This is a genomic window from Halomonas sp. DP1Y21-3 (assembly GCF_019801245.1).
Taxonomy (GTDB): Bacteria; Pseudomonadota; Gammaproteobacteria; order Pseudomonadales; family Halomonadaceae; genus Halomonas; species Halomonas litopenaei.
The window spans coordinates 513,427-744,112 of the sequence record NZ_JAHVJM010000001.1; the positions used below are offsets into that span (position 1 = coordinate 513,427).

General features: G+C 65.1%; 199 protein-coding genes and 2 tRNA genes (2 of these 201 running past the window's edge). 64 read left to right on the forward strand and 137 right to left on the reverse strand.

Translation table 11 applies throughout. The annotated features are described in order from the left end of the window. Positions 1-527: the 3' portion of a glycerophosphodiester phosphodiesterase family protein gene (locus KUV74_RS02160; protein ID WP_261395023.1), read on the forward strand. Its footprint begins 805 nt before the window's first position; only the last 527 of its 1,332 coding nucleotides appear in the window; the start codon falls outside the window, past its left edge; the stop codon is at positions 525-527. A gap of 212 nt (positions 528-739) precedes the next feature. On the opposite strand, the gene arcC is transcribed toward KUV74_RS02160, so the two are convergent. The 9 genes from arcC to pgi form a co-directional block, all read right to left on the reverse strand. Next, positions 740-1,687: a carbamate kinase gene (arcC, locus tag KUV74_RS02165; protein WP_222515548.1), complete on the reverse strand. Its 948-nt coding sequence runs from the start codon at positions 1,685-1,687 to the stop codon at positions 740-742. A 77-nt stretch (positions 1,688-1,764) separates the two neighbouring features. Further along, positions 1,765-2,775 carry an ornithine carbamoyltransferase gene (locus KUV74_RS02170; protein WP_108449821.1) on the reverse strand — a complete coding sequence of 337 codons (1,011 nt, stop codon included), beginning with the start codon at positions 2,773-2,775 and terminating at the stop codon, positions 1,765-1,767. 75 nt (positions 2,776-2,850) lie between these two features. Then, positions 2,851-4,107: an arginine deiminase gene (gene arcA / locus KUV74_RS02175; protein WP_045994512.1), complete on the reverse strand. Its 1,257-nt coding sequence runs from the start codon at positions 4,105-4,107 to the stop codon at positions 2,851-2,853. An 87-nt stretch (positions 4,108-4,194) separates the two neighbouring features. Then, entirely contained in the window at positions 4,195-5,622 is a 1,428-nt protein-coding gene (gene arcD / locus KUV74_RS02180) for an arginine-ornithine antiporter (RefSeq protein WP_222515549.1), read from the reverse strand. Positions 5,623-6,030: 408 nt separating this feature from the next. Next, positions 6,031-7,254 (reverse strand): phosphoserine phosphatase SerB, encoded by a 1,224-nt coding sequence (serB, locus tag KUV74_RS02185; RefSeq protein ID WP_222515550.1) that lies wholly within the window; start codon positions 7,252-7,254, stop codon positions 6,031-6,033. 56 nt (positions 7,255-7,310) lie between these two features. Then, positions 7,311-9,566: a DNA topoisomerase IV subunit A gene (gene parC / locus KUV74_RS02190; RefSeq protein WP_222515551.1), complete on the reverse strand. Its 2,256-nt coding sequence runs from the start codon at positions 9,564-9,566 to the stop codon at positions 7,311-7,313. Between the two features lie 88 nt (positions 9,567-9,654). After that, on the reverse strand, positions 9,655-11,535 hold the full coding sequence (gene parE, locus KUV74_RS02195) for a DNA topoisomerase IV subunit B (RefSeq protein ID WP_045994516.1): 1,881 nt from the start codon (positions 11,533-11,535) through the stop codon (positions 9,655-9,657). Between the two features lie 55 nt (positions 11,536-11,590). Beyond that, the gene (locus tag KUV74_RS02200) at positions 11,591-12,229 is read right to left on the reverse strand and encodes a YqiA/YcfP family alpha/beta fold hydrolase (protein ID WP_108131440.1); all 639 of its coding nucleotides are present in this window, start codon (positions 12,227-12,229) and stop codon (positions 11,591-11,593) included. Positions 12,230-12,326: 97 nt separating this feature from the next. After that, positions 12,327-13,994: a glucose-6-phosphate isomerase gene (pgi, locus tag KUV74_RS02205; protein ID WP_045994518.1), complete on the reverse strand. Its 1,668-nt coding sequence runs from the start codon at positions 13,992-13,994 to the stop codon at positions 12,327-12,329. Between the two features lie 127 nt (positions 13,995-14,121). On the opposite strand from pgi, the gene cmoA reads away from it, so the two are divergent. Beyond that, a complete protein-coding gene (gene cmoA / locus KUV74_RS02210; protein WP_108131439.1) occupies positions 14,122-14,859 on the forward strand; it encodes a carboxy-S-adenosyl-L-methionine synthase CmoA in 738 nt (245 codons plus the stop codon). After that, positions 14,856-15,860: a tRNA 5-methoxyuridine(34)/uridine 5-oxyacetic acid(34) synthase CmoB gene (cmoB, locus tag KUV74_RS02215; RefSeq protein WP_222515552.1), complete on the forward strand. Its 1,005-nt coding sequence runs from the start codon at positions 14,856-14,858 to the stop codon at positions 15,858-15,860. Before cmoA ends, cmoB begins: the two co-directional genes overlap by 4 nt. Before the next feature lie 142 nt (positions 15,861-16,002). Here cmoB and KUV74_RS02220 read toward each other — a convergent pair whose 3' ends face one another. The 7 genes from KUV74_RS02220 to KUV74_RS02250 form a co-directional block, all read right to left on the reverse strand. After that, positions 16,003-16,248: a Rho-binding antiterminator gene (locus tag KUV74_RS02220; protein ID WP_108131637.1), complete on the reverse strand. Its 246-nt coding sequence runs from the start codon at positions 16,246-16,248 to the stop codon at positions 16,003-16,005. A gap of 280 nt (positions 16,249-16,528) precedes the next feature. Further along, positions 16,529-17,956 (reverse strand): sulfate adenylyltransferase subunit CysN, encoded by a 1,428-nt coding sequence (gene cysN / locus KUV74_RS02225; protein WP_045994522.1) that lies wholly within the window; start codon positions 17,954-17,956, stop codon positions 16,529-16,531. Between the two features lie 126 nt (positions 17,957-18,082). Beyond that, entirely contained in the window at positions 18,083-19,039 is a 957-nt protein-coding gene (gene cysD, locus KUV74_RS02230; protein WP_045994523.1) for a sulfate adenylyltransferase subunit CysD, read from the reverse strand. Positions 19,040-19,151: 112 nt separating this feature from the next. Beyond that, positions 19,152-19,889, reverse strand: a complete 738-nt coding sequence (locus KUV74_RS02235; RefSeq protein WP_222515553.1) for a metallophosphoesterase — start codon at positions 19,887-19,889, stop codon at positions 19,152-19,154. A 35-nt stretch (positions 19,890-19,924) separates the two neighbouring features. Continuing rightward, a complete protein-coding gene (locus tag KUV74_RS02240) occupies positions 19,925-20,374 on the reverse strand; it encodes a DUF1249 domain-containing protein (RefSeq protein WP_045994525.1) in 450 nt (149 codons plus the stop codon). A 1-nt stretch (position 20,375) separates the two neighbouring features. Next, positions 20,376-21,002 carry an NUDIX domain-containing protein gene (locus KUV74_RS02245; protein WP_108131435.1) on the reverse strand — a complete coding sequence of 209 codons (627 nt, stop codon included), beginning with the start codon at positions 21,000-21,002 and terminating at the stop codon, positions 20,376-20,378. A 157-nt stretch (positions 21,003-21,159) separates the two neighbouring features. Next, positions 21,160-21,858: a hypothetical protein gene (locus tag KUV74_RS02250; RefSeq protein ID WP_261395026.1), complete on the reverse strand. Its 699-nt coding sequence runs from the start codon at positions 21,856-21,858 to the stop codon at positions 21,160-21,162. Between the two features lie 318 nt (positions 21,859-22,176). On the opposite strand from KUV74_RS02250, the gene greB reads away from it, so the two are divergent. After that, positions 22,177-22,722 (forward strand): transcription elongation factor GreB, encoded by a 546-nt coding sequence (greB, locus tag KUV74_RS02255; protein ID WP_222515554.1) that lies wholly within the window; start codon positions 22,177-22,179, stop codon positions 22,720-22,722. Here greB and KUV74_RS02260 read toward each other — a convergent pair. Next, the gene (locus KUV74_RS02260; protein ID WP_222515555.1) at positions 22,719-23,711 is read right to left on the reverse strand and encodes a methyltransferase; all 993 of its coding nucleotides are present in this window, start codon (positions 23,709-23,711) and stop codon (positions 22,719-22,721) included. The genes greB and KUV74_RS02260 overlap by 4 nt on opposite strands. Further along, positions 23,708-24,658 carry a methyltransferase domain-containing protein gene (locus tag KUV74_RS02265; RefSeq protein ID WP_222515556.1) on the reverse strand — a complete coding sequence of 317 codons (951 nt, stop codon included), beginning with the start codon at positions 24,656-24,658 and terminating at the stop codon, positions 23,708-23,710. Before KUV74_RS02265 ends, KUV74_RS02260 begins: the two co-directional genes overlap by 4 nt. A gap of 169 nt (positions 24,659-24,827) precedes the next feature. On the opposite strand from KUV74_RS02265, the gene KUV74_RS02270 reads away from it, so the two are divergent. Continuing rightward, positions 24,828-24,904: transfer RNA gene (locus KUV74_RS02270), tRNA-Arg, on the forward strand. 232 nt (positions 24,905-25,136) lie between these two features. Here KUV74_RS02270 and KUV74_RS02275 read toward each other — a convergent pair. From KUV74_RS02275 to KUV74_RS02285, 3 genes are all read right to left on the reverse strand, one after another. Then, entirely contained in the window at positions 25,137-25,559 is a 423-nt protein-coding gene (locus tag KUV74_RS02275) for a DUF3617 domain-containing protein (protein ID WP_108131431.1), read from the reverse strand. Between the two features lie 411 nt (positions 25,560-25,970). After that, entirely contained in the window at positions 25,971-26,780 is an 810-nt protein-coding gene (locus KUV74_RS02280) for an enoyl-CoA hydratase/isomerase family protein (protein ID WP_108131430.1), read from the reverse strand. Between the two features lie 244 nt (positions 26,781-27,024). Continuing rightward, positions 27,025-27,954 carry a LysR family transcriptional regulator gene (locus KUV74_RS02285; protein WP_045994731.1) on the reverse strand — a complete coding sequence of 310 codons (930 nt, stop codon included), beginning with the start codon at positions 27,952-27,954 and terminating at the stop codon, positions 27,025-27,027. 199 nt (positions 27,955-28,153) lie between these two features. Between KUV74_RS02285 and KUV74_RS02290 the strand changes: the two genes are divergently transcribed. The 3 genes from KUV74_RS02290 (at position 28,154) to KUV74_RS02300 (ending at position 31,414) form a co-directional block, all read left to right on the forward strand. Further along, on the forward strand, positions 28,154-29,008 hold the full coding sequence (locus KUV74_RS02290; protein ID WP_222515557.1) for a DUF4437 domain-containing protein: 855 nt from the start codon (positions 28,154-28,156) through the stop codon (positions 29,006-29,008). A gap of 331 nt (positions 29,009-29,339) precedes the next feature. Next, positions 29,340-30,251, forward strand: a complete 912-nt coding sequence (locus tag KUV74_RS02295; protein WP_222515558.1) for a LysR family transcriptional regulator — start codon at positions 29,340-29,342, stop codon at positions 30,249-30,251. Between the two features lie 152 nt (positions 30,252-30,403). Then, complete coding sequence (locus tag KUV74_RS02300; protein ID WP_261395027.1) at positions 30,404-31,414, forward strand: zinc-dependent alcohol dehydrogenase family protein; 1,011 nt, start codon at positions 30,404-30,406, stop codon at positions 31,412-31,414. Here the strand turns inward: KUV74_RS02300 and KUV74_RS02305 are convergent, their stop codons facing one another. Further along, positions 31,415-31,792, reverse strand: a complete 378-nt coding sequence (locus KUV74_RS02305) for a YkvA family protein (protein WP_045994728.1) — start codon at positions 31,790-31,792, stop codon at positions 31,415-31,417. A 461-nt stretch (positions 31,793-32,253) separates the two neighbouring features. Between KUV74_RS02305 and KUV74_RS02310 the strand changes: the two genes are divergently transcribed. Beyond that, entirely contained in the window at positions 32,254-33,171 is a 918-nt protein-coding gene (locus tag KUV74_RS02310) for a TIGR03571 family LLM class oxidoreductase (protein WP_222515559.1), read from the forward strand. Positions 33,172-33,224: 53 nt separating this feature from the next. On the opposite strand, the gene KUV74_RS02315 is transcribed toward KUV74_RS02310, so the two are convergent. Then, the gene (locus KUV74_RS02315) at positions 33,225-34,193 is read right to left on the reverse strand and encodes a LysR family transcriptional regulator (protein ID WP_222515560.1); all 969 of its coding nucleotides are present in this window, start codon (positions 34,191-34,193) and stop codon (positions 33,225-33,227) included. 130 nt (positions 34,194-34,323) lie between these two features. On the opposite strand from KUV74_RS02315, the gene KUV74_RS02320 reads away from it, so the two are divergent. Both KUV74_RS02320 and KUV74_RS02325 read left to right on the forward strand, forming a co-directional pair. After that, positions 34,324-35,847: an efflux RND transporter periplasmic adaptor subunit gene (locus KUV74_RS02320; RefSeq protein WP_222515561.1), complete on the forward strand. Its 1,524-nt coding sequence runs from the start codon at positions 34,324-34,326 to the stop codon at positions 35,845-35,847. Continuing rightward, a complete protein-coding gene (locus KUV74_RS02325; protein WP_261395028.1) occupies positions 35,844-39,050 on the forward strand; it encodes an efflux RND transporter permease subunit in 3,207 nt (1,068 codons plus the stop codon). Before KUV74_RS02320 ends, KUV74_RS02325 begins: the two co-directional genes overlap by 4 nt. Positions 39,051-39,143: 93 nt before the next feature. Here KUV74_RS02325 and KUV74_RS02330 read toward each other — a convergent pair whose 3' ends face one another. Continuing rightward, the gene (locus KUV74_RS02330; RefSeq protein ID WP_213227637.1) at positions 39,144-39,740 is read right to left on the reverse strand and encodes a TetR/AcrR family transcriptional regulator; all 597 of its coding nucleotides are present in this window, start codon (positions 39,738-39,740) and stop codon (positions 39,144-39,146) included. Positions 39,741-39,976: 236 nt separating this feature from the next. Between KUV74_RS02330 and KUV74_RS02335 the strand changes: the two genes are divergently transcribed. The 12 genes from KUV74_RS02335 (at position 39,977) to KUV74_RS02390 (ending at position 54,150) form a co-directional block, all read left to right on the forward strand. Then, a complete protein-coding gene (locus KUV74_RS02335; RefSeq protein ID WP_108131421.1) occupies positions 39,977-40,531 on the forward strand; it encodes a carboxymuconolactone decarboxylase family protein in 555 nt (184 codons plus the stop codon). A 117-nt stretch (positions 40,532-40,648) separates the two neighbouring features. Next, the gene (locus tag KUV74_RS02340; RefSeq protein ID WP_045994170.1) at positions 40,649-41,335 is read left to right on the forward strand and encodes a haloacid dehalogenase type II; all 687 of its coding nucleotides are present in this window, start codon (positions 40,649-40,651) and stop codon (positions 41,333-41,335) included. A gap of 139 nt (positions 41,336-41,474) precedes the next feature. Beyond that, a tRNA-Arg gene (locus KUV74_RS02345) sits at positions 41,475-41,551 on the forward strand. 457 nt (positions 41,552-42,008) lie between these two features. Further along, positions 42,009-43,562, forward strand: coding sequence for an arylsulfatase (locus tag KUV74_RS02350; protein ID WP_108131420.1), 1,554 nt, complete (start codon positions 42,009-42,011; stop codon positions 43,560-43,562). A gap of 99 nt (positions 43,563-43,661) precedes the next feature. After that, positions 43,662-44,666, forward strand: a complete 1,005-nt coding sequence (locus tag KUV74_RS02355) for an HAD family hydrolase (protein ID WP_222515562.1) — start codon at positions 43,662-43,664, stop codon at positions 44,664-44,666. Next, complete coding sequence (locus tag KUV74_RS02360) at positions 44,663-45,661, forward strand: AAA family ATPase (RefSeq protein WP_222515563.1); 999 nt, start codon at positions 44,663-44,665, stop codon at positions 45,659-45,661. Before KUV74_RS02355 ends, KUV74_RS02360 begins: the two co-directional genes overlap by 4 nt. A gap of 108 nt (positions 45,662-45,769) precedes the next feature. Further along, complete coding sequence (locus tag KUV74_RS02365) at positions 45,770-46,807, forward strand: DUF58 domain-containing protein (RefSeq protein ID WP_222515564.1); 1,038 nt, start codon at positions 45,770-45,772, stop codon at positions 46,805-46,807. Further along, positions 46,800-47,327 (forward strand): DUF4381 domain-containing protein, encoded by a 528-nt coding sequence (locus KUV74_RS02370; RefSeq protein ID WP_222515565.1) that lies wholly within the window; start codon positions 46,800-46,802, stop codon positions 47,325-47,327. Before KUV74_RS02365 ends, KUV74_RS02370 begins: the two co-directional genes overlap by 8 nt. Then, positions 47,324-48,391 (forward strand): VWA domain-containing protein, encoded by a 1,068-nt coding sequence (locus tag KUV74_RS02375; protein WP_222515566.1) that lies wholly within the window; start codon positions 47,324-47,326, stop codon positions 48,389-48,391. Before KUV74_RS02370 ends, KUV74_RS02375 begins: the two co-directional genes overlap by 4 nt. Next, positions 48,388-50,025, forward strand: coding sequence for a VWA domain-containing protein (locus KUV74_RS02380; RefSeq protein ID WP_222515567.1), 1,638 nt, complete (start codon positions 48,388-48,390; stop codon positions 50,023-50,025). Before KUV74_RS02375 ends, KUV74_RS02380 begins: the two co-directional genes overlap by 4 nt. Beyond that, the gene (locus KUV74_RS02385; RefSeq protein ID WP_222515568.1) at positions 50,022-51,677 is read left to right on the forward strand and encodes a hypothetical protein; all 1,656 of its coding nucleotides are present in this window, start codon (positions 50,022-50,024) and stop codon (positions 51,675-51,677) included. Before KUV74_RS02380 ends, KUV74_RS02385 begins: the two co-directional genes overlap by 4 nt. Before the next feature lie 118 nt (positions 51,678-51,795). Further along, positions 51,796-54,150 carry a tetratricopeptide repeat protein gene (locus KUV74_RS02390; RefSeq protein ID WP_222515569.1) on the forward strand — a complete coding sequence of 785 codons (2,355 nt, stop codon included), beginning with the start codon at positions 51,796-51,798 and terminating at the stop codon, positions 54,148-54,150. Positions 54,151-54,296: 146 nt separating this feature from the next. On the opposite strand, the gene KUV74_RS02395 is transcribed toward KUV74_RS02390, so the two are convergent. After that, positions 54,297-56,276, reverse strand: a complete 1,980-nt coding sequence (locus KUV74_RS02395) for a diguanylate cyclase domain-containing protein (protein WP_315900713.1) — start codon at positions 56,274-56,276, stop codon at positions 54,297-54,299. Positions 56,277-56,462: 186 nt separating this feature from the next. Between KUV74_RS02395 and KUV74_RS02400 the strand changes: the two genes are divergently transcribed. Continuing rightward, positions 56,463-57,908 carry a catalase gene (locus KUV74_RS02400; protein WP_222515570.1) on the forward strand — a complete coding sequence of 482 codons (1,446 nt, stop codon included), beginning with the start codon at positions 56,463-56,465 and terminating at the stop codon, positions 57,906-57,908. Positions 57,909-58,133: 225 nt separating this feature from the next. Here the strand turns inward: KUV74_RS02400 and KUV74_RS02405 are convergent, their stop codons facing one another. From KUV74_RS02405 to KUV74_RS02440, 8 genes are all read right to left on the reverse strand, one after another. Continuing rightward, on the reverse strand, positions 58,134-59,303 hold the full coding sequence (locus KUV74_RS02405; RefSeq protein ID WP_222515571.1) for a hypothetical protein: 1,170 nt from the start codon (positions 59,301-59,303) through the stop codon (positions 58,134-58,136). Between the two features lie 102 nt (positions 59,304-59,405). Continuing rightward, on the reverse strand, positions 59,406-60,557 hold the full coding sequence (locus tag KUV74_RS02410) for a porin (protein ID WP_108131409.1): 1,152 nt from the start codon (positions 60,555-60,557) through the stop codon (positions 59,406-59,408). Between the two features lie 518 nt (positions 60,558-61,075). Continuing rightward, a complete protein-coding gene (locus KUV74_RS02415) occupies positions 61,076-62,587 on the reverse strand; it encodes a ProQ/FINO family protein (protein WP_231498464.1) in 1,512 nt (503 codons plus the stop codon). Positions 62,588-62,793: 206 nt separating this feature from the next. Beyond that, positions 62,794-63,357, reverse strand: coding sequence for a dihydrofolate reductase (locus KUV74_RS02420; protein WP_222515572.1), 564 nt, complete (start codon positions 63,355-63,357; stop codon positions 62,794-62,796). Further along, on the reverse strand, positions 63,354-64,193 hold the full coding sequence (locus KUV74_RS02425; RefSeq protein WP_108131407.1) for a thymidylate synthase: 840 nt from the start codon (positions 64,191-64,193) through the stop codon (positions 63,354-63,356). Before KUV74_RS02425 ends, KUV74_RS02420 begins: the two co-directional genes overlap by 4 nt. Before the next feature lie 222 nt (positions 64,194-64,415). Then, positions 64,416-65,219 carry a prolipoprotein diacylglyceryl transferase gene (gene lgt, locus KUV74_RS02430; RefSeq protein WP_108131406.1) on the reverse strand — a complete coding sequence of 268 codons (804 nt, stop codon included), beginning with the start codon at positions 65,217-65,219 and terminating at the stop codon, positions 64,416-64,418. 121 nt (positions 65,220-65,340) lie between these two features. Next, complete coding sequence (locus tag KUV74_RS02435; RefSeq protein WP_108131405.1) at positions 65,341-66,129, reverse strand: sulfite exporter TauE/SafE family protein; 789 nt, start codon at positions 66,127-66,129, stop codon at positions 65,341-65,343. Next, positions 66,129-67,346, reverse strand: coding sequence for a response regulator (locus tag KUV74_RS02440; RefSeq protein ID WP_108131404.1), 1,218 nt, complete (start codon positions 67,344-67,346; stop codon positions 66,129-66,131). The genes KUV74_RS02435 and KUV74_RS02440 overlap by 1 nt, the downstream gene beginning before the upstream one ends. 121 nt (positions 67,347-67,467) lie before the next feature. On the opposite strand from KUV74_RS02440, the gene KUV74_RS02445 reads away from it, so the two are divergent. After that, entirely contained in the window at positions 67,468-68,262 is a 795-nt protein-coding gene (locus KUV74_RS02445; protein ID WP_108131403.1) for an NRDE family protein, read from the forward strand. A gap of 64 nt (positions 68,263-68,326) precedes the next feature. Here KUV74_RS02445 and ptsP read toward each other — a convergent pair whose 3' ends face one another. Further along, positions 68,327-70,588 carry a phosphoenolpyruvate--protein phosphotransferase gene (gene ptsP, locus KUV74_RS02450; RefSeq protein WP_222515573.1) on the reverse strand — a complete coding sequence of 754 codons (2,262 nt, stop codon included), beginning with the start codon at positions 70,586-70,588 and terminating at the stop codon, positions 68,327-68,329. A gap of 122 nt (positions 70,589-70,710) precedes the next feature. Beyond that, positions 70,711-71,202: an RNA pyrophosphohydrolase gene (locus KUV74_RS02455; RefSeq protein ID WP_045994143.1), complete on the reverse strand. Its 492-nt coding sequence runs from the start codon at positions 71,200-71,202 to the stop codon at positions 70,711-70,713. Between the two features lie 221 nt (positions 71,203-71,423). Here KUV74_RS02455 and KUV74_RS02460 point away from each other — a divergent pair, with 221 nt between their 5' ends. Next, positions 71,424-72,080 (forward strand): HAD family hydrolase, encoded by a 657-nt coding sequence (locus KUV74_RS02460; protein WP_045994142.1) that lies wholly within the window; start codon positions 71,424-71,426, stop codon positions 72,078-72,080. Between the two features lie 156 nt (positions 72,081-72,236). On the opposite strand, the gene KUV74_RS02465 is transcribed toward KUV74_RS02460, so the two are convergent. The 10 genes from KUV74_RS02465 to yrfG form a co-directional block, all read right to left on the reverse strand. After that, positions 72,237-73,211, reverse strand: coding sequence for a malate dehydrogenase (locus KUV74_RS02465; protein ID WP_045994141.1), 975 nt, complete (start codon positions 73,209-73,211; stop codon positions 72,237-72,239). A gap of 436 nt (positions 73,212-73,647) precedes the next feature. Continuing rightward, positions 73,648-74,130 (reverse strand): sigma D regulator, encoded by a 483-nt coding sequence (gene rsd / locus KUV74_RS02470; RefSeq protein ID WP_045994140.1) that lies wholly within the window; start codon positions 74,128-74,130, stop codon positions 73,648-73,650. 152 nt (positions 74,131-74,282) lie between these two features. After that, on the reverse strand, positions 74,283-74,807 hold the full coding sequence (locus KUV74_RS02475) for a disulfide bond formation protein B (protein ID WP_108131401.1): 525 nt from the start codon (positions 74,805-74,807) through the stop codon (positions 74,283-74,285). Next, the gene (gene gshA / locus KUV74_RS02480) at positions 74,804-76,450 is read right to left on the reverse strand and encodes a glutamate--cysteine ligase (protein WP_375037771.1); all 1,647 of its coding nucleotides are present in this window, start codon (positions 76,448-76,450) and stop codon (positions 74,804-74,806) included. The genes KUV74_RS02475 and gshA overlap by 4 nt, the downstream gene beginning before the upstream one ends. Before the next feature lie 161 nt (positions 76,451-76,611). Beyond that, the gene (locus KUV74_RS02485) at positions 76,612-78,981 is read right to left on the reverse strand and encodes a Tex family protein (RefSeq protein ID WP_222515574.1); all 2,370 of its coding nucleotides are present in this window, start codon (positions 78,979-78,981) and stop codon (positions 76,612-76,614) included. Between the two features lie 107 nt (positions 78,982-79,088). Beyond that, positions 79,089-79,586, reverse strand: coding sequence for a peptide-methionine (R)-S-oxide reductase MsrB (gene msrB, locus KUV74_RS02490; protein WP_045994136.1), 498 nt, complete (start codon positions 79,584-79,586; stop codon positions 79,089-79,091). 348 nt (positions 79,587-79,934) lie between these two features. Continuing rightward, a complete protein-coding gene (locus tag KUV74_RS02495) occupies positions 79,935-81,491 on the reverse strand; it encodes a phosphoenolpyruvate carboxykinase (RefSeq protein ID WP_045994135.1) in 1,557 nt (518 codons plus the stop codon). Positions 81,492-81,820: 329 nt separating this feature from the next. Then, complete coding sequence (gene hslO, locus KUV74_RS02500) at positions 81,821-82,696, reverse strand: Hsp33 family molecular chaperone HslO (RefSeq protein WP_108131400.1); 876 nt, start codon at positions 82,694-82,696, stop codon at positions 81,821-81,823. Between the two features lie 96 nt (positions 82,697-82,792). Further along, on the reverse strand, positions 82,793-83,179 hold the full coding sequence (locus KUV74_RS02505) for an RNA-binding S4 domain-containing protein (protein ID WP_108131399.1): 387 nt from the start codon (positions 83,177-83,179) through the stop codon (positions 82,793-82,795). Continuing rightward, positions 83,172-83,852, reverse strand: a complete 681-nt coding sequence (gene yrfG / locus KUV74_RS02510) for a GMP/IMP nucleotidase (RefSeq protein WP_108131398.1) — start codon at positions 83,850-83,852, stop codon at positions 83,172-83,174. Before yrfG ends, KUV74_RS02505 begins: the two co-directional genes overlap by 8 nt. 269 nt (positions 83,853-84,121) lie before the next feature. Between yrfG and nudE the strand changes: the two genes are divergently transcribed. After that, entirely contained in the window at positions 84,122-84,706 is a 585-nt protein-coding gene (gene nudE / locus KUV74_RS02515) for an ADP compounds hydrolase NudE (protein ID WP_045993076.1), read from the forward strand. Positions 84,707-84,828: 122 nt separating this feature from the next. On the opposite strand, the gene KUV74_RS02520 is transcribed toward nudE, so the two are convergent. From KUV74_RS02520 to nrdR, 11 genes are all read right to left on the reverse strand, one after another. Further along, positions 84,829-85,920: an oxidoreductase gene (locus KUV74_RS02520; RefSeq protein WP_045993077.1), complete on the reverse strand. Its 1,092-nt coding sequence runs from the start codon at positions 85,918-85,920 to the stop codon at positions 84,829-84,831. A gap of 246 nt (positions 85,921-86,166) precedes the next feature. Continuing rightward, on the reverse strand, positions 86,167-88,014 hold the full coding sequence (gene ilvD / locus KUV74_RS02525) for a dihydroxy-acid dehydratase (protein ID WP_045993078.1): 1,848 nt from the start codon (positions 88,012-88,014) through the stop codon (positions 86,167-86,169). A gap of 213 nt (positions 88,015-88,227) precedes the next feature. After that, positions 88,228-90,675 (reverse strand): endopeptidase La, encoded by a 2,448-nt coding sequence (lon, locus tag KUV74_RS02530; protein ID WP_222515575.1) that lies wholly within the window; start codon positions 90,673-90,675, stop codon positions 88,228-88,230. Positions 90,676-90,869: 194 nt separating this feature from the next. Beyond that, positions 90,870-92,126 carry a DUF945 family protein gene (locus tag KUV74_RS02535; RefSeq protein WP_108448154.1) on the reverse strand — a complete coding sequence of 419 codons (1,257 nt, stop codon included), beginning with the start codon at positions 92,124-92,126 and terminating at the stop codon, positions 90,870-90,872. A 59-nt stretch (positions 92,127-92,185) separates the two neighbouring features. Then, entirely contained in the window at positions 92,186-92,659 is a 474-nt protein-coding gene (locus KUV74_RS02540) for a phosphatidylglycerophosphatase A (protein WP_045993081.1), read from the reverse strand. Then, positions 92,656-93,615 (reverse strand): thiamine-phosphate kinase, encoded by a 960-nt coding sequence (gene thiL / locus KUV74_RS02545; RefSeq protein WP_045993082.1) that lies wholly within the window; start codon positions 93,613-93,615, stop codon positions 92,656-92,658. Before thiL ends, KUV74_RS02540 begins: the two co-directional genes overlap by 4 nt. A gap of 12 nt (positions 93,616-93,627) precedes the next feature. Continuing rightward, positions 93,628-94,128 (reverse strand): transcription antitermination factor NusB, encoded by a 501-nt coding sequence (nusB, locus tag KUV74_RS02550; protein ID WP_045993083.1) that lies wholly within the window; start codon positions 94,126-94,128, stop codon positions 93,628-93,630. Next, positions 94,125-94,622 carry a 6,7-dimethyl-8-ribityllumazine synthase gene (ribE, locus tag KUV74_RS02555; protein WP_222515576.1) on the reverse strand — a complete coding sequence of 166 codons (498 nt, stop codon included), beginning with the start codon at positions 94,620-94,622 and terminating at the stop codon, positions 94,125-94,127. Before ribE ends, nusB begins: the two co-directional genes overlap by 4 nt. A gap of 121 nt (positions 94,623-94,743) precedes the next feature. Then, positions 94,744-95,889, reverse strand: coding sequence for a bifunctional 3,4-dihydroxy-2-butanone-4-phosphate synthase/GTP cyclohydrolase II (gene ribBA, locus KUV74_RS02560; RefSeq protein WP_108131394.1), 1,146 nt, complete (start codon positions 95,887-95,889; stop codon positions 94,744-94,746). A gap of 247 nt (positions 95,890-96,136) precedes the next feature. Then, a complete protein-coding gene (gene ribD / locus KUV74_RS02565; protein ID WP_108131393.1) occupies positions 96,137-97,297 on the reverse strand; it encodes a bifunctional diaminohydroxyphosphoribosylaminopyrimidine deaminase/5-amino-6-(5-phosphoribosylamino)uracil reductase RibD in 1,161 nt (386 codons plus the stop codon). Continuing rightward, a complete protein-coding gene (gene nrdR / locus KUV74_RS02570) occupies positions 97,294-97,779 on the reverse strand; it encodes a transcriptional regulator NrdR (protein ID WP_045993087.1) in 486 nt (161 codons plus the stop codon). Before nrdR ends, ribD begins: the two co-directional genes overlap by 4 nt. Before the next feature lie 193 nt (positions 97,780-97,972). Here nrdR and KUV74_RS02575 point away from each other — a divergent pair, with 193 nt between their 5' ends. Continuing rightward, positions 97,973-99,730 carry a sugar phosphorylase gene (locus KUV74_RS02575; protein WP_045993088.1) on the forward strand — a complete coding sequence of 586 codons (1,758 nt, stop codon included), beginning with the start codon at positions 97,973-97,975 and terminating at the stop codon, positions 99,728-99,730. Positions 99,731-99,888: 158 nt separating this feature from the next. Then, on the forward strand, positions 99,889-100,692 hold the full coding sequence (gene dsbG, locus KUV74_RS02580) for a thiol:disulfide interchange protein DsbG (protein ID WP_261391946.1): 804 nt from the start codon (positions 99,889-99,891) through the stop codon (positions 100,690-100,692). Between the two features lie 200 nt (positions 100,693-100,892). Here the strand turns inward: dsbG and KUV74_RS02585 are convergent, their stop codons facing one another. The 7 genes from KUV74_RS02585 to KUV74_RS02615 form a co-directional block, all read right to left on the reverse strand. Next, positions 100,893-102,113 (reverse strand): glycosyl transferase, encoded by a 1,221-nt coding sequence (locus KUV74_RS02585; RefSeq protein WP_045991048.1) that lies wholly within the window; start codon positions 102,111-102,113, stop codon positions 100,893-100,895. Next, the gene (locus KUV74_RS02590; protein WP_222515577.1) at positions 102,110-103,060 is read right to left on the reverse strand and encodes an HAD-IIB family hydrolase; all 951 of its coding nucleotides are present in this window, start codon (positions 103,058-103,060) and stop codon (positions 102,110-102,112) included. Before KUV74_RS02590 ends, KUV74_RS02585 begins: the two co-directional genes overlap by 4 nt. 307 nt (positions 103,061-103,367) lie before the next feature. Next, the gene (gene glyA / locus KUV74_RS02595) at positions 103,368-104,633 is read right to left on the reverse strand and encodes a serine hydroxymethyltransferase (protein ID WP_222515578.1); all 1,266 of its coding nucleotides are present in this window, start codon (positions 104,631-104,633) and stop codon (positions 103,368-103,370) included. Between the two features lie 218 nt (positions 104,634-104,851). Beyond that, the gene (locus KUV74_RS02600) at positions 104,852-106,237 is read right to left on the reverse strand and encodes a hypothetical protein (protein WP_045991046.1); all 1,386 of its coding nucleotides are present in this window, start codon (positions 106,235-106,237) and stop codon (positions 104,852-104,854) included. Between the two features lie 141 nt (positions 106,238-106,378). Further along, the gene (locus KUV74_RS02605; protein WP_213227605.1) at positions 106,379-107,887 is read right to left on the reverse strand and encodes a polyphosphate kinase; all 1,509 of its coding nucleotides are present in this window, start codon (positions 107,885-107,887) and stop codon (positions 106,379-106,381) included. 156 nt (positions 107,888-108,043) lie between these two features. Continuing rightward, positions 108,044-110,662 carry an ABC transporter permease gene (locus KUV74_RS02610; RefSeq protein ID WP_261395031.1) on the reverse strand — a complete coding sequence of 873 codons (2,619 nt, stop codon included), beginning with the start codon at positions 110,660-110,662 and terminating at the stop codon, positions 108,044-108,046. Then, positions 110,659-111,411, reverse strand: coding sequence for an ABC transporter ATP-binding protein (locus KUV74_RS02615; RefSeq protein WP_222515579.1), 753 nt, complete (start codon positions 111,409-111,411; stop codon positions 110,659-110,661). The genes KUV74_RS02610 and KUV74_RS02615 overlap by 4 nt, the downstream gene beginning before the upstream one ends. A gap of 136 nt (positions 111,412-111,547) precedes the next feature. Here KUV74_RS02615 and KUV74_RS02620 point away from each other — a divergent pair, with 136 nt between their 5' ends. Beyond that, entirely contained in the window at positions 111,548-112,255 is a 708-nt protein-coding gene (locus KUV74_RS02620; protein WP_222515580.1) for an arylesterase, read from the forward strand. A 16-nt stretch (positions 112,256-112,271) separates the two neighbouring features. Here KUV74_RS02620 and KUV74_RS02625 read toward each other — a convergent pair whose 3' ends face one another. Both KUV74_RS02625 and KUV74_RS02630 read right to left on the reverse strand, forming a co-directional pair. Continuing rightward, the gene (locus KUV74_RS02625) at positions 112,272-113,168 is read right to left on the reverse strand and encodes a DMT family transporter (RefSeq protein ID WP_222515581.1); all 897 of its coding nucleotides are present in this window, start codon (positions 113,166-113,168) and stop codon (positions 112,272-112,274) included. 144 nt (positions 113,169-113,312) lie between these two features. Then, positions 113,313-113,582 (reverse strand): SelT/SelW/SelH family protein, encoded by a 270-nt coding sequence (locus KUV74_RS02630; protein ID WP_045991043.1) that lies wholly within the window; start codon positions 113,580-113,582, stop codon positions 113,313-113,315. Between the two features lie 110 nt (positions 113,583-113,692). On the opposite strand from KUV74_RS02630, the gene KUV74_RS02635 reads away from it, so the two are divergent. The 5 genes from KUV74_RS02635 (at position 113,693) to KUV74_RS02655 (ending at position 119,684) form a co-directional block, all read left to right on the forward strand. Beyond that, on the forward strand, positions 113,693-115,003 hold the full coding sequence (locus KUV74_RS02635) for an MFS transporter (RefSeq protein WP_108448146.1): 1,311 nt from the start codon (positions 113,693-113,695) through the stop codon (positions 115,001-115,003). 397 nt (positions 115,004-115,400) lie between these two features. Beyond that, positions 115,401-115,835 (forward strand): PAS domain-containing protein, encoded by a 435-nt coding sequence (locus KUV74_RS02640; protein WP_108131386.1) that lies wholly within the window; start codon positions 115,401-115,403, stop codon positions 115,833-115,835. A gap of 143 nt (positions 115,836-115,978) precedes the next feature. Continuing rightward, complete coding sequence (locus KUV74_RS02645; RefSeq protein ID WP_108131385.1) at positions 115,979-116,194, forward strand: PA3496 family putative envelope integrity protein; 216 nt, start codon at positions 115,979-115,981, stop codon at positions 116,192-116,194. 270 nt (positions 116,195-116,464) lie between these two features. Further along, on the forward strand, positions 116,465-118,126 hold the full coding sequence (ettA, locus tag KUV74_RS02650; protein WP_045991039.1) for an energy-dependent translational throttle protein EttA: 1,662 nt from the start codon (positions 116,465-116,467) through the stop codon (positions 118,124-118,126). A 205-nt stretch (positions 118,127-118,331) separates the two neighbouring features. Further along, on the forward strand, positions 118,332-119,684 hold the full coding sequence (locus tag KUV74_RS02655; RefSeq protein WP_045991038.1) for a DUF2254 domain-containing protein: 1,353 nt from the start codon (positions 118,332-118,334) through the stop codon (positions 119,682-119,684). 57 nt (positions 119,685-119,741) lie between these two features. Here the strand turns inward: KUV74_RS02655 and lpxL are convergent, their stop codons facing one another. From lpxL to KUV74_RS02755, 20 genes are all read right to left on the reverse strand, one after another. Further along, positions 119,742-120,662, reverse strand: a complete 921-nt coding sequence (gene lpxL, locus KUV74_RS02660; protein WP_108131384.1) for an LpxL/LpxP family Kdo(2)-lipid IV(A) lauroyl/palmitoleoyl acyltransferase — start codon at positions 120,660-120,662, stop codon at positions 119,742-119,744. Positions 120,663-120,706: 44 nt separating this feature from the next. Next, the gene (alr, locus tag KUV74_RS02665) at positions 120,707-121,816 is read right to left on the reverse strand and encodes an alanine racemase (protein ID WP_222515582.1); all 1,110 of its coding nucleotides are present in this window, start codon (positions 121,814-121,816) and stop codon (positions 120,707-120,709) included. Positions 121,817-122,125: 309 nt separating this feature from the next. After that, positions 122,126-123,121, reverse strand: a complete 996-nt coding sequence (gene rpoS / locus KUV74_RS02670) for an RNA polymerase sigma factor RpoS (protein ID WP_108131627.1) — start codon at positions 123,119-123,121, stop codon at positions 122,126-122,128. A 110-nt stretch (positions 123,122-123,231) separates the two neighbouring features. After that, entirely contained in the window at positions 123,232-124,392 is a 1,161-nt protein-coding gene (locus KUV74_RS02675; protein WP_222515583.1) for a peptidoglycan DD-metalloendopeptidase family protein, read from the reverse strand. Further along, complete coding sequence (locus KUV74_RS02680; protein ID WP_108131381.1) at positions 124,385-125,338, reverse strand: DUF368 domain-containing protein; 954 nt, start codon at positions 125,336-125,338, stop codon at positions 124,385-124,387. Before KUV74_RS02680 ends, KUV74_RS02675 begins: the two co-directional genes overlap by 8 nt. Before the next feature lie 35 nt (positions 125,339-125,373). Continuing rightward, positions 125,374-126,039, reverse strand: coding sequence for a protein-L-isoaspartate(D-aspartate) O-methyltransferase (locus tag KUV74_RS02685; RefSeq protein WP_045991033.1), 666 nt, complete (start codon positions 126,037-126,039; stop codon positions 125,374-125,376). Beyond that, positions 126,026-126,772, reverse strand: coding sequence for a 5'/3'-nucleotidase SurE (gene surE, locus KUV74_RS02690; protein ID WP_045991032.1), 747 nt, complete (start codon positions 126,770-126,772; stop codon positions 126,026-126,028). The genes KUV74_RS02685 and surE overlap by 14 nt, the downstream gene beginning before the upstream one ends. Beyond that, on the reverse strand, positions 126,769-127,944 hold the full coding sequence (truD, locus tag KUV74_RS02695) for a tRNA pseudouridine(13) synthase TruD (protein ID WP_071211075.1): 1,176 nt from the start codon (positions 127,942-127,944) through the stop codon (positions 126,769-126,771). Before truD ends, surE begins: the two co-directional genes overlap by 4 nt. After that, positions 127,941-128,477, reverse strand: a complete 537-nt coding sequence (gene ispF / locus KUV74_RS02700; RefSeq protein WP_045991067.1) for a 2-C-methyl-D-erythritol 2,4-cyclodiphosphate synthase — start codon at positions 128,475-128,477, stop codon at positions 127,941-127,943. The genes truD and ispF overlap by 4 nt, the downstream gene beginning before the upstream one ends. 14 nt (positions 128,478-128,491) lie before the next feature. Continuing rightward, a complete protein-coding gene (ispD, locus tag KUV74_RS02705; RefSeq protein ID WP_045991031.1) occupies positions 128,492-129,220 on the reverse strand; it encodes a 2-C-methyl-D-erythritol 4-phosphate cytidylyltransferase in 729 nt (242 codons plus the stop codon). After that, complete coding sequence (ftsB, locus tag KUV74_RS02710) at positions 129,217-129,552, reverse strand: cell division protein FtsB (protein WP_045991030.1); 336 nt, start codon at positions 129,550-129,552, stop codon at positions 129,217-129,219. The genes ispD and ftsB overlap by 4 nt, the downstream gene beginning before the upstream one ends. 192 nt (positions 129,553-129,744) lie before the next feature. Beyond that, a complete protein-coding gene (locus KUV74_RS02715; protein WP_231498461.1) occupies positions 129,745-130,821 on the reverse strand; it encodes a transporter in 1,077 nt (358 codons plus the stop codon). 150 nt (positions 130,822-130,971) lie between these two features. Then, entirely contained in the window at positions 130,972-131,760 is a 789-nt protein-coding gene (locus KUV74_RS02720; RefSeq protein WP_124802684.1) for a hypothetical protein, read from the reverse strand. 69 nt (positions 131,761-131,829) lie between these two features. Further along, the gene (locus KUV74_RS02725) at positions 131,830-132,534 is read right to left on the reverse strand and encodes a C39 family peptidase (protein ID WP_108131380.1); all 705 of its coding nucleotides are present in this window, start codon (positions 132,532-132,534) and stop codon (positions 131,830-131,832) included. Positions 132,535-132,663: 129 nt separating this feature from the next. Beyond that, positions 132,664-133,815: a hypothetical protein gene (locus KUV74_RS02730; protein WP_108131379.1), complete on the reverse strand. Its 1,152-nt coding sequence runs from the start codon at positions 133,813-133,815 to the stop codon at positions 132,664-132,666. Positions 133,816-133,890: 75 nt separating this feature from the next. Next, complete coding sequence (locus tag KUV74_RS02735) at positions 133,891-134,532, reverse strand: hypothetical protein (protein ID WP_045991028.1); 642 nt, start codon at positions 134,530-134,532, stop codon at positions 133,891-133,893. Positions 134,533-134,534: 2 nt separating this feature from the next. Next, positions 134,535-135,047 (reverse strand): hypothetical protein, encoded by a 513-nt coding sequence (locus KUV74_RS02740; RefSeq protein WP_045991027.1) that lies wholly within the window; start codon positions 135,045-135,047, stop codon positions 134,535-134,537. A 53-nt stretch (positions 135,048-135,100) separates the two neighbouring features. Continuing rightward, a complete protein-coding gene (locus KUV74_RS02745) occupies positions 135,101-135,451 on the reverse strand; it encodes a hypothetical protein (RefSeq protein WP_045991026.1) in 351 nt (116 codons plus the stop codon). 1,061 nt (positions 135,452-136,512) lie between these two features. Beyond that, positions 136,513-137,895 carry a sigma-54 interaction domain-containing protein gene (locus tag KUV74_RS02750; protein ID WP_231498460.1) on the reverse strand — a complete coding sequence of 461 codons (1,383 nt, stop codon included), beginning with the start codon at positions 137,893-137,895 and terminating at the stop codon, positions 136,513-136,515. 152 nt (positions 137,896-138,047) lie between these two features. Beyond that, positions 138,048-139,232, reverse strand: coding sequence for a GNAT family N-acetyltransferase (locus KUV74_RS02755; protein WP_108131378.1), 1,185 nt, complete (start codon positions 139,230-139,232; stop codon positions 138,048-138,050). Between the two features lie 208 nt (positions 139,233-139,440). Between KUV74_RS02755 and edd the strand changes: the two genes are divergently transcribed. The 4 genes from edd to KUV74_RS02775 are packed head-to-tail and all read left to right on the forward strand — an operon-like array spanning position 139,441 to position 144,265. Beyond that, on the forward strand, positions 139,441-141,330 hold the full coding sequence (gene edd / locus KUV74_RS02760) for a phosphogluconate dehydratase (protein ID WP_045991024.1): 1,890 nt from the start codon (positions 139,441-139,443) through the stop codon (positions 141,328-141,330). A gap of 8 nt (positions 141,331-141,338) precedes the next feature. After that, positions 141,339-142,307, forward strand: a complete 969-nt coding sequence (gene glk, locus KUV74_RS02765) for a glucokinase (RefSeq protein ID WP_213227585.1) — start codon at positions 141,339-141,341, stop codon at positions 142,305-142,307. Next, positions 142,304-143,290, forward strand: coding sequence for a D-hexose-6-phosphate mutarotase (locus KUV74_RS02770; RefSeq protein WP_222515584.1), 987 nt, complete (start codon positions 142,304-142,306; stop codon positions 143,288-143,290). Before glk ends, KUV74_RS02770 begins: the two co-directional genes overlap by 4 nt. Positions 143,291-143,308: 18 nt before the next feature. After that, positions 143,309-144,265 carry a carbohydrate kinase family protein gene (locus KUV74_RS02775; protein WP_222515585.1) on the forward strand — a complete coding sequence of 319 codons (957 nt, stop codon included), beginning with the start codon at positions 143,309-143,311 and terminating at the stop codon, positions 144,263-144,265. 51 nt (positions 144,266-144,316) lie between these two features. Here the strand turns inward: KUV74_RS02775 and KUV74_RS02780 are convergent, their stop codons facing one another. The 5 genes from KUV74_RS02780 to zwf all read right to left on the reverse strand — a co-directional run bounded on the left by KUV74_RS02780 (position 144,317) and on the right by zwf (position 148,518). Beyond that, positions 144,317-144,739, reverse strand: a complete 423-nt coding sequence (locus KUV74_RS02780) for a hypothetical protein (RefSeq protein ID WP_045991020.1) — start codon at positions 144,737-144,739, stop codon at positions 144,317-144,319. Positions 144,740-144,775: 36 nt separating this feature from the next. Next, a complete protein-coding gene (locus KUV74_RS02785; RefSeq protein WP_124802692.1) occupies positions 144,776-145,456 on the reverse strand; it encodes an NAD(P)H-binding protein in 681 nt (226 codons plus the stop codon). 196 nt (positions 145,457-145,652) lie between these two features. Next, positions 145,653-146,315 carry a bifunctional 4-hydroxy-2-oxoglutarate aldolase/2-dehydro-3-deoxy-phosphogluconate aldolase gene (locus KUV74_RS02790; RefSeq protein ID WP_045991018.1) on the reverse strand — a complete coding sequence of 221 codons (663 nt, stop codon included), beginning with the start codon at positions 146,313-146,315 and terminating at the stop codon, positions 145,653-145,655. Positions 146,316-146,333: 18 nt separating this feature from the next. Continuing rightward, complete coding sequence (gene pgl, locus KUV74_RS02795) at positions 146,334-147,017, reverse strand: 6-phosphogluconolactonase (protein ID WP_045991017.1); 684 nt, start codon at positions 147,015-147,017, stop codon at positions 146,334-146,336. Between the two features lies 1 nt (position 147,018). After that, a complete protein-coding gene (zwf, locus tag KUV74_RS02800) occupies positions 147,019-148,518 on the reverse strand; it encodes a glucose-6-phosphate dehydrogenase (RefSeq protein WP_045991016.1) in 1,500 nt (499 codons plus the stop codon). A gap of 331 nt (positions 148,519-148,849) precedes the next feature. Between zwf and KUV74_RS02805 the strand changes: the two genes are divergently transcribed. The 4 genes from KUV74_RS02805 to KUV74_RS02820 all read left to right on the forward strand — a co-directional run bounded on the left by KUV74_RS02805 (position 148,850) and on the right by KUV74_RS02820 (position 153,039). Further along, a complete protein-coding gene (locus KUV74_RS02805) occupies positions 148,850-149,707 on the forward strand; it encodes a MurR/RpiR family transcriptional regulator (RefSeq protein WP_045991062.1) in 858 nt (285 codons plus the stop codon). Between the two features lie 115 nt (positions 149,708-149,822). Beyond that, positions 149,823-150,701 carry a putative selenate ABC transporter substrate-binding protein gene (locus KUV74_RS02810; RefSeq protein ID WP_185696366.1) on the forward strand — a complete coding sequence of 293 codons (879 nt, stop codon included), beginning with the start codon at positions 149,823-149,825 and terminating at the stop codon, positions 150,699-150,701. Further along, entirely contained in the window at positions 150,701-151,534 is an 834-nt protein-coding gene (locus KUV74_RS02815) for an ATP-binding cassette domain-containing protein (protein ID WP_222515586.1), read from the forward strand. Before KUV74_RS02810 ends, KUV74_RS02815 begins: the two co-directional genes overlap by 1 nt. Then, complete coding sequence (locus KUV74_RS02820) at positions 151,531-153,039, forward strand: ABC transporter permease (protein ID WP_315900714.1); 1,509 nt, start codon at positions 151,531-151,533, stop codon at positions 153,037-153,039. Before KUV74_RS02815 ends, KUV74_RS02820 begins: the two co-directional genes overlap by 4 nt. A 159-nt stretch (positions 153,040-153,198) precedes the next feature. On the opposite strand, the gene KUV74_RS02825 is transcribed toward KUV74_RS02820, so the two are convergent. Beyond that, positions 153,199-153,561, reverse strand: a complete 363-nt coding sequence (locus tag KUV74_RS02825; protein ID WP_045991015.1) for a RidA family protein — start codon at positions 153,559-153,561, stop codon at positions 153,199-153,201. A gap of 240 nt (positions 153,562-153,801) precedes the next feature. Here KUV74_RS02825 and KUV74_RS02830 point away from each other — a divergent pair, with 240 nt between their 5' ends. The 4 genes from KUV74_RS02830 (at position 153,802) to KUV74_RS02845 (ending at position 156,412) form a co-directional block, all read left to right on the forward strand. Further along, a complete protein-coding gene (locus tag KUV74_RS02830) occupies positions 153,802-154,080 on the forward strand; it encodes a DUF2282 domain-containing protein (RefSeq protein ID WP_045991014.1) in 279 nt (92 codons plus the stop codon). An 81-nt stretch (positions 154,081-154,161) separates the two neighbouring features. Further along, the gene (locus tag KUV74_RS02835) at positions 154,162-155,154 is read left to right on the forward strand and encodes a DUF692 domain-containing protein (protein ID WP_261395033.1); all 993 of its coding nucleotides are present in this window, start codon (positions 154,162-154,164) and stop codon (positions 155,152-155,154) included. Next, positions 155,151-155,915, forward strand: a complete 765-nt coding sequence (locus KUV74_RS02840) for a DNA-binding domain-containing protein (protein WP_052704196.1) — start codon at positions 155,151-155,153, stop codon at positions 155,913-155,915. Before KUV74_RS02835 ends, KUV74_RS02840 begins: the two co-directional genes overlap by 4 nt. Further along, positions 155,912-156,412 (forward strand): DoxX family protein, encoded by a 501-nt coding sequence (locus tag KUV74_RS02845; protein ID WP_124802700.1) that lies wholly within the window; start codon positions 155,912-155,914, stop codon positions 156,410-156,412. The genes KUV74_RS02840 and KUV74_RS02845 overlap by 4 nt, the downstream gene beginning before the upstream one ends. 86 nt (positions 156,413-156,498) lie before the next feature. On the opposite strand, the gene KUV74_RS02850 is transcribed toward KUV74_RS02845, so the two are convergent. Further along, positions 156,499-157,353: a universal stress protein gene (locus KUV74_RS02850; protein ID WP_222515587.1), complete on the reverse strand. Its 855-nt coding sequence runs from the start codon at positions 157,351-157,353 to the stop codon at positions 156,499-156,501. A 183-nt stretch (positions 157,354-157,536) separates the two neighbouring features. Beyond that, a complete protein-coding gene (locus KUV74_RS02855; RefSeq protein WP_045991010.1) occupies positions 157,537-159,039 on the reverse strand; it encodes a SulP family inorganic anion transporter in 1,503 nt (500 codons plus the stop codon). A gap of 315 nt (positions 159,040-159,354) precedes the next feature. On the opposite strand from KUV74_RS02855, the gene KUV74_RS02860 reads away from it, so the two are divergent. The 8 genes from KUV74_RS02860 to KUV74_RS02895 all read left to right on the forward strand — a co-directional run bounded on the left by KUV74_RS02860 (position 159,355) and on the right by KUV74_RS02895 (position 166,550). Beyond that, positions 159,355-160,455 (forward strand): aminoglycoside phosphotransferase family protein, encoded by a 1,101-nt coding sequence (locus tag KUV74_RS02860; RefSeq protein ID WP_222515588.1) that lies wholly within the window; start codon positions 159,355-159,357, stop codon positions 160,453-160,455. A gap of 91 nt (positions 160,456-160,546) precedes the next feature. Next, a complete protein-coding gene (locus KUV74_RS02865) occupies positions 160,547-161,824 on the forward strand; it encodes an ABC transporter substrate-binding protein (RefSeq protein ID WP_222515589.1) in 1,278 nt (425 codons plus the stop codon). Continuing rightward, positions 161,811-163,520, forward strand: a complete 1,710-nt coding sequence (locus KUV74_RS02870) for an ABC transporter permease (RefSeq protein ID WP_222515590.1) — start codon at positions 161,811-161,813, stop codon at positions 163,518-163,520. The genes KUV74_RS02865 and KUV74_RS02870 overlap by 14 nt, the downstream gene beginning before the upstream one ends. Before the next feature lie 27 nt (positions 163,521-163,547). Beyond that, the gene (locus KUV74_RS02875) at positions 163,548-164,291 is read left to right on the forward strand and encodes an ATP-binding cassette domain-containing protein (protein WP_108131365.1); all 744 of its coding nucleotides are present in this window, start codon (positions 163,548-163,550) and stop codon (positions 164,289-164,291) included. Beyond that, a complete protein-coding gene (locus tag KUV74_RS02880) occupies positions 164,278-164,991 on the forward strand; it encodes a TIGR04283 family arsenosugar biosynthesis glycosyltransferase (protein WP_222515591.1) in 714 nt (237 codons plus the stop codon). Before KUV74_RS02875 ends, KUV74_RS02880 begins: the two co-directional genes overlap by 14 nt. After that, complete coding sequence (locus tag KUV74_RS02885) at positions 164,981-165,685, forward strand: TIGR04282 family arsenosugar biosynthesis glycosyltransferase (protein ID WP_222515592.1); 705 nt, start codon at positions 164,981-164,983, stop codon at positions 165,683-165,685. The genes KUV74_RS02880 and KUV74_RS02885 overlap by 11 nt, the downstream gene beginning before the upstream one ends. Further along, positions 165,682-166,263, forward strand: a complete 582-nt coding sequence (locus KUV74_RS02890; RefSeq protein WP_045991008.1) for a sigma-70 family RNA polymerase sigma factor — start codon at positions 165,682-165,684, stop codon at positions 166,261-166,263. The genes KUV74_RS02885 and KUV74_RS02890 overlap by 4 nt, the downstream gene beginning before the upstream one ends. Then, positions 166,260-166,550 (forward strand): zf-HC2 domain-containing protein, encoded by a 291-nt coding sequence (locus KUV74_RS02895; RefSeq protein WP_045991007.1) that lies wholly within the window; start codon positions 166,260-166,262, stop codon positions 166,548-166,550. Before KUV74_RS02890 ends, KUV74_RS02895 begins: the two co-directional genes overlap by 4 nt. Positions 166,551-166,806: 256 nt before the next feature. On the opposite strand, the gene KUV74_RS02900 is transcribed toward KUV74_RS02895, so the two are convergent. Further along, complete coding sequence (locus tag KUV74_RS02900; protein ID WP_052704195.1) at positions 166,807-167,301, reverse strand: DUF302 domain-containing protein; 495 nt, start codon at positions 167,299-167,301, stop codon at positions 166,807-166,809. A 301-nt stretch (positions 167,302-167,602) separates the two neighbouring features. Between KUV74_RS02900 and KUV74_RS02905 the strand changes: the two genes are divergently transcribed. Further along, on the forward strand, positions 167,603-168,295 hold the full coding sequence (locus tag KUV74_RS02905) for a DUF3047 domain-containing protein (RefSeq protein WP_222515593.1): 693 nt from the start codon (positions 167,603-167,605) through the stop codon (positions 168,293-168,295). Between the two features lie 2 nt (positions 168,296-168,297). Here KUV74_RS02905 and purU read toward each other — a convergent pair whose 3' ends face one another. The 8 genes from purU to KUV74_RS02945 all read right to left on the reverse strand — a co-directional run bounded on the left by purU (position 168,298) and on the right by KUV74_RS02945 (position 178,790). Next, the gene (gene purU, locus KUV74_RS02910; protein ID WP_222515594.1) at positions 168,298-169,182 is read right to left on the reverse strand and encodes a formyltetrahydrofolate deformylase; all 885 of its coding nucleotides are present in this window, start codon (positions 169,180-169,182) and stop codon (positions 168,298-168,300) included. Beyond that, positions 169,179-169,847, reverse strand: a complete 669-nt coding sequence (locus KUV74_RS02915) for a sarcosine oxidase subunit gamma (protein ID WP_222515595.1) — start codon at positions 169,845-169,847, stop codon at positions 169,179-169,181. Before KUV74_RS02915 ends, purU begins: the two co-directional genes overlap by 4 nt. Beyond that, positions 169,840-172,881, reverse strand: a complete 3,042-nt coding sequence (locus tag KUV74_RS02920; protein WP_222515596.1) for a sarcosine oxidase subunit alpha family protein — start codon at positions 172,879-172,881, stop codon at positions 169,840-169,842. The genes KUV74_RS02915 and KUV74_RS02920 overlap by 8 nt, the downstream gene beginning before the upstream one ends. Further along, positions 172,878-173,243 carry a sarcosine oxidase subunit delta gene (locus tag KUV74_RS02925; protein ID WP_222515597.1) on the reverse strand — a complete coding sequence of 122 codons (366 nt, stop codon included), beginning with the start codon at positions 173,241-173,243 and terminating at the stop codon, positions 172,878-172,880. Before KUV74_RS02925 ends, KUV74_RS02920 begins: the two co-directional genes overlap by 4 nt. A gap of 15 nt (positions 173,244-173,258) precedes the next feature. Beyond that, on the reverse strand, positions 173,259-174,509 hold the full coding sequence (locus KUV74_RS02930; RefSeq protein ID WP_045991001.1) for a sarcosine oxidase subunit beta family protein: 1,251 nt from the start codon (positions 174,507-174,509) through the stop codon (positions 173,259-173,261). Positions 174,510-174,593: 84 nt separating this feature from the next. Beyond that, positions 174,594-175,901 (reverse strand): serine hydroxymethyltransferase, encoded by a 1,308-nt coding sequence (gene glyA, locus KUV74_RS02935; RefSeq protein WP_222515598.1) that lies wholly within the window; start codon positions 175,899-175,901, stop codon positions 174,594-174,596. A 418-nt stretch (positions 175,902-176,319) separates the two neighbouring features. Then, complete coding sequence (locus KUV74_RS02940; protein ID WP_124802718.1) at positions 176,320-177,528, reverse strand: GlxA family transcriptional regulator; 1,209 nt, start codon at positions 177,526-177,528, stop codon at positions 176,320-176,322. A gap of 155 nt (positions 177,529-177,683) precedes the next feature. Then, positions 177,684-178,790, reverse strand: a complete 1,107-nt coding sequence (locus tag KUV74_RS02945; RefSeq protein ID WP_124802720.1) for a hybrid-cluster NAD(P)-dependent oxidoreductase — start codon at positions 178,788-178,790, stop codon at positions 177,684-177,686. Between the two features lie 360 nt (positions 178,791-179,150). On the opposite strand from KUV74_RS02945, the gene KUV74_RS02950 reads away from it, so the two are divergent. Continuing rightward, on the forward strand, positions 179,151-180,437 hold the full coding sequence (locus KUV74_RS02950; RefSeq protein ID WP_222515599.1) for an aromatic ring-hydroxylating oxygenase subunit alpha: 1,287 nt from the start codon (positions 179,151-179,153) through the stop codon (positions 180,435-180,437). Between the two features lie 212 nt (positions 180,438-180,649). Here KUV74_RS02950 and KUV74_RS02955 read toward each other — a convergent pair whose 3' ends face one another. The 15 genes from KUV74_RS02955 to KUV74_RS03025 all read right to left on the reverse strand — a co-directional run bounded on the left by KUV74_RS02955 (position 180,650) and on the right by KUV74_RS03025 (position 204,754). Next, positions 180,650-184,132 carry a putative bifunctional diguanylate cyclase/phosphodiesterase gene (locus tag KUV74_RS02955; RefSeq protein WP_222515600.1) on the reverse strand — a complete coding sequence of 1,161 codons (3,483 nt, stop codon included), beginning with the start codon at positions 184,130-184,132 and terminating at the stop codon, positions 180,650-180,652. Positions 184,133-184,517: 385 nt separating this feature from the next. Next, positions 184,518-185,669, reverse strand: coding sequence for a sugar diacid recognition domain-containing protein (locus tag KUV74_RS02960; RefSeq protein ID WP_222515601.1), 1,152 nt, complete (start codon positions 185,667-185,669; stop codon positions 184,518-184,520). Between the two features lie 133 nt (positions 185,670-185,802). Then, positions 185,803-186,078, reverse strand: a complete 276-nt coding sequence (locus tag KUV74_RS02965) for a hypothetical protein (protein ID WP_045990997.1) — start codon at positions 186,076-186,078, stop codon at positions 185,803-185,805. A 180-nt stretch (positions 186,079-186,258) separates the two neighbouring features. Beyond that, entirely contained in the window at positions 186,259-189,213 is a 2,955-nt protein-coding gene (gene fdhF, locus KUV74_RS02970) for a formate dehydrogenase subunit alpha (RefSeq protein ID WP_222515602.1), read from the reverse strand. Positions 189,214-189,215: 2 nt separating this feature from the next. Next, positions 189,216-190,970 carry an NADH-ubiquinone oxidoreductase-F iron-sulfur binding region domain-containing protein gene (locus tag KUV74_RS02975; RefSeq protein ID WP_222515603.1) on the reverse strand — a complete coding sequence of 585 codons (1,755 nt, stop codon included), beginning with the start codon at positions 190,968-190,970 and terminating at the stop codon, positions 189,216-189,218. 104 nt (positions 190,971-191,074) lie between these two features. Continuing rightward, positions 191,075-192,199, reverse strand: a complete 1,125-nt coding sequence (locus KUV74_RS02980; protein WP_261395034.1) for an electron transfer flavoprotein subunit beta — start codon at positions 192,197-192,199, stop codon at positions 191,075-191,077. Beyond that, the gene (locus tag KUV74_RS02985; protein WP_222515604.1) at positions 192,189-193,613 is read right to left on the reverse strand and encodes an electron transfer flavoprotein subunit alpha/FixB family protein; all 1,425 of its coding nucleotides are present in this window, start codon (positions 193,611-193,613) and stop codon (positions 192,189-192,191) included. The genes KUV74_RS02980 and KUV74_RS02985 overlap by 11 nt, the downstream gene beginning before the upstream one ends. Further along, a complete protein-coding gene (locus KUV74_RS02990) occupies positions 193,610-195,748 on the reverse strand; it encodes a DUF3483 domain-containing protein (protein ID WP_222515605.1) in 2,139 nt (712 codons plus the stop codon). Before KUV74_RS02990 ends, KUV74_RS02985 begins: the two co-directional genes overlap by 4 nt. Positions 195,749-195,808: 60 nt before the next feature. Next, the gene (locus tag KUV74_RS02995; RefSeq protein ID WP_222515606.1) at positions 195,809-197,911 is read right to left on the reverse strand and encodes an NADH:flavin oxidoreductase; all 2,103 of its coding nucleotides are present in this window, start codon (positions 197,909-197,911) and stop codon (positions 195,809-195,811) included. A 202-nt stretch (positions 197,912-198,113) separates the two neighbouring features. Beyond that, positions 198,114-198,659 carry a DUF5943 domain-containing protein gene (locus tag KUV74_RS03000; protein ID WP_222515607.1) on the reverse strand — a complete coding sequence of 182 codons (546 nt, stop codon included), beginning with the start codon at positions 198,657-198,659 and terminating at the stop codon, positions 198,114-198,116. Positions 198,660-198,701: 42 nt separating this feature from the next. Further along, a complete protein-coding gene (locus KUV74_RS03005; RefSeq protein WP_222515608.1) occupies positions 198,702-199,715 on the reverse strand; it encodes a dipeptidase in 1,014 nt (337 codons plus the stop codon). Between the two features lie 284 nt (positions 199,716-199,999). Next, positions 200,000-200,698, reverse strand: a complete 699-nt coding sequence (gene mtgA, locus KUV74_RS03010; RefSeq protein ID WP_045994978.1) for a monofunctional biosynthetic peptidoglycan transglycosylase — start codon at positions 200,696-200,698, stop codon at positions 200,000-200,002. Positions 200,699-200,896: 198 nt separating this feature from the next. Then, the gene (locus KUV74_RS03015) at positions 200,897-202,012 is read right to left on the reverse strand and encodes a GlxA family transcriptional regulator (protein ID WP_045994991.1); all 1,116 of its coding nucleotides are present in this window, start codon (positions 202,010-202,012) and stop codon (positions 200,897-200,899) included. Positions 202,013-202,577: 565 nt separating this feature from the next. Next, the gene (fghA, locus tag KUV74_RS03020; RefSeq protein ID WP_045994979.1) at positions 202,578-203,435 is read right to left on the reverse strand and encodes an S-formylglutathione hydrolase; all 858 of its coding nucleotides are present in this window, start codon (positions 203,433-203,435) and stop codon (positions 202,578-202,580) included. A 209-nt stretch (positions 203,436-203,644) separates the two neighbouring features. Next, the gene (locus KUV74_RS03025; RefSeq protein WP_045994980.1) at positions 203,645-204,754 is read right to left on the reverse strand and encodes an S-(hydroxymethyl)glutathione dehydrogenase/class III alcohol dehydrogenase; all 1,110 of its coding nucleotides are present in this window, start codon (positions 204,752-204,754) and stop codon (positions 203,645-203,647) included. Between the two features lie 184 nt (positions 204,755-204,938). Between KUV74_RS03025 and KUV74_RS03030 the strand changes: the two genes are divergently transcribed. Continuing rightward, complete coding sequence (locus KUV74_RS03030) at positions 204,939-205,868, forward strand: LysR family transcriptional regulator (protein WP_045994981.1); 930 nt, start codon at positions 204,939-204,941, stop codon at positions 205,866-205,868. Here KUV74_RS03030 and KUV74_RS03035 read toward each other — a convergent pair. Together KUV74_RS03035 and KUV74_RS03040 are read right to left on the reverse strand one after the other, a co-directional pair. Then, positions 205,865-206,518 (reverse strand): tetratricopeptide repeat protein, encoded by a 654-nt coding sequence (locus tag KUV74_RS03035; RefSeq protein ID WP_222515609.1) that lies wholly within the window; start codon positions 206,516-206,518, stop codon positions 205,865-205,867. The two genes, KUV74_RS03030 and KUV74_RS03035, sit on opposite strands and share 4 nt — an antisense overlap. A 6-nt stretch (positions 206,519-206,524) precedes the next feature. Then, positions 206,525-207,661 carry a hypothetical protein gene (locus tag KUV74_RS03040; protein ID WP_222515610.1) on the reverse strand — a complete coding sequence of 379 codons (1,137 nt, stop codon included), beginning with the start codon at positions 207,659-207,661 and terminating at the stop codon, positions 206,525-206,527. Between the two features lie 183 nt (positions 207,662-207,844). Between KUV74_RS03040 and KUV74_RS03045 the strand changes: the two genes are divergently transcribed. Further along, positions 207,845-208,015, forward strand: a complete 171-nt coding sequence (locus tag KUV74_RS03045; protein WP_222515611.1) for a hypothetical protein — start codon at positions 207,845-207,847, stop codon at positions 208,013-208,015. Here the strand turns inward: KUV74_RS03045 and KUV74_RS03050 are convergent. From KUV74_RS03050 to KUV74_RS03080, 7 genes are all read right to left on the reverse strand, one after another. Further along, positions 208,005-208,874, reverse strand: coding sequence for an IS30 family transposase (locus tag KUV74_RS03050; RefSeq protein WP_222515809.1), 870 nt, complete (start codon positions 208,872-208,874; stop codon positions 208,005-208,007). The two genes, KUV74_RS03045 and KUV74_RS03050, sit on opposite strands and share 11 nt — an antisense overlap. A 297-nt stretch (positions 208,875-209,171) precedes the next feature. After that, positions 209,172-210,089: a branched-chain amino acid ABC transporter permease gene (locus KUV74_RS03055; RefSeq protein WP_371931873.1), complete on the reverse strand. Its 918-nt coding sequence runs from the start codon at positions 210,087-210,089 to the stop codon at positions 209,172-209,174. 70 nt (positions 210,090-210,159) lie between these two features. After that, positions 210,160-211,047, reverse strand: a complete 888-nt coding sequence (locus KUV74_RS03060; RefSeq protein WP_045991867.1) for a branched-chain amino acid ABC transporter permease — start codon at positions 211,045-211,047, stop codon at positions 210,160-210,162. Positions 211,048-211,117: 70 nt separating this feature from the next. Continuing rightward, positions 211,118-212,365 (reverse strand): ABC transporter substrate-binding protein, encoded by a 1,248-nt coding sequence (locus tag KUV74_RS03065; RefSeq protein ID WP_124802742.1) that lies wholly within the window; start codon positions 212,363-212,365, stop codon positions 211,118-211,120. A gap of 139 nt (positions 212,366-212,504) precedes the next feature. Beyond that, positions 212,505-213,257, reverse strand: coding sequence for an ABC transporter ATP-binding protein (locus KUV74_RS03070; RefSeq protein ID WP_108131343.1), 753 nt, complete (start codon positions 213,255-213,257; stop codon positions 212,505-212,507). Further along, a complete protein-coding gene (locus KUV74_RS03075) occupies positions 213,254-214,030 on the reverse strand; it encodes an ABC transporter ATP-binding protein (RefSeq protein ID WP_045991864.1) in 777 nt (258 codons plus the stop codon). Before KUV74_RS03075 ends, KUV74_RS03070 begins: the two co-directional genes overlap by 4 nt. Positions 214,031-214,365: 335 nt before the next feature. After that, positions 214,366-215,745, reverse strand: coding sequence for an L-serine ammonia-lyase (locus tag KUV74_RS03080; protein WP_108131342.1), 1,380 nt, complete (start codon positions 215,743-215,745; stop codon positions 214,366-214,368). Positions 215,746-215,984: 239 nt separating this feature from the next. On the opposite strand from KUV74_RS03080, the gene KUV74_RS03085 reads away from it, so the two are divergent. Beyond that, entirely contained in the window at positions 215,985-216,908 is a 924-nt protein-coding gene (locus KUV74_RS03085) for a LysR substrate-binding domain-containing protein (RefSeq protein WP_108131341.1), read from the forward strand. Between the two features lie 193 nt (positions 216,909-217,101). After that, the gene (locus tag KUV74_RS03090; RefSeq protein ID WP_222515612.1) at positions 217,102-217,749 is read left to right on the forward strand and encodes a hypothetical protein; all 648 of its coding nucleotides are present in this window, start codon (positions 217,102-217,104) and stop codon (positions 217,747-217,749) included. A 216-nt stretch (positions 217,750-217,965) separates the two neighbouring features. On the opposite strand, the gene rpoD is transcribed toward KUV74_RS03090, so the two are convergent. The 3 genes from rpoD to rpsU all read right to left on the reverse strand — a co-directional run bounded on the left by rpoD (position 217,966) and on the right by rpsU (position 222,342). Beyond that, on the reverse strand, positions 217,966-219,801 hold the full coding sequence (gene rpoD, locus KUV74_RS03095; RefSeq protein WP_108131339.1) for an RNA polymerase sigma factor RpoD: 1,836 nt from the start codon (positions 219,799-219,801) through the stop codon (positions 217,966-217,968). 312 nt (positions 219,802-220,113) lie between these two features. Beyond that, positions 220,114-221,928 carry a DNA primase gene (dnaG, locus tag KUV74_RS03100; protein ID WP_045991859.1) on the reverse strand — a complete coding sequence of 605 codons (1,815 nt, stop codon included), beginning with the start codon at positions 221,926-221,928 and terminating at the stop codon, positions 220,114-220,116. A gap of 198 nt (positions 221,929-222,126) precedes the next feature. Continuing rightward, positions 222,127-222,342: a 30S ribosomal protein S21 gene (gene rpsU, locus KUV74_RS03105; RefSeq protein WP_013333229.1), complete on the reverse strand. Its 216-nt coding sequence runs from the start codon at positions 222,340-222,342 to the stop codon at positions 222,127-222,129. 389 nt (positions 222,343-222,731) lie between these two features. Between rpsU and tsaD the strand changes: the two genes are divergently transcribed. Further along, positions 222,732-223,760: a tRNA (adenosine(37)-N6)-threonylcarbamoyltransferase complex transferase subunit TsaD gene (tsaD, locus tag KUV74_RS03110; RefSeq protein ID WP_108131338.1), complete on the forward strand. Its 1,029-nt coding sequence runs from the start codon at positions 222,732-222,734 to the stop codon at positions 223,758-223,760. Between the two features lie 79 nt (positions 223,761-223,839). Here the strand turns inward: tsaD and KUV74_RS03115 are convergent, their stop codons facing one another. Continuing rightward, complete coding sequence (locus KUV74_RS03115) at positions 223,840-224,427, reverse strand: glycerol-3-phosphate acyltransferase (protein ID WP_045991857.1); 588 nt, start codon at positions 224,425-224,427, stop codon at positions 223,840-223,842. Between the two features lie 204 nt (positions 224,428-224,631). Here KUV74_RS03115 and folB point away from each other — a divergent pair, with 204 nt between their 5' ends. Then, positions 224,632-224,997, forward strand: a complete 366-nt coding sequence (folB, locus tag KUV74_RS03120) for a dihydroneopterin aldolase (RefSeq protein WP_045991856.1) — start codon at positions 224,632-224,634, stop codon at positions 224,995-224,997. Further along, complete coding sequence (gene folK, locus KUV74_RS03125; protein WP_045991855.1) at positions 224,997-225,539, forward strand: 2-amino-4-hydroxy-6-hydroxymethyldihydropteridine diphosphokinase; 543 nt, start codon at positions 224,997-224,999, stop codon at positions 225,537-225,539. The genes folB and folK overlap by 1 nt, the downstream gene beginning before the upstream one ends. A 13-nt stretch (positions 225,540-225,552) precedes the next feature. Here the strand turns inward: folK and KUV74_RS03130 are convergent, their stop codons facing one another. From KUV74_RS03130 to KUV74_RS03160, 7 genes are all read right to left on the reverse strand, one after another. Next, on the reverse strand, positions 225,553-226,713 hold the full coding sequence (locus tag KUV74_RS03130; RefSeq protein ID WP_287163115.1) for a polynucleotide adenylyltransferase: 1,161 nt from the start codon (positions 226,711-226,713) through the stop codon (positions 225,553-225,555). Continuing rightward, complete coding sequence (gene glpE / locus KUV74_RS03135) at positions 226,710-227,048, reverse strand: thiosulfate sulfurtransferase GlpE (protein WP_222515613.1); 339 nt, start codon at positions 227,046-227,048, stop codon at positions 226,710-226,712. Before glpE ends, KUV74_RS03130 begins: the two co-directional genes overlap by 4 nt. Before the next feature lie 66 nt (positions 227,049-227,114). Beyond that, positions 227,115-227,927 (reverse strand): symmetrical bis(5'-nucleosyl)-tetraphosphatase, encoded by an 813-nt coding sequence (locus KUV74_RS03140; protein ID WP_108448070.1) that lies wholly within the window; start codon positions 227,925-227,927, stop codon positions 227,115-227,117. A 39-nt stretch (positions 227,928-227,966) separates the two neighbouring features. Continuing rightward, a complete protein-coding gene (gene apaG, locus KUV74_RS03145) occupies positions 227,967-228,347 on the reverse strand; it encodes a Co2+/Mg2+ efflux protein ApaG (protein WP_045991851.1) in 381 nt (126 codons plus the stop codon). Beyond that, on the reverse strand, positions 228,344-229,156 hold the full coding sequence (gene rsmA / locus KUV74_RS03150) for a 16S rRNA (adenine(1518)-N(6)/adenine(1519)-N(6))-dimethyltransferase RsmA (RefSeq protein WP_108448069.1): 813 nt from the start codon (positions 229,154-229,156) through the stop codon (positions 228,344-228,346). The genes apaG and rsmA overlap by 4 nt, the downstream gene beginning before the upstream one ends. Positions 229,157-229,197: 41 nt before the next feature. Then, on the reverse strand, positions 229,198-230,247 hold the full coding sequence (pdxA, locus tag KUV74_RS03155; protein ID WP_222515614.1) for a 4-hydroxythreonine-4-phosphate dehydrogenase PdxA: 1,050 nt from the start codon (positions 230,245-230,247) through the stop codon (positions 229,198-229,200). A gap of 11 nt (positions 230,248-230,258) precedes the next feature. Next, positions 230,259-230,686, reverse strand: partial view of a SurA N-terminal domain-containing protein gene (locus KUV74_RS03160; protein ID WP_045991849.1) — the 3' portion only. It continues 214 nt past the right edge of the window; only the last 428 of its 642 coding nucleotides appear in the window; its start codon lies off the right edge, out of view; the stop codon is at positions 230,259-230,261.

Genomic DNA, 230,686 nt, shown 5'->3' on the forward strand with positions numbered 1-230,686 from the left:
TCGACGAGTACGTCGAGGCCGGCGTGCCCCCGGAAGACGTCTTTCCCCAGTCGTTTCTGCTCGATGACGTGCGGTACTGGGTCGACAACACCGAGTTCGCCGACCAGGCGGTGTACCTGGACGATCGCTATGACGTGGAAGGCTTCGACGTGACCGACCCCGCAAGCTGGGAGCCGTCGATGCAGGAGCTGGCCGATATGGGGGTGAAGATTCTGGCCCCGCCGATGTGGATGCTGCTGGCCGAGGGGGACAGCGAAGACCGGCCCATCGTGCCATCGGTCTACGCCGAGAAGGCCATGGAGGCAGGACTGGAGCTGATCGCCTGGTCCTTCGAGCGCTCGGCGCCGCTGACCCGTGACGGTGCCTGGTACCACCAGACCATCGACAATGTCGTCGACAACGATGGCGACAAGATGGTGGCACTTGACGTGATGGCCCGCGATATCGGGGTCAAGGCGGTGTTCTCTGACTGGCCGGCGGCGGTCACCTTCTACGCCAACTGCATGGCCGACGAGCTGGCAAAATAAGCGGCAATGACCACCCGCGAACCTGGTCGGAACGCATAAAAACGGCCGGGTGGATAACCACCCGGCCAGAACGCCTTCCGTGGCGTTGGCGCCCCTAACGCCATTCCGAGGGCTCCATCCTAACGATCGTCAACCTCGAGAGCGCTCCCCCATCGGCGGTAGCCAGCCACCTCCAGACGAGGGCAGGCAACCAGGCATGTCCCGCTCCTCCTTCAAGGAGTCGTCGTCTCCTGAGCAAAGCTTATGCCGGTGGCCCTGATACTCACCCGAGTGCCGGCGTGGCCTGCGACGATAGCCTCGATATCGGCCAGCGCCCCGATAACTGCAGTCTTGCCGCTTGAACGAGCAAACTCACAGGCCGCCTGCACCTTGGGCCCCATGGATCCTGCGGCAAAACCCTGGGCTTCCAGGCTATCGGGATCAGCCATCGCCACCCGACGGCTATGCGGGGTCCCCCAGTCCAGATAGACCCCGTCCACATCGGTGGCGATGATCAGAAGATCGCTGGCCAGCTCCTGTGACAACAGCGATGAGCACAGGTCCTTGTCGATCACCGCCTCGATGCCCTCGAGCTTGCCATCCTCCCCGTAGACCGTGGGGATGCCGCCACCGCCGGCACAGATCACCACGGTGCCCTTCTCCAGAAGCCAGCGCAGCGGGCGAATCTCGAAGATTCGCTTGGGTCTAGGGCTCGGCACCACCCGGCGGTAGTGATCGCCGTCACGCGCCATGGTCCAGCCCTTGAGCTCCGCCAGCCGGCAAGCCTCGTCGCGCGGGTAGATGGGACCGATGGGCTTGCTCGGCTGCTGGAAGGCCGGGTCATCGGCGCCCACCTCGACCTGGGTCAACAGCGACGCAAAGGGCACCTCCGGCGGCAACAGGTTGCCGAGTTCCTGCTCGATCATGTAGCCGATCATGCCTTCGGTCTCGGCACCCAGCACATCCAGAGGAAAGACGTTGTCCTCATCGTAGGCCGCCCCTTGCAGGGCCAAAAGGCCCACCTGGGGCCCATTGCCGTGGGCAATCACCAGCTCGTTGCCTGATGCGATGCGCGCGATCTGCTCGCAGGCGATACGAATGTTGGCGCGCTGGGCCTCGCCGTTCATGACCTCGCCACGCCGCAACAGGGCGTTGCCACCAAGGGCAATCGTGATACGCATAACAGTGTCCTTCCCGTTCGGGGTTGCTGGCGGCCCAGGGGCCGCCAGGCTATCTTGCCGATCCGTTGGTGCGTGACTTACACATCGCCAAGGGTCGAGACCATCACCGCCTTGATCGTATGCATGCGGTTCTCTGCCTGTTCGAAGGCGATGCAGGCCGGCGACTCGAACACCTCCTCGGTGACCTCGATGCCGTCCTTCAGCATCGGGTACTGCTCGGCGACCTGGCGCCCCACCTTGGTGTCACAGTTGTGGAAGGCCGGCAGGCAGTGCATGAACTTGACCCTGGGGTTGCCGGCGGCCTCCATCAGCACCTTGTTGACCTGGTAGGGCAGCAACTGGTCGATGCGCTCGGCCCAGGCCTCCACCGGCTCGCCCATGGACACCCAGACGTCGGTGTGGATGAAGTCGACGCCCCTGACCGCCTCGCGGGGGTCCTCGGTCAGGCAGATGCGCGCGCCGCTGTCCTCGGCGAAGCGCCGGCAGTTGGCCAGATGCTCCTCGTCCGGCCACAGCGAACGTGGCGCGGCGATCCGCACGTCCATGCCCAGCTTGGCGCCGATCAGCAGAAGCGAGTTGCCCATGTTGTTGCGGGCATCGCCCAGGTAGGCGAAGGAGATCTGGTGCAACGGCTTCTCGGCGTGCTCGCGCATGGTCAGGACGTCGGCGATCATCTGGGTCGGGTGGTACTCGTCGGTCAAGCCGTTGTAGACCGGCACCCCGGAGAACGCCGCCAGCTCCTCGACCACCTCCTGACTGAAGCCGCGGTACTCGATGGCGTCGTACATGCGCCCCAGTACCCGGGCGGTGTCACGCATGGACTCCTTGTGCCCGATCTGGGACGAGGTGGGATCGATGTAGGTGACGTTGGCGCCCTGGTCATAGGCGGCCACCTCGAAGGCGCAGCGGGTGCGGGTGGAGGTCTTCTCGAAGATCAGGGCGATGTTCTTGCCCTTGAGTCGCTGGGCCTCGCAGCCGCTGTACTTGGCCCGCTTGAGGTCCCGCGACAGGTCCAGCAGGTAGCGCAGCTCGCGCTCGGAGTGATGCATCAGCGACAGCAGGTGACGGTTGTGGATATTGAAGGACATGAGGGTCTCCTTGACGGCCACCAGGGCAGCCGTCGATTCACAGTTAAAGAAGCGAAGTAACGCGTAACGACGTCGTCAGAAGTCGACGGGATCTCGCTGAATCGGACAGGTCATGCAGTGACCGCCGCCTCGCCCACGGCCCAGTTCACTGGCACTGATGGTGATCACCTCGACCCCGGCCTTGCGCAGCAGGGTGTTGGTGTAGGTGTTGCGGTCGTAACCGACCACCACGCCTGGCTCCAGGGCGACCACATTGTTGCCGTCGTCCCACTGTTCGCGCTCGGCCTCGAAGCTGTCGCCACCGGTCTCCACCACCCGCAGTTTCGGCAGTCCCAGGGCCTCGGCCACCACCTCGATGAAGCTCCCCTTCTCGCGGCGCACGTCGATGCCACTGGGCTTGCTCTCGTCGGGGCGCAGACTGAAGGGAACGATGTCCTTGACCACGTCAGGGAAGACCGTCACCAGGTCGCGATCGCAGAAGCTGAAGACGGTGTCCAGGTGCATGGCGGCGCGCGACCGGGGCAGCCCCGCCACGATCACCCGTTCGGCCTCGCCGGCCCTGAACAACGCGCTCGCCACCTGACCGATGGCCTGGTGCGAGGTGCGCTCACCCATGCCGATCAACACCACGCCGTTGCCCACCGGCATCACGTCGCCGCCCTCCAGGGTGGCCGAACCATGGTCCTGGTCGGGATTGCCGTACCACACCTTGAAGTCGGCGCCGGCGAAGCGCGGGTTGAAGCGATAGATCGCCGAGGTCAGCAGCGTCTCCTGGCGGCGGGCCGGCCAGAACATCGGATTGAGTGTCACCCCGCCGTAGATCCAGCAGGTGGTATCCCGGGTGAACAGGGTGTTGGGAAGCGGCGGAAGAACGAAACTGGACTGGCCCAGATAGTCACGGAAGGTCTTGAGGGTCTCGCCTCCGTGGCTCTCGGTGATGTCGGCCCAGGACACCCCGCCGATCAGGAACTCGGCGAGTCTCCGTGGCTCCAGTTCACTAAGCCAGGCGCGGACCTCATCGGCAAGGCCGAAGCCGACCAGGTTGGAGGTCACCTTGCGCTCGAGAATCCAGCGCATGGCGTCGCGATTTTCGAGGGTTTCGGTGAGCAGGTTGTGCATCTCGAGCACTTCGATGTCACGCTCGCGCATCTTGGTCACGAAGTCGAAGTGGTCGCGCTTGGCCTGGTTGGTCCACAGCACATCATCGAACAGAAGGTCATCACAGTTGCTGGGGGTCAGCCGCTGATGAGCAAGCCCTGGCGAGCACACCATGACCTTGCGAAGCTTGCCTACCTCGGAATAGACGCCCAATCGTGAAGATCCACTTTTCATTCTGTTGCTCCTTCCCTATTGCGGGACTGTCACTACCGCATCATCAATGAACCTGACCGCTGTAACATGTTGAACATCGAGGTCTAGCTACAGACTCAACCACCCCTGATAGAGCCCCAGCGTGGCCGCCAGCGCCGAGGCGATAGTGACCGCGAAGATAATCTTCTCGATGGGGGTAAAGACCTTTTCATCACGCTCGCTCTTGGCCTTGTAGAAGAACACGGCACCAGGGGCGTAAAGCAGCGCCGACAGCAACAGATAGTCGATACCGCCAGCAAACAGCAGCCAGATCGCGTAGAGGGTAGCCAGGCCGCCGATAAACAGATCCTTGCGGCGTACCTCGGGCTCCTTCTCGTAGGTTTCTCCCTTTACCGCGAGCAACAGGGCGTAGGCCGCCGACCACAGATAAGGCACCAGGATCATCGAGCTTGCGAGGTAAAGAAGGCTCAGGTAGGTGGACTCGTTGACCAGTGTCAGCAGCAGAAAGAGCTGGATCAGGCCGTTGGAAAGCCACAGGGCGTTGACCGGCACCTTGTTGGCGTTTTCCTTGCTCAACAGTTCAGGCATGGTGCCGTCGCTGGAGGCCGCGTGAAGAATCTCGGCGCACAGAAGTGTCCAGGACAGCAAGGCGCCGAGCAGCGAGATCACCAGGCCCAGGCTGATCAGATGACCGCCCCAGGGGCCGACCACCTGGCTCAGCACCAGCGCCATGGACGGGTTCTTGAGCTCAGCGAGTTCCGGCTGGCTCATGATGCCCATGGACAGCACATTGACCATCACCAACAGCAGAAGCACACCGACAAAGCCGATCACGGTGGCGCGCCCGACATCGCGACGATCGCGAGCCTTGGCGGAATAGATGCTGGCGCCCTCGATACCGATAAATACCCAGACGGTGACCAGCATCATGTTGCGAACCTGGTCCATCACGCTGCCAAGATCGGCGTTGCCGGCACCCCAGAAGTCCATGGTGAAGACGTCCAGGTGAAAACCGATGGCGGCCAGCACGATGAACATGATCAGCGGGACGATCTTGGCGATGGTGGTCACCAGATTGATGAACGCCGCCTGCTGGATGCCCCTGGCCACCAGGAAGTGAACCGCCCACAACAGGATCGAGGCACAGCCGATGGCCGCCGGCGTATTACCCTCGCCGAAGATGGGGAAGAAGAAGCCCAGGGTGCTGAACAACAGAACGAAGTAGCTGACATTGCCGAGCCAGGCGCTGATCCAGTAACCCCAGGCGGAAGAGAAGCCAAGATAATCGCCGAAACCGGCCTTGGCGTAGGCATAGATGCCGGCGTCGAGTTCCGGCTTGCGATTGGCTAACGTCTGGAAGACGAACACCAGTGCCAGCATGCCGACCGCGGTAATTCCCCAGCCGATCAGCACCGCCCCTGGTGCGGCGCTCGCCGCCATATTCTGCGGAAGCGAAAAGATGCCGCCCCCGATCATCGAGCCGACGACCAGCGCAAGCAAGGCGCCGAGTCTCAGCTTTCCTGTGTCATTTTCCATGGGAAGGGTTTCCTCGTGGGGACCAAAAGTTTGCCAATTCAGGCTACTCTCTTTTTGGCCCCTTGAGGCTACCGAAACCGCCGTACACACCTCTCTGCTGACTCGTGTCAACTACGCCTTTCGACGTACATAATAACGACCCCGATCAGGTTATATCGCTCCACCACCACTGTTTGATCTCGGCCGCTTGCAACGACCTTTCCCTCGGAGTTGCGGTCAGTGGCTCGTCCCGAGCGAGGGAACTTTGCTTCGCGGGTGCCTGCAGCGCCATGTCGCTACCAGGTTCGCGACAACGTCCAGGCTCGCTGGCACCGTGCGAGAATGGGAGACACAAAAAAAGGGAGCCCTGGGCTCCCTTGCAGTAGAAGTGAACATCGCGTCCAAGCGACGATGTCGATGACGTCCGGGCTAGTCGTGGCCCGGCGCCTGGCAGGACAGATCCGCCTGGCGATAGCCGATCAGATAGAGCACGGCGTCAAGCCCCAGGGTCGAGATGCTCTGACGGGCCTGGGCACGCACCAGCGGCTTGGCGCGAAAGGCAATACCGAGTCCGGCGGCGGCCAGCATCTTGAGATCGTTGGCGCCATCGCCCACGGCGATGGTCTGTTCCATGGTGATCCCCTCGCGCTGGGCGATCTGGTGCAACAGCGCGGCCTTGCGATCGGCATCGACGATCGGCTCGCGCACCTCGCCGGTGACCTTGCCGTTCTCGATCACCAGCTCGTTGGCGTGGATCTCGTCGAAGCCCAGCCGCTGCTGTAGATGCCGGGCGAAGTAGGTGAAGCCGCCGGACAGGATGGCGGTGCGGTAGCCCAAGCGCTTGAGCTGGGCCATCAACTGTTCCACCCCGTCCATCAGCGGCAGCTCTTCGGCGATCTCGGCCAGCACCGACTCGTCCAGGCCCTTCAGCTTGGCCATGCGCTCACGGAAGCTCTGCTGGAAGTCGAGCTCACCGCGCATGGCCCGCTCGGTAACCTCGGCGACCTCGTCGTAGACCCCGTGGCGGCGCGCCAGCTCGTCGATGACCTCGGCCTTGATCAAGGTAGAGTCCATGTCGAAGCACACCAGGCGACGGTGGGTGCGCCAGATGGAGTCTTCCTGCAGGGCGATATCGACCCCGTGGGTCGCACCCAGCGCCAGCGCCTTCTCGCGCAGCGACTCGAGGTCGACGTCCTCACCGCGCAGCCAGCACTCGACGCAGCTGCCCTGGGCCGGTGCCTCGCCGTCCAGCGGCTCGCGCCCGGACAGGCGATGGATCAACTCCACCGTCAGCCCGTGCTCGGCGGTCAGCGCCCCCACCTCGGCCAGGATGCCGGCAGGCAGTCGCGGCGCCAGCAGGGTCATGATCAGGCGCGGCTGACTCGCGGTCTCGCTCCAGCGATGGTACTCCTCGGCGCTGATCTGGATCGCCTGGACATCCAGACCCAGCTCATCGCCGGCGCCCGACAGGGCGCCTTCCAGGTCGGCCTCGTGGTCAAGCGCTACCAGCGCCTCCAGCGAGACGATACCGAAGGTCACGCTCTGGTTGATGTCCAGAAGGCGCGCGCCGCTGCGGGCCAGGATCCGCCCCAGGCCGGCAAGCTGGCCGGGGCGGGCCTGGCCGGTAGCGCGCATCAGGATTCGTCGTGTCATGGTGTGTCTTCCTTGGGCACCCGCAGCAACCGGCGGGCGCCGTACCGTCGTAAGGGTTACGCCTCGAGGCGCTCGAGCCGGTCGACCTTCTGCAGCCCGCGTGGCAGCTTGCTGCCTCGCCGTCCGCGATCTCCCCGATAGTAGTCGAGCTCACCGTTCTTGAGCGACAGCTTGCGCTTGCCGGCGTGCACCACCAGGGTATCCCCTGGCGCCAGCACCACCAGGCCGCGCACAAACTCTTCGCGCCGGGCCGCCCGGGCACCGGGAATATCCAGCATCTTGTTGCCCTTGCCCTTGGACATCTCCGGCAACTGGTCCAGCGGGAACAGCAGCAGTCGGCCTTCGTTGGAGACCGTGGCCACGGTCAATTCGTCGGCCGCCGGCAGCTCCACCGGAGGCAGCACATTGCAGCCCTTGGGCAGGCTCAGCACCGCCTTGCCGGAACGGTTCTTGCCGGTCAGGTCCTCGAGCCGGGCGACGAAGCCGTAGCCGCCGTCGGAGGCCAGCAGGAAGCGGGCGTCCCCCGGTGCCAGCATGACGCCGGCCATGTGCGCGCCGGCCACCACGTTGACCTTGCCGGTGACCGGCTCGCCCTGGCCGCGGGCACTGGGTAGCTGGTGGGCCGGCAGGGTGTAGGCCCGGCCGGTGTCATCGAGCAGCACCAGCGGCTGGTTGGTCTTGCCTCGCGCGGCCAGGTGGAAGGCGTCGCCGGCCTTGTAGGACAGCCCGGAGGGGTCGATGTCGTGGCCCTTGGCGGCACGAATCCAGCCTTTTTCGGACAGCACCACCGTCACCGGATCGGCACCCACCAGTTCGACCTCGGACAGCGCCCTGGCTTCCTCGCGCTCGACGATCGGCGAGCGGCGCTCGTCGCCGTGCTCCTCGGCGGCCTTGCGCAGCTCCTGCTCGATCAGGTCGGTCATCGCTGCCTCGTTGCCGAGCAGCTCTTCAAGACGCTTGCGCTCCGCCTCGAGCTCGTCCTGCTCGGTGCGGATCTTCATCTCCTCGAGCTTGGCCAGGTGGCGCAGGCGCAGCTCCAGGATCGCCTCGGCCTGACGGTCGGTCAGACCGAAGGCTGCCATCAGTGCGCTCTTGGGCTCATCCTCCTCGCGGATGATGCGGATCACCTCATCGATATTGAGGTAGGCGATCAACAGGCCTTCGAGCAGGTGCAGGCGGTCGTTGACCTTGCCCAGCCGGTGTTCGAGGCGACGGCGCACCGTGGTGCGACGGAAGTCGAGCCATTCACCGAGCAGCTCCGGCAGCGGCATCACCCGCGGGCGGCCGTCGAGGCCGATCACGTTCAGGTTGACCCGCACGTTCTTCTCGAGGTCGGTGGTGGCGAACAGGTGCGCCATCAGCGACTCGATATCGACCCGATTGGAGCGCGGCTCGATCACCAGACGGGTCGGCTCCTCGTGGGTCGACTCGTCGCGCAGGTCGGCCACCATGGGCAGCTTCTTGGCCTGCATCTGCGCCGCGATCTGCTCCAGCACCTTGGCCCCGCTGACCTGGTAGGGCAGCGCGGTGATCACCACCTGGCCCTCTTCCTGCTCGTAGCGAGCGCGCATCTTGACGCTGCCGCGACCGCTCTCGTAGAGCTTTCGAAGGTCCGCGCGCGGGGTAATGATCTCCGCCCGGGTAGGGAAGTCCGGGCCTGGCAGGTGCGCCATCAGGTCGGCGGTGGTGACGCCGGGATTACGCAGCACCTCGCAGGTGGCCTCGACCACCTCGCGCACATTGTGGGGCGGGATGTCGGTGGCCATGCCCACGGCGATGCCGGTGCCGCCATTGAGCAGCACGTGGGGCAGACGTGCCGGCAGCACCACCGGCTCGTTCATGGTGCCATCGAAGTTGGGCGCCCAGTCCACGGTGCCCTGGCCGAGTTCGCTGAGCAGTACCTCGGCGAACTTCGACAGCCGCGCTTCGGTGTAGCGCATGGCGGCGAAGGACTTGGGATCGTCCGGGCTACCCCAGTTGCCCTGGCCGTCCACCAGCGGATAGCGATAGCTGAACGACTGGGCCATCAGCACCATGGCCTCGTAGCAGGCGCTGTCACCATGGGGGTGAAACTTGCCGAGCACGTCGCCGACGGTACGCGCCGACTTCTTGTACTTGGCGTTGGCGTTCAACGCCAGCTCGCGCATGGCGTAGATGATGCGCCGCTGCACCGGCTTCATGCCGTCGCCGATATGGGGCAGGGCCCGGTCGAGAATGACGTACATCGAATAGTCGAGGTAGGCCTTCTCGGTGTATTCGCGCAGGGACAGTCGCTCGACGTCGCCCTCCGCCACCTCAATGTCCAGAGTCATGATCCCTCGTTCTCAATCCTGGTCGCCTGAACCGACGACGTGAAATCCGGGAGCGTCACTGCGTGCAAGTCACCGCGATGGCGGCCCGTCACACTTCGATATCCGCCAGGTTGCCGTAGTCCTCGAGCCAGCTCTTGCGGTCCGAGGCGCGCTTCTTGGCCAGCAGCATGTCCATCATCTCCATGGTGCCGTCGCCCTCCTCCCGGGTCAGCTGTACCAGCCGCCGGGTCTCCACCGCCATGGTGGTCTCGCGCAGCTGCAGCGGGCTCATCTCGCCAAGGCCCTTGAAGCGCTGCACGTTGGGGGTGCCGCGCTTGCCTTCCAGCTTGCGCAGAATGGCCGCCTTCTCGCTCTCGTCCAGGGCGTAGTAGACCTCCTTGCCAAGGTCGATGCGGTAGAGCGGCGGCATGGCGACGAAGACGTGGCCGGCGTCGACCAGCGACGGGAAGTGGCGCACGAACAGCGCGCACAGGAGGGTGGCGATGTGCAGCCCGTCGGAGTCCGCATCGGCGAGGATGCAGATCTTGTGATAGCGCAGCTTGGACAGGTCGGCACTGGCCGGATCGGCGCCGATGGCCACGGCGATGTCGTGGACCTCCTGGGAGCCGTAGATATCGTGGGAGTCGACCTCCCAGGTGTTGAGGATCTTGCCGCGCAGCGGCAGGATCGCCTGGGTCTCGCGGTTGCGCGCCTGCTTGGCGCTGCCCCCGGCGCTGTCACCCTCGACCAGAAACAGCTCGCTCAAGGCAGGGTCCTGGCCACTGCAGTCGGCCAGCTTGCCGGGCAGCGCAGGGCCGGAGGTGACCTTCTTGCGCGCCACCTTCTTCGAGCTCTTCTGGCGCCGCTGGGCGGCGCTGATCACCAGCTCGGCCAGCGCCTCGGCCTGGTCGACGTGGTGGTTGAGCCACAGCGAGAAGGCATCCTTGACGACGCCGGAGACGAAGCCCGCCACGGTGCGTGACGACAGCCGCTCCTTGGTCTGGCCGGCGAACTGCGGATCGAGCATCTTTACCGACAGCACGTAGGCGACCCGCTCCCACAGGTCCTCGGCGGTCAGCTTGACCCCGCGCGGCAGCAGGCTGCGGTACTCGCAGAATTCCTTGAGTGCCTCGAGCAGGCCGGAACGCAGGCCATTGACGTGGGTACCGCCCTGGGCGGTGGGGATCAGGTTAACGTAGCTTTCCATCAGCGAGTCGCCACCTTCGGGCAACCACTGAATCGCCCAGTCCACCCCCTGCTCGTCGTCGGCGAAGTGACCGACGAAGGGCGAGCTCGGCAGCACCTCGTAGCCGTCGGTGGTCTGGGCCAGATAGTCGCGCAGACCGTCCGCGAACTGCCAGGTGGTGGCGGTGCCGTCGGCTTCCACCAGCTCCACCTTGAGCCCGGGGCAGAGTACCGCCTTGGCCCGCAGCAGGTGCTTGAGCCGCCCTACCGCCAGGTTGGGGCTGTCGAAGTAGCTGGTATCCGGCCAGAAGCGCACCAGGGTGCCCTTGGCACGCTTGGCCGCGGTGCCGATGACGTGCAGGTCCTCGACCTTGTCGCCATGCTCGAAGGCCATGGCGTGGCGCTCGCCGTCGCGCAGGACCTCGACCTCGAGGCGTCGCGACAGGGCGTTGACCACCGACACCCCGACCCCGTGCAGGCCGCCGGAGAAGCGGTAGCTCGACGAGGAGAACTTACCGCCGGCGTGCAGCCGAGTCATGATCAGCTCGATCCCCGACACCCCGTGCTCCGGGTGAACGTCGATGGGCATGCCGCGACCGTTGTCCGTCACCTCGATGCCGCCGTCGTCCCGCAGTACCACGCGGATCTCGTTGGCGTGTTCGGCGAGCGCCTCGTCGACGCTGTTGTCGATGACCTCCTGGACCAGGTGATTCGGACGGGAGGTGTCGGTGTACATGCCGGGGCGCTTGCGAACGGGCTCCAGCCCGGAAAGCACCTCGATCGAACTGGCACTGTATTGGGTCATGCGTGGTCCATCATCAGGATGACTGGGATCGTCTTTGCGCCGTCAACTGAACGGCTCACTCGGCTGGTACCGGCGCCACTCGCCCGGGCGCCAGGGCGTGACCACCGTGGGCGAACACCGCCGGCAGGTAGTCGGCCAGGGCATTGAAGCCGTGCTCGCCGCCGGGATGCAGGATCGCCTTGGCCCCACGGTAGGCGGCGAAGGCGTCGGCGCTGTCCAGCGTCTCGTCCTCGGTCACCAGCAGCAGCAGATAGCGCCCGGGTGTCACCACCTCCGGCGTCATCTCGGCGATCTGGTCGCGGTGGCCCTGCTCGACCACGAAGCGCTCACCGGTGTAGGCGTTGACGAAGCTCTCGCCGAGCATGGTGTCGACCAGCCTGGCCGGTCGCACCGCCGGATTGACCAGTACCGCCGGCAGCTCATGGCGCTCTGCCAGCACCGTGGCCAGAAAGCCGCCCATGGAGCTGCCCATGAGCATCGGACTGGGCCCCAGCCGGGGTAACAGCGATTCGGCGAGCCGCAGGGCGTCGGCCGCCTGCGAGGACAGGTCCGGGGTCTCGCAGGGAAGCCCCAGCTCCGCACAGGCGGCCTTGATCAGCCGCGCCTTGGGCGAGGCGCCGGCACTATTGAATCCATGCAGGTAGAGCACGCCGCTCGCTGCGGCAGCACTCGACGCTGTTGATGGGCTCAGCATAACGGAAAACCTGTATAAATGGCCAGTTTTCAACCCTCCCCTGCGCCCGCAGGGGCGCTGTCGCTAACGCTATCGCCATCACTCATGCCAACGGCCATCAGTCCCGCGCGGCTTGCCAGGTGGCCTCGATCAGCCCGCGGGTGGAGTCATCCATCGCCTCCAGGCCCTGGCGCCCCTCGATGATGTCACGGGTCTCGTTGGCGATCTTCTTGCCCAGTTCAACGCCCCACTGGTCGAAGGGATTGATGCCCCAGATGGTGGCCTGGACGAACACCTTGTGCTCGTAGAGGGCGATCAACGCGCCCAGGGTCTGCGGGGTCAACCGCTCCAGCAGCAGGGTGGTCGAGGGCTGGTTGCCACGATAGCGCTTGTGCTCGGGCCTGGGACCGTCATCGGCGATGGCGTCGTCGCCGAGCATCAATACACGGGACTGGGCGAAGCAGTTGGCCAGCGTCAGCCGGTGCTGGCCCATCAGGTGCTCGCGGGTGGCCGGATCCTCGACGTCATCGTAGCGGGCCAGCGGCGCGATAAAGTCGCACTCCACCGCCTGGGTGCCCTGGTGCAGCAACTGGTAGAAGGCGTGCTGGGCGTTGGGCCCGAGCTGGCCCCACAGCACCGGACAGGTGGAGTAGTCGACGATATCGCCGTCGTTGGTCACCGACTTGCCGTTGGACTCCATCTCGAGCTGTTCGAGGTAGGCGGCGAAGTATTCCAGGCGTCCGTCGTAGGGCAGAATCGAGTGGGCACGGATATCCAGGAAGTTGTTGTTCCAGATACCGGCCAGCGCCAGCAGCACCGGCAGATTGTCCTCGAGCGGCGCCTTCTGGAAGTGCACGTCCATGGCGTGGGCGCCGGCCAGGAAGTCGCGGAAGCCGTCCATGCCGATGACCAGGGCGATGGGCAGGCCGATGCCACCCCACAGCGAGTAGCGCCCGCCGACCCACTCCCAGAACTCGAGCTGGTGGTCGCAGGCGATGCCCCACTCGGCCATCTTGTCCGGGCTTGCCGAGACACCGATGAAGTGCTGGCGCAGCACCAGCTCGCGATCCACGCCCTCCTGGCGCGCCTCGACCAGCCGGGACAGCAGCCAATCCCGCGCGGTGTTGGCGTTTGAAAGGGTATCGATGGTGGTGAAGGACTTCGACGACAGCACGAACAACGTGGTCTCGGGGTCGAAGCGCATCAGGTAGTCGACCAGCTGGGAGCCGTCCATGGTCGAGGCGAAGTGGACCTCGACCGGATGGGTATCCGCCGGGCGATAGTCGGCCAGGGCGTGGGTCACCATCAGCGGCCCCAGGTCGGAGCCCCCGACCCCCAGGTTGACCACGTCACGGATCGGCTTGCCGGTGGCGCCGCGCCACTGGCCGGAATGGAAGCGCTCGACCATGGTCGCCATCTTGTCCAGGGTGGCGTGCACCGCCGGCACCAGATCCTCGCCTTCGACCACCAGAGACGCATCCTGCGGCAGACGCAGCGCGGTATGCAGCGCAGGGCGGTCCTCACTGACGTTGACCCGCTCACCGGCCAGCAGGCGACGGATGGCGTCGGGCACGCCGGCCTCGTCGGCCAGCGCCAGCAGATCCTCGAGGGTCTGCTGGTCCCAGCGCTGCTTGGACAGGTCGAGTTTCAGCCCCGCAGCCTCGTGGCTGAAGGTGGCAAATCGCCCGGCATCCTCGCGAAACATGTCGCACAGGTGCCGCTTGCCGACTTCCTGTGCCTTCTGCTTCAACGCCTGCCAGGCCGGCGTTTGATCGATCGATGGCATGATTCCTCTCCTTGGGCCCTGTCTGGTGGGCAAAGCTGGGCCGAACGGCGACGGCAAGCCTCATCGTGCAGCCTGACCGCGGGGCGCGTACAATCACTCCCCCCGAGCCCGACAACACTGGCAATCCATGAGTGACGCATCTTACCGTGACGCCATCTTTTCCACACCCCTGGACAAGGTGGCGCGCTTTTCGTTCGACGAGCGGGTCGTCGCCTGCTTCCCCGACATGATTCGCCGATCGGTCCCCGGCTACGGCCAGATCCTCGGCATGCTGGGGGTAATCGCCGAGCGCCACCTGCGCCACGGCGCCCACGTCTATGACCTTGGCTGCTCGCTTGGCGCCGTGGGCCTGGCGTTGGCCGGCCAGCTACCCAGGGACGCCTTCAGCCTGACCGGGGTCGACCTGTCCCCGGCGATGGTCGAGCGCGCCCGCCAGACCCTCGAGCACGAGTGCCCCGACCACGCCATCGAGGTGATCGAAGGCGACATCCGCCACCTCGACTACCGTCCCAGCGGCATGATCGTGTTGAATTTCACGCTGCAGTTTCTGGCCCCGGAAGACCGCGATGGTGTGCTCGAGAAGCTCTACCAGGCGCTGGAGCCCGGCGGTGTGTTGATCCTGTCGGAGAAGATCAAGGCCGGTGACGAACAGGACAATGCCTGGCTGGTGGAGCGCTATCACGACTTCAAGCGCGCCAATGGCTACAGCGACCTGGAGATCAGCCAGAAGCGCAACGCGCTGGAGAACGTGCTGGTGCCCGACACCCTGGAGCAGCACCACCAGCGCCTTGCGCGGGTAGGCTTTGCGCGCTCGCTGACCTGGTTTCAGTATCTGAATTTCGCCTCCATGGTGGCCTTCAAATGATTCCCGAGCATCAGCGCGATGTGTACCGCGCCTTTCTCGAGCAATCTTTCCGCCACGCCGGCATGGGCGACTGGCTTGCCCGCCTGCCCGAGCAGTTTGCCCGTGGCCTCGACCGCCAGCGTCACGGTGACCTGCCGGCCTGGGAGAAGGCGGTGGCCAAGCTGCCGACGCTGCCTGACAAGCGCCAGGTCCAGCTCGATCGCGACGAGGTCACGGTCGAGCTGGAGCTCGACGACAGTCGTCGACGACAGAGCGAGAACCTGCTGCGCGCGCTGATGCCGTGGCGCAAGGGCCCGTACCGGCTGGCAGGCATCGCGATCGATACCGAGTGGCGTTCGGACTGGAAGTGGCAACGGCTGGCGCCGCACCTGTCGCCGCTGCGCGGTCGACGGGTGCTCGACGTGGGTGGCGGCAACGGCTATCACGCCTGGCGCATGGCCGGCGCCGGTGCCGACTTCGTGCTGGTGATCGATCCCTCACCGCGCTTCTACTGGCAGTTCCAGGCGGTCAAGCACTTCGTCGGCGATGCCGACGGCGGGCGTACCCACTTCCTGCCGGTGGGCATCGACGATGTGCCCCAGGGCCTGGGCTTCTTCGACAGCGTGTTCTCCATGGGCGTGCTCTACCACCGCCCTTCCCCCCTCGACCACCTGATCCAGCTACGCGACGCCCTGCGTCGGGGCGGCGAACTGGTGCTCGAGACGCTGGTGGTGGAAGGCGACGAGACCCGAGTGCTGGTGCCGGGCGATCGCTACGCGGCGATGCCCAATGTCTACTTCCTGCCATCGTCGCGCGCCCTGGTGGGCTGGCTCGAGAAGGTCGGCTTTTGCGACGTTCGGGTGGTGGATGAAGCCCCCACCAGCCTGGAGGAGCAGCGCTCCACCGACTGGATGACCTTTCAGTCGCTGGGTGACTTCCTGGACCCTGAGCGCCCCCACCTGACCCGCGAGGGACACCCGGCCCCGCGTCGGGCCGTAGTGATCGCGACGCGCCCAGCCTGATCCCGCCCCCCCCCTGCCCCCATAAGACGCGACGCCCCGCTGATCCGGTCAGCGGGGCGTCGTCGTCAGGGGCTGTGTCAGGGGCTGTGTCAGGGGCTATGTCAGGGGCGGTGTCAGGGGCTATGTCAGTGGCGGACCCGCGTCAGACGAAGTCCAGCACCATGAAATGGGGGTTGTCGACCAGCACTTCCATGCGGGTAATGTCGTCGAGCACTACCATGCGCTCGCCGCGCTCTGTCTTCAGCGACAGACACTCCTCGCGATCCTCGTTGAAGGCGGTATCCAGTGCCTCGCCGTGCTTCTCGTCACCGTCTCGCAGCGACAGCTTGACCGGAAAATGGTACAGGCAGGCGATTTCGATATTGTCATAGAGATGGCAGGCCACCATGTTCGTGCCCTCCCTGCTTCCGTGGGGGAATGGAAGACGTCGTCATGACGTCACACGCGACGCATCCTGCCTTTGGTCTAGCCCAGGCACCAGCCCGCCACCATCTGGCTGCGCAGTTGGAGTTAAACCCATCGAAAAGCACTAGTATTCTGATTCAACCAGGCCACTGAGACGCCGCTATTACTGTGCTCTTTCAGTGCTCATCTGACAGCGGCCCCTGCGCCGTAGCGCAGGGGCCGCTGTTGCAGCGAACCAACGATGGTGAAGCCGGTCGCGGACGTCAGCGCTTGAGCAGCTCGCGCACGTCCTTGGCCTCCCAGTGGGGGAAGTACTTGCGCACCAGGGCGTTAAGTTCCAGCTCGAAGCCGGCCCAGTCGACCTGCTCGGCAGCGCCGCCTTCGACACTGGCCGCACCACGAATCATGCCGGCGCCCACGGTGACGTTGGTCAGCCGGTCGATGACGATAAAGCTGCCGGTGCCAGGCACCCGCGCGTAGTCATCGATGGGCACCTCGGCGGTCAGCGCCACCCGGCAGCGGGCGATGGCGTTGAGCTCGAGTCGCTCGGCACCATGACGCTCCAGACTGTTGACGTCGACCTGATAGTGGATGGCGTCGACGTGGCCTGCCACCGCACGCCCAGCCATGCGGATATCGTACTGACGCCCAGGCTCGAGGGCGTCGTCGTGCATCCACACGATGTCGGCGTCGAAGGCATTGGACAGGGTGATGTCCGCGTCCGCCGCCACCAGCCAGTCGCCACGCGAGATATCGATCTCGTCTTCCAAGGTCACGGTGATGGCCTGGCCCGGGTAGGCGTCGTCAAGATCGCCTTCGAAGGTGACGATACGCTCGACCCGGCTGAGCTTGTTGGACGGCAGCGCCTTTACCGCCTGGCCGGGGCGCAGGATGCCCGCCTCCAGGGTGCCGGCGTAGCCGCGGAAGTCGAGATTGGGGCGATTGACGTACTGCACCGGAAAGCGCAGATCGCTCAGGTTCTGGTCGCGGCTGACCTCCACGGTCTCCAGAAGCTCCAGCAGCGCCGGGCCCTGGTACCAGTCGAGGCGCTCGCCGCGATCGACCACGTTGTCACCCTTGAGCGCCGACAGCGGCACGAAGTGGATGTCGCTGGCGTCGAGCTGCTCGGCGAAGGCGCGGTAGTCGGCGACGATCTCGTCGAAGCGCGCCTGGGAGTAGTCGACCAGGTCCATCTTGTTGACCGCGATGACCAGATGCTGGATGCCCAGCAGGTCGGCGATGAAGCTGTGACGACGGGTCTGGGTCTGCACGCCATAACGGGCGTCGATCAGGATCACCGCGAGGCCGGCGGTGGAGGCACCGGTGGCCATGTTGCGGGTGTACTGCTCGTGCCCCGGGGTGTCGGCGATGATGAACTTGCGCTTGTCGGTGGAGAAGAAGCGATAGGCCACATCGATGGTGATGCCCTGCTCGCGCTCCGACTGCAGACCGTCGACCAGCAGCGCCAGATCCACCTCTTCGCCGGTGGTGCCCTTGGTCTTGGAGGCCTGAGTGATGGCCGCCAGCTGGTCGTCGAAGATCATCTTGGAATCGTGCAGCAGGCGACCGATCAGGGTCGACTTGCCGTCATCGACGCTGCCGCAGGTGATGAACCGCAACAGGTCCTTGTTTTCGTGCTCGTGCAGATACTGCTCGATGTTGTCAGCAATCAGACTGGACTGGTGAGACATGCTGTACCCCTGATGGTGACCCGACGTCGTGCTGGACGCCGGGCCCTTGATCTGTCATCTGCGTCCTCGCTCCCGATCCCTGTCGGCTGGAGCAAGGCGCGTGGCTGCGTGCGGTCGGTGCCGGCGTCAGAAGTAGCCTTCGCGCTTCTTCTTCTCCATGGAACCGGCCTGGTCATGATCGATGGCACGGCCGGAGCGCTCGCTGGTACGGGTCAGCAGCATCTCCTGGATGATCTCCGGCAGGGTCTGAGCCTTAGACTCCACCGCACCGGTCAGCGGATAGCAGCCCAGGGTGCGGAAGCGCACCCACTTCTGCTCGGGCTCTTCGCCCTCGGCCAGGGGCAGGCGCTCGTCATCGACCATGATCTGCATGCCGTCGCGTTCCACCACCGGGCGCGGGGCGGAGAAGTAAAGCGGCACGATGTCGATGTTCTCGAGGTAGATGTACTGCCAGATATCCAGCTCGGTCCAGTTGGACAGCGGGAAGGCACGGATCGACTCGCCCTTGTTGATGCGGGCGTTGTACAGATTCCACAGTTCCGGACGCTGGTTCTTGGGGTCCCAGCGGTGGTGGCGGTCGCGGAAGGAGAACACCCGCTCCTTGGCACGGCTGGCCTCCTCGTCGCGGCGGGCGCCACCGAAGGCGGCGTCGAAGCCGTACTGGTCCAGCGCCTGCTTGAGGGCCTGGGTCTTCATCACGTCGGTATAGCCGCTGGAGCCGTGGTCGAAGGGGTTGATGCCGGCGGCACGACCTTCCTCGTTGGTGTGGACGATCAGCTCCATGCCCGCTTCCTTGGCCATGCGGTCGCGGAAGGCGATCATCTCGCGGAACTTCCAGGTGGTATCCACGTGCATCAGCGGGAACGGCGGCGGGCCAGGATGGAAGGCCTTGCGCGCCAGGTGAAGCATCACCGAGGAGTCCTTGCCGATGGAGTAGAGCATCACCGGGTTCGAGAACTCGGCGGCCACTTCACGGATGATATGGATGGACTCCGCCTCGAGCTGCTTGAGGTGGGTCAGTCGCTTCGGCGTGAGCGACGCCTGGGCGGCGCGCTCACGGGCTGGTGCGGAAAGGCTGGTCATGGCCGGACACCTCGCATGACGGGAAAAGTGGAGATGTCAGCGAGGATACTGCGGGGCGAGTAATAACGTAAAAGAATTAATAACTATCTTTTTAGAACCAAGCGTAAGACTCCTAGATATCGACGCGCTCCACCCAGGTCTGCCACTCTCCCTCTCGTTTCAACTCCACCACCCGGTAGCCGGGGCGCGACGCCTCGTCCACGGCGAAGTCCTCGCTGCCGGGCAGGAACTGGTCAGAGGTGGAGGGACAGGCGTAGACGTCGACCCGTCCATGGGCCAGAGACATCACGCCGTGGAAGGCCTGATGCACGTGACCGCACAGCACCATCTTCACCTGAGGATAGCCGTCCAGCACCTCCCAGAAGCCGTCGGCATCTACCAGGCCCAGGGCGTCGATCCAGGCGCTGCCCACCGCCAGCGGCGGATGGTGCATGGCGATCAGGGTCGGCCGGTCGTCCTCGGCCAGACGCGCGCCGAGCGCGGCCAGGGCCTCTTCTCCGAGCTGCCCGGTGGCCTCACCGACAAGCTGGGTGTCGAGCTGCAGAAGCCGCCAGTGGCCGGCCTCGACCTCGGGCAGGATGTCCCGCTCGGCGCCCATCAACGCCACGTCGTCGTGATTGCCGGGAATCCAGAACCAGGGACAGTCGAGCTCGCTCAATCGCTCGGTGGCGAGCCGGTAGGCGGCCTCGGACTCATCCTGACTGATGTCACCGGTGACCAGCACCAGGTCCGGGCGGTCGGCGTCCACCGCCTTGACCACCGCCTCCAGCTGATGGGCGGGCAGGCCTCGGCGCGAGCGCGCCATCGGGTCGGCGTACAGGTGGCAATCGCTAATCTGGATCAGGCGCATGGAGATCTCTCGACGGGCGGCAACGGCGAACCGGCTCAGGGCAACTGCGGCAGATCCAGCGAGTGGCCGTGGGCCAGCCCGTGATCGAGCCATTCGCCCAGGAAGCGATTGATCTGCAGCTTCTCGTCGGGCTGGTGCATATGCGCGTTGGGATAGCGGTAGCGGCCATCGAAGTGGCGCCGGCGCTGAAAGTCGGTGACCTCGGCCATGCGCACGTCGTGATACAGATGCACGCGCATGCGCGGGCTGTCGATGACGCCGTCGAGGATACCCTCCTGGCTGACGCGAATGATGCTGGTATAGGGCGCCAGCTCTTCGACATGCAGGCGCAGGGCACCGAGTCGACGCTCGCCGTTGAGCAGTTCGACCTCGCGACTTTCGCCCTCTTCCAGCTCGCCCAGCAGGCGCGTCAGGCGGATGTAGTTGGCCGTGCACTCGCTCTGCAGGGTGCGCAGATCGGTGACGTAGGCGCTGCGTTGGGTCACGCTACCTCCTTGCTCTCAACGACGCCCGTTCGGCGGCCAGCCAGTAAAAGCCGATCAGGCACATGGCGTTATCGAGTCTCCCTTGATTGAGAAGTTCCCAGGCACGATGAAATGGCAACACATGGACGCGGATATCCTCGTGCTCTTCGTCCAGGCCATGCACCCCACCCAGTCCGCTGGTATCGACGAGACCGCAGAAAAGCGTCACACGTTCGTCGCAGGCACCCGGACTAGGATAGTAGCTATGCAGCAAGATGAGGTCCCCGACCTCGCAACCGGCCTCCTCGAGGGCCTCGCGACGGGCCACTTCCTCGGCAGACTCGTCCTTGTCGACCAGTCCGGCCACGCATTCGAGCTTCCACGGGGTGTGGGCGTCTTCCATTGCCCCGGCACGGATCTGCTCCACCAGCACCACGCTGTCGCGTTCGGGGTCATAGAGCATGACGCCCACGGCGTCGTGCCGGCTATGCACCTCGCGCACCACCGCCTCGCTCCAGCCACCCTCGAACTTGCGATGGCGGAAGGTCAGCTTGTCCAGACGAAAGAAGCCCTGGTGAAGGCAATCGCGTGACACCAGTTCGACGTCCTGGGCGGTAAAGGGGGCATCGATGTTGCTCGTTTCCGGCATGGGGACCTCCGCAGACAGATCGGCCCATTATCCGGATCGGTCAGGGGCCCCACAAGGCGAGTCCAGGTGGGGCCTCCTGTCAAGGCGGGAAACGACAGGGAAATTGGCGCGGGTCAGAGCTCGTTTAGCGCCTGATCATAGCTCGTTGAGCGCCTGATCAGAGCTCGTTGAGCAGGGCGCGCGCCTCGGCCTTGAGCGCCTGGTCCGAGGCTTCGCGTCCGGCGCGAACCGCGCCGGCGATGGCCCTCTCGGCGTGCTGGCGGGCCTCGGCGTCGCGGCCCTCGTCGGCCAGGTAGGCGGCATAGTAGTAGTTGACGTCGATACCGCCGGGGCGAATCGTCAGCGCGCGCTTGAACATTTCCTCGGCCTTGTCGTCATCACCGAAGGCCACCGGCCAGCCCGGAGCCCGGTCATACAGCGCCCCCAGGGTCACGTAGGCCGAGCCATCGAGGCCATTGGCGTCCAGTGCGATGGCCCGCTCCAGCGCCCGCCGCGCGGCCTTGGCGTTGTCCAGCGCGCCGAGCCCGCCCTTGGCCTTGGCCAGGGACGCCTCGATGATGCCCTCCCATACCAGCAGCTCGCTGACGTTGGGATTGGCCGAGCTCAGCTCGTGGGCCTCGGCGGCCAGCGCCGTCAAGGGGGCTTCCTGGGCCGACAAGGCGCTCGAGGTGGTGACGCTTTCCCAGCGGTTCTTGAGCTGGTCGAGCTCACCCTGCCAGGCCAGCGCCACGCCGCTGGCAAGGCAGGCGGACAGGGTGACAAGCGTCAGCGCCGTCGTGGCTAAGAGCCGACGCGGGCGTCGACGCAACGCGGTAGATGGAACATCAGGCGAGGCGGAAAACAGGGTTCGTGACATTTGGCGGCTCCGGATACTGTTATTGTGATGCACCCTGATGCTGGGTGGTCATGGTGGGCGGCCGTAGTGCGCAGTCAGGCTGAGCGATCCCGAGTACTGACCCAGGCGTTGTAACCCGATACGGAAAGCAACACGCGTTCTGGCGCCCTCCCCGAAATGTAACGAACGTTTGATTTATTCGCCAGTCGCATTCTTCGTCGACCGCTCACTGCATCGCCCCCCTGACCTTTCCCCCACCACCCAAAGCGCTTGCGACCTGACCCAAGTCGCGGCACCCTCGTGGACCTTGTCTGATTCAACGACGCACCGAGGATCGCCATGAAAGGCCGCAACATGACTCGCTGGCGTGACCCGGCGAAGGATCCCCGTCAGGAACCCAAGAGCAACCTGATCACCCTGGAAGGTGCCGAGCGCCTGAGGGGTATTCTCGACCACCTGAGCCGGGTCAAGCGACCGCAGCTATCGGCCAAGGTGGGCGAGGCGGCGGCCCTTGGCGACCGCAGCGAGAACGCCGACTACACCTACAACAAGAAGGAACTCAACCGGGTCATCGGTCGCATTCGCTACCTGACCAAACGCCTGGATGAGTTGCAGGTGGTGGACCGCCTGCCGGCCGACACCGATCGGGTGTTCTTCGGCGCCTTCGTCACCCTGGAGGAGGAAGACGGCGAAGAGATGTCAGTGCGCATTGTCGGCCACGACGAGACCGACACCAGCAAGCGCTGGATCAGCGTCGACGCGCCGCTGGCCAAGGCGCTGCTGGGCAAGTCGCTGGACGACGAAGTGACGGTGGCCGCCCCCGGCGGGGAGACCACCTGGCTGATCACCGATATCCACTATCGTACGCCGGGTCAGAACACCTAGCCCCTGGCGAGGCGGGCACGGTAGACCCGAAAGCGGCCATTGTCGGCCAGAATCTCGAAGCCGCCGAAGGCCTTCTCCAGGGGATCTGCGTAGGGCAGGAAGGCGTTGGCCACCAGGATCAATTGCCCGCCTGGCGTCAGGTGCTGGGGCGCCTCCTGAATCAGACGGGCCGCCGGACCGTAGTCGATGGAGCGCTCCTGATGAAACGGCGGATTCGAGACGATGGCGTCGAAGCGACGACCCGCCAGCGCCGAGTAGACGTCGCTTTCCAGCGCCTCGCCGTTGAGCCCATTGGCCGCTAGCGAGCGCCGGGTCGCTTCCACCGCAAAGGCGCTGACGTCCACCGCGGTGACATCATGCCCCTGCTGTGCCATCCAGGCCGCCAGGATGCCGTCACCGCAGCCCATGTCGAGCACCTGGCTCCGGGGCAAGGCGGTCTCTAGCTGCTCGATCAGTAGCCCCGTGCCCTCGTCGAACTTTCCGTGTCCGAAGACGCCCGGGTGGCTTGCCAGCGTCAGGCCGGCGGCCTCGAAGCGCGTCCACACCGCTTCAGGGTCGAGGGGCTGGGGCGCCGAGCGGGTCGCGAACAGCGAGCAGCGCCGGGCGCTGTCGAGCTTGCGACAGCCCATGCCCAGGGCCGCCAGCACCTTGAGTACCCGCTTGATGCCACCCTGGTGCTCGCCCACCAGCTGCATCGGCGTGCCCTCGGGCAATACCTGACACAGCCACAACAGCCACCACTCCCCCAGGGCGTGGGACTTGGGCCAGAACAGCACCACACCGGGCGGCGGCGACGCCTCGGGCGAGAACGGCGACAGCGCCGGGCGCCCCTGGGCCTGCCAGGCAGCACGCACCGACACATCGGCGCTGATCAGGGTCCCTTCGCCCTGCTCGAGCCAGCTATCCCGAGGCGGCGCCACCCACCACCAGCCGCGATAGTCGGCGTCCTGAAGCTCGAGCAGTTGGCACACCGGGGTTTCGGCACTCATGGCGTGGTCTCCTCACGGGTGGCAGCGCCGCCGTCGCGCGGCGATGGACGCCCCTCGGGGTCGGCCGGACGGCGGAAGGTATAGAGAAGATAGCGGCCCAGCCGCCAGTGGGGGTCCAGGCGGCAGTAGGCGTGCTCCAGCGCCACCAGCTTGTCGAGTTCCTTGTCGTCCTGGGGTGGGCGGCGCAGGTAGTCGTGGAACACCCTGATCCCCGCCACGCCCTCGCAACGAAGCCCGGCTTCTTCGGTCCAGGCCATCACCTGGTCATGGGTCAGCGGCGAGATCGGTGTCAGCCGCTGGCGCTGTCCCTTGCCCTCGAGCCGATCCTCCAGCGCCTTGTCTAGGTTGCCCTTTACAACGTTGGACAGCCGCAGGGCGTCGCGGTTGAACACCATCAGAGACAGTTGAGCCCCCGGCGGCATCAGCGCGGCCAGGCGATCGATGGCCGCCCTGGGGTCGCCCAGCCACTCAAGCACCGCGTGGCACACCACCAGCGGCCAGGGCCCAGGGGCCTCGCCCGCCAGGTCCTGCAGCGGCGACGTCAGATAGCGGACCCGGGACGCCTCGACACCCTGGGCGTCGATCGCCTCCCGGGCCCGGTCGAGCATTTCGCCGGCGGGCTCGGCCAGCGTCACCGCATGCCCGCGCTCGAGAAACCACTGGGCCTGCTGACCGAGCCCCGCGCCCACGTCCAGCACCGGCTGGCCTTCGAGATCGAGCATCTCCGGCAGCAGACGGTCCAGCAACGACAGGCGCAGCTCGCCGCGCAGGTGCCCGTAGAGCGACGCCGAGAACTTGTCTGCCAGTCCATCGAAGTGACGATCACCATGGACAGACAGCGGCGTACCGCCAGACGCATGACCAGCAACAGAAGCGGCAGCATCAGAAGCAGCGACAGAACCAGCAGCGGGAGTGACAGCAGCGCCACTCGTGGGGTGTTGAGACATCGAAAACGCCAGACAGGTGTGGATAACAAAGAGCCGTGGCGCGCATTCTACCGAGCCAGGCCAGCGCTGACACCCGCCCTCATCACCTGCCTAGCCACCGTCCCAGCCACCTTCCCTGCCAACTGCGGGTTTATCTTGGCGAGTCAGCCGCTTATAATGCCGCCCCAACGCCCTCTTAGCTCAGCAGGATAGAGCAGCCGCCTCCTAAGCGGCAGGTCGCAGGTTCGAATCCTGCAGAGGGCGCCATGTCTGCTCTGCTTTCTTCATTACTTCTCGTTTCTGCTCCCCTTGGGACTTGTTGGCTGCTGGGTGGCTTGGCCGCCCCACACTCGGCCATCACGCGCATCACAAGATGGCCAGCGGCTTGATGTTGGTAGAAAACAGCATCTCTGGATCGCCCCCTGATGCCAAAAAAGCCCACCAGAGTGGCGGGCTTTCGTCTACACGATGCGGGGCAGGGCCTGGTTTCGCCTGAGGCTTAGCTTTCGCAGTTCTCGCCGACCCAGTGACCTTCCTGCTCGATGGTGACCTGCTGGCCGTTGTCCATCTCGATCATGCTATTGAAGTGCTCGTCACTGTGCATCGTGATACTGGCATCGAAGGTGGTCGTGCGAGCGCCGGCGGGACAGGTTGCCTGGGCATCGATGGTATCGCCATCGCGTCTGATCTTGATGTCTTCGCAACCAGACGATGTCCAGTCCTCGCGCAACGTGGCGATCATGTCACTGGATTCTTCCGCGGTCATGCACTGCGTCTCGGTCGTCTCCTGAGTCATCTGCTCAGGCATCTGGTCGCCCGACATGCTTTGGATAATTTCCCATTGTCCAGGCTTGAGGTCGCTGGCCATGGCGCTGGTGGATACCGCGATCAGCAGAGAGGCAAGCAAGAGGTGTCGTGACATGGATCCTTCCCGTCTTTTTTTGGTGAAAAGTCGCCGAGGTATCGGCGCCCCCAGCCTATCTCACCAATGACCGGCAAAACGGAAAAACATCCAAAAGAAAGCAATTAAACAACAGAACGTTACATCAAGGATCGTGCTGTCGATGTCGGCACGCTCGCACGCGGGAAGCCATGGTCCTGCCGGCCCGGGAGGTTCACACCGGGCTTGTCATACCGTCTGTCATGTCGCGCGCTGCACTGTGCGTCAGGTCGCGCGTCATTTCTCTCGACTAGGCGCTGTCCGAAAAGTCGATGAGCGAAGGTTAGACAAGGCAAAAATCGGTGAGAAAGCGCAGTTTACGGGGTGTAAATGAGCATTTTGATCCGATTTTTAACGCCGTATTACCGAGCGCAGGCACTTTTCAGACAAGCCCTAGGCCAGGGCGAAGCCTGTGTAATCCGTCTGCGCATCTTCCCTTGGGCTATCGTGCAGGGGTGTCGACGCAGGGTCGATGTCTCTGCGTTCATCTGTCACGCCGGTCTGGCCCGTCAGGCGTCTCACCAGATCATCGACATAGGCGGCGACATCTTCCGGGTCCAGGGCACGGTGAATGGTGCCAAGATATTCCGCCTGATCGGCTCCGTAGTCTCGGCTACCCAGCAAGGAACTCAGTCCACCGACCGGACCCACACGATTCTCGTGCCCGTAAGACTCGCCACGGGCCAGCAGCCCCGTCAAGCCCACCTCCATCGGCACGAATCTCGCAAGGCCTCTTGCGGCAATGCGTACGTCACACGCCATGACGAGCTCGTGGCCTCCATACCGGGCCATGCCTTCCACCTTGGCGATGGTGGTCTGCGGGAGGTCTTCGATTCGCGCAAGAAGACGCTTGAACTCACGTTTTCTGCTGTCGTCATCGCCGACCTGGGGGGATGAGGCACCCTTCAATGTCTTGTATCCCGCCAGGCGCGAGAACACTTCAGGGAACCGAGACTGAAAGACGATGGCATCGATTCTGGCATCGCGCTCGAGATGATCCAGCAGCTTGCTCATCTCGTCGAGAAAGATGGCACCACTCGGGTCCAGCGGGGCATCCAGGAAGGTCACCCAGGCGGCACCTCGGCGTACCGATACGTTAAAGGTGGTGAAATTTCTGTACTGCATGACAATCCCCTCGGACAGATTCGTGAATCCGTCGCCGGCCTGGCACTGCGGATGGTCGAGCCATTCTGCGCCTTGCACGCCGGCCTCCCGTGGCTACCATTCAGCTCGATGACACTCGGACCAACTTAGCCCAGTCGAGATGGCTTCAGAATGGCCGCTTTCCGGTTTCAGAATTCGCAAAATCCGTATAATGGGGACCAATTTTTGCCCTTTCAGGCACTTCCCTCACATTCTCTCCCCCGACAAGACGCCCGGCAGTGCCAGCTCTCTGTACCAGAGTTCCCTCTGCTAGCTCTCTACCAGCTCTCTTTACCGGTTCTCTCTACCGGTTCTCTCTGCCAGCCCTGTAGGCCGTGACGGCCTGCTCTCTCACAGATAGCTCCTGGCAGAGCGCTTCGGCGAACGCCTTCACCCGCCGGGGTTGGTCGCGAGCGGGAGGAAACATCAGCTGCAAGGGCTTGGGGGGCGCTGCCACGTCCTCGAGCAGTGGCACCAGCCGTCCCTGTTCAAGGTCTTCCTGGACGTCTAGCTCGGACTTGAGGCAGATGCCATGACCTTCCACCGCCCACTGGCGCACCAGTGAGCCGTCGTTGGCGATCCGATTGCCCTTTACCGTCACCTGCTGCGGTGCGTCCTCAGGCCCAAAGCTCCAGACGTTGTCCAGCGCCGCACCAAAACGCATCACCAGGCAGTTGTGCTGTGCGAGTTCCGTGGGGATGCCAGGAACGCCATGGCGCTCCAGGTAGGTAGGGGCGGCACAGACGATCCGGCGAAACGATCCCAGCTGGCGAATGCGCAGGCTGCTGTCCAGCACTTGCCCGAACCGAAGCGCCAGATCAAAGCCCTGACCGACGATATCGGTGAAACCGTCCGACAGCGACAGTTCGAGCGATACATCCGGGTTTTCGCGGGCAAAGTTCGCCATCACCTGGGACACCACCCCGCGGCCCAAGTCGATGGGCACGCTGATGCGAATCGGCCCGGACAGGGTCTGGGCGCCATGACGAATGCGGGATTCCAGCTCCTCAAGCTCTGCCAGCACCTGCTTGGCGCCCTCGACCAGGGTACGGCCTTCTTCGGTGAGGCTGATGGAGCGGGTCGTGCGATTGATCAGCACCACGCCGAAGTACTGCTCCAGCGACGCCAGGCGCTCGGACACGGTGGTACTGGAAAGCCCCGTCTCTCTGGCCGCCGCCACCAGGCTGCCCTTTTCCACGATGGTCAGAAAGAGGCGCATGTTGTGGACGAGCATTATTCGGATTCTCCGGATTTATTTTTCGAATATAGGCGGTTTATCCCCCCAACCCCAGCCGATACCGTTCATCGCCTCACTGCTGGGCCGGTAACCATGCTCCTCCCTGCGGTGCCTTGAACGAGGCTTCGGTTGCCGACCCTTGCATTCCGAAGCTCCGGCCCCGCCGTCCAACCAGCGTCTTCTCAGGAGTGATCCCATGCGCTTGTCTGCTTTCCCCTTGCTTGCCACCGGCGTTGCGATGGCAACGCTCTCGATCGCCGGCCCGGCCACCGCCGCCACCGAGGTGGTGCTGCGCTCGGAGGTGACGCCACAGCCACTTAACCCTGCCAGAGGCGACGCCAGTCCCCAGGCCAGCGTGCTGTGGGGCGACATCACCAAAGATGTGCCCAGTGGCGCCATCATCGAGTTCAAGGAAGGCTTTGCCTCGCCCCCACATATTCACAACATCACCTACCGTGCGGTCGTCATCGAGGGTGCCGTGCACAATGATGACCCGGATGCCGCCACTATGTGGATGGGTCCGGGGTCGTTCTGGACACAGCCGGCTGGCGAGGACCACATTACCTCCGCCATCGCCGAAGAAGGCGCCACCATCTTTCTGGAAATTCTGAAGGGCCCCTACCTGGTCCAGCCCTCGGACCAGGCCTTCGACAATGGCGAGAAACCCGTCAACCTGGAAGCCGGCAATATGGTCTGGCTGCATGCCGATGCCATCAACTGGCTCGAGGTACCCGGCCAGTCGCAGGAAAAGGGCGCCGAAGTGGCCTTTCTCTGGGGAAGCACCGCGCCCGGAGAAGCCAACGGCTCCCTGCTGAAGATCCCGGCAGGAGCCTCGGGGACCATCAGCGGGGACGGCGACACCTTGCGCGCGGTTGTCATCCAGGGCGACGCCGAACTGAGCGGGGCCGATATTCAGGGCTCGTCACCGCTTCCCTCTGGCAGCTATTTCAGCGCGAATGACGACTCGGCTCCGCTCTTGACCTGCACCTCGGACGCCGAATGCCTGTTCTACTTGCGCACGGATGGCAGCTTCGACTTCGCCTCGCGCTGACCTGCTGACGCCTCGCGTTCGCCGTGCCCCCGGCCTCCCGGCCTCCTGGAAAAATTCGTGCAGGCTCGATACCGCGCCTCTGCCCTCCGGGGCGGCTCGGTGCTGCCGCCCGGCCCGGCCGGGGGGGCGCTGCGCATGGTGAAGGCATCGCCGAGGCAGGGTAAGGCATCGCCGAGGCATGGGTAAGGCATGGGTAAGGCATCGCCGGAGCGCCACCGCGACGCGGCCCTTTCATGCCCTGCCTCGGCTCAGCAGCTAACCGCGCTATCTGCGGCGTGGCGCTTGCCTTAAGCTGGTGCCGGGGCCATCAACGTCACCGGGAGCCTAGTGAATGGACACAGATGGACTACGCCTGTTTGTACTGGCGGCCGAGACGCTGAATATCAGCGCGGCGGGACGCCAGCTCGGCATCGCGCCGGCGGTCGCCAGCGCTCGACTATCCAAGCTGGAACATCAGGTCGGCGCCGACCTGCTGCATCGCTCTACCCGCAAGGTATCGTTGTCCCAGGAAGGGGCAGCCTTTCTTCCCTTCGCCAAGGAGATGCTGGCCCAGGAGGACGCAGGGCTCGCCGCCCTCGGCAAGGACAGCGAAGAGGCGACCGGGCGCCTGCGATTTGCCGCCTCCAGCACCTTCGCTCAGCTCTATGTCGCGCCGATTCTGCCGGAATTTCTCGAACGCTATCCCAGCGTCAGCCTGGAGTTGCGCCTGTCGGATACCCAGACCAACCTGATCGAGGGTGGGTTTGACCTGGCCTTGCGCAACTATCCGATCGAGGACAGCAACCTCAAGGCACGCAAGCTGGCCGACGACAAGCGCGTACTGTGTGCCTCCCCCAACTACCTGAAGCGCCACGGCGTGCCCAGGACGCCGCAGGACCTGCAAAGCCATCGGCTGGTGGCCTTTCAGGGTGGCACGCCGCGGGCGTTATCGAAGAACGGGATGCGCACCCCTCACACCTTTCCCCCGGCCGGGGCCAAGCCCCGCGTGACTTGCGACGATGGCGCCAGCATGAGGGTGGCCGCGGTGGCGGGCACCGGCATCACCATGCATGCGCTGTGGAGCATCCACAAGGACCTGGAACAGGGAACGCTGGTCAGGGTTCTGCCCGACCACGAGGTCGACGATCATTCCGCCATCTGGCTGGTTTACCCGAAAGCCAACGTGCTGACCGCCAAGGTCCGGGTGTTCATCGACTTCCTGCTGGAGAAGATCGGCACACCACCGATCTGGGACAGGCACTGACAGCACTACGCCGTACTAAGCCGTACTAAGCCGTAGCCGGCGCGCACTGTCAGCGATTTCCAGAAACTGATTCCCGGGTCATGGCGTTTTTTTCCAAGGCGGCATCGGCAATCCTGTAGGCATCGATTCACACCCTCTACAGGAGACCGACAATGTCCACCTCATCGATGTCCGCCATGGTCCTCAACCGCTACGGCGAGGACGCGCCGTTCGAATCCGCCACCCTGTCTCGCCCCCAGGTCAGCGCCGGTCAGGTGGTGGTGCGTATCGCCGCCACCAGCGTCAACACCATCGACACCATGATCCGTCAGCTGGGCCAGGAGGAGCTGCCGATCGCACCGGATCTGCCCGCCGTGCTCGGCATGGACTTTGCCGGCACCATCGAGGAAGTCGGCGAAGGCGTCACCGGCTTCGCCCCGGGTGATGAGGTCTACGGCTGCGCCGGCGGGCTCACCGACCTACAGGGCAGTCTGGCCGAGTACATGCTCGCCGACGCCCGACTGATTGCGCACAAACCGCGTTCCCTGTCGATGCGTGACGCCGCGGCCCTGCCACTGGTCGCCATCACCGCCTACGAAGGCCTGACCCGCGCAGGCGCAGGGACCGGCGATAAAGTACTGGTGCATGGCGGTGCCGGTGGCGTCGGCCATGTGGCGGTGCAGCTTGCCCGCCATCTGGGGTGTGAGGTCTACGCCACCGGTTCGGGAGAGCATCAGCGCGAACTGATCGAAGGCTTCGGTGCCACCGCCATCGACTTCAAGACCCAGAGCGTCGATGACTACGTCAACCAGCACACCGATGGTGCCGGCTTCGACGTCATCTTCGACAGCGTCGGCGGCCCCAACCTGATCAACTCCTTCAATGCGGTCAAGCTCAACGGCCAGGTGGCGACGACCATGTCGCTGGCCGAACTGGACATGACGCCGGCGCACTTCAAGGGCGCCTCGCTGCACGTGATCTTCATGCTGATTCCGATGATCCACAACGTCGGTCGGGAAGTGCACGGCACCATCCTGTCGACGCTTGCCGAGATCATCGATTCGGGGGCACTGACGCCGCTGGTGGACGACAATCGCTTCGCCCTGGCCGACGTCGGCAAGGCCTACGCCCACCTCACCTCGGGCAAGGCCGTCGGCAAGGTGGTCGTGGAGGTCGAGGGCTGATCAGGAAAACCAGCGTTTCAAGGTAGCGCTGGCCCTGTCCTTGTGCTCATCCTTGACGTAGGCCGCCACGGTCATCAGTGCCACCGCCAGCATGCCCATGTCGTCGGTGTAGCCGACCAGCGGGGTCAGATCCGGCAGGGCATCCAGCGGTGAGATGAAGTAGCCGAGCGCACCGTAGATGGTGGTCTTGGCCCACACGGGGGTGTCCTTGTCCCGGGCGGCGTAGTAGAGCGTCAGCGCCCGGGACAGGGTGACCTCGCCGGCGGCCTTGGCGTAGCGCCCGACCTTGGCCCAGAAGCGCTCGTCGGAATAGTGGCCCTGGTGCTCTTCGATCGGCTCTCCGGCCAGGATGACCTGCTGGGTTGTCTCGTCTTTCATTGTTTCCTCCCGTTGCGCTGTGGCATCGCCCGCTGCCCTTCCCTGAGCCGGCCCCAGTCGGCGATACCATTATCGACGATACCTTTATCGCCGATACCGCTGTCCTAGTGAAGCAGGACTCACCGTGTCAGTTCAATGGTGTCGCCCTGCCCCGTGCCTGCGCCAGCATCATCGGATGTTTCGTGTCGATTGTTGCCGCAAACGAAAAAGTGATTCCGCCGCGAGCCTCTTTTTCCCCGCCCCTGACGGCGCCACACTCCATTACAACGATTAGGGCTTGTCTGAAAAGTGCCTGCGCTCGGTAATACGGCGTTAAAAATCGGATCAAAATGCTCATTTACACCCCGTAAACTGCGCTTTCTCACCGATTTTTGCCTTGTCTAACCTTCGCTCGTCGACTTTTCGGACAGCGCCTAGCGTTCTATCGAATTGATACGCCTCCCCTCGAGGCAGGAGCCAAGATGAGCTTGCAACGACTGACCAGTGGCCCCTTGACCCTGGGTCTGGAGCTGGCGCTGGACAATGACTGGAGCCCCGCCGGTGAAGCCGCCCGCCTGCGCGATGGTCGCGCCTTCGGCGTCCCCGATCTGAGCGAACACCTTAACCCTGTCCAGCTGGCCGATCGCCTCGGCTTTCGTGCGCTGTGGCTGCGCGATGTACCGCTCTACGACCCGCATTTTGGCGACGCCGGTCAGGTGTTCGAGATGTTCACCTACCTGGGCTATCTGGCGGCGTCCACGCAGCATGCACTGTTGGGCACCGCCGCTGCGGTGCTGCCGCTGCGCATGCCCTGGCTGGTCAGAAAGGCCGCCGCGAGCGTGCAACAGCTCAGCGGTGACCGGCTGCTGCTGGGTGTCGCCAGCGGTGACCGTCCGGTGGAGTATCCGCTGTTCGGCATACCTTTCGAGCAGCGCGGCGAGGCCTTTCGCGACGCCGTCGCGGTGCTGAGGGGCGATCAGGATGCGCGCCTGGACGCGGGCCAGGCGCTGCTGCCGATGGCGACGCCACCGCCCCTGCTGGTGGCCGGTCTGGCCCAGCAGCGCCCGGACTGGGTCGGTCAGCACATGGATGCCTGGCTGGCCTACCCCGGCACGCCGGAGGACCACCGCCGTCGGGTCGGCCTGTGGCGCGAGGTGGCCGGCGACAAGCCCTACATCAGCTTCCTGCACCTGGACCTGGCCGAGCGCGCGGACGAACCGCCTCGCCGCCACCGCTTCGGGCTGAGGGTCGGCAGCCAGGGATTGATCGCCGAGCTCGAGGCCATGCAGGCCGCCGGCGTCAATCACATCGGCCTGAACCTGCGCCGCAACCAGGCGCCGGTGGAAGAGACCCTGCATCGCCTGGCCGAGGAGGTATTGCCGGCCTTCGATGCTGGCTAGGCTCACCGCGCAGCGACGTGCGACTAACAGCCGGCTCGTCACCCTTTCCACACTCAGGACGCCAGGCCCATCCCACCAGTGCCCTTGCCGTACATTTCGGCAAAGCCGGGGATGCGTGCCTCCCACTGGGGTGGCGAGCCGACCATCTCGCGCAGAATCTCGATAAAGCGCCGGGTACGCAGCGGCATCTCGCGGTGGGGATAGAGCAGCGTGATGACGCCGAACTCCGGCAGTGCCAGGTCGGTCATCAGCGGCACGATACGTCCGTCGCTGACCTCGTTGTACATGGCGAATGCCGGCAGTACCCCGATGCCCATGCCTTCCATCACCCCGCGCTTGATCACCTCGGCCTCGCTGGTGCGCACCTGGCTATTGAGCGGCAGCTTCTGCTCCCGCCCCTGGTCATCCAGGTAAGGCAGATAGTCGAGCTGGAACTGCTGTGAGCTGAAGGTCAACGCCGGCAGCCGGGCCAGGGTGGCGAGGTCTCGTGGCTCACCATGGCGCTCGATAAAGGCGGGACTGGCGCCGATCAACAGATGATTGGGCGCCAGTGGCGAGGCCACCAGATTGGAATCCTTCAGGTCGCCGACCCGCAGCACCAGGTCGTAGCCTTCACCGATCACGTCGACCCGTCGTTCTTCCAACTGCAGGTCCACCTGCACATCGGGATAGTGCTGGCGAAAGCGTCGCATCGCCTCGAAGCCCAGGCAGCGGCCGAGGATGCCCGGGGCGCTCACCTTAAGCCGTCCGCTCGGCAGCTGCTGCATGTTCTCGGCCAGCGCCTGGGTGTGGTACATCCAGTCACGCAGCTCACGCCCCTGCTGCACCATGGCCTGCCCCGCCTGGGTCAGTGACAGCGAGCGCGTGGAGCGATTGAGCAGGCGCACCCCCAGCTCCTGCTCGAGGCGCGCGATATGCTTGGACACCACCGAGCGATCCAATTCGCGGCGCTTGGCGGCCTCGGAAAAGCTGCCAAGCTCGGCCACATCGACCAGAAGCAGCAGACGACTCGGTTGGTCCATGAAGGTCTCCACAGAAGGTACAAGCGCACAGATGCGTGCATATTTGGCATCAATAATGTGCGACCAACCGGTCTAATACAAGTCTCGATCGAGGATTACACTGGCGAACCTTTTGCTCAGGAGTCGCCAGATGTCCGACCAACGCCCCCCGTGCGCCCCCCAGGTGGTGTCGCCTGCCCCCTCCCCTGCGCTTGCCGTATCGCCCTCGGAGTCTGACGACCTGCCTGCTCGAGGGGGTGCCGATAGCGCTGGCCGCACTGGACATCGCAAGGCGAGTCGCACGGCACGTCGTACAGCACCGCGTAAGACACCTCGTGCAATACGTCGCCTGGCCCGAGGCCTGGGGCTCGCCGCCCTGGCGCTGTTGCTGGCAGCCTGCCAACCCGGCGAAGGTCAGGGCGGACAGGGTGACGCTGCCAATGGCGCGGGCTCTGCGCCCGCGCCTCGGGTCGAGGTGGTCCAGGCGGTGCGTCAGCCGGTCTCGAACTGGTATCGCTACACCACCCGCCTCGAGGCTCCCGAGCGTGTCACCCTGCGTCCCCGGGTCACCGGTCAGGTGGCCGAGATTCTGTTCGAGGAAGGCTCCCTGGTCGAACAGGGCCAACCGCTGGTTCGCCTGGACCTGGCGCCCTTCGAGGCGCGGGTGCGTGAGCTGGAGGCGGGGCTTGCCAGGGGCAGGGCCGAGCTGGCCCGCGCCAACGGTGAGGCCAACCGTGCCAATCAGCTGGTCGGGCGCAACCTGATGGCCCGCGAGGAAGCCGAGGCCCGGCGCGCCAGTGCCCAGGCCCAGAATGCCGAGGTCGCCTCGCTGCAGGCACAGCTCGACAGTGCTCGTCTCGATCTGGCCCACGCCGAGGTCAGCGCACCGATCAGCGGTCGCGTCTCCCGCGCCGACCTGACGGTGGGCAACGTGGTCAGCGCCGGCCAGAGCGTGTTGACCACCATCGTCAGCACCGACCAGGTCGACGCCTACTTCGATATCGACGAGCGCAGCTGGAACCGCGACTTTGCCGAGATCACCGCCGATCAGGGCTGGCCGGTAGAACTGCAGCTGGCCGGCCAGGACGACTTCGCCTACCAGGGCGAGCTCGACTTTATCGACAACCGGGTCGATGAGGCGACCGGCACCCTGAGGGTGCGAGCTCGCTTCGACGCCGGGCATCCCTCGCTGCGCCCCGGCGCCTTCGCCCGGGTGCAGATCGCTGCCGCCCGCCATCGCGATGGGGTGCTGGTGCCCGACCGCGCCGTCGGCACCGACCTCGACGCCAACTTTGTACTGGTCGCCGACGAACAGGGCAAACTCGCCTACCGCAAGGTCACCACCGGCGCCCGCTTCGGGGCCTGGCGCGAGATCAGCGAAGGGCTCGAGGGCGGTGAGTCCGTGGTCGCCGCCGGTCCTTCGAAGTTCGGCCCCGGCATGGCGATCTCTCCTGCGCTGGTCGACGGCCCCGACCGCGCCCCGCTGGAGCAACTGCGAGAGCGTACCCGTCGCCTGGCCGAACGCCTCGACGCCGCGCCCGGCTCCCCCACTGCGTCTGTCTCTGAATTGGTCCCCGGCCCCGTTACCGATGCCGCCTCGGGCGACACCACTGGCGATGCGGGCACGCTGGCCGCCGACGCCAAGCACCTCGACCAGGAGCCTGCGCGCACATGAACCTGTCGAACTTCTTTATCCGACGCCCGGTATTCGCTGCGGTGCTGTCGATCCTGATCGTGGTGGCCGGCAGCCTGGCGCTGTTCAAGTTGCCGGTCTCTGAGTATCCCGAGGTGGTGCCACCCACCGTGGTGGTCAAGGCCAACTACCCCGGCGCCAATCCGGAGGTCATCGCCAAGACCGTGGCCACCCCGCTGGAGCAGGAGATCACCGGGGTCGAGGGCATGCTGTACATGGACTCCCAGTCCACCGCCGACGGCAACCTGACGCTGACCGTGACCTTCGCCCTCGGCACCGACCTGGACCAGGCCCAGGTCAACGTCCAGAACCGGGTGGCCCGCGCCACGCCTCGCCTGCCCCAGGAGGTCCAGGCGCTGGGGGTGACCACCGAGAAGTCGTCACCCAACCTGACCATGGTGGTCCACCTGACCTCACCGGATGGGCGCTACGACCAGCTATGGCTGTCGAACTTCGCGCGGCTGAACCTCCAGGACGACATCGCGCGCCTTGAGGGTGTGGGTGACGTCGGCCTGTTCGGGGCCGGCGAGTACGCCATGCGGGTGTGGCTCGACCCGGACGCCATCGCCTCCCGGGGCCTCGGCGCCAGCGACGTGGTGGCGGCACTGCGTGAACAGAACCAGCAGGTCGCCGCCGGCAGCCTGGGCGCCCAGCCGGCCCCGCGCGAGAGCCAGTTCCAGCGTCTGCTCAACGTCAAGGGACGGTTGTCTTCGCCTGAAGAATTTCGCGAGATCGTGATCCGGGTGGACGACGACGGCCGCATCACCCGCCTGGGCGACGTCGCCCGGGTGGAGCTCGGTGCCGACCAGTACGCCCTGCGCGCCCAGCTCGACGGCAAGGACGCGGTGGCCTTGCCGGTGTTCCAGCGTCCGGGCTCCAACGCCATCGCCCTGTCCGATGGCGTGCGCGACTATATGGCCGAGGCCGCCGAGACCTTCCCCGACGGCGTCGACTACGACATCGTCTACGACCCCACCGTGTTCGTGCGCGGCTCCATCGAGGCGGTGGTGCATACGCTGCTGGAGGCGGTGCTGCTGGTGGTGGTCGTGGTGGTGCTGTTCCTGCAGACCTGGCGAGCATCGCTGATTCCGCTGATCGCGGTGCCGGTCTCGCTGATCGGCACCTTCGCGGTGATGCAGCTGATCGGCGTATCGATCAATACGCTGTCACTGTTCGGCCTGGTGCTGGCGATTGGCATCGTGGTGGACGACGCCATCGTGGTGGTGGAGAACGTCGAGCGCAATATCGAACTCGGCCACTCGCCCTATGAGGCCACCCGCATCGCTATGAGCGAGGTCACCGGGCCGATCATCGCCATCGCCCTGGTACTGACCGCGGTATTCGTGCCGACCGCCTTCATCAGCGGTCTGACCGGACAGTTCTACCAGCAGTTCGCGCTGACCATCACCATCTCGACGCTGATCTCGGCGTTCAACTCGCTGACCCTGTCACCGGCGCTGTCGGCGCTGTTGCTCAAGCCCCACGGGGCGAAGCCCGACTGGCTGACCCGGCTGATCGACGCCCTGTTCGGCCGCTGGCTGTTCAGCCCCTTCAACCGGGCCTTCGCTGCCATGTCGCGGGGCTACACCGGGCTGATTCGTCGCCTGCTGCGCTTCGGGCTGATCGTCGGTCTCGGCTACCTGGCGTTGCTGGGACTCACCGGCAAGCTGTTTCAGGAGGTCCCCGGCGGCTTCATTCCGTCCCAGGACAAGCAATACCTGGTGGCCATGGCCCAGTTACCCGACGCCGCGAGCCTCGAGCGCACCAGCGAGGTGCTCGCCGAGATGCAGGAGATCGCCCTGGCAACGCCGGGCGTGGCCAACACCGTGGCCTTCCCCGGTCTTTCGGTGAATGGCTTCGTCAATGCCTCCAACTCGGGCATCGTCTTCACCCCGCTTGCGCCCTTCGATGAGCGCCAGTCGCCGGAGCTTTCGGCCGGCGCCATCGCCGCCCGCCTCAATGCCCAGTTCGCCCAGATCGACGAGGCCTACGTGGCGGTGTTCCCGCCTCCGCCGATCCTTGGCCTCGGCACCACCGGGGGCTTCAAGCTGCAGCTGCAGGACCGCGGCAACGTCGGCTTCGACGGGCTGTTCGAGGCGACCCAGGCGGTGGTCGGCGCCGCCAATCAGGACCCGCGGCTGGCCGGTGTCTACTCGAGCTATCGCATCCAGGTGCCGCAGTACGACGTGGAGGTGGACCGCGAGCAGGCGCTGGTGATGAATGTCTCGCTGGACGCGGTGTTCGACACCCTGCAGATCTACCTGGGGTCGCTCTACGTCAACGACATCAACCGCTTCGGCCGGACCTATCAGGTACGCGCCCAGGCCGACGCCGAATACCGCCTGGACGCCGAGGCCATCCGCCAGCTCAAGGTGCGCAGCAACGACGGCCGGATGATCCCGCTGGGCAGCTTCGTCGAGATCAGCCCGACCACCGGGCCGGACCGGGTCATGCACTACAACACCTTCGTCAGCGCCGACATCAACGGCTCGCCGGCGCCGGGCATGTCCAGTGACCAGGCCAAGCAGGCGATCGAGGAGGTGCTGGCCACCACCCTGCCGGCCGGCGTGGCCTACGAGTGGACCGAGGTCACCTACCAGCAGGTGCTGGCGGGCAACACCATGATCTACGTCTTCCCGCTGGTGGTGCTGCTGGTGTTCCTGGTGCTGGCGGCCCAGTACGAGAGCTGGTCGCTACCGTTCTCGATCATCCTGATCGTGCCGATGACGCTGCTGTCGGCCATGGCCGGTGTGTGGCTGACCGGCGGTGACAACAACATCTTCACCCGCATCGGCTTGATCGTGCTGGTGGCGCTGGCCTGCAAGAACGCCATCCTGCTGGTGGAGTTCGCCCGCGAGCAGCAGAGCCAGGGACAGTCGCGACTGGACGCCGTGCTGACCGCCTGCCGCCTGCGCCTGCGGCCGATCCTGATGACCTCGGTGGCCTTCACCGCAGGCGTCATCCCGCTGATGCTGGCCTCCGGTGCGGGCAGCGAAATGCGTCAGGCGATGGGCGTGGCGGTGTTCTACGGGATGATCGGGGTGACCCTGTTCGGGCTCTTGCTGACCCCGCTGTTCTATGTGGGCGTGCGTCGCCTGGTGGAACGTCGCCGGCCACGCTCAGGCGATAGCGATACCGATAGCGATACCGCGACAGCCGAGGCGACATCACCTTCCGCCTCCTGACGCCCTGCCCGCTGCCGAGTCTGGCGTTACCTGCGTCGGACTCGGCAGGCGGCCCACCATTGGCGGACGTGCATCAGAACAGGCGCGCCGCGTTCAGGGAAGCCGCAGCGCTTCGATCGACCGGGCCATATCGTCCGCCAGGGCGTGCACTGCCTGGCTATCGACCTCGCGCTGGGCGTAGGCGCGAAGGCCCATCACCTCGGCCTGTAGCCGCCGTCCCAGGCGCACCGGGTCGGCGCTCGGTTCAAGCTCGCCGGCGTCCTTGGCGGCGCGAAACTGCTCGACGAAGCAGGCTTCCATGGCCTCGAGCAGGGCCTCGGCCTTGCCCAGCGCCGCCTGCTCTCGCTCGCCCAGCTCCAGCAGGCTCTTCACCAGCATGCAGGCCCGGCTGGGAAGCTCCTGGTCCCGCAGACAGCCCAGCTTGCGCAGGTAGGCGGCCAGCCCCGACAAGGGCGAGTCGTACTCGGCCAGGGTACGCTCGAGCTCGACCAGTCCGAGCCGGGCATAGCGTTCCAGCGCCTCCTGAAACAACGCATCCTTGCTGCCGAAGGCGGCATAGATGCTGCCCGGCCGCATATCGAGGGTGCGTTCCAGGTCCTTGAGCGAGGTGGCGTGGAACCCCTTCTGCCAGAACAGGTGCAGGGCACGTTCCAGCGAATCCTGACGGTTATGTAGTGTCGCGCGCGGCATGGATGGGTCCGGTGTCGTGGCCGGTACGGCCTTCAGAAAATTGAGCAACTGCTCAAATTTTAACTTGAGTGATCGCTCAGGTATAGCTAGAGTATGCCCGAACGGCTTTCAGCAGGGCCTGCTGGCGGCCAATTTTGAGCAATCGCTCAAAAAATTCGGAATCAATGGCGCGTGCAACGCCCCGGTCTGCAACGGTCTGCGGCCTTGCCACAGGCGCCATCACACAGGAGAACCCGATGACCGACTTTAGCCTCCACGACAAGCAAAGCGCCCCCGAAGAGAGCCAGGCACTGCTCGACAACTCGGTCAACGCCTTTGGCATGATCCCCAACCTGCACGCGGTCATGGCCGAGGCACCGGGCCTGCTGGAAGGCTACCAGCGCCTGCACCAGCTATTCCTGGATTCCTCCTTCGATGCCGAGGAAACCACCGTGGTGTGGCAGACCATCAACGTCGAGCACAACTGCCACTACTGCGTGCCGGCCCACACCGCCATCGCCAAGCAGATGGAAGTGGATGACGCCGTCTCCGACGCCCTGCGCAACGAAGACCCGCTGCCCAACGAGCGCCTCGAAGCGCTGCGTACCTTCACCCTGTCGGTCGTGCGCGAACGTGGCAACGTCGATGACGACGCCGTGCAGGCCTTCCTCGACGCCGGCTACACTAAGCGCCAGGTGCTCGAAGTGATCCTGGCCCTGTCCCAGAAGGTCATGAGCAACTACACCAATCACCTGGCCAACACCCCGGTGGACGAACCCTTCGCCAAGTTCGACTGGAAGAAGGCCGAGTAACGACCACCCTATCGACAGGACGCCTCTGTGGCGTCCTGTCGAGGTGACTGGTCGTGGTGACTGGCCGAGGCCACCGAAGGCCCCGTCGATCGCGACGGACTCGATCAAGGAGACGCCATGACTGCCCCAGAACGCCCCGACGTGCTGGTCTTCGACGTCAACGAGACGTTGCTCGACCTGACCCACCTTGAGCCGCTGTTCGATCGGCTGTTCGGCGACCCGGCGATGCTGCGCGAATGGTTCGCCCAACTGATCCTCTACTCCCAGTCGATGACCCTGTCGGGACTCTATACGCCCTTCGGTCAGCTCGGCGCAGGCGCCCTGCGCATGACCGCCGAGATTCACGGGGTCACCCTCGAGCAGAACGATCTCGACGAACTGGGTGAGCGCATCGGCTCCATGCCGGCGCACCCCGACGTGGCCCCGGCACTCGAGCGGCTTCGCCAGGCCGGCTTTCGCCTGGTCACCCTGACCAACTCGGCACCGGGCGCTGGCCCCACGCCGCTGGAAAAGGCAGGACTGGCCGAGTATTTCGAACGCTCATTCAGCGTCGACCAGGTCAAAAAGTTCAAGCCCGCGCCGGACACCTACGCCCAGGTCGCCGAGGCCATGCAGACACCGCCATCTAGACTGTGCCTGATTGCCTGCCACCTGTGGGATACCATCGGCGCCCAGGCCGCCGGCTGGCAGGGTGCACTGGTGCTCCGGCCCTACAACGCCATGCTGCCGGCGGATGGCGTCCCGGTACCGGACTACAGTGTCGACGATATCGGCAAGTTGGCGGATCGGTTGATTGGTTCCTGATCAAGCAGCTCCGCCACTTGATTCGGCGGCCAGTCCCGCAGGCCGGGCCTGGTACTGCCTCCCGAAGACACCTTGCGAAATCACATTCTTTGCTCTACCATGCGCAGCCTCTCGACGCCGCATCCCCTGCGGCATCTGCGCGCCCGTAGCTCAGCTGGATAGAGTACCTGACTACGAATCAGGTGGTCGGAGGTTCGAATCCTCCCGGGCGCGCCATCGATTGTCTTTCTTGTATCTTGTCTGTCTTTTCTTTCTGGCCTTTCTGTCTGGCTTTTCTGTCTAGCCTTTCTATCTGACCTTTCGTTCGACGCCCTTCCAATTTCTGTACCGACGTCGACCGCGTCATCAAAACACTTTTTTACAAAAATACGACAATCCAGCAACTCCTTGTATTTGTCGCGAAACGTCCGCCAACATCGGTCTTTCTCGCCGCGATGAAACGCTTTCTCTCCTTACCCTGATTATCCTCCCCCTCCTTACCTCTTCTGTTGCACTGAATCGTCAACAACTCCTCCTATACTCGAGCGATCGGGCTCCCTTGGAGCCTCTCATCGCGTCAAATCACTGGTCATCGTGGTACGTGACCGGGTCAGGGAGACAGACGGTGTTCGCATTCAGTCCTTATCGCAACAGAGCGCAACGCTGGAGCGGTTATCTAGCGGCCAGCCTTATCATGACGATGTCCACGTCGGTGCTTGCCCAGGAGAATGACTCCCAGCAGCAGGACAATGGAAACTCGTCCAAACCCAACATTCTGGTGCTGTGGGGCGACGATATCGGGCAGTCCAACATTTCGGCCTTCACCCACGGTCTGGTGGGCTACCAGACCCCCAATATCGACCGCATCGCCGACGAAGGCATGATGTTCACCGACTACTATGGTGAACAGTCCTGCACCGCCGGCCGCTCGTCCTTCATCACCGGCCAGAGCGTGTTTCGCACAGGGCTATCCAAGGTCGGCCTGCCGGGCGCCGCTCAGGGCATCAGCGAGAAGGACCCGACCATCGCCGCCCTGCTCAAGGCCGAAGGCTACGCCACCGGCCAGTTCGGCAAGAACCACCTGGGCGATCGCGACGAACACCTGCCGACCAATCACGGTTTCGACGAATTCTTCGGTAACCTCTATCACCTCAACGCCGAGGAAGAGCCCGAGCATCCGGACTACCCTGCCGATATGGAAATGCCGGACGGCCGCACCTTCCGCGAGGCCTTCGGACCCCGTGGGGTGATCAAGTCCAGCGCCGACGGGCAGATCGAGGACACCGGACCGCTGACAAGCCAGCGAATGGAGACCATCGACGAAGAATCCTCCGCCGCGGCGCTGGATTTCATCGAGCGCAAGACCGCCGAGGGCACCCCCTGGTTTGTCTGGTGGAACGCCACCCGCATGCACTTCCGTACCCACGTCAAGGACGAGCTGCGCGGTATCTCCGGTCAGAACGAATACGCCGACGGTATGGTCGAGCACGACATGCACGTCGGCCAGTTCCTCGACAAGCTTGACGAGCTGGGCATCGCCGACAACACCATCGTGTTCTACTCCACCGACAACGGGCCGCACATGAATACCTGGCCCGACGCTGGCATGACGCCGTTTCGCGGCGAGAAGAACACCAACTGGGAAGGCGGCTGGCGGGTACCCGCCATGGTCCGCTGGCCAGGTCAGATCGAGGAAGGCTCCATCTCCAACGAGGTCATGCACCACATGGACTGGATGCCGACCTTCATGGCCGCCGTCGGCAACGATTCCATCAAGCAGGACCTGCTGGAGGGTGGCGTTCAGGCCATCGGTCGCGAGTACAACGTACATCTGGACGGCTACAACTTCCTGCCTCTGCTCACCGGGGAAAGTGAGGAAGGCCCGCGTCATGAGGTGTTCTACTTCTCCGATGACGGTGACCTGACCGCGCTGCGCTACGATGACTGGAAGCTGGTGTTCATGGAGCAGCGCATCGAGGGAACCTTCGAAGTGTGGGCGAACCCCTTCACCCCGCTGCGTGTCCCCTTGATGTTCAACCTGCGCCGCGATCCCTACGAGCGTGCTCAGCTGACCTCCAACACCTACTATGACTGGTTGCTGGATCACTCCTTCCTGGCCCTGCCCGCCCAGTCCTATGTGGCAAACTTCCTGGAGACCTTCAAGGAGTTTCCGCCACGCATGAAGGCAGCAAGTTTCAGTCTGGATCAGGTAATGGAAGCCCTGGAACAGCCCGCCAGCGTTCACTGACGCCGGCTTGAACGCCACGAGCCGCTCCCCCGGGGGCGGCTCGTCGGTGAAAAAAGACGGGTCGAAGAGCCCCTTCCATTCTCTCAAGGAACCGAGTGCATGAATCCCCCTAATCCGAGCATCCTCCAACGACAGTCACTGGCAACGCTGCTGCCCGCGGTACTGTTGTCTCTGCTTCCTGCGATGGCACTGGCCGACCCGCTGCCTTCCTGGAATGCCGGTCACAGCAAGAGCACCATCGTCGACTTTGTCGAGTCCACCAGCGATCCGGACAACGATGACTTCGTGCCACAGGAGCGACGCATCGCGGTGTTCGACAACGATGGCACCCTGTGGAGTGAGCAGCCCGCCTACACCCAGTTGCTCTACGCCCTGGACCGCGCCAGCGAGACCGACCCCGAGGCGCTCGACACGCCGCTCAAGAAGGCCGCCGCCGAAGGTGACATCGACACCCTGCTGGAGGCCGGCGAGGAAGGCATCCAGGCGCTGCTGTCGCTGTCCCACCAGGACCTGTCGCTGAGTGACTTCCAGCAGGACGTGAGCGACTGGCTGGCCAACGCCACCCACCCCGCGACCGGCCGCTTCTACACCGACATGGTCTACCAGCCGATGCTCGAACTGCTCGGCTATCTGCGCGACCACGGCTTCTCGACCTACATCGTCTCCGGTGGCGGGCTCGAGTTCATGCGCGTCTTCGCCAGCGACGTCTATGGCGTGCCGCCCCAGAACATCATCGGCAGTACCGGCGAGATGGAACTGGTCGATCTCGAAGACGATCCGCAGCTCTACAAGCGCGGCGGCGACATCTGGCTCGATGACGGCCCCGGCAAGGTGATATCGATCAACCGCCATCTGGGCCAGCGCCCGATTCTCGCCGTGGGCAACTCAGACGGCGACGTGCCGATGCTGATCTGGACCACCGAGGGCGAAGGCCCGCGCCTTGGCGTGCTGGTTCACCACACCGATGGCGAGCGCGAGGTCGCCTACGACAGCGACAGCCATATCGGACGTCTGGCCGATGGCCTGGAACAGGCTGAAGCGCGCGACTGGCAGTTGATCGACATGGCCCGCGACTGGCAACGCCTTTACCCGGAGAAACCATGAGCCTCAACGACGACATCAAGGGACTCGAGGCCGCCATCGGCGAGTCGATCATCGGCCAGCGCGACGTCATTCGGCGGCTGGTGATCGGCCTGCTGGCCGGCGGCAACCTGCTGATCGAAGGCCTGCCGGGACTGGCCAAGACCCGCGCGGTCAAGGCCATGGCGCGCCACCTGGAGGCCGACTTCAGTCGTATCCAGTTCACGCCCGACCTGCTGCCTTCCGACGTGACCGGCAGCGAGGTCTACCATCAGGGCGAGGAAGGCGCGGTATTCCGCTTTCACCCGGGCCCGCTGTTCGCCAATCTGGTGCTGGCCGACGAGATCAACCGCGCCCCGGCCAAGGTACAGTCGGCCCTGCTCGAGGCCATGGAGGAGCGCCAGGTCACGGTGGGCGGCACGACCCACAAGATGCCGGCGCTGTTCATGGTGCTGGCCACCCAGAACCCGATCGAGCAGGAAGGCACCTACCCGCTGCCCGAGGCGCAGATGGACCGCTTCATGATGCATGTGCGGGTCGACTACCCCAGCCGCGAGGAAGAGGTTCAGGTGATTCGCCTGGTGCGTCAGGAAGAGCAGGCCAACAATCGCGAGGCAAGCCCGGCCGCCGGCGACGCTACTGCTCAGGTCCCCGTGGCCCTGGCCCAGGAGGCGATCTTCGCCGCCCGCCGCGAGATCGCCGCCCTGCACGTGGCCGAGCCGATGGAGCAGTACATGGCCACGCTGGTGGACGCCACCCGTCACCCGGCGGACTTCAGCGACGACCTGGCCCGCTACATCGAACTCGGCGCCAGCCCGCGCGCCTCGCTGGCGCTCGACCGTTGCGCCCGCGCCCACGCCTGGCTCGAAGGCCGCGACTACGTGGATCCGGTGGACGTCCAGCAGGTGGCTCCGGAGGTGCTGCGCCACCGCATCGGGCTGAGCTTCGAGGCCCAGGGCCAGGGCTTCAGCGCCGACGACGCGGTCGCCACCCTGCTTGGCTGCGTGGCGCTCCCCTGAGGCCTGGTCTCGTGCAAACCCGGTCCGTACACGCCTTCTAGCCGCCAGACTTCGCCACGGCGTGAGCCTCGCCCCGGCAAGGGACGGATCCCTGGACAAGAGGTATCGATGCGCCTGCCATTCGCCAGACACCCGGCTTCCCGGACGGTGCCCGGCTCCACGGAGCGAACCACGCTGGATCCGCGCGTGCACCTGGACCTGGCCCAGCTGACGGCGCTGGAACCCCAGGGCCGCCGCCTGCGACTGCTGCCGCGCCAGCCGGCTCGCAGCGTGCTCAATGGCCGCCATGGCTCGCACCTCCGGGGGCGCGGCCTGGACTTCCTTGAACTACGCGACTATCAGCCATCGGACGACGTGCGCAACATCGACTGGCGGGTCACCGCGCGCACCGGCACTCCCCATGTACGGGTGTTCACCGAAGAGCGCGATCGCCCCGCCCTGTTGGTGGTCGACCAGCGCATGTCGATGTTCTTCGGCAGCCGCCACGCCATGAAGTCGGTCACCGCCGCCGAAGCCGCCGCGCTGCTGGGCTTCGCTGTGCTGGAGCAGGGCGACCGGGTGGGCGGCATCGTGGTCAGCGACGAGGCCGTCGAAGAGTTCCGACCGCGTCGCTCCCGGGCCCAGCTGATGCGCTACCTGAGCGCCCTGGCCCAGGCCAACCAGGCCTTGCATCCACAGCGCAAGGCACCCGCGCCGACCTCGCTGGATCAGGTACTGACGTCGGTGGCACGCCTGGCCAGCCGTGACCACCTGATCATCCTGCTCAGCGATTTCGACGTTCCGGGCCCGCGCACCGAAGCGCTGCTCGGCGCCATCCGCCGCCACAATGACCTGATGCTGGTGGCGGTCAGCGACCCCTTGTCCGAGCGCTTGCCTGACGACCTCGCCTGCGTGGCCACCGACGGTCAGCGCCACGCCCGCTTTGATACCTCCGACGCCGATCAGCGCCGGGCGTTGGAAAGCGTGGCCAGGGAGCGCCGCCAGCAGCTTGAGCGCTGGTCACGACAGCTTGGCGTGGGCCTGGCGTCGCTGTCCGCTGGCTCACCCACCCTGCCCCAGCTGCGTACCTTGCTTGGGCTGCCGTCCGAGGGTGCTGCTGGTTCAGACGCTGGCGATGACCCGGCGACAGGGGGCCGCGATGAGTAGCGCTGCGAGCAACGACGATATCGTGATGTTGCCCGACCTGATCGATCAGCTGTCCGAGGCACCGGTTCCCCCTGCGATCCCCTGGATACCCCAGACCTGGGGCTGGTCGCTGCTGGCCGTCGTGATAGTGGCGCTACTGACGCTATGGGGCATCCGTCGGTATCTGCGCTGGCGTGCCGATGCCTATCGCCGCGCCGCCCTGATCGAGCTCGACCAGCGCCTGGATGACGAAGGAGCGATCGCCCTGGCGGAAATCCTCAGGCGGACCGCCCTCTCTGCCTACCCGCGGGAGCGTGTCGCCGGCCTGACCGGTCAGCGCTGGTGGCGCTTTCTCGATGCAAGCCTGGGCGACAGACGCACCCCGCACTTCGACGGCCCGCTGGGCCAGGAGCTGTCCACGGCGCCCTACCGGGCCACCACGACAGACGGCACCACACCCCCATCGGCGGAACTCGTGGCACTGAGCCGACGCTGGATCCGCCACCACCGTCGCGATATTCCCCAGGAGTCGGCGTCATGATCGAACTGGCGACGCCCTGGGCGCTGGCCCTGCTGCCGCTACCTTTACTGGCCTACTGGCTGCTGCCAGCCCACCGCCAACGGCTGGCAGCGCTGCGCCTGCCGTTCTTTCAGCGACTGGTGGAGGCCGCCGGTGTCTCGGTTCCACGCGGCCGCCAGCGCTCGCCGCTGGCTCGGCTGACACAGGCGCTGGTGTGGGGCCTGATCGTGCTGGCCCTGGCCCGTCCGGAGAAACTCAGCGAACCCATCGTCTGGCAGAGCGCCGCCCGCGACCTGATCCTGGCGGTGGACATCTCCGGCAGCATGGATGAGTCCGACCTGATCGATGCCGAGGGTGAGCCCCGCCAGCGCCTGGCGGCGGTCAAGGAGGTCATCGCCGACTTCGTCGCCGATCGCGAGGGCGAGCGTCTGGCGCTGATCGTGTTTGGCTCGCGGGCCTACGTCCAGGCGCCGCTGACCGAGGACCTCAAGACGCTGACCACGCTGCTCGACCAGACCGAGGTCGGCATGGCCGGCCCGCATACCGCGCTGGGTGACGCCATGGGTCTGGCCATCCGCCAGTTCGAGGCAAGCGACGTGGAACAGCGGCTGTTGATCCTGCTGTCCGACGGCGCCGACACCGGCAGCCGCATGAGCCCCATCAACGCCGCCTCCATCGCCGCCGAGCGCGACGTGCGGGTGATCACCATCGCCATGGGTGACCCCCAGGGCAGCGGCGAAAACCGCGTCGATAGCGAAACCCTCGAGGCCATCGCCGAGATCACCGACGGCGCCTTCTTCACCGCCACCGACCAGCAGGCGCTTGCCGCCATCTACGCGCGGATCGATGAACTGGCACCGCGTGAGGTCGCCACCCACAGCTATCGCGAGCACCGCTCGCTGAGTCACTGGCCGCTCGCTCTGGCGGCGGCATTGGTGCTGCTGACCCTGGCACTCGATCGCCGGCAGTTGGTCCGCTCACGGACGGCTGGCGATCCCCCTGGCGGGAAGGCAGATGCCCGGACAGACGTCGCCGAACACCCTGATACCAGCCGCGGTGACAACACGCAGGAGGGCACGCCATGAGCGAGTGGCTCGACGGTCTCTCTGCGCTGCACCTGCTGCGTCCACTGTGGTGCCTGCTGCTGCCGCTGGTGGTGGTGCTGTGGTGGTGGCGCCGACGGATCCCCTCGGCGGACATCGGCGGCGACCATTTTGCCCCCCACCTGGCATCTGCCCTGCGTGCCGATGGGCACGACCGCCGCCGACTGCGGCCGCTGGACACCCTGGCGCTGCTGGCCATCCTGCTGATCCTGGGCGTTGCCGGCCCCGCCTGGACGCGCATGCCCAACCCGCTGATCGCCCAGAGCGCCCCGCTGGTGGTGGTGCTGGAGGTCAGCGCCAGCATGGACCAGAGCGACGTGCCACCAAGCCGCCTGGAGCGCGCCAAGCACAAGATCCAGACCTTGCTCGAGCGTCGCGACGGCGCCCGTACCGCCTTGATCGCCTACGCCGGCAGTGCCCACCAGGTGGTGCCGCTGACCGACGACCCGGCGCTGGTCACGCCCTACCTCGAGGGGCTTTCCAGCGACGTCATGCCGGAAGACGGCGACGCCGCCGGGCAAGCGCTGGCGCTTGCCGCCAGCGTGCTCGACGGGGCTCGACGCGACAACGCAGGGCTTCCCGGCGCGGTACTGCTGGTGAGCGATGGTGTCACCGCCCAGGGTTCCGTCACGGCCGGTCTCGGCGAGGATGACACCCTGCTGGTGCTGGACATGAACGCTCCCGGCAGCTCCGGGACAAGCACGGCGTCGGTGGCGGGTGCGACCCGCGTGGGGCTGAGCGTTGACGACGCCGACGTGGACGAGATCACCCGCCGCTTGGCCGCCACCTACCAGCAAGCGCTACGCGATGACGACCGCCTGGCCTGGGAGGATCGCGGCGTATGGCTGGCCTGGCCGGCGGCGCTGCTCGCTCTGCTGGGCTTTCGCCGCGGCTGGCAGCTCGGCCTGTCCGGCCTGGCGCTGCTGCCGGTGCTGTGGGCCGGGCCCGTCACGCCGGCCCTGGCCCAGGAGGCGTCCCGGGCCACCGAGACCCTCGACACCAGCCTGGCGGGAAGGCTGACCCAGGGCCTCGCGGACGCCTTTCTGACGCCGGATCAGCAGGGCCGATGGTGGGCCGAACACAACGACTACGGCCGTGCGGCCCGCCACTTCGAGGATCCGGCCTGGCTCGGCTATGCGCTCTACCGCGATGGCCAGTACCAGGCGGCGGTCGAGGTGCTCGAACGGCTCGACAGCGCCGATGCTGCCTTCACCCAGGGTCTGGCGCTGATCAAGAATCGTCAGTACCGCCCCGCCATCGACGCCTTCGAGACGGTGCTCGAGCGCGACCCCGACTATCCCGAAGGTCAACGCAACCTGGAACTGGCCAGGGAGATTCTCGCCTACGTCGAGGACACCCGTGAGCAGTCCGATACCGGCGAGGAGCTCGGCATCGGCGCCGACGACGTGGTATTCGACAATGAAGAGGCCCGGGGTGAGGACACCGAACAGCCGGTGGAGGAACCAGGCCAGCAGATCACCGCCGAGCAGTGGATCGAGACCCTGGACACCGATACCAGCGACTTCTTGCGCCAGCGCTTCGCCATCGAGGCGCAGGCTCCCGCTAGCTCTGATAGTGATAGCGATAGCGACAACGACAGGGAGACGGCGCCATGAACCCACGTCGCGTCAGCCGCGCCTCGCGCCCTGGCAAGAGTGCGCCGCGTCTGGCGGGGCTCATGCTGCTGTCGTTGCTGCTGTCGTCTCTGGCGCTGATGTCGACGCTTTGCTCGGCCGCAGCGACAGCGGCGGATACCAGCTCGTCCCCGGTCCGGCTCACGGTCGAACTCGAGCCACAGGAGCTGGCGCCCGGCGACAGCGCCGAGCTGCGTGTCCAGGTGCTGGTACCCACCTGGATGCCTGAGCCGGTGACCTTTCCGAGCCTGGACCAGCCGGGGCTCAGGGTGACCTTGGGCGATCGCGCCACCACCCCGACCAGCCAGCGCGTCGATGGAAAGACCTGGTCCGGTGTATCGCGCCGCTATCGCCTGACGCCACTGTCCGCCGGACGCTTCGAGCTGGGCAGCGGCAGCCTCGAGGTCACCTACGCCTCTCCCGAGGACAACTCCCCGACCCAGCAACGTCTCACCCTGCCACCCGTGACCCTGACGGCCCGGCTGCCCGAGGCCGCCGAGGGACTCGACCCCTATCTGTCGGCCCGCGACATCGAGCTGACCCAGACGCTCGAGATCGTGCGAGCGGGTGAGAACGGCAAGAGCGGCAAGAGCGGCAAGAGCGGCAAGAGCGGAGAGAACGGTGAGCAGGCGCAGGGCCAGAAGGGAGACGATGGTGATGCTGACGACACCGAAAACGCGGGCGACGACCGACAGTCACCGGAGCAAGACGATGCCGACGGCGACAGCGGCCCCATCGAGCTCGAGGCCGGCGACAGCGTCACCCGCACGGTCACCGCGCGACTGAGCGGCGGCAGCGCCCTGCTGCTGCCCGACCTGCTATCTGCAACGGCCAAGGAGGCAGGCGACGAGACAGCGATGGCCCCGCTCGGGGTCTATCCCGAGACACCACGCCTTGAAGAGTCCAGCGATGGCGGCACCCGTACCGACCGGGTGACCTATGTGGCCGAAACTGGCGGCAAGAGTTCTCTGCCCGGAGTCTCGCTGCGCTGGTACGATCCCGAAAGCGACAGCCTGGAGCAGGCCGAGCTTGCGCCAATCGAGGTCAGCGTCTCGGCACCCCGCGCCGCACGCAGCGCAGAGGACTGGGCCCGCCTCGTTCTCGGCGTCTTGCCCTGGCTGCTGGGACTGGTGTTGCTGGTGTCGCTCGCCACCTGGCTGTGGCGGCGCCTTGCCATCGGTGCCAAGGTGCGTGCGCATTGGCAATATCACCAGCAACAACAGCGCCAGCGTCGCGAGGCCAGCGGCGTGGCCGGGCTTCAGCGTCTGAAGCGATCCCTCGATGCCCGCGACCTGGTCGCGGTGCGCCGACACTGGGAGGCCCTGGAACCCCATCTGGACAGCAATAGCGAAGCGCGCGCCCGCTTTGCCAACCGACTCGACGCCCTGTGTCGCGCCCGCCTCGGTCCCGACCGCGAGATCGCCAAGCCAGCGGCAGGTTTTCGCGATACTGGTGGCGACGGCGGCGGCGAAGGCGATGGCATGGACAATAAAGAATCCCTCTGGCAACGCCTGGCACAGGCCCTGCCAAGTGCACGAGAGCTTGCATCATCGCGCCCTGCAAACCGACAGCTTGCCCACGACCGCCTGACGGCGTTGAACCCGACTGCACAAGTGACCCGACGTAATGCGTGAACCTGGCCGTTTATCCTTTCTTCGATGCCTGCGTGCTCGACTTGCGACGCTCCTTCCGAGCGTCGAGTCCACAGGGCCCGCACCAGCGCTTTCGTCGACGCTGACACCAGCGCTTTCGATGGTATCGGCACCAGCGCTTGCCATGGCCCTGATGGCGGGGTTGCTGGCCGCACCGGAGAGCATTGCCCAGACGCCTCAGGGAACGCCCCAGGGAACGCCCCCGACGACGGCCACCGAAGCCAAGGGCTACGCCCCCGAAGGAAGCTGCGCCTCCTGTCACGAGGCCGAGACCCAGGCATGGCAGGATTCCGACCACGCCTGGGCGCTGCGCGACGCCACCCCCGACAATGTACTGGGCGACTTCGACGACGCCAGCTTCGAGGATGGCGAGGTCAAGGCACGCTTTCACCGCCGAGGCGATACCTTCCTGGCGACCCTGGAAGGCCCCCAGGACCCCGCCGAGACCTTCGAGATCCGCCACACCTTCGGCGTACGCCCGCTGCAGCAGTATCTGGTGGAGCAGCCAGGGGGACGACTGCAGAGTTTGACCATCGCCTGGGACTCGCGCCCCGCCAACGAAGGCGGACAGCGCTGGTTCTCGCTCTACCCGGGCCAGGCGTTTACCCCGGATGACCCCCTGCACTGGCGCGGGCGCTACCAGAACTGGAACGCCATGTGCGCCGACTGCCACTCGACCAACCTCGAGAAGCACTACGATCTTGAAAGCGACAGCTTCGCCACCACCTGGCACGAGCAGAGTGTCGGCTGCCAGAGTTGCCACGGCCCCGCCCAGGATCACCTGGGCTGGGCGGCCCGGTGGCAGGCCGACGAAGACGCTCCCGCATCCTCTCCCGCCTCAGCCGGCGATATGGGCCTTGCCCTGGATCTCGCCGACATGGACGCCCCCGAGATGGTCGAGCAGTGCGCTCGCTGCCACAGTCGCCGCCAGATGCTGGGCGCGGGCCCGGTACATGGTGCTCCGCTGACCGATGCCGCCCTGCCAAGCCTGTTGGGCGAGGGCATGTACCACGCCGACGGCCAGATCCAGGGCGAGGTCTACGTCTATGGCTCGTTCACCCAGAGCCGCATGTACCAGCAGGGTGTCGGCTGCGTGGACTGTCATGACCCGCATACCAGCGAGGTAAAGATCGAGGGCAACGGCCTGTGCCTGCAGTGCCACAACCCGGCGCCTCCGCCGCGTTTCCCGACCATGCAGCGCAACAACTACGACAGTCCCGAGCACCATCACCATACCCCCGGCAGCGAAGGCGCCCAGTGCGTGAGCTGCCATATGCCCGAGACCACCTACATGGTGGTGGACCCGCGTCGCGACCACAGCTTCCGGGTGCCCCGCCCGGATCTCGCCGAGGCCACCGGTAGCCCCGACGCCTGTACCGGCTGCCACCAGGACCTGTCACCCGCCGACGCCGCGGCGCAGATTCGTGAGTGGTTCGGTGACGACAGCCGCAGCGCCAGTCGTTCCCACTACGGTGTGGCGCTTCAGTCGGCCCGCCTGGGCCGCCCTGAAGCGCCGGACTACCTCAAGGCGCTGATCGAGGATGACGATACTCCTGACATTGTGCGCGCCACCGCGGTGGGCGAGCTCACCCCCTTTGCCGGCGACGCCCTGCCGACGCTTGAGCAGGCGCTGCAAGACGAGTCCCCACTGGTCCGCGCCGCCGCAGCGCCAGTATTCGCCCAGGCCCCCGAAGGCGCCAGGGTCGAGCTGCTGCTTCCACTGATCGATGACGAACGCCTGGCGGTCCGCGACGAGGCGGTCAAGGCGCTGGCCGGCACCTCGTTGATGGTCATGCCACAAGAGCGTCGTGCAGCCTTTCTGGAGGCACGTCGCGACTACGAGCGGCGCCTGGAGCAGAACGCCGACCTGCCCGGCAACCGCCTCAACCTGGCGGTACTGCTGGCGCGCACCGGACGCGAGGACGAAGCCGAGCAACAGTATCGTGCGGCACTGGCGATGGACCCCTACTTCCTGCCGGCCCGCGCCAACCTGGTCACCCAGCTCAGCGCCGAAGGCCGCCAACAGGACGCCCGAGCACTGCTGAAGGACGGCATCGCCCTCGATGGCATGCCCACGCCGGATCGAGGCCACCTGGCCTACCTGCTGGCACTGTCGCTGGCAGAGGATGGAGGGATGCAAGAAGAGGGTGGGATGGAAGAGGCCCTGTCCTGGCTCGAGAAGGCCGCCGAATGGCGCCCGGACCACGCCCGCACCCACTACAACCGCGGACTGATGCTGGATCGCCTGGGACGCAAGGACGAGGCCCTGGCGGCGCTCGAGCAGGGACGCCGGCAGGCACCCGGAGATCCCGACCTGCTCTACGCCCTGGTCTACGTCAACGCCACCAGCGGGCGCATCCCCCAGGCGCTGTCGGCCCTGGCCGAGCTGCGCCGACTTCGTCCGGACGACCCACGGCTGGGACAGCTGGAGCGCCAGCTACGCGGCAATCAATAGCATCCCTGAAGATGCCCTGCCCCCTTCGGCCTGGATGAAAAAGTGCCTGGGGGTCATCGGTCGTCGACCGACGACGCCCAGGCGCTGATGCGACAGACTGAAAGTTGGCGGTGGGGACGTCGGTGGTGTCGTCGGTGCGGCCGGCCTTACGCCTCGCTCTCGTCCACCACCAGGCGATTGCGCCCCTGGCGCTTGGCCGCATAGCTGGCCGCATCGGCACGTTCGATGGGAGTGTGAATATCGGCATCGCCTTCACGAAACTCGGTGATGCCGAGGCTCGTGGTGACATGGTATTCACGCCCCTCGTGGACCACACAGGTGTCGTTGATCGCTGTCAGGATGTCTTCGCCGATACGTTGCGCCTGGGCCAGCGTACAACTTGGCAGCAGCACCGCGAATTCATCGCCGCCCGGGCGAGCCACGTGATCGCTGCTGCGAACACAGCGGCCGACTTCCCGAGCGATGCGACGCAGCATCTCGTCACCGAGCGGGTGGCCACCCTCATCGTTGATCGGCTTGAACCGATCCAGGTCGAACAGCATCAGAACGGAGGGCTTGGCCATCTTGCGCCAGTCCGCCATGGCCTCTTCGAGGCGACGCTCGAAGCCTCGTCGGTTCAAGAGGCCGGTAAGGGGATCGTGTTCGGCCTCCCACTGACGTATTGCCTCCTGCTGACGACGGGCGGTGATGTCCTTGACGGTACCGACGAAGCCAATCACCTCGGTATCGATGGCGACCTGGCTGGCGTGAACCTCCAGCCATAGAAGCTCGCCATCGGCCCGCCAGTAGCGGTATTGACGCAGAAAGTCCTTCCCTGAGGCCATGCTGTAGCGCCACAGCTCGATCGCCGCATCGCGATCCTCGGCATGGATCGCCTGGACCCAACCATAGCGGTCCTGCCCTTTCATGGTACGACCGGTCAACTGGGCCAGGGCGTCATTCATGTAGGTGATGCGACCCTGGGTGTCGGTCACGAACATGCCCACCGGCGAGGACGCCAGCACGCTGTCGAGGAACGCCTGACGACCGCGCAGATCATTCAGCGCCCGGTTTCGCTCGACCTCCACGGCATTGAATGCCTCGGCAACCTGGGTCAATTCCTTCATCTCGGTACCCAGCGAGACGCGACCACGCAGCCCCTTGCCTACCTGGGCGATCTGCGACTGCAACTGGTAAAGCGGCCGTAGCAGCAGCCACACCATCCAGCCAAGAAGCGGCAGCAGCAATAGCGCGATACCCACCCCGACCCAGCTAAGGCGTTTCAGCAAGCCCCACAAGGGCGCCAATACCTGGCCTTCCGGCAAGAACACGCCGACGATCCAGTCCGCCGGCCACACCTGCCGGTATGCCTGAAAGGTCATTTCGCCATTTACCGTAGGTCCATAACGCTCGCCCTCCCAGCCATCGAGGGCCAGGTCCAGGGCCGGGTTGTGGGAAAGGTCTCCCAGCGTCCCCATCACGCGCTGGCGGTCAGGGTGGTAGAGCACCTGGCCTGAGGCGCTGAACACCGCTGCGTAGCCTTCGTTACCCAGCCGGACCCGGCTCAAGCGTCGGAAGATACCGCCCGAGTGAACTTCGACCACGCCTCCCAGAGCCCCCATGAAACGACCGTCGTCGCCCTTCAGCGGCACCAGCAACAGCACCAGCGGAAGCCCGGTAATACGTCCATAGATGGGGTCACTGACGTAGGGCCGCTCGACCTCGCGCAAAAAACTGAAGTACTCGCGATCGCTGATATCGAGCCCTTCGCGCCCAGGTGTCACCGGCCAATCGGTGACCACCCTGCCGTCGCCGTCGAATACCACCAGGCCGTCGAACAGCTCGAGCAGTACGCTGTTGTCCTTCAACACCCCACCGCCGGGATCGAGCAACGCGCCACTCGAGTGTCTGGACGCCACCCGCTCAAGCATCGCCAGGCGGGTCTCGATCTCTTCGGTCACCTCATCGGCGATCAGATGCGTCTCGTAACGCAGGTGAGAAAAGTTCACCTCACGCACCAGGTCCTTGCCGGTGTACCAGCCCCACGCCAGCAGGATCGTCACCACGACAACCCAGGTCATCGCCAGGCCAGTCATCATTCTCAGTTGCAGCGAGAGCGAAGCGACAAATCTGCACAGCTTGGGCACGAAGGCTTTCCTTCAGGGTCGAACCGCCGGTGGCGGTGGTGCGAAATACGTTACATGCATCGTGAATAGCATAAATAGTAACGCTAAACATCCATTTCCTATAAACGAAATAGAAAGGTTCGATTGTTCTTCATCGACAGCGGTCTATACCTTATATCGGACCAGACCAAGAGCAGGAGACGCCACATGACCCGCAAGACAATGACCACCAGCGCCGGTGCCCCCATCGGTGACAACCAGAACAGCCTGAGTGCGGGCCCCCGTGGACCTCTGCTGCTCGAGGACTACCAGCTTCTCGAGAAACTCGCTCACCAGAACCGCGAGCGCATCCCCGAGCGCACCGTCCACGCCAAGGGCTGGGGCGCCCACGGCACCCTGACCATCACCCAGGACATCACCCGCTACTCCAGGGCCAAGGTCTTCACCCCGGGTAGCCAGACGCCGATGCTGGCCCGCTTCTCCACCGTGGCCGGCGAACAGGGTGCGGCGGACGCCGAGCGTGACGTGCGCGGCTTCGCCCTGAAGTTCTACACCGAGGAAGGCAACTGGGATGTGGTCGGCAACAATACGCCGGTGTTCTTTATCCGTGATCCGTCCAAGTTCCCGGACTTCATCCATACCCAGAAGCGCCACCCGCGCACCAACATGCGCTCGGCCACCGCGGCCTGGGACTTCTGGTCGCTGTCGCCAGAGTCACTGCATCAGGTGACCATGCTGATGTCGGACCGTGGCCTGCCCACCGACGTTCGTCACATCAATGGCTACGGTTCCCACACCTACTCATTGATCAACGCCGACAACCAGCGCGTGTGGTGCAAGTTCCACTTCCGCACCGCCCAGGGTCACAAGCACTTTACCGATGCCGAGGCCGAACAGGTGGTGGGCAAGAGCCGCGAGACCACCCAGGAAGACCTCTACAACGCCCTGGAAAACGGCGACTACCCGCGCTGGAACTTCTTTATCCAGGTGATGACCGAGGAACAGGCCAGGCAGGCGCCGTTCAATCCCTTCGACCTGACCAAGGTGTGGCCCCATGGCGACTACCCGCTGATCGAGGTCGGCTACTTCGAGCTCAACCGCAACGCCGACAACTACTTTGCCGAGATCGAGCAGGCTGCCTTCTCACCGTCCAACAAGGTGCCGGGCATCGGCTTCTCGCCGGACAAGATGCTGCAGGCACGGGTGTTCTCTTACGCCGACGCCCACCGCTACCGCCTCGGCACCCACTACGAGGCGCTGCCGGTCAACCAGCCGAAGTGTCCGGTCCACCACTACCACAAGGACGGCCCGATGCGCTTCTTCGCCAACGGAGAGCAAAACGGCGACGCCTACTACGAGCCCAACTCCTTCGATGGACCGACCGAGGACCCGAGCGTAGTGGAACCGCCGCTGCCGCTGGAAGGCGACGCCTGGCGCTACGACCACCGCGAAGGCAATGACGACTACGCACAGCCTCGCGCCCTGTTCGAATTGATGAGCCCGGAGCAGCGGGAGCGACTGTTCGGCAATATCGCCCGGCATATGCAGGGTGTCCCGGACTTTATCAAGGAGCGTCAGCTCGGCCACTTCGAGAAGTGCCACCCGGAGTACGCTGCCGGTGTGCGTGAGGCCATCGCCAGAATCGGTGACTGACCCATCTTGCCACCAGGCGAGAAGTGCCACCCGCTGACCAATCCCGTCACAGCACGTCCCCATGCCCCCGCCTAAAGGCGGGGGTATTTTTTTGTGTCCACCGTGGTGGCATCGTTCGGCTTGTCGGGCGACCCCACCGGCCAGAGACCAACGTCTTGCACAAAAAACGGGCCCCGAAGGGCCCGTCCTGTTGTCACCACTCGCGACGATACGTCGCTCGCGATATCAGTTGTCGAGCACGACCTTGAGCTCGTAGTTGTTGGGGCCGTCCTGGGCGTTGCCGAACTTCTGACCGGCGACCCGGATATGGTACATGCCCGGGTCCAGCTGGGTGGTCAGATCGACGTTGCCGTTGAAGCCCTGGCCTTCGCCCTCGGCGACGATACGCCCGGAGGAATCGGCCACCTCCATGGTCAGGCGATAGGTGTCTTCGTCGCCCGGCGGGAAGGTCGAGGTGGTGATACGCACGCTGCTCGGCTCGGCCACGTTGAAGCTCAGTACCTCACCACGAGCGCGAATCTTGACGTCGGTCTTGACGCTCTGCACCTGACGCTCATCCGGGTTATCGCTGCGCGCTGCACTACCGCTGACGCTGGCTGCCGCGCCTGCGCCGGCGGCTGCACCTGCTGTGGCACCGGCCGCCGAGGAGGAACCCGCCACCCCGGCCGTGGACGCCGTGGTGGCCGCCGAGGCACCTGCGCTTGAGGCCACTTCGCCTGCTGCCGCTGCGGAGGAGGCAGACGCAGAAGTCGCTGCTGCGCTGGAGGACTGGGCTGCGGCAGACTGAGTCGCGGCGGCCCCGGAGGCACCGGATTGACTACCCAGGGTGACCACTGCGTCACGACTGGTAACAAAGGCGCTCTGGCTTCCGTCACGATCCGAGCCCACGAACTGCAGACCCGTGCCATCATCCACCTCGATACGATTACCGCGATCATCGAGACCCACCACGGCGATGCTGTAGCCGTCGCCGGCGCGACCGCGTCGACCAAAGCGGGTGCCCTTGACCTGCAACTCGTACTTGCCGGGTGTCAGGCGACTCTCCAACTGGAGACCACCATCCTGGCCGTAGCCCTCGCCCCGAGCGATCACGTTGCCGGCATCGTCCATCAGCACCGCATCGATCTGGTAGCTGTCTTCATAGCCTGCGCTGACACGGCTCTCGAAACGATAGACCCCTTCTTCCTCTACCTCGAAGTCATGGGCATGGGGGGACCCGAACATGAAGCTCTGGCTGCGGGCGTCACTCTCCGGCTTGAAGAAGCCGGTCAGATCGAGCTGGCGGTTCTCCTCACGGAAGCGCTCGGTCATGGCACTGTCAGAAGCCTGTACGGTGGTACCTGCAAGGGCAACACCAAGCGCCAGCAGCGCCGCGGGTAGGGTGACGTCTTTCATGGATCCTCACATGCTTGCCGATTGAGAGCAGAAAAAAAGCCGATCCCGGAGGATCGGCTTTCGTTTATAGCGTTCCAACGCTAGGGGGTCAAACCTGTCGGATTAGAACAGGTAGGTCAGACCCACGGCGTAGCCGTCACCCTGGTCGTTGTCACGGTCACGCACGGCGCCTTCCACGTAGGTGTACATGGCGTCGGAGATGTTGTAGGTCACGCCGGCAACAAACTCGTTGTGGTTGTCGTCGTCGTTCTCGTCATCGTTGGCGCTGTCGAAGTCGCTGAAGCCGCTGCCACCGAAGTCGATGTACTGGTAGGAGCCGTAAACGTCACCCATACCGTCCAGGTAGCCGTAACGGGCACCGATGGCGTAGTAGTCAGCGTCTTTCAGCAGGTCGTTGTCGGACTCGAAGCGCTCGTACTTGACGGCAACGCGCAGGCTGTCCCACTGGTACTGCATGGTGACACCGTACTGGTCGCCCAGGTCGCTATCGATGTCCACCGTTTCTACACTGTTAGTGACGCTATCACCATCAACATCGGTAGCGATGTAGGTGAATGACTGATCTTCGATGTCGTAGATACCCAGATCGTCGTAGACACCGGCGATGGAGAAGCCGCCGTAGGTGTACTTCAGACCACCGAAGATAGAGGCCTCACCGGAATCGGTCAGGTTCTCGGACTCGCCGTCACCCTTGTACTGGGTACCCAGAGCGAACTGGAAGCCGCCCCAGACCGGAGAGGTATAGGTGATCTTGTCGCCTTCGGGATCACCGACGATAACGTCAGCGTCGCCAGCTTCGTCACCCGGAGCACCCTTGAAGGTGTTGGAGTCGGAAACGTCGAAGTATTCGTTGTTGGAGATCGGATCCTGGATCCAGTCGTCCAGCAGGGAATCGTAGGAACCAACGCGAGCGTCACCGAAGTTGCCCTTCAGGCCGATGTAGGCGGTGTCGCCTGCATCACGACCGGCGACCTTCATTTCGTCGGCCTTGAAGTCGTCGATTTCGATCTTGGCGTAGCCGATCAGACCGTTGTAGATGACGTGCTCGGCGGCGAAGCCGAAGGTAGAACCGTTGTCGGCGATCTCGTCACGAGTTTCGCCATCGTCATCCTTGACTCCGGCGTAGACCAGCTGGACGTTGCCGTAGATGTCGAGTTTGGTGCCGTCTTGGTTGTAGACGGTGGCGGCCTGGGCACTGACGGCGGTAAAGGCGGCAGCACCGGCGATGGCAGTCGCTAACAGTGTCTTTTTCATTGCTGAGTTCCTTTTGACTAGCTTGCTGTTTCGATCGTTGCTGCGCTTGGCAGCCTTGGCTTGCCGGTCGTTGCCGGCTCGTTTTTCTGGCCTTGTGGTTCCTGGCAGGGAACCGAGGCAGCGAGCCTGACAGCGGCGAAGCCTTGTTATAGTCCAATGCTCGCAAGGGCAACCATATACCGGGATTCTCAGGAGCGCAACAAGAAAAAAACACTGTTTTCGTTCCCGCCGCCCCTCGATTCGACACCGATCCCTGCGAAGGCGCCGCCAGCGCTGGAACCGGAAAAACGACTTAACGAACATTGTTCGCTAACCTCGAACCGATTCTGCACAAAGTGCTGCGCCGGGCATAGCGACTACATCATGCCCCGCTGATGTGACGCTTTCAAGTCAGCTGGGTTGAACACTGTCGACAGTCGTCAACGGCGGCGGCCGTCCATAAGGACCGCACAATTGAGGACCGCACATCAGGACCAGGCATAAAGCGCCCAGACAACGACCACACCCAAGGAGCGCGGTCAGTGACTACCATTGTGGCGGGCCATCAGGGCGTCGAGTTTGCGCTGTAGCCGCGACTCCTCGCTGTCGTGTCCATGAGACTGGTGCCTGGACTCGTTCTGCGGCTGGTGGAGATGCGGGGGGCGCCCCTGTGACATCGCCGTGCGGCTGCTCTGTTCACTCTCGACTTCCCGATGGGGCTGCGGGTCGGCCTTTGATGCCCCCTGGGGTTGATTGCCCTTGCCTGCGCCAGCGCGCCGCCGGCCCTGGCCGCTGCGCCGCTGCGACACCTTGCCGCGCCCTTGCTGCTCCGCCTGCAGGCGGTCCAGCTTGCGCTTGGCGTGTTCGGCGGCCTGGGCATCGACCGCTCCGACCAGCGCGCCCTGCAGATCGATACGCTCGGCGCCTTCCCTGACCGACTTGAGATACCGCGGCAGGTTGACGTAGCAGGCCAGGGCCCGCCGCACCAGCTTCTCGGGCCAGGGCTCGCTGGCCGCCAGGTCCTCGTGGATGCCCACCTTCAAGGGACGGGTGTGGCCCTTGAAGAAGGTCTTGTCATAGCGCTGGTACCACTCACCCAACAGCGCCTGGGGAGACGGCGCCTTGTCGATGGCCAGATCCCCCTGGCGGCCAGCCTCGTCGGAGGCCGTCGCTTCGGATGTATCACCCTGGAGGTCAGCGTCCCTGGAAGGCGCCCCTTGGCTTTGTTGGCTTGACTGCGACCGAGAGGCGTCGGATGACACCGTCGCGTCAGTGGACGGGGCCGGGGACGCTTCGCTGGCCGTTACAGCCGATGCGACCTCGCCGGCAGGCCCGTCCACTCGCCCAGCATCCAGGTCAGAGGCTTGCTCAGGAGACTGGACAGGGGCTTGCTCACCGCTGTGCTCGGCAGATGTCTTGTCGGCTTGCTCGGTTTGCTCAACGGCTGTATGAGCCGCTGTCTGGTCAGACGCCTGGTCGGCTGCTTGTTCAGTCGTCCGATCGTCTGTCTCGTCGGCTGACTGATCACCACTGGCATGACGCGGGCGATGCTGCATCAATGCAGCCAGGCCCTGGGCGCGTCGCTTGGGACGAACAAAGGCGGGGGACTGAGGCTCGGCTTCGGGATGTTCGACGCGCTCACGCAGCCTGGCGTTGTGGGCCTCGAGTTCACGATTCTGTTCGTCGAGTTCGCGATTTTCCTCGGTCAGTTCGCTGTTTTCTTCAAACAGCGCCTGGCGCTCGGCGCGCAGTGCCTCAAGCTCCGTCTCGAGCTGACCGCTGCGTTCGACGGCGCTGCCAAGTTGCGACTCGAGCTCACGCTGACGTTCTCGGGCGGCGGTCAATTCGGCGTTCAGCTCAGCGCTCAACCGCTCTCGTTCGGACGCCAGCCGTTCGCACTCCTCCATCAAGCGCTGGCGCTCGTCGGCCATACGCTGGTGCTCGCTGGACAGCTGACGCTCGCGCCGACGCCCTTCACGCAGTCCGTCCAATAGCGTCGCCGTGCGTTGCTCGAGCGCCTCCAACGGGTGTTCTGCGTGTGTCTCGATCACGTCGACTCCTCCAGGCTCAGCAAAATGCCGCGTTGCAGGGGTGACTCCGGTCACGCCCCGCTGTTGTCAGGGTTGTCGCCACAGTCTGTGCCAGGGCTTGCGATGTCGCAATTGTCGCCGCTCGGCGACGCTCATTGTGTCACCTGCAAGACGCCAATTTCGTCCCGTGGCGACTACCGCAAATCCGCAACCAGGCATTAGGCGCTTCAGCTCTCGGCTGAACGCTCGTAGCGAACGAAGCGGTAGGCGGGCTGGCCTTCGCTCGGCGAGCCGGCTTCGCTGGCGACTTCCTGCCAGTCGCCTTCAAGCGCCGGGAAGTGGGCGTCACCTTCGATATCGACATCCACCTCGGTGAGATAGAGCCGCGATGCGATCGGCATGGCCTGGGCGTAGATCTGAGCCCCGCCCATGACCATGATCTCTTCGGCGGCCTCGATGGTGGCCTGACGGTCGGCCAGTTCGATCGCGCTGGCCAGGTCGTGACAGACCCTGACGCCATCGTGATGAAAGGAGGTGTCACGGGTGACCACGATATTCAGCCGGTTAGGCAGCGGACGGCCGATGGACTCGAAGGTCTTGCGTCCCATCACCAGGGGCTTGGCCTGGGTCATGCGCTTGAAGAACTTGAGGTCCTCCGGCAGGTACCAGGGCAGCTGGTTGTCGACCCCGATGACCCGGTTACGCGACATGGCGGCGATCATCGCCACCGGCACGAAGGTGTCGAGCCTCGCCAGATCCTGGCCTTCGCTCGCATTGTCGGCGCTGCTCATACCGCTACCTCGGCCTTGATATGGGGATGGGGTTCATAGTCGTGGATGCTGATGTGCTCGAAACGGAAGTCGAACAGGTTATCCACCGACGGCTCCAGCTCCAGGCGAGGCGCCCGGGTGGGCGTTCGACTCAGCTGCAACTCGGCCTGTTCGAGATGGTTCAGATAAAGGTGGGCATCCCCCAGGGTGTGAACGAAATCACCGGGGGCAAGACCCGCCACCTGGGCGATCATCCGAGTGAGCAGCGCGTAGCTTGCGATATTGAAGGGAACGCCAAGGAAGATGTCGGCACTGCGCTGATAGAGCTGGCAGGACAGCTTGCCGTCGGCCACGTAAAACTGGAACAGGCAATGACAGGGAGGCAGTGCCATCTCGTCCACCAGCGCCGGGTTCCAGGCGGACACGATCAGCCGCCGTGAGCGCGGGTTGGTGGCAAGCTGGTCGAGCAGTGTCTCGATCTGATCGACGCTGCCACCGCGAGGATCCGGCCAGCTACGCCACTGATAGCCATAGACAGGGCCGAGGTCGCCGTTCTCGTCGGCCCACTCGTCCCAGATACGCACGCCGTTTTCCTTGAGGTAGGCGATATTGGTATCGCCCTTCAGAAACCACAGAAGCTCATGGATGATCGACCGCAGATGCAGCTTCTTGGTGGTCACCAACGGAAAGCCGCGGGACAGATCGAAGCGCATCTGATGACCAAAGATCGAGCGTGTGCCCACGCCGGTGCGGTCGTCACGCTCGACCCCTTCGTCCAGCACCTTGCGCATCAAATCCAGATACGGCTGCTCCAGGGCGGGGAGGTCGGTGGCTTCGGCAGCGCTATCAACAGGCATCGGGATTCACTCGCTTGGTCGTGACGGATTCGGGACGGTTTCTCGAAACCAGAAAAACCGGCAATTGTACTGCTCGGCATGCTTCGATGCCAGACGCGGCCAGCTTGGCGCGGCCAGCTTGGCGCGGCCACCGGGGCCCTGTCGGCGTGACGCAGCCTCTCGGGCATGACCAACCGGGCCGGGCCAAGGCGGCCGCATCATGCATCGGCGGATCGTCAGCGCCTAGTCGGCCGCAGGCGCGGTACGGACATCCATCGGCTGGCGGCGAGACCAGGCCACCAACAGCACGCCGAACAGGATCATCGGCAGGCTAAGCAGCATGCCCATGGTGACCCAGCCAAGGGCAATGAAGCCAAGCTGCGGGTCCGGCTGACGCACGAACTCCACGGCGAAGCGACTCAAGCCGTAGATCAACAGGAACAGACCAGAGACCAGGCCGCGACGTCGCGGTGTGCTCGACACCCACCACAGCACCACGAACAGTACCAGGCCTTCGAGCAGCGCCTCGTACAGCGAGGAAGGATGGCGCGGCTCGGGGCCGTAGCCAGGGAACGGCATGCCCCAGGGAAGGTCAGTGACGCGGCCCGGCAGTTCGTGATTGATGAAGTTACCGATGCGCCCGGCCCCCAGGCCGATCGGCACCAGCGGCGCGACGAAGTCGGTCAGGGTGAAGAACGCCAGGTTCTTGCGCCGGGCGAACAGCAAGGCCGCCAGCAACACCCCGAGCAGGCCGCCATGGAAGCTCATGCCGCCATCCCACACCTTGACGATCCACAGCGGGTCCGCGAGCCACTGATCCAGCCCGTAGAACAGCGCGTAGCCAAGGCGTCCACCGAGCACCACGCCGAGGGCGGCGTAGAACAGCAGGTCGCCCACGTCGTCCCGGGTCAGGCCGATGCGGTGGGCGCGTCGACAGCCCAACCACCAGGCAGCGACAAAGCCCACCACGTACATCAGTCCATACCAGTGGACCTGGAGCGGACCCAGCGAGATGGCAACGGGATCGATCTGGGGATAAGACAGCATAGTCGGTAGATTTCCTGAAAGTGACCGAGGTGACCAGAGAGTAACGTAGCGCTATACAAGCGGATGACCGCCAGAAAAACGCCACAGCGGCAATAGGACAGCAAGCGGCGGCGACGGTTCGCTACAGCAGGAAGCCGAGCCCCACCACCGTCAGCAACAGCGCGAACGACAGCTTGAGCACCCGAGCGGGCAACCGATGCGCCAGTCGCACACCAAGCCGCGCACAGGGAACGCTGGTCAGGGCAATCCCCAAAAGCGCCGGCAGCATGACAAAACCGAAGGCGCCATCGGGCAGTCGCGGATCACCAAGGCCAACGGCGATGAAGGTCACCGCGCCGACCAGGGCGATGGGCATTCCGCAGGCCGCCGAGGTACCGACCGCCTGGGTCATGCTGGCACCGCAGCGAATCAGCCAGGGAACGCTCAGTGTCCCCCCACCGATACCGAAGAGGGCAGAGACACCTCCGATGACACCGCCGGCGACGACCATGCTGCCACGCCCGGGGGCCTGACGCCCCGCCTTGGGCGAGCGCCCCAGCACCAGCTTGGCGGCGACCAGCAGCAGAAAGACGCCGAACAGCGTGCCGAGCAGGCCGCCCGACAGGGCGCCGGCAACGAACACCCCAAGCACGGCGCCCATCACCAGCCCCGGCAGCAGCGCTACCAGCCAGTCACGCCGAATGCTGCCCCGGCGAAAGTGGCCCCAGGCGGACGAGGCGCCGGTGATCACGATGGTCGCAAGCGAGGTCCCCACCGCCAGGTGCATGGCCACCTCGCCGGACACCTGTTGCAGCGCGAATACCGTCATCAGGCTGGGCACGATGATCAGCCCGCCACCCACGCCGTAGAGACCGGCCAGGAAGCCCGCCGCGGTGCCGAGCGCCAGATAGGAGACCAGGGACGCCAGCATCAGACCGACCTCGTCGGCAGCGGCAACCAGTGATCGAGCAGTTCGAGCAGCGCCTGGGGACGATAGGGCTTGGCCAGCCAGGCGTCCATGCCGGCCTGCTGAAAGCGCGCCTGGTCCTGGTCGCTGGCATTGGCGGTCAGGGCGATCACCACCGCACGCGGGCGGCCCGAATCCGCCGCCTCCATCGCGCGCAGACGACGGCAGGTCTCGACGCCGTCGATATCCGGCAGCACGATATCCATCAGCACCAGATCGACGGCAACCGCCGCCAGCCGCTCCAGCGCTTCCTCTCCGCGGGTCGCGGTCACCACCTCGACGCCTCGGCGCTCGAGAACCTCCCGCGCCAGCATCAGGTTGACCGGACCGTCGTCGACGATCAGCACCCTGGGTGTCGCTTCGTCGGCCGATGACTCGGAAGGCTCTGCCACAGGCGCCGTGTCGGTGCCGTCCTCGAGGTTGTCGAGCAACAGGCGAATATCGCTCAGTCGGCGTAACGCCTCGGGCTCGGCGCCGTCGCCGGCCCGGTTGATCAGCTGATCGAGCTCGGCGATCAAGGGTGCCAATGCCTTGCCGACGTGGCTCAGGTAGCTCGACTTCAGACGCGACTCTTCTCTGGCGCGGGACAGCGCGGCGGCCAGGCGCCGGCTTTCGTGCTCCCAGTCGCTGGGCTCGCCCAGCGAATCCGGCGTGTTCTCTGCTCGGCTATCTGCTCGGCTATCTGCTCGGCTATCTACTCCGATATCTGCTCTGACTTCCCCCTGGCTTTCGAGCCAAACCGCATCACCGCTCTCGACGTCAGGCGGACTGCCGCGCCGTCTTTGGCCTGCCTTCGGTCGAGCGTCGATGGCCTCGAGCAGCCACCTGACTCGCTCCATCAGCGAGTCTTCCGGCGAGGGGGCTTCGTGCCGCCCATCGAGTTGTGGCGACAACTGGCTCTCGACCCGTTCGAGCAGGCTGTCGAAGTCACGCTGAGCGCGGGATAGGCGATGCTTGAGCAGCACCAGGAAGACGAGGATGTTGAGCGTGGTGCCCACCAGCAGACCCATGACGATCCACAGGGTGGTGCTCCAGCCGGCGGCGGCGGGCATCAGCCAGTGCAGCGAGGCGCCCAGCACCAGACACAGCGCCAGCAGCACCCCCTGGGCGGCTACCACCGGCCACAGGATGGGAATCACCAGCCTGCGCCAAAAGCGATCCCTGCTATCGTCGCCTTCCATCTTCCATCCTGTTGAATGAAGAAGCCAAGAGTGTACGTTGCCGGCCGCAGCCTGTCATGGTGGCACAGTTGCAGGCTCTCCCCGGATTCCCCTGGGCAGAAAATCCGGCTACGCTGCGCCCATGTGCCTGATTGCCTTTCACTTCGCCCCGGACAGTGCGCGGCCGATCACCTTGATCGCCAACCGCGACGAGGTCCACGCGCGCCCCACCGCGCCCCTGGCCGCCTGGCCGGACGCCCCGGGACTGGTCGCCGGTCGCGACCTCGAGGCCGGCGGGACCTGGCTCGGCATCCATCGTCGCGGCCGCTTCGCCGCCATCACCAATGTTCGCGACCCGGAACTGATACCACCGCAACCGAGCGAAAGCCGCGGCCTGCTGGTGCGCCGTGGCCTCGAAACCGATGACCTCGAGGCCTGGCTCGAATGCCAGAGTGCGGGCGAGGCATTGCGCTACGGTGGCTTCAATCTGCTGATCGGCGACGGCAAGCGGCTTTGGCACCTCGAGCGGCATCGCCACGGCTGCGCACTGCAGGCGGTCGAGGCCGGAGTGCACGGCCTGTCCAACGCCTCTCTGGATACCCCCTGGCCCAAGCTGGTCCAGGTGCGCAACGCCCTGGCCGAAGACATCGCCGAGGCCAGACACGCCTCCCTGGCAAACGCCCGCCAGGGCTTCCTCGACCGCCACCCGGCGCCGGACGCTAGCCTGCCGGACACCGGCGTGGGGCTGGAGCTCGAACGCTTCCTGTCACCGGCCTTTATCGTCGGCGACGACTACGGCACCCGTGCCACCAGCGAGTTGACGCTGCACCGCGACGTGAACGGCGAGCGTTTCGACATCTCGGAACGGCGCTTTGGCCCGGGCGGGCGGCCTCAGGGCGAGACCCGGCTGGCGCTGACCATCGACCGAGACGGCTGAAGCGTCGCTGGCCACGCTGCGAGATGCCAAGGCGCGCGGCCATCCTTGACGGCCGCTGCCTCGCTCAATCCCTGGGCGGCAGCAGATGGGCCAGCTGCCAGGCCTGCATGCGGCTCGCCAGGTGGGCGCGCACCTCGGCTGGCGTTTCCAGCGCAAGGGTCTGCTCCACCAGCTCGGCTGCCGCCTCTCGCGATACCCGACGAATGGCCGCCCGCACGCGGGGCAGGTTGGGGCCATTCATCGACAGCACCCGGAAGCCCATGCCCATCAGCAGCAGCGCACCAGCCGGGTCGCCGGCGAGTTCGCCGCACACCGAGGTCGGCACATTCAGCTCGCTGCTCTCGGCGGCCAGGCGATGCAGCGCCGACAGCACCGCAGGGTGACAGGAATCGTAGAGGTCAGCGACCCGCGGGTTGTTGCGATCCACCGCCAGCAGGTACTGGGTCAGGTCGTTGCTGCCCACGGAGAAAAAGTCGACCCGCGCCGCCAGTGCCCTGAGCTGGTAAAGCGTCGCCGGCACCTCGAGCATCACCCCGAGGCGCGGCCGGCGCACGTCCACACCCTCTTCGCCCAGCTCGATGATCGCTCGCTCGATCAGCTTCAGGGTGTCATCGACTTCATCGACGTTGGTCACCATGGGCAGCAGCAGCTCGAGGTTGTCGAGCCCCTGGGAGGCCCGGAGCATGGCGCGCAGCTGTACCATCAGCACTTCGGGGTGATCCAGGGTGACGCGAATACCGCGCCAGCCGAGAAAGGGGTTGGCCTCTTCGATGGGGAAGTACGGCAGGTCCTTGTCGCCACCGATATCCAGGGTCCGCATCACCACCGGAAGCGGTGCAAAGCTCTCGAGCTGCTCCCTGTACAGCCGGGTCTGCTCCTGCTCGCCGGGGAAACGTTCGGTGATCATGAACGGCACTTCGGTGCGATACAGCCCTACCCCGCCGATACGCGTCTTGAGCGATGCGACCGTATCGACGGTCAGTCCGGTATTGACCATCAGCGTCATGGCGTGACCGTCCGGGGTCACGCTGGGCAGGTCCTGCTCGTGTTCGAGCAGCGCCGCCAGGGCCTTCTCCTCGTCGATCTGGCTCTGGTAATGGGCCACCAGCTCCGGGCCAGGACGCACGAACACGCGCCCTCGGTGACCATCCAGCACCAGCGGGGCGCCGTCGAGTCGCGGCAATGGCAGGTCGATCATCCCCGACACCAGCGGAATCCCCATGGCACGGGCGATGATGGCCACATGGGAGTTGCTCGACCCTCGTACCGAGATCAGTCCGCCAAGTCGGTCCCGGGGCACCTCGCCAAGCAGCGCGACGCTGATCTCGTCGCCGATCAGGATGGCCCCCTGGGGGTAGTGTTCGGGCAACCGCGGCGACTCTTCCTGCAGATGGGCCAGCACTCGGCGTCCGAGATCGCGCACGTCGGCGGCACGCTCTCTCAGGTAATCGTCGTCCACCCGCTCCAGATACTGCACATGGCGGCGCACCACGTCGGCCAGGGCGCCGGGCGCCCACTGGCCCTCGCGGATACGCTTTTCCACCTCCTGGGACAGCGCCGCCTCGCCGAGCATCTGCTGATAGACGTCGAACAGCGCCAGCTCCTGGGCCGAGATACGATTGGCCAGCCGCTCGCCGGCGGCACGAATCTCTTCGCGCACCCGGGCGATGGCGTCCTTGAGCCGGGCGATCTCGAACTCGACGTCGGTGGGCACCAGATCCGGCACGCTGTCGAGATCGGCCGGCGGTGACAGCACCACCGCCTCGCCGATGGCCATGCCGGGTGAGGCGGCGACCCCGATGAAGGTCGCCTGGACGCCGGGAAAGGCCGGGCAGGTTAGCCCACCGGTAGCCAGCGCATGGGCCAGCACGCCAGCAAGCTGGGCGCCCATGGTGACCAGGAAGGCCTCGTCGGATTCATCGTAGCGACGACGCTCTGCCTGTTGCACCACCAGTACACCGAGCATGCGGCGCTGATGGATGATGGGCACACCGAGAAAGCTCGAGTAGCGCTCTTCACCGGTCGCCTCGAAGTAACGGAAACTGGGGTGAGCCTGGGCGTCCTCCAGGTTGAGCGGTTCCTCGCGGCGGGCCACGGTGCCAACCAGCCCCTCCCCTACCGGCAGCGCCACCTGGCCCACCGCCTGGGTTCTCAGGCCGATGGTCTCCATCAGCACCAGCGCATCGCGTTCGCCGTCAAACAGGTAGAACGAACAGACATCGGTCTGCATCGCCTTGCGTGTCCGGCGCACCAGGGTCGCCAGCGCCGCGTCCAGGCTGCGCGCGCTGTTGACCTCCTGAATGATTCGTTGCAGGACCTTGAGCATGGAAAGGTCTCACCCCTGTTCTTGTACTGGTCCGGCCATGGGGCGACCGAACGATAAGTGGGAGGCAGCAACGCCACCGGCCTCTCGCCGACGTGGCTGATGTGCTGCCGCGGGCGCTGGATTCATCCCTTCTCCAGCGCCAGGCTCTGGGCGCGAGGCAATAGCTCACGTAGTGCTCGGCGGTAGACCTCCCTCTTGAACGGTACCACCTGCCCCAGCGGATACCAGTAACTGACCCAACGCCAGCCATCGAACTCGGGCTTGGGGGTGCCATCCACACAGATGCGGCTTTCCTGGCAGCGGATCCGCAGCAGGAACCACTTCTGTTTCTGTCCTATGCACACTGGGCGCGAATGTGTGCGAACCATGCGTCGCGGCAGGCGGTAGCGTAGCCACCCCCTGGTGCAGGCCAGTACCTCCACATCCTCGGCGGTCAGGCCGATTTCTTCGTGGAGCTCTCTGAACAAAGCCTGCTGGGGCGTCTCATCTGACTTGATGCCTCCCTGGGGAAATTGCCACGCGTTCTGCCCTACCCGACGCGCCCATAGCAGCTGCCCCTGGTCGTTGACGATGATGATGCCAACGTTGGGGCGAAAGCCGTCTGCGTCGATCACGGGCTTCACCTTTCCAATCGGTATTGACTGCATTCTTCCACAATGGCTCGAAGCGCATCAATACGACATCTCGAACCCCTGCCGAGGTTCTGACATAATCGCCCCCTTTGTGGCCTTCCCGGGCCAGGGGCCCATGGGCATGACGTACGCCTGTTGCTGGCCACTCCGACACAGATCGCCGGGCCGGGAGGTCGCCTCACCCAAGCGCCGGGAGACACACCTTGAGTCTGGCCATCTTCGATTTGGACAATACCCTGCTGTCGATCGACAGCGACCATGCCTGGGGCGAATTCCTGCTCGAGCAGGGCGCCGTGGACGCGGTGGCCTATCGCGAGGCCAATGACCGTTTCAAGGCCGACTACGACGCCGGTCGTCTCGACATGATGGCCTTCCTGGAGGTGGCCCTGAAGCCACTGGCGGACAATTCCATGGAACAGCTCGCCGCCTGGCATCAGCAGTTCATGGCCAGCAAGATCGAGCCCGCCATCCTGCCCCAGGCCGAGGAACTGATCGCCCGCCACCGCGCACGGGGCGACACCCTTCTGATCATCACCGCTACCAATCGCTTCATCACTGGCCCCATCGCCGAACGCCTGGGCATCGATGACCTGATCGCCGTGGAACCGGAGCTCGTCGATGGCCGCTACACCGGCCGGGTCAGCGGCGTGCCGAGCTTTCAGCAGGGCAAGGTGACCCGCCTGGAACAGTGGCTTTCTGAGCGCGACGACACCCTCGACGGCGCCTGGTTCTACAGCGACTCCCACAACGACCTGCCGCTGCTCGAGCAGGTCGATCATCCGGTCGCGGTGGACCCGGACCCGGCCCTGCGCGAAGTCGCCGAGGCCAAGGGCTGGAAGATCATCTCCCTGCGCGGTTGAGCCAAGCGCGGTTGAGACAAGCCCCTCGCACGACACCGACGCCATCCACAAAAGAACCCCGCCACATTGTGGCGGGGTTCTTCGTTGGCACGATGACCGCTGGTCGACGTGCAGGCGATGCTCTGCAAGGCCCTGTCGGGCCTTGCGAGACCGATATCAGCCCAGCAGGTGCTCGACCGCAGCGCGCTCTTCGCGCAGCTCGTCTTCGGTCGCCTTCATCTTGGTGCGGCTGAACTCGTCGACCTCGAGGCCCTGGACGATCTCGTACTTGCCGTCCTTGCACACCACCGGGTAGGAATACATGATGCCCGGCTCGACGCCGTAGCTGCCGTCGGCAGGAATGCCCATGCTGACGATGCCGTCGCTGCCCAGCGCCCAATCACGCATGTGATCGATGGCGGCGGATGCGGCGGAGGCAGCGGAGGATGCACCACGCGCCTTGATGATGGCGGCGCCACGCTGCTGCACGGTCGGGATGAAGTCGTTTTCGTACCAGTCGCGCTCGACCAGGTCGAAGGCCGGCTTGCCGTCCACCTTGCAGTGGGACAGATCCGGGTACTGGGTCGCGCTGTGGTTACCCCAGACGATCATGCTGTCGACGTCGGTGACGTGCTTGCCGGCCTTCTGCGCCAGCTGGGTCTTGGCCCGGTTGTGGTCCAGACGCATCATCGCGGTGAACTGACCGGCGTCGAGGTCCGGCGCGTTGCAGGAGGCGATCAGGGCGTTGGTGTTGGCCGGGTTGCCCACCACCAGCACGCGAATGTCACGGCTGGCGTTGTCGTTGATGGCCTTGCCCTGGGCGGAGAAGATGGCGGCGTTGGCCTCGAGCAGGTCCTTGCGCTCCATGCCCGGACCGCGCGGACGGGCACCCACCAGCAGGGCGAAGTCGGCGTCCTTGAAGGCCACGTTGGCATCGTCGGTGGCGACGATGTCCTGAACCAGCGGGAAGGCGCAGTCGTTGAGCTCCATCACCACGCCATTCAGCGCTTCCATGGCCGGAGTGATCTCGAGCAGCTGCAGGATGACCGGCTGGTCCGGGCCCAGCATGTCGCCTGCGGCGATACGGAAGGCGAGAGAGTAGCTGATCTGACCGGCGGCACCGGTGATGGCAATACGTACGGGGTCTTTCATCATGGCTCCTTGGGATTGTCGCCGTGAAGGGGCCCGGGCGGCATCATGCAGACGTCGGCCGACACCTTGGCTGCCTCGGGCGGCGTTCAGGACGCGGAAAATCTTATGCTTGCAGTGCACAAAACTCAATTGGCCCGACGCAATTGACCTGGCCTGGCACCGCCGACCTGGACTGTCGCCAGACACGACCGCCTGGACGACCTGACGTGGCGGCCCCTCAACAGCCAGATCCGGAAGTGTCGGATCCTCGAGTATCGGGAGCGGGCGAAATCGGCGGCCTGGTGCGAACAACGCCACCAAAGCCTTCGGTGTTATCGGAGGCGATCAAGGCGCTGCGCTGGCCTTGCGCGCTCACTCACCCTCTCACTAACCCTCTCACTCACTGTCCGCCCTCACGGTCCGCCCTCACTACCCTCCTTCACCGCCGGCACCCCTGTCAGGAGATGCCTTCGGCGGGGGCGTGCTCGTCGTGGAGCCGTGCAATCAGCTGATCTTCCAGGCCGAAGCGCTCCGACAGGCCCTTCTTCAGACGCTCGAGCCAGGCCGGCAAACGCGGCAGAAAGCGTTGGCAGCGCACCGGAGTAGAGTAGTCCTCGTCAAAGGACAGCACCAGTTCGGTGGACATCTCGAGGCGTTCCAGCAGACGATCGGCGATATTCAGTGCCGACGTGTCATCGAAGGCACGCGCCTCTTCCCTCAGTTGCGGATAGACCTCGAAATGGCCGGCGCTGATGTAGTCCATCAGCGTCTCGCTGAAGGTGTCGATGCGTTCCTTGGTGATGGTTTCCAGATCCGCATCGCATGACTGTTCGAGCTCATTCAAGACAACGAGCAAACCCTCGCGCTGCTCGAGCCAGCGGTCGATCAGTCGATGGACGCCTCCCCAGCGTTCGCGAGCGGTCTTGCAATCTTCCAACATGGCGGCCTCCCTAGCACTGCCTCACCCCGAATCCAGGCGGATGAACAGACTCCCTCGTGCCGCCGCCCCTGTCAACGAATGCATGCCAAGTACCTGATTGGCCGTCATCACCGACAGCAAAACGGCGCAGAGAACGCCTCTACCGCCAAGCTTCAGCCGTTCCAGCGATAGCCGCTGGTCGTGGCCCGCAGCGTCGTGAGCATGCCCACCGGCACCGCCAGCAGTACCACAAAGCCAATCAACGTCCAGCCTGGCAGCGACAGCCCGAGCAGGGTAGCGCCGACCTCGGCGCACTCGCCGGAGCCGGACAACACCGAGGCGATGACCTTCTGCAGCGGCAGCACATCGATCATGTAATCGAGACCGGGGCCACAGCTCGGCACCTGATCCGCCGGCAGCGACTGCAGCCACAGATGACGCCCGGCAACGGCGATCCCGGACAGCACCGCCAGGGCCGCCAGACCGCTGTAGGCCACTGTGGCGAATGCACCACGAGGTCCATGCAGCGCGGCCACGGCAAACACCAGCCCTGCCGCGATCACCGCCACCCGCTGAAACACACAAAGCGGACAGGGCTCGAGCCCGACCAGGTGCTCAAGCCCCAGGGCCACGGCCATCATTGCCACGCAAAAGCCCAGTCCCGCCAGGCTCCACTGCCGCAGGCTCCACTCGCTCATTTCAGGCTCTCTCCGCTATGGGTCGGTTGATCCGTGGGTGCCAACGCCCGGGTCTCCCGGGCTCGGCTGAAATAGTCGCTCAGGAATTGAGCAAAATCGCTGGTGTCGGATGCCTCGATCTCCCGCTGCTGCTGATGAGAGGTCTCGACCAGGTCTTCCAGCATGGACGCACGACACCGATTGAGCGGCTCGTCAGCCAGCGCAGCGGCCTGCTCACGGGCGATGGCGACCATGGCCTCGACAAACTCCTCACCGTTGTCCTCGAGGCGCGCCAGCACGCGAGCAGAAGGCGTCAGCGACGGATCATCGATGCGCGGCGCGATCGCGTCCACCGCCTGCTGGTGGGGACTGCCATCCTCGAGCTGGTCGAGCAGCGCGGCGACCTCGCGCATCTCGGCGACGATGGCACGACTCCAGTCGACCAGACCGCGGCGGTTGCCTCGGTCATTGAGCTCGAGCCCGGGCTCGCGACCGCGCTCCACCACCAGGCGCCGATTGTCGTCCAGGTGGTCACACTCCTCGTCGGAGATCCAGGGACTGTCGGACAGCAGACACCACACCAGGAAGGTGTCGAGAAAGCGGGTCTGGGCGGCATCGATCCCCAGGGTAGCGAAGGGATCGATATCCAGACAGCGGACCTCGATGTACTCGACACCACGGGCCTCGAGGGCCTGGCTCGGTGTCTCGTCGTGACGGGTGACCCGCTTGGGACGGATATCGCTGTAGTACTCGTTCTCGATCTGCAGGATGTTGGCGTTGAGCTGACGCCAGCTATCGCCATCACGCACACCCAACGCCTCGTAGTCCGGCCAGCCGGTGGCGATGGCATGGCGCAGGGTGTTGACGTAATTCGACAACGAATTGAAGCAGATCTTGAGCTGATCCTGCACCTTGTTCTGGTAGCCCAGATCGGACATCCGCAAGCTCGTCGCATAGCGAGATACCAGGGTGCGCTCGCCGAGGCGTTCCAGCCCCTCGGGGATCTCGCCATCATCCAGGAAGCTGTCGTCGATGGCGGGCGATGCACCGAACAGATACAGCAGTAGCCAGCTATGGCGCCGGAAGTTGCGGATCAGTCCGAAGTAGCGCGACGAGCGGTACTCGCCCATGGACACCTGCTCCTGCTCGTCCAGGGTCTGCAGCAGCGTCCACAGGTCGTCGGGCAGCGACACGTTGTAGTGGATGCCGGCGATCGACTGCATGATCCGCCCGTAGCGAGCGTCCAGGCCGCGACGATAGACATGCTTCATGGTGCCGACGTTGGAGCTCCCGTAGTCGGCAATGGGCACGCTGTCGTTGCCATTGAGCCGGGAAGGCATGCTGGCCGGCCAGATCCACTCTCCGTCCAGATGGCGATAGGTGTAGCGATGGAGATCGGCCAAAAATTCCAGCGCCTCGTCGGGACGGCTGTAGACCGGCGTGATGTACTCCAGCAGCGCCTCGGAGTAGTCCGTGGTGATATGGGGGTGGGTCAGTTTGGAGCCCAGCGCCCGGGGATGGAAGGTCGCCGCGATCACGCCGCGGTCGTCGACCCGAAGCCCCTCCTTTTCAATGCCGCGGCGCAGGCGGCCGAAGCGTCGTGCGGCCGCCGGGCCGCGCAGGCGTTCGAGGAGCGAAGAAAGCTGAGTGGACAAGGTGAACACCCCGTGTCGTGGAAGGGCCCGGGGGCCTGCTTCGAATGGCGGCGACGGCAACGGGCGCTCAGGCGCCCGTTGTTTCAGTCGACAGATACGGTCGACAGCGAAGGTCGACAGTCGAGATCGCTGGATAAGGTCGACAGATTATGGCGTTCCATTGGCAGGTTTCAAGAACGACCCTGCTTCGCCTTGAGCAGAGCGGCACCCAGAGCGCCCATGGGAGCGGCCTCGTCGCGCCCTCCCTTGCCTGCCTGACCGCGACCCTGCTGGCTCCGAGGGCCCTTGCCCTTGCCACCGCCTTCGCGACGTCTGGGGGCCTGGCGAGCGTCACCTCCGTCGGCGCTGTCGGGAGTATCGTCCATGCGCATGGACAGCCCGATACGCGAGCGCTGCAGATCCACGTTCATCACCTTGACCTTGACGATGTCGCCCGCCTTGACCACGGTGCGTGGATCCTCGACGAAGCGGTCCGACAGCGCTGAAATGTGCACAAGACCGTCCTGATGCACACCGATATCGACGAAGGCACCGAAGTGGGTGACATTGGTCACGGTACCTTCCAGCACCATGCCCGGCTCGAGGTCCTTGAGCGTCTCGACGCCCTCGCGGAACTGCGCTGCACGGAACTCGGGACGAGGGTCGCGGCCAGGCTTGTCGAGCTCGGCGATGATATCGCTGACGGTGGGCACCCCGAAGCGCTCGTCGGCAAACTCGCTGGGCTTGAGCGCCTTCAGCGTGGCGCTGTCGCCGATCAGCCCGGACAGCTCGCGCCCGCTGCGCTCGGCGATGCGCTCGACCAGCGGATAGGCCTCCGGGTGCACGGCGCTAGCGTCCAGCGGATTGGCGCCGTTCATGATGCGCAGGAAGCCGGCGCACTGCTCGAACGTCTTGGGCCCCAGCCGGGACACCTCGAGCAGATCACGGCGATCACGGAAGGCGCCCTTGGCGTTGCGCTGGGTGACGATGTTCTCGGCCAGCCCCGGATTGAGCCCCGCCACCCGCGACAGCAGCGCCGAGGAGGCGGTATTGAGGTCGACCCCCACCGCGTTGACGCAGTCCTCGATGACCACCTCGAGGCTGCGTGACAGCTGGACCTGGGAGACGTCGTGCTGGTACTGGCCGACGCCGATGGACTTGGGTTCGATCTTGACCAGCTCGGCCAGGGGGTCCTGCAGGCGGCGCGCGATCGACACCGCGCCACGAATGGTCACGTCGAGATCAGGCAGCTCACGGGAGGCATATTCGGAGGCAGAGTACACCGAGGCCCCCGCCTCCGAGACCATGACCTTCGACAACCGGGGATCCTTCATCGCCTTGAGCAGATCCCCGGCCAGCCGATCGGTCTCCCGGCTGGCGGTGCCGTTGCCCACGGCGATCAGCTCGACGCCGTGTTTCCTGACCAGTTTCGCCAGTTCGGCAAGCGACGCATCCCACTGATTGCGCGGGGCGTGGGGAAAGATGGTGGCCTGCTCGAGGAACTGCCCGGTGGCATCGACCACCGCCACCTTGCAGCCGGTGCGCAGGCCGGGATCGATGGCCAGCGTGGCCTTGGGGCCGGCCGGCGCCGCCAGCAGCAGATCCTTGAGGTTGGCGGCGAAGACGTCGATGGCCTCGCCTTCTGCCCGCTCACGCAGACGCCCCATCAGCTCGGTCTCGAGGTGGGTGTAGAGCTTGACCCGCCAGGTCCAGCGCACCACCTCGGCCAGCCAGCGGTCGGCCTTGCGCCCCTCATCGCGAATCTCGAAGTGACGCGCGATGGCGACCTGGGCTGGGTGCACCGGCGCCTCGTCTTCGCCAGGCAGGCGCAACGCCAGCGCCAGCACACCCTCGTTGCGGCCACGGAACATCGCCAGGGCGCGGTGAGAAGGCACCTTGGCAAGCCGTTCGTCGTGTTCGAAGTAGTCGGAGAACTTGGCGCCCTCCTGCTCCTTGCCGGCGATCACGCGGCTGGACAGCTCGCCCTCGCTCCACAGCCTCTCGCGCAGGCGTCCGACCAGCTCGGGGTCCTCGGCGAAGCGCTCCATCAGGATCTGCTTGGCGCCATCGAGCGCCGCCTTGGCGTCTTCGATCGCCGGCGTCTCGCCTTCGGCAGGCCGCAGGTAGCCCGCGGCTTCGGTCTCGGGGTCGAGGGTTGGATCGGCCAGCAGCGCGTCGGCCAGCGGCTCGAGACCCGCTTCCCGGGCGATCTGTGCCTTGGTCCGGCGCTTCTTGCGATAGGGCAGGTAGAGGTCTTCCAGGCGCTGCTTGGTATCGGCAGCCTGGATGCTGGCGGCCAGCGAATCGCTGAGCTTGCCCTGCTCGTCGATGGCCGCAAGCACTGTGGTGCGGCGCTCTTCCAGTTCACGCAGATAGCCCAGGCGCTCTTCCAGGTTGCGCAGCTGGGTATCGTCGAGTCCTCCGGTCACTTCCTTGCGATAGCGCGCAATGAACGGCACCGTCGCGCCGCCATCCAGCAGCTCGACGGTCGCGGAGATCTGAGGGGCCTTGACCGCCAGTTCTTCGGCCAGGCGGGCAATGATCTTGGCTGTAGCGTCCATGAAATCCTTGGCAATACGACGTCTGTGATCCGGCCAAGGTATCACAAAGCGCCCTTTTGCGCCGCCGCCACCCGCTGCCCGGCGTCATCCCCCGGGCAGCTTTTCGTTCAGGCCGGAACGAACTTGAGCGCGACCCCGTTGTTGCACCAGCGCAGACCGGTGGGATCGGGCCCATCCTCGAACACGTGCCCCTGATGACCACCACAGCGAGCGCAGTGGTACTCGGTACGCGGCCACAGGATCTTGTAGTCCACACTGGTCAGCAGGTGGCCCTCCACGTGCTCGTAGAAGCTCGGCCAGCCGGTGCCGGAGTCGTACTTCATGGCGCTGGTGAATAACAACAGATCACAACCGGCACAGCGAAATTCGCCTTCACGCTTCTCGCCGTCGAGCGGACTGGAGCCTGCCGGCTCGGTCCCTGCCTCGCGCAGCACATCGTACTGGGCCGGGCTCAGGCGCTCACGCCACTCGCTCTCGCTCAATTCCAGCGGCTCGATATCGGGACTTGGCGAAAGCTCCAGCTCCGGGCGGGCATTGGCCACCGCCGGCACCATGCTGGCGAGGCCGCCGAGCCCGAGCAGCGCGAGGAAATTGCGTCGTTTCATTGTAGAGTCTCCTGCGTCAAGGATTGTGCTGGGTCGGTCTGCCCCTCCCCTTCCTTACACTCAATCGTCGCTGTCCGTCCGGACCTTCGCCAACTATCGACGGCAAGGCGCTGGAACAAGAGCAAAAAAAGAGGAGAAGGCCATCGCCTTCTCCTCTTCTCGACCCCTGCCTCGCGGCAAGGTTCAGTCGTTTACTGCCTTGGCAACCCGCAGGTTAAACCAGGCCCGGAGCCGCCTAGACCAGACTCGGGCCTGCCTTGACGATGGCGTCGCTGACGCCGTCGAACTTCTTGGCCGTATGTCAGCCCTACAAACTTGGCCCTCGGCCTGTATCAGGCCCGGAGCCGCCTAGACCAGGCTCGGGCCCGCCTTGACGATGGCGTCGCTGACGCCGTCGAACTTCTTGAAGTTCTCTACAAACTTGCCTGCCAGTTCGCTGCGCTTGCGATCGTAGGCCGCCTGGTCTTCCCAGGTCTGACGCGGGTCCAGCAGGCTGGAGTCGACGCCGGGCACGGACACCGGCACTGACAGGTTCAGGCCGTCGATGTGGCGGGTTTCCACGTCACGCAGCACGCCGGTCTGGATCGCGTGGATGATGGCGCGGGTGGTCGGGATGGAGAAGCGTGAGCCGCCCTCGCCGTAAGCACCGCCGGTCCAGCCGGTGTTGACCAGGTAGACCTGGGCGTCCTTCTCGGCCACGCGCTTGATCAGCAGATCCGCGTACTCGCGGGCCGGGCGCGGGAAGAACGGCGCACCGAAGCAGGTGGAGAAGGTCGCTTCCAGACCGCTGGAAGAGCCCATCTCGGTGGAGCCCACCTTGGCGGTGTAGCCGGACAGGAAGTGATAGGCGGCGGCCTCCTTGGACAGCACCGACACCGGCGGCAGCACGCCACTCATGTCACAGGTCAGAAAGACGATGGCGTTGGGCTCGCCGGCGCGGTTCTCGGCCACACGCTTGTCGACGTGCTCGAGCGGATAGGCGGCGCGGGAATTCTGGGTCAGGCTGTCGTCGGCGTAGTTCGGCTCACGACGATCGTTGAGCACCACGTTCTCGAGCACAGTACCGAACTTGATGGCATTCCAGATGACCGGCTCGTTCTTTTCCGACAGGTCGATGCACTTGGCGTAGCAGCCACCCTCGAAGTTGAACACGGTACCGACGCCCCAGCCGTGCTCGTCGTCGCCGATCAGGTAGCGACCCGGGTCCGCTGACAGGGTGGTCTTGCCAGTGCCGGACAGGCCGAAGAACAGGGTGGTCTCGCCGTCTTCGCCGACGTTGGCGCTGCAGTGCATGGGCAGCACGTCGGCCTCGGGCAGCAGGAAGTTCTGCACCGAGAACATGGCCTTCTTCATCTCGCCGGCGTAACGCATGCCGGCGATCAGCACCCGGCGCTTGGCGAAGTTGATGATCACGCAGCCATCGGAGTTGGTGCCGTCACGGCTCGGCTCACACACGAAGTGCGGGGCATTCTGGATTTCCCACTCGTCCTTGCGTGACGCATTGTAGGCCTCGGGACGCACGAACATGGTGCGGCCAAAGAGGTTGTGCCAGGCGGTCTCGGTGGTCACACGAACCGGCAGGTAGTGGGTCGGATCGCTGCCCACGTGAAGCTCGCTGACATAGCTGTCCTTCTCGCCCAGGTAGCCTTCCACTCGCTCCCACAGTGCATCGAAACGCTCGGCGTCGAAGGGACGGTTGACGCTGCCCCAGTCGATCTGGGCACTGGTGGACGGTTCGTCGACGATGAACCGGTCCTTGGGGGAGCGCCCGGTACGTTCACCCGTCTTGACCACGAGGGCGCCGTGGGAGGCCAGTCGGCCCTCGCCCTGGGCCACCGCACGCTCGATGAGCTCGGCAGTGCTGAGGTTGACGTGAACGGTAGAAGACTGCGTGGTGGTGGTCATAGGATTCCTGGGCCTTCGGCTTCTCTCTCGTGGACTGGCGCCATCCGACAGGGCGAACGGCGCAAGGGATCCGGCGAGTCGACTACGCGGTTCGACCGTCTTCTTCGACTGACGACGCGTCCGGGATCGGCGGGGATTATGGCAAAAAACCCCGAGACAGGAAATGCCCATTTTTCAAGACGTTATTGTAGTTTAATTACAACATTTCGGCCTTTTTGGTGCATTTCCTGTCATTCCACTACAAACCTGCAACCGCCACCGCAGTCCCGATAACCTCGAGCCTGCCATTCATGCCAGCGAAACGGCTCGGGCCTGGACGCTGCAACCGCTCAATGCACCGTTGGGCTGCCGTCGCTGGGGTCCTCGATCAAGGCTTCGACATCGGCCGCGGTGAAGGCGTAGCGGGTGTTGCAGAAGTGACACTGGGTCTCGATCGTACCTTGCTCCGCGACGATCTGACGCAATTCCTCGTGCCCCAGCGACATCAGTCCCCCGGCGATGCGCGAACGAGAACAAGTACAACCAAAACGCAACGCCTTGGATTCGAAGGTACGCAATGGCTCCTCATGGAACAGCCGCACCAGCAAAGTTGCCGCATCCAGTTCCAGCAATTCCTGTTCGCTGAGGGTGGCAGCCAAGTGATAGGCGCGATCCCAGGCGTCGTCATCCTGATTGAGCGACTCGTCGGGCAGTCGCTGCAGCAGCAGGCCACCGGCGCTGACACCGTCCGCCGCCAGCCACAGCCGCGTGGGCAGCTGCTCGGACTGGGTGAAGTAGGCTTCCAGGCAGCCGGCCAGGCGATCGTGCTCGATGCCGACGATACCCTGATAGCGCCGCCCTTCCTTGGGGTCGAGGGTGATCACGATCTGGCCTTCTCCCACCAGCTCGCGAAAGCCGGCCTCATCGCCGGGCAGTGCCGCATCTTCGGCGAGGCGGGCGATGGCGCGAAGCTCACCGCCAGGATTGGACTCCGCCATCATCAGGGAGACGTCACCACTGCCGCGCACCTCGAGGGTCATGGTGCCGTCAAGCTTCACGGTGTCGGTCAACAGAGCCACCGCCGCCAGCAGTTCACCGAGCTGACGATTGACGGCGGCCGGATACTCGTGACGCTTGAGCACCTCGTCGTAGGCCTCGGACAGGCGGGTGACTTCGCCGCGGACGTTGGTGTCATCGATAATGAATCGCTGTATCTGATCAGCCATGAAAAACGATCTCTGCTGGGCGCGCCCCGGCGGGCGCGCGTCTGACGAAAAGAAGGGTGTTCGACGAGGGCGCTGGGATGAGCGCGACGCGCGCCGTCAGGAGCCGCCCTCGCGCTGGAAGCGCTTGATATCGCGGCGCGCCCGCTTGTCGGGGCGCTTGAGCGGATGCTTGAAGACCTCGTTGGCCTGGCGGCGCTGATCGGCCTCGCGCTCGCGACGTTCGCGACTCTGCTCGGTCTCCTGGTACAGCCGCCGCGCCTCCGGCGCCCCACGACGCTGCTCGCTGACCTCGAGCACCTCGACCTCCCACACATCCCAGCCCTGAGGCGCACGTATCAACATGCCGGGGCTCACCGACTTGCTGGTCTTGGCCCTGGCCCCGTCGACCTCGACCTTGCCACCCTCGATGGCCTTCTTGGCCAGGGCGCGGGTCTTGAAGAATCGTGCCGCCCACAGCCACTTGTCGAGTCTGACGCTATCCACGGGGGGCCTCCGGAGTCTGCGGCGCCGAGGGCATGATATCGGCGAAACGGTCCAGCGCGATAAAGTCCTTGAGCGACTTCTCCGGCCGCCGGCTGTCCGGCTGGCGGATCCCCAGCAGATGGCGAATACCGTACTCGCGGGCGCTTTCGAGCACCGCCGCGTTGTCGTCGATGAACAGGGTCCGCTCGCGGTCGAAGGGCTCGATCTCGTTGAGCGCATGCCAGAACGCCTGTTCTTCCTTGGGCTCGCCGATATCGGCAGACGACACGATGGCGTCCAGGTAGTCGTCGAGGCCCGTCAGCGGCAGCTTCAGCGCCAGACTCTCGCGATCGGCGTTGGTCGCCAGTACCACTCGCGGATGGGCGCTCTTGAGCCAGCCCAGAAAGTCCAGAGCATCGCCGCGCAGGCCGATCAGATGCTGGACCTCGCGCTTGAGCGCGACGATATCCACGTCGAGCTCGCGGCTCCAGTAGGCCAGGCTGTACCAGTTGAGGGTGCCCTGCTCCCGGATGATCCGCGCGCGCACCACTTCCTGGGTGGCCTCATCCAGCTTGTGCAGTTCTACGTAGCGGCGAGGCAGATGCTCCAGCCAGAAATGACTGTCGAAGTGCAAGTCCAGCAAGGTGCCGTCCATGTCCAGCAGCACGGTATCGATGGTGTCCCAATCGAGCATTACCTCATCTCCCGCCATCACCAGCTCAATGCTTGTTCCACTGCGCCGGCGAACGTCCGCCGACACCTGAGTAACGTGTTAGTGTACCTCAAAGGCATTCGGGCTCGCAGCCCGGGCGCTTGCGCCTGGTCTCGGCCCGGTGCGGACGGCGGATGTCCCGCGACGCCGCCAACCCCGCCTGCCCCCTGTTCATTACGCTAGTCATTGCGCTATTCGTTGCGTTATTCATTACGCGATCCACCAGCCCATCCCACCGCCCAGGAGCTCCCATGGACGACAGTTCCCCGGAAAAACCCCGCATCCTCTCACGCAAGACCGTCGCCGAGAGCCGTCTGTTCCGGGTCGAGGAACTCGAACTGCGCTTTTCCAACGGCGCCGAGCGTCACTTCGAACGGCTGCTTGGCAACGGCAAGGGCATCGGCGCGGTCATGATCGTCGCCATGCCCGACCCCGACCATGTGCTGCTCATCCGAGAGTACGCCGCCGGTTTCGAGGACTATGTACTGACCCTGCCCAAGGGCGTCGTGGACCCCGGCGAGGACATCGTCACCGCCGCCAACCGCGAGCTGATGGAAGAGTGTGGTGTGGGCGCCCGGCGTATCGAACCGCTGGTCGAGCTTTCCCTGTCGCCCAACTATATGCGCCAGCGTATGCAGGTCATGCTGGCGAGCGACCTCTACCCCAAGCGCCTGGAGGGCGATGAGCCGGAGCCGCTGGTGGTGGAGACCCATGCGCTGGACAGCATAACCGCGCTGCTCGCCCGGGAGGACTTCCACGAGGCCCGCGCCATCGCCGCGCTGTACATCGCCCGGGACAAGCTCAAGGGCGAGCAGGCCGATACCTCACTTTGGTAAGACCCACCCTACCAATACGACCAGGGGGCCCTGACGGCCCCCTGGTCAACGTGCCTTGGTCGAATTTGCCTTGGCCAAGCTTCCTTGGCCAAGGCCCTCTTGTCGTGCCTGGCTGATTCGCCTCAGCGACGGGCGTGCAGCCGGCGGAGGTTGCTGTTGCCTTCCTTCAGGCGCACCCAGCGCCCCTGGCGGTAGCTGTCGAGCCCCGCTTCCAGCAAGGTCATCACGTCCACCGCCTGCTCGCCGGACACCGGCGGCGGGTCGCCATGCAGCAGGGTCTGAGCGACGGCAGTGTAAAAGGCGGGATAATTGCCCGGTTCCGACAGCCACTCTTCGGTGACCAGGTCCGGCTCCTCGGCGCTGCCCCGGTTGAGGGTCAGTTGTCCCGGCGCATCGTCGACGCCCCAGTCTTCACTCGGCATCAGTCCCTGCTTGAGCCAGCCTTCCTGGGGGTCGAGCCCGTAGATCGAATAGCTACCCTCGGTGCCGTGCACCACGAAGCGCGGGCTGGGCTCGGCTACCAGCGAACTGGCCTGCAGGGTCACCCTGAGGCGGTCGTACTCGAGCAGCGCCAGAAAGTCGTCATCCACCTCGGCGCCGTCTCTGGCGGAGGCCAGTTCCAGCAGAATTGCCCGAGGCATGCCGAACAGCTCTATGGCCTGATCGAGCAGATGCGGGCCGAGGTCGTACCAGATGCCGCCACCGGGCTTGTGCTGCTCTCGCCAGCGGTTGTTCACCGCCGGTCGATAGCGATCGAAACGCGAGGTAAAGGACGTCACTCGCCCCAGCCGGCCCTGCTCCAGAAGCTTGCGCACCGTCAGGAAGTCGCAGTCCCAGCGACGATTGTGAAAGACGCTGAGCAGCAGTTCCGAGCGGTCCGCCTGGGCGCGGAGCTGACGCGCCTCCGAGGCCGACACAGTGATCGGCTTGTCCACCACCACGTGCTTGCCTGCCGCAAGAGCCGCCTTGGCCATGGCATAGTGCTGCTCGTTGGGTGTAGCAATCACGATCAGGTCAACGTGGCGCACCTCGAGCAGCTCGTTGAGCTTGGCGTGCACCGTCACGTCCGGAAGGTCACGCAAGACCTTGTCGGCGTCGGAGCTGACCACCGAGGTCAGCTCGAGCCCTGGCGCGGCCTGGATCAAGGGGGCATGGAAGGTCTTGGCAGCCATGCCGTAACCCACCAGGCCCACATTGAGAGTCTGTGTTTTCATAGCGGTCCCCGTGCCTGCATCTCGCCCATCTTGTCGAGGGCTGCTTTGATCTGTCGATCCCCTGTCACGTCAGAATGACCAAATCCCCGGAAATTATCGAGTTCCGGCGTACACGCAAGCTGTTTCATTTCGCTGATCGGTCGCTCATTTCTTCAAGCGAGTCGCCTGAGCGCTGGACGCCATCAACGATGAAGGCCGGCGTATGCCGGCCTTCATCGAGCTACTCTGTGCTAAAAAGCGCAGATATTAGTCGTCAAGCTTTTCCAGATCGCGCACCGCGCCCATGTCTGCCGAGGTGGCCAACAAGGCATAGGCCTTCAGCGCAGGAGTCACCTTGCGCAGACGCTGAATGCTCGGCTTCCAGGCATCCTTGCCGCGCTCCTGCTGGCGCTGGCGGCGCTCGGCAAGCTCGGCGTCGTCCAGCAGGACATTGATGCTCCGAGCGGGGATGTCGATGCGGATACGGTCGCCGTTTTCCACCAGAGCGATGGCGCCGCCGGCGGCGGCCTCCGGCGAGACGTGGCCGATCGACAGCCCTGAGGTGCCGCCGGAAAAGCGTCCGTCGGTGAGCAGGGCGCAGCCCTTGCCCAGCCCCTTGGACTTGAGATAGGACGTCGGGTAGAGCATCTCCTGCATGCCCGGGCCGCCCTTGGGGCCTTCGTAGCGGATCACCACCACGTCGCCTTCCTTCACCTTGTCGCCAAGGATATGTTCCACCGCCTGATCCTGAGACTCGACCACGTGGGCCGGCCCTTCGAACACCAGGATGCTGTCGTCGACGCCGGCGGTCTTCACCACACAGCCGTTCTCAGCGATGTTGCCCTTCAGCACGGCGAGCCCGCCCTCCTTGGAGAAGGCGTGTTCGTAGTCGCGGATACAACCGGTGGCGCGGTCACCGTCCAGGCTCGGCCAGCGGGCGCTCTGGGAAAACGCCGTCTGGGTCGGGATACCACCGGGGCCGGCCTTGAAGAAGTTGACCACCTCCGCCGACGGATTGCGCATGATGTCCCACTCGTCGAGGGCCAGCTTGAGGCTGTCGCCGTAGACCGTGGGCACCGAGGTATCCAGCACTCCGGCGCGATCCAGCTCGCCGAGGATCGCCATGATGCCGCCGGCCCGGTGCACATCCTCGATGTGATACTTCTGGGTATTGGGCGCCACCTTGCACAGCTGAGGGACTTCGCGGCTCAGCCGGTCGATGTCCATCATGTTGAAGTCGACGCCTGCCTCCTGGGCCGCGGCCAGCAGGTGCAGGATGGTGTTGGTGGAGCCGCCCATGGCGATGTCCAGGGTCATGGCGTTCTTGAACGCCGCCTTGGAGCCGATGGCACGGGGCAGCAGGTGCGCTTCGTCACCTTCGTAGTAGCGCCTGGCCAGCTCGACGATGCGCTCGCCCGCCGTCTCGAACAGGCGGCGGCGATCGGCGTGGGTGGCCAGCACCGTGCCGTTGCCCGGCAGCGCCAGGCCCAGCGCCTCGGTCAGGCAGTTCATGGAGTTGGCGGTGAACATGCCGGAGCAGCTGCCACAGGTGGGGCAGGCGCTGCGCTCGACCTCGTTCAGGGTTTCCTCGTCCACCGAATCGTCGGCGGCCATGACCATGGCGTCCACCAGGTCCAGGCCGTGATCCAGCAGCTTGGTCTTGCCGGCTTCCATGGGGCCGCCGGAGACGAAGATCACCGGCACGTTGAGGCGCATGGCGGCCATCAACATTCCAGGCGTGATCTTGTCGCAATTGGAGATGCACACCAGGGCGTCGGCGCAGTGGGCGTTGACCATGTACTCGACGCTGTCGGCGATCAGATCGCGACTCGGCAGCGAATAGAGCATACCGTCGTGGCCCATGGCGATACCGTCGTCCACGGCGATGGTGTTGAATTCCTTGGCCACACCGCCGGCCTTTTCGATTTCACGGGCGACCAGCTGGCCCATGTCCTTCAGGTGAACGTGGCCCGGCACGAACTGGGTGAAGGAGTTCGCCACCGCGATGATCGGCTTCTGGAAGTCGCCATCCTTCATGCCGGTGGCGCGCCACAGGGCGCGAGCGCCGGCCATGTTGCGACCGGCGGTGGTGGTACGGGAGCGATACTCAGGCATGGAATCCTCGTCATTTTTCGTCCACCCGTGATGCAGAAGGCAACCGGGCGGTGTCGCGTGTCCAGACTGTCGATTCTGTCACGCACAGACGGCACTGACTAGCCTTGCACAGGCCATCACGCCACGGGCCCAAGAACCGCGTCATGCGGCCTCGGGCCCGATCCGGAACGGCTTGACGGCTCACTGTCGGCGAAATGCACCGTCATATTGCCGTTAGGCGAACACCACCTTGGCGACGTCCTTGTACCGATTGGCGAAATGCACGGTCATGCCGTCCTTGAGGTACTCCGGCAGTTCGTCATAGTCGCGCCGATTGGCCTCGGGCAGGATCACCTCGAAGATATCGCTGCGGCGCGCGGCGATGACCTTCTCGCGAATGCCCCCTACCGGCAGCACCTGTCCGGTCAGCGTCAGCTCGCCTGTCATCGCCAGGTTGCGCTCGATGGACTGATGACGCGCCAGTGACAGCAGCGCCGTGGTCATGGTCACCCCCGCCGAGGGGCCATCCTTGGGGGTGGCGCCTTCCGGCACGTGCAGGTGAACAAAGGAGGCATCGAAGAAGCCGGCATCGGCGCCGTACTCGGTCAGGTGCCCCTGAACATAGCTGTAGGCGATGTTGGCCGACTCCTTCATCACGTCGCCCAATTGGCCTGTTAGCTTGAAGCCGCGATCCAGCCCGTGCACCTTGCCGGCCTCGATGGACAGGGTGGCACCGCCCATGGAGGTCCAGGCCAGGCCGGTGACCACGCCCTGCCCTTTCATCACCTTTTCCTTGCGGAACAGCGGGGCGCCGAGGAACTCCTCGAGGTTCTTGAGCGAGACCTTGACCGTCGCCTGGTCGTTTTCCAGAAGCTTGACGGCGGCCTTGCGCACGATCCGGTGCAGCTGTTTCTCCAGTTGCCTGACACCGGCCTCCCTGGCGTAGCCCTCGACCACCTGGCGCAGGGCTGCGGCGGTCAGATTGATACGCTTTTTGGGGATATTGTCGCGCTTGAGCAGCTTGGGCCAGAGGTGGTTCCTGGCGATGGCCTGCTTCTCTTCGGCGATATAGCCCGACAGACGAATCTGCTCCATACGGTCGAGCAACGCCGGCGGGATGGAATCCAGGGTATTGGCGGTGCACACGAACAGCACCTTGGACAGGTCCAGGCGAACGTCGAGGTAGTGGTCGAGGAAGTCGACGTTCTGCTCCGGGTCCAGCACCTCGAGCAAGGCCGAGGCCGGATCGCCCTGGAAGGACTGGCCCATCTTGTCGATCTCGTCGAGCATGATCACCGGGTTCTCGACCTCGACCTCCTTGAGCGCCTGGACCAGCTTGCCGGGCATGGCGCCGACGTAGGTGCGCCGGTGGCCCTTGATCTCGGCCTCGTCGCGCATGCCACCCACCGAGAAGCGATAGAACTCGCGGCCGAGCGCCTCGGCGATGGAGCGACCGATGGAGGTCTTGCCGACACCTGGTGGTCCCACCAGCAGCACGATGGAGCCCCCCACGTCACCCTTGAAGGTGCCCTCGGCGAGGAACTCGACGATCCGCTCCTTGACGTCGGTGAGTCCGTCATGGTCGCGGTCGAGTACCTGTCTGGCGTGGCCCAGGTCCAGCTGGTCCTGGCTGCGCTGGCCCCAGGGCATGGCCGTCAGCCAGTCCAGATAGTTGCGGGTGGTGCCATATTCGGGCGAACCGGTCTCGAGCACCGACAGCTTGGCCAGCTCGTCGTCGATGCGTTCCTGCACCCGCTCGGGCACCTCGCGGCCCTCGAGGCGCGCGCGGAAGGTGTCGACGTCGTTTTCACGGTCGTCCTTGGAGATGCCCAGCTCACGCTGGATCACCTTGAGCTGCTCGCGCAGGAAGAATTCGCGCTGACGCTCCTGCATCTGGGCGTTGACCTGCTCGCTGATCTCGCTCTGCAGCTGCGCCACCTCGATCTCCTTGCGCAGCAGCGGCAGCACCTTCTGCATCCGCGGCACCACCGGCAGCGTGGCGAGCACGTCCTGCAGCTCCTGCCCCTGGGCGGAGGTGATGGCGGCGGCGAAGTCGGTCAACGGGCCCGGCTCGTGGGGACTGAAGCGATTGAGGTAGTGCTTGAGTTCCTCGCCGTACAGCGGATTGATCGGCAACAGTTCCTTGATGCCGTTGATCAGCGCCATGGCGTAGGCGCGGGTCTCGTCTTCCTCCGCGTCCACCGGCTCACGAGGGTAGGACACCTCGACCAGAAACGGCGGGGTGCGCGACAGCCAGCGCTCGATCTTGAAGCGTCGCACGCCCTGGGCGATGAACTGGATCTGGTTGTCCTCGCCCTGCAGCTTGTGGGCCTTGACCGCGGTGCCGATGGTCGGAAAGTCCTCGTGGGACAGCTCCTCGACACCGGCCTCTCCGACGAAGGCGAGACCGACGGTGTCATGGGGCGTATTGGCGACCCGCTCGATGGTCTCGGACCAGCGTTCGCGGTTGATCACCAGCGGCTGCACCTGGGCGGGGAAGAAGGGACGATTGTGAATCGGCAACAGGTAAAGCCGTTCCGGCAGCGAGGCGCTGGCAGGAATCACCGCATGGCCCTGGACCTGCTCGCCATCGGCCAGGCCGTCCGCGGTTCCGTCTTCGGCGTCGCCACTCATGGGAATCCAGTCCAGATCGTCGGACCGGGGATCGCGATCATCGCTCATGGTGTCCTCATCCTGAAGTAGGGGGCGTCTTGCCCGTCTGGGTATCAGCAATGCGGGCGACCACGACCAAGTTCAAGGCGTGACAGGAGGATAGCAGCAGAGTGCCGCCATCGGGGACGCTGCCGGGCCCTGCCGGGAGGGACTTCAGGGGACAGGAATCTGGTGGCTCTTCTGACGGTGTGAGCGGAGTCCGCTCAACCACCCAGCAGCGGTGGTACCGGACGTCCGTTGACCCGCAGTCGCCCCTTGACCACGTCGATGCCCAGCATCGAGGTATCCAGCGGCAACCCCAGCCACAGCGCGACCACGGCCGGCGGCTCACGCCATTCGAAGTCTCCGTCCAGGCGCTGGCGAAAGCGCTCGCGCATCTCGGGGCGATCCAGCGACAGCAGGCTCAGCGACGCAAGGTCTCGGGGGTCCAGCACCAGCACGCCCTCGCCCTTGAGACTCAGTCCCAGCATGGGGCTGTCGAGATCCACGTCCTTCAGATCCAGACGCGGAGAGTCCTTGAGCAACTGGGCCAGGGCGCGATCCATCGCCGAGTAGGCCTCGGCGTCCTCGAGCGAGACGGTGCCTAGCGCGGTCTTGTGACGCGCCAGGGCCACCACCGAACGCAGCGCCTCGGCGTTGATGCGAGACAGCTCCAGACTGACCTCGCCGTCCACCAGCATGTCGTCGCCGGAGCGCACCTCACCGATGGTCAAGGTGCTCTGCAGCCTCAGCTCGCTGTCATCCAGCAGGGTGCGGGCCTCGAGCACCAGTTCGGTGCCATCCAGGTTGACCTGAGGGTGACGCAGACTGACGGCGTCCAGGGTCAGCTTGTCCTGCTGGGTGAAGTGCAGGGCCCCGGGGGTATAGGCGTAACGGCTTTCGTGATGGAGCGGGCCGATTTCCAGCACCGCATCTCCATCGCGCAACTCGATCGCCTCCAGCAGCACCTGGGTGCGCCAGTCGCCATAGACTCCGTCAAAGGCGATACGTCCACCGGAGAATTGCAGCGAGCGAGGCGCTTCACCGGACGGAGACTGACTGATGAGAAATGGTGCCAGCCGCAACTCCCCCTGCAGGGTGCCCCCCAGGGTGCGGTAGTGAGCTTCCCAGCGGGGCGGGCTTGCCGGCATGGCATCACCGAACAGGCGCCGGTCGGCGTCGCCGACGTGTACGTCGAGCCGGCCAAAGACGCTGGTATCGAGTACGCCGTGGCGTGCCTCATAGGGAATCGCAAGATGCCAGGCGTGACCGATCAGGGGAGCTACATGCAACACGCCGGAGGAACGCAGCCAGCCCTGCTCCACGTCGTCGCGCGAGATTCGCAGGTCACCGCGCGCCTCGAGATCGGCAAGCGCCCTCTCCAGTTCGCGCTCGAACAGCAGACTGGCGAGATATTGGGCCACCGCCCAGGCCAGCGCCAGCACCACCACCACCGGTACGATCCATCGTTCCTTGCGCATTCCTTGCCCTCTCTGCCGAGAGGAGCCTCCCTGCCCCCGTCGGCGTGACGATACGCTGTTCAGTGTAGCCAGAACCACAGGTGCATGGTGCACCAGGAGTAAACGCCGGCCATGACATCATCGACCATGATGCCGAAGCCGCCGGCGACGCGACGATCGGCCCAGCGGATGGGCCAGGGCTTGATCACGTCGAATACGCGAAAGACAACGAAGCCCCACAGCGCCGCTTCCCACGAAAAGGGCACCGCCGCCATGGTCAGCCAGTAGCCGACAAACTCGTCCCAGACGATACCGGAGTGGTCGTGCACGCCGAGGTCCCGGGACGTCTTGTCGCACAGCCAGACACCCCAGACGAAGGTGATGGCGATCATCACCAGGTACCAGCCCAGGGTCAGCTCGGACAACAGCCAGTAGAAGGGAATGGCCGCCAGGGTCCCGAAGGTCCCCGGGGCAAAGGGCGCCGCCCCGCTGCCCAGCCCGAAGGCAAGAAAATGGGTCGGTCGACGCCACACGCTAGCCGGTGCTTTGTTCACGATGTCCCTCCGTGGAAATGTTGCCACCCCGGCAGCGAAGAGGCATTCACCCCTTGTATCCCCGGCGACGCGGTGACCTGGCCGATGGCAACGAAGGCGAGCCCCAGTTCTGCCAGTGCCAGGCGGGCCCGATCGAACGCCGCCGACGGCAGCGCCACGACCAGCTCGTAGTCGTCGCCGCCGGTCAGGGCGGCCTCTCGGGCCGCCTCGGTGCCGAGGGCCTCTACGAGCCCTTCGGCCAGAGGCAGCGCTTCGGCGTCAAGACGCGCCCCGACACCGCTGGCTTTCAGCAGGTGACCAAGGTCGGCAAGCAAGCCGTCGGAGACGTCGATGGCCGCGCTGGCCAGTCCCCGCAGCGCCAGACCTGCCTGCCAGCGCGCCTGGGGCAACAGGTAGCGGGCAAGCAGCGGTGACTCAAGATCTCGCTGACCCTCGTACCAGGCCGCCAGTCCCCCGGCGCCGCCACCCAGCGCACCGGTGACCGCCAGCACGTCGCCGGCGCGGGCACCGTCGCGACGCAGCGCCTCGCCCGTGGGTACCTCACCCATCACGGTGACGCTGACGGCGCGTTGGCCCCGGGTGACGTCGCCCCCGACCAGGGTCATGTCCGCCTCGTCGCACACAGCATGGAAGCCCTGGGCGAACTTTGCCACCCACTGCTCTTCCACCTCGGGCAACGTCAGCGCCATCAGACACCAGCGCGGCTGCGCGCCCATGGCGGCCAGATCACTCAGGCTCACCGCCAGGGCGCGATGCCCCAGCGCCTGCGGCGGTGCGTCTTCGGGAAAATGCTGCCCTTCCACCGACGTGTCGACGCTGACCACCAGTTCGTGCCCTGGCGCAGGGCGCATCAGGCAGGCGTCATCACCCACCCCGAGCGAGACGCCGGAGGCCTTGCCGGGCTCGCCCGTCGTGGGCGCCAGCCAGCGCTCGATGAGTTCGAATTCTCCGTACATCAGGCGCGACCTTCAGCGGCGACGGGCACTGACCTCGGCGCTTCTGAGCTTGATGGCCAGCTTGTCGAGAATGCTGTTGATGTACTTGTGGCCATCGGTGGCGCCAAAGGACTTGGCCAGCTCGACCCCTTCGTTGATCACCGCCCGATAAGGGACCTCCAGACGCTTGGACAGCTCGTAGGCCCCAAGGCGCAGGATCGCCAGCTCGATCGGATCGATGTCCTCGAGGCGGCGGTCCAGCAGCGGCGAGATGGAGGCGTCGAGCTCCTTGCGGTAGCGTGCAACGTTATGCAGTAGCTCATGGAACAGCGCCAGATCGGCGATTTCCATGACCTTGAGCCAGTTCTCGTGCACCTCCAGGTCGTCATCGGGCACCTGGCTGCGAAATTCGGCCTCGACCGCGGTGATGGACTTGTCGGTCATCTGCCACTGATAAAGTCCCTGCACCGCCAGCTCGCGAGCCGCACGGCGAGACTGCTGGGCCTTGCTGGGCGCACGCTGTTCGCGGCTCATGCGGGGGTCTCCTCGGCATCGTCACCAAAATGACGCAGCAGCGACACCATCTCCATGGCGGCCATGGCGGCTTCGACGCCCTTGTTACCGGCCTTGGTGCCGGCCCGCTCGATGGCCTGCTCGATGGAGTTGACCGTCAGCACACCGTTGGCCACCGGGGTGTCGAACTCCAGCTGCAGCCGCGACAGCGCGGAATTGCACTCGCCGGCCACGTGCTCGAAGTGCGGGGTACCGCCGCGAATGACCGCGCCGAGCGCGACCACGGCGTCGGGACGCGCCACCGCGAGCACACGCTTGACCGCCAGCGGCAGTTCCCAGGCGCCCGGGACGTGGACGATGTCGATCATCTCCATGTCCACCCCGTGGCGCACCAGGCTGTCCACCGCGCCCTCGACCAGGCTATCTACCACATGGTGATTGAAGCGGCCCACGACGATCACGTAGCGGCCCTGGACGTCGACGAAGCTGCCTTCGACTTGGGAAATAGATTGCATCTTGAATCTTCCTGAATGTACCGGCCTGGGGCCGGTAGTCGGGGTGACCCTGTCAAAGGGCCTGTCCCCTGGTAAAAACCGAAACACCGGACGCCAGCATTACTGCCTCGCCCGGCGTGAATCAACCGCTGATATCGCCTGGCGAGACGATGTCCACCACCTCGAGATCGAAACCCGACAGCGCGGAGAACTTCCACGGTGAGCTCAGCAGACGCATCCTGCCGACACCGAGCTCGCGCAGGATCTGGGAGCCGGTGCCGATGGTCAGGTAGTTGCCGGCGCCGTCGGACTCGCTGCCGCGAGCGGTGCGGCGGCGCTCCAGGAACACCTGCAGCATATCGTTGAGGTCCTGATGCGGACGCATGTCATCGAGCAGCACGAAGACACCCTGCTCGGCCCGCGCCACCTCTTCCAGCGCCTGGTGGGCGCGCCAGGAGGCGTCCTCGCCCTTGACCAGGCACATCAGGTCACGCATCTCGTTGGCCAGATGCACCCGCACCGTGGTCACGCTGTCCGGACTCGGCGAGCCCTTCACCAGCGCCAGGTGGTGCACCTTGTGGGTGCGGTCGAGAAAGACGTGGGCGGTCAGCTCACCGTAGGCGGTGGTCACCGGCAGTCGCTCGACCTCTTCTACCGTCTGCTCGTTGTGGATCCGGTAGTGGATCAGGTCGGCGATGGTACCCATCTTGATCCCGTGGGTCTCGGCGAAGCGCTCGAGCTCAGGACGTCGGGCCATGCTGCCATCGTCGTTCATGATCTCGCAGATCACACCGCTGGGATCACAACCGGCCAGGGCGGCCAGATCGCAGGCCGCCTCGGTGTGGCCGGCGCGCCTGAGCACGCCGCCGGGCTCGGCCATCAGCGGGAAGATGTGGCCGGGCTGGACGATGTCTTCTGCCTTGGCATTGCGCGCGCTGGCGGCCTGCACCGTGCGTGCGCGGTCAGCAGCGGAGATGCCGGTGCTGACCCCTTCGGCGGCCTCGATGGAGAGGGTGAACTTGGTACCGAAACCGGAGCCGTTGTCCTGCACCATCAGCGGCAGCTTGAGCTGTTCGCAGCGCTCCCGGGTCATCGGCATGCAGATCAGACCACGGGCGTGAACCGCCATGAAGTTGATGTGCCAGGCCTCGACCTTCTCGGCGGCCATGATGATGTCACCTTCGTTTTCCCGATCCTCGTCGTCCATCAGGATCACCATACGGCCCTGGCGGATATCCTCGACGAGTTCGGCAATAGGGGCCAGGCCCCCGCTGGAAGACTGCGACATGTATGCTCCCTGGATCTAAAATGGCCACTCGCGACGGCGGCCAGAAACCGCGTCAGGGTACCGTGGCGCGGCGTCGGGCGCCAGTCATAGTGGCGCGGCGTCGGGCGCCTGAGATAGTGGCGCGGCGTCGGGCGCCTGAGATAGCGGCGCGGCGTCGGGCGCCTGGGATAGACAAAGACCAGACAAGGCATCGGGCGCCGCTTATATGAAGCCCCGCTACTGCGATCCCCCGGCGACTTTCGTCGGGTCAGTGCTCGGCGCAGGCGGCCAGCGCCGGGCGCGCCAGAATACGCCAGTCCTTGCCGAGGGCGCGGATATCGAGAATTTCCAGAGGCCGCTGCTCGGCCATGCGTTCGATGCCCGACAACGCCATCAGCCCGCGCGCGTCGGAGCCGAGCAGGGTCGGCGCCATGTAAAGACGCAACTCGTCCACCAGACAGGCATCCATCAAGGCACCTGCCAGGGTCGCGCCGGTCTCCACCAGCAGCTCGTTGCAGCCGCCCTCGTCACCGAGCCACTTGAGCAGCGCGCCAAGATCGACGCGGCCGTCGTCGCCTGCAGGCATCTCCAGCACCCGCGCGCCGGAGCGCATCAGCGCGTCTCTGCGAGGGGATTCGCTGCCCTCGACGCAGACCACCAGCGTCTCCCCTGGCTCGCTCAGGCAGGCAGCGGCCAGCGGCATACGCAGGCGCGAGTCCACCACGACCCTAAGCGGCTGGCGTCGGGCGATGACTTCGGCGTCATCGAGCCCGAGCTGATCGGCACGCACCGTCAGCCGCGAGTTGTCGAAGATGATCGAATCCACCCCGGTGAGGATGGCGCAGCTCTGAGCCCGCAGCCGCTGGACGTCACGCCGAGCCTCGGCACCGGTGATCCACTGGGACTCGCCGGAGGCCATGGCGGTACGGCCGTCGAGGCTCATGGCGAGCTTGAGGCTGACCCGTGGACGCCCCCGGGTCATGCGCGACACGAAGCCGGCGTTCAATACCTGGGCGTCCGCCTCGAGGCAACCGAGCCTTACCTCGACCCCGGCGTCACGCAGGCGTGCGATACCCCGCCCCGCCACCTGAGGATTGGGATCCTGCATGGCTACCACCACCCTGGCGACACCGGCCTTGATCAAGGCATCGCAGCAAGGCCCTGTGCGCCCCTGGTGAGAGCAGGGTTCCAGCGTCACGTAAGCGGTCGCGCCTCGGGCGTGCTCACCGGCAGCCTCGAGTGCATGGACCTCGGCGTGGGGCTCCCCGGCGCGCTGATGGTAGCCGTCGGCCAGATGCTTGCCGTGCTTGACCAGTACGCAGCCGACCCTCGGATTGGGCATGGTGGTGTAGCGACCGCGTTCGGCCAGCTTCAATGCCCTGGCCATCCAGGCTTCATCCTGGCCTGCCGTGATGTCCGTCGGATTCATGTGCTCTCCCCGGTGTCGGGCGAGAAACTCGGCTCCTGGGCCAGGCGGTCGATCTCGGCACGAAATTCGTCGATATCCTGAAACCGTCGATAGACTGAGGCAAAGCGGATATAGGCCACCTGATCGAGGCGCTTCAAGGCATTCATCACCTCTTCACCGACCACCCGCGCCTGGACCTCGCGCTCGCCCCGTGCGCGCAGGTTCTGGCGGATACGTTCCACCGCCGCCTCGATCGACTCGGCGCTGACCGGGCGTTTTTCCAGCGCCCGCAGCATGCCGGCCCGCAGCTTGATCTCGTCGAACACCTCCCGCGAGCCATCGGCCTTGATGATCCGTGGCATGATAAGTTCAGCGGTCTCGTAGGTGGTGAAGCGCTCACCGCAGCCAGCACACTGCCGCCGTCGGCGCACCTGATCACCTTCGGCGACCAGCCGGGAGTCAGTCACTCGGGTCTCTTGGGCGCCACAGAAGGGGCAATGCATAGCGGACAGTCCGGCAGGAAAAATATGTCGCCATAGTGTAACGGCTGAGGCCTGCCCCGCCCAGCGCAATGGCCCAGGTCATCCGCGATTTCAGCTGAGTTGGCACGCCCTGTGCTTGATACTTTCTTTCTAGCCGTCAATGAAATGGCGAGCGCTCACGGGGCAAGGCGCCCCCACGCCTGCGGAGGACACCATGGCAAGCCACCTCTCCCCCCTGGAACCCGACGACTTTCGCCAGCGTGCCGCAGAGCTGCTCGCGCCTCTCTATGGTGCACGCAGCGAAGAGGTCCTGCGCCGTCTGCTGCGCCTGATCGAAGCGCAGGGGGCCGGGTTGAGGCACCGTCATGGTGCACGCCAGACGCTGTGGAGCGAGCAGGACCAGTGGCTGATCGTCTATGGCGACTCGCTGCTGGATGCCGACAAGCCCCCCCTGGCGGTACTCGATGAGTTCCTGAGCAAGCGCCTGAAGACTGTCTTCAGCGGTGTCCATGTGCTGCCCTTCTTCCCCTGGAGCAGCGACGACGGCTTCTCGGTGATCCACTATCGCGAGGTCGACCCGAAACTGGGCGACTGGCGCGATATCCGGCGCCTGGCCAGTCACCATGATCTGATGGTGGACCTGGTGCTCAACCATGTCTCGCGGGAATCGCTGTGGTTCGCCGACTATCTCGGCGGCAACCTGCCCGGGCGCGACTACTTCATCGAGATGGACCCCGATACCGATCTCAGCGAGGTGGTGCGTCCGCGCAGCTCACCGCTACTGGTCCCCGTCAGCACCCGCCGTGGCGTTCGCCACCTGTGGGCGACCTTCTCCGAGGACCAGATCGACCTCAACTTCGCCAACCCCGACGTCTTGATCGAATTCGTCGGCATCCTGCTGTTCTACCTGCAGCAGGGCGCCCGCATCGTCCGGCTGGACGCCGTCGCCTTCCTGTGGAAACGCCCCGGCACCCGCTGTATCCACCTTCCCGAGACCCACGCGGTGGTGCGGCTGTTGCGGGCGGTGGTCGACCACGTCGCCCCCGGCACCCTGATCATCACCGAGACCAATGTGCCCCACGCCGAGAACATCAGCTACTTCGGCCTGGAGCGACAGGACACGCCGCCCGACGAGGCCCACCTGGTCTACCAGTTCCCGCTGCCACCTCTGTTGCTGCACACCTTGACCAGTGGCGAGGCCGGCACCCTGGCGCGCTGGCTCGACAGCCTGCCCGAGCTCCCCGCCGGCTGCAGCTATCTGAACTTCACCGCCAGCCACGATGGTATTGGCGTGCGCCCGCTGGAAGGCTGGCTGGAAGGCCACGAGATCGACGCCCTGGTCGCCTTGATGCAGCGCTTCGGTGGCTTCGTCAGCATGCGCCGGCAGGCCGACGGCAGCGACAGCCCCTACGAGCTCAATATCACCTGGTTCGATGCCATGAGCGGCACCCGGCGCGGCCCCGACCCGTGGCAGGTCGAGCGCTTCCTGTTGAGTCAGCACCTGATGCTGGTGCTGAAGGGTATCCCCGGCGTCTACCTGCACTGCCTGACCGCCACCCAGAACGACCACGACGGGGTCGAACGCAGCGGGCGCCTGCGTTCGATCAATCGCAAGCGCTGGGACCGCCAGGAGCTGGAACCTCTGCTGGACAGCCGTCACACGCCGACCCGCGAGGTGTTCTTCGCCCTCACCCGCCGTCTCGAGATCCGTCGCAGGGAACCCTGCTTCCACCCCGATGCGGCCCAGACGGTCATCCCCACACCACCGGAGCTGCTGGCGATCCAGCGCGGCCCCCTGGACGATGGCCGTCGACTGTTGGCCATTCACAACGTCACCGATCGGCCTCAGCCACTGGTACTGGACGGCCTCGACCAGTCCGGCTGGCAGGACCTGCTGGAAGGGGGCGCCTGGCGGCCCGTCGACACCCTGGCCCCCTATCGTTCACTGTGGCTGGTGCGCACCGACAGATAAGCCACCGCGCGCTCGGTGTATCACACAACAGCGCGGCCCTGGCGCTTTCACTGCCCGGCGACGTCAGCGGTCGAACCGATGGCGTTTGCTGCTGTCCTAGTGCGAGTGATTCTCGCTTGTCGCGGGATTCGTCCTACAAGATGCCGGAGAGTAACGACATGCCCCGCCGCCCCCGACTGCCCCGCCTCCCCGACCTGCCCCGCCATCAGCGTTCCTTCATGACCCTGGCGGCGGTGGCCTTCGGCCTGATGCCACTGTCCAGCGTCGAGGCCGAGGACCACCCCGCCCCCATCGAGGCGCTGGAGGAGGAAGGTCTTGAGGTGCACGGTGAATTCGACGCGCCGGGTGGGCTCAGCGGCTTCGCCGCCAGCCATCGCGGACAGCCGATGACCATCTTCGTCACCGAGGATGGCGAGCACGCCATCGTCGGCAATCTGATCGACGCCGACGCCAACAATCTGTCGGAGGCGCCGCTGGAGCGCCTGGTGCGCGGCCCCCAGGACGAGACCACCTGGCAGAGCCTTGAGGACAGCGCCTGGATCGCCGACGGCTATCCCGACGCCGAGCGCATCGTCTATGTGTTCACCGATCCCAACTGCCCCTACTGCACCCGCCTGTGGCAGCAGAGCCGGCCCTTCGTCGAAAGCGGCCAGGTCCAGCTACGCCACGTGATGGTCGGTATCCTCGACCCCGAGAGTCCGCGCCAGGCGGTCACGATGCTGGCCGCCGATGACCCTCAGGCCGCCCTCCGCGCCCATGAGAGCGGCGATCCGATTGAGCCCATGCGCCAACTGCCCAGAGACCTGGAGCAGCGCCTGCAGAGCAACCACGAACTGTTTCGCAGCTTCGGCATGGTGGCGACCCCGGGCATCGTCTATCGCAACGATGGCAAGCTCGAGATGAGCCAAGGCCTGCCGAGCGAAGAACTGTTCCATACCATCATGGGGCCGGAGCCCAACTGACAGGGTTTATCAAGGCGCTGGCACCAGGCCCCGGGCGGGGCCTGGTGCCAGCGCGATTTAGGCTTTAAACGAAAAGTCGACGAGCGATGGTTAGACAAGGCAAAAATCGGTGAGAAAGCGCAGTTTACGTGGTGTAAATGAGCATTTTGACCTGATTTTTAACGCCGTATTACCGAGCGCAGACACTTTTCGTCAAAGCCTTAGACATCCCCCGCGTTATCGGCCTCTACCGCGCTATATAGCTGTTCGGGCAGGTCCGGCAAGGCCGCACGCACGCGGTTCCAGCTGGGGATAAAGGGCTTCTCCCTGGGGTTGTCGAGAAAGGCGTTACCGGCCTCGATCAGATTGGCGGCAAACAGCTCCACCGCCTGCTCCTCAGCATGACGGTCCAGGCTCAACCCGTTCATGGTGGCGTCGTGGTCGTAAGCCTCGATCAGGTCGAGGGCCAGGCGATAGTAGGTGGCCTTGAGGGTACGAAAGCCTTCCGACGAGAAACCCACACCCTGGGTGGCCAGCTTGCGATAGAGCGCCTTGGCAATATCCAGGCTCATGCGGTTGAGCCCGGTGGCCGCGTCATCGGCGGACACCGGTTGATGCTTGTGGTCGTAGACGTCGGCGATATCCACCTGACACAGCCGATTGGTGGAGTGGTCGCGGTGGACCTCGGACAGCACCCCGATCTCCAGCCCCCAGTCGGCGGGGATACGGATGTTGTCCAGCACCTCGGTACGCATCGAGAACTCCCCCGACAGCGGGTAGCGATAGCTGTCCAGGTAGTCCAGGTAAGGCAAGGGCCCGTGCATGATCTTCAGCGCCCGCAGCAGCGGGGTCACCATCAGCCGGGAGACCCGGCCGTTGAGCTTGCCCTCGGCGATACGCGGGTAGTAGCCCTTGCAGAAGGCGTAGTTGAAGCGTGGGTGGGCCACCGGATACATCAGCCGTGCCAGCAGGCCGCGGTCGTAGGTCAGGATATCGCAGTCATGCAGCCCCACCGCGGCGGTGCGCCCGGATGCCTGCACATAGCCCGCACAGAACCACACATTGCGGCCCTTGCCCGGCTGCTGTGGCGCCAGGCCTTCCTCGGCCAGCTGCGCGTCCAGCGCGCTCAGGCGCGGGCCGTCATTCCACAGGATGCGATGGTGCTGGGGCAGGCGCGAAAAGAACTCGCGTGCCCGCAGAAACTGGTCCCGGTCGGCACGATCGAGGCCGATCACGATCTCCGACAGATAGCTCGCCTGGGCCAGCGACTCGACGATGGCGTCCAGCGCCGGTCCTTCCAGCTCCGAGTACAATGACGGCAGGATCAGCCCGAGCGGGCGCTGGCGGCCGAAGCGCTCCAGATCCGCCTCCAGGTCTTCGACCTTGCGCCGGGTCAGGTTGTGAAAGTCGGTGATGATGCCGTTCTGGTGGAAATCGCTCATGCCTCACCCTCCTCGCCCAGCTTGTGATGATCCTTGTCGTCGGCGCCGCCGGCATCTACGCTGCCGGCCTCAGCGCTGCTGGCAGGCTCCGCCGCGTCCTGCTCTCCCCAGAAGTGCTCAACCCCCTCGGCCCAGCCCCTGGGGCCCAGCGCCTCGCTGCGATACAAGCGCGGCTGGCACGGGGACACGTCGAGGCCATGGCGGGCACGAATCACCACCGCCGCATCGGTGGCCTCGAGCATGGCGACATCGTTGGGGCCATCGCCCAGCGACAGGGTCTCGGGGCGTCGGCCCTTGAGCGCCTCGAAGCGGGCGCACAGCCATTGCACCGCCTGGCCCTTGTCGGTGTCGCCGAGCACGTGCCAGAAGCGCCCGCCCCTCGTCATGCGCAGGCCGTCACTGGCCAGGCCCTCGCGAAAGCGCTGCAGCAGCGCTTCGTCGTCTTCCCACAACAGCGGCTCGCTGCCCTCGCGCAGGCGTGCCAGGCGAGCCTCCTGTTCATCCAGACCGGTGAAGGCCACCACGTCCTCCAGCGCCATCTCGCTCATGGTCAGAAAGCGCGCGGACAGCCGCTCACGCCAGATCGCCACCCGCCGGCGAATCAGCCCGATATCCACCCCGAGGGTGCGGATCACCAGGCCATCCGGGCCCGGCTGTCCCTCACGTCGGGCGTGACACCAGCTGGGGGGCAGCGCAATCACCGCGCCGTTCTCGGCGATAAAGGGGCGATCGGCGAGGCCGAGCTGCTGGCGCAGGCCGAGCAGTTCACTGCGGGTCTTGCTGGTCACCGGGATCACCGCGACGCCGGCCTCACGCAGGGCATCGAGCCAGGGCTCGGCGGGCTTCCAGCCGTAGTCATGGTGGTCGAGCAGCGAGCCATCCAGGTCGGTGAACAGCAGTCTGGGCCCGTCGAAGGCACCGATTCGGGGAGTCGTGCTGGCGTGCATGGTGGGACCTTCGCATCAAAAGGGTTCACCGAGATACAAAGCAAGGGCTGCGCCAGCGCTGACAAGAGCAACGGGAAAACAAGCAGATGAAGGGAATGTAGACGTCAGCGCAACGAGGCCCCGTCAGGTCCGGGGCGGGCGCGGCAGTGTCCGGTGCAGGATAAGGCACCACAATGGTGCATTGACTGCCGACGCCCCGCTGCGAGCACACAGCCCCAAGACGACGACACCCCCGAGAGCGGGGCTCTCGGGGGTGTCATTGGTGGCCTGAGCGGCGGGTCACCCCGCCGGGCACTCAGCCGGGCCCTCAGCCATAGACCGGCAGACGGGCGCAGACCTCTTCCACCTTGGCCTTGACCTCGGCCTCGATGGCCTCGGTGGACTCGCCCTTGGCCATGACGTCGAGGATGTCGCAGATCCAGCCAGCCAGATTACCGCACTCGCTCTCGCCGAAACCACGGGTGGTGACCGCCGGGGTGCCGATACGCAGGCCAGAAGTCACGAAGGGGCTCTGCGGATCACCGGGCACGGCGTTCTTGTTGACGGTGATGTGGGCACGACCCAGGGCGGCGTCCGCGTCCTTGCCGGTCAGGCCCTGCTTGATCAGCGACAGCAGGAAGAGGTGATCCTCGGTGCCGCCGGAGACCACGTCGTAGCCACGCTCGATAAATACCTTGGCCATGGTCTGGGCGTTCTTGACCACCTGCTGCTGGTAGGTCTTGAACTCGGGCGCCATGGCCTCCTTGAAGCAGATCGCCTTGGCCGCGATGACGTGCTCGAGCGGGCCGCCCTGGCCACCGGGGAAGACCGCAGACTGCAGCTTCTTCTCGATGTCGGCGTCGTTCTCGGCGGACAGGATCAGGCCACCACGCGGACCGCGCAGGGTCTTGTGGGTGGTGGTGGTGACCACATGGGCGTGGGGCAGCGGATTCGGATAGACACCGGCGGCAACCAGGCCGGCCACGTGGGCCATGTCCACCAGCAGGAAGGCACCCACCTCGTCGGCGATCTCGCGGAAGCGTGCCCAATCGATGACCTGGGAGTAGGCGGAGAAACCGGCGATGATCATCTTCGGCTGGTGCTCGCGGGCCAGGCGGGCCACCTCGTCGTAGTCGATGCGGCCGGACTCGTCGATGCCGTACTGCACGGCATTGTAGTGCTTGCCAGAGAAGTTCGGGCGGGCGCCGTGGGTCAGGTGACCGCCGGCGTCGAGGCTCATGCCCAGCACGGTGTCACCGGGCTTGACCAGGGCCTGGAAGACCGCGCCGTTGGCCTGGGAGCCGGAGTGCGGCTGGACGTTGGCGTAGCTCGCGCCAAACAGCTCCTTGGCATAGTCGATGGCCAGCTGCTCGACCACGTCGACGTACTCGCAGCCACCGTAGTAACGCTTGCCGGGATAGCCTTCCGCGTACTTGTTGGTCAGCTGGCTACCCTGGGCTTCCATCACCCGGGGGCTGGCGTAGTTTTCGGAGGCAATCAGCTCGATGTGAGCCTCCTGACGGGCGACTTCCTTCTGCATCGCATCGAACAGGGCATCATCGAAACCGGCAATCTGCATATCACGGCTGAACATCGGCGGCATAACCTCGCAGCGGGGGATTCAAGGGGCAATCGCGAAAAGCGGGCCGCCATCATAGCGCAGCCCATGACCGCTTTCACATGAAAGACCGTCATGGGCTGCTGCATGATTTCTCATCTTGGCTTCAGTCAGACTGAAGCGTGGCCCACCGGGCGCTCTTTTCCAGGCTCAGCCCGAAACGCCGGCGAGCGCCACGACCCTTCGGCCAAGCCCTAGTCCATCGTGACTTCCATGGACAGAGCCTGGGGCAGCCCCAGCGGGTCCTGGGCCAGCTTCTGGAGCTGTCGGCTGGGTGGCAGGCTGAGGTCGATCGACATCTCGCTGGCCTCGCCGGCCATCATCTGCACCAGCCCCGTGAGCACCGCGCCGATCTGCGGTCCCATCATGATGCCGAAGCCTTCGGACTGGGTCCTGAGCTGTTCGAGCAGGGCGTCTTCGGACACCCCCTGGGTCGCTGCCACCACCGGTGCGATACGCCCGAACACGCCCAGATCGCTGAGACTGAGCGAGACGTCGCCGCCCTGGGTGTCCAGCTCGGTCCAGTCCTCGAGGCCGGCAAAGTAGGCCGCAGGGTCCTGGCCCTTGGGCAGGTTTACCGGCAGGTCACTGTCGAAGCCGAGGCGGAAGGCATCGGCTGCGGTCATCTCGAAACGGCTGGCCACCTGGCCATTGGCACCGCTGGCCTCCCAGGTACCGTCCATGTCGGCGTCCAGGGTGAGCTGTCCGGAGCCATCGGTCAGCACGTTGCTGACCAGGCGTAGCTGGGTGCGCTCGTCCACCGGCGCCAGCTCGATCATCCTGGCCAGATCCACCGTCAGGTTGTCCATGCGCCCGCTGTACTCGCCGTCGTTCATGTCGCCGTCGGCCACCAGATGCTCAAGGCTTGCCACCAGGCGATCGGTGGCGATCTCCAGGTCCTCGAGCTCGAGGGCGTCCACCGTGGGCGCGTCGCTCGCAAGCCCCTTGAGGCCGGTCAGACTGAGTGACGGCAGCGAGAAGGTTCCGGCCCCGAGCTCCTCGAAGTTGTCGCTGGAGCCGCTCATCCCGGTCAGCGTCAGGCTGCCGATGGCATCGGCGCTGACGTCGCTGGCGCCCAGGCTCTGGATCTCGATGCGTCCGGGATAGTCGCCCCAGGGAAGGTCAGCCCCCACCTTGCCCTGGCGCTGATCCATCACCAGTCCTTCCAGGCTAATCCCGGCCAGCGGGTTGTCTTCATCCCAGGGCAGATCACGCAGATCGAGCACAGGCTGGCCGGGCTCCTCGAACACCAGCCGCTCAAGCAGCATGCTGGCGCCCCGGTCGACCAGCTCGATGTCCTCGAGCACCACTTCTTCCGGTGCGTCGTAGTCGCCCTCGACCAGGTAGCGCGCGATGGTCAGGCGTTCGCCGTTGTCGCCGGTCAGGGTCAGGTTCTCGGCGCTGGTGGTGCTGCCGAGCAGCTCATCGGATACCTCGCCGATCTCGAGGGTACCTTCACGCTCCAGGGCCGCACGCAGGTCAGCCTCGAGACGTTCGGCGTCGGCCTGGGCGACGCTCGCCCCCAGAGAAAGCAGCGCCACGAAAGGGACGGCGTGGCGGGAAGACAGACGGCACTTCATGAACTTTCACCTCCGGTGTGAAAATAGAACCTGGCAAACACCAACGATCTTTGCCGATACGGCTGTTGTGTCAGCCTTCACTGTAGCGCCTGAACGAATCCGTCGACAGGCCTTCAGCAGTGTTAACAGGACATCGTTCACTCAATCCAGCGGCAGGCGCGCCGACAACCGCCGACTCACCTCCTCGATCACCGCCAGGCGCGCCCGACGCTTGTCGTTGGCGTCGATCAGCACCCACTCGCCGCCAGGGGCATGAGTTTCCGCGAACATCTCGTCGATGGCCTGCTGGTAGTCGTCCCAGCGCTCGCGGTTGCGCCAATCCTCGTCGGTGAGCTTGTGCCGCTTGTGAGGGGTCTCGGCCCTGGCTTCGAAACGCTCGAGCTGCTCGTCCTTGTCGATGGCCAGGAACAGCTTGACCAGCACGGTGCCGTGCTCGAGCAGGCGCGCCTCGAACTGGCGAATCTCTTCAAAGCCGCGTCGCCAGTCCCGCTCATCGGCGAGGCCTTCGACCCGTTCCACCAGCACCCGGCCATACCAGGAGCGGTCGAAGATCGCCACCCGGCCATCGCGGGGCAGACGATGCCAGAAGCGCCACTGCCACGGGTGCAGGCGCTCCTCCTCGGTGGGCGCAGCGATCTGATGCACACGGTACTGACGTGCATCCATCGCCGAGGTCAGGCGATGGATGCCGCCGCCCTTGCCGGCAGCGTCATGGCCCTCGAACACCACCACCAGTGGCACTCCCTGGCGCGCGGCACTGCGCGCCAGCTGGGCCAGCCTGGCCTGGGCGTCGGCCAGGCGCTCGCTGTAGTCGCGCTTCTTGAGTCGTGGGGGCGGGTCGCCATGCTCGAGGGCGTCGAGCCGAGGGGGAGCGATGGCATTCAGTGGGGGAGTCTCGGGGCGCTCGAGGGCCGGGACAGGGCTTGCCATGACCTTCTCGAGGACTTCGGCCACCTGGGGCAGCAGGTCGTTGCCGGGGCTCGCGTCGAGCTCGATCCAGGGACTGTGGCGACAGTGGGTGCGCGCACGCAGGTCGCGGGCAAGCTCATCGAGCAGGCCATGCTGGGCGTGGCGGCGCCACTTTTCGTCGGTGACCTGCCAGCGACTGGCCGGGTCGGCGGCCCAGGCCTCGAGTCGTTGTCGCTGGGTGTCTGCATCGATCTGCAGCCACAGCTTGACCAGGCGAACCCCGTCGGCGGCAAGCTCCGCCTCGAACTGACGCATCTGTTCGATGCGGTCATTGTAGGCGCCCTCGCCCAAGGCGCGGGAGGCCCGCGCCAGCACCGCATCGCCGACCCAGCCATGGACGAACACCCCGAGCCGGCCACGCCCCGGAAGACGTCGCCAGAATCGCCACCAGTAAGGTCGCCGGCGCTCCTCGTCGCCGGGCACCATGGCGTGCACCTCGGTCAACCGGTTCTCCAGCCAGTGGTTGAGCAGGTTGATCAGCTCGCCCTTGCCGGTGGCGGCGTGGCCGGCCACCAGCACTACCACTGCCCGATCCGCTCGCTGGGCCAATTCAAGCTGGGCCGACAGCAGGCGAAACCGCTGACACTCCTCGGCGGACATGGTCTTGCCGGAGGCGCTCTTGCGAGAGGCGTTGCTGGTTGAGCCCCGCTTCTTTCCCTTTGCCACCTTGGTCCTGGTCATCGTCGCTCCTTCATGACGCACTTCCCTGTTCATAAGGCGCTTCGCTTTTCATAAGGCGCATCGCTTTGCATAAGGCGCAACTCATAAGGCGCATCGCTTTGCATGAGGCGCTTCGCGTTTCGTGAGACGCTCCGCCCTTTCATGATGATTCGCCTTTCAGGCCTCGCCCAGCAGCCCCAGGCTCGCCGCCGGCGCCTGTCGACGAATGCCACGGGACAACAGATGCCCTACCAGGCCCAGTACCACAGCGCCGAGCGTCGGGACCAGCAGCCAGACCCAGGGATGCACCCGCGGCGGCAGATCCAGCCACAGCAGATATAACGCGGCCGTGGCGACCTCCGCCAGCAGCGCCGCCATCAGGCCGCTGGCCAGTCCCAGAACGGCAAATTCAGCCCACTGCACCCGCGCGAGCAGACGCGAACCTGCGCCAAAGACGCGCAACAAGCCGCTTTCGTGGGCACGTACCGGCTGACTGGCGATCAACGCGGCGTAGAGCACACTGACCCCGGCCAGCAGCACGAAGGCCAGCACCACTTCCACCGCCCGGGTCACGTGCCCCAGCACCTCACGGACCTGCCCCAGCAGGGCATCCACGTCGAGCAGCGTCACCCCCGGGAAGGCCTGGACCAGGCTCCCCAGTTCGCGCTTCTGCTGCTGCTCCAGATAAAAGGCGGTGATGTAGCTATGGCCGTAGCGTTCCAGCACACCAGGTGGGAAGATCACGTAAAAGTTGGGCTTGAAGCTGTCCCAATCGAGGTCGCGGAGACTGGTGATCTCACCGACCAGGGTGTCGGCGCCGATGGTGAAACTTAAACGATCCCCCAGCGCCAGCCCCAGACGTTCTGCCAGTTCTCGTTCCATGGAGATCGGCGCCGTCTCGGCGACGTCATCGCCTGCGGGCGCCGAGGACGGCTGGGCGTCCACCTCGTCGAGCCAGCCGCCGGCCTCGGCGCGCGAGGTGAACCATTCGCCGGCCACCAGACGATTGCCGCTCGGCAGGTCCTCCCGCCAGGTCAGGTTGAGCTCCCGGCGCAGGGCGTTTTCTCCCCTCGCCTCGGGGGGCACGGCCTGCCTCGGCGGCTGGCCGTTGATCGCGGTGATACGCCCGCGGACCATGGGGTAGAGATCACTGCTGGCCTCGGCGATGGCCTCGAGCCGCTGCTCGAAGTCGTCGCGCTCGCCGGGCTGGATATTGATCGCGAAGTGATTGGGTGTGTCCTCGGGTAACTGCGCCTGCCAGGTGGTCAACAGATCGCCCCGCACCAGGGCGATCATGGTCATGGCGAAGAAGGTCACCGCGAACGCCAGCATCTGCCCCAGGCTGGCGTTGCGACGGCGCGCCAACTGCCGAGCGCCCAGACGCAACGACCCGCGCAGACCAGCGGGATCGCCACCCTCCAGCCGCGCGGCCAGACGCAACAGTCCATCGAGGATCAAGCCCGCCAGGCCCCACAGTACGCCCAGCGCCACCATGCCGCCGGCCAAGAGCCCCGCCGCCAGCCCCAGGCTGCCGGAGTACAGCCAAAGCAGAGCACCGAAGGCCAGCGCCGCCGCCAGCAGCAGCGACCAGCCGGAGGCGGGCAAGGGGTCCAGCTCCCGGCGCAGTACCTTGAGTGCGCTAACCCGCTTCAAGCGCAGCAGGGTCGGCCCTGCAAAGCCGGCCAGCACGGCCAGTGCCGTCAGCACACCCAGCCACAACGGCAACGCTCCGGGAGGAGGCAGCTCCAGCGGCAGAAAACGCTGCATCAAGCCCAGCAGCAACGCCTGCCCCGCCAGCCCCAGAAGCGCGCCGATCAGCGAGGCCACCAGCGCCAGACCGGCCAGCTGGAAGGTGAAGATACGCGCCAGGTCCCGCTGGGAAGCGCCAAAGCAGCGCAGTAGCGCGGCGGTATCCAGATGGCGATCGACGTAGCGCCGCGTCGCCATGGCCACCGCCACCCCGGCCAGCAGCACGGCGGCTAGACCGGCCAGGCTCAGGTAGGTCTCGGCTCGCTCCAGCGCCGAGCCCAGCCGCGGCCGGTCCTCGCGCACGTCACGTACCTCGACGCCGTCGGCGCGCAGGCGGGCGAGCCAGGGCGACAGCGTCTCCACCGCCTGGGGCGAGCCGGCCGCAAGGATCTCGAACTCGATGCGCGAACCGGGCTGGATCAGCCCGGTCGCCTCGACGTCGTCGACGTGCATCATCACCCGCGGGTTGAAGCTGCCGAAGCCGGCAGACTGGTCGGCCTCCCGCTCGATCCAGCCGGTCACCTGGAACTCGCCCCTGCCGAGCGTCAGACTATCGCCGAGTTCGATGTCCAGCAGCGTCTCGAGCCTCGGCGCCAGCCACACCTCGCCTGGCGCAGGGCCACTGGCGAGCTCCTCGACGCCGGCGCCCTGGTCGACCCGGGACACGCCGTAGAGTGGATAGTCTTCGTCCACTGCCTTGATGCTGACCGGCTGAAAGGCGCCATCGCGACTGGCCATGGAGACCAGATCGACCTGGTCGCTCAGGCGCATGCCGGCGCCTTCCAGACGCTCCCGGATCTCCAGAGCGAAGGGATCGGACTGCTCCAGCACCACATCGCCGCCCATCATCTGACTGGCCTGACGGGTCAGACCACGTTCCAGCCGGTCGAGAAAGAACCCCATCATGGTCGAGGCGGCCACCGCCAGGGTCAGCGCCACCAGCAAGGCGCGTACATCACCCGCACGAAGATCGCGCCGCAGAGAGCGCGCCGCCATCACCAGCTGACGTCCCAATTGGCCCTTCGCCGTGACGCTTCGCTCACTCATGCCGAGGCCTCCCGCTGGGCGTCTGGCGCCTCGGCTGGAAGCTCCGAGGTCACTTCGGTGAGCTGGCCGTCGGCCAGGCGCAGACACCGATCGCAGCGCCTCGCCAGAGCGTGGTCGTGGGTAACCAGCACCAGGGTGGTGCCCTCGGAACGGTTGAGCTCGAACAGGGTCTGAATGATGCGCTCCCCGGTGTCCGGGTCGAGATTGCCGGTCGGTTCATCGGCAAACACCAGCTCGGGGCCGGTGACAAAGGCCCGCGCCAGCGCCACCCGTTGCTGTTCGCCGCCGGACAGCTGCTTGGGCAGGTGATCCAGGCGCTCGCCCAACCCCACTCGACCGAGCCAGTCGGTGGCACGGGCCTCACGGTTGGCAAGGGTCGACAGCTCGGTCGGCAGCAGCACGTTTTCCAGCGCTGTCAGGGTCGGCAGCAACTGGAAGTTCTGAAACACGAAGCCCACTCGGGTGTTTCTCAGCGCCGCGCGACCGTCCTCGTCTAGCTCGGCAAGCGATGTACCGAACATCGCAAGCTCGCCGGCACTCGGCGTATCGAGACCGGCCAGCAGCGCCAGCAGGGTCGACTTGCCGGCACCGCTCTGGCCGAGGATGGCGACGCTCTCGCCGGACTGTACGTCGAGCTCAAGCTCGCGCAGGATGGTCAGTTCCCGCGTTCCGCTGGCGACCCGCTTGGACAGGCCTCGCGCGCGCAGCACGGTGGTCGGGACGGTATTCTCGGAAGGAGACAGCGACATGGTGATGGCATTCCCTGGGACTTGGACGTTTGGGGCGGCACGGCGGTTTTTTTCTGGAGCCTCGCGCTTCGGCGCTGCTGATGCCACGACGTCAGGAAGACGAGCGCAGGATCGCCGGGCAACGCCCGCCAGGCGGATGCTGAAGACGCTGATGATGGCCTGCGTCTTGACCGCCCTTGTGCCGGGGTCGGTCTGGGCCCAGTCTGACACAGCCCCGCCGACCTTGCTGGTGGTGGGCGACAGCTTGAGCGCCGCTTACGGCATCGAACGGGACGCCGGCTGGGTGGCGTTGCTGGCCGAGCGAGTAGCGCACCGCGCCGAGGTGGTCAATGCCAGCATCAGCGGCGAAACCACCGGCGGGGGCTCCACCCGTCTCCCTGAACTCCTCCGACAGCACGACCCGGACATCGTTCTGCTGGAGCTGGGCGGCAATGACGGACTCAGGGGCCTTCCGCCGAGCCAGATGTCGGCAAACCTCGAAGGCATGATCGAAAAGAGCCAGGCCGCCGGCGCCCAGGTGCTGCTGCTGGGTATCGATATTCCCCCGAATTACGGCGACGCCTACCGTCAGGCCTTCACCGGGGTCTTTCGAGAACTGGCCGACACCCACGAGGTGCCGCTGGTGCCTTTCCTGCTCGAAGGGGTGGCGCTGGACCCCGAGCTGATGCAGGACGACGGCATCCACCCCACCGCCGAAGCCCAGCCGAGGCTGCTCGACAACGTCTGGCCGAGCCTTGCGCCCCTGCTGGACGAGACCGAGACGCCGGGGACCGAGGCGGTGTCGACCCAGCCCTCCAGCCAGAAGGACAGCAAAGAACGCAGCGAGCAAGCGAGCGCCTCCTGAGGCGCTCCGCGGGCCCCTACGAGGAGGATGGCTCGACGTGAGCCGGCGCCTTCTGCCACTGCTGCAGCCCAAGCCCCAGCAGGATCAGCACCAGTCCGATCAGGGTCGAGGGGAGTATCGGCTCGCCGACCACCAGGTAGAGCAGCATCAGCGACACCGGTGGTGACAGAAAGATCAGGTTGGAGACCTTGGCGGTGCGCGACACCCGCTGCATCGCCGCCTGCCATAGCACAAAAGCGACGCCCATCTCGAACAGTCCGACATAGATGCCCGCGCCCAGGGCGGCACTGCCGTGCCACTGAAAGCCTGGCCCCAGCACCATCAGCAGCGTCAGCACCGGCACCCCGACGCTGAAGTTCTGCCACTGGGCGACCAGCGGAGGACGCCGGTCGCGGGCATTGAACAGCCAGTACAGCGCCCAGATCAGCGTCGACACCAGCGCCAGTGCGACTCCCAGAGGATCGGCGAAGGACACGTCAAAAACCTGGCCGCGGGTGGCGATGACCCAGACCCCGGCGTAGGCCACCAGGCCGGCCACCACGTCCATCGGCGTCAACCGCTGCTTGAGGATCGGCACCGCCAGCAAGGCCATGGCCAGCGCCCAGGTGTAGTTGAGCGCCATGGCCTCCTGTCCGGGCAACCGGTCATAGGCCGCAAACAGCACAAGGTAGTAGGCCACCGGGTTCATCAGCCCGGCCCACACAGCGGTGCGCCAGCCGCGACGAAGTGCCTGATGCAGCTGTCCGCGCCGCAGCATCAGCACGCTCATCAGCACCCAGGACACCAGCGCCGCCAGCCACATCAGCTCCAGCGGGCTCATATGGGCAAGCGCCAGCTTGAAGGCGGTGGCCACCGTGGACCACAACGCCACGGCGCCAAGGCCGAAGGCCATGGCCTGTCGATCAGTTGTCATGACATTCCCTGGGGTAAAGATGAGGACAAGGATGAGGGCAAGGAGCAGCGGGCCATGGCCACGCCAATCAGCGACGCGGCCAATCAGGATGACGCCATCGAGCCCGCGTTCAGACCGTCAACACAGGATGACCATCGGCAACGTTCAACGGTCCAGATGGCCCAGATCGCGCTCGGGAGCGATGCCGTCGCGGACCCGTTGCTTGAGCGTCTTGACGTCGGGAAAGCCGCCATCTCGCTTGCGCTCCCACAGCGTCTCGTCATCCAGCCGGATCTCGAAATGTCCGCCGTGGGAAGGCACCAGCGTCACCTCCTCGAGATCCTCGCCGAAGGTCGAGAGCAGCTCCTGGGCATACCAGCCACTACGCAAGAGCCACTGACATTGCGTACAGTAGATAATCCGAATGCGTGCCACGTTCAGCCTCCCTGTTCCAGCACGTAGGTGGAAACACCGGCAACGCGCTGCAAGGCAGCACGTACACCGTATTCCCTCAAACCACGATCATAACAGTCAGGACAGCCTCCATGGCCAGTGGCGAAACCCAGACGCGACTTTACGAGTGGCTCACCGGCGACGAGGACAGTCGCCTGTGCAAGGACATCCCGGACAGCGCCTGCGATGAGCAGCCGCGCAACTTCTTCCTGCATCTGCTGGCGTCACTCGGCAACAAGCTCGCCGACGAACTCTCCAGCGCTCGTCTGGTCCTGCCCTGGCTACTGGGCGCCATCGGCGCGCCGACCTGGATGGTCGGCCTGCTGGTGCCGATTCGCGAGGCCGGCGCCCTGCTGCCCCAGCTGTTCGTGGCCGGTTTTATCCGCCTGAAACCTCGGCGCAAGGGCGTCTGGGTGGTCGGTGGATTGCTCCAGGCGCTGGCCGCCGCGGCGCTGTCGGTTCTTGCCCTGATCGGTTCAGGCGGTGTTGGCGGCGGCCTGGTACTGCTGGCCCTGGTCGCCCTGTCGCTGGCCCGGGGGCTGTCGTCCATCGCCACCAAGGACGTGCTCGGCAAGACCATCTCCAAGCAACGTCGCGGGACCCTGATGGGCTGGAGCGGTAGCGTGGCGGGCGCCGTGACCCTGGCCGCCGGTGCGGTGCTGGTGCTGTTCGACGACCGCCCCGGTGAGCTCGCCCTGGCGGTGCTGCTTGGCGTGGCGGCGCTGGGATGGACCCTCAATGCGCTATGCGCCGCCGCCATCGAAGAAGCGGAAGGCGCCACCGACGGCGGCGCCAACGCCTGGGATTCGGTCAAGACCGGCCTCGCCCTGATGCGCGACGACGCCGCCTTTCGTAACTTCAATCTGACCCGCGCCCTGTTGCTGTCCAGCGCCCTGGCGTTGCCCTATGTAGCGCTGATGGCCCAGGACAACGGCGGTACTGAACTTGGCGGACTGGGACTTCTGATCGTGGTATCCGGGGTCGCCGGCATGGTCGCCAGCCCCATCTGGGGCAAGCGTTCGGATGCCTCCAGCAAAACGGTGATGCGCGACGGTGCCATCGGTACCACCCTGTGCTGCCTGCTGGGGGCATCGCTGGCCTGGTTGCCCGAGTCGATGAGCGCAAGTGTCTGGCCCTACGCCCTGGTCTACGCGCTGCTGGTCATCGTCCACTCGGGCATTCGCCTCGGTCGCAAGACCTACATCGTCGACATGGCCGGCGCCGACAATCGTGCCCTCTATGTGGCCCTGTCCAACACCATCACTGGCGTGCTGATGCTGATCGTCGGCGCCGTGATCGGTGCTCTGGCGCAATGGCTCGGCGCCGGCCCGCTGTTGCTGGTGCTGGCCGCCACCGCCGCCCTGGCCGCCCTCAGCGCATTGCGCCTGCCGGAGGTAGAGTGACGCAAGGGCAGCCTCAGCGTCCGCTCCACACTACCGCCACAGCAAAGACGACAGGAAGCGCTGAAGAAATGTCGCGAGCGATGACAGGTCGGTTGCCGCCGGAACGCAAGGTTTCGAGTTTACATGGGTTAAATGAGGAGCCTGAGTACCGCCGGCGGTCGAGATGTCGAGCGCAGCAATTTATGCAGCGTTTCCTTAGCGGACCATTGATTTAATCTCGCCCTCTGGCCATGCTTAGCATCAAATTTTGCCGATTAGAGCCATCATTACATCCCGAGGTTGCGCACAAACCGTCTACGAGAGACTACCGGTTTGGTGCACATCCTGGCCCTTGAATCCCCGGCCCCTGATTACCAGGCAACAAGGGTGTAACGCCAAGCCCGCAACAGGACGTCCCATGACACGACCGAACATGATCGCCCCGGAACTGCTCGAACGCATCGTCAACGCCTCGGAAGACGGGATCGTGGTGGCCGAGAAGGAAGGCGACGAGCATATCCTGATCTACGTGAATCAGGGCTTCGAGCGCCTGACCGGCTACAGCGCGGACGAGATCCTCTACCGCGACTGCCGCTTCCTGCAGAACGACGATACCGACCAGCCGGCCCTCGACGTCGTGCGCAAGGCCTTGAAGGAGTTGCGCCCCTGCCGCGAAGTTCTGCGCAACTACAAGAAGGACGGCACCCTGTTCTACAACGAGCTGTCACTGACCCCGGTGTTGGACGAAAGTGACGAGCTGGTCTACTTCATCGGCGTCCAGAAGGACGTCAGCGAACGTGTGGCCAACCTGGCCGAGATCGATCGCCTGCGTGACGGCGCCGACAGCGCCTGAGCCAGTCCACGCCTCCCTCTTGCACTTTTCTCGATTCCCGCTTATATAGCCAACAGAGTCCTCGGATTCTGTTGGCGCTTCCCGCCGTCGGAAGCATGGTGTGACAAGACGCGCTTCGGCGCTCTGGCCATGGGAGATTTCACATGAGCCGTGATTCCCTTCTCGATGATGCCTACCTCGACCTCTCTGATCAGGAGGCGGTCAACGACGAGGACTATTCCCGCAGTCGTCCTTCCAACCGTGCTGACACCCTGCGCGCCCGCCGACGAGTGGAAGCCCTGCTCGAGGAACGTCGCCTGCGCCAGGCCATCGATGACGACTGGGGCTATGACGAGGAAGAGGAAGAAGAAGAGGAATAGCACCCAGCGCCACCTGTCTTTCCCGGGGCGGTCGGTGCATCGCCCCCGCCATTCGCTCTCGCCTGGCGAATCCCCTCACCTTGCGTGGGGCGCCCCTCGATCTCGCCACACGGCTGGCGTTTGTGCGCCTCCGGCTCTATCATCTGTGACCAGCTTTTTTCCGCGAACCCCAGTGGAAACGCGGCATCGTCCACGTCTGGCTATGCTGTCGACGCCCAGGGCGTCCGTCAGCGCCGGTGGTGATCGTTTCCCCAACACTAGCGAGTTCCCATGGCGCAATACGTCTACACCATGAACCGGGTGGGCAAGGTCGTGCCCCCCAAGAAGCAGATCCTCAAGGACATCTCCCTGTCCTTCTTCCCCGGGGCCAAGATCGGCGTGCTCGGTCTCAACGGCGCCGGCAAGTCCACCCTTCTGCGGATCATGGCCGGCGTGGACACCGAGATCGAAGGCGAGGCACGGCCGATGCCGGGCCTCAACGTGGGCTACCTGCCCCAGGAGCCCGAGCTCGACGACACCAAGAACGTGCGCGAGACCGTCGAGGAGGCACTGGGCGAGATCAAGGAAGCCCAGGCCAAACTGGACGCCGTCTATGCGGCCTACGCCGAACCGGACGCCGACTTCGACGCGCTGGCCGCCGAACAGGCCAAGCTCGAGAACCTGATCGAGGCCGCCGACGCCCATAACCTGGAGCGCAAGCTGGAAGTCGCCGCCGAGGCACTGCGGCTACCGCCCTGGGAGGCCAATGTCGGCCACCTGTCCGGTGGCGAACGTCGCCGCGTGGCGCTGTGCCGCCTGCTGCTGTCCAACCCGGACATGCTGCTGCTGGACGAGCCGACCAACCACCTGGACGCCGAGTCCGTGGCCTGGCTCGAGCGCTTCCTCCACGACTATTCCGGTACCGTGGTAGCCATCACCCACGACCGCTACTTCCTCGACAACGTGGCCGGCTGGATCCTCGAGCTCGACCGCGGCCAGGGCATCCCCTTCGAAGGCAACTACTCCCAGTGGCTGGAAGCCAAGGAGAAGCGCCTGGAGCAGGAAGCCAAGGCCGAGGCCTCGCGTCAGAAGGCGATCAAGCACGAGCTCGAGTGGGTTCGCTCCAACGCCAAGGGCCGTCAGGCCAAGAGCAAGGCACGCCTCAACCGCTTCGAGGAGATGCAGTCCGGCGACTTCCAGAAGCGCAACGAGACCAACGAGATCTACATTCCGCCGGGTCCGCGTCTGGGCGACAAGGTCATCGAATTCCACGGGGTGTCCAAGCGCTTCGACGACAAGCTGCTCTACGAGGACCTGAGCTTCACCATCCCCCAGGGTGCCATCGTCGGTATCGTCGGCGGCAACGGTGCCGGCAAGTCCACCCTGTTCAAGCTGATCCAGGGCAGCGAGAAGCCGGACGCCGGCGAAGTGGTGCTCGGCGAGACGGTGGACATCGCCTACGTCGAGCAGATGCGCGACGCCCTCGACGACAAGCAGACGGTGTGGGAAGCGGTGTCCGATGGACAGGATATCCTCAACATCAACGGCTACGAGGTCTCCTCACGGGCCTACGTCGGGCGTTTCAACTTCAAGGGCAATGACCAGCAGAAGTTCCTCAGGGACCTCTCCGGTGGTGAGCGCGGCCGCCTGCAGCTGGCCCAGACCCTGAAGCAGGGCGCCAACGTGCTGCTGCTCGACGAACCGTCCAACGACCTGGATATCGAGACCCTGCGTGCGCTGGAAGAGGCTCTGCTGGCCTTCCCCGGCTGCGCCATGGTGATCTCCCACGATCGCTGGTTCCTGGACCGCATCGCGACCCATATCCTGGCCTTCGAGGGCGAGTCCCACGTCGAGTTCTTCGCCGGCAATTACACCGAGTACGAAGCCGATCACAAGAAGCGCGTCGGTGACGACACGCCGCATCGGATGAAGTACAAGCGTATCGACGCCTGATACGACAAGCACTGCGCACTGCAACGACGCCACCGGCCCACGCCGGTGGCGTCGTCGTTTGTGCAGTTCCAGTCTTTCCGCTGCCGCCAGCGTTTACCGGCGTACTTGCATGACAGCACGCTTGAAGCGATAAGAGCCACATGCGACGCATCTTGTCGTCGACATCGACCTATCCCATCCACCGCTACCTGACAGGGTCCCTGCCATGTCATCGCTGACCTTCCATCCGGTGCGGTTGATTCGCGCCTTTTACACCAGCATCGCCTACCTGCCGACCCTGGCAGCCCTGGTCTACGGTCTACTCGGCCTGCTGGCGCTGGCCCCACCGATCAGCGACACCTCGCTGCCGGAGGTGATCCAGAAGCTCAGTCTCACCGCCCCGGGCAGCGCCCAGTCACTGCTGGCGGCCATGCTCGGTGGCATGATCTCGCTGATGGTGTTCAGCTTTTCCATGGTGATGTCGGTGCTGTCCCAGGCCGGCGGCAACTTTTCCCACAAGCTGGTATTCGGGCTGGTATCGGAGCGCGCCAATCAGTGGGTGCTCGGCCACTACCTCGGCACCATCCTGTTCATCCTGATTCTATTGATCGTGCCGGAGGTCGACGACGGCGAAGCCGCCTGGCGTTCGCTCGCCATCTATCTGGCCTGCGCCATGGTGCTGCACTGCCTGGCGCTGTTCGTCTATTTCATCCACAACGCCTCCCAGTCGATCCAGATCGATGCCGTGATCTCCGGGCTCCATGACACCACCCTGGCCAGCATGCAGCGTCTGCACGACAAGGAAACCGATGACCATTGGCGCTACCTGCCCTCGGCTGCACCGCCGAGCGCCCAGTGTCACGAGATCCATGCGCGCATGGCGGGCTATGTGCAGAACGCCAACCTCGAGCGACTGGCGGAGCTTGCCGAGCGCATCGGTGGCGTGCTGCATCTGCAGTTTCGTTTCGGCGACTACGTGGTGGAGGGGCTGCCCATCGCTATCCTGGAATGCGAGGACACGCCCAACGAGGAGTGGTGCGACGAGGTGCTCTCCACCCTCACCTATCTCGACGGAGAATCCATCGACGAGCACTTCGTCCACGGACTGACCCAGATGATGGAAGTGGCGATCAAGGCGCTGTCGCCGGGGATCAACGACCCCGGCACCGCCAGGCTGTGCCTGCACCGGATGACCGATCTGCTGTGCCGCTACCTCAAATGGCAGCCGGCCAACACCATGGTCGACGGTGACGGCAAGCGCCGTGTGACCTGGCCGGTGGAACGCTACGACAGCCTGCTGCACCGCCTGTTCGTGCCGATCCTGTCCTACGGCGCCGAGGACCAGAGCACCCTGCTGGGTTTGCTCAAGTCGCTCAAGACCCAGTCACTGTTCGCCGGGGAACACCAGCTCCCCAGCATTCAGCGGATGGCTCAGCGGGTCGGCCAGGCGCTGGCGGACGGCGCCAGCGACCCGATGGATCAGGCCTTTATCGTGGAACGCCTGGAAAGAGGCGCACACCGCCTCGACCTGACCCCCATGCGAGAACGCCTGGCGGCGCGCCTCGAGCAGATCGGTTGACGCCTGGACCGACGGGGCGCCCGCGGCCAAGCCGGCAAGCCCCGCCAGGCGGGTCCATCAGTAGATCTTGGCCTCGCCCCTGGGGCGGGTCTTGAAGCGCCGGTGCATCCACAGATACTGCTCGGGATGGCGGCGAATCGCGGCCTCGATCACCGCGTTGATACGGGCAGCGTCGGCGACCTCGTCACCGCTGGGGAAGTTGTCCAGGGCGGGCAGGTATTCGAGGCTGTAGGTGCGATTGTCGGGATTGCGATGAAAGATCAGCGGCATCACCGGCGCGCCGGTCATCTTGGCGATCTTGGCCGTCAGCTTGATCGACGCCGCCTCGACTCCGAAGAAGGGCGCAAACACGCTGGCGTCACGACCGAAGTCCTGGTCCGGACTGTACCAGACGTGGTGACCGGCCTTGATCCGTCGCACCACGCCACGCAGGTCATGACGATCGATGGCGGTACCGAAGATGCCGTTGCGGGCACGGGTCATGAAACGCTCGAACACCGGATTGTCGTGGGGGCGATAGACCACGTCGGCGGGAAAGAACAGCGAGTGCAGGGCGCCGCCGAGATCCAGGGTGGAGAAGTGGATGCCGATGATCAGCGCGCCCTTGCCTTCGGCCTGGACCTTGGCCATATGCTCCTGGCCCTTGAAGGTGACCCGGTGGCGCAGATGTTCGGGATCCCGGCACCAGCCGGTGGCGGTCTCGAAGATGCCGATGCCGTTGGCCAGAAAGCTCTGCTTGACCAGGCGGGCCTGGGCCGCCGGGTCGAGCTCGGGAAAGCAAAGGCGAATATTGGTCTCGGTGATATGACGGCGACGCCCGGCGAAACGCCAGGCAGCCAGTCCGATCAATCGGCCCAGCGCCAGCTTGCAGCGCCACGGCAACCAGGCACTGGCGCGCATGGCGGTGATGGCAAGGTAGGTCGGCCAGTAGCGTGGCTGGGTCCAGTAACGTGGCGCGGTCGTTGTGTCCTTGGACATGCGATCCCTCGTCGGTCGATCAGGACGACCGACGAGCCAGGCCGTCAGTCGCTAACGGCGCCATTGTACCGCCTGGGCACCCGTGGCAGCACCCCGGTCAACAGGGTATAGCTGATGGTGTCGCAGAATCGGGCCACTTCATCCACCGACAGAACGCCACCGTGACGGCTGCGGCCCCACAGCACCACCTCGCTGCCGATGCCTGCCTCGGGTAGTTCGCTCAGGTCCACCGTCATCATGTCCATCGACACCTTGCCGGCCACATGGGTGCGCTTGCCGTCGACCAGCACCGGAGTGCCGTCCACCGCGTGGCGGTCATAGCCGTCGCCGTAGCCACAGGCCACCACCCCGATACGCGAGGGCCGAGAGGTGACGAAGCGCCCCCCGTAGCCCACCGGCTCCCCCGCGGAAAGCTCGCGCACGGCGATGATCTCGCTGCGCAGGCTCATCACCGGTGCAAGCTGCTGGCTTGCGCTGTTGGCGACCTCCAGTGGGTCGGCCCCGTAGAGCATCACTCCCGGACGGTTGATGGCACCGTGGGCCGAGGGCTGGGCAAGAATACTTGGCGAGTTGGCCAGGCAGGTGGGCGCGTCGAGACGCTCGGCCAGCGCCACAATGCACTCGCGCTGACGTTGAAAGTAGCCAGCATCGGTACTGTCGGCGGTGGCGAAGTGGCTCATCAGGTGAAGATCACAGACACACTCGGGGGCCGCCTCGAGTGCCCGCCAGGCCGCTTCGGCCCGCTCGGGCGGGAAGCCCAGCCGATGCATGCCGGAGTCCACCTTCAGCCACACCGGGATGGGCCGGGCCGGACGCCGTGCCAGGGCGGCCTCGAGCTGCCAGTCGCTGTGAATCGCCATGCCCAGGCCAAGCGCCTCCATCTGGGCCAGCTCATCGGCGCTGAAGATCCCCTCGAGCAGCACGATGGGCTCCTCGATGCCGGCCTCGCGCAGGGCGACCGCCTCCTCGATCGCTGCCACCGCAAACATCGGCGCCTCGCCGGACAAGGCCCTCGCGCAGGCGACGGCGCCATGGCCGTAGGCGTCCGCCTTGAGCACCGCGACGCTGAGGCTGCCAGGGGCCAGGCCCGCGGCAAGCCGGTAATTGTGGCGCAGGGCATCCAGGTCGATATCGGCGATCAGGGGGCGAGACATGGGGACTCCGAGGTCAGTGTGCAGAGGCTAGTGTTGTCACCATATTATGCTCAATAGAAAAGGGTATTTCATGGCATATAAGTCCATAAAACTCTTCCGAGACAGCTAGTTAAACCAATACTTAGATAGCAACCAGACAAAACCACTAAAAAAAGCGCCAGGCTTGGCCCGGCGCTTATGGATACGTCTCACGGGGTCAGTCTTGAAGGTCGAGCACATGCCTCTATCCAAGCGCTCCAGCATGCACTGACATCATCTACTAGCGGGTACCTCCACCGACAGTACCCTGGTCACGCCAGGCTGACGGGACTACTCGAAGATGGCGTCCAGCGACAGGCCCTGCTTGTCGAGCATCCGGCGCAGCTTCTTGAGCGCCTCGACCTGAATCTGGCGCACCCGCTCGCGGGTCAGGCCGATCTCCTCGCCGACCTGCTCCAGGGTGGCGGCCTCGTGGCCACGAAGGCCAAAGCGTCGCACCACCACCTCGCACTGTTTCTCGGTAAGCTCCGCCAGCCAGTGATTGACGTGGGCCTTGACGTCACCGTCGACCAACGTCGACTCGGGCCCCTGCTCGTTGTCGTCGGTGAGGGTCTCGATCAACGGCTTGTCGCTCTCGCCGCCCATGGGGTAGTCGACCGAGGACACCCGCTCGTTGAGCCCCATCATCTTCTTGACGGTCTCGACGGGCTTGTCCAGATGTTCGGCGATCTCTTCGGCGGTGGCCTCGTGATCGAGCTTCTGGGTCAGCTCGCGGGCGGCGCGCAGGTAGATGTTGAGTTCCTTGACCACGTGGATCGGCAGGCGAATCGTGCGGGTCTGATTCATCAGCGCCCGTTCGATGGTCTGGCGAATCCACCAGGTGGCGTAGGTCGAGAAGCGAAAGCCGCGCTCCGGATCGAACTTCTCCACCGCACGAATCAGGCCGAGGTTGCCCTCTTCGATCAGGTCCAGCAGGGTCAGGCCACGATTGAGGTAGCGGCGCGCGATCTTCACCACCAGGCGCAGGTTGGACTCGATCATCCGTGCCCGCCCCTGGGGGTCGCCCTTGCGCGCCAGACGGCCGAAATAGACCTCTTCCTCCGGCGTCAGCAATGGCGAGAAGCCGATCTCGTTCAAGTAGATCTGGGTGGCGTCGAGGCTCTGGCGCGCATAGCGATCCTCGCGACCCAGCGCCTTCTCGAACGCCTGAGTCTCGTCGTCGGCTTCCTCGACCTCTTCGGCCTCGTCCGTCACGTCCTCGACGGCGTCCTCGTCAGCCTCGTCTACCGTTTCGAGATTCACATCCTGAAGATCCCGTTCAAGCATGCTCATCGTATAGCTACCCCGTGGTTGCGACCCGGCGTTGTCGTCACCCACTACGATCAACGCCAAAGATTATTATTGTGTGACGCTCATCCTGGAGAAACTGCCGTTTCTCAACGGGAAGGAAGATATTTCGTCGGATCCTGCGGCTGACCGTCCTTGCGCACCTCGAAATGCAGGCGTACGTCCTCGGCGTCGGAATCGCCCATGGTGGCGATGACCTGGCCTGCCTCGACGACATCGTTCTCGCTGACCTTGAGACTGTCGTTGTGGGCGTAGGCACTCAGGTATTCATCGTTATGCTTGAGCAGGATGAGCTTGCCGTAGCCCCGCACACCGCTGCCCGCGTAGACCACCTTGCCCGGCCCCGCCGCTCTGACAGGTTGCCCCTTTTGACCGCCGATATCAATGCCGGCGGTGATGCTCGAACTCTCGCCGAACTGGCTGACAATCTGGCCGTCGGCCGGCCACTGCCAGGGGACCTCATCGACCGGCGTATAGGTCCGGGACCCGCCGCTTGAAGCGCTTTCGCCGCCACTGGAAGACGTCGCCTGGCTGCTGCTGCCGCTGTCCTGCGAAGCGTTGGCGGCCACGGTTTCTGACTGTGCAGAATCGCTAGCCTCGGCCTGCTGCTGTTGCTGTGCCCTGGCCTCTTCCTCGGCGGCCGCCACCACCGATTCCTCGGCTTCGCGCTGGGCGCGTTCGGCCTCATCCTGACTGCTCAGGCTGCCATCGGCGCCGGGGGTGTCGTAGTCGTACACCGGTCCCGGAGCGGTCGCGCTGACACCGGCCACGGCGGCTGCGCCCTGGGCCGCGGTACCGCTGATCTGCTCGGTACTCGCGCTCACGGTCTCGGTGCTGCCGTCCGGCAACAGCCACTCGAGATCCTCGGAGGAGGGCTGAGCGTTCTGACTTTCCTGGCCGAGGGGCGTTGCCACCGCCCCGCCCTGGCCTGCCTGCGCGCCCGCTACCTGCTGGCTACCGGCGCCCGACGACGGGGCTTGACCGTTGGCCGACAGGCTCAGCGTCTGGCCGACGTCGATGCGGTAGGGAGGCTGGATATTGTTGATCCGGGCCAGTTCGCGGAAGTCCATATCGTGGCGCCAGGCGATGCCGTACAGCGTATCGCCGGACTCGACGGTGTACTGCGCAGGCACCTGGGCGGCACGGGCCGACGACAGGTCCTGAACCTGGACCGGCTGGCTCGGGCCCTGCTGATTGACACAGCCGGCCAGGACCAGCGCCAGGCTGGAGATGACGAGAGTCTTATGCATCGTGTGGTGTCTCCTTGTCGGCTGACCGCGTCGAGCGGCTAGCGTTGGCGTCTTCGCGGGCGGCGGACGAAGCGCCAACCCTGGCAACGATGAGGACCACCAGCATGCCGAGGATGGCGAGCAGCGTCACCCCCACCAGCTGCGCGGCCTCTCCGGTCACCGCAGAATAATCCCAGGGGGCCAGATAACGATAGTCCAGCGGGATGACTTGATTGTCACTGCCTAGCTGATAGCGCGTCAGCTCCCGCCAGGGCCAGAGGATCGGCAGCGAGCCCACGATGAAGCCGACCAGCAGCTGCAGGGTGGCGGTGTGATGACGTCGCAGCAGCCACGACAGCAGACGCGAAAAGGTGAAAAGGCCAACCAGGCACCCCAGGGCAAACAGCCCCAGCAGCGGTACATCAAAACCGCGGATCCCCTGCATCACCACGTCGTAGAGGCCCATGCTCAACAAAAGAAAGCTGCCCGAGACGCCGGGCAACAGCATCGCGCTGATGGCGATGGCGCCACCGACGACCAGTACCAGCGAGGGGCTGCCGAGGGCGTTGACCAGCGGCATCAGCGACGGCAGCGCCTGGGCCAGCACCAGTCCCAGCGCCAGCGGCAGCATGTGCCACCAGCGCCAGTCGGCCGGGTGCTTGCCGACCACCAGCGCCGACGCCGCCACCAGGCCAAAGAAGAAGCCGTTGAGCAGCAGCGGATGGCTATCCAGCAGCCACACCACCAGGTGAGCCACGGTGATCAGGCTGGTCAGGATGCCGGCCATCAGCGGAAGCAGGAAGCGCAGGTTCAGGTGAGCGACGAGCCCCCTGACGCCGCCCTGTTTCAGCGCCCCGAAGGCACTGGGACCGAAGCGCTTGATGGTGTGGATCAGCTCCTCGTAGATGCCGGTGACGAAGGCAATGGTGCCCCCGGAGACTCCCGGGACGGCATCCGCCGCCCCCATGCCCGCACCCCGGAGGTAGAGGCCTAGCGAATGTTTCAACGAATTACTCCTTCAAGTAACGGCACGAAGCGTACCGGCTCCAGCCGTTCGAATTCAAAGCGCTCTCCCTCGCGCCTTACACGGGTCAGCCACTGGCGTCCATCGTGCCCTTCCAGCGGCGCGATCAGCACGCCGCCGTCCACCAGCTGGGACAGCAGAGGTTCGGGCAGTTCGCTGGCACAGGCGGTCAGCAGGATGGCGTCGAAGGGGGCGGCCTCGGGCCACCCGTGCCCGCCGTCGGCCAGCCTCAAGCGCGCGTTGTAGGTCTTCAACAGGCGCAGGCGTGAGGCGGCGATACGATGCAGAGCATTGATCCTCTCCACCGACCAGAGTTCCGTCACCAGACGTGCCAGGATCAGCGTCTGGTAGCCTGACCCGGTCCCCACCTCCAGCACTCGCTCGGGCGCCTGCTCGAGGATCAGCTCGCTCATGCGTCCGACGATCCAGGGCTGCGACAGGGTCTGGCCGTGGCCGATCGGCAGCGCGGTATCTTCGTAGGCACGATGCGCCAGGGCCTCGTCAAGGAACAGATGGCGAGGTTCCCGCGCCATCACCTCGAGCACGCGAGACGAGCGAATGCCCTGCTCGCGCATGCGGCTGACCATGCGGTCCCGGGTTCGCTGGGACGTCATGCCGACGCCTCTGAGATCAGGTGAGCGCATCAAGCCAGTCCTGCACATCATCGCGTGCGGCGTGTCGGGTCAGATCGGTCTGCAGCGGGGTGATGGAGACGTAACCCTCCGCCACCGCGGCGAAGTCCGTGTCCGGCGCATCGTCGGCATTTTCCCCCACCGGGGCGATCCAGTAGCGCAACCGTCCACGGGGATCGCGCGTCTCGATGGGGCGTTCGGCGGGGCCACGATAGCCCATGCGAGTGACGCGAAAGCCGCGCAGCTCCTCCCACGGCACATCCGGCACATTGACATTGAGCAGGCTGCGCGGCGGCAGCGAAAGCTGCTCCAGTGCCCCTACCAGGCTCGCCGCCACCCGGCCAGCGGTCTCGAAGTAGCGGTGCCCGACCAGTGACACGGCGATGGCCGTCATGCCCAGATTGCGCCCTTCCATGGCCGCCGCCACGGTGCCCGAGTAGAGCACGTCGTCGCCCAGGTTGCCGCCATGGTTGATACCCGAGATCACCAGATCCGGCGTCTCGTCCCAGACGCCGTTGACGCCAAGATAGACACAGTCGGCGGGGGTACCGTCGACGCTGTAGAAGCCGCTGTCCATGGGGCTGAGCGACAGCGGACGCGACAGGGTAAGGGAGTTGCTGGCACCGCTGCGATCACGATCGGGGGCGACCACCCTGAGCTTGGCATAGGGGCTGAGGGCGTCATGCAAGGCCTTCAAGCCAGGCGCGTTGACGCCGTCGTCGTTGGATAGCAGCAGTCTCCTCATGGTGTATCTCCCTGGTGTTGCTCGGCCACTGGTTGCGCGTCCCCGGTCAGCTCTTCCCCAGGCTGCCTGGCCACAGGCTCCTTCACTAAAGGCTCGTCGACGGACGGCGCGTTGCGAAAGCTCAAGGTGGGGTGATCCATCAGCTCACGCAGCACGGCGGTGGCAAAGGCCCCGGCGGGCAAGCGGAACTCGAGCCACACCGCGTCGCCCTGACGCCATAGACGGGCCTCGGTGGGCATGACTCTCAACGCCCGTCGGGACGCCTTGACCCTGGCCTTCTCGAGTCCGGCGCAAAGCGCCGGCGCCTCGGCCAGGACGTCTTGCTCCAGCGCCTCGGCTCGCTCCCGGGCGCGACTGCCACCGGTCCCCCAGAGTACCCCGGCGGGATGGATGTCGCCTTGCTCGAGGCGCGCCTTCAAGGCGTCATCGGGGCTTTCCACGTCGAACAGGCTGTGGGTACCTTCCAGCATCATCACATCGCCGGCCAGCACCTCTCGCCAGCAGCCCCTGCGCAGACGCTCGGCCAACTGGGCGTTGAACAGGTAGCTGCGAGCGGCGGACAACAGCATGCCCTCGCGGTCATCACGCTTGCGCCAGCCGCGCTCGAGCACCGCACAGGCCTTGCTCAGGTTGCGCCCCTCGTGACCGAACCGCTGGGGCCCGAAATAGTTGGGCACCCCGTCGCTCACCAAGGCCTCGAAGCGCTGTTCGAGCCCAGGGTCCCGAGCCACCTCGCCGGTCAGCTTCAGACGAAAGCGGTTGCCGCGATGGACCCCACGCTTGAGCTTGCGCGGATGACGGCTGGCGGCCTCGACCACATAGCCCTCCGCCGCCAGTCGTGCGTCGAGATCTTTCGGCGCCTCACGCCCCGCAAGATGCACCGAGAACCACTGACGCGTTACCGCCGTGCGGTCCTTCATGCCGGCATAACCGACGTCGCGGCGACTCACCTGACACTGGTGGGCCAGGGTCGAGGCGACCCTGGCGGTGGTGGTGTCACGCTTGGCGATCCACAGCCACAGGTGCTCGCCCTGGCCCTCAGGAGCGAACCCAAGGTCCTCCTCGACCTGGAAATCCTCGGGGGTTTCCCGGTAACGCCCAGCCATCGGGGCGCCGAAACGCTCGTCCAGATAGCGCGGCCAGTCCGGGGGCCAGACGATGGCATCGCTCATGTCGATTCGGCCCTCGTGACACTGGCGCCAGGGTCCCCGGCGGCGCTGGTGGCATCATTGTCAATGGCCGCCATCAGCACCACCGCCTCGGCGGCGATGCCCTCGCCACGCCCGGTGAAGCCGAGACGCTCTGTCGTGGTGGCCTTGACGTTGATGGCGCCCCTGTCGATGCCCAGGTCCTCGGCCAGGGCGTCGCGCATGGCACCGAGATGCGGTGCCATCTTCGGCGCCTGGGCCATCAGGGTGGCGTCCAGGTTGGCCACCCGGTAGCCGGCCTGCGCCACCCGTGCCACCACCCGCCGCAGCAGGTCGCGACTGTCGGCGCCCTTCCACTCAGGGTCGGTATCCGGAAACAGGTGACCGATATCACCGAGGGCGCAGGCGCCCAGCAGCGCATCACTGATGGCATGCAACAGAACGTCGCCATCGGAGTGCGCCACGAACCCCCGATCGAAGGGCAGTCGCACGCCCCCGATCATCAGGTGGTCACCCTCGCCGAAGCGATGGACGTCGAAGCCGTGGCCTATGCGCAGGGGCAGCAGCATGTTCATGAACTCTCGTGCAGATCCCGGAGCACCGCGTCGCCGGCCAGGATCAACTCGGCCAGGCGCAGGTCCTCGGGGTGGGTGATCTTGATATTGTCGCGGCGACCGGCGACCAGTCGGGGCGCGCGGCCCAGGGCCTCCACCGCCGACGCCTCGTCGGTGATCCGGCCGACACCGATGCCGTCCGGCGCCAGCGCCCGGGCCAGAGCTTCCTGAAGCAGAGCAAAGCGAAATGCCTGGGGCGTCTGGGCCTGCCACAGACCCCGTCGGTCCTCGGTGTTCGCCACCGCCCCCTGGCCATCGTCACGCTTGATGGTATCCGCCACCGGCGAGGCCAGCAGCGCCCCGTCAGGGCTCGCGAGGGCAGCGTTGTAGAGCCGTGACAGGTCATCGGCGCTGACACAGGGGCGCGCCACGTCGTGCACCAGCACCAGGTCATCGGGGGCGCCTTGGGCGGCGACCGCCGCCAGGGCATTGACCACGCTGTGCACGCGCTCGGCGCCGCCGGCCACCCGCTGCCAGTCGGTAAAGGGGACCAGCGCCGGGTCGAACCAGTCGTCATCGGGCGCCAGGCACAGGCACAGCCGCGCCTCGGGAAAGCTCTGATGCAGCCGCGCCAGGGTATGCGCCAGCACCGGTCGCCCCGCCACTTCGAGATACTGCTTGGGGCAGGTCCCGCCGACCCGCTTGCCGACGCCCGCCGCCGGCACGATCAGCCACAGTCGGCTCATTCACTGGCCCCCTGGGCAGATCCCGGTGTCGGTTGGGCCACCGGGGCGACGTCGGTCTCGACCCCGGGCACCCAGAAGAACTGCTCGTCGGTGCGCACCATGCCCACATCGCTGCGAGCGCGTTCCTCGATGGCATCGAGACCGGTCTTGAGGTCCACCACCTCGGCGCTAAGGCGAGCATTGCGATCGCGCAGGGGCTGGTTTTCCGCCTCCAGCGCCGCCACCCGCCCGCTGACTTCATTCATTTCCATGACACCGCCCTGGCCCAGCCACAGTCGATACTGAAGCAGGGCGAGCAGTGCCAGCAGCACTATCGCCAAGGTCTTGAGCATGCAGGTACCGTCGACATTCGATTCGGCGCCTAGTATGCCATCGCCGCCCGGTCGGGGGCGAGTCGCGGGTCGGCCCATGTCACGATGGCCAGGAGAGCGCATCAAGACCAGAGGCACCAACGCAATCGGCCGACCCCGAGGGTCGGCCGACTCACTGGCGAGCGTTCTTGCGCTGGTTAAATGCCAACCGCTCTATAGCTGGAACGGCATACGGAAGGTCAGGCTGATATCCGAGGCGTCATCGGTCATGCCGATGCCCAGGTTGGTGACCACCGAGGTGGAATCGGTCATGGCGTAGGTGCCACCGATATTGAACACCCCGATAGTGGCGTCACTGCCGATAACCTCGGTCTCATTGCCACCTTCCGGAGTAATCTCGGTCTTGCGGATATATTCGTGGGAGTAGGACAACGCCAGACTCAGCCGCTCATTCAAGGCAAAGGCGGTACCGAAGCCTGCGCTGATGCTGTCACCCAGATCCACATCGGCGCGCTGATCACCCTCACCCGCCGAAATATCGTCGAAATCTTCCTCGATATTGTAGGTGTAGCCCAGGTTGGCGAAGACGATGGCCGGGTCCAGAGTCTTGAGTACCGACACCCCGGCAGTCACGCCCCAGACGCCGTTGCCGGTGGGCAATTCCTTGGGAACCGACAGGTTACCGGCGGTATCGGATTGCTCGATTTCGATGCCGTAGGGGTCCTTGCCGGTGGGCGCACGCACCCCCAGACTGACCACCACGTCGGGCCTCTCCACGGTCTCCGGCAGCAGCCGGTAGGACAGGCTCGCCGAGATATCACCTAGCCCGGCTTCATCGACGTCATCCTCCACATTGCGTTCTGTGGAGAACTCACCACCGATGGACTGGATGGTGGTGGTGCGATAGACGAAGGGCACATTGATGCTGGCTTCCAGCCGATCGGTCAGGCCATAACGGGTATTGATATCCAGGGTGGTAATGTGGGTCTCGACATTGTCGAGATTCAGCTCGCCGAGAAAGATGGCGTCCAGTGCCAGAAAGCCGCGTAGTGCCAGGCTATCCCGATCCGAGTAGGTGTAGGTGATCCCGGGTTCGATGGTCAGGCGATCGGAAAACAGCGCGTGCTCCTCGCGGAAAATATCCTGCACGCTGCGCGAGGCCTCCTGGGATTCCAGCGCTTCTTGCTGTTCGGCTCCGACGGTCTGTTGTGCAAGAGCAGGCGCCGCAGCACCGGCCAGTAAAAGGCCCGCCAACGGCGGGCAGAGCGTCCTGTTGATGACGATATTCACGTCGATCTCCTTGTCCCCGAATGAAATCGTTTGTACTTCTTGTCGAGCGTCTACTGCGCCCTTCTGCTCCCCTTCCAGCAGGGTCCCCCGACACTCCTGGTAAAGTGTAGTCAAATTGTGCGTTTACGACGGCCAAATCCTTCATAGCTGTCAACGCAGTGCCGCCGCGGACTTGATGCCGCTGAGCATGCCGGGTACCGCCCTGTCTCCCACCCCGGCCTGGTTACCCATATACAGCTGCAGCCGGGTCAGGTTGCGCACCTGCTGCATGTTGCTGGAGAGCTGGATCGCCTGATTCAGCCCGCCGCCGGGTACAATGGCCTGACTGATGCTGCCCATACCCGGAATGTCCACGGATACGCTCATGTTGTTGCCGACGGCGGATACCGCGATGGTACTGCCGGCGATGGAGCGGGTCAGATTGCCGCTGGTGTCCGGGCTCACTCCACCGAAGCTCGAGGCGTCCATGACATCGATGACCAGGTCATTGGCGGCGACGTTGAAGTCCCCCCCCGCCTGGATCGACTGCACCACGCCGGAGGCGTTGGCGGTGCCCCGATCGACTATCGTTGCACCGTTGCCAAGACTTGCCAGACCCGCGGCGCTCTCCACCACGGTAATGGTGGGCTGGAAGCTCACCGTGGGTTGGCCTCGACTCAGATCACCCAGCATCTGCGCCCCGGCAGATAGATGATCCCCCGCCGCGGTGCGCCATTCGCTGACCATCTGCACCCCGAAAAACATCAGGCGCCCCTTATCGGCGAAGCGCCCGCGCTGTTGTCCCAGTTCACTGTCGGATAGCTGACGCGCCTCGCTGAAACCCTCGAAGCGGTCAAAGTCGGTGGTGGCAGCCAACGCTGCCGGTGCGCCCAGAGCCAACGACAATGCCAACAGCATTGCCCAGTATTTCAGCCCTGGTCCCCTGTCATGTCCCATCATGGTGTTGCCCCCTGATCGACGGCGCCTTCCTGCTCGCCGCTGAGCCTTGCCGAAAGAGCGTTATCGTTATCAGAACAGTTCAGCGTGACGGAAACCGAAGTCGATCATCTGCTCGCGTGAGACGGGCGAAAACACGTCCTTCATTCGATGCGCCGTCAAAGGCTGGCGCGGATCGAGCAAGGCGGTATAGCGATCGAAGCCGTCGCCCACCACCGCGAAGATGATATTGTTCCAGGCGGCCATGAATTCGTCCCGGGACATCACCCGGTTGCCCAACGCCGGATCACCGATATAGACGCGATCTGCGCTGGCCTTCTTCATGACCACGAAGTGTTTGTAGCCGTTGAGGTCCAGTAGGACGATCACCGGAATTGAGACGTCATCCAGGGTCTCGGCGTCGACTTCATAGCCGCGCCCGCGCAGGCCCAGGGTCTCGACATAGTTCTTCAGATCCAGCAGGGAGAAGCCCTGCTGCTGTACCAGCTCCAGGTCGGCTACCTCCAGCATCCCCGCCAGCACGTCGTGCTCGGTGGTGTCGGGACGTTGGTAGGCGTACTTGAGCAGGGTGGCCAGCGAAGCGGCACCACAGGAAAAGTCGGTGCGCTGCTCGACCAGATTTTCGTAGCGACGCTCACGGATGGACTGCACGTCCTTGTTGATCACCGTCCCCGGCACGATCCCTCCCAGGCGAATGGTGGCAGCCTGGGTGTTGCCGAGTGGTAGTGCGAGGCCGATGGCCAGTGCCGCGGCCAGCGGCCAGCGTGGCAGTGTCATGACCTGTCCCCCGTATCCAGATGGTGAGTGTCGTATTGGCCAGCTTCTTGGTGAGCTTTGGCGGTCGTGTCTTGTTGGAAAGATCCCCGACCCAGATGGGCCGGGGAAGTACCGATTGGATCGAACGGATTACTGCGCTTCGCCCGCGCCACCGCCGGTGGCTGCGCCGCCCATGCTGGAGGCAATCGACAGCGAGTTGCGCTGCATGTTGCCGGTGCCGGAGGCGATGTTGACGCCGATGTTGCCGGTGGCGCCGCGCAGGGCATTGCCGCCCAGGGTGGCAGTATTTTCCTGGTAGACCAGCACTTCATTGAAGGAGTTGCTGGAACCGGAAGCGGTGCCGGCCAGGCCAATCAGACCGGCCTCGACGAAGCCGAGAGAACCGCCTTCTTCACCCTCGAAACGACCGTCGTTGCCATCCGGGCCCTGGTCGTCGAAGTCAGCATGGCCCCACAGGGACTCGCCGCCGGGGTGGCTATCGCCGCCCTGCCAGATTTCCGGATAGACGTCGTTGGTCTGCTCCCAGTTGCCCTCGTAGCTACCGACACCGCCACCGATGTAGCCACCGCCCAGTACCACGCCGGCGCTGAACTCGGAGCCGCTTTCCAGGGTCACGACCTGTCCTGCGGTGGTGGTGCTGTTGTTGTAGCTGGCCTGGACGCCGCCGGTGGTGGCGTCGGCGCTGCCGCTGGCGGTGTTGACGGCTGCCGCCAGGCTGTTGTGCTGGGCGTTGCCGATACCAGCCGCGACGTTGACGCCGATGTTGCCGCTGGCGTTACGCAGGGCGTTGCCACCCATCAGGGCAGTGTTCGGGCTGCCGGTGATGCCAGTCATGTTGTTGGAGGTGGACTGGAAGGAGAAGGAAGCCGCCTGGCCGAATACGGTGGCCGCGTCGGAAGACGACAGCGCGGCGTCGTTGGCCTGCTGGTTGTTGTCACCGGCGGCCACGTTGGCACCGATATTACCGGCAGCACCCTGCAGGGCATTGCCGCCCAGGGTCGCGTCATTGGTGGTCAGGTCTTGCGTGGCATAGTTGTTGTCGCTGAACTGCTTGCTGTCCACGGTGGCGCCGGAGTAGTTGTCATCTGTAACCAGGGCTCCACCGAGCGCACCCAGCCGCTTGTAGGTGTGGGAATCGTTCTTGATATGAACGTCGTAGCGGTTGTTGACGTCGGAATCCATGTAGGAATCGGTGTCAAAGCTGTTGTCCGCCAGTGCCGCCGGTGCGACCAGAAGTGCAGAGATGGCCAGAGCGAGCGGTGCTTTTTCGAAAGTTTTCATGATCGTTCTCCTGAATGAACCGTACTGTCTTTTCACTGCTTTTATTGACGTCACTCGTTGTCTTCCACGCTTGCTCTATTGGTTGAAGCGATAGCTGAAGCTGTTGCGAGTGGCGTTCCCCGTGCCGGCTGACTGGTTGACCTGAATCACTCCTCTGGCGCCCCCGAAGGTACTCTCATCGATCTCGAGATTCCGGATGGCGCTGTCGGAGCCATTGCTGCTCGACCCATTCAGCCCCTGCCTTGGTGCCAGCACCTGTTGCAGACTGTCGTCGCTCAGGCCGCTGACCGTGCTCCCCAGAGCCATGCCGAAGCTGTTGCTCTGAAGGTTGCCTATCCCCGCCGCCTGGTTGACGGACATCCACCCGGAGGCTCCACTAAAGGCGCCCTCCCTGATGGCGGTGCCCACCTCCATGCCGGCGAGTCGTTCGTCGATGCGCACCTGCTGCACCAGACGATTGTTGATGGTGGCGCCATCACCGATGGCCAGGGCGCCGCTGTTGGACTGCAGATTCTGGTTGCCCGCGGCCTGGTTGGCCGCCGCGACACCACTGACACCGCTGAGCGCCTGTCCGCTGATCACGCTGCTGCTGCGCAGGCCGCTCAGGTCCTGGCCCTGGGCCGGGTCCGGGCTCACCATCACCAGCCCGAAGGCGGCGGTAAGCACCAGGCTGCGAGTCAGCCGTACCGGCACGAATGAAGGCTTGAAGATCCGCATGATCAGCGCCTCCCGCCGGTCAGGGGCGCCAGCGCGCCAGTCACGGTATTGGCGATACCCGAGGTCGCCCCGATCACGCTGCCACCGGCTGCCGATCCGCCACCGACCGAGGTCGCTACCCGATTGCTGCTGCCCAGGGGGCCGGTGCCGAGATTGGCGCCGGTACCCAGGGCGCGGTGCATCTGACTCATGCCGCGGCCTACGCCGGCGGAGATACTGGCCGCCCGGGTGTCATCGAGCATGATCGCGGAGACCCCACCCATGCGGGTGTGAACGCTGCCGGTGGCGCTGCGCGCCATGTTGCTGCTGTGCATCAGGTCGGCACGGCCACGAATCGGCCCGCTTTCGCGATTGACGTAGCCGAATGGCGCAGTCTCGACCTCTCGCAGCATGATGATCTCGCCGGGCTGGACGCCGGGGCGAAGATCGGCGCCGAGGCTCTGGTCGGTCCCCACACCGACCAGGCCCACCGCTACTACCGCTGCGGCCAGGGCCAGACGCCACTGGCACGTCACGGCGTTCCCGCTCCCCCCTTGCCCTTCTTTGTGCTTCAGGTGTCCCATGGTGATCACCAGTCCCGTTGCGTAGTGACGTTGGCGCTCTGACGGTTGTTCAGCCCGTTGGCTGCGCGATGGCTGCTGTCGTCGCCCCCGCCTCCGGCACCTCGTCCCGGCCGTTCGTCCCAGAGGATGACGCCGTCGGCGTCGATTCCCTGCTCCGGCACGAAGCGGCCTCGAATTGTGTCCAGCGCCCCGTCATTGACGAGGTGCTGCTCCCCGGGAGCGCCGAACACCTGCTGCTCGTCGAGCATCGCGGTGTCCGATCGGGCCGACATGGATCCGGTGGCGGCCAGCGCCACACCGATCGCGATGGACGCGCCAAGGACTAGGGTCCGGCTGTTTGCGATCGTCTGGTTCATGTCGGCGTCTCCTCGGGTCCTGTTCCCGTTGCAGTGTTTCTCCTGCACAAAGAACAGAGCAATCGCCGTGCCAACTTATAATCTGTTGATTTATAGGCATTTTTATTTTTGTGCGAAATGAAGAGTGTTAAGCGGATGAAACAACGCACCTTCAGCCGATGAGAAAAAACAGCACAAAACATCGTCAACTATCTGTTTTGTCGGTGGTTTTCCAAAAAGTACCGTTACTGGTACAGCACAGAACTGAGCGATAGCGACAAACAGGCAAAGCGACGCTGCCAGCCTGGCACTATCGTGCTGAAGGGCCCGCGAGGCGGGGGTTTCAGAAGAAACAGCAAAAAAATGTGGCAGGGTGTGTTCAAGGACGACATTCGCGTTACGAGGGAAGCCGGCACCTTGTACGGATGGGGGAGAAATGTCAGAAATCGCATGATTGAGCACAGTTAAAACTGACCCATCAACAAGCAATATACTGATATAAAAGGTATTTTTTAGACATTCACCACTTCAACACTGTCCTTCTGGCCAATGTTTCAACAAAGCAACACTTTTGCGCCAGGCCCATTTTTCGGGAGTACGAAGCATCAGCTTCGTCCGCATAGCGTCGACATCTTGCCGCGATCTCTCAACGTCGATAATCGGATCCGGATGTCAGAGCGCAGATACAAGGGTGATAGAAGGACGCAGATACCAGGGTGATAGAAGGACCCAGATGCCAGGGCGATAGAAAGCCCCCAGATAGCAGAGCACCGGAACCTGGATGCAAAAAGCCCCGCTTGCAGCGGGGCTATTAAAGAGTGGTTTGCCGAGAGGTCATATAGCCGAGATGTCATATAGAGAGAAGAGAGCGCTGCGAGGAGAGACCTGCCGATAACGCCTCTTGTACATCGCCCGAACAGAATCGATGGCACTAGGGCTTGTCTGAAAAGTGCCTGCGCTCGGTAATACGGCGTTAAAAATCGGATCAAAATGCTCATTTACACCCCGTAAACTGCGCTTTCTCACCGATTTTTGCCTTGTCTAACCTTCGCTCGTCGACTTTTCGGACAGCGCCTAGGCCGTCAGGAGAAGGCGGCCTCCTGGGGAGGCGTACGTGAAATACCGTGCTTGTCGAGCAACCGATAGATGGTCACCCGGGAGACGCCAAGTTCCTTGGCGGCGGCGTTGACCCGGTACTTGTTGCGCCCCAGCGCCGAGAGCAGCGCATCACGCTCGGCTTCCTCGCGAACCTCTTCAAGCGTTATCTGGTGGCGGTTCAAGCCACGCCGTTCGATGCCGAGGTCCTCGGGCTGGATCAGGCGGTTTTCGCACATCACCATGGCCCGGCGAACCCGATTGATCAGCTCGCGGACGTTGCCGGGCCAATGGTAGCGCTGCATCACCGAGAGCGCCTCTCGGGAAAAGCCTTTCAGACAGGAGGCCTTCTCGCAGGAGAAGCGCTCGAAGAAGAAACGCGCCAGGATCTCGATATCTTCCGAGTGCTCGCGCAAGGCAGGTACCTGCACCTGGAGCACATTGAGCCGGTGATAGAGATCCTCCCGAAAGCGTCCCTCCTTCACCGCCAGCTCGAGATTGACGTGGGTCGCGGCGACGATGCGCACGTCCACCGGAATATCCTCGAGCCCACCGACGCGCTGGATACAGCGCATTTCCAGAAAGCGCAGCAGGTTGACCTGAAGCTCCAGCGGCAGGTCGCCGATCTCGTCGAGGAACAGGGTGCCACCGTCGGCCGCCTCGATACGACCGATCTTGCGTTGCGAGGCACCTGTGAAGGCGCCCTTCTCGTGGCCGAACAGCTCTGACTGAATCAAATGCTCGGGCAGGGCGCCGCAGTTGATGGCGTGAAAGGGCTGGCGCGAACGCGTGGAGCGCTCGTGGATGGCCTGGGCCGTCAGCTCCTTGCCGGTACCGGACTCCCCGCTGATGAACACCGGGGCATCGACCACCGCCACCTTGCGGATGGTCTTGAACAGGTTCCACATCACCGGCGTCGTACCGACGAACTCGTACTCGCTGTCTTCGGCGGCGGCCGACATGCGCTGTTCTTCACGGTCGCGCTGCTGCAGCATCGACAGTTCCGCAGCGTGCTCCATCAGGATCGACAGGCGTAGCAGATCCACCTGGGGCGACACCAGGGAGTGGCTCAGGTGGGCCATGATGCGACGCATCTCGGGGTCGTCACACTGATCCGAGGTGCCGACCGCGATCCAGGGCCTTTCGCTTTTCAGGATCAGCGGTTCCAGATGGCGCAGGTCCTGACAGGACAGGTCCTCCAGTACCATGATGCCGACCCGGCAAGGGTCATCAGGCTGCAAGCGGCAATCCGACAGCGGCGACACCAGCGGATGCATCTGCCAGCCACTCGACTGCAATCCCTCCAGCAGGTGGCCGGCACGACCACCGGGGTCGCCGATCCACCAACTGCAACGTTGCTTGACGTCCATCGCCTGTCCCCTGAACCCAACCGCCCGCAGACACCAGCAACGATCGGACTGTCGCGCCAACGCGACGACGAACCCGACCGCTCTCGATCCATCTGCGCCTGCGTAATGTAATCGTTATCTCACATGAGTATCGGTTGAATCATAGCACCGTATTACGCTCTACCTCGAAACGGTAGTCCACGGTGGGCCGCCGCCACATACAGTTCGAGCTGTCGGGCTTCCTCTTGACAAAATCGCGCTACCGCATCGTTGAGGCGGGGATCATTGACATGATGCAAGGACGTCAGCCGGCGGGGGACGAAGCCCCGGGACACCTTGTGCTCACCCTGGGTACCGGGGTCAAAGCAGTCGAGGCCTCGCGCAAGGCAGTGCTCGATACCCTGGTAGTAGCAGGCCTCGAAGTGCAAACAGTCGGCCAGCACCTCGCTGCCCCAGTAGCGACCGTAGAGGGTTCGAGTTCCCTGAAGGCAGAGCGCGGCGGCCACCGGGCGGCCTTCGACAAAAGCTTGAACAAGCACAAGGTTTTCCGGCATATGACGGCGAAGCCGCTGAAAAAATACCTCGCTTAGATATCCTGTCGTACCTCTTTCGAGATAGGTGATGCGATAGCAGCGAAAGAAGTGGCGGATCGCCGCTTCGTCGATCTCGCTGCCCTCGAGGCGCCGCAGTTCGATGCCCTGATCGGCGACACGGCGACGCTCGCGTCTTACTTCCTTGCGCCGTTTCGAGGTCATCGCCGCCAGGAATCCCTCGAAGTCGCCGAAGCCCTCGTCTCGCCATTGAAACTGCACGCCGCTTCGGGCGATCAGGCCCGGACAGGCCTGTCGCCAGGCGGCCACCTCCGAGTCCTCGGCAAACAGCAGATGCCAGCCCGATAGCCCGGGGTCGTCTTGCCACTGGCTCGCCAGCATGGCCATGACGGTCTGCTCGTCTTCACCTTCTGCCAGTGCCAGGCGCGGGCCTGGCGCCGGGGTGAAGGGGATCGCGCTCACCGCCTTGGGGTAGTAGCGTCCCCCGGCACGCTCCCAGGCATCCGCCCAGCTCCAGTCGAACACGTACTCGCCCCAGGAGTGCTCCTTGAGGTAGTACGGCAGCAGGCCTACCAGTCGCGCCCCTCGCCACAGCGTCAGATGTCGGGGCTGCCAACCGGTGCCCTCCCCCACCGCACCGGTGGCCTCCAGCGCATCGAGAAATTCGTGACGGGCAAAGGGGTGGTCCGGGTCCACCAGGGCGTTCCAGTGCTCGGCCGGCACCTCGGCGACGGTCTCCAGGCACTTGACCGAAAGACCTTCCTCGGCGTGGCCGCCCTGTTCTTGCTGCGGGGATGATGGCGTCACAACCCACTCCTTGCGCTTTGCGATTCAGCCACAGAGTGCCAGACTTTGGAGGTGCTCGTCGCCGAGATCGTCGAAGGCGGCGACCACCGGCCACTCCCTGTAAAAAAACTACATATTCGACCAAAGCACTCGGTCAAGGGGGAGGAAATTGGCTTTTTATTTGGTAAAGTTACGTACCTGACCCGCATCAACACGTCTGAGGTTGACCATGGCTAGCCAGCAAGCTTCTTCGCTCGATCCCACCGTCGCCCGCGTCACCGAGCGCATCCGTGAGCGCTCCCGGCAAAGGCGCGCCCTCTACGAAGAGCGCATGGAGGCCCAGCATCGTCGCGGCGTCCATCGCTCCGAACTGTCCTGCGGCAACCTGGCCCACGGCTTTGCCGCGTGCGGCAGCGAGGACAAGAATCAGCTCAAGCTGATGAATAGCGCCAACCTCGGCATCATCTCGTCGTACAACGACATGCTGTCGGCGCACCAGCCGTTCGAGACCTTTCCCGAGGTGATTCGCGAAAGCGCCCGCCAGATGGGCTCTACTGCCCAGTTCGCCGGCGGTGTGCCGGCCATGTGCGACGGCGTCACCCAGGGCCAGCCGGGCATGGAGCTGTCGCTGTTCTCCCGCGACGTCATCGCCATGGCCACCGCCGTGGGCCTGTCGCACAACATGTTCGACGCCGCCCTCTATCTTGGCGTATGCGACAAGATCGTGCCGGGCTTGTTCATCGGCGCGGCGCGCTTCGGCCACCTGCCGACTACCTTCATCCCGGCCGGGCCCATGCCCAGCGGCCTGCCCAACAAGGAAAAGGCCCGCGTCCGTCAGCTGTTCGCCGAGGGCAAGGTCGGCCGTGACGAGCTGCTGGAAGCCGAGTCCGAGAGCTACCACAGCCCCGGTACCTGCACCTTCTACGGCACCGCCAACTCCAACCAGCTGATGATGGAGTTCATGGGGCTGCACCTGCCGGGCGCTTCCTTCGTCAACCCCGGTACCGACATGCGCGAAGCGCTGACTCGTTTCGCCACCGAACAGACGATCCGCAATACCGAGCCCGGCGGCGACTACCGTCCGTTCTATCGCCAGATCGACGAGCGTGCCATCGTCAACGCCATGGTCGGCCTCTTGGCCTCCGGCGGCTCCACCAACCACACCATGCACCTGGTGGCCATGGCCGCGGCGGCGGGTATCACCATCAACTGGGATGACTTCTCGGAGCTGTCCTCCGCGGTGCCCAGCCTGACCCGGGTCTATCCCAACGGCCAGGCCGATATCAACCACTTCCAGGCCGCAGGCGGCATGAGCCTGCTGATCCGGGAGCTGCTCGGCGCGGGCCTGATCCACGGCGACATCCCGACGATATTCGGCACCGACCTGACCGCCTACACCCAGGAGCCCTTCCTCGAGGATGGCAAGCTGGTGTGGCGCGAAGGCCCCCTGGAAAGCCTCGACCCGGACGTGCTGCGCCCGGTATCCAACGCCTTTGCCGCTACCGGTGGCCTCAACGTGCTCGAGGGTAATCTCGGCCGTGGCGTCATCAAGGTGTCGGCGGTAGAGGCTCAGCACCGGGTCGTCGAGGCGCCGATCAAGATCTTCGAGGAACAGAACGACCTCAAGGCCGCCTTCGATGCCGGCGATCTCGACCGTGACGTCATCGTGGTGGTGCGCTTCCAGGGCCCCAAGGCCAATGGCATGCCCGAACTGCACAAGCTGACCCCCTACCTGGGCGTCCTGCAGGATCGCGGCTACAAGGTTGCCCTGGTCACCGACGGGCGCATGTCCGGTGCCTCGGGCAAGGTACCTGCGGCCATCCACATGACTCCGGAGGCGCTGGACGGTGGCCCGCTGGCCAGGCTGCGTGATGGCGATGTGGTGCGCCTGGACGCCGACAAGGGCGAGCTGTCTGTCGTGCTCAGCGACGCCGAATGGCGGGATCGTCCCAAGCGCGTGGCCGAACTGGACCACTACCATGTGGGTCTGGGTCGCGAGCTGTTCGGCGGCTACCGTCACCTGGCCATGGGCGCCGAGGAAGGCGCCGGCGTCTTCGGTGGCTTCGAGGCCGACGACCTCGAGCGCCAGCAGGGACAGATCCACGACGAGGACGCCTGAGTTCGCCCATGACACGCCAAGCGCTGATCGGGGACATCGGCGGCACCAACGCACGCTTCGCGCTGGTGTCGCCGGGCAAGACTGCCCCCCACGACATCCTGACCCTGCCCTGTGCCGACTATCCCGGCGTGGTGGAAGCTGCCCGTGACTACCTCGAGCGGGTGGGCGCCAGCGGCGAGAAGGCCCCGCGGGAGGCGTGCCTGGCGTTCGCCTGTCCGGTGCACGCCGAACGGGTCAGCATGTCCAACAATCACTGGAGCTTCCTGAAGGGCGAGGTCAAGCGTGACCTTGCCCTGGATGACTTCAAGGTCATCAACGACTTCATGGCTCAGGCGCTCGGCGTCCCCCACGTCGATTCGCATGATCTGGTCAGCATCCAGACCGGCGAGGCCGAAGGGCACGCCGCTCGACTGGTCATCGGACCGGGCACTGGCCTCGGCATGGCTGGCCTCTTCCCGGCACGGCGCGCCTGGGTGCCACTACCCAACGAGGGTGGCCATGCCAGCTTCGCGCCCACCGACGAACAGGAGCTCGAGATCTATCGACGCCTCCACCGTCGCTATGGCCGGGTCAGTGTGGAACGCATCCTGTGCGGCCAGGGCCTGCTCGACCTTTACCGAGTACTGGCCGAGATCGATGGTCTGGAGGCCAGCGCCACCACGCCGGCTCAGGTCACCGAGGCCGCCAACCGCGGCGACCCTCTGGGGCGTGATACCATTCTGCGCTTTCTCAAGATCCTCGGCGACGTGGCGGGCGACGCTGCGCTGACCCTGGGTGCGAGAGGCGGCGTCTACCTGTGTGGTGGCATCGTGCCACGGCTGATCGACTGGCTGCCTCACAGTGGGTTTCTCAGCGCCTTCTGCAACAAGGGAAGGATGCGCCCTTACAACGAAGCCATCTCCATCCAGGTGGTCACGGCCCCGTGGACGGGGCTGCTGGGCGCCGCCGAGGCGCTCCACAACGAGGAGGTCGAATGATTCCGGCAACGCTCAAGACACGTATCGACGAGGTAGAGGGCCAGGGGCACATCCACTGGGCCGGCCGCGACATCTGGGTGGCCAACGAGAGCTGGGGCCAGCTGGCGATCTCGTTGCAGGGCGCCCAGGTGCTTCACTTTCAACCTGCGCCCGACGCCACGCGAGCCGCAGGCGCATCTCCCGCGCCCGACCCCACGCGAGCCGCAGGCGCTTCTCCCGCCAAAGCCACCGTCGACAGCGGTGCGGATGATCCTCTGGTGCCCGCTGGCTGGCTGTGGGTGACCCCCACGCCCCAGGACGTGCCGGGTGCGATTCGTGGCGGCATCCCCCTGTGCTGGCCGTGGTTCGCCGACGAGAACACCGCCGACGAGTCCCCCGACCGCTCCGGCCCGATGCACGGCCCGGCGCGCAAGGCCGACTGGCAACTGGACGCGGTGGACGAGCACGAAGACGGCGTCGAGGTGCACCTGTCACTGCCACAGCGCCTGCACAGCCAGTTGCATCCCCGTGCGGTGGTCCAGGCCAACGCCCAGCGTCTGCACGTGGAGCTGATCACCGAGCACCTGGGCGAGACGCCGGTGAAGATGACCGCCGCCCTGCACAGCTATCTGGCGGTGGATCAGGTCTTCGCCTGCCGCGTCGAAGGCCTCGTCGGGGCCCGCTACCTGGACAAGCTCAAGGGCTTCGCCGAGAGCGAGCAGGTGGGTGAGTTCGGGGTCCGTGAAGGCGTCGATCGTATCTATCATTCCAACGCCGAGGTGGTGCTCGATGACGGCCAGCGCCGCCTGCGAGTGGCTCGCCAGAACAGCGACTCGGTGGTGGTGTGGAATCCCGGCGAGACACCCAACCCGGACACCCCGCTGGACGCCGCCCGCCGTTTTCTGTGCGTCGAGTCCGCCAACACCCGCCTCGATCCGGTGTGGCTGGTACCCGGCGCCCAGCATATGCTCGGCACCACCCTGTCGCTGGCCGACAACCACTGATCGACGAGGAATCCCGCCATGACCCCCGTGATCGCCTTTGGTGAAGCCCTGGTCGACATGCTCTCCAGTCGTCTCGGTGATGCCGCCGAGGGACCAGAGACCTTCACCCCCTACGCCGGTGGCGCGCCGGCCAACGTGGCCGTGGCCTGTGCGCGGCTGGGACTGACCAGTCGCTTTCTCGGCATGCTGGGCGACGACCACTTCGGCGACTTCCTGGCCTGTGAGCTCGAGCACCACGGCGTCGACGTCTCCGGCGTATCACGCACCCGCGAGGCCCGCACCGCCCTGGCCTTCGTCTCCCGCGACGCAGACGGCGAGCGCACCTTCGACTTCTATCGTCCTCCCGCCGCCGACCTGTTGTATCGCACCGAGCATCTGCCCCATGGAGTGTTCAGCGAGCCCGCCATCGTCCACCTGTGCAGCAACAGCCTTACGGACGATGCCATCGCCGCCACCTCCCTGGCGATCACCGAGATGGCCTCCCGGGCAGGCTGTCTGGTCAGCGTCGATGCCAACCTGCGTCACAACCTCTGGCCCGAGCACAGCATCGACGTCGGCCTGGTCACCCGCCTGCTCGACCAGGCCGACCTGATCAAGCTGTCCACCGATGAACTCGACGCCCTGCGGGGTGATCACCCACGTGACGACTGGCTGGCCGAACGCCTGGCCGCCGGTGCTCGCCTGATCGTGATCACCGATGGTCCCGGTGCGGTCGCCGCCCACACCACCCAGGGCGTCAAGCGCATGACACCGCCGCCAGTCAAGGCGGTCGATACCACCGCCGGTGGCGATGCCTTTATCGGCGGTCTGCTGGCGGCTCTGGCCGACCACGACTGGCAGCGCCCCAACTGGCAGCACGACGAGGCCTTCCTCGAACGCGCCCTGACCCTGGCCTGTCGCTGCGGCGCCCACGCGGTGACGCGCCCCGGCGCCTACGCGGCCCTGCCGCGCCGCGAAGACGTGATCGACAGCTGACATCACGACAACCTCGGGTGACCCGAAAGTCCCCCGCCGCCATGCCAGGGCCTATCGCCTCCCCGCCCTGGCATGGCGCCAGCGATTGACCAGCCTGTGGACGATCAGCGGCAGAAAGATGGCAGCCACCGCGCAGCCCTGGAACCAGGCCAGACGATAAGGGTGCGCCCATGCGCCCGAGTATCCAGTCAGGATCCCCGTGCAGGTCAGCACGATGGCCGCGGTGATCGTTGCCGCCAACCACTCGAGCCTGACCCAGCGCCGCGACCAGCGGTACACCACGACTCCTTCGACCAGCGACAGCAACACAACCCCCCACGAGTGGTAGCCCAGGGTCATCCCCCAGGACACACCACCCCGATACTCCCTGCCCAGGTAATCGGCGATCTCATGACCGACGCTGTACCCCACCACCAGTAGCAGAAAGCGCAGTCCTGGTAGTCCTAGCACGCGGTAAAGCAATCCTAGCTTCATTGACGGCCTATTCCATCACTGCGTTGACGGCTTGGGTCAGGCCAGGTCCCTGGCCTGCACCAGATGCCTTCCGGCTGGCGCGCTGATGGCGCCCTGCACCAGCGCCTCGGCGATGCGGGCCACCGGACTGGGTCGCCACTGGCGCGGCAGCAGCGGACGCAGACCGCGAGAAAGCGCGAGCCCCAGGCGCTCGGCGTGGCGCACCTCGGCTCGCTCACCGTCGATCAGGCCCGGCCTGACCAAGGTCAGGCTGGGGTAGTCGAGGTCGAGCAACTCGGCTTCCAGTTCGCCCTTGACCCGGGAGTAGAAGAAGCGCGAGCCACGATCGGCGCCTAGCGCCGAGTTCAAGGCAAAGCGTTCGGCACCGGCGGCTCTGGCGCGGCGCGCAAACCACAGCGGCAACTCGAGATCCACACGTCGAAAGGCCTCTCGCGAGCCGGCGGCCTTGAGGGTGGTGCCCAGTGCGCAGATCACGCCATCCGCCTTCCACCACTCGTCATTCCCCGCCAGCGCCTGTGCATCACCTCGTCCAGTCTTGTCCGGTCGCAGTGACTCCAGATCGGCGAAATCGACGACCGGGGCGGCTAGCCTTGGGTGCTCCAGCGTCAGCGGTCGGCGTACCGGTGCCCGCACCTCGGTGACGTCGGGATGGGCCAATGCCTGGCGCAGCGCCTCGCTACCCACCAACCCCGTCGCGCCCAGTATCAACAGTTTCATAGGTTTTCTCCGCTCGCTCAGGCAACCATCATCCCATGGCGGCGGACAAAAAAAATCCGGCCAGAGGCCGGATCAAGGACAGCACCAGCTGTCGAGAGAGCACATGGATAGGCATGACGCCCTTCCGGTGCAGAGAGCTCAGGAATCATGACGAAGCGGCCAGCGCCGCTTCGTCATCGAGCATTCGGTGATGGCTTCAGTGATGGAAACGATCCGCGGCTTCCTTGGCCAGGGCGCGGATGGCGTCCCAGTCACCGGCGTCGACCAGCGACTTCGGGGTCAGCCAGGAGCCGCCCACGCACATGACGTTAGGCAGCGCCAGGTACTCGGAGGCGTTGCCCAGGTTGATGCCGCCGGTGGGGCAGAAGCGAGCCTCGCCAATGGGGCCGGCGAAGGCCTTGAGCGCCTTGACGCCACCGCTGGCTTCGGCCGGGAAGAACTTGAAGCGACGATAGCCGTACTGCCAGCCGGTCATCAGCTCGGAGATGGTGGCCACCCCCGGCAGCATCGGCACCGGGCTCTCGACGCCGTAACGGTAAAGCGCCTCGGTGGCGCCCGGGGTCACCACGAAGTCGGCACCGGCCTGCTCGACCTGACGATACTGGGCAGGTGTCAGCACGGTACCGGCGGCGATGCTGGCCTGGGGCAGCTCCTTCTTCAGCCGGGCGATGGCCTCGATCGCGCAGTCGGTGCGCAGGGTCACCTCGAGCACGCTGAGACCACCTTCGACCAGGGCGCGGCCCATGGGCACGGCGTCCTCGATGCGATCGATGACGATCACCGGGATCACCTCGGCCTTCAGGCAGATGCTGTCGAGCTCGGTGGTGCGGGTAGACGGAAGCTGTTTTTCAATGGTCATGAGCGTGGCTCCAGGAAATCAGGGCGCCCAGTAGACGGCCAGCGGGCAGCTAAGAAAGGCACGAATGGGCAGTTCACGTACGTTGTCACCGGCCATGGCGCTTCCCAGCACGGCGCGCTTGTCGTCACCGGTCAGGTGCAGGTAATGGCGGCGGGCATGGTGCAGGCGCTCGGCGCTCAGGGTAATGCGCGCCTGGGGCTGGCTCGGTGTGCGCACCGCCACCACATGGGCATCGGTGCTCAGTGCCAGGTCCAGTTCGCGACTGTCAGGAAATAGTGAGGCGGTATGGCCATCGCCGCCCATCCCCAGGATGACTACCGATGCCGGCCAGGACAGGCCCGTCAGTCGCTGGGCGACCTCGTCGGTGCCTTCCTCGGGGGTATCGTGTTCGGTGGTGAGCGGGACAAAGGTGGCCGCCTCGGCCCGGTTGATCAGCAGGTGCTTCCTGACCAGCCGGGCGTTGGAATCGTCGGCCTCGGCAGCGACCCAGCGCTCGTCGGCCAGGGTCACGTCGACCCGATCCCAGGGCAGTGTTTCCTGGGACAGTGCCTCGAAGAACGGCACCGGGGTGGAGCCGCCGGACACGATCAGCAGGGCGCGATCCTGGGACGACAGATCCTCGCGCAGCGCCGTGGCCACAGTCTGCGCCAACTGGTGCGCCAGTTGCTCTCGGGGAGACGGAGAAAGTTGCTCGCTGCTCATGTCAGTAGTCCTCGTACCAGCTGCGTCCGTCCTGGGTGATCATGGCGATGGAGGCCACCGGTCCCCAGGAGCCTGCCGGATAGCGGCGCGGCGGCTCGTCACGATCCTGCCAGGTAGCGATCAGCTCGTCGCACCAGTGCCAGGCATGCTCGACCTCGTCACGCCGAACGAACAGGTACTGCTGGCCCTTCATGACTTCGAGCAGCAGACGCTCGTAGGCGTCGGGGATACGTGCCTTGGGGAAGGCGCTGTTGAAGTCCAGGTGCAGCGGGCCACGGCGCAGGCGCATGCCCTTGTCGAGACCACTGTCCTTGGTCAGCACCTCGAGGCGGATACCTTCCTCCGGCTGCAGCCGGATGATCAGCTTGTTGGCGGCCAGCGCCCGCTGATCCGGGTCGAAGATATAGTGCGGCTGCTGACGGAAGTGGATCACGATCTGTGACAGCTTCTCGGGCATGCGCTTGCCGGTACGCAGGTAGAAGGGCACGCCGGCCCAGCGCCAGTTGGACACCTCGGTCTTCATCGCCACGAAGGTCTCGGTATGGCTGCGGGTATTGGCGCCTTCTTCCTCGAGATAGCCGGGTACACTGGTGCCGTCGCTGGTGCCGGCGGTGTACTGTCCGCGCACCACGTCACGTCCGATCATGTCGTCGGTGAATGGCTTGAGCGCCTTGAGCACCTTGACCTTCTCGTCGCGGATGGCGTCGGCGTCGAGGTTGGCCGGCGGGTCCATGGCGATCAGGCAGACCAGCTGCAGCAGGTGGTTCTGGACCATGTCCCTGAGCTGGCCAGCCTCGTCGAAGTAGCCCCAGCGGCCCTCGATGCCGACCTTCTCGGCCACCGTGATCTCCACGTGGGAAATATGGTTCTGGTTCCACTGGGTTCCGAACAGCGGATTGGCAAAGCGCAGTGCGATCAGGTTCTGCACCGTCTCCTTGCCCAGGTAGTGGTCGATACGATAGACCCGCGACTCGGGGAACACCGCCCCCACCGCATCGTTGACCTCCCGCGACGACTCCAGGTCGTAGCCGATCGGCTTCTCCACCACCACGCGGCTTTGCTCGTCCAGGCTGCCACTGGCCTCGAGGTGGCGGCAGATATCGCCATACAGGCTCGCCCCCACCGCCAGATAGACCACCAACGGGCGCTGCTGACCGCCCTGCTCACGCCACTCGGCGATGGCGCCATAGCCTTCCACCGTGGTGAAGTCCACCGACAGGAAGGACAGGCGATCGAGGAAACGGGCGACCACCTTGTCATCGAGCTCGCTCGACTTGACGTATTCCTTCAAGGAGCCATGGATGCGCTCGCGGAAGGCCTCCTGGTCGATGTCCTGACGCGCCAGGCCAAGAAGCCGGGTGTCGTCATGCAAGAGTCCTTCGCGGTCCAGCTGGTAGAGCGCCGGGAACAGCTTGCGGCGAGACAGGTCGCCCAGGGCGCCGAACAACGCCAGATCGATGTCGGTACGCTCGGCGTCACCGGATCGGGTGTGTCGTGTCATAACCGTCCTCGTTTGGTGGTAGACCCCTGGATATCGCAGAAGGCTATCGAGCGAGATGTGTCCTGCTCACCGTCAGGGTATCTAAGTTTACAAAAAAATGGTCAACTTTCGACGGCCAGATTGAAAAATATTTTGTAAACTTACACAAAATATCCCACTGGCGCGCTTATACGTTGGATGTAGATCGGTGGAGCGCTAGGATAGCCGCCAATACGTAGTTAAATCACCACATCCCCAGAGAGAATTGTCTCGGGTACCCCAATAAATGCGCCGCTGCCCGCGCACCACCGCGCAGTTGCCCGCGCCTTTCGTCACGGAGCCGACCTCGACCATGGTTCGCCACGACCTTATCGAACGCATTCGCACCCGCCTCGACGAGCTCAACCGCTCCGAGCGCAAGGTCGCCGACGTCATTCTGGCCGACCCCGCCGCTGCAACCGGCATGAGTATCGCCAGTTTGGCTCAAGCTGCCTCGGTCAGCGAACCCACCGTCAATCGCTTCTGCCGAAATTTCGAGGCCAAGGGCTATCCCGACTTCAAGATCCAGCTGGCCCAGAGCCTGGCCGGCGGCACCCCCTATGTCAGCCAGGCGGTGGAACCCGATGACGGTGCCGAGGCCTACAGCGGCAAAATCTTCGGCGCCACCATCGCGGCGCTGGACCTCGCCAGTCGGGAGGTCGCTCCCGAGCGCATCGAGCGCATGGTCGACTACCTGATCCAGGCCAAGCAGATCCACTTCTTCGGACTCGGTGCCTCCGGCGCGGTGGCCCAGGACGCCCAGCACAAGTTCTTTCGCTTCAACCTGCCGGTCAGCGCCTACATCGACGTACTGATGCAACGCATGGTCGCCTCGGCCTGCCACACCGGCGACGTGGTGGTGGTACTGTCCTATACCGGGCGCACCCGGGAACTGGTCGACATCGCCGCCCTGGCCCGTGAAAACGGTGCCGTGGTGCTCGGTATCACCGCGCCGGACTCACCTTTGTCGCGCCAGTGCACCGAAACCCTTGCGGTCAGCGCGCCCGAAGACACCGACCACTACATGCCGATGACCTCACGCATGGTACAGCTTGCGCTGATCGACGTGCTGGCCACCGGCGTCACCCTGCGTCGCGGCGAGGACTTCCTGCACCACCTAAAGAAGATCAAGGACAGTCTGCGCAGCACAAGGTACAGCGTCGACGAGTGACAACAACGTCAGGCCCGCTCCTCGGCTTGCCTCCTTAGCGTATTGGCACAACAATAGCGGCCTGTCTTGTGTCCCTGTCCGCACGCCGCCATCCATACCATTGCCAGGAAGCCTCATGCGATCACTGCCATCCCTGACCTCCGTTCTGACCGTCTTGAGCCTGGGGCTGTTCAGCCTGCCGACGCTGGCCGAGCAGACCGAGACCTTCCGCTTCACCGCCATCCCCGACGAGGACGAATCGCGTCTGGTGGAGCGCTTCTCGCGGGTGGCCGACTATCTGTCCGAGACGCTCGAGGTCGAGGTCGAGTACGTGCCGGTGAAGTCCTACGGTGCGGCGGTCACCGCCTTCCGCAACGACCAGGTTCAGCTGGCCTGGTTCGGCGGTCTGTCCGGTGTCCAGGCCCGTCGTCTGGTGCCCGGTTCCCAGGCGCTGGCCCAGGGCGTCGAGGATGCGGCCTTCGAGAGCTATTTCATCGCCCACTCCAGCACCGGACTCGAGGCCGCCGACCAGCTGCCCGAAGAGATCGAGGGCAAGACCTTCACCTTTGGCGCCAAGACCTCCACTTCCGGCCGCCTGATGCCGGAGCACTACCTGCGCGAGCGCTTCGACGCCGCGCCGGAAGAGCTGTTCTCACGGGTCGGCTTCTCCGGTGATCACTCACGCACCATCGCCCTGGTCGAGGCCGGCACCTACGAGCTGGGCGCGGTCAACTTCAAGGTGTGGGACGCGGCGCTGGAAAATGGCGATGTCGACACCGACAAGGTCAGCGTGATCTGGTCTACCCCAAGCTACCCGGACTACCAGTGGACCCTGCGCGGCGACGCCGATGAGGCCTTCGGCGAAGGCTTTACCGACAGGGTTCGCCAGGCACTGCTCGAGATGGAAGATCCCGAACTGCTGGAGAGCTTCCCGCGTTCCGGCTTCATTCCCGCCGACAACAGCATGTACGCCCCCATCGAGACGGTCGCCGAGAGCCTCGGCCTGCTGCGCTGATGGACGATGGCCAACGTCAGGTCACCGGCGGCCGGGACAACGGCCACGGTGACTTCCCGACACTGATCCTCGGCGGGGTCGACCTGGGCCACGCCGACCATACGGTGCTGCATGACGTCCACCTGCGCCTTGCGCCCGGCGAGCGCGTCGCCCTGCTCGGGGAAAGCGGCGTCGGCAAGTCCACCCTGCTGGCGGAGCTGCGCCGCCGTCTTGGCCGCCACGCCGCCTGGTGTCCCCAGTACCACGGCCTGGTGCCTCAGCTATCGGTCTACCACAACGTCTACATGGGCAGGCTGGAGCGCCACTCGGCGCTGGTCAACCTGTGGAACCTGGTCAGGCCGCTGCGCCAGGCCTGGGAAGATGTCGCAAGTCTGTGCGCTGAACTAGGGCTCGAAGGCGCCATCAGGCGCCCGGTAGGTCGGCTGTCGGGTGGCCAGCGCCAGCGGGTCGCCATCGCCCGTGCGCTCTATCAGCGCCGCCAGGTCTTTCTCGGTGACGAGCCGGTCGCCAGCGTCGACCCCCACCAGGCCATGGCGCTGCTCGATCGAATCGATGCCCAGCACGCTACCACGGTGATGGCGCTGCACCAGCGCGAGCTGGCGCTGAGCCACTTCGATCGCGTCTGGGGGCTGGCCGACGGTCGCGTGGTGCTCGACGCGCCCAGCGAAGATCTAAGCCTCGATGATCTCGACGCGCTCTACCCCAGTGCGTCACGCACGGCCTCCTCTCCCGCTGCTCCCAGCCCTGCCCGCGACGACAACAGCGATTCGCCGGCCGAGGCCAGCACTCGCCACGCCTCGCACCAGGCCGGCGAGGAGCAGGCACGATCGTGAGCGCCGCGCAAGCGACACGCCCAGGCCTGTTGGCCGGCGACGGTATCGGTGCCCGCCTGGCACGCCACAGCCTGTGGCTGGTGGTGCTGGCTGTCCTGGCGATTCCGCTGGCCGACCTCGAAGTATTGAGCCGCGACCCCTGGGGCGAACTCGGACGCATGGCAATGGGCCTGGCGCTGCCTGACTTCGGCGCCATCGAGACGCCCCTGCAGGCCATCGGCCTGACCATTGCGGTGGCCTTCTGGGGCACCCTGGCCGGCGTGGTGCTGGGGCTGCCCCTGGCGCTGGTCTACGCCCGCTCACGCCTGGTGCGCGCGGCCAGTGCCGCGGTGCGGGCGGTACATGAGCTGTTCTGGGCGCTGCTGTTCCTGCAGGTGTTCGGGTTGTCCGCGCTGACCGCCCTGGCGGCCCTGGCGATCCCCTACGCCGGCATCTTCGCCAAGGTCTACGCCGAGATCCTCGAGCAGACGCCCCAGGCGCCCCAGGCGGCGCTGCCCGAGGGTACCGGGCGCCTTGCCCGGCTGGCCTATACCGAGCTGCCCCAGGCCTTCGCCCAACTGGCCGCCTACACCCGCTACCGCTTCGAGTGCGCGCTCAGAAGCAGCGTGCTGCTGGGTTTTGTCGGTCTGCCGACGCTGGGCTACCAGCTCGAGAGCGCCTTTCGCGAGGGCCGCTACTTCGAGGCCGGTGCCCTGCTGTGGGCCTTTTACCTGCTGATCGCCACCCTGCCTTGGTGGGCCCATCGGCGCCTGCTGCTGCCGCTGGGGCTGGCCAGCGTGTGGTTGCTGGGACCCTGGCCCGAGATCGACCCAGGCCTGTTATGGCGCTTCGTCAGCGTAGACATCTGGCCCCGCGCTTTGCTTGAGGGCGACATCGGCGGTGTGCTCCGCTGGCTGGCCGAACTGCCCGACCTCGTCGGCGCGGTGGCCAATACCCTGCTGCTGGGGCTGCTCGGCACCGTCGGCGCCCTGCTGCTCGCCCTGGTGCTGTGGCCCCTGGCATCGCGCCACTTCGGCAATCGCGTCAGCCAGGGCATCGGCCAGGGTCTGCTGATCTTTCTGCGCTCGACCCCGGAGCTGATGCTGGCCTTCGTCTTCCTGTTGCTGCTGGGGCCATCGCTGCTGCCGGCCTGGCTGGCCCTGGCGCTGCATAACGGCGCCCTGATCGCCTTTCTGGTATGTCGCCACGCCCAGGCCATCGAGCCCGGGATGCCGGGACTCCCGGCCTCGGGACGGCTGGCCTACGAGCTGTTGCCCCGGCTGTACCCGGGCATGCTGGCGCTGGTCTACTACCGCGCCGAGGTGATCCTGCGCGAAAGCGCCCTGCTCGGCATGCTCGGGGTCGCCACCCTCGGCGACAATATCGATGACGCCTTCCAGACCTTGATGTTCGACGTGGCCTTCGCCCTGCTGGTGATCACCGCCCTGCTCAATATCGCCGTCGACGCCCTGGCTCGCCGTCTGAGGCCCTGTGAGCCGCCCATGGAAGACCCCTGCCTGCGCTGAAGACAAGACGTCTTGAAGGGCGGCACAGGCGTTTTATCCGGCGCACCCTGACGCCAGGACCAATGCCTCAAAAACAACACAAACGACAACGCCGGCCACGGGGCCGGCGTTGTTGTTCGAGCGGACGGCTATGTCAACGGCTAGGTCACTGGGGCACTGTTACAGGCCCTTGACGGCGGCGGTGACGGTGATCTCGACCTTCAGTTCCTTGGCCGGCATCGGCGCGCACACGCAGGTACGGGCGGGGGCGTGGCCTTCCGGCACCCAGGCGTCCCATACCGCGTTCATGGCGGCAAAGTCCTCACCGTTCTGCAGGTAGATGGTGGCGCTCAGCAGATGCTCGCGGTCGCTGCCCACCTCGGCCAGCAGCTCATCGACACGCTCCAGCATACTGGTGGTCTGGGCGGTGATATCCCCCTGGCGGGCGTCCGGTCCGGCGACCTGACCACACAGGTAGGCAACACCGTGGTGGATGACGGCGCGGCTCATGCGGGTCTTGGTGTCGTGACGCTGAATGCTCATCGCTCTCTCCAAAAAAGTCGGTATTTCTAAAAAATCTCGAAAAGACAGCCGATTCGACCACCTCTTCACCAGTGTCTTCTCTGCAACGTTAGACAGCCGCCCAATATAGCCAACTTCTCCCTGCGCCAGATAGTCCGTTGTCGCGCTTTTGCCTCTTTTGCGATGTCAGGTATCCCTCACCCCGGCGACATAGTCACGACAGTCCTGCTGTCGCCCAACCGTTTATATGAGGGTTTTCAAATGAAACGTTCCGTCATGATGGCCGCCGTGCTGTCCACCGCCCTGGCGCAAGCCGGCGCCATCGCCACCGTCCAGGCCGCCGATGGCGACATGGAAAAGTGTTACGGCGTCGCCCTGGCCGGAGAGAACGACTGCAAGGCAGGGCCAGGCACCACCTGCGCCGGCACCTCTACTGTCGACTACCAGGGCAACGCCTGGACCCTGGTCCCGGAAGGCACCTGTACCGATATCGAAACGCCCCACGGCAATGGCAGCCTGAGCGAGGTCGAGCGCCCCTGAGCCAGAGCACTGACGCCACGGGGAGGCTACGGCCTTCCCGTGACGTTCACACGCCAAGCCTCAAGCCATAGCGAATCGCCCATGCCCTCTTCCCTGTCATCCAGCCATCCACGCGAGTCGCTCGAGACGCCCGTCTCGGCGTCCTTGCCAGCGCCACAGCCAATGGCGGCCAATGCGGTCGGTATCGGCCTCAAGTTTCAGCATATGCAGGCGCTGGTCCATCTGGCTCACTCGGCCCAGTCGGCTCACGTGCCCCAGGCCCCGGACTTTCTCGAACTACACGCCGAGAACTACATGAACGCCGGCGGCCCCCTTCAGGATCGACTCGATGAACTGGCACGCTGCTACCCGCTCTCGGTCCACGGCGTCGGCCTGTCGCTGGGCAGTGCCGAGGGCATCGACCCGGCCCACCTGGAGCGTCTTGCACGCCTGGTCGATCACCTGAACCCCGCGCTGGTCTCCGAGCACCTGGCCTGGAGCCGTCTCGATGGCCACAGCTACAACGACCTGCTGCCAGTGCCGCTGACCGAGGAATCGCTGCGCGTCCTCGGCGACAATATCGCACGCACCCAAGACCGTCTCGGCCGCCGCCTGCTGGTGGAGAACCCGAGCCTCTACGTCAGCCTCGACAATCGCTTCAGCGAGACCGAGTTCCTCCAGCGGCTGGTGGACACGACCGGCTGTGGGCTGCTGTTCGACGTCAACAACGCCTATATCAGCGCCGCCAATCTGGGACGCGACCTGGATGCCTATCTGGACGAGGTGCCCTGGGCCGCCGTCGGCGAATGGCACCTGGCCGGCCACAGTCTCGATGCCGCCGGCGAGCTGTACATCGACGACCATGGCAGCGCCGTCAGTGAGCCGGTGTGGCAGCGCTACCGCCAGGTGCTCGCCCGGCGTCCCGGCCTGCCCACTTTGATCGAGTGGGACAACCGGGTGCCGACGCTAGAGCGCTGGATGCAGGAGGTCGACCTGGCACGCCAGCATCAGCATGCTGCCCATGGCCCCGGCGCCGATGCGAGCACCGCCCTGGCAGCCAGCGCCTCGGCGCGAGACACAGGGAGAGCGCCATGAGCGGCCTGCTCGATTGGCAGCGTAGCTTCATCGATGCCATGCATCGCCCCCAGGCGACGCCACCACAGCTTGGTCACAAGGCCGGGCTCGACGTCTACCGCAACAATATTCGCTCAAGCCTGATCGAGGCCCTGAAGGAAGCCTTTCCCCATACCCTGACCCTGCTGGGCGAGGGCTGCTTCAGCGCCGAGGCCGCGAGTTTCGTGGCCACAAGCCCCCCCGACGATCCCCGCCTGAGCCGCTATGGCCAGGGCTTCGCCGACGCTCTGGCGCGCGCACCGGCGCTTGCGCCCTATCGCTTCGTCGCCGATATCGCGCGACTCGAGCACGCCCGGCTTCAGGTCAGTCACGCAGCCGAGGCAGTGCCGCTGGAGGCGTCCGATATCGGCGCCGTCCTTGACGACCAGCGGCTCGTCCAGGCCCGGCCGGCCAGCCGGACCATCCGTTGCCAACATGACGTCGAAGCCCTGTGGCAGGCGCTGGAGAGCGGAGAGGGTGGCGCCCCCCTGGGCGAGCGAGGCGCCGGCCACTGGCTGGTGATCCGCTCGGGTCGCCAGGTCAGGCTTAGGCCACTCGATGCGGCAAGCGCAGCGTTGTACGGCTTGCTGGACACACCGACCTCGCTGTCCCAGGCGCTGAGCGAACTGGCCGACAGCGGCGTGGCAGAGGATGCGCTCGGCCACGCTCTGGGCACCCTGGTCGGCCATGGCGCGCTCGCGGTACCGGACCCCGCCCCCACTTTGTTACGAGGCACCCCATGACACCGATGACAAACCTGCTGGACACCTACTACGGGCGACTCTGCCCCTGGCTAGAGCGTCGTTCGCTGGACCTGGTGCTGGCGTTGATGCGCTTGGTGCTCGGCGCCGTGTTCTTTCTGTCGGCGCTGACCAAGGTGGAGGGATTCGGTATCGCCGACAGCACCTTCTTCCTGTTCGAGCACGAATACGCCCTGCCGTTGATTTCACCGGTGCTGGCCGCCTACCTGGCAACACTCGCCGAGTTCTCGTTGTCGCTGCTGCTGTGGGCGGGGCTTGCCACACGACTGGCGGCCTTCGGGCTGTTGATCATGACCCTGGTGATCCAGACCTTCGTCTATCCCGAGGCCTGGGTCACCCACGGACTCTGGGCGGCGAGCCTCGCCACCCTGATCCTGCGCGGCGGCGGCTGTCTCTCGCTGGAGTGGCTGCTATGCAGGATGAAAGGCAAAGGTCGCGAACCGGTGACGCGGCAGCAGGACCGCGCCGACGACGCATAGACGCATAGACGCAAAAAAGAAACGACCCGCCGCCGAACAGGATTCGGCGGCGGGTCGATGTCGATGTCGATGTCGGCTCAGCCTCGTCAGCGCAGCAGCAGCACCGGCAGCGAGGTGCGCCTGAGCACACTGGTGGTGGTGCTGCCCACCAGCAGATGACGAATCCGCGAGTGGCCATAGGCTCCCATCACCACCATCTCGATGGCGTGGTCCTTCTGGTAGGCGCGCAGGGTCTCCTCGACCTCTCCGGCGCGAATCTCGCCCTGGGCCTCGTGACCGGCGCCCTTGAGGCTGTCCAGCGCCCACTCCAGCTGGGTGCGGTTATCACCGGTATCGGCGCCGACCATCACCACGTGACAGGCGATCCCCTTGAATAGCGGGCTCCTGGCCAGCAGCTCGACGCCCTTGCGGGTGGTCTTGCTGCCATCGAAGGCGATCATCACCCGAGTCGGCGGCGTAAAGCTCTCCGGTACCATCAGAATCGGCCGATGCAGACCGCGGACCACCCGCTCGAGATTCGAGCCCAGGTGCTCGCTGGCCTGCTGGGCGCTCTCGCCCCGCTTGCCGATCACCAGCAGGCGGATCTCGTCTTCCAGCTCCAGTAGTGTCTCCACCAGGGTGCCGTTGCGCTGTCGGCAATGCAGGTCATCAACACCACTGGCGCTGGCGCGATCCTTGGCCGCCTTGAGCATCAGGCGGCCGTGCTCCTGGGCGACCTTGGCCCGCCGCTCATCGAGACAGGCCAGCTCCTCGAGCAGGTGCTCCCTGGCGCCGAGTCCCAGGTTACCGGACAGATCGGCCTCGGCGGTCTGGGGGTGGTTATCCACCACGTGAAGAAACGTCAGCGGCGCATCGAGGGCCTGACTGGCCCAGGCGGCAGAGTCGCAGACCCCTTCGGAAAACGGGGACCCGTCGATGGCGGCCATCACCTGTTCTGTCATGAAATCGTCCTGCCTGGCGTTGGGGGCGAACGCGCGTCCTCGGACGTCGCGTTCCATCGATTGTGGCCTTGTCGTCGCGCCCGAGCGGGGCGCGACCCTCAGACCTGTTGTCTAGCCCGATCCGGGTGTTACCTCCAGTTCTACACCAACTGGCACACACCCGTCACATCTTCGGCGCCTGCCTCAGTGACCACCCATCAGCTTTTCCACCGCCGCCGGGTTATCGTGGATGGCGTAGCGATCGACGATGGTGGCGCTGGCCTCGTTGAGCCCGATCAGCTCGACGTCGGTGCCCTCACGGCGGAACTTGATCACCACCATGTCCAGCGCCTGGACCGCGGTGATGTCCCAGAAGTGGGCACGTGACAGGTCGATGACCACCTTCTCGACGCTTTCCTTGAAGTCGAAGGCGGCGGAGAAACGCTGAGACGAGGCGAAGAACACCTGGCCGACCACGCGGTAGCGCCGTCCCTTGCCGAGCTCCTCTTGCTGTTCCAGTTCGTCACTGGCGATGTACAGGAAGTTGCCGACCTTGTTGGCGAAGTTGAGCGCGGCGATCAGCACACCGACGAACACACCGATCGCCAGGTTGTGGGTCCACACCACCACCGCCACGGTGGCGATCATCACCACATTGGTGGACATCGGGTGCTTCTTGAGGTCGCGCAGCGAGCTCCAGCTGAAGGTACCGATGGACACCATGATCATCACCGCCACCAGCGCCGCCATGGGGATGCGCGAGACCCAGTCCGACAGGAACACCACCATCAGCAGCAGGAAGACCCCCGCCAGCAGGGTAGACAGGCGTCCACGACCGCCAGACTTGATGTTGATCACCGACTGGCCAATCATCGCGCAGCCCGCCATGCCGCCAAGCAGACCGGTACCGATGTTGGCCAGACCCTGGCCCTTGCACTCGCGGTTCTTGTCGCTGGAGGTATCGGTCAGATCGTCGACGATAGTGGCGGTCATCATCGATTCGAGCAGACCGACCACGGTCAGCATGACCGCATAGGGGAAGATGATGCCAAGGGTCTCGAGATTCAGCGGCACGTCAGGCCACAGGAACATCGGCAGGGTATCGGGCAGCTCGCCCATGTCACCGACGGTGCGGATGTCCATGCCGGTCGCCAGGTAGACGCCGGTCAGCACCAGGATGCACACCAGCGGGGACGGCAGCAGCTTGCCGATCCTGGGCACGTAGGGGAACAGATAGATGATGCCGAGACCCGCCGCGGTCATCGCGTAGACGTGCCAGGTGACGTTGGTCAGCTCGGGCAGCTGGGCCATGAAGATCAGGATCGCCAGGGCGTTGACGAAGCCGGTCACCACCGAGCGCGAGACGAAACGCATCAGATCGGCCAGGCGCAGATAGCCGGCGATGATCTGCAGTACCCCGGTCAGCAGGGTCGCGGCCAGCAGATATTGAAGTCCGTGCTCCTTGACCAGGGTCACCATCAACAGTGCCATGGCGCCGGTGGCGGCAGAGATCATCCCCGGCCGGCCCCCGGCGAAGGCGATGATCACCGCCATGGAGAAGGAGGCGTAGAGGCCAATCTTGGGATCGACACCTGCGATGATGGAGAAGGCGATGGCCTCCGGAATCAACGCCAGGGCCACGACGATGCCGGACAGCACGTCGCCCCTAATATTGGAAAACCAGTCTTGCTTGATCGATCGCATCATGAGGCGGTCCAGGGGGAGTGGTTGTGAGATATCGCGACAAGCGGCCCAGGGCCGACCGTTTCTCCACGACAGCAGCGCACCGGGAGGCGTTAGCCTGGCGCTGTCATGATGTAGTGGAGACACGGGAAGGGGCGCAGTTTACCAGAACCACCTGAGCAAGGCGACGCTGCTACCCAGCCTGTCTTTGCCTTGTCGCCGCCTTGTCGCCACCCCGGTCTCGATCCGGCCAAGTCCGCCCGGTGGCATCTTCTTAAAAAAATGTGTAAGGATCGTTGCCCCCTGCCGACTCAGCAGACTACGTCCAAGGAACGCGACATGGAGCGATGCGTCTCGACGCCACCGTCATCGCGAACGGAGAGCCCATCGCCGGGCCCGCCGCTGATAGCGCTTGAGCATAGTCTCGCGCGCCATGGGAGGCCTCTGTCCGGGCATCGACTGGAACCGCTGGCCGATACCGGCCTGGCCCACTGGCATGTGCGCCTGGCCGGCGGCAGTGACAAGGGCGGCTGGCTGGCACGGTTGCCCAAGCAGAGCCAGATGGGGCTGGACGCGGCGTCCAACCTGGCCTATCAGGTCGCCTGCTTTGACCGCGCCCAGGCCAGTGGCCATACACCCAGACTCGATGACTGGCTGCCCTGCGACGACCTGCTGCCCAGAGGCGCGCTGGTGGTGGAGGCCATCGATGGCCGTCCCGCCAGCCTGCCCTCGGACCTGCCGGCCTTGACCTCGGCCCTGGCCAGCCTGCACCGGTTGCCGCTGCCCGATCAACGCGCCCCCCTGGCCTCACCGGTGGATCCCTGGCGAGAGATGCTCGACGAGATCGCCACCCAGGCCCGCTTTCTCCCCGGGGCCGGGCTATCTCGCACCAGCACGACCCTGATCGAACAGGCGCTGGCACAGCTCCCGCAGAGACTTCGCATCGCCGACGACGAGATTCGCCTGATCAGCTTCGATGCTCACCCCGGCAACTTTCTGATCACGCCTCACGGACGCGCCGTACTGGTGGATCTGGAAAAGTGCCGCTATTCGCTACCCGGCTTCGACCTGGCCCACCTGAGCCTTTACACCTCCACCACCTGGGACCTCAACAGCCGCGCGGTGCTGTTCGTCGAGGATCTGGTGGCGCTGTATCGGCGCTGGCAGGAACTGATGGCCGAAGACGGCCATCACAGCGACTGGTCGACGCTGATCACCTGTCGTCGCGCCATGTGGCTATGGTCGCTGACCTGGTGTGCCAAATGGCGTGCCCAGCAGCGCCGCCAGGTCGACAGGCAGCACAGTGGTGAAGACTGGTCGGCACAGCTAAGCGACCATGCCTTGATCGCCCATGTGGCCGACCGCGTCGATCACTACCTCTCGGCCCCCATCATCAGGCGTGTCGCCGACGAACTCGAGGAACTCGCCCGTGCCGGCTGACGCTCCCGGCTCTGTCCGGCCCTGCCCGGTTCTATCCAACCCTGTCCGGCTCTATCCAACCCTGCCTATCCATCGTCACAAGGACGCGACCATGACCACGCCTTTTTCCTGTAGACGCCCGTTTGCCGACCTCCGCTTGACCTGGCTTCCCGGTGGCGCCTTCGTCCTCACCGCCCTGGCTGCCCTGGGGCTAGGCTCGCCCGCCTGGGCCCAGGATACGTCCACGCCTCTGAACCAGCCGTGGCAGGAGATCGAGCAGCAGGCCAGGGGGCAGACGGTCTACTTCAACGCCTGGGGCGGTGACCCCAACGTCAATGGCTATCTCGACTGGGTCGCCGGCGAGCTCGAACAGCGCCACGACATCGACCTGGTCCACGTCAAGCTCGACGACACCGCCGCTGCGGTCTCCCGGGTACTGGCCGAGAAGTCCGCCGGCAACCTCGACGAGGGCGCCATCGACCTGATCTGGATCAACGGCGAGAACTTCGCCGCGATGAAGGCCAATGATCTGCTGCTCGGGCCCTTTGCCCAGCGGCTGCCGAACTTCGCGCTGACCTCGCCGGACGCCAATCCCGAGATGACCACCGACTTCACCGTCCCCACCGAGGGATTCGAGTCACCCTGGGGCAAGGCCCAGCTGACCTTCTACTACGACAGCGAGCGTGTCGAGGCGCCGCCGACCAGCATGACCGAGCTGCTCGACTGGACCGAGCAGCATCCCGGGCGCTTCACCTATCCACTGGTCCCGGACTTCCACGGTTCCACCTTTCTCAAGCAGGCGCTTATCGCACTGATCGACGACCCGGCGGTGCTTGCCCGCCCCGTCGGCGAAGCCGACGCCGAAGCGGCCATGGCACCGCTGTGGGACTATCTCGACGCCCTGCACCCCCATCTGTGGCGCCAGGGGCGGGACTTCCCCGCTTCAGGGCCTGCGCTCAGAAGCCTGATGGGTGACGGCGAACTGTCGCTGGCCTTTACCTTCAACCCCGCCGAGCCTGCCGCTGCGGTCAACAACTACCAACTGCCTCCCTCGATTCGCAGCTATGTGCTCGACGGCGGGACCATCGGCAACGTTCACTTTGTCACCATCCCGTTCAACGCCAGCCACCAGGCCGGCGCCATGGTCACCGCCAACTTCCTGCTCTCGCCCGAGGCCCAGGCGCGCAAGCAACAACTGGATGTCTGGGGCGACCCCAGCGTGCTCGATCTCGCGCGCCTGAATGAGGCCGAGCGTCAGGCATTGACGCCCATGGATGACCAGCCAGCGCGACTGGCGCCACAGGCCCTGCAACAGACCCTGCCCGAGCCGCACCCGAGCTGGATGGAAGCGGTAGAGGCGGCCTGGCTCGAGCGCTATGGCAGCCGCTGATACCTCGACCTTCTCCCGCCTGGTGGGGCTGGCGCCGGCGCTGACGGTACTGCTGCTGGTGGCCCCGGTGGTGGCCGGCCTGGCAGGCGCTGCGGCGCCGGCCTTCGGCTGGCTGCCGGTGCTCGGTGGAGAGCAGCTGAGCCTGGCGCCCTGGGTGAGCCTGGCGAACACCCCCGGGCTTTTCGAGATGCTGGTGCTCAGCTTCACCACTGGCCTGATCAGCACCGCCCTGGCCCTGACCATCGTGGTGCTGTTTCTCGGTGCCTTCGCCGACAGCGCCGCCTTTGTCTGGCTCAAGCGCCTGCTGTCGCCACTGCTGGCGGTGCCCCACGCCGCCGCCGCCATCGGTCTGGCCTTTCTGCTGGCGCCCTCGGGCCTGGCCATGCGCCTGGTCTCCCCGGCCTTGAGCGGTCACGCCACGCCTCCTGACTACCTGTTCCCCGGTGATCCCTTTGGCCTTGCGCTGATCGCCGGACTGGTGGTCAAGGAAGTCCCCTTTCTGCTGCTGATGAGTCTATCGGCGCTGCCTCAGTGCCAGGCCGACGATCGTCGGCACCTGGCACTGTCGCTGGGTTATTCGCCGGTGACCGCCTTTCTCAAGGCGGTACTGCCGAGCCTGTACCCGCTGATTCGGCTACCGGTCTATGCGGTCATCGCCTTTGCCTCGTCCAATGTCGATGTGGCCATGATCCTGGGCCCGTCCACCCCACCGACCCTGGCGGTCAGCGTGGTCCGCTGGCTTGGTGATCCCGACCTGTCGATGCGCTTCATGGCCTCCGCCGCAGCGCTGAGCCAGCTCGGCATCACGCTGCTGGCACTGGCCTGCTGGTGGTGCCTGGAACAGGCCGTACGCTGGTGCGCCACGCCACGCCTGACCGACGGCCGACGCAACAGCGGTCAACGCCTCGGCAGCCTGCTGGGCGGCGGTCTGACCTGGCTCAGCGTCACCCTGCTCGGTGCCAGTCTGCTGGGGCTGACGCTGTGGTCGCTGGCGGCCTTCTGGCCCTTTCCCTCGGCCTGGCCCACGCCCCTGACCCTGGCCAACTGGGGTCGTGCGCTGCCAGGCCTGCTGCCGGCCGCCCTCGATACCCTGTGGCTGGCGCTGGCCGCCACCGCTCTCGCGACCATCCTGGTGATCGGCTGTCTCGAGAGCGAAGCGCTCAATCACCGCAGCATGGGAGCGAGCGCCACCCTGGTGCTCTACCTGCCGCTGCTGGTGCCACCGGTCGCCTTTCTCTACGGTCTGGTGCAACTTCAGGCGCAGCTATCGGTGGCACCGGGCTTCATGGTGGTGGTACTGGGGCACTGTCTGTTCGTGCTGCCCTACGTCTTTCTGTCACTGGCCGAGAGCTACCGGCGGCTTGACCCCCGCTGGGCCCAGGTCGCCGCAGGTCTCGGCCATGGCCCGGCCGCCGCCTTTGTGCGCGTTCGCCTGCCGCTGCTGCTGGCCCCCATCGCCACCGCCGCCGCCGTGGGGGTCGCCGTCAGCGTCGGCCAGTATCTGCCGACGTTGCTGCTGGGGGCCGGACGCCTGACCACCCTGACCACCGAGGCGGTATCGCTTGCCTCCGGGGGGGATCGTCGCCTGACAGCGGTCTATGCCCTGGCCCAGCTACTCTTGCCGGCACTCGGTTTCGCCCTCGCCATCGGCTTGCCGCGCGTACTGCATCGCCACCGACGCGCCCTGCTGACCTGAACCGCCTCAACGCCATCCGAGCCCACCATGTCACAGACACCAGACACACGATGCCACCTTCCCCCCACGTCTCCAGCGAACCCGACAGGCGCACTGGTCTTCGATCGGGTCGTGATCTCGCTGGACGGTGCCCCCCTGGTATCACTGAATGCTCAGGTCGCCCCCGGCGAGGTGGTCAGCGTCATGGGGCCTTCCGGTGTCGGCAAGTCCACCCTGCTGGCCTACGCTGCGGGCTTTCTCGCCCCCGCCTTTGACGCCCAGGGCGAGGTGCGCCTCGGCGACAGGCGAGTCACCGACCTGCCTGCCTCGGCCCGCCGACTCGGTCTGCTGTTCCAGGATGCGCTGCTGTTTCCCCACCTCAGCGTCGCCGGCAACCTGGCCTTCGGCATGCCGTCGTCTGCCAGCCGACGCGAGCGCCGCGAGGCCATCGAAGAGGCCCTGGCGGATATCGGTCTTGCGGGATTCGGTGAGCGTGATCCGGCAACGCTGTCCGGCGGCCAGCGCGCTCGCGTCGCGCTGATGCGCACCCTGCTGTCGCGTCCCCAGGCGATGCTGCTGGACGAGCCCTTCTCCAAGCTCGACGCCGCACTCCGCCAGGAGATGCGTGACCTGGTCTTCCAGCGCATCCGCGACCATCGTCTTCCGGCGCTGCTGGTCACCCACGACAGGGCAGACGCCGAGGCAGCGGCGGGTCCGATCGTCGAACTGGCGGCCGCCACCGAAGCCCCCGCCGGGGCCGCCTGGCAGGGTGCCCGCCGTGCCTCTCGCTGAACCAGGCTCCCCGACCGTCGCACCACGTCTGTGTGTGGTCATTCCCGTCCTCGATGAGGCAGCGACCATCGTCGCGGGTCTTGAGCGGCTATCCGAATGGCGCCAGCAGGGCGTCGAGGTGATCGTCGTCGATGGTGGCAGCGAAGACGATACCCAGGCGCTTGCCCGTCCCCTGGCCGACCGGGTCATCGATGCCCCCCGCGGCAGGGCGCGCCAGATGAACCAGGGCGCCGCTGCGGCGAGTGCGCCGTCCTTGCTGTTTCTGCACGCCGACACTCGACTGCCCGCGGCGGCCATGCCGGCGATACTGAAGGCGCTGGAGAAACGCCATTGGGGGCGCTTCGACGTGCGCATCCTGGGCCGCTCAAGCTGGTTATCATTGATCGCCGCCTGCATGAACCTGCGCTCACGCCTGACCGGCATCGCCACCGGCGATCAGGCGATGTTCATGCGTCGCAGCGCCTTCGACGCCGTCGGTGGCTTCCCCGACCAGCCGTTGATGGAAGACATCGAAATGTCCAAGCGCCTCAAGCGGCTGTCGCCGCCCGCCTGCCTTGGCTTCAAGGTGCTCACCGACGGTCGCCGCTGGGAGCAGGGTGGCGTGCTGACGACGATATTGCTGATGTGGCGACTGCGCTTTCGCTATTGGCGTGGGGCCGATCCCGTTCGCCTGGCCGAGGAGTATCGCCATGTGCGTTGATCACGATAGCGACGGGCTGGCTGGCAGCCTTGGCCAGGTGCGTGGCAATAATCAGCGTCGTGATCACCACGAGGATGGCCTGAAGCTGGCCATCCTGGCCAAGGCGCCGATCCCCGGCCAGGCCAAGACGCGGATGATCCCCGCCCTCGGCGCCGAAGGCGCCGCTCGTCTCCAGCACAGACTGATCGAGTACACCCTGAAGACGGCGCTGGAGACGACGTCCGCGCGCAACATCACGCTGTGGACGGCGCTTGAGCACGACCATCCGTGCTTTGTCGATATCCGCCAGCGGTTCGGCGTGACGCTGAGACCACAGCCTGAAGGCGACCTGGGGGTGCGCATGCACGCGGCGCTGTGCTCGGCAGGTGGCCCGAGCCTTCTAATCGGCACAGATTGCCCGATATTGGATAAGACATTACTAAAAACTTGTCATAAACGGCTTAAAGACGCAGATAGCGTCTTTCTTCCGGCCGAGGACGGCGGCTATGCTCTGGTTGGAGTTCGTCGCCCCGATCCCCGTCTCTTCCGAGGAATCGACTGGGGCACGTCCAGCGTCATGTCCCAGACGCGCACACGTCTTGCGGAGCTTTTGTGGACGCTGGAGTGTCCAACGACCGTATGGGACCTGGATACGCCCCAGGACCTGGCTCGCCTCGCCGACATGGAAGCCCTCGCCCTGGAGATTCTGCCGTGACCCAAGAAACGCTCACCGACCGCCACAAGAAACTCGCCGCCGTGCGCCCCCGCCTGGTGTCTTTCGCCCGCATGCACCTGCGCGATCATGCCGCCGCCGAGGACGCCGTGCAGGAAGCCATGATCGCCGCCATCGAGAAGAACGACAGCTTTTCGGGGCGCTCCGGCTACGAAACCTGGGTATTCGGCATCCTCAAGTACAAGCTGCTCGACCAGATGCGCCAGCAGAAGCGTCATGGTCGCTGGGAGCCCTTCGATGAAGAGCACAGCGACGACGCCATCGACCGCATGTTTCAACAGGATGGGCACTGGGCCGCCGACGCCAAGCCCCAGGCATGGAGCACCCCGGAGCAAGCGTTCGAGAACGAAAATTTCTGGAAAGTATTCGACGCTTGTATGCTGAGTCTTCCAGAAAACGTGGCTCGCGTTTTCTCCCTGCGCGAATTGATGGGCCTTTCCACCGACGATATTTGTAAGGAAGTGGGCATCAAGGAAAACAACGCTTGGGTGATCCTGCATCGGGCTCGCCTCAAGCTTCGCGCTTGCATTGAAAAGGGATGGAAGGAGGACGCGGCATGATGATGTGCAAGGCCGCTACGCGGCTGATGTCAAAGCAGTTGGATGCCCCCCTGACGGCCAGGGAGCGTATTTCGCTGCGGTTTCACTTGATGTTGTGCTCGGCCTGTCGCAACTGCGAAAAGCAGTTCGGCATGCTGCACCGGGTCGGCAATGCCTATAACGGCACAATTGATAAACCCCAGGACGGTACGTCCCCTGGCGCGACTACCGACAACGTCGCCAGTGATCAGGACCTGCTGAAGGTAAAGGAAGCGATGGCCGAGGCGGAGACCCGTCGCCAGAACTGAAGGACTCGGCTGACGGACTTGGCGCAAGGACCTCGACTGCCAGACCTCGACTGCCCTACCTCGAGGGAAGCATCTCGCTGGTCGACCCACCATTCTGCCTCCCCCTGGCGGGCCACCAAGGCAGCCCGCCGACGGGGCGCCAGTTACCCCCCACCTGAGTCAGCCTCAAGCGATTGCGTGCCAGATCCCCGGTAAAGAGGTCCCGAGCCGGACCCGGTGAGCAAGGCTCGGGAGATGCCTGGGCAAGACCAGGCCATCATTGCTGGCCCGCTGCCTCCCGCGCCAGCCCGGTAAGGGCCTCGGCGATCTTGTCCACGGGCAGCTCGCAGTCCTGCAGGCCGTGGCGCTCCACCAGGTAGTGAGGGTCGTTCCACTCGATCACCAGGTGATCATCCTGCTGGCGAACCAGCATCTTCTGGGGAAGATCCAGCGCGACACTACCCTCGCACTGCATCAGTCGAGTGCCCACCTCGGGCTTGCCGAAGATGTAGGTGCGTGTCGCTGGCAATTCCAGCTCCACCCCGGCGGCGTTGGCCTGGTGGTCCACGCTTGCCATCAGTCCCATTCCCCGTTTTTCCAGCCCCTCCTTGAAGCGAGATTCCACCGCCTCCAGGCTATCGGTCGACGTCAGACTGGCGATACCGCTGTCGCTCACCTCGACCTCGCCCTGCGCCCAGGCCATGGTCGCCATCGATCCTGCCAGCACGCTGCCCAGGCACAGGGTGAACATCTTGCGATAGCACTGCTTCATGATGGAGCTTCCTTTCCAGGTCAATGTGCCTACAGCATGGTCGCCGGTCCCCGACCACCACAAGGGGAAATCTCTCACAATCCGGGTTGACGCTGTGTAAGGTTCAACGCCGGGGCGACGACCCAGCACCCATAGCCGACGCGACTGGGCATAGTGCGCACAACTGCAGCTACACGATGTGCGCACAGGCGATGGTCGCCCACACGATTTGCAGCTGGTGGTTTACATAGCTCATATCATTCACGTCGTTTCAGCCACTTTCCCGATTGCCAATTGCCGATTGCCGATAACAGGAGCCTGCATGGCCCGGATTCTTCCCCTTCGCCACCTCGCTGCCCCACCGCCGCGTCCCCTGACCTGCGCCCTTGTCTCGGCTGCGGTCCTGATGGCCTCCTGCGCCCAGGCCCAGACCTTCAGCCCGCGCGCCATGCTCGACTGGCCAACCAAGTCCTTCGCCGGCGAAACGGCCTACCGACTGGTCGAGCGCGATGGCGTCAGCGTGCTCGAAGCGCGCTCCCGGGGGCAGGCTTCGGCCCGCTATCTGGAGCGCGACATCGACCTCGGCGAGACGCCCTACCTGCGCTGGTGCTGGCAGGTATCCGGGGTCTATTCCGGGGTCGACGAACGCACAGAGAGTGGCGACGACTATCCCGCCCGGGTCTACGTAGCCAGACGCACCGGCCTTCTGCCCTGGCAGGTGGAGTCGGTCAACTATGTGTGGTCATCGAATCAGTCGGCAGGCACCAGCTGGCCCAACGCCTTTACCGATCGTGCCGTCCTGCTGGCGCTGCAAAGCGGAGGTGCCAAGGCTGGTCAGTGGGTCGGCGAGGTGCGCGACGTGGCCGCCGACTACCGTCGACTGTTCGGCGCGAGCCCCGACGGCGTCGATGGCCTGGCGCTGATGAGCGATGGCGACAACGCCGGAGGCGACGCCACCGCCTGGTTCAGCAAGATGGAGTTCAGCGCCTCGTCGTCGCCGCCTGTCTGTCCCTGACATCAGCGCTGGAAGACCACCGTGCGCGAGCCGTTGAGAAACACCCGACGCTGCAGGTGCAGGGTGACCGCCCGGGCCAGGGTGATGCACTCGATATCACGCCCCCGGGCCACCAGGTCCTCGGCGGTATCGGCGTGGGTGACCGGCTCCACCCCCTGGGTAATGATCGGGCCTTCGTCCAGGTCATCGTTGATGTAGTGGGCGGTCGCCCCAACCAGCTTGACGCCCTTCTCGAAGGCCTGGTGGTAGGGCTTGGCGCCCTTGAAGCCAGGCAGCAGCGAGTGATGGATATTGATCGCTCGACCGGCCAGGCGTTCGCTCATCTCGCTCGACAGCACCTGCATGTAGCGCGCCAGGATCACCAGCTCCGCGCCACTGTCCTCGACGATCCGCCACACCTCGGCCTCCTGCTCGGCCTTGGTGTCGGCGCTGATCGGCAGATGGTGATAAGGCAGCCCGTGCCACTCGGCCAGCGGCGCCAGATCAGGGTGGTTGGACACCACCGCCTTGATGGCCACCGGAAGCTGGCCGGTGCGATAGCGATAGAGCAGGTCGTTGAGGCAGTGATCGGCCTTGGAGACCATGATCACCACCGGCGTGAGGCGCTCTGGTGAGGTCAGCTCGAATGCCATGGAGAACGGCGCCGCCCGCTCGGCAAAGCCCGCCTCGAAGGCGCCTGCATCGAGCTCGCCCTCCTCGGGAGGGCGAAACTCGGTGCGGATGAAGAAACGACAGGAGCTGCTGTCGTCAAAGGACTGCTGCTCGGTGATGTAGCAGCCCTGCTCGCGCAGAAAGCGGGTGACCACGTCCACGGTGCCAAGACGACTCGGGCACTGGGCGGTCAGGATCCAGTGGGTCGTGCGCACGGCGCTCACGCTGATCGTCATGTCGTCTCCCCGCCGGTGACGTCACGCTCGACGCCGATGGCGAACTCCTCACCGGCATCGAGCAACCAACGATAAACGTAGTCGGCGAAACTGCGCCGCACCACCAGCTCCCAGCGTCGCTCGTCGGGGCGACGCAGGATGACGCTGGTCTTGGCCAGCACCGTGGTCACCCCCTTGCCCACCGCAAAGTGGCGTGGGTGGACGTCGTAGACCACCGACTTCATCAACAGCTCGCGCAGGGCCTGGTCCTCACCGGTCAGCTCGATCACCGTCTGACCGGCGCTGACGTCGGAGAAGGCCACGCTGGCGTCGCCCAGGGCGCTGCGCAGCGCCGTCTCCACGCGAAAGGCGTCACCCTGGGGCAGCACGGCAAGCCACTCGTCGGGACTTAGCCACTGCAGCGAAGCCCTCTCTCCCTGACTGAGTTCCAGCGGACGCGCCGGCAACGACAGCCCCAGCACCGCGCGCACCGCCTCGTCGAGCACGATGGCACCACCGCGCAGGATCAGATGGTCGTGCTGGCGTTCGCGCATCACTACCCGCGAGTGGGTGCCGGGCGCCGGGCAGCCGACGTGCTCAAACGACCAGGCCAGCGGCGACTCCAGGGGGATGCCTTCGTCCGGGAAGGCATCAAAGGTACGGGCACGTGCATTGGCGTTAGACATTCTGGCGCTCCCCCTTGGGGTCGAGGAAGATGGTGGAAACGATCTCGGCCTCGTGGACCTTGCCGTCGACACAGGGTAGATAGACGGTCTCGCCCATCCGCTGGTGGCCACCCTTGACCACCGCCAGGGCGAAGCCGGTTTCGAGCGTCGGGCTGTAGTAGCTCGAGGTCACGTGGCCGACCATCGGCATGGGAATCGGATGGTCAGGGTCGAGCACGATCTGGGCGCCCTCCTCCAGCACCACCGACGGATCCCGGGGCTTCAGCCCCACCAGCTGCTTGCGATCCTGGCGCGCGGTGTCGCTGCGGGTCAGCGCCCGCTGGCCGACCCAGGAGAATGGCTTGTCGTAGCCCACCGCCCACTGCATGCCCAGATCCTCCGGGGTCACCGAACCGTCGGTGTCCTGACCTGCGATGATGAAGCCCTTCTCGGCACGCAGCACGTGCATGGTCTCGGTACCGTAGGGCGTCAGGTCGTACTTCTCGCCGTGGGTGAACAGCGCCTTCCACACGTGCATGGCAGCGTGTGCCTGGACGTTGATCTCGTAGGCCAGCTCGCCGGTGAAGGAGATCCGGAACACCCGTGCCGGCACCCCGGCCACCTTGCCCTCACGCCAGTCCATGAAGCGAAACGCCTCGCGATCCAGATCGATGCCCTCGGCGAGCTCGCTCATCAGCTCCCGCGCCCTGGGGCCGGTGACGGTCATGGTGGCCCAGTGGTCGGTGACCGAGGTAAAGCTCACGTCGAGCTCCGGCCACTCGGTCTGGTGCCACAGCTCCAGCCACTCGAGCACTCCCGCGGCGCCACCGGTGGTGGTGGTCATCAGGAAGTGATCCTCGGCCAGACAACTGGTGGTGCCGTCATCCATGACCATGCCGTCGTCCTTGCACATCAAGCCGTAGCGCACCTTGCCCACGCCCAGCTTGGCCCACTTGTTGGTGTAGATGCGGCCGAGAAACTCGCGGGCGTCCGGCCCCTGGATATCGATCTTGCCCAGGGTCGAAGCGTCGAGGATGCCGACGCCTTCGCGCACCGCGCGGCACTCGCGCATCACCGCCTCGTGCAGGGTCTCGCGCTTGCCGTTGACGGTCCTAGGGAAGTACCAGGGCCGCTTCCACTGGCCCACGTCCTCGAACTCGGCGCCCTGCCCGACGTGCCACTGGTGCAGCGCGCTGTAGCGCTCGGGATCGAACAACGCACCGCAGTGGCGACCGACGATGGCTCCGAAGGTGACCGGGGTATAGTTGGGCCGGAACACGGTGGTGCCGACCTCGGGAATCGAACGCCCCAGGCAGCGCGCGGCGATGGCCATGCCGTTGATGTTGCCAAGCTTGCCCTGATCGGTACCGAAGCCCATGGCGGTGTAGCGCTTGACGTGCTCGATGGACTCGAAGCCTTCCCGGGTGGCAAGCTCGATCCCGGCGGCGGTGACGTCGTTCTGCAGGTCGACGAACTGCTTGGGCGCCCGCAGGGTCGGCTTTTCGTGGGGCACCTGGAACAGCGCCACCGCCGCACCGTCGCGCCGCGAGGCTACCGCCGGCAGTATAAGCTCGGCACCCTCGAAGCCAGCCTGGCTCGCCGCCTCGAGGCCGGCGTCGCGACCTTCCGCCAGCACCTCGGCCAGGCCAAAGGTGCCGCCGGCGGCACCGGCCGCCAACATGCCCCGGGGCAGGTTGGGCACGAAGGCGATCAGGTCGTCGCGCCAGCTCGGCCGCGTTCCGGTATGGGAGGCCAGGTGAATCACCGGACTGAAGCCACCGGAACTGGCCAGCGTGTCGCAGTCGAGCGTCTCGCTGGCGCCGGTGACGCGAAAGGCGTCGATATCGATGGCGGCGACCCGCACCGAGGTGACCCGCTGCTCGCCCCTGGCCTCGACCACGGCAGAGCCCGGCAGAATGCGGATACCGCGCGCCCGGGCGACCTCGACCAGTTCACCGTCGGGGGCGGGACGGGCGTCGGCCACCGCCACCACCTCGCGGCCGGCATCCAGCCAGTCGAGCGCGGCACGGTAGCCGTCGTCGTTGCTGGTGGAGACCACCAGCCGCTTGCCCGGCACCACTCCGTAACGGCGGATGTAGGTGGACACCGCCGAGCACAGCAGATTGCCCGGCACGTCATTGCCGGCGTAGACCAGCGGACGCTCATGGGCCCCAGTGGCCAGCACGACGCGCGCGGCGCGCACCCGATGCAGGCGCGAGCGCGACTGACGGTGACCCTCCACTCGAGGTGCGCAGTGGGCCAGGTGCTCGCTTCGTCGCTCGTGCAGGGTGACGAAGTTGTGGTCGTGGTAGCCGTTGGCGGTGGTGCGCGGCAGCAGCGTCACCTCGGGGTTGGCAGCAAGCTCCTCGAGCACCTCCTCGACCCACTGCAACGCCGGACGATCGTCCAGCAATTCCTGCCCGTCCAGCAGCGAGCCGCCAAAGCGCTCCTGCTCGTCACACAGGATCACCCGGGCGCCGCTGCGCGAGGCGGCCAGGGCGGCAACCAGTCCCGCAGGCCCTGCCCCGATCACCAGCACCTCACAGTGGCGATTGATGTGGTAGTAGATGTCCGGATCGCGCTCCAGCGGGCTGCGCCCCAGCCCCGCGCTCTTGCGGATATAGCGCTCGTAGGTCATCCACAGCGAGGCCGGCGCCATGAAGGTCTTGTAGTAGAAGCCGGGGGGCATCAGCTTGCCGCCAAGCTTGCCGATGGTCCCCATCAGGTCGCGCTGGACGTTGGGCCAGCCGTTGGTGGAGCGCGCCGTCAGCCCCTCGAACAGGGCCTGCTGGGTGGCGCGCACATTGGGCACCTGCTCGGCTTCGGCCTGGCCGAGCTGGACCACCGCATTGGGCTCCTCGGCACCGGCGGCGACGATGCCGCGGGGACGCGAGTACTTGAAACTGCGATTGACCACGTCCACCCCGTTGGCCAGCAGCGCTGAGGCCAGGGTGTCCCCGTGAAAGCCGGTGTACTCCTTGCCATTGAAGGTAAAGCGCAGGGGCGTGCTGCGGTCGATCAGTCCCCCTGTGTCGAGGCGATTGGGCTGGCTCATGCGCGAACCTCCTGGGCGGCGGTGGCGGTATCGCTGTCGTCAAGGGACTCAGGCGCTGACGCCACCACCCCGTCGGGGTTGTCCCGGGTAAAGCGCGGTCGCTCGCCGATGCGATAGGTCTCGAGGATTTCGTAGCTCTGGGTGTGCCGCGTCACGTTGAAGAACTTGCGACAGCCCACCGCATGGACCCACAGCTCGTGGTGGATGCCGCGGGGGTTATCGCGGAAGAACAGGTAGTCGCCCCACTGCTCGTCGGAGCAGCCGGCCGGATCCTCGGGGCGTGCGATGTGCGCCTGCCCCCTGGGATGAAACTCCTCTTCCTCGCGCCACTCGTCACAGTAGGGACAATGGATATGGAACATGGAAACCTCCTGAAATCAGTGGGCGACACCGGCGGCGCCGTGTTCGTCGATCAGCGCGCCGCTGTGGAAGCGGTCGATCGAGAAGGGGGCGGCCAGCGGATGCATCTCGCCCTTGGCCAGGCTCGCCGCGAACACATGCCCGGACCCTGGGGTCGCCTTGAAGCCACCGGTGCCCCAGCCGCAGTTGAAGTAGAGCCCCTCGATCCGGGTCTTCGACATGATCGGACAGGCGTCCGGGCAGGTATCGACGATGCCGCCCCACTGCCGGTTCATGCGCACCCGCGAGAAGATCGGGAACATCTCGACGATGGCCTGCAGGGTGTGCTCGACGGTGGCGTAGCTGCCACGCTGGCCGTAGCCGTTGTAGCCGTCGATGCCCGCGCCGATAACCAGGTCGCCCTTGTCGGACTGGCTGATATAGCCGTGCACGTGGTTGGACATCACCACGGTATCGAGCACCGGCTTGAGCGGCTCCGACACCAGCGCCTGCAGCGGGTGGCTCTCCAGCGGCAGGCGCAGCCCCGCAAGCGAGGCCATCACCCCGGAGTTGCCGGCGGTCACGCAACCTACAGTGCGAGCCTCGATATCGCCGCGATTGGTGTGCACCCCAAGGATGCGGCCGTCGCGGATCTTGAACCCGGTCACCTCGGTCTGCTGCAGAATGTCGACGCCGAGGGCATCGGCACCTCGGGCGTAGCCCCAGGCCACGGCGTCGTGGCGGGCGACCCCGGCGCGGGGCTGCCAGGAGGCCCCCATCACCGGGTAGCGCGCGTTCTTCGAGCAGTCGAGGATCGGCACGATCTCCTGCACGCCCCTGGCGTCGAGCACCTCACCGTCGATGCCGTTGAGCCGGTTGGCGTTGACCCTGCGCTGGATGTCGCGCATGTCCTGCAGGGTATGGCCAAGATTGAGCACGCCACGCTGGGAGAACATCACGTTGTAGTTGAGATCCCGGGACAGCCCTTCCCACAGCTTCATCGAGTGCTCATAGAGCGCGGCAGCCTCATCCCACAGATAGTTGGAACGCACGATGGTGGTGTTGCGGGCGGTGTTGCCGCCGCCCAGCCAGCCCTTCTCGATCACCGCGACATTGCGCACGCCAAATTCCTTGGCCAGGTAGTAGGCGGTGGCCAGGCCGTGGCCGCCACCACCGACGATGATCACGTCGTAGGCGGCCTTGGGGGTCGGGTTGCGCCACTGGCGCTGCCAGTTCTCGTGGTGACTCAGGGCGTGGCGGGCCAGCGCGAATCCGGAGTAGCGTTGCATAGGGTGTCCCTCAAAACTCTGGGCTAGAGCGTGTCTGAAAAGTGCCTGGGCGGTCGCTGGTGCGTCACGACCGCCGGGGGGTCATCAGGCCGGCACGGCAGCGGCTTGCCGAGGGGTCGGATAGACCGGGTGGCGCGCGCATAGCTCGCCGACCCGCTGGCGTACGTCGGCCTCGATGGCGGCGGTGTCCTCGCCACGGGCCAGCACGTCCAGCACATCGCAGATCCAGCCGGCAAGCCGCTCGCACTCTTCGGCATCGAAGCCGCGGGTGGTCACCGCCGGGGTCCCGATGCGCAGGCCCGAGGTGACGAAGGGGCTCTGCGGGTCTCCCGGTACCGCGTTCTTGTTGACGGTGATGTGCGAGCGACCCAGGGCTGCGTCGGCGTCCTTGCCGGTGATCCCCTGGCGAATCAGCGAGACCAGAAACAGATGGTCTTCGGTGCCGCCGGAGACCACGTCGTAGCCGCGCTCGAGAAAGGTCCCGGCCATGGCCTTGGCATTGACGATGACCCGCTCCTGGTAGCGCACGAAGTCCTGGTTCATGGCCTCGCGGAAGGCCACCGCCTTGGCCGCGATGACATGCATCAGGGGGCCGCCCTGCTGGCCGGGGAAGACCGCGCCGTTGAGCTTCTTGTACAGCGCCTCGTCACCGCTGGCGGACAGGATCAGGCCACCGCGCGGCCCGCGCAGGGTCTTGTGGGTGGTGGTGGTGACCACGTGGGCGTGGGGCAGCGGGCTTGGATAGAGCCCGGCCGCCACCAGACCGGCGACGTGGGCCATGTCCACCAGCAGCCAGGCGCCGACGCTGTCGGCGATGGCGCGAAAGCGGCGCCAGTCGACCACCTGGGAGTAGGCCGAGAAGCCGGCGACGATCAACTTGGGGCGATGCTCCCTGGCCAGACGCTCGACCTCGGCGTAGTCGATCTGGCCGGTGGCCTCGTCCAGACCATACTGCACCGCGTGGTAGTGCTTGCCGGAGAAGTTCGGTGCCGCGCCATGGGTCAGGTGACCGCCATGGGCCAGGCTCATGCCGAGCACGGTATCGCCGGGGGACACCAGCGCCATGAAGGCGGCGGCATTGGCCTGGGCGCCGCTGTGGGGCTGCACGTTGGCGTAGTCGGCGCTGAACAGCGCGCAGGCCCGCTCGATGGCCAGACGCTCGACCACGTCGACGTGCTCGCAGCCGCCATAGTAGCGCTTGCCGGGATAGCCCTCGGCGTACTTGTTGGTCAGTTGGGTGCCCTGGGCCTCCATCACCGCGGGACTTGCGTAGTTCTCGGAGGCGATCAGCTCCACATGATCCTGCTGGCGAACGACCTCGTCGGCGATGGCCTCGGCGATCTGCGGATCGAACCGGGACAGTGACGAGCTGGACAGATGAGCGCTTGGCATGGGGTATCTCCGATAATGGCGAAGCGCCTCTTCGCGGCCGCTTTCGCCTGGTCGATATTGTCGTTGTGATGGCTGACGAAGACGGGCAGTCCCCCGCCTCCAAGGTAAGCCGCTATCCCGGCGCCGATATTCTGGAAACGACATCGGCGTCGCCGTCAGGGACATCGACGCTGCCCGGACCGGCCCAGACCGGCCCAGACCGGCCCAGATGGGCCCAGACGGGCCCAGACTGGCTGAGCACGGCTCAGACGAGCGCAGGTGCCCGTCGGGATAAGGTCATTGAAGCCGAGCGGCTCCTTCAGAACTTGAACAAATGCGACAGCTTTGTTGGACGCAGGCATGAGCCGAGCGCCGTGGAAGAGCGCTCGGATGACGTTGTCAGGAGAACTATCCGGGGCAATTGCGCCAGCGGGGGCGCTCAGCGATGCCCCAGACGTGCACCGACATGCAGGAAGAAGGGATCGACGCCGGCCTCCTCGCGACCGACGGGATCGCGCCGCAGGCGCGAGGGTGACTGTCCGAAGGCGCTGCGGAAGTGGCGGGAAAAGTGGGCGGTGTCGGCGAAACCACAGCGCTCGCCGATCTCGGTGACGCTATGGTCGGTGAAGTACAGAAGCCACAGGCCGTAGCGCAGGCGCAGGTCACGGGCGAACTTCTGCGGGCCGACACCGAAGGCCTGGCGAAACTTGCGCTCGAGCCCCCGACGCGAGGCGCCGGCGCGCGTCGCCAGCTCATCCACCGACAGCGGCTCGCCCAGATGCTGCTCGAGAATCGCCACGGCACGACGCACGATGCGATCCTCGATGCGATCGAAGACCACCGGCTGGGGCTGGGAGTGGTCGCCGCTTCGGTGGCCGTCCAGCAGCATGATGTGCAGGCTCTTGCGTGCCCAGGCGCGTCCCAGGTGGCGCTCCACCAGATAGGCGGCCAGGTCCGCCGCCGCAGCGCCACCGGCACAGGTCAAGCGGTCGCCATCGTCGACATAGAGGCGGTCGGCCACCGCGCTGACGGCGGGAAAACGCCGGGTCAGATCCAGGTGGTGGTACCAGCTGACGCAGCAGCGCCGCCCCTCCATCACACCGGCCTGGATCAGCGAGTAGACCCCGGTGCACACCCCCACCAGCGGCACGCCCAACGCTGCCGCATGGCGCAGATAGTCGAGGGTGCCGCCATCTCGCTCGGGGCGGTTTCGCTCGAGAGCCCGTCGTTCATGGCTCGTTCGTTCAGGGCTACCAGGTTCCTCGCCATCCCCCAGCACCCCGCCGATGACCACCAGGTAGTCGAACTGGCGGGGATCACAGAAAGGCTGCCCATGACGCCCCCCTATCGGCTCGCAGGGCGAGATCACCGCACCACAGCTTGACGCAACCTCGGCGCCATCCTCTGACAGAAAGCGCCAGCGGCAACGTAGCTGACGACTGCGGTCGCCCTCGTCGGACGCCAGCCGCAGGCAGTCGACGAAGGCAGCAAAGGGCAGCAGGGTAAAGCGCGACAGCAACACGAAGCCCACCGACAGCGCCGGCGTGAGCGGCTCGCCGCCAGAGACATCGGCGTGCCCTTGCTGTGCTGACGCTGGTGCCGGCGATGGCCGTGATGGATGGAGCGGGTGCAGGGGCGAGGATGGCATGGCGTCCGAATACCAGCAAAAATCAGACTCCAGCCTAACCGAATTTCTCACGGCCCTCCTATTTATCAACGCCATACGGAGTCACCTGCACCGGACGGTTACACCACTGCCGCGCTGGGTGGCCCACGACCCTCCTCCGCCGGGAGCCACCGCCGCTACCAGTCCACCGTGACGTTACCCCTGGGCCGACTGCAGCAGGACAGGATGAAGCCCTCGGCCACGTCCTCGTCGGTGATACCACCGTTGTGTTCCATGTCCACCTCGCCGGCGACCAGTGGCACCCGGCAGGTGCCGCAGATGCCCATGCCGCAGGCCTTGGGAATATGCAGTCCGAGCTTTGAGGCCGCGGCGTGCACGGTCTCGCCCGGCTGGATGCGTACGCTCTTGCCCGCCGAGGCGAATTCGACACAGTGCATGTCGGCCGCAACGAGCTCCTCGGCCTCCGCCTCGGCCTGCTCCGCCAGCTCGTGGACGTCTTCCTGGACGTCGACCGGCGTGGCACCGAAGGATTCCTCGTGGTAGCGACTCATGTCGAAGCCACGCTGGGTCAACAGACGCCTGACCGCCGACATGAAGGGCGTGGGCCCGCAGCAGAAGACCTCTCGATCAAGAAAATCAGGCGCCATCAGCTCCAGCATGGGCTCCGACAGGAAGCCGCGGAAACCCGACCAGGCCTGGTTCAGCTCGTTGTCCCGCTCACACACGATATTTAGCCGGAACTCGGGAATGCGCGAGAAGATATGCTCAAGCTCACGGTGAAAGATGATGTCCCTGGGGGTCCTGGCGCAGTGGATAAAGGCCAGGTCCACCGCCGCATTGGTATCGAAGAACCAGCGGGTCATCGACATCAGCGGCGTGATGCCGACACCGCCGGAGAGCATCAGCACCTTGTCGGCGGTGTGGTCGATGCAGTTGAAGTCCCCCACCGGGCCGTGCACCGCCAGCTCGTGGCCCACGTCCATCTGGTCATGCAGCCAGTTGGAGACGCGCCCCCCCGGCACCCGCTTGACGGTGATCGAGAAGCTGTAGGGGATGGAGGGTGAACTGGCGATGGTATAGGAGCGAAAGACGCACTCACCGTCGATCTCGAGCTCCAGAGTGACGAACTGCCCCGGCTTGAAGAAGAACATCACCGGCTGCTCGGCCATGAAGCAGAAGGTTCGGACGTCCCAGGTCTCCTGGATGACCTTGACGCAGCGCACGACGTGGCGGCCATTGGCCCAGGTCTGGGTGGTCACCGGATTGAGAAAATTCGTCACCATGGCGGTTTCGCTCGCAGACAGTCGGCGGTTCATCCAGGCCCCGAACCTCGTTCGAGGCCTGGTCATTGAGCGCATTCTGCCCCTCGCGCCTCGCGCGCCACTTGTCTGATCGCGACATCAGCATACTCGAATCCTCCGGCCACGCTCGCTGCAGCGACAAAGAGGTCGCAACGGCATCATCTGGTGTCGCCGCCAGATACCCAGGGTCATCCCCCTTGCCCCAGACTGCGCAGCATGACAACCGCGACGCACGCCAGCCAATAGCGCCGCTAATGCTTTCCCCTGATCCATAGCGGCGCCCCTTGCCATGGGCCACCGCGCCCATCGACACCGCATCTATCGCATCACGAGGAGTGCACCATGGAGCCCATCGCCCATCTCAATCTGGAGGATCCCCTGGGGGACGCCCGTCGTTTCGCCCTGGAGACGATGTCACATCACCCCTTCGGCTTCTCGTTGCCGCAGCCGTTCTACAACGATGAACGACTGTTCCAGCTCGACATGCAGACCATCTTCGAGCGCGAGTGGATCTTCGCCGGCATGAGCTGCGAGATTCCCGCCAAGGGCAACTTCATCACCCTCGACATCGGCCATAATCCGGTGGTCATCGTGCGCGGCGATGGCGACGCCATTCACGCCTTCCACAACACCTGCCGCCATCGCGGATCTCGCCTGTGCTCCACCGAAAAGGGCAAGCTGGCCAAGCTGGTGTGCCCCTACCATCAGTGGACCTACGAGCTGGACGGACGCCTGCTGTTCGCCGGCACCGAGATGGGCGAGGACTTTCGACTCGAGGACTACGGACTCGCCCCGGTCGCGCTGACCGAGGCCGGCGGCTACCTGTTCGTCAGCCTCGCCGAGAATCCGCCGGACGTGAGCGACCTCAAGGCCATCTTCGACAGCTACCTGAGCTTCTACGACATGGCCAACCTCAAGGTGGCCGTTACCACCACCATCGAGGAGCAGGCCAACTGGAAGCTGGTGCTCGAGAACAACCGCGAGTGCTACCACTGCAACGGCTCTCACCCGGAGCTGATCAAGTCGCTCTACGAGTTTGACGACACCGAGGACCCCCGTGCCACGCCGGAATACCGCAGTCTGGTGGCACGCAAGCAGAAGGAGTGGGACGGCCTCGGCATCCCCTGGAGGATGAGCTGGGCGGGAGGCAAGCGCAATCGTCTGACCCGCACCCCGCTGGTCGAGGGCACCGTGTCCATGACCATGGACGGCAGGGCCGCCTGTCGCCGGCCGCTGACCCATCAGGGCATCGAGGACATGGGCTCCCTGCGCATCCTGCATCTGCCCAATAGCTGGAATCACTTTGTCGGCGACCACGCCGCGGTGTTCCGGGTGCTGCCGCTGGGTCCCCAGCGCACCCAGGTCACCACCAAATGGCTGGTCCACAAGGATGCGGTGGAGGGTGTCGACTACGACGTCGAGAACCTGAGCCGGGTATGGGACGCCACCAACGCCCAGGACCGAAGGCTTGCCGAAGAGAACCAGCGAGGCATCAACTCCCTGGCCTATCGCCCCGGCCCCTACTCCCCCACCTACGAATACGGGGTGATCGACTTTATCGACTGGTACCGCACCACCTTGGCAGCCAACCTGGGCAGCAGCCCGGCGTTGAGCCTGGCCAGCGGCTAGGCGCTGGCGGAAAAGCCCCTGCGCTTGTCGACATTGCGGCCCCCTGGGTGTCTCTCTGTCACGGCCTGGTGTCCGACCTGCTGACACAGCCCGCTGACATAGCCTGTTGACATAGCCTGCTGAAACAGCCTGCCGTCATCGCTTGCCCTGAAGCCAGCCCTGGTGTCGTCTTCAAGACGACACCAGGGCGGATTTCAGGACTCGGCGGGCGCTCAGCGTCGGCGCGCTTCCGCCCCAATCAAGTCCTGCCGATCCACCGGGACCTCCTGCTGCGGCGCCAGATGGGGGCGACGCAGCAGGCCGGCAAGCTCCCGGAAAGGCACCGGTCGAGAGAACAGATAGCCCTGGAAGGTGGTGCACCCCAGGTCCTTCAGGGCGGCACATTGATGCGGTGTCTCGACCCCTTCTGCCAGCGCCTCGAGGCCCAACTCCTGGGCCAGGGTGATCACGCTGCGACAGACCGCCAGGTCGGGCTCGCTGTCCAGGCACTGGGCGACAAAGCCACGATCGATCTTGATCTTGTCGATCGGTAGGGACTTGAGGTAATCGAAGCTCGAGTATCCCTTTCCGAAGTCATCGATCGCCGTGGTGACCCCGCGGGCCGCCAGGGCCCTCAGTGTACGTGCCACGCGTTCCTGGTCATCCAGCAACATGCCTTCGGTGATTTCCAGCTCCAGACACTCGGCATGCAGGTGGGTCTGATCCAGCGTCTGGCACACGCTCGATAGAAAATCCATGCGATGAAATTCCAGCGGTGACAGGTTCACCGCCACCCGCCCCGGCTTGAGTCCACTTCGCCATAGGCGCTTGGCGTCGTAGCAGGCCCTGCGCATCACCCAGCGCCCCAGATCGATGATCTGGCCGGTTTCTTCGGCCAGTGGAATGAACTCCGACGGCGGTACCCAGCCGAATTCGGGATGGGACCAGCGTATCAATGCCTCCAGACCGGTGATCCTGCCCTCGCCATCCACCTGGGGCTGATAGAACAACTGCAGACGCTGCTGTTCCATGGCAATACGTAGCGCGTTGCGCAGGGTCACATGACGCCCGGGGACACCGTCCAGGGTGCGTGTGAACAACTGATACTGGTTTCGCCCGCGTTGCTTGGCCTGGTACATGGCCAGATCGGCCTGCTGGATCAGCCGTTGTGGCGACAGGGTGGTCCCGGTGTCCAGCAAGGCGATCCCGATACTCGCGGATATCTGCAGCTGGAAGCCGTCGACGCGGCAGGGTTCACGCAACTGGTTCAGCAGACGCTCGGCCACCGCGATGGCCTTGTCCTTGCCACCGATATCCACCAGCACCAGCACGAATTCGTCCCCGCCCAGGCGCGCCAGGGTATCCGAGCGTCGCTGCCCTCGGCTCAGACGTTTGGCGACCTGTATCAGCACGCGATCACCGACCTCATGCCCCAGGCTATCGTTGATCGGCTTGAACGCATCCAGATCGATGAACAGCACCGCCAGCCCCTGCCGATGACGTGTCGCCAGGGCCACGTCATGCTCCAGTCGGTCGGCCAGCAGGGTGCGATTGGGCAGACCCGTCAGGGCGTCGTGGGTGGCCTGGTGGGCCAGCATCTCTTCCTGAACCTTGCGCTGACTGACGTCATCGACGATGCCGATGTAGTGACTTACGCCTTCGCGGAGCGCATGCACCGGCGAGAGCGTCAGGTCGTACCAGCGACCGCCTCCTCCTCCCTGGCTGGCCAGCGCAGTAACCGAGCCCGGCTGCTGGGTCTTCATCCAGTGACAGATCTCGGCTTCCGTCACCGGGTCCAGACACATGGTCCTGGCAAGCTCACTCGCCAGCAGCCCGGTCACCGAGGATGCCGAAGCATCCAGCATGCGGCACAAAGCTGCGTTGGCATACATCACGGGGCAGCCCCTGGACTGGGCGTCGAAGATCACGACCCCATTGCTGCTCTCCCTGAGACAGTGCTCCATGATCGACAGCCTGGCTTGCTCCTTCTGACGCAGACTGATGTCGGCGAAACTGGCGAAAAGGCCCACACAGGCCGCCCCCACCCGGACCTGCTGCAGGCGTATCCTGAAGGTAGAATCCGCGATCGAGCACTCGAACACCACGGACCGCTGTCGCCCGGTCATGACATTGTCGAAGTGCTTCATCAATTCATCGGGCGCATCACCGCATCCCAGCAGTCGACTGGCTACCTCGGTGAAGGGTCGAGCGATAGCCTCCCCTGCGCTGTCACCCAGAGCTTCCGTGGCAGAGTCGTTGAGCGCACCGATCAGGCCCGAACGTCGAACCTGCAGCATCGGCACGGGGTGTAGTCCGAACAGGGAATGAAACTCCTGTTCACGCGTCGCCAGCGAAATCGCCTGCTCTCTACGCAATCGCGCCAGCGCAATCCAGGTCATCAGTTGATAGGTGACAAAAAGGCCCAACGCCAGCAACAGCGCAGGCAATAGCACCCACTTGAGCGACAGCGGCTTCGATGCCTGAACCCGCAGCAGCGTGCCGCCAGCCAGGGCAATATCGTCTCGCATCACGCCGGCCAGCCTGCCGCGCTCGACCCAGACCTCGCGGGCAGCATGATCCAACGCTTCTGCTGGGCGGAGCCCCAACAGCGACAGGTTCGCCGTCAGTCCTTCACTCATATGCTCAAGCCACAGCGTCGTGTCGACCAGTACGACCAGCCGGGGGCCCGCAGCACCGAAGCTGTTGACCTCCAGCAGCGCCGCGCCTTTGCCCGGAATCCACCAGCGCATGGCCTCGTTCTGACGCTGTTCGAGCCAACTTCGAACCTCGTGCAACGCCAGCATTTCTTCGAGTCGAGACGTCGCCCCACCACCGTCAGCGGGGTTCCAGCGCAATGCGCCCCTGTCCTGCCACCAGACGTAGGCAAGCACCTCTCCCCGGGCTGCGGGACCGGTGGGTTCCGGCGACCCTCCTGCCTGGGTCAGTGGAAGGCTCCATTCGCTCCAGCCCAGGCGGTAGCGTTCTTCCCAATTGGCGATGCGCTCACTCAAGGTATCCAGCTGCGTGCTCAGATCCTGTTTCAGATCGAGCGAATAGAGGTGGTAGCCCCCAAAGCCCACCAGCATGCTGAGACTGGTGCCGATAAGCCCGACCTTGATCACCCTGGGCGCCAGCCGTCGCAAGTTCAAGCTGCGCTGGCGGGCGAACAGCCAGAAGATGACGCCATAGGTAAACACCATGACGGTGCCAAGCGGCCGGGACTCGAACAGTATAAGGCGCCAACGAGGGGCATCCTCCGTCGTCCAAAGGATCGAAAATCCCAGCGCACCAGCCACCATGCACACGATTCCCAGGGCCGCGTAGCGCCTGCGCCCGACGCCTCGACCGTGCCACAGACAGAAGGCGAACAGCAGCATCAGCAGCAACGACATTGCCGGCAGCGCCTCGAGGCTCACCTGACGATTGACTTGATCAAGCAGCCATAGCCCTTGTCCCAGGCTGTACCCCAGCAGCGCCAACGAGGCCAGCCGCCTGACACGATCACAGCCGATAACCAGCGCCAGAATACCGAGCGTCGCCAGCAACGACGCCACCGCGCCCCAACGGCTGAAAGTCAGAAGATCGAACAGGAACAATGAGGACGAGGAGGAGGCGAACAGGGTATGCAGGGCCATCAGGGCCCCGAAGGTCAGCACCACCAGCAGCAGTGGCGGAAAGCCCAGACTCCGCTCTTCCTCGGACTTCCAGTCACTCATCGGCCGGCCTCAGTGGTGAAGGAGCGTCCAGATGGGCGGCGCAAGCCTCCTGGGCGAACGCCTTAGATCAGCCCGCCTCAGGGGAAAGCTGCACAGATTTGTCTCCCTGCTAATTATCCTGCACAAAATGTCGCTACGACTCTCAGTAACTAATTCGTAATTTAATGTAAGAAAAAAGCCACAAGCTAAGCGCCGTGGCTTCACATTCTTATCGCGGGCAAGTCCTGACGGCTGGCTTTGTAGCAACCACCACCCTACCTGCAGACACACCAGCAGGCCCGATGCCCCCTGCGACATGATGACGGACAGCATCCAGGCACAAGCTCGCAAGCGACAGCTCGCAAGCCGCCGCTCGCCACCCGCGAGAAAGATCAGCCTGTGGGTTTCAATGAGCGCCGTCGCCGGACGACAGCTCCAGACCCAGGAAAAGCTCCACCAGGCCGGTGAAGCAATGGGGAGAAATACCGGTAATCTCGTGGATGCGATCCAGCCGATAGCGCAGAGTGTTGCGATGGACATGCAGGGCATCGGCGCAGCGACTCAGGTTGCCCTCGTGCTCGATCAGCATTGCCAGGGTCTTGAGCAGACGCCCATGGCTGTCGGCGCCACGGATGCGCTCGACCGCCTCGCGCAACTGCTCGCCTTGCCAGCCATCGTTCAGTGGCGACAGCAGCACCGGAAGGCGCAGCTCTTCGTAGTGATAGGTCATTCGCTCGGGAAACTGGCGCTTGCCGATCGCCAGTACCTGCCGGGCGCTCTCGTAGGACAGGTGGAGGTGGCCGGGTGCATCGAAGGCACGCCCGACGGCGACCTTGACCCCGTGAATATCGTGGCGTGCCAGTCGCGCCAGCAGGGCTTCGATAGCCCCGTCGGGGCCTGGGTGTGCGCCCTGCCTGCGCTGTCCAGCCTGATCCATCACCGGCTGGAGCACCAGAGCGCGATGGGGTGACACTTGGGTGACCAGGCTGTCGTGGGCCAGAAGGTCCATCAGTCGCTGCATGGCGTCCAGATCTGCACTGGGCGATCCTCTGTCCAGTTCGATCAGCACCGCCAGTCGCTGACAGGCGACGTCGATCCCCAGTCGCTCGGCCCAGTCATGAAGTTGCTCGGAAGAAAGCTCGGCGTTGACCCATGACAGGATAAAACCTTCCCGGTGGCGCTTGGCCCACTCAAGCTGACTCAGCATGTCGGCCTGTTCGACCAGCATCTCGGCGGTCACCTTGACCAGCCGCGCCGCCTGACGTACCTGCGATGGCGGACCGGTGATACCGAGCACCCCCACCGTCTCGCCGGCGCACTGAAGCAGCAGATTGATGCCCGGTCGCGCCCCCTTGAAGGCATCGACGTCATGCTCGGATATCTCGAGTCCACTGCCACGCTGTAGCGCCAGCACCGCGCCGTCGTGCAGGGTACCCAGACGCGAGTGATCACCGCTGGCGATGATCACCCCGCGCGCGTCCATCACGTTGATGTTGGCGTCGAGAATATCCTGGGTCTTGTCGATGATCTGCTGTGCGAGCTCAGCGCTCAGAATCATGGGGCCACCTGCCGCCGCTGGCGAAGAAACGCCATCTTCGCCTTGCGACTGAGCGGCTGCAAGCCGGCGGTCTAGCCTGCGCCCCAGGCTGAGCCATAGACGGCACCACAGTCGGCGCCCTAGGCTAGGCGCCCTAGGCTGAGCCCTTCCCTGCAGCCCTGGATTCGCCGTTATCATCGAGCCCCAGCAGGTGGGCCTGGATCGCCTGATGGACCGACGGCAACAGCACCTCCTGCTTGTCCATCAATTCGCGCACCAGCGCCGCTAGGCCGGGCAGGCCGACCTCACGTGCCTTGAGCCGGGCCATCCTGGCGCAGGTCTCGGGGCAGGCATCCTCGGGCAGGCGCACTCCCAGCGCCAACAGCCGATCACGAAAGTCACGACCGTCGATCAGCTCGGCAATCATCATGGTGGGTGACTCCTTGTTGCTGTGTCTTACGTTCAGATTAGGGCTTGTCTGAAAAGTGCCTGAGCTCGGTAATACGGCGTTAAAAATCGGATCAAAATGCTCATTTACACCCCGTAAACTGCGCTTTCTCACCGATTTTTGCCTTGTCTAACCTTCGCTCGTCGACTTTTCGGACAGCGCCTAGGTGACCTGGGCCGGCTCGGCGCGACTCAAGCGACAGGCGGCATACTTGAACTCCGGAATCTTGCCGTAGGGGTCCAGCGCCGGATTGGTCAGCAGATTGACCGCCGCCTCCACATAGCAGAAGGGCACGAACACCATGCCGTCGGGCATGCCGTCGTCGAGCCGCGCCACCAGGGTGATGGCGCCACGCCGGGTGGTGATGGTCACCCGCTCTCCCGGGTGCACACCCAGCCGGGTGAGCTCCCCTGCCGACAGGCTGGCCACCGCCTCGGGCTCCAGGTCGTCGAGTACCTGGGCCCGGCGGGTCATCGACCCGGTGTGCCAATGCTCAAGCTGGCGTCCGGTGGACAGCACCGTCGGGTAGTCACGGTCAATGGGTTCGTCGGGCGGCAGCGGCAGCGCCGGCGAGAAGCGCGCCTTGCCGCTCGCCGTGGGGAAGGCCTCGGAGAACACCACGTCTTCGCCCGGCGCCCCTTCCGCCAGGCAGGGATAGGTAACCGCGCCTTCGCGCTCGAGTCGCTCCCAGTCGATATGGTTCAGCGAGCCCATCCCCTTCTGCATCTCGGCGTAGACCTCGCGCGGGTGGCCATAGTCCCAGTCGAGGCCGAAGCGCCGCGCCATCTCCTGGATGATCCACCAGTCAGGCCGTGCATCACCGGGCAGCGGCAGCGCCTGGCGCCCCAGCTGCACCTGACGGTTGGTGTTGGTTACGCTGCCGTCCTTTTCCGGCCAGCTTGAGGCCGGCAGGATGACGTCGGCGAACTGCGCCGTCTCAGTGACGAACAGGTCCTGCACCACCAGATGGTCGAGGCTTGCCAGCGCCCCACGGGCGTGGGTCAGGTCCGGGTCCGACATGGCCGGGTTCTCGCCCAGAATGTACATGCCGCGGATGGTGCCGGCGTGGATGGCGTCCATGATCTCGACCACGGTGAGGCCCGGCTCGGGATCCAGGGCGTCGCCGCTGCCGCCGCTGCTTGTGCCGGCGTTGCCCCACAGCTCCTCGAAGGAGGCCCGCACCTGGGCGTCGGACACCGGCTGGTAGTCTGGCAGCACCATCGGGATCAGGCCGGCGTCGGAGGCCCCCTGGACATTGTTCTGGCCGCGCAGCGGATGCAGGCCGGTGCCGGGGCGCCCGGTGTGACCACAGGCCAGCGCCAGCGAGATCAGGCAGCGGGCATTGTCGGTGCCGTGGGTATGCTGGGAGATCCCCATGCCCCAGAAGATCATCGCCCGTTCGGCGTTGGCGTATTCCCGCGCCGCCGCGCGGATCTCGTCGGCGGGCACGCCACAGGCCATGGCCACCGACTCCGGCGTCTGATCGCGCACCGATGCCTTGAGCCGCTCGAAGCCCTCGGTGTGCTCACGGATATAGGCCTCATCGAAGAGCTGCTCGTCGATGATGACGTTCAGCATGGCGTTGAACAGCGAGACGTCGGCCCCCGGAGTGAAGCGCAGAACCCGATGGGCATAGGCGCCCATGGCCTGGCCCCGTGGGTCGATGATGATGAACCGGGTGCCACCCTTGGCCGCCTGCTTGAAGAAGGTCGCCGCCACCGGATGATTGACCGCCGGATTGCAGCCGGTAAGGATCACCACGTCGGCCTGCAGCGCCTGCATGAAGGAAGCGGTCACCGCACCGGAGCCGATGCACTCCATCAGCGCCGCCACCGAGCTTGCGTGACACAGCCGGGTGCAGTGGTCGACATTGTTGGAGCCAAAGCCGGTGCGTACCAGCTTCTGGAACAGCCAGGCCTCCTCGTTGGAGCACTTGGCACTGCCGAAGCCTGCCAGCGCCCTGGGGCCGTGGTCGGCCTTGAGCCGGGTCAGGCCCCCGGCGGCCAGCGCCAGCGCCTCGTCCCAGTCGGCCTCACGAAAATGGGTCAGTGGCCGGGCGGGATCGAAGCCCTCGTCCATGCCCTTGGGCACGCCCTCGCGCCGCACCAGCGGCCGGGTCAGCCGCGACGGGTGGCGGCCGTAGTCGAAGCCAAAGCGTCCCTTGACGCACAGCCGTCCTTGGTTGGCCGGGCCGTCGCGGCCTTCCACGTAGAGGATGGCGTCACCCTTGACGTGGTAGGTCAACTGGCAGCCGACGCCGCAGTAGGGACACACCGAGTCCACCTTGCGCTCGGCGCTGTCGCTGTTACCACGGCCCTGGGCATCGATCAGGCTGGTCGGCGACAGGGCGCCGGTGGGACAGGCCTGGACGCACTCGCCGCAACCCACGCAGCTGCTCTGGCCCATGGCGTCATCGAGGTCGAACACCACCTTGCTGGCGGCGCCGCGATGGGCCATGCCGATGACGTCATTGACCTGCACCTCGCGACAGGCGCGCACGCACAGGGTGCAGTGGATACAGGCGTCCAGATTGACCGTCATCGCCGGATGGCTGGTGTCGTGGCCTGCTGTAGCGGAAGCATGGCGCCCCCCGCTCGCATCATCTGCGATCGGCGGGCACTGGCCGGGAAGGCGAGCGCCGGGCGCATGACGCACGACGTCGGGCCTGCGCTTCGGGTAGCGTGCGCGGGCGCGGGTGGCGTCCACCGCCAGGTGATCGGCCATCTGCCACAGCTGGCTTGCACGGTCCGGGCTGTCGTCGCGCGGCGGCTGATCGCTGAGCAGCAGTTCCAGCACGCCCTCGCGGGCGACCCGGGCGCGCTCGGACGACTGGCTTCTGACCACCATGTCGGGGCGCGCCTCTCTCAGGCAGCTGGCGGCGAGCACCCGCTCGCCTTCGATCTCCACCATGCAGGCGCGGCAGTTGCCGTCGGCGCGGTAGCCGCTGGCGTCCTTGAAGCACAGGTGCGGGATGGTCTCCCCGGCACGCTTGGCCACCTGCCACAGGGTCTCGCCGGGCCAGGCGCTCACCTCGACACCATCCAGCGTCAGCGTGAAGGACTCAAGCGTCGAATCATCTGCGACGTGGGAGACAAAAGCGTTCCGGGATCCGGTCATCTTCACGCCCCCTCGGCGGTATCGGTGACGATGATGTCGTGGCGCCCCAGATCATCGCGGAAGTGGCGCAGCAGACTCAGCACCGGATTCGGCGCCGCCTGCCCCAGGCCGCAGATCGAGGCGTCCTGCATCACCCGGGACAGTCGTTCCAGGTCCTCCACCACCCATCGATCGCGCTCGAGCAGGCTCAGCATCTTCTCGCTGCCGACCCGACAGGGGGTGCACTGACCGCAGGATTCATCGGCGAAAAAGGCCAGCAGGTTGGTGGCCACCGCGCGCAGGTCGTCCTGATCAGACAGCACGATCACCGCCGCCGAGCCGATAAAGCAGCCCTCGGCCTGGAGGGTGTCGAAGTCCAGTGCGATATCCGCCTTGGCGGCAGGCAGGATACCGCCGGAGGCGCCCCCCGGTAGATAGCCGGCCAGCTGATGGCCCTGCGCCATGCCGCCGCCGTACTCGTCGACCAGCTCGCGCAGGCTGATGCCGGCGGGCGCCAGATAGACACCAGGCCGCCGCACCCGCCCGGACAGCGAAAAACTGCGCAGGCCGCTACGCTCGCGCCGGCCCTGACCGGCGTACATGGCCACCCCCTCGCGCCACAGCACCGGTATCCAGTACAGGGTCTCGACGTTGTTGACCAGCGTAGGCCGGCCGAACAGGCCCTTGTGGGCGACCAGCGGCGGACGATGCCTGGGCTTGCCGGGCTTGCCCTCCAGCGACTCGATCATCGCCGACTCTTCGCCGCAGATGTAGGCCCCGGCGCCACGCCTGAGGATAAGCTGGCCCGGCTGCGCGATACCGGCGTCCTCGAGCTCCTCGATGGCCTCGATCAGCACCCGGTGGACGCCGGGATACTCGTCGCGCAGGTAGATATAGACGCCTTCTGCCTCAACCGCCCAGCAGGCCACCAGGGCGCCCTCCAGCATCTGGTGGGGGGCGCGCTCCAGGTAGTAGCGATCCTTGAAGGTCCCCGGTTCACCTTCGTCGGCGTTGACCGCGCACCAGCGAGGACCGGGCTCGGCGCGAACGCTCTGCCACTTGCGATGGGTCGGGAAACCCGCGCCGCCAAGCCCCCGCAGCCCCGCGCGCTCGAGCATCGTGGTCAACTCATTGACCGTCACCTGGCCTTCCCGGCAGCCGCGCAGCAGCTCGTAGCCGCCCTCTCGGCGATATTCATCGAGGCGCTGCCACAGCACCGCCTCGGGGTGGGTCTTGCCGGTTTCCACCAGCACCTCCACCGCCTGCGGGGTGGCGTGGCCCAGGTGGTGGTGCCCCACCTCGACCACCGGCGCCAGGTCGCAGCGGCCCATGCAGGGGGCACGGGTGACGCGCACCTGCTCGGGGTCGAGACCGCCGCTCAGGGCCTCGGCCAGACGCTCGGCCCCGGCAAGCTCACAGGACAGCGAGTCGCACACGCGCACCGTCAGTTCAGGCGGCGGCGCCTCGCCGTCATGCACCACATTGAAGTGAGCGTAAAAGGTCGCCGTCTCGTAGACCGCCGCCATCGGCAGCGTCATGTAGCTCGCAAGCGCCCTCAGCCAGTCAAGCGCCAGATGACCATTGGCGTCCTGGATAGCGTGCAGGTGCTCGATCAAGAGATCGCGCCGCCGCAGCTCGGGGTGCTTGCGTTCATCGCCCAGCAACCGACGCAATGCCTCGAGGAGGTCGGGGTCGGTCTGGCGCCCCTTGAGGGTCGCCCGGGTACGCCGGGATCGGCTGGCGTCGGAAGTCACGGTGGTATCGGGTTCGACGGTCATTGCTTGACTCTAGTTATGTCCATGTAAGGCAGCGGTGCGGACTTTGCCGGGTCGACGCGCCCTGCCACTGGCGGTCCCTGCCTTGATGCTGGCACCGCTTGGCGTCAGCGTCCATCGCCTTGTGGACTACCTTGTTGACCGTGCCGGGCCCCGCCGGCAGGCAAGACGCCCTCTGCCTCGAGCATCGACAGGATGGCGGCGGCCCCTTCTGTGGCCGAGACATCCTCGAGCACCCGACCACCGCCACCTTCGGCCTTGGCGGCGGCGGCCTTGAAGCGATCGCGGGCGCTGGTGGCGGTGACGATCTTGAGCCGCCTGGGGCGGGCGCGGGCCGGGATCAGCGGCCACTGCTCCACCGCCGGGTCCAGCACCAGCTCTTCGCCTGACTCGACCAGGCGCAGCTGACCACGCCGGGCCGGACCGAAGGCGCTCTGGCGCGCGGCCGGTGCCGCGCTGTCCACCCCCAGGATCGCCGGCAGGGTCACCGCCAGACGGCGTCGCTGTCCCTGCGGCAGCGCCTGCAGCACGATGGCCCGGAACAGCGCGGTCTCCTCGCAGTCATTGACCTTGCCCGGCTCGCCGTCCTCAGCGTGCCGCTGGCGACCCTCGATCGCTTCAATACGCTCGAGGGCCACCACCCCAGGGACCCAGGCCCAGCCGAGTTGCTCGGCCAGCACCATCGGCAGCATGCCGGTGCCCTCGCCCTGCTCGGCACGCATCCCGCACAGCACCAGGCGCGCCTGACGGTGGTGAGCGACCCCCTCCGAAGGCGATGCCAGCGACGCCCGAAGTGGCGCCATGGCGTCCGCCGCCGCCGGTGCCTTGATCCAGCGAATGGCGTCCAGGCCCATGCCCAGATAGCCACGCAGCGCCGCTTCGGTGTCGTCGCCCTCCGGCCCCTGGTGCCAGGGAATCAACTCCACCTCGGGAGGGGTCGTCTTCTCAGCCACTAATGCCTCTCTCAGTGACAGCGCCTGTTTCAGAGACAACGCCATTTCCAGCGCCCGGGCGTCGCCATCGGCACGCTGGGCGCGACCGGTCAGACGATGGCGCCCCACCGACAAAAGCACATCCAGGCGAAGCGAGGTGATGTCGCTGGCTTGCGGGTAGGTGGCGTCTGCGCTGGAGGCCTTGGCCTTGGCCTTGGCTTTGTTTTTGACACCGCCGTTGGCATCGGCACTGGCGCCGATCTGGGCCTCGCAATGGGGGGAGGAAGATTCAGGCAACATTCAGGGCCTCCTTCGAGGATGTTTCCGCTGGCCGGAACTCGTGGGTATCGCCAGGCTCGCTATCACCTTTGCCTCCACGTTCCCCCCCGGCCTCGACCAGACGTACCAGTTCGGCAAGGATCTCGTCGCCATTCCCAATCACTGACAGATCGGCCCGCTTGACCATATCGCAGCCGGGGTCGCGGTTGACGGCGATAATCTTGTCGCAGCGCTGGATCCCCTGCAGATGCTGAATTGCTCCGCTGATCCCCACCGCCAGGTATACCCGGGCGCTGACGAAGGTGCCGGTGGCCCCCACCTGGCGATGGCGTGGCATATGGCCGTCGTCCACCGCCACCCGGGAGGCGCCTTCGCTGGCGCCCAGCGCCTGGGCGGCCCGGTGAAAGCCGGGCCAGTCGCCAACGCCATTGCCGCCGGACAGGATAAAGGGCGCCTCGTGCAGCGCAATCTCGGCAGGGTCCACCGCCACCGCACCAAGATCCTCGAGCCTTGCTTGGGGTGCTTGGGGCACGTGCGGTGGCTCCAGGGCCATCGCTCTCGCCTCATGGCGGGTCTCGACCACCGGCTCGGCGCATTCGGCCAGCGCCATCAGGATGCGCGGCAGCGGACGGGGCTGGTCCTTGCGACCGGACCCGGTCCGACAGACGCAGGACCCGACGGCATCGAGCCCGCCATCCGCCTCGACGCGCCACACTCCACAGGCGGGCCGCTCGCCCAGCCGTACCGCCAGCCTGCGCCCCAGATCGCCGCCATCCAGGGCGGTATCGGGAAACAGCCAATGGCGCGGGGCCAGCGCGTCGTCAACTCGAGTACAGGCCGCCAGACGTGCCTCGGGGGCGTAGCCCTGGGCCACCGCCAGGCAGACCACCCGATCGGCCCCGGCCTCGCCGAGCGCCTGCTCCAGCGCGGGTGGCGGCGAATCCCCGAACAGGATGGCCACTACGGCCAGTTCAGCACCCTCTGGCTGCAAACCGCTATCGGCCAGTCGACGGGCCAGGCCGAACAGATCGCGATCGTGCTCGGTCAGCCTGCCGGTGGCGGTATCCGGGACCACCGCGATCCAGCCCGCCGGGGCTTCCAACGTCACCGCGCGGCGCCGGTCGCGGGCGGCCTGAACGTCTGCGGTCTGGGCGCGACCTGCAGGCGACGCGGTGGCTCCTGCCTGGACACCGCTGCGGTCGATACGCCGACGACCGTTGGGGCCAATAAAGCCCACCGCGTGCGGGTTCCGGCGCAACCGTCCCTGGGGGCCCATCCACGCCGGCGGCGAGGTGGCGCCCTCCAACGTGGCCAGTACCGACTGATGCTGCGGATGCAGGCGGTTGCGGGCGATCCAGTCTTGCCGGGGATCGCGACGCAGTCGAGCCGTCGCTACTGGGGCGCTGCCTCGCGTCGCTTCGTCGGACGTGCTCATTGGCTCAGCTCCTCTACGTCACTGCCCACGCCTCGATCCAAGACCGGGTCGGCGCCTCTTGCCACACCTCCTTTTGCTACACCCTCGGCGACCGTCCCGTCGTGTGCTGGCGCCCTGCGCGCTTGACGCTTGCCGGCAGGCGGCTCGATCAGTGCCTCGGCCACCAGCTCGGCGATATCGCGCACCTGGGCGGTGGCATCGACCACCCCTTCGAGCATGGCGGTGCACTGGGGGCAGCCCACCGCCACCAGCTCGGCGCCGGTCTCGGCCACATCGGCCATGCGCATGTCGGGAATCCGCCGCTCGCCAGGTACGTCGGTGATCGGGGCCCCGCCACCGCCACCGCAGCAGCGTGAACGGAAACCGGAGCGCTGCATCTCGGATAGCTCGATGCCGAGCGCCGCCAGCACCTGGCGCGGGGCCTCGTATTCGCCGTTGTAGCGCCCCAGATAGCAAGGGTCGTGGTAGGTGACACGGCCACGCTGACGGGACTCGAGCGTGAGCCGTCCGTCGGCGATCAATTCCTGGATAAAGGTGCTGTGGTGGCGCACCCGGTAGTCGCCGCCGAAGGCGCCGTACTCGTTGCCAAGCACGTGGAAGCTGTGGGGGTCGCAGGTGACGATGGTCTGAAAGCGATAGTGTGAAAGCGTCGCCACGTTGGCCCTGGCCAGACGCTGAAAGGTCGCCTCGTCTCCCAGCCGGCGCGCCACGTCGCCGCTGTCGCACTCCTCGTTGCCAAGCACGGCAAAGTCCACCGACGCCGCCCGCAGGATCTTGACCAGGGCGCGCAGAGTACGCTGATTACGCATGTCGAAGGCGCCGTCCCCCAGCCACAGCAGCACATCCACCTGGCCGTAGTCGCGCATCAGCGGGAGCGCCAGGTCGGCCGCCCAGTGCATGCGTGACCCGGGGGCAAAGCCGCCGGGATTGTCGGTGGCGATCAGATTGTCGAGCACCGCCGCGCCCTTGCCTGGAGTCTTGCCGCGCTCCAGGGTCAGGTGACGGCGCAGGTCGACGATGGCGTCCACGTGCTCGATCATCATCGGGCACTCTTCCACGCAGGCCCGACAGGTGGTGCAGGACCACAGGGTATCGGCATCGAGCAGGGCGCCACCCGCCTCGATGACGATGGGTCCTCCCGGCCGGCCCTGGTTCTGAGACTTGTCTTGACCTCTATCTTGAGTGAGCGGCCGGCCGGGATAGGGCGAACCGTGGTAGCTGTCGGCGCTGGCGCCGGTCATGCCCCGGACCATGTCCTGGATAAGCTTCTTGGGATTGAGCGGCTGGCCGGCGGCGAAGGCCGGGCACACCGCCTCGCAACGCCCGCACTGCACGCAGGCATCGAAGCCCAGGCGCTGGTTCCAGGTGAAGTCCTCGGGACACGCCACCCCCAGCGGCGCCTCGGGGTCCTCAAGATCGAGCGCCTTGAGCCCGGTGGAGCGCGGCGTGCGCCCCTCGCGCTCGCTTGAGCGCGTGGAAAAGCGCTCTGCCCGGCGATGCCAGGCCAGGTGCAGCGCACCGGCGAAGGCGTGCTTCATCGGCCCGCCCCAGGTCATGCCCAGCAACATCTCGGCGAGCCCCAGCGCGAGCCCCACCAGCAGCACGCCGGCAAGCGCCCAGCCGAGGATGCCGCCGAGCCAGCCTGGCGGCAGCAACGAGGACAGCAGACTGACCAGTGCAACGCCGGCAAGGCTTGCCGAGAAAACCGTGAGGCTCCTGGGCAGGCGCATCCAGGGGCCACGTGACAGCCGCGCCGGCGGCGAGCGCCGACGCCTGGCGACCAGCCTGGCACCGACCAGCATCAGCACGCTGGCGGCCAGCATCAGGCCGGTCAGGCCGAGCCTTAGCCCTGACGGCATCGGCACCAGCAACACCAGCAGCATCAGCAGCGCGGCGGCGACGAAGCCCCCGGCGGTGGCCACGTGGGTGTGGGCGAAGGCCTTGTCCCGGGCCACCACGTGGTGCAGATCCACCAGATAGCGTCGTGGCATCGCCGCCAGGCCCGCCAACCAGGGCACCGGCGAGGGCCGCCCGCGTCGCCACAGGGTGAAGCGTCTGGCCCCACCCACCAGGGTCAGTGTCAGCACGGCCAGCACCAGCACGGCCAGCAGGTCAGGAAGAACGATTGCGGGCATCTTCTATCTCCTCTCGACGAGGGTCAGGCGGGCGGCGACTGGGCCGCCCTCGTGGCTCGCTCAAACGTCCTTGCACAGACGCAGGGCGTCATAGATGGCGGCGTGCACATTGCGCGGCGCCACCCCGTCGCCCAGTCGGAACAGCACGAAACCGGCGCTGCGATCTCCAGCGCTGCGACCTTCTGCGTCCAGGTGAGCCAGGCAGGGCTGCGGCCTGGCCGCGTAGAGCGCTTCCAGATCGACCTGACCGCGATTGAGCGAGGCCTCCTTCATCTCGAGGTAGAGCCGCTCGTCCGGGCGCACGCCGTTCTCCACCACGATCTGGTCAACCACACGCTCTTCCTGGACCCCGCTGTACTCGTTCTCGAGCACCGCCACCAGCGACGCCCCCTCGCGGTAGACCTCGTGCAGCATCAGGTCCGAGGTCATGATGACCTCCTTCTCGTACAGGCTGCGGTAGTAGGTGGGGAAGGTGGTGCCCCCCACCGCGGCCCCGGGCTTGATGTCGTCGGTGACGATCTCGACCCGGGCGCCCTTGTCGGCCAGAAAGTCGGCGGCGGATACCCCGGAGAACTCGCAGATGGAATCGAACACCAGCACGTTCTGGCCCGGTGTCACCTTGCCCGAGAGGATGTCCCAGGTGCTGACAACCAGGCTCTTTTCCGGGTCAGGGTCGAAACCCCAGTCGGCGTACTGGTCGAGAAACGGCCGTCCGCCGGTGGCCAGCACCACCAGGTCGGGCCTCAGGTCGTCGATGGTGGGTACATCGGCCCGGGTGCCCAGGCGCAGGTCCACCTTGAGCCGGGCAAGTTCGAGCTGATACCAGCGGGTAATCCCGGCGATCTGGTCGCGACTCGGGGCCCTGGCCGCCAGGGTGATCTGGCCGCCCAGGCTGTCCTCGGCCTCGAACAGGGTCACTTCGTGGCCGCGCTCGGCCAACACCCGGGCGGCCTCCATGCCGCCGGGACCGCCACCCACCACCACCGCGCGACGCCTCGGGCCTTCGCTCTGGCTGATGACATGCGGCAGGCCCATGTACTCCCGCGATGTCGCCGCGTTCTGGATGCACAGCACGTCGAGACCCTGGTACTGGCGATCGATGCAGTAGTTGGCACCGACGCACTGACGGATCTGGTCGACCTGGCCCATCTTGATCTTGGCGATCAGGTGGGGGTCGGCGATATGCGCCCGGGTCATCCCCACCAGGTCGACGTAGCCACCTTCGAGGATGCGGTTGGCCTGGGTCGGGTCCTTGATGTTCTGGGCGTGGATCACCGGCACGCTGACCACTTCCTTGATGCCTGCGGCCAGGTGCAGGAAGGGCTCCGGCGGATAGGACATGTTGGGAATGACGTTGGCCAGGGAGTTGTGGGTGTCACAGCCGGAGCCGACCACGCCGAAGAAGTCCAACTTGCCGGTGGCATCGTAGTAGGCGGCGATGGCCTTCATGTCGTCGTGGGTCAGGCCATCGGGGTGGAACTCGTCGCCGCAGATGCGCATGCCCACCACGAAGTCGTCGCCGACCTCGGCACGCACCGCCTTGAGGACCTCCAGGCCAAAGCGCATGCGGCCCTCGAAGGTGCCGCCCCAAGCGTCCTCGCGCTTGTTGACGCGGGGGCTCCAGAACTGGTCGATCAGGTGCTGGTGCACGGCGGACAGCTCGACCCCATCGAGACCGCCCTCCTTGGCCCGGCGCGCGGCCTGGGCAAAGTCACCGACGATGCGCCAGATTTCCTCCTCCTCGATGGTCTTGCAGGTGGAGCGATGGACCGGTTCGCGGATGCCCGAGGGCGACACCAGGGTGGGCCAGTCATGGCCATCCCAGCGCGAACGACGCCCCATATGGGTAATCTGGATCATGATCTTGCCGCCGTGGCGGTGCACCGCCTCGGCCAGATTCTGGAAGTGCGGAATGATGCGGTCGGTGGACAGGTTGACAGAGCTCCACCAGGCCTGTGGGCTGTCGATGGAGACCACCGAGGAGCCGCCGCAGATGCATAGCCCGCAGCCGCCCTTGGCCTTCTCCTCGTAGTAGCGCACGTAGCGCTCCGTGGTCATGCCACCGTCGGTGGCATGGACCTCGGCGTGGGCGGTGCTGACCACGCGATTGCGAATGGTCTGACTGCCGATGGTGATCGGCTCGAAGATCGCGTCAAAGGCCATGGGGAAACTCCTCTGCCCGGACGAAGGTGGAACCACGACAGACGCTTGGCCTGCGGTGGTCGCTGACTGGGGTCGCTGACGGGAGCCGCTGGCTGGACTCGCCGACGGGGGTTGCTGGCTGAGCTCGCCGACAGGGGTTGCTGAACAGCGTCACCTGACAGGAACACCAGGGCGGCGCACCGAATCGACGAGATAGCGCAGCTCAGCGAGACACGGTGGCGAGCGGCTGGACCTCGAAGCGGCCCACCTCGCAGCCTGGCTCGGCGGCGCTCTGGGTCTGCTCGGCACGGGTACGCAGCGCCGACCCCGAGGCCGCCAGGATCTGGTCCATGGCACCGGCGAACCAGCCGGTGAACATGTACTCGACCCGGTAGCCGACCTTGCCCAGCTGGTAGACGAAGGCGCTGTGTTCCAGTCGCACCCGGGCGGTCCCCGCCTCCAGGTCGATGGCCTCGGTGATGAAGCGGCCCCAGCCTCGCTGGGACAGACGCGTCATGTAGTGCTCGAACACCGCCTCGCCGGCCAGACCGTGCAACTCGGCCTCCTTCTCGCACCAGTGCCAGGCGCTCTTGTAGCCGGCGTGGTAGAGAATCTCGGCGTAGGCCTCGACGCCCAGCGCCTGCTCCACGGCGATATGGTTGTTGATAAAAAAGTGTCGCGGCACATACAGCATCGGCAGGGCGTCGGTGGTCCAGACACCGGTCTCGACGTCCACCTCTATGGGCAGTTCAGGCGCCATCTTGGTCACGGTCGACTCCTTGGCAGGCGGTATTGTTGTGGTGGTTACGTGCTATTCGCCCCAGACATCGGCCAGCACCCGTACCCAGTTCTCGCCCATGATCTTGCGCACCTGGGCCTCGCTGAGGCCGTGGCGCAGCAGCGCCTCGGTGAGGTTGCCGAACTCGCCGATGGTGCGAATGCCCTTGGGATTGATGATCTCGCCAAAGGAGGTCAGGCGACGGGCGTAGCCCTTGTCGTGGGTCAGCCACTCGAAGAAGGCCTGGTCGTGGCCCTGGGTGAAGTCGGTGCCGATACCGATGGCGTCTTCGCCGACGATATTCATCACGTAGACGATGGCCTCGACGTAGTCGTCGATGGTGGCGTTGACCCCGGCCCGCAGGAAGGGGGTGAACATGGTCACGCCGACGAAGCCCCCGTGGTCGGCGATGAACTTGAGCTCCTCGTCGGACTTGTTGCGCGGGTGATCCTTGAGCCCGGAGGGCAGGCAGTGGGAATAACAGACCGGCCTGGACGACTCGAGGATCACCTCGCGGGAGGTGTTGGCGCCAACGTGAGACAGGTCACACATCACCCCGACCCGGTTCATCTCGGCGACGATCTCGCGACCGAAGCCGGACAGGCCACCGTCGCGCTCGTAGCAGCCGGTGCCCACCAGGTTCTGGGTGTTGTAGCAGAGCTGGACGATACCGACGCCGAGCTTCTTGAAGATCTCGACGTAGCCGATCTGGTCTTCAAAAGCATGGGCATTCTGAAAGCCGAAGATGATGCCGGTCTTGTCTTGCTGCTTGGCACGCCGGATGTCTGCGGTGGTGCGCACCGGCAGCACCAGGTCGCTGCACTCTTCCATCAGCGCGTTGGTGGCCACGATATTGTCCACCGTGGCCTGGAACCCCTCCCACACCGACACGGTGCAGTTGGCCGCCGACAGCCCACCTCGGCGCATGTCCTCGAGGAGTTCACGGCTCCACTTGGCGATGATCAGACCGTCGATCACCGTGGCCTCGCGGTGAAGCGCCCGGGCGTCGATGGCACCAGTTTCGGTTTGCGTCAGAGGGGAGTTCATCGCTGTTGTCCTTACCCGCTTCAGGGAGAGCGCCAGCGGCAAACGCTGGCGTTGTGCGGGCAGGATAGCGCCGCCCCGGGGGGCCACGACGCCTGATTGCGACGACGAGAATTCCAAAAGCGTCACCGCCGTTCCGGCAGCGACAAAAGGCACCCGTGGGCAAAGGAAAGAAGCGAAACGACGCGCCTCAAAACACCGCGAAGACGTGCCGGAAGCAAAGGGGCGAAGAGGGAAAGAAGTGAATGGGCAGAACCCAAAGGATCAAGGACTGCGACGCCTGCCGGCTACAGCTTCTCCAGGTAGCCAAGGCCCAGGTTATTCATCTGCCGCTGAATCCAGGCGGCGTGACGGGCGGTGCGCGGCCCCGGGTGCGAGGCGCTGCGCTCTCGCGGGTTGGGCAGCACCGCCGCCAGGCGGGCCGCCTGGGCGGCGCTCAACTGATCGGCACCGACGCCGAAGTAGTGGCGGCTGGCGGCCTCCAGGCCAAAGACTCCCCGGTCGAATTCGACGATATTGAGATAGACCTCGAGGATGCGCTCCTTGGGCCACAGTAGTTCCATCAGGGTGGCGAACCAGGCCTCGAACACCTTGCGCACATAGTCCCGCCCGGTCCACAGAAACAGGTTCTTGGCGGTCTGCTGGGTAATGGTGCTGGCCCCACGCAGCGAGCCTCCGTTCATCGCGGACTCGATGGCACGCTTCAACTCCACCAGGTCGAAGCCATGATGATCGGGGAAGCGCTGGTCTTCCGCCGCAATCACCGCCAGCTTGGCGTTGTCGGATAGCTCATCCCAGGGACGCCAGCGCTGCTGGATGTCCAGCGGCTCGCCGGAGAACCAGGACGAGACCTCGCGCTCCAGCATCACCATGGAGCCGAACACCGGCACCACGCGAAACACCAGCACCAGCACCACTGACCCCAACGCAAAGGCAAGGGTGGCGCGTAGCAGAAGTCGGCTGAGAGGGCGCCACCAGTTGCGCATGCATCGGGCTCGGTTGGAATCGATCCGGGGAGTATATCAAGGCCCTGGGTGGGGCGGGCAATCGCCGCTGTCAGCATTTTACCGGTGTGGCCAAAGGCTCTTCTGCCGATATCTGGCGTCCAGGCATGCCGAAGCCTGGTCCCTGGCTTCGTCCAGCAAATTCAGCCAGCGAAGGCGCATTGTTCAATACGCCCTTCGCTACTTGGGCAACACCTTGAAGCTGCCGTAGGTCGGCTCCCCCCGCGCTTCTTCCAACGCCGACAGCGCCCGGGATACCGGTTCGTCAGGGGCGGCCGCCAGCAGCGGGGATACGGTGCTACCGGCCACCACCGGCGAGAAGGCGCTCCAGCCCAGTCGCTCCTCCCGCGGCGGCAGGCCGAAGCACTCGCGGTAGCACTTGGAGAAGTGCGGGGTGGAGACGAAGCCACAGGCGGCGGCGATGTCAATGATCGACATCGAGGTCTGCTTCAACAGCTGACGGGCGCGATTGAGCCGCAGGCGCATGTAATAGCGCGACGGCGAGCAGTGCAGGTTGCGCTGGAACAGCCGTTCCAGCTGGCGCCGCGACAGGCTGACGTAGCGGGCCAGTTCGTCCAGGTCGATGGGCTCCTCAAGGTTGTTCTCCATCAGCGCGACGATCTCCTGCAGTCGCGGCTGGGTGGTGCCGAGCATATGCTTGAGCGGCACCCGCTGCTGGTCCTGCTCCCCCCGCACCCGGTCGCACACGAACATGTCGGAGATGCCCGCCGCCAGCTCGCGCCCATGGTCACGCCCGATCAGCGTCAGCATCATGTCCAGCGGCGCCGTGCCGCCGGAGCAGGTGAAACGGTCCCGATCCATGGCGAAAAGCTTCGAGGTCAGGCCGATACCCGGGTAGGCCTCCTGCAGCGCTGCCTGGCACTCCCAATGGGTGCTGACCTCATAACCCTCGAGCAGCCCGGCCCGGGCCAGCGCCCAGGCACCGGTACACACCGAGCCAAATCGCTTGAGGTGGCGTGCCTGGGCCTTCAGCCAGCTGACGTGGCCCTGGTGCACATGGCGGGTCGGCGCCACGCCGCCGCAGACCACGACCATATCCAGCGACAGCGGCACCGTGATCGACGAGTCCGGCGTCACGGTCAGGCCGTCGCTGGCCTGAAGCGGCGCACCATCCAGGCTCAGGGTGAACCAGCGATAGAGTTCCTGGCCCGACAGCTGGTTGGCCATGCGCAGCGGCTCGATGGCCGAGGCCAGCGAGATCAGGGTGAAATGCTCGAGCAGCAGAAAGCCTACGGTCTGTGGCCCCTCGGGCCGGCTAGGCAGGGTCATGGTCATCTTCTCCACAGCGTCGGCCTCCTCGTCGCAAGCCACGAGGTACCGTCACGTCCATTTGTTGTTATCGCGACGTCGTAAACGGAACAGGACTCGCGCATGGTGTCGACACCCTCGACGTTGCCAGCGTCGCTACGGGTATCGCAGGCAGGAGCGTCCGTGCTTTTCTCCGACGACTTTACGCCTGGCGACTGAGTCTCGGCATCACAATAATCGCTATCGGCTGCCGCTTGACCAGTCGTCTCCGACAATGATGTCGCTGGTGACTATGACGAGGTCGCATCTGTCATCTGACAAGGCAAAGGATCGGCCATATTTCCCCATTCACGACAGGGCTATCTCTCCAGGCGACCCGGCGATGCCTTGCCGGGACACCGCCTTTGGCTCGCCAGCCAGCGCACGCCCCCCCTGCCCGGACACGCCAAAACCCAGCACTCTCTTCCCCCTCTCATTGGTCCGGAAGTTCAGGCCGCAGAGTTCCCGGGCCAAGAATCATAAGCCCAGATACGCCACGGCCCCCGATGATCGGGGGCCGTGGTGGATACCTTGGAGGGTACTGCAGGTTGGCTCAGCGCTTGGCGTAGAGCTTCTCGGCGTGGTAGCGCAGGTGATCCTCGATAAAGGTCGCGATGAAGAAGTAGCTGTGGTCGTAGCCGGGCTGGCGACGCAGGATCAGCGGGTGATCGCGCTCGGCACAGACCGCCTCGAGCCGCTCTGGACACAACTGCTCATCGAGGAAGTCATCGGCGTCGCCCTGGTCGATGAACAACGGCTGACGTGAGGCGCCACGGGCCACCAGTTCACAGGCGTCGTACTGGGTCCACTTGCTGGAATCCTCGCCCAGATAGGCCGAGAACGCCTTGCGCCCCCAGGGGCACTGGGTCGGATTGACGATCGGCGAGAACGCCGACACCGAACGGTAGTGCCCCGGCTTGCGCAGCGCCAGAATCAAGGCACCGTGGCCTCCCATGGAGTGACCACTGATGGACTCGCGACCGTTGAGCGGGAAGTGCTGACGAACCACCGAAGGCAGCTCCTCGGTGACGTAGTCATACATCCGGTAGTGGGCCTTCCACGGCTCCTGGGTGGCGTTGACGTAGAAGCCCGCCCCGGAACCCAGATCGTAGCTGTCGTGCTCACCCGGAAGGTCGGTCCCCCGGGGGCTGGTGTCGGGGCAGAGGATGGCGATGCCCAGCTCCGCCGCCAGCCGATGGGCACCGGCCTTCTGCATGAAGTTCTCGTCGGTGCAGGTCAGCCCCGACAGCCACCACAGCAGCGGTACCTTTTCGGTCTCGGCCTGGGGCGGCAGGTAGATGGCGAAGGTCATCTCGCAGTCCAGCGCCCGCGAATGATGACGATAGCGCTTGTGCCAGCCGCCGAAGCTGCGATTGGCGCTGACCAGTTCCAGATGTTCGCTCATGGACATGGCGACTTCCCCTCAACGATGAAGCCCCGAGGTCCGGGGCGGATAAAACGACGCGGTGCGTTCTGGCGGACGACGCGGCCGTCTGGCGGTGGGGCGAGCTGGCATCAATACTGCGTCAGCAATCGACTCACCGCCAATCGACGCCCGCCTGGCCCATCGCTTGGGTCAGGCGGGCGTGGCCTCATCAGCGCCGTCTCGATGCTACCGGCTCAGTAATGCAGTACGGTGCGGATGCTCTCGCCGGCGTGAAGCAGATCGAAGGCCTCGTTGATCTTCTCGAACTCCATGTTGTGGGTGATGAAGTCGTCGATGTTCAGCTCGCCCTTCATGTACTGCTCGACGTAGCCCGGCAGCTGGCTACGGCCCTTGACGCCACCGAAGGCGGAGCCCTTCCATACCCGACCGGTCACCAGCTGGAAAGGCCGGGTGGAGATCTCTTCGCCGGCACCGGCGACACCGATGACGATCGACTCGCCCCAGCCCTTGTGACAGCACTCCAGCGCCGAGCGCATGACGTTGACGTTGCCGATGCACTCGAAGGAGTAGTCGACGCCACCGTCTGTCAGGTCGACGATCACCTGCTGGATGGAATCGCTGTAGTCCTTCGGATTGACGAAGTCGGTGGCGCCAAACTGCTTGGCCAGCTCGAACTTGTCCGGGTTCACGTCGATGGCGATGATACGACCGGCCTTGGCCATCACCGCACCCTGGATTACCGCAAGGCCAATGGCACCGAGACCGAACACCGCCACGGTGGCACCCGGCTCGACCTTGGCGGTGTTCATCACCGCGCCGATCCCGGTGGTCACCCCGCAGCCGAGCAGGCAGATCTTGTCCAGCGGCGCTTCCTTGGACACCTTGGCCAGCGAGACCTCCGGCACTACGGTGTACTCGCTGAAGGTGGAAGTGCCCATATAGTGATAGAGCGGCTTGCCATCCAGCGAGAAGCGCGTGGTGCCGTCAGGCATCTGGCCCTTGCCCTGGGTGGCACGGACCGAGCTGCACAGGTTGGTCTTGCCCGAACGGCAGAACTTGCACTCGCCGCACTCGGCCGTGTACAGCGGGATGACGTGGTCGCCGGGCTTCAGGCTGGTGACGCCCTCCCCCACTTCTTCCACCACACCGGCACCCTCGTGACCCAGTACCGAAGGAAACAGCCCCTCCGGGTCGGCCCCGGACAGGGTATAGGCGTCGGTGTGACAGACGCTGGTAGCAACCACCCTGACCAGCACCTCGCCGGCCTTGGGGCCTTCGACATCGATTTCGGTCAGGGTAAGCGGCTTGCCGGCTTCAAGGGCAATGGCGGCGCGAGACTTCATGGCAATCTCCTCGGATTGGGGGCTGCACGACAGGCATGAACGACCAAGCCTGGCGCACTGACGTAAGGGGCACGGGTCATCCTGACCCGGTGGATGATGACCACAGTCTAGACCTCGCTACGGACTGGGATAAAGCACGCATTCGGCATAACATTGTTGCTGTCTCGCAATAATGGAGAGCGCCATGCATCCCTGGGCCGGCATTGAAGCCTTTATCGAAGTGGTACGCCTGAAGTCCTTTGCCGCCGCCGCCCGACGCCTGGGTGTATCCAGCTCCCACGTCAGCCGACAGGTGGCCGCCCTGGAGAGCCGCCTCGATACGCCGCTTCTGTATCGCACCACCCGCCAGATAAGCCTGACCGAGGCCGGTCGGCTCTACTACCAGCAGTGCGAGGCGCTGGTCGACGGCTTTCGCGAGGCCGACGCCGTGGTCAAGGACTTCGAGGCTCACCCCAGGGGCGAACTGGCGCTGACCTGCGCCACCACCTTTGGCGAGCGCTACGTGGCGCCTCTGATCAATGACCTGTTGATCCAGTACCCTCAGCTTGGCGTACGCCTGCACTTCACCAACCGCCAGGTGGACCTGATCGAGGAAGGCTTCGATATCGGCATCCGCATGGGCACGCTGGAGGACAGCACTATGATCGCCCGTCGTCTGGCCGACCGCCGCGAGTACGTGGTGGGCTCCCCCGACTACTTCCAGCGCTATTCGCAGCCCCACGCCCTGTCCGAGCTGAAGCACCACCGCTGCCTGCATGGCTCACGCGATCGCTGGCGCTTCGCCGTCGACGGTATTCCCCGGGAAGTGGCGATCAAGGGCCCCTGGCAGGGCAACTCCGGCCCGGCCCTGCTCGACGCCGTACTGAAAGGCGTGGGCCTGGGTCAGCTTCCCGACTACTACGTCGAGCATCACCTGGCCCGTGGCGAACTTGTCTCGGTGCTCGACACCTACCGTCACAGCGATACCGGCGTCTGGGCCGTCACCCCGCACCACCGCCACCGCTCCCCCAAGGTCCGCGTGGTCATCGACTACCTCGCCGAGCACCTCGCAGAGCGCCTGCCACCGCGATATCGCGACAGGCGAGGCATCGACGAGCCAGCGCCATCCGACTAACCCCAGCGACAAAAAGGCCCTCGATACACTTTCGTATCGAGGGCCTTCAACGCCTGGCCACCAAAAGCCTTGCCTCCTATTGCCTGACATCTGTAACTATTGAGAAAAGTCCCATCCTCCTGATACTCGAGGCCGTAGTAGCTGGGAACAAAGATATTGTGTTCTTCCTGCCACTGATGGGAAAGACGGATGGCCTCACGGATTTGCTCGGGGGTCATTTGTGCTTCGAGGCGGGCTTTATCATCGTCGCCTGCTGGGGAAAGGAGGTCACAGTATTTGTATGCCTGGACGAGATCGATATCTGTACCGATTCCTTCTTCGTAGACTTTTGCCAAGCCAGAAAAGCCATCCATCGGATTACCATAGGGAAGCCCTTCGATTTTAGACATCCATTCAAAGACTTTTTCTTCGTCTTGAGAAACACCATCACCATCATAAAACATTTGAGCAACATTAGAAGAAGAAATCTTATCACCGGCATTAGCCGCTCCGATAAACCGTCTAAGAGCCGCTTCATAATCAACTTCCACCAGACCAACTGGCATTTTCCCTTTATAAGCAAAGGCAATTTCCCTCTGGGAGTTAATATAACCATTTTCAGCAGAAACTATTATACGGTCACAAAGGGAATATGCTAGCCGGAGAGGCACTCGTCTTCATTCCCGGAACAACATCGCCGCGATCTCAGGAAGCTCTGTTCCTCGAAGACGAGCAAGACGATCGAGGATAACTAACTCCAGCATCACCCCACCGGTTTCTTGTAGTGATGGAGCCTTGGTTAGCGCTTCGAAACGGCTATAATCAAATATTGCTGGTTGATCCTGAAATTCGGGAAGTAGGTAAGCGTGAATGGCGTCCCGTGCCTGGAGCAACTCAGTATCGCTCATGGAGTCACCAGCGAAAATGATTCTCGTGGCCGCTACTTCCGCCGGCCCAAAGGATGCTTCTGCGCGAGCCCGCTCCACTATATCTTCACTGAGATGCAATTTCTCGCTGACTCCTATTTCATCCTGACACTGTAGTTGGTTGATGACGAAATAGGAGTCAGCGAGTCCATCGATCACCGGGGAGGTACTGCGAGATAAACTGGTGCATAAAATCGCACTAACACAGTAATGCTCGTACGGGTCCATATGTGGATCTGGCGAAATCGCATTGACTGAGCCCACCATCTCTCTCGTAATAGAACTTTCCTCCACGAGTTGCATATAAAATGTCAGATGTTTTCCAGCATTGCATACTCGATCGGAGGCGTAGTCCATGTCGAGACGGCCCATCTCGAAGTCAGCTTGCTCAAGCTTTTCCATCGTTTGAGAAAGCCGATGTACCACTCTGTCCTTGCCCACCCTTACCGCAGACATCAGTATGAAATCGACTAGTTTGAGTACAGGCTCTTGTGCCTCGAGAGAGCGAACAGGGCGCCAGCCGATGACTCCCCGTTCCGGATCATTGAGGTCTTCATTTACCCAGCATGGCAGGTCCCCACTACGCGCAGCCCCCTCCACCAGCGTGCAAATCTCTTTCGGGAGTACGCGACAATAGCCTTCTCCGCGCAGCATGCCGGTATCGCAGACGATGGTCTCTTCGGGCGCAACCCTTGATCTAAGCACAGAATAACATGTGTGCCAGAGGCCGTTGCGCTGACCGGATTTATCGACGATACAGAGATCAGGGTCGTTGTAAAGTGAGTTCTCGTTCACGAGACTTTCTTCACCAGAGAAGGCTATTGATGCAAAGCTGAGCAATAACGCGAAGGTGATAAATCGATTATAATTATTATTAGTCCAGCACATGTTTTCCAACCTCAAAGTTACGGATCGAAAGATAAGTGGTCGCCAGCTGATTAATTATATGTGCCATTTTGGGATGATCAATATCAATCTCCTCACCCCGTGAACCTGACACCGGTAATCCCCCGAAAAACCAGTGTGCTCAAAAGTAGAATTTTCCGTATGCTAAACGCAGGAAAATTCTGCATGAAAAAATCAGGCTCTTCGTCGCTGGGTGTGGAATTCGCCCCCAGAGCTGGGCCAGGATATGACCTCCACATGGACAGGAGGTACGACATGGACGGCACGCAGATTCTGACCCTCGGCCTGGGCCTTGAAGCGCCCTGGTTGCTGAAGGACCCTGAATTCAAGCAATAAGCGCAGCACCTGCGGTATGCAGGGCTCCTGAGTATTCCCCCAAGCATACCTGCGCCGGTGTCCGATAACCGAGCCGCTTTCGGGGGCGGTTATTCAGCTTGTTGACCACCCTACGCAGCTTGGCGTCGGTGACCTGGCGGAAGTCCGTTCCTTTGGGGAAATACTGCCGTATCAGCCCATTCGTGTTCTCGTTGGACCCACGCTGACCGAAGCAGTAGGGATCACCGAAGTACGTCGCCGCCGTCACCGCCTTGGCCACGGCTTCATGGCCGGCGAATTCCGAGCCATTGTCCAGCGTTATGGTCTGGACCGCTCCCCGACGCGGCTTTAACAGGCGGATCATGGCCGCTTGCGTCAGCTCCGCCGAGATCCTGGGCAGCCGGGCCGCAAGCGAATAGCCGCTGCGACGCTCTACCAGCGTGAACAGCCCCGATTGCTTGTGCCCCTGAATCACGGTGTCGCCCTCCCAGTGGCCGATGAAGCGCCGACCATCGACCTCAGCCGGGCGGTACTCGATACCGACCCGGCTGGGGATCTTGCCCAGCCCGGCGCTCTTAGCCTGAGCCCGGTGCTTTCTGCGACGTTTGGGCTGACGGAGATGCCGCCAGAGATTCCCCCCCAGTGCCTTGTCATCCCAGATCAGCGAGTAGATCCATTGATGACTGACACCTACACCGGCCAAGGGCGCCATGAAGCCGCTGATCTGCTGTGGGCTCCACTCCTCACGCAGCCGGCCGACAACGGCGGCCATCATGCTCGGCAGGCGCTTCGTCCACTTGCAGGCGGTACGGCGCCGATGATCACTGAGGGCCTGGGCCTGCCCGGGATCATAGCCATCGGCAGTGGCGTTGCGGCGCAGCTCAGACTGATCGTGCTGCTGTGGAGGCCCAGCTCCCTGCCGATCTGCCGCTGGCTGATGCCCAAGTCATAGTGTGTGGATCTGGTATCGTTGGGTCTGGGTCAGCTGTCGGTATCTCATGCTCTGCTTCACTTTGGTCGGTAAAGCAGGGAGGGTACCGGCGCTGGCCCTCCTGCCTCTACCGTGCTGTCCAAGGTGCTGCGGTTATTCTATGAATCCAGGAAACGTCAGAATTACAACAAAAAAAAGCCCGACCTTAGAGGCCGGGCAGCGGGAGAACAGCGGCAATCGCCGTGTCTATTTGAAGTTCTTGCGTACCATGTTCTGGATCTCGCCGACGATACCGCTGCGAAAGCTCAGGACGCAGAGCACGAAGATGGACCCCAGGATGACGCTGACCCAGTTGCCCAGCGGCGACTGCGCCAGCTGAGTCTGCAGGCTGACCACCAGGCCAGCGCCGACCAGCGGGCCGAACAGGGTGCCGACACCACCGACCAGGGTCATCAGGATGACCTCGCCGGACATGTGCCAGTGGGCATCGGTGAGCGAGGCCAGCTGGAACACCACCGTCTTGGTCGCGCCGGCAAGGCCAGCAAGCCCCGCCGAGATGACGAAGGCCACCAGCTTGTAGGCGTCGACGTTGTAGCCCAGTGACACCGCCCGTGGCTCGTTCTCGCGGATGGCCTTGAGCACCTGACCGAAGGGCGAGTGCACGGTGCGCTGGATGATGGCGAAGCCGATCACGAAGATCGCCAGCACCACGTAGTACATCGCCAGGTTGTCGGACAGATCGATCAGCCCCAGCAGCTTGCCCCGCGGCACACCGTGCAGGCCATCCTCGCCCCCGGTGAAGGGCGCCTGGATGTAGAAGAAGAACATCATCTGGGCCAGCGCCAGGGTCACCATGGCGAAGTAGATGCCCTGACGACGGATCGCCAGCGCCCCGAACAGGGTGCCGAGGATCACCGCCGCCAGGGTGCCGACGACGATCCCGAGTTCCGGCGTCAGGCCGGGATAGCTCGACAGTAGAAAGCCGGTGACGTAGCCCCCGGTGGCGAGAAAGGCGGCATGGCCGAATGACAGCAGTCCGGCGAAGCCCAGCAGCAGGTTGAAGGCACAGGCGAACAGCGCGAAGCACAGCACCTTCATCAGGAACACCGGGTAGGCAAACAGCGGCGCGACCAGGGCGATGGCCAGCAACACGATCATCAGCATGCCCTGGCGTCGGCGCGCGGCGCGGGCCCTGGTCTGAGTCGGTGTCGGCGAGGTAGTGGTTGTGGACATCTCAGGCCTCCTTTCCAAACAGCCCGGCGGGCCTCAGCATCAGCACCATGATCATCACCAGGAAGATCACGGTGTTGGCTGCCTCCGGGTAGTACACCTTGGTCAGCCCCTCGATCAGCCCCATGGCAAGACCGGTCAGGATGGCACCGAGGATCGAGCCCATGCCGCCGATCACCACCACCGCGAAGACCACGATCAACAGACTCGAGCCCATGGTCGGTGACACCGGGTACAAGGGCGCGGCGAGTACCCCGGCGAAGGCCGCCAGGGCCACCCCGAAGCCATAGGTCAAGGTGACCAGCAGCGGCACGTTGACGCCGAAGGCCTGCATCAAGGCGGGGTTCTCGGTGCCCGCCCGCAGGTAGGCGCCAAGCCGGGTGCGCTCGATGATGAACCAGGTGCCCAGGCACACCACCAGTGCCGCCACCAGCACCCAGCCGCGATAGGTCGGCAGGAACATGAAGGGCAACTTGATGCCGCCGCTCAATGCCTCGGGAATCGGGTAGCTGGCCCCGGACACGCCGAACAGGTTGATCAGGCTACCCTCGAAGATCAGCGCCAGGCCGAAGGTCAGCAGCAGCCCATAGAGGTGATCCAGGTGGGCGATGCGCCGCAGCACCAGACGCTCGAGCAGAGCACCGAAGGCGCCGACCACCAGCGGCACCAGCAACAGCGCCAGCCAGTAGTTGATGCCCAGGTACTGAGCCCCGAGCAGTGCAGCAAAGGCACCCAGCATGTACTGGGCGCCGTGGGCGAAATTGACGATCTTCAGCAGACCGAAGATGACCGCCAGCCCCAGGCTGAGCAGCGCATAGAAGGCGCCGTTGATCAGCCCCAGCATCAGCTGGCCCATGAACACCGCCAGCGGTACGCCGAATATCATGGTCATGATGATTTCCCTTGAGCATCAGGCCGGGGCACCACCCTGGTGACCCCGGCGTAGATCGAGCGCGGGCGGCTCAGTTGACGAGCTTGCAGGAACTCTCGGACAGCGGACGGTAGGCCTCTTCGGCCGGGATCGTGGCCTGGATCTCGTAAAGGTCCCACTCGCCCTCGGAGTCGGCGGGAGCCTTCACCTCGGCCAGGTACATGTCATGCACCATGCGACCATCCTCGCGAATCTGGCCATTGCGAGCGAAGAAGTCGTTGATCGGCGCCTCGCCCAGCTTGGCCCTGACGGTGGCAGGATCGTCGGTGCCGGCGTCTTCCAGCGCCTTCAGGTACTGGGTGGTGCTGGAGTAGATGCCGGCCTGAACCATGGTCGGCATCTTGCCCACCCGCTCGAAGTAGCGCTCGGCCCACTCGCGGGACTCGTCATCCATGTCCCAGTACCAGCCGGTGGTCAACAACAGGCCCTGAGTCGTCTCCAGGCCCATGGCATGGACGTCGTTGAGGAAGATCAGCAGGCCGGCCAGCTGCTGGCCACTCTGGGTCAGGCCGAACTGGCTGGCCGTCTTGATCGCGTTGACGGTGTCGGAGCCGGCGTTGGCCAGACCGACGATCTTGGCGCCGGAGCCCTGGGCCTGAAGGATGTAGGAGGAGAAGTCGCTGGTCGGGAACGGATGGCGAACGCGATCGACGATGGTGCCACCGTTGTCGGTGACCACCTTTTCCACGTCGCTCTCGAGGGCATGACCGAAGGCGTAGTCGGCGGTGAGCATGAACCAGCTGTCGCCGCCCTGCTCGACCACCGCCTTGGCGGTACCGTTGGCCAGCGGATAGGTGTCATAGACGTAGTGAATATGGTTCGGGGTGCAGTGTTCGTTGGTGATGCTCGAGGCCGCCGAGCCGGAAATGATGGCCAGACCACCGGCCTCCTCCAGCACCTTGGTCACGGCGATGGACACCGAGGAGGCGACCATGCCGGCCACCAGGTCGACGTTCTGCTGGTCGACCCAGCCGCGCACGGTGTTGGCGCCCACGTCGGCGCTGTTGCGATCGTCGGCGCTGAACACCTCGATGGGGGCACCGGCGACTTCGCCGCCGAAGTCCTCCACCGCCATCTTCAGCGCTTCGAGGCCGCCGGGGCCGGCCAGGTCACGGTAGGTGCCGGACATGTCGGCCAGATAGCCGATACGCACCTCGCCATCGCTGATGGCGTCCTGCGCCATGGCCGACGATGCCAGGCCCAGGCCGGTGGCGGCGGCGACCGCCAGGGCCAGGTGGCGGCGGGCAAGACGGGGGGAGGAAGCGTGTACCTTGGTCATGGGAGGCTCCTGGGGCCAGCGGCCCTTGTTGTTGTTGAATAGGTTATTGTTTAGCAAGTGGTTGTTGAACGGCTACTGCCGGACATCTTGTGGTTGATGCAAAGCTTATCTAAGGCCTGGAAGACAGCGGCCATGGACACTAGACCCCGAGCAGGCTGTTGAGGTGCTCACGACGAGCGTCCAGATCACGCGCCTCGATGGTCTCGATGATGCGACCGTGTTCCATCACGAAGTGGCGATCGGCCAGGGGCGCGGCGAAGCGGAAGTTCTGCTCCACCAGCACGATGGTCATGCCCCGAGACTTGAGGGTAATCAGCACCTCGGCGAGCTTCTGGTTGATGACCGGTGCCAGCCCCTCGGTGATCTCGTCGAGCAGCAGGATCTCGGCCCCGGTACGCAGGATGCGGGCCATCGCCAGCATTTGCTGCTCGCCGCCGGACAGCCGCGTCCCCTGACTGCGACGCCGCTCGTAGAGGTTGGGGAACATGGCGTAGATGTCATCCAGGCTCATTCCGCCCGAGCGCACGGTGGGCGGCAGCAGCAGGTTCTCCTCGACGTCGAGACTGGCGAAGATGCCACGCTCCTCAGGGCAGTAGCCGACCCCCAGACGCGGGATGTGATGAGGCTTCATGCCCAGGGTCTCCTGGCCGTTGATCTTGATCGAGCCACTGCGCGAACCGACCATGTTCATGATGGTCTTCAGGGTGGTGCTGCGTCCGGCCCCGTTGCGCCCCAGCAGGGTCACCAGCTCTCCCCGCTTCACGCGCAGCTCCACGCCATGCAGGATATGCGACTCGCCGTAGAAGGCGTTGACGTCCGCTAGACTGAGCGCCTCGTCGCCATGGGCGCCGACCGCCGGTGAAGCAGTTGGCCTGTCGAGAGTCTGGTTCATGCGCTGGCCTCCTCACCGACGCTGGCTTCACTGCCCATGTAGGCTTCACGCACCGCCGGATCGGCCGAGACGCTGGCATAGTCGCCTTCGGCCAGTACCGAGCCCCGGGCCAGCACGGTGATGCGATCACAAAGCCGACTGACGACGCTCAGATTGTGCTCGACCATCAACACGGTACGCCCGGCAGAAACCCGCCGAATCAGCTCGACGATACGGTCGACGTCCTCGGCTCCCATGCCCTGGGTGGGCTCGTCGAGCAGCATCACGGTGGGCTCCAGCGCCAGGGTGGTGGCCACCTCCAGCGCACGCTTGCGTCCGTAGGGCAACTCCACGGTGAGGACATCGGCGACGTCGGCCAGTCCCACCTGCTCGAGCAGTTCCATGGCACGCTGGTTGAGTGGCTCCAGCGAGCGCTCTGACTTCCAGAAATGGAAGGAGGTGCCGAGATTGCGCTGCAGGGCCACACGCACGTTCTCGAGCGCGGTCATGTGGGCGAACACGGCGGATATCTGGAACGAACGCACCAGCCCCAGCCGCGCGATCTCGTTGGCCCGCATGCGGGTGATCGGCTTGCCGCGATAGAGGATCTCGCCGCGGGTCGGCGGAAGAAACTTGGTGAGCAGATTGAAGACCGTGGTCTTGCCGGCGCCGTTGGGGCCAATCAGGGCGTGGATATGCCCTTCCGTGATCTTGAGATCCACGCCGTCCACGGCGGTGAAGCCACGAAACGACTTGGTCAGGCCACGGGTCTCTAGCACGTACTGCTGGGTCATGTGGCGTCCTCTGCGGGACCGGGGTCCCTGGCTTGAGGTTGTTATGGTTGTTCGATGCCGCGATGGCGACGCTCTACTTTACGTTTACGTAAGCTAGAAGAGTCAAAGGCCCGACGCAATTGGCCAAGCGTTGAACAAGACCAAAGATGTATTCTCCGCATTTCAATAGGTTGCTTACGACAAACCGGCAACACCTTGGCCCCGCGAGGTTTTCCCCCTGAAAAGCACAAGGCCCCCGTCGCGCTGGCGCGACGGGGGCCTGAAAGAAGAGGCTCCAATGGTTCGGTCCTCGTCGAGCGACTGGTCAACCACCACGACCAGCGCCCGCGTCCTGCTCAGCACTCGATGGCGTTGACGGCGAGTCCCCCCTTGGAGGTTTCCTTGTACTTCTCCTGCATGTCGGCGCCGGTGTCGCGCATGGTGCGGATGGCCTTGTCCAGCGAGATGAAGTGCTCACCATCACCGCGACAGGCCATCAGGGCGGCGTTGATGGCCTTGACCGAGGCAATCGCATTGCGCTCGATGCAGGGCACCTGGACCAGGCCTCCGACCGGATCGCAGGTCAGCCCCAGATTGTGCTCGAGCCCAATCTCGGCGGCGTTCTCGACCTGGGGAACGCTGGCCCCCATGACTTCGGCGAGTCCGGCCGCGGCCATGGCGCAGGCCGATCCCACCTCACCCTGACAGCCCACCTCGGCGCCGGAGATGGAGGCATTCTTCTTGCACAGGATGCCGACGGCGCCGGCGGTCAGCAGGAAGTTGACCACGTCCTTCTCGGAGGCACCGGGCTGAAACTTCATGTAGTAGTGCAGCACGGCGGGAATGATCCCCGCGGCGCCATTGGTGGGCGCGGTGACCATGCGCCCACCGGCGGCATTTTCCTCGTTGACCGCCAGGGCGTAGACGTTGACCCAGTCCATCGCCGAAAACGTCGTGGCGATCAGCCCCGCGTCATCGCCCATCGCCTCGAGACGGCGATACAGTGACGCGGCGCGACGCTTGACGTTGAGCCCGCCAGGCAACACCCCTTCCCCCTCGACACCACGGTTGACGCAGGCCTGCATGGCTTGCCAGATATCCCACAGACCGGAGCGCACCTCGGCTTCGCTGCGCCAGGCCTTCTCGTTTTCCAGCATCAGCTCGCTGATGCTCATGCCATGCAGACGACACAGCGCCATCAGTTCCGCGCCGCTGTTGAAGTCGTAAGGCAAGGGGGTGGTGTCGGAATCCAGCGCTCCGTCCCGGGCCTGGGCCTCGTCGATGACGAAGCCACCTCCGACCGAGTAGTAGGTCTCGCGCTTGACCTCCTCGCTGTGCCCCTTGGCCACCAGCGTCATGGCGTTGGGGTGATAGGGCAGGCTCTCCTCGTGCCATTGCAGGTCTCTGGCCCACAGGAAAGGCACCGCCACCTGACCACCGAGCAACAGGGTCTGGCTCTCGAGCAGCTCTTCGATGCAGGGGCCAACAACGGCCGGATCGATGCGGTCTGGACGCTCACCCATCAGTCCCATCACGCAGGCGCGATCGGTGGCGTGGCCCTTGCCGGTGGCCGACAGCGAACCGTAGAGGTGAATCTCGATCCCCGCGACGCGCTCCAGCAGGTCCTGCGACCGCAGCGCCTCGACGAAGTCGTAGGCGGCCTTCATCGGCCCCACGGTGTGGGAGCTGGACGGCCCGATCCCGATCTTGAACAGGTCGAATACGCTGATAGCCATGGCGCTGCCTCTTGTACGAATGACGCGAAGTGTGGGGCATGAGGGGCGGAGGTCCGAGACCTGCGAGGTCAATTTCGCTAAAGCGAGGGCTGTCGTTCCTCCGGGATATCGTTATGCTGGCTGCCATCGCTTCGATGGACAAGGCAGAATATCTTGCCTTCACTATAGCTCAGCTAAACCATACCTAAACCACCGCCATACCACGGCCAGACCATGACCTCTTGTCGGAACACATCGCAATGAGTCGACTGCTCAACGCCCAGACCCACGCCTGGCTGAAGGGGTTCGCCGTCAGCGCCCGCCACCTGTCCTTCACCCGAGCGGCGGAGGAACTGCACGTCACCACCGGCGCCGTCAGCCAGCAGATCAAGCAACTGGAGGACCGGCTGGGCTTCAAGCTGTTCCGACGCCTGCCCCGTCGCCTGGAACTGACCGAAGAAGGCAAGCGCCTGGCCGCCGTGGTGGACGACGCCTACCAGGCGGTGGGACTCGAGGTGAGTCGCCTGCGCAGCGGGGTAATGAGCGGGGTCATCCGCCTGCGCTCGGTGCCCTCCTTCCTCAACAAGTGGCTGATGCCCCGCCTGCCGCGTCTGCAGGCCAGGTTTCCCGATATCGAACTGCATATCACCGCCGAGGACAGCAACATCTCGTTGCGTGACGGCGACTTTGACCTCGCACTCGACCTCAACGACGGCCACTATCCGGGACTTGCCATCACCCCGCTGATGCAGGAACGCATCTTCCCGGTCTGTTCACCCGGCCTGCTGAAGGGCCGCCCACCGCTCAGACGTCCCGAAGACCTGGCCTGGTACCCGCTGCTGCATGACATCACCGCCTGGCGCGGCAGCCAGGAGTATGGCGAGTGGCGCCACTACCTGTCCGCCATCGGCGCCCCTTCGATCAATCTGGAGCGTGGCTACACCTTCAACCGCAATCACCTCACCATGGAGGCCGCCATCGCCGGCATGGGGGTGGCGATCGCCCGGGAAACACTGATCACCAGCGAGTTGAAGAGCGGCGCCCTGATCGCCCCCTTCCGTGCCCGCGTCGACAGTGGCAAGCAGTACGGCATCGTCCACGCCGCAGGCGCCACCGACGATCGCCGGGTCAAGGCCGTGCACGACTGGCTGGTGGAGGAGGCCGGCCGCAGCACTAACCACTAACCACTAACCACTAACCCCCGTGCCTGAATGAGCGGCCCTGACCAGGTCATCGGGCACCTGTCTTGCGCCTTACCTATGCTGTATAAGCATATGGCGAAGACTGGCGAAGAATCCTTCGGGATTCCCAGACACTCCCCCGGCTCGACGGGTATAATCACGCCCAGATACACCCCTTTTCTGGAGATTGAGAGGGATGCTCAATACCCCCCCTTCCATCACGCCTACCATCAGCTTTCGCGCGACCTGCGCCAGAGCCTTGCTCTATATCCTGATCATCGGCGCGATGATGCAGGGCGTGCTGTGGGAGACCGGCCTGCCCGAAAAGATTCGCTTCAGCGAAGTCGGCTTTACCGAGAGCATGCAGACACTGTGGCTGCTGATCAGCTGCCTCTTGCTGATCTACGCCCGCCAGGTGCTGGGCGGCCTGCCACGGGTGACGCTATTGATGTTCGGTCTGCTCGGCGCCGCCCTGATTCGCGAGCAGGACGCCTTTCTCGACGCCTACGTTTTCGACGGCGCCTGGCAGACCCTGGTGACCCTGCTGCTGCTGCCCATTCTCTATTGCGTGCTTCGCCAGCGTCACGCCTTCGTACGCGAGTTCGAGGAGTTCGTCGAAAGCTTCGCCTTCGGCCTGTTTGCAGCAGGCTTCCTTTGCACCTTTGCCTTCTCGCGGCTCTACGGCCGCAGCGAGATGTGGGAGGCCCTGCTCGCCGAACGCTACGTCAGGGTATTCAAGGACGCCGCCGAAGAGGTCACGGAACTGTTCGGGTACACCCTGCTGATGTTCGCCATGGTCGAACTGGTGCTGTGGATCCGCCGGCGCCAGGCCAGAAGCGAATAGCTCGCGACCACCACAGCGTCGTGACACGACAACGCCCGCGGCCATCACCGCGGGCGTTGTCGTTTTCAGCCTTCGCTCGCCGGAAACGCTCGCGTGCGGCAGCGCTTCACCCTGATTCGATGACATGAAAAAACGCCCGTGGCTTTCGCCACGGGCGTCCTGTGCTCACCCTACTGCTTCGCTGTCGACGCAAGCCCTGCTCGGTCGAGACAGGCGTTACTCGTCGAGGAAGGAGCGCAGCGGTTCGGAGCGGGTCGGATGGCGCAACTTGCGCAGCGCCTTGGCCTCGATCTGACGGATACGCTCGCGGGTCACGTCAAACTGCTTGCCGACCTCCTCGAGGGTGTGGTCGGTGTTCATGTCGATACCGAAGCGCATCCGCAGCACCTTGGCTTCGCGGGCGGTCAGGCCACCGAGCACGTTGCGCGTGGCTTCGACGAGGCCCTCGCCGGTGGCCGAGTCGATCGGCAGCACCATGGTGGAGTCTTCGATGAAGTCACCCAGGTGCGAATCGTCGTCGTCACCGATCGGCGTCTCCATGGAGATCGGCTCCTTGGCGATCTTGAGCACCTTGCGCACCTTGTCTTCCGGCATCTCGAGACGCTCGCCCAGTTCTTCAGGCGTCGGCTCGCGCCCCATCTCCTGCAGCATCTGCCGCGAAACGCGGTTGAGCTTGTTGATGGTCTCGATCATGTGCACCGGAATACGGATGGTGCGCGCCTGGTCGGCGATGGAACGCGTGATCGCCTGACGAATCCACCAGGTGGCGTAGGTCGAGAACTTGTAGCCGCGACGATATTCGAACTTGTCCACCGCCTTCATCAGGCCGATGTTGCCTTCCTGGATCAGGTCGAGGAACTGCAGGCCGCGATTGGTGTACTTCTTGGCGATGGAGATGACCAGACGCAGGTTGGCCTCGACCATCTCCTTCTTGGCACGGCGAGCCTTGGCCTCACCGATGGACAGGCGACGATTGACCTCCTTCACCTCGCTCACCGGCAGCTGGATCATCTCCTCCTCGAAGGCGATCTTGCGCTGGGCACGCTGAACGTCGGCCTTGAGCGGCGCGAGACGATCGGCGTAGCGGGCGTTGTCGGCCATGAAGTCGTCGAGCCAGTCGAGCCGGGACTCGTTGCTCGGGAAGGCCTTGATAAAGGCCTTGCGCGGCACCTTGGCCTGCTTCACCAGGAGCTGCATCACCGTCTTTTCCTGGGCACGCACCTGCTCGACGCTGATGCGGACCTGTCCGACCAGACGTTCGAAGTGCTTGGGCACCAGCTTGATCGGAGAGAACAGCTCGGCCAGACGTGCCAGCTCTTCCTGAGCCTCACGGGACTGACGACCGTGGGTCTCGATGGCGGCGTTGGCGGCCTGGCTCTGCTCGCGAATCTGCCCGAAACGCGCACGGGCCTCTTCCGGATCCGGGCCACCACCGGAGTCGTCCTCTTCTTCCTCGCCGTCTTCGTCGTCGTCGCTGGCAGCCTGCTCGTCCACCTCGGGCACTTCGGCCTCGGCCACGCCGGGGATGCCTTCGTCGGGGTCGATGAAGCCGGAAAACAGGTCAGAGAGACGTCCCGGCGCTTCCTCGTCCTGGGTGGCATCGTAGGCATCGAGGATCGACTCGACGGCACCCGGCACATAGGCCAGCGCCGACATGACTTCACGGGTGCCTTCTTCGATGCGCTTGGCGATCTCGATCTCGCCTTCACGAGTCAACAGCTCGACGGTGCCCATCTCGCGCATGTACATGCGCACCGGGTCCGTGGTGCGACCGACATCGCTTTCCACCGCGGCCAGGGCCGCCACTGCCTCTTCAGCCGCGGATTCATCGGTTGAGTGATCCGACATCATCAGGGTATCTTCGTCGGGAGCTTCCTCGACGACGTTAATACCCATGTCATTGATCATGCCGATGATATCTTCCACCTGGTCGGGGTCGGCGATATCTTCGGGAAGGTGGTCGTTGACCTCGGCATAGGTCAGGAAGCCCTGTTCCTTGCCGCGCGCGATCAACTCCTTCAGACGTGACTGCTGCTGCGCATTTCCAGCCATAGAAACCCTATCTCGACGAAGAAGAATGAAGCACCTGAAGCGCTAAGGTGGAGAAACTCGGTAAGCCGGACAGTATAGCGGTTTTGGGGCCACTTCTGCCAGTCTGGAGTGTTTGCGCGATGTCTCAGGTGTGTTAGTTTATCTGGTTGCGCCACTTGTCAGCGCCGTATCCCTTAGATGGTGATGGTAGGACAAAATTCAACCCTACCCACATCCATACCTCATATTTGTCGTCGAACGCTCACAGGTTCTTACCATTGGTGGTAGCCGAACCTGCCGTCGTGACAGCGCTCGCGCCCTGCCGCAAGCGACCTAGCGCCCCGCCGCCAGCAACTCCATCAAGCGCCCGCGTTCTTCACTCGACAACCGCTCGCCGGACTGTTGCCGCCTCAGCAAGGCGTCGATCTCTTCCTGCCGGGACGGGGTCTGACTGGCTCTCTGAAAATAGCTCACCAGACCATCGAGCTCCGCCGCCCTGGCTGCCACCGGGATCAACAACTCCCGTCGCGCCAGCGCCGCCAGCCGCTCACCGTCCTCGCTACCGTGGAAGTGCATCAGCAGCACCTGAGCGCTTGAGTAGCCGCCAGCGCGCAGCAAGGTAATGACCTCCCGGCACAGCCGGGCGTCCTCGTCCTGCCCCCCGCACCAGTCCAGCGATTCGGGCAAGCGCTCCACCAGCCTGGGCTCGTGAACCAGCAATTGCAGGGTTCGCGCCATCAGGCCAAGGGCGCCCCCGGAACGGCGCGGCCGTGGCGCCGGCTCGCCGTCCTCGACGACGGGTTCGAAAAACTCATCGACCGGCGCGACGTCGTTGTCCTCGGGCGCCGGCGCCAGCAGCGCCTCGAAGCGCGACTGCTCGACCCCGGTGCGACGCGAGAGTTCGGTCAGCATCAGCGACTTGAGCACCCCCTGCGGCAGCTTCTCGATCGCTGCCAGCACCTGACTGGCGTAGCGCTCTCGCGACTCAAGCTGCGCCAGATCGCGCCCCTGGGCGGCGTGCTCGAACAGAAACTCCGACAGAGGGCTTGCGCACGTCACCCGATCCTCGAAGGCCTCGGTTCCCTCCTTGCGCACCAGGGAGTCGGGATCCTCTCCCTCCGGCAGGAACAGGAAGCGTGCCTGGCGACCATCGATCATCTCCGGCAGCACCGTTTCCAGCGCCCGCGCTGCCGCCTGGCGTCCCGCCTTGTCGCCGTCGAAGCAGAACACTACTTCGCTGACCAGACGGAACAGCCGACGCAGGTGATCGGCGGTGGTGGCGGTGCCAAGCGTCGCCACCGCGTTGCGAATGCCGAACTGGGCCAGCGCCACCACGTCCATGTAGCCCTCGACGATCAGCAGGCGTTCCAGGCGATGATTGGCCTGACGTGCCTCATAGAGGCCGTAGAGCTCGCGCCCCTTGTGGAACACCGGCGTCTCGGGCGAGTTCAGATACTTGGGCTTGGCGTCGCCCATCACTCGGCCGCCGAAGCCAAGCGTCCTGCCGCGAATGTCGCGGATCGGAAAGACCACCCGGTCGCGGAAGCGGTCGTAGCTGCGGCCACTGTCCTCGTGATGCACCAGCAGGCCGTACTCGATCTGCACCGACTCATCGACGCCCTGGCTGCCCAGGTGTCGCTTCAGCGCCTCCCACTGGGCCGGCGCGTAGCCGATGCCGAAGGTCTCGCGCACCTCATCGGACAGCCCTCGACCCTCGAGGTATTCGCGCGCCGCCTTGCCTTCCGGCATCTTGAGCCGCTCGCGAAAATAGCTGGCCGACATTTCCAGCAGGTTGACGCCTTCCTTGCGCTTCTTCTCGCGGGCCTGGGCGCGAGGGTCGTCCGCCCCTTCCCTCGGCACTTCCATTCCCATCCGCGAGGCCAGCTGCTCCACCGCTTCGGGAAACCGCAGCTTGTCGTACTCCATCAGAAAGCGCAGGGCGTTGCCGTGGGCGCCGCAGCCGAAGCAGTGATAGAACTGCTTGTCCGCACTGACCGTGAAAGACGGGCTCTTTTCCTGGTGGAAGGGGCACAGACCGGAATGGTTGCGCCCGGCCTTTTTCAGCTTGACGCGCTCTCCCACCACTTCGACCACGTCGACGCGGGCAAGGAGATCATCGATGAAACGCTGGGGAATCTGACCGGCCATATTCTGCTCGACAGGAGCTCTCTCGACTGAAGCGCGCTAGTCTAGACTGAAACGCGCTAGACAATGCACTAGCAGGAGCAAGAGAAGCGAAGCGGGAGTCGGCGACAAACGTCAGAAAAACAAGCGGCCACCTCAATGGCGGCCGCTTGGCGTCCTCCTGAACCGAGGGCGGCGGACCGCGCTCGACTCAAGTACGGATCAATAGAGCCGTTCGAAACGCTTGCGCTCGCGCTGGAGCTTCTTGGCGTGACGCTTGACAGCGGCAGCAGCCTTGCGCTTGCGCTCGGCAGTCGGCTTCTCGTACTGCTCACGACGACGAACCTCGGACAGAACGCCGGCTTTTTCACAGGAACGCTTGAAGCGACGCAGAGCGACGTCAAACGGCTCGTTATCACGTACTTTGACAGAAGGCATTAAGCACTCACCTACCTTGGGTAACTTGAGTTCGGTTTGTACGCACACCTTCAAGGCCAATACCCCGCACCACTCCTTGTCCGGCCAACCCTTGAGCTGACAACAGCTCAGCGCAGGAACCCTGCGGGCATGACCTGAAACGGAACAGAGACGGGGGAAGCGAGCCCTGGATGCACGACCCAGTCTTGCAGCGGACAGTATTTTAGTGACCATCCCGCTTTCTTGCAAATGCTTTCGTCTCGCTCACCCTTCAATCTGTACCCGCCGCCAGCGCTGCTTGCCTGCCACAAGGCGCGCCGCGGCCGCCGAAAGGGAGCCCGTCGCTTATGCAGCGGAAGCCAAATCGGCGTAGAATACTCCCCCCTTTCACCGTTTCCCGAGCCCGATCCATGCGCGTACTAGGCATCGAAACCTCCTGCGACGAGACCGGCGTCGCCCTTTACGACACCGACCGCGGCTTGCTGGCCGATGCGTTGCATAGCCAGGTGGCGATGCACGCGGACTACGGCGGTGTGGTGCCGGAACTCGCCTCTCGCGACCATACCCGGCGCCTGCTGCCGCTGATCGACCAGGTGCTCTCTGGAGCACAGCTCGAACGCACCCAGCTGGACGCCATCGCCTACACGGCAGGCCCCGGGCTGGTCGGCGCGCTGATGGTCGGCGCCAGCACCGCCCACGGCATGGCCCGCGCACTCGGCATTCCGGTGCTCGGCGTTCACCATATGGAAGGACACCTGCTCGCTCCCATGCTCGAGGACGAGCCTCCGGCCTTTCCCTTCGTGGCATTGCTGGTCTCGGGCGGCCACACCCAGCTGGTCCAGGTTGACGGCATCGGGTGCTATCAACTGCTGGGCGAATCGGTGGACGATGCCGCCGGTGAAGCCTTCGACAAGGCTGCCAAGATGCTGGACCTCGATTACCCCGGCGGCCCGCGGGTAGCTGCCCTGGCCGAGGGCGGCGACCCGGGCCGCTTCCGCTTCCCCCGGCCGATGACCGATCGCCCGGGTCTCGACTTCAGCTTTTCGGGGCTCAAGACCCACACCCTGACCGCCATTCGTCAGTTAGAACAGGCTGGCCAGCTCGACGACCAGGCCCGCGCCGACGTCGCCAGAGCCTTCGAGGAGGCCGTCGCCGACACCCTGGCGATCAAGTGCCGTCGGGCCCTCAAGCAGACCGGGCTCACCCGCCTGGTGGTGGCCGGCGGTGTCAGTGCCAATGTGCGCCTGCGCGCCAAGCTGGAAGAAGCGACGCGAAAACAGGGGGCTCGCGCCTACTACCCTCGCGGCCGCTTCTGCACCGACAACGGCGCCATGATCGCTTATGCGGGAGCCCAGCGTTTGATCGCAGGAGAAAAGGATACCGTGGGTCAGATGAAGGCGGTGCCGCGCTGGCCGATGGATCAACTCAGCGCGCCGTAGTCGACTAGCAAGAAGAAAGGGCCATGATTGCGCTCTCTATACGCCCAGGAGCCCAGCCTGCCCCATCGAGCCGGTCGCTTTACAGGTGGGGCTCCTTGCCCTGGCGCAACCGGCCGATATTGATGGCGTGGCGGGCCACCACAAGACCGGCGAACACCAGCACTACCCAGACAAAGTCCGGCGCCAGCCACAGGCTCAGCAGCGGGGCCAGGGTGGCGCTGGTCAATGAGGCCACCGCCGCGGTGTGCGCCCACCAGGCAAGCAGCGCCCAGATCACGGCGCTGACCAGGGCTACCCCAGGGGTCAACAACAGCATCACGCCGAAGGCGCTGGCCACCGCCTTGCCACCACGGAAGCGATACCACGCCGGGTAGCAGTGGCCCAGCAGCACACCGAGCCCCACCAGGCCTAGCCCCCAGGGCGGCAGTTCGAGCCACAGGCCGAGCAGCAGCACCGGCCAGCTTTTCAGGGCGTCGATCGCCAGCGTCGCCAGCGCCAGCGGCACGCCGTGCTGGCGAAGCACATTGGAGAAGCCGGGATTGCAGGAGCCGCTGAGCCGCGGATCCGGGCGCCCGGCCCAGCGGCAGACGCTGATGGCGCCCAGCCAGGTGCCGCTCAGGTAGGCAAGAGCGGTCAAGGGCAGTATCACTTCCAACGATGAACCCATGGCGACTCCTGACCCGACGCAACCGGTGCTGGCGAAAGATGCCACACTCAAGGGCATTCCGTCGTAGTTTGCCAGTACGAGCACTCGCGAGTCACCCGCGGCCTGTTTCCCGGGGGGCGGCTCAAGTACAATCGGGCGCCTTGTCACACCTGCTTTTCCCGGTTCTTGCTTAGCGGCCGGGAGGACAATCACCGGGGATCACCGATGGATCAGGTACTGATCGAAGGCCTTGAACTGGATACCGTCATCGGCGTCTATGACTGGGAGCGCAGCATCACCCAGCGCCTGACGCTGGACCTGGTGCTGGCCACCGACATCCGCGCTGCAGCGCAAGACGATGACCTGAGCCAGACCCTCGACTATGACGCCATCAGCCGTCGCATCGGGGTCTTCGCCGAAGAACACAGCTTCGAGTTGGTGGAAACCTTCGCCGAGCGGCTGGCGGAACTATTGCAGGAGGAGTTCGGCGTGCCCTGGCTGAAGATGACCCTGCGCAAGCCCGGGGCGGTGGCCAACGCCCGCGCCGTAGGCGTCAGCATCGAGCGCGGTCAGCGCCCCGGGGGCCACTGATGGCGCTGGTAACCCTGAGTCTTGGCAGCAATATCGAGCGCGACCAGCATATTCGCGTCTGCCTGGACGCCCTGTCGGAGACCTTTGGCGAGCTTGCCATCTCGCGGGTCTACGAAAGCAAGCCGGTCGGCTTCGAAGACGGTCGCAACTTCTACAACCTGGTGGTCGCCCTCTACAGCGACTGGTCCGTTGGCGAACTGCAGGCCTGGTGCAAACGTCTCGAGGCCGCCAATGGTCGACGCAAGGACAGCCCCAAGTTCAGCCCTCGCACCCTCGACGTGGACATCCTCACCGTCGGCGAGCAGGTAGGCGACATCGACGGCGTCAGCCTGCCGCGAGGCGAAATCCTGCACCACGCCTTCGTGCTCTGGCCCATGGCCGAGCTGCTGCCGGAGCACCGCCACCCCCTCGACGGGCGCTGCTATCAGGAGATCTGGCAGGCCTTCGACGCGGACGACCAGCCGTTGTGGCCCATCGAGTTCCACTGGGGGGATCGGGCGCTGCCTTCACGCGCAGCACTCGAGGGGACTCTCGAGCAGTAGCCCCGCAAGCCCGCTAGCGCCAGGCGTCTTCCAGGACGGCAAGCCGCCTGTGTCGTAGCTCCTGACCCAGCGCCGCACCCTTGAAGCCCTCATCGAGCAGGTCTCTGGGCGAGAGCGCCAGCGCCGTACGATAGCCCAGCGCCAACCGTTCGGCGTCCCCGGGACGCCTAAGTGCCAGCACCGCCAGCAGCGGCGCCACCCGCTCACCGCGGCGCCAGGCGTCGATGCCATCGAGCCAGTCCATGGCGATCAACGGCGCCGAGCGATCACCGTCCTGAGCAAGCGACGACGCCAGCTGTCGGGTCGACGCTAACTGATGCCCGGCGTCACGATAGTCGTTGGGTAGCTTGAGGCGCTCCTCCAGGGCCTTGCGTGCGGGCGCACTCAGTGCCTCCACCAGTCGCCCCCAGCGCCAACAGGGCGAACCGGACAACGCCTCGGGCAATCTCGTCATCCGAACAAGCGCACGCTCCAGGGCATCACCGCCCGCCTCGTTCAGCGCCGGCATCAGCCGCTTAAGTGCACCGCAGGCGGCCAGGGCATCGAAGTAATGCCGCGGCTCGGGCTCGCCGAGCGCTTTCTCGGTCTCCACCCAGACCCGCTCGGCCACCAGATGGTCGAGCTCACCGCTGTCGGCCAGTTGGCGCATCAGCGCCTGGGTCGGTTCGGCGATGCGAAAACCAAGACCTGCATAACGGGCCAGAAAGCGGGCGGTACGCAGCACCCTCAAGGGATCCTCGACGAAAGCCGGGCTGACGTGGCGCAGCAGTCGATCATCGAGGTCTCGACGGCCATCGAAGGGATCCACCAGCGCGCCGTCGAGTGACTCGGCCATGGCGTTGATGGTCAGATCGCGGCGGGCCAGGTCTTCCTCCAGGGTCACCTCGGGGCTGGCGTGCACCACAAAGCCGGTATAGCCGTGACCAGACTTTCGCTCGGTCCGCGCCAGGGCGTACTCTTCGTGGGTCTCGGGGTGCAGAAATACCGGAAAGTCGCGCCCCACCGGGCGAAAACCACGCTGGCGCATGGCCTCGGGGGTGGCACCGACCACCACCCAGTCGGTGTCCTTCACCGGCCAGCCAAGCAGCGCGTCGCGTACCGCGCCACCCACCCGATAGACCTCCAGCCCCGCACAAGGCTCGTCGCCCTGACGCTGCTCGCGTTCCTGGGTCATGACGCCATCCGGCTCACCCGTTCGGGCAGGCGATGCTGCCACTCGGTAAAGCCACCATCGAGGCTGTAGACGCGCTCGAAGCCCTGGGCGCTGAGCCAGCTTGCCGCCTGCTGGCTGGAATGGCCGTGATAGCACACCACTACCAGGGGTCTATCCTTCGGCGTCTGTTCGACCAACGGCCCTACGCTGTGGTTGTCCAGATGGCGGCTGCCGGGAATGTGGCCCTGGGCGTAGCTGCCGGGATCGCGAATATCGACGAGACACAGCTCGCCTTGCTCATCGAGCCACTGGCTCAGGCGCTCGATATCCAGATGTTCGAAGGCGGCGGACGTCATATGGACTCCTTGATAAAGGGAAGGGTCGGGCACGGGGAAGTGGGTCTCGGCGAGTGGCCTGCGGCGTTACGCAAACTGCCGACTGGGCACGCTGATGCGCTCGCCGCTGTCCAGGTCCAGCGCGGTCAGGCTGCCGCCCCAGACGCAGCCGGTATCCAGCGCCTCGGCGCGAACCCGACTGCCGCTGGCCTCGCCGTTGAGCGCGGCCCAGTGGCCGAACAGCAGCCAGGGATCATCCTGGCGAGGGTACTGAAACCAGGGAGCGAAGCCATCCGGCGCACTGTCCAGGCCTTCCTTGGCGTCGAAATCCAGGCGCCCCTCGGCGTCGATGAAGCGCATACGGGTCAGGGTGTTGACGATGGCCCGCAGGCGGTCGACCCCTTCCTGGTGCGGCTTGAAGCGGCGCGGACGATTGCCGTACATGCGCGTGAGAAAATCGCCGGCACGCTCGCCGGTCAGCATCCACTCGACCTCACCGGCCAGCGACTCGGCCTGATCCAGCCCCCACTGGGGCGGCAGGCCGGCGTGGGTCATCAGGGTATTGCCATCGCGCACCAGCAGCGGCCTGGCCTGGAGCCAGTCGAGCAGGGTCTCGCGATCCTCGGCCTCTAGAATATCGTCGATGGTGTCCTTGCGCTTGGTCGCGGCGCCACCTCGCGCCACCGCCAGCAAATGCAGGTCGTGGTTGCCTAGCACCACCCTGGCCGCCTCCCCCAGCGCCATCACTTCGCGCAGGCAGGCCAGCGACCCCGGCCCGCGGTTGACCAGATCTCCGGCCAGCCACAACTGATCCCGACGTGGATCGAAGTCGAGCGCCTCGAGCAGGGCGATGAATTCCTCATGACAGCCTTGAAGGTCACCGATAGCGTAGCGTTTCATAGGATCTCGGGGCTCTTGAAGGGCGTTCGATTCGCCAGATCAGTGAATCTGGTTGGGTGTGGCCAGGCGAAACACCGTGATCGGCACCTCGAAGGGACGCTGGCTGGCGGTGTCCACGCAGGTGTAGGCCCCTTCCATGAACCCTACCGGCCCGTCGAGAATGGCACGACTGGTGTACTGAAAGGTCTGACCGGGGCCTATCATCGGCTGCTTGCCGACCACCCCCTTGCCACGAACCTCCTGGACCTGCCCGCTGGTCTGGGTGATCTTCCAGAAACGCGCCATCAACTGAATATTCCCCGGCGAATGATTGTGCACCGTCACCGTGTAGCTGAACACGAAGCGGTTCTCCATCGGCGAAGATTCATCTTCACGATAGGCGGGCTCCACATCGACCCTTACGTCGGGCATCTCGCTCATGACGGATTCTCCTCTGCACTCAAGGCGTTGGCGATGGACACGAACTCTTCCACCTCCAGCGTCTGGGGCCGCCGGCTCGGATCGATACCGAGGGCCTCGAGGGCGTCACCGTCGATGCGTCCCTTGAGATTGTTGCGCAGCGTCTTGCGCCGCTGACCGAAGGCCTCGCGCACCACGTCGAACAGCAACGTCTCGTCCTTGGCCCGCCCCTGGGGTCGCTCACGCGGGGTCAGCCTGACGATGGCCGAGTCCACCTTGGGACGCGGCACGAAGGCCTCCGGCGGTACCACGAACAGCGAATCGACGTCGCAGAAGTACTGCGCCAGCACCGACAGCCGCCCACGATCACCTCCGCCCGGTGGCGCCGCAAGACGATCCACCACCTCCTTCTGCAGCATGAAGTGCATGTCCTGGATGGCGTCGCCAGCCTTGAGCAGGTGCGAGATCAGCGGGGTCGAGATGTTGTAGGGAAGGTTGCCGACGACCCTGAGTGGCTGGCCCTCGCCGCGTAGCGCAACGAAGTCCATCTTGAGGGCGTCGCCTTCGTGGATGACGAAGTTCGGGTGATTGAAGAATTGCACCCGCAGCCCCGGAATCAGGTCCCGGTCCAGCTCGATGACCTCGAGATCACCGTCGGTGGCATCGAGCAGTGGTTCGGTCAGCGCCCCCTGGCCTGGGCCGATCTCGACCATACGGTCGCCGGGGCGCGCCCCGATGGAGCGCACGATGCGCGAGATGACGCCGGGATCACGCAAGAAGTTCTGACCGAAGCGCTTGCGGGCCCGGTGCGCCGTGGGGCGGGATGACATGCTTGAATCCTTTGCAAAACGAGGGTTGGGGTGACGGACCTTCAGCGCTCGGCCACCCGGCTGCCCATATCCTCGGCGAGGGCAATCGCCACCGCCAGGCTATCGGGACTGGCAGTGCCATGCCCGGCCAGGTCCAGGGCGGTGCCGTGGTCCACCGAGGTCCGTGCCAGCGGCAGCCCTAATGTGATGTTGGCGGCCTGGCCGAATCCCGAATACTTGAGCACCGGCAGACCCTGGTCATGATACATCGCCAGCACCGCGTCGACGCCGTCGAGATGACGCGGGGTGAACAGGGTATCCGCCGGCAGCGGCCCGTCAAGGGCCAGTCCTTCTTCACGTAGCCGTTCGAGCACCGGGGTGATGATCTCGATCTCTTCGCGCCCGAGATGCCCATCCTCGCCGGCGTGGGGGTTCAGACCGCACACGGCGATCCGCGGAGAGACAACGCCAAAGAAGTCTGTCAGGTCCCGGGCCAGAATACGCAGCACTCGCTCGAGACCCTCTCGAGACAGCGCGTCGGCCACCTCGCGCAGCGGCAGGTGGGTGGTCGCCAGGGCCACCCGCAGCGGTATCGAACGCAATGAATCAGTGGTGGCGTCGGCCGAGACGACGCGCCCGTGCAGGGCGCTGTCGGTGGCCAGCATCATGACCACCTCCTCGACCCCGCAGGCATCGCGCAGGTACTCGGTGTGGCCGGTGAAGTGGTGATGGCCCGCGTCGCGGATCACCCCCTTGTGCAGCGGCGCCGTGACCATCGCCGAGGCCTTGCCGGCCAGGCACTGGGCCACCGCCATATCCAGGGTCTCGAGCACATAGTCGGCGTTGGCCGTCGACAGCACGCCAGGCTCGCTGGCCTCCTTGAGCGCGACCGGCCACACCGCCAGACGCTGCCGGCGCGGCCCCGGATGCGCCTCGCCCGGTGCCACTATTACCACCTCGACATCCAGTCCGAGCGCCAAGGCGCGAGCCCTCAACAGCTCTGGGTCGCCAATGGCGACCCAGTCGGTGGCGTGGCGCGCAGCCAGCATCAGGGCAAGCTCGGGACCGATGCCGGCGGGTTCGCCGGTGGTCACCACGATCGGTGCCTTCATCCGCTGCGACATCAGCCCTGGTTCAGGCGCTTCTCGACGAAGGCCTCGCCGCGAATTTCCTGAACCCACTTCTCGAGTTCATCGCCGGCCTTGCGCTGGAAGATCGCCTGGCGCGCCTCCTCGCGGCTGGTACCGACGCCTTGCTGCTGCAGATAGCGCTCGACCTCGGACTCGGAGATGTTGATCCGGCTGGACACCTGGGCCTGCTGGACCTTCATGATCAGCATCTCGCGACGGATCTGATCACGCACCTGGGACAGGCTCATGCCCTGGGACTCGAGCCGATCGGCGAACTGCTCCAGGCTGACACCGTTCTGGTTGGCCACGGCGCGCACCTGACGATTGAGCTCGGTATCGTCGACGCTCAGGTTCATGCGCTCGGCCATCTGCACCTCGATCTCCTCGACGATCATGCGGTCCAGAATCTGCTCACGCAGGG

What these genes read in the sequence shown, in the direction of transcription:
- arcC (WP_222515548.1), bottom strand. Translation starts at nt 1,687, where the DNA reads ATGCGTATCACGATTGCCCTTGGTGGCAACGCCCTGTTGCGGCGTGGC.
- KUV74_RS02170 (WP_108449821.1), bottom strand. Translation starts at nt 2,775, where the DNA reads ATGTCCTTCAATATCCACAACCGTCACCTGCTGTCGCTGATGCATCAC.
- arcA (WP_045994512.1), bottom strand. Translation starts at nt 4,107, where the DNA reads ATGAAAAGTGGATCTTCACGATTGGGCGTCTATTCCGAGGTAGGCAAG.
- arcD (WP_222515549.1), bottom strand. Translation starts at nt 5,622, where the DNA reads ATGGAAAATGACACAGGAAAGCTGAGACTCGGCGCCTTGCTTGCGCTG.
- serB (WP_222515550.1), bottom strand. Translation starts at nt 7,254, where the DNA reads ATGACACGACGAATCCTGATGCGCGCTACCGGCCAGGCCCGCCCCGGC.
- parC (WP_222515551.1), bottom strand. Translation starts at nt 9,566, where the DNA reads ATGACTCTGGACATTGAGGTGGCGGAGGGCGACGTCGAGCGACTGTCC.
- parE (WP_045994516.1), bottom strand. Translation starts at nt 11,535, where the DNA reads ATGACCCAATACAGTGCCAGTTCGATCGAGGTGCTTTCCGGGCTGGAG.
- KUV74_RS02200 (WP_108131440.1), bottom strand. Translation starts at nt 12,229, where the DNA reads ATGCTGAGCCCATCAACAGCGTCGAGTGCTGCCGCAGCGAGCGGCGTG.
- pgi (WP_045994518.1), bottom strand. Translation starts at nt 13,994, where the DNA reads ATGCCATCGATCGATCAAACGCCGGCCTGGCAGGCGTTGAAGCAGAAG.
- cmoA (WP_108131439.1), top strand. Translation starts at nt 14,122, where the DNA reads ATGAGTGACGCATCTTACCGTGACGCCATCTTTTCCACACCCCTGGAC.
- cmoB (WP_222515552.1), top strand. Translation starts at nt 14,856, where the DNA reads ATGATTCCCGAGCATCAGCGCGATGTGTACCGCGCCTTTCTCGAGCAA.
- KUV74_RS02220 (WP_108131637.1), bottom strand. Translation starts at nt 16,248, where the DNA reads ATGGTGGCCTGCCATCTCTATGACAATATCGAAATCGCCTGCCTGTAC.
- cysN (WP_045994522.1), bottom strand. Translation starts at nt 17,956, where the DNA reads ATGTCTCACCAGTCCAGTCTGATTGCTGACAACATCGAGCAGTATCTG.
- cysD (WP_045994523.1), bottom strand. Translation starts at nt 19,039, where the DNA reads ATGACCAGCCTTTCCGCACCAGCCCGTGAGCGCGCCGCCCAGGCGTCG.
- KUV74_RS02235 (WP_222515553.1), bottom strand. Translation starts at nt 19,889, where the DNA reads ATGCGCCTGATCCAGATTAGCGATTGCCACCTGTACGCCGACCCGATG.
- KUV74_RS02245 (WP_108131435.1), bottom strand. Translation starts at nt 21,002, where the DNA reads ATGCCGGAAACGAGCAACATCGATGCCCCCTTTACCGCCCAGGACGTC.
- KUV74_RS02250 (WP_261395026.1), bottom strand. Translation starts at nt 21,858, where the DNA reads ATGTCACGAACCCTGTTTTCCGCCTCGCCTGATGTTCCATCTACCGCG.
- greB (WP_222515554.1), top strand. Translation starts at nt 22,177, where the DNA reads ATGAAAGGCCGCAACATGACTCGCTGGCGTGACCCGGCGAAGGATCCC.
- KUV74_RS02260 (WP_222515555.1), bottom strand. Translation starts at nt 23,711, where the DNA reads ATGAGTGCCGAAACCCCGGTGTGCCAACTGCTCGAGCTTCAGGACGCC.
- KUV74_RS02265 (WP_222515556.1), bottom strand. Translation starts at nt 24,658, where the DNA reads ATGTCTCAACACCCCACGAGTGGCGCTGCTGTCACTCCCGCTGCTGGT.
- KUV74_RS02275 (WP_108131431.1), bottom strand. Translation starts at nt 25,559, where the DNA reads ATGTCACGACACCTCTTGCTTGCCTCTCTGCTGATCGCGGTATCCACC.
- KUV74_RS02285 (WP_045994731.1), bottom strand. Translation starts at nt 27,954, where the DNA reads ATGCTCGTCCACAACATGCGCCTCTTTCTGACCATCGTGGAAAAGGGC.
- KUV74_RS02290 (WP_222515557.1), top strand. Translation starts at nt 28,154, where the DNA reads ATGCGCTTGTCTGCTTTCCCCTTGCTTGCCACCGGCGTTGCGATGGCA.
- KUV74_RS02295 (WP_222515558.1), top strand. Translation starts at nt 29,340, where the DNA reads ATGGACACAGATGGACTACGCCTGTTTGTACTGGCGGCCGAGACGCTG.
- KUV74_RS02300 (WP_261395027.1), top strand. Translation starts at nt 30,404, where the DNA reads ATGTCCACCTCATCGATGTCCGCCATGGTCCTCAACCGCTACGGCGAG.
- KUV74_RS02305 (WP_045994728.1), bottom strand. Translation starts at nt 31,792, where the DNA reads ATGAAAGACGAGACAACCCAGCAGGTCATCCTGGCCGGAGAGCCGATC.
- KUV74_RS02310 (WP_222515559.1), top strand. Translation starts at nt 32,254, where the DNA reads ATGAGCTTGCAACGACTGACCAGTGGCCCCTTGACCCTGGGTCTGGAG.
- KUV74_RS02315 (WP_222515560.1), bottom strand. Translation starts at nt 34,193, where the DNA reads ATGGACCAACCGAGTCGTCTGCTGCTTCTGGTCGATGTGGCCGAGCTT.
- KUV74_RS02320 (WP_222515561.1), top strand. Translation starts at nt 34,324, where the DNA reads ATGTCCGACCAACGCCCCCCGTGCGCCCCCCAGGTGGTGTCGCCTGCC.
- KUV74_RS02325 (WP_261395028.1), top strand. Translation starts at nt 35,844, where the DNA reads ATGAACCTGTCGAACTTCTTTATCCGACGCCCGGTATTCGCTGCGGTG.
- KUV74_RS02330 (WP_213227637.1), bottom strand. Translation starts at nt 39,740, where the DNA reads ATGCCGCGCGCGACACTACATAACCGTCAGGATTCGCTGGAACGTGCC.
- KUV74_RS02335 (WP_108131421.1), top strand. Translation starts at nt 39,977, where the DNA reads ATGACCGACTTTAGCCTCCACGACAAGCAAAGCGCCCCCGAAGAGAGC.
- KUV74_RS02340 (WP_045994170.1), top strand. Translation starts at nt 40,649, where the DNA reads ATGACTGCCCCAGAACGCCCCGACGTGCTGGTCTTCGACGTCAACGAG.
- KUV74_RS02350 (WP_108131420.1), top strand. Translation starts at nt 42,009, where the DNA reads ATGACGATGTCCACGTCGGTGCTTGCCCAGGAGAATGACTCCCAGCAG.
- KUV74_RS02355 (WP_222515562.1), top strand. Translation starts at nt 43,662, where the DNA reads ATGAATCCCCCTAATCCGAGCATCCTCCAACGACAGTCACTGGCAACG.
- KUV74_RS02360 (WP_222515563.1), top strand. Translation starts at nt 44,663, where the DNA reads ATGAGCCTCAACGACGACATCAAGGGACTCGAGGCCGCCATCGGCGAG.
- KUV74_RS02365 (WP_222515564.1), top strand. Translation starts at nt 45,770, where the DNA reads ATGCGCCTGCCATTCGCCAGACACCCGGCTTCCCGGACGGTGCCCGGC.
- KUV74_RS02370 (WP_222515565.1), top strand. Translation starts at nt 46,800, where the DNA reads ATGAGTAGCGCTGCGAGCAACGACGATATCGTGATGTTGCCCGACCTG.
- KUV74_RS02375 (WP_222515566.1), top strand. Translation starts at nt 47,324, where the DNA reads ATGATCGAACTGGCGACGCCCTGGGCGCTGGCCCTGCTGCCGCTACCT.
- KUV74_RS02380 (WP_222515567.1), top strand. Translation starts at nt 48,388, where the DNA reads ATGAGCGAGTGGCTCGACGGTCTCTCTGCGCTGCACCTGCTGCGTCCA.
- KUV74_RS02385 (WP_222515568.1), top strand. Translation starts at nt 50,022, where the DNA reads ATGAACCCACGTCGCGTCAGCCGCGCCTCGCGCCCTGGCAAGAGTGCG.
- KUV74_RS02390 (WP_222515569.1), top strand. Translation starts at nt 51,796, where the DNA reads ATGGTATCGGCACCAGCGCTTGCCATGGCCCTGATGGCGGGGTTGCTG.
- KUV74_RS02400 (WP_222515570.1), top strand. Translation starts at nt 56,463, where the DNA reads ATGACCCGCAAGACAATGACCACCAGCGCCGGTGCCCCCATCGGTGAC.
- KUV74_RS02405 (WP_222515571.1), bottom strand. Translation starts at nt 59,303, where the DNA reads ATGAAAGACGTCACCCTACCCGCGGCGCTGCTGGCGCTTGGTGTTGCC.
- KUV74_RS02410 (WP_108131409.1), bottom strand. Translation starts at nt 60,557, where the DNA reads ATGAAAAAGACACTGTTAGCGACTGCCATCGCCGGTGCTGCCGCCTTT.
- KUV74_RS02420 (WP_222515572.1), bottom strand. Translation starts at nt 63,357, where the DNA reads ATGAGCAGCGCCGACAATGCGAGCGAAGGCCAGGATCTGGCGAGGCTC.
- KUV74_RS02425 (WP_108131407.1), bottom strand. Translation starts at nt 64,193, where the DNA reads ATGCCTGTTGATAGCGCTGCCGAAGCCACCGACCTCCCCGCCCTGGAG.
- lgt (WP_108131406.1), bottom strand. Translation starts at nt 65,219, where the DNA reads ATGCTGTCTTATCCCCAGATCGATCCCGTTGCCATCTCGCTGGGTCCG.
- KUV74_RS02435 (WP_108131405.1), bottom strand. Translation starts at nt 66,129, where the DNA reads ATGCTGGCGTCCCTGGTCTCCTATCTGGCGCTCGGCACCGCGGCGGGC.
- KUV74_RS02440 (WP_108131404.1), bottom strand. Translation starts at nt 67,346, where the DNA reads ATGGAAGGCGACGATAGCAGGGATCGCTTTTGGCGCAGGCTGGTGATT.
- KUV74_RS02445 (WP_108131403.1), top strand. Translation starts at nt 67,468, where the DNA reads ATGTGCCTGATTGCCTTTCACTTCGCCCCGGACAGTGCGCGGCCGATC.
- ptsP (WP_222515573.1), bottom strand. Translation starts at nt 70,588, where the DNA reads ATGCTCAAGGTCCTGCAACGAATCATTCAGGAGGTCAACAGCGCGCGC.
- KUV74_RS02465 (WP_045994141.1), bottom strand. Translation starts at nt 73,211, where the DNA reads ATGAAAGACCCCGTACGTATTGCCATCACCGGTGCCGCCGGTCAGATC.
- rsd (WP_045994140.1), bottom strand. Translation starts at nt 74,130, where the DNA reads ATGTTGGAAGATTGCAAGACCGCTCGCGAACGCTGGGGAGGCGTCCAT.
- KUV74_RS02475 (WP_108131401.1), bottom strand. Translation starts at nt 74,807, where the DNA reads ATGAGCGAGTGGAGCCTGCGGCAGTGGAGCCTGGCGGGACTGGGCTTT.
- KUV74_RS02485 (WP_222515574.1), bottom strand. Translation starts at nt 78,981, where the DNA reads ATGGACGCTACAGCCAAGATCATTGCCCGCCTGGCCGAAGAACTGGCG.
- msrB (WP_045994136.1), bottom strand. Translation starts at nt 79,586, where the DNA reads ATGAAACGACGCAATTTCCTCGCGCTGCTCGGGCTCGGCGGCCTCGCC.
- KUV74_RS02495 (WP_045994135.1), bottom strand. Translation starts at nt 81,491, where the DNA reads ATGACCACCACCACGCAGTCTTCTACCGTTCACGTCAACCTCAGCACT.
- hslO (WP_108131400.1), bottom strand. Translation starts at nt 82,696, where the DNA reads ATGGCTGATCAGATACAGCGATTCATTATCGATGACACCAACGTCCGC.
- yrfG (WP_108131398.1), bottom strand. Translation starts at nt 83,852, where the DNA reads ATGCTCGATTGGGACACCATCGATACCGTGCTGCTGGACATGGACGGC.
- nudE (WP_045993076.1), top strand. Translation starts at nt 84,122, where the DNA reads ATGGACGACAGTTCCCCGGAAAAACCCCGCATCCTCTCACGCAAGACC.
- KUV74_RS02520 (WP_045993077.1), bottom strand. Translation starts at nt 85,920, where the DNA reads ATGAAAACACAGACTCTCAATGTGGGCCTGGTGGGTTACGGCATGGCT.
- ilvD (WP_045993078.1), bottom strand. Translation starts at nt 88,014, where the DNA reads ATGCCTGAGTATCGCTCCCGTACCACCACCGCCGGTCGCAACATGGCC.
- lon (WP_222515575.1), bottom strand. Translation starts at nt 90,675, where the DNA reads ATGAGCGATGATCGCGATCCCCGGTCCGACGATCTGGACTGGATTCCC.
- KUV74_RS02535 (WP_108448154.1), bottom strand. Translation starts at nt 92,126, where the DNA reads ATGCGCAAGGAACGATGGATCGTACCGGTGGTGGTGGTGCTGGCGCTG.
- thiL (WP_045993082.1), bottom strand. Translation starts at nt 93,615, where the DNA reads ATGTACGGAGAATTCGAACTCATCGAGCGCTGGCTGGCGCCCACGACG.
- nusB (WP_045993083.1), bottom strand. Translation starts at nt 94,128, where the DNA reads ATGAGCCGCGAACAGCGTGCGCCCAGCAAGGCCCAGCAGTCTCGCCGT.
- ribE (WP_222515576.1), bottom strand. Translation starts at nt 94,622, where the DNA reads ATGCAATCTATTTCCCAAGTCGAAGGCAGCTTCGTCGACGTCCAGGGC.
- ribBA (WP_108131394.1), bottom strand. Translation starts at nt 95,889, where the DNA reads ATGTCGCAGTCTTCCAGCGGGGGCCTGGCCCCTATTGCCGAACTCGTC.
- ribD (WP_108131393.1), bottom strand. Translation starts at nt 97,297, where the DNA reads ATGAATCCGACGGACATCACGGCAGGCCAGGATGAAGCCTGGATGGCC.
- nrdR (WP_045993087.1), bottom strand. Translation starts at nt 97,779, where the DNA reads ATGCATTGCCCCTTCTGTGGCGCCCAAGAGACCCGAGTGACTGACTCC.
- KUV74_RS02575 (WP_045993088.1), top strand. Translation starts at nt 97,973, where the DNA reads ATGGCAAGCCACCTCTCCCCCCTGGAACCCGACGACTTTCGCCAGCGT.
- dsbG (WP_261391946.1), top strand. Translation starts at nt 99,889, where the DNA reads ATGCCCCGCCGCCCCCGACTGCCCCGCCTCCCCGACCTGCCCCGCCAT.
- KUV74_RS02585 (WP_045991048.1), bottom strand. Translation starts at nt 102,113, where the DNA reads ATGAGCGATTTCCACCAGAACGGCATCATCACCGACTTTCACAACCTG.
- KUV74_RS02590 (WP_222515577.1), bottom strand. Translation starts at nt 103,060, where the DNA reads ATGCACGCCAGCACGACTCCCCGAATCGGTGCCTTCGACGGGCCCAGA.
- glyA (WP_222515578.1), bottom strand. Translation starts at nt 104,633, where the DNA reads ATGTTCAGCCGTGATATGCAGATTGCCGGTTTCGATGATGCCCTGTTC.
- KUV74_RS02600 (WP_045991046.1), bottom strand. Translation starts at nt 106,237, where the DNA reads ATGAAGTGCCGTCTGTCTTCCCGCCACGCCGTCCCTTTCGTGGCGCTG.
- KUV74_RS02605 (WP_213227605.1), bottom strand. Translation starts at nt 107,887, where the DNA reads ATGACCAGGACCAAGGTGGCAAAGGGAAAGAAGCGGGGCTCAACCAGC.
- KUV74_RS02610 (WP_261395031.1), bottom strand. Translation starts at nt 110,662, where the DNA reads ATGAGTGAGCGAAGCGTCACGGCGAAGGGCCAATTGGGACGTCAGCTG.
- KUV74_RS02615 (WP_222515579.1), bottom strand. Translation starts at nt 111,411, where the DNA reads ATGTCGCTGTCTCCTTCCGAGAATACCGTCCCGACCACCGTGCTGCGC.
- KUV74_RS02620 (WP_222515580.1), top strand. Translation starts at nt 111,548, where the DNA reads ATGCTGAAGACGCTGATGATGGCCTGCGTCTTGACCGCCCTTGTGCCG.
- KUV74_RS02625 (WP_222515581.1), bottom strand. Translation starts at nt 113,168, where the DNA reads ATGACAACTGATCGACAGGCCATGGCCTTCGGCCTTGGCGCCGTGGCG.
- KUV74_RS02635 (WP_108448146.1), top strand. Translation starts at nt 113,693, where the DNA reads ATGGCCAGTGGCGAAACCCAGACGCGACTTTACGAGTGGCTCACCGGC.
- KUV74_RS02640 (WP_108131386.1), top strand. Translation starts at nt 115,401, where the DNA reads ATGACACGACCGAACATGATCGCCCCGGAACTGCTCGAACGCATCGTC.
- KUV74_RS02645 (WP_108131385.1), top strand. Translation starts at nt 115,979, where the DNA reads ATGAGCCGTGATTCCCTTCTCGATGATGCCTACCTCGACCTCTCTGAT.
- ettA (WP_045991039.1), top strand. Translation starts at nt 116,465, where the DNA reads ATGGCGCAATACGTCTACACCATGAACCGGGTGGGCAAGGTCGTGCCC.
- KUV74_RS02655 (WP_045991038.1), top strand. Translation starts at nt 118,332, where the DNA reads ATGTCATCGCTGACCTTCCATCCGGTGCGGTTGATTCGCGCCTTTTAC.
- lpxL (WP_108131384.1), bottom strand. Translation starts at nt 120,662, where the DNA reads ATGTCCAAGGACACAACGACCGCGCCACGTTACTGGACCCAGCCACGC.
- alr (WP_222515582.1), bottom strand. Translation starts at nt 121,816, where the DNA reads ATGTCTCGCCCCCTGATCGCCGATATCGACCTGGATGCCCTGCGCCAC.
- rpoS (WP_108131627.1), bottom strand. Translation starts at nt 123,121, where the DNA reads ATGCTTGAACGGGATCTTCAGGATGTGAATCTCGAAACGGTAGACGAG.
- KUV74_RS02675 (WP_222515583.1), bottom strand. Translation starts at nt 124,392, where the DNA reads ATGCATAAGACTCTCGTCATCTCCAGCCTGGCGCTGGTCCTGGCCGGC.
- KUV74_RS02680 (WP_108131381.1), bottom strand. Translation starts at nt 125,338, where the DNA reads ATGGGGGCGGCGGATGCCGTCCCGGGAGTCTCCGGGGGCACCATTGCC.
- KUV74_RS02685 (WP_045991033.1), bottom strand. Translation starts at nt 126,039, where the DNA reads ATGCGCTCACCTGATCTCAGAGGCGTCGGCATGACGTCCCAGCGAACC.
- surE (WP_045991032.1), bottom strand. Translation starts at nt 126,772, where the DNA reads ATGAGGAGACTGCTGCTATCCAACGACGACGGCGTCAACGCGCCTGGC.
- truD (WP_071211075.1), bottom strand. Translation starts at nt 127,944, where the DNA reads ATGAGCGATGCCATCGTCTGGCCCCCGGACTGGCCGCGCTATCTGGAC.
- ispD (WP_045991031.1), bottom strand. Translation starts at nt 129,220, where the DNA reads ATGAGCCGACTGTGGCTGATCGTGCCGGCGGCGGGCGTCGGCAAGCGG.
- ftsB (WP_045991030.1), bottom strand. Translation starts at nt 129,552, where the DNA reads ATGCTCAAGACCTTGGCGATAGTGCTGCTGGCACTGCTCGCCCTGCTT.
- KUV74_RS02720 (WP_124802684.1), bottom strand. Translation starts at nt 131,760, where the DNA reads ATGATGGGACATGACAGGGGACCAGGGCTGAAATACTGGGCAATGCTG.
- KUV74_RS02725 (WP_108131380.1), bottom strand. Translation starts at nt 132,534, where the DNA reads ATGACACTGCCACGCTGGCCGCTGGCCGCGGCACTGGCCATCGGCCTC.
- KUV74_RS02730 (WP_108131379.1), bottom strand. Translation starts at nt 133,815, where the DNA reads ATGAAAACTTTCGAAAAAGCACCGCTCGCTCTGGCCATCTCTGCACTT.
- KUV74_RS02735 (WP_045991028.1), bottom strand. Translation starts at nt 134,532, where the DNA reads ATGCGGATCTTCAAGCCTTCATTCGTGCCGGTACGGCTGACTCGCAGC.
- KUV74_RS02745 (WP_045991026.1), bottom strand. Translation starts at nt 135,451, where the DNA reads ATGAACCAGACGATCGCAAACAGCCGGACCCTAGTCCTTGGCGCGTCC.
- KUV74_RS02750 (WP_231498460.1), bottom strand. Translation starts at nt 137,895, where the DNA reads ATGGACGTCAAGCAACGTTGCAGTTGGTGGATCGGCGACCCCGGTGGT.
- edd (WP_045991024.1), top strand. Translation starts at nt 139,441, where the DNA reads ATGGCTAGCCAGCAAGCTTCTTCGCTCGATCCCACCGTCGCCCGCGTC.
- glk (WP_213227585.1), top strand. Translation starts at nt 141,339, where the DNA reads ATGACACGCCAAGCGCTGATCGGGGACATCGGCGGCACCAACGCACGC.
- KUV74_RS02770 (WP_222515584.1), top strand. Translation starts at nt 142,304, where the DNA reads ATGATTCCGGCAACGCTCAAGACACGTATCGACGAGGTAGAGGGCCAG.
- KUV74_RS02775 (WP_222515585.1), top strand. Translation starts at nt 143,309, where the DNA reads ATGACCCCCGTGATCGCCTTTGGTGAAGCCCTGGTCGACATGCTCTCC.
- KUV74_RS02780 (WP_045991020.1), bottom strand. Translation starts at nt 144,739, where the DNA reads ATGAAGCTAGGATTGCTTTACCGCGTGCTAGGACTACCAGGACTGCGC.
- KUV74_RS02785 (WP_124802692.1), bottom strand. Translation starts at nt 145,456, where the DNA reads ATGAAACTGTTGATACTGGGCGCGACGGGGTTGGTGGGTAGCGAGGCG.
- KUV74_RS02790 (WP_045991018.1), bottom strand. Translation starts at nt 146,315, where the DNA reads ATGACCATTGAAAAACAGCTTCCGTCTACCCGCACCACCGAGCTCGAC.
- pgl (WP_045991017.1), bottom strand. Translation starts at nt 147,017, where the DNA reads ATGAGCAGCGAGCAACTTTCTCCGTCTCCCCGAGAGCAACTGGCGCAC.
- zwf (WP_045991016.1), bottom strand. Translation starts at nt 148,518, where the DNA reads ATGACACGACACACCCGATCCGGTGACGCCGAGCGTACCGACATCGAT.
- KUV74_RS02805 (WP_045991062.1), top strand. Translation starts at nt 148,850, where the DNA reads ATGGTTCGCCACGACCTTATCGAACGCATTCGCACCCGCCTCGACGAG.
- KUV74_RS02810 (WP_185696366.1), top strand. Translation starts at nt 149,823, where the DNA reads ATGCGATCACTGCCATCCCTGACCTCCGTTCTGACCGTCTTGAGCCTG.
- KUV74_RS02815 (WP_222515586.1), top strand. Translation starts at nt 150,701, where the DNA reads ATGGACGATGGCCAACGTCAGGTCACCGGCGGCCGGGACAACGGCCAC.
- KUV74_RS02825 (WP_045991015.1), bottom strand. Translation starts at nt 153,561, where the DNA reads ATGAGCATTCAGCGTCACGACACCAAGACCCGCATGAGCCGCGCCGTC.
- KUV74_RS02830 (WP_045991014.1), top strand. Translation starts at nt 153,802, where the DNA reads ATGAAACGTTCCGTCATGATGGCCGCCGTGCTGTCCACCGCCCTGGCG.
- KUV74_RS02835 (WP_261395033.1), top strand. Translation starts at nt 154,162, where the DNA reads ATGCCCTCTTCCCTGTCATCCAGCCATCCACGCGAGTCGCTCGAGACG.
- KUV74_RS02840 (WP_052704196.1), top strand. Translation starts at nt 155,151, where the DNA reads ATGAGCGGCCTGCTCGATTGGCAGCGTAGCTTCATCGATGCCATGCAT.
- KUV74_RS02845 (WP_124802700.1), top strand. Translation starts at nt 155,912, where the DNA reads ATGACACCGATGACAAACCTGCTGGACACCTACTACGGGCGACTCTGC.
- KUV74_RS02850 (WP_222515587.1), bottom strand. Translation starts at nt 157,353, where the DNA reads ATGACAGAACAGGTGATGGCCGCCATCGACGGGTCCCCGTTTTCCGAA.
- KUV74_RS02855 (WP_045991010.1), bottom strand. Translation starts at nt 159,039, where the DNA reads ATGATGCGATCGATCAAGCAAGACTGGTTTTCCAATATTAGGGGCGAC.
- KUV74_RS02860 (WP_222515588.1), top strand. Translation starts at nt 159,355, where the DNA reads ATGGAGCGATGCGTCTCGACGCCACCGTCATCGCGAACGGAGAGCCCA.
- KUV74_RS02865 (WP_222515589.1), top strand. Translation starts at nt 160,547, where the DNA reads ATGACCACGCCTTTTTCCTGTAGACGCCCGTTTGCCGACCTCCGCTTG.
- KUV74_RS02870 (WP_222515590.1), top strand. Translation starts at nt 161,811, where the DNA reads ATGGCAGCCGCTGATACCTCGACCTTCTCCCGCCTGGTGGGGCTGGCG.
- KUV74_RS02875 (WP_108131365.1), top strand. Translation starts at nt 163,548, where the DNA reads ATGTCACAGACACCAGACACACGATGCCACCTTCCCCCCACGTCTCCA.
- KUV74_RS02885 (WP_222515592.1), top strand. Translation starts at nt 164,981, where the DNA reads ATGTGCGTTGATCACGATAGCGACGGGCTGGCTGGCAGCCTTGGCCAG.
- KUV74_RS02895 (WP_045991007.1), top strand. Translation starts at nt 166,260, where the DNA reads ATGATGATGTGCAAGGCCGCTACGCGGCTGATGTCAAAGCAGTTGGAT.
- KUV74_RS02900 (WP_052704195.1), bottom strand. Translation starts at nt 167,301, where the DNA reads ATGAAGCAGTGCTATCGCAAGATGTTCACCCTGTGCCTGGGCAGCGTG.
- KUV74_RS02905 (WP_222515593.1), top strand. Translation starts at nt 167,603, where the DNA reads ATGGCCCGGATTCTTCCCCTTCGCCACCTCGCTGCCCCACCGCCGCGT.
- purU (WP_222515594.1), bottom strand. Translation starts at nt 169,182, where the DNA reads ATGACGATCAGCGTGAGCGCCGTGCGCACGACCCACTGGATCCTGACC.
- KUV74_RS02915 (WP_222515595.1), bottom strand. Translation starts at nt 169,847, where the DNA reads ATGTCTAACGCCAATGCACGTGCCCGTACCTTTGATGCCTTCCCGGAC.
- KUV74_RS02920 (WP_222515596.1), bottom strand. Translation starts at nt 172,881, where the DNA reads ATGAGCCAGCCCAATCGCCTCGACACAGGGGGACTGATCGACCGCAGC.
- KUV74_RS02925 (WP_222515597.1), bottom strand. Translation starts at nt 173,243, where the DNA reads ATGTTCCATATCCATTGTCCCTACTGTGACGAGTGGCGCGAGGAAGAG.
- KUV74_RS02930 (WP_045991001.1), bottom strand. Translation starts at nt 174,509, where the DNA reads ATGCAACGCTACTCCGGATTCGCGCTGGCCCGCCACGCCCTGAGTCAC.
- glyA (WP_222515598.1), bottom strand. Translation starts at nt 175,901, where the DNA reads ATGCCAAGCGCTCATCTGTCCAGCTCGTCACTGTCCCGGTTCGATCCG.
- KUV74_RS02940 (WP_124802718.1), bottom strand. Translation starts at nt 177,528, where the DNA reads ATGCCATCCTCGCCCCTGCACCCGCTCCATCCATCACGGCCATCGCCG.
- KUV74_RS02945 (WP_124802720.1), bottom strand. Translation starts at nt 178,790, where the DNA reads ATGGTGACGAATTTTCTCAATCCGGTGACCACCCAGACCTGGGCCAAT.
- KUV74_RS02950 (WP_222515599.1), top strand. Translation starts at nt 179,151, where the DNA reads ATGGAGCCCATCGCCCATCTCAATCTGGAGGATCCCCTGGGGGACGCC.
- KUV74_RS02955 (WP_222515600.1), bottom strand. Translation starts at nt 184,132, where the DNA reads ATGAGTGACTGGAAGTCCGAGGAAGAGCGGAGTCTGGGCTTTCCGCCA.
- KUV74_RS02960 (WP_222515601.1), bottom strand. Translation starts at nt 185,669, where the DNA reads ATGATTCTGAGCGCTGAGCTCGCACAGCAGATCATCGACAAGACCCAG.
- KUV74_RS02965 (WP_045990997.1), bottom strand. Translation starts at nt 186,078, where the DNA reads ATGATGATTGCCGAGCTGATCGACGGTCGTGACTTTCGTGATCGGCTG.
- fdhF (WP_222515602.1), bottom strand. Translation starts at nt 189,213, where the DNA reads ATGACCGGATCCCGGAACGCTTTTGTCTCCCACGTCGCAGATGATTCG.
- KUV74_RS02975 (WP_222515603.1), bottom strand. Translation starts at nt 190,970, where the DNA reads ATGACCGTCGAACCCGATACCACCGTGACTTCCGACGCCAGCCGATCC.
- KUV74_RS02980 (WP_261395034.1), bottom strand. Translation starts at nt 192,199, where the DNA reads ATGTTGCCTGAATCTTCCTCCCCCCATTGCGAGGCCCAGATCGGCGCC.
- KUV74_RS02985 (WP_222515604.1), bottom strand. Translation starts at nt 193,613, where the DNA reads ATGAGCACGTCCGACGAAGCGACGCGAGGCAGCGCCCCAGTAGCGACG.
- KUV74_RS02990 (WP_222515605.1), bottom strand. Translation starts at nt 195,748, where the DNA reads ATGCCCGCAATCGTTCTTCCTGACCTGCTGGCCGTGCTGGTGCTGGCC.
- KUV74_RS02995 (WP_222515606.1), bottom strand. Translation starts at nt 197,911, where the DNA reads ATGGCCTTTGACGCGATCTTCGAGCCGATCACCATCGGCAGTCAGACC.
- KUV74_RS03005 (WP_222515608.1), bottom strand. Translation starts at nt 199,715, where the DNA reads ATGAACTCCCCTCTGACGCAAACCGAAACTGGTGCCATCGACGCCCGG.
- mtgA (WP_045994978.1), bottom strand. Translation starts at nt 200,698, where the DNA reads ATGCGCAACTGGTGGCGCCCTCTCAGCCGACTTCTGCTACGCGCCACC.
- KUV74_RS03015 (WP_045994991.1), bottom strand. Translation starts at nt 202,012, where the DNA reads ATGACCATGACCCTGCCTAGCCGGCCCGAGGGGCCACAGACCGTAGGC.
- fghA (WP_045994979.1), bottom strand. Translation starts at nt 203,435, where the DNA reads ATGTCCATGAGCGAACATCTGGAACTGGTCAGCGCCAATCGCAGCTTC.
- KUV74_RS03025 (WP_045994980.1), bottom strand. Translation starts at nt 204,754, where the DNA reads ATGAAGTCTCGCGCCGCCATTGCCCTTGAAGCCGGCAAGCCGCTTACC.
- KUV74_RS03030 (WP_045994981.1), top strand. Translation starts at nt 204,939, where the DNA reads ATGCATCCCTGGGCCGGCATTGAAGCCTTTATCGAAGTGGTACGCCTG.
- KUV74_RS03040 (WP_222515610.1), bottom strand. Translation starts at nt 207,661, where the DNA reads ATGTGCTGGACTAATAATAATTATAATCGATTTATCACCTTCGCGTTA.
- KUV74_RS03045 (WP_222515611.1), top strand. Translation starts at nt 207,845, where the DNA reads ATGAAAAAATCAGGCTCTTCGTCGCTGGGTGTGGAATTCGCCCCCAGA.
- KUV74_RS03055 (WP_371931873.1), bottom strand. Translation starts at nt 210,089, where the DNA reads ATGCTGATGATCGTGTTGCTGGCCATCGCCCTGGTCGCGCCGCTGTTT.
- KUV74_RS03060 (WP_045991867.1), bottom strand. Translation starts at nt 211,047, where the DNA reads ATGACCATGATATTCGGCGTACCGCTGGCGGTGTTCATGGGCCAGCTG.
- KUV74_RS03065 (WP_124802742.1), bottom strand. Translation starts at nt 212,365, where the DNA reads ATGACCAAGGTACACGCTTCCTCCCCCCGTCTTGCCCGCCGCCACCTG.
- KUV74_RS03070 (WP_108131343.1), bottom strand. Translation starts at nt 213,257, where the DNA reads ATGAACCAGACTCTCGACAGGCCAACTGCTTCACCGGCGGTCGGCGCC.
- KUV74_RS03075 (WP_045991864.1), bottom strand. Translation starts at nt 214,030, where the DNA reads ATGACCCAGCAGTACGTGCTAGAGACCCGTGGCCTGACCAAGTCGTTT.
- KUV74_RS03080 (WP_108131342.1), bottom strand. Translation starts at nt 215,745, where the DNA reads ATGGCTATCAGCGTATTCGACCTGTTCAAGATCGGGATCGGGCCGTCC.
- KUV74_RS03085 (WP_108131341.1), top strand. Translation starts at nt 215,985, where the DNA reads ATGAGTCGACTGCTCAACGCCCAGACCCACGCCTGGCTGAAGGGGTTC.
- KUV74_RS03090 (WP_222515612.1), top strand. Translation starts at nt 217,102, where the DNA reads ATGCTCAATACCCCCCCTTCCATCACGCCTACCATCAGCTTTCGCGCG.
- rpoD (WP_108131339.1), bottom strand. Translation starts at nt 219,801, where the DNA reads ATGGCTGGAAATGCGCAGCAGCAGTCACGTCTGAAGGAGTTGATCGCG.
- dnaG (WP_045991859.1), bottom strand. Translation starts at nt 221,928, where the DNA reads ATGGCCGGTCAGATTCCCCAGCGTTTCATCGATGATCTCCTTGCCCGC.
- rpsU (WP_013333229.1), bottom strand. Translation starts at nt 222,342, where the DNA reads ATGCCTTCTGTCAAAGTACGTGATAACGAGCCGTTTGACGTCGCTCTG.
- tsaD (WP_108131338.1), top strand. Translation starts at nt 222,732, where the DNA reads ATGCGCGTACTAGGCATCGAAACCTCCTGCGACGAGACCGGCGTCGCC.
- KUV74_RS03115 (WP_045991857.1), bottom strand. Translation starts at nt 224,427, where the DNA reads ATGGGTTCATCGTTGGAAGTGATACTGCCCTTGACCGCTCTTGCCTAC.
- folB (WP_045991856.1), top strand. Translation starts at nt 224,632, where the DNA reads ATGGATCAGGTACTGATCGAAGGCCTTGAACTGGATACCGTCATCGGC.
- folK (WP_045991855.1), top strand. Translation starts at nt 224,997, where the DNA reads ATGGCGCTGGTAACCCTGAGTCTTGGCAGCAATATCGAGCGCGACCAG.
- KUV74_RS03130 (WP_287163115.1), bottom strand. Translation starts at nt 226,713, where the DNA reads ATGACCCAGGAACGCGAGCAGCGTCAGGGCGACGAGCCTTGTGCGGGG.
- glpE (WP_222515613.1), bottom strand. Translation starts at nt 227,048, where the DNA reads ATGACGTCCGCCGCCTTCGAACATCTGGATATCGAGCGCCTGAGCCAG.
- KUV74_RS03140 (WP_108448070.1), bottom strand. Translation starts at nt 227,927, where the DNA reads ATGAAACGCTACGCTATCGGTGACCTTCAAGGCTGTCATGAGGAATTC.
- apaG (WP_045991851.1), bottom strand. Translation starts at nt 228,347, where the DNA reads ATGAGCGAGATGCCCGACGTAAGGGTCGATGTGGAGCCCGCCTATCGT.
- rsmA (WP_108448069.1), bottom strand. Translation starts at nt 229,156, where the DNA reads ATGTCATCCCGCCCCACGGCGCACCGGGCCCGCAAGCGCTTCGGTCAG.
- pdxA (WP_222515614.1), bottom strand. Translation starts at nt 230,247, where the DNA reads ATGAAGGCACCGATCGTGGTGACCACCGGCGAACCCGCCGGCATCGGT.